201 protein-coding genes and 1 pseudogene (1 of these 202 cut by a window edge) are annotated in these 230,686 nt (G+C 37.0%); 84 read left to right on the top strand and 118 right to left on the bottom strand.

Translation table 11 applies throughout. From position 1 onward, the window contains the following. The first annotated feature begins 380 nt into the window (after nucleotides 1-380). Together ACPUVN_RS17530 and ACPUVN_RS17525 are read left to right on the top strand one after the other, a co-directional pair. Complete coding sequence (locus tag ACPUVN_RS17530; protein WP_426369536.1) at nucleotides 381-1,916, top strand: FG-GAP repeat domain-containing protein; 1,536 nt, start codon at nucleotides 381-383, stop codon at nucleotides 1,914-1,916. A 72-nt stretch (nucleotides 1,917-1,988) separates the two neighbouring features. Further along, the gene (locus tag ACPUVN_RS17525; RefSeq protein ID WP_426359026.1) at nucleotides 1,989-3,050 is read left to right on the top strand and encodes a phospholipase A; all 1,062 of its coding nucleotides are present in this window, start codon (nucleotides 1,989-1,991) and stop codon (nucleotides 3,048-3,050) included. A gap of 22 nt (nucleotides 3,051-3,072) precedes the next feature. Here ACPUVN_RS17525 and ACPUVN_RS17520 read toward each other — a convergent pair whose 3' ends face one another. From ACPUVN_RS17520 to ACPUVN_RS17510, 3 genes are all read right to left on the bottom strand, one after another. Then, on the bottom strand, nucleotides 3,073-3,954 hold the full coding sequence (locus tag ACPUVN_RS17520; protein ID WP_426359027.1) for a peptidoglycan DD-metalloendopeptidase family protein: 882 nt from the start codon (nucleotides 3,952-3,954) through the stop codon (nucleotides 3,073-3,075). A 184-nt stretch (nucleotides 3,955-4,138) separates the two neighbouring features. Next, nucleotides 4,139-5,086, bottom strand: a complete 948-nt coding sequence (locus tag ACPUVN_RS17515) for a response regulator (RefSeq protein WP_426359028.1) — start codon at nucleotides 5,084-5,086, stop codon at nucleotides 4,139-4,141. A 101-nt stretch (nucleotides 5,087-5,187) separates the two neighbouring features. Next, the gene (locus tag ACPUVN_RS17510) at nucleotides 5,188-5,661 is read right to left on the bottom strand and encodes an NYN domain-containing protein (protein ID WP_426359029.1); all 474 of its coding nucleotides are present in this window, start codon (nucleotides 5,659-5,661) and stop codon (nucleotides 5,188-5,190) included. 135 nt (nucleotides 5,662-5,796) lie between these two features. Between ACPUVN_RS17510 and plsB the strand changes: the two genes are divergently transcribed. Further along, nucleotides 5,797-8,214 carry a glycerol-3-phosphate 1-O-acyltransferase PlsB gene (gene plsB, locus ACPUVN_RS17505; RefSeq protein WP_426369535.1) on the top strand — a complete coding sequence of 806 codons (2,418 nt, stop codon included), beginning with the start codon at nucleotides 5,797-5,799 and terminating at the stop codon, nucleotides 8,212-8,214. Nucleotides 8,215-8,359: 145 nt separating this feature from the next. Here the strand turns inward: plsB and ubiA are convergent, their stop codons facing one another. Both ubiA and ACPUVN_RS17495 read right to left on the bottom strand, forming a co-directional pair. Then, entirely contained in the window at nucleotides 8,360-9,220 is an 861-nt protein-coding gene (gene ubiA / locus ACPUVN_RS17500) for a 4-hydroxybenzoate octaprenyltransferase (protein ID WP_426359031.1), read from the bottom strand. A 64-nt stretch (nucleotides 9,221-9,284) separates the two neighbouring features. Further along, nucleotides 9,285-9,857, bottom strand: coding sequence for a chorismate--pyruvate lyase family protein (locus ACPUVN_RS17495; protein WP_426369534.1), 573 nt, complete (start codon nucleotides 9,855-9,857; stop codon nucleotides 9,285-9,287). A 325-nt stretch (nucleotides 9,858-10,182) separates the two neighbouring features. Here ACPUVN_RS17495 and ACPUVN_RS17490 point away from each other — a divergent pair, with 325 nt between their 5' ends. Continuing rightward, nucleotides 10,183-10,563: a flagellar basal body-associated protein FliL gene (locus ACPUVN_RS17490; protein WP_304367477.1), complete on the top strand. Its 381-nt coding sequence runs from the start codon at nucleotides 10,183-10,185 to the stop codon at nucleotides 10,561-10,563. 127 nt (nucleotides 10,564-10,690) lie between these two features. On the opposite strand, the gene glpG is transcribed toward ACPUVN_RS17490, so the two are convergent. From glpG to ACPUVN_RS17470, 4 genes are all read right to left on the bottom strand, one after another. Further along, a complete protein-coding gene (glpG, locus tag ACPUVN_RS17485; RefSeq protein WP_426359033.1) occupies nucleotides 10,691-11,560 on the bottom strand; it encodes a rhomboid family intramembrane serine protease GlpG in 870 nt (289 codons plus the stop codon). Next, nucleotides 11,557-11,892, bottom strand: a complete 336-nt coding sequence (glpE, locus tag ACPUVN_RS17480) for a thiosulfate sulfurtransferase GlpE (protein ID WP_426359034.1) — start codon at nucleotides 11,890-11,892, stop codon at nucleotides 11,557-11,559. The genes glpG and glpE overlap by 4 nt, the downstream gene beginning before the upstream one ends. Nucleotides 11,893-12,060: 168 nt before the next feature. Continuing rightward, nucleotides 12,061-13,086, bottom strand: a complete 1,026-nt coding sequence (gene tdh, locus ACPUVN_RS17475) for an L-threonine 3-dehydrogenase (protein ID WP_426359035.1) — start codon at nucleotides 13,084-13,086, stop codon at nucleotides 12,061-12,063. A gap of 13 nt (nucleotides 13,087-13,099) precedes the next feature. Continuing rightward, nucleotides 13,100-14,299, bottom strand: a complete 1,200-nt coding sequence (locus tag ACPUVN_RS17470; RefSeq protein ID WP_426359036.1) for a glycine C-acetyltransferase — start codon at nucleotides 14,297-14,299, stop codon at nucleotides 13,100-13,102. A 297-nt stretch (nucleotides 14,300-14,596) separates the two neighbouring features. Here ACPUVN_RS17470 and waaA point away from each other — a divergent pair, with 297 nt between their 5' ends. Next, nucleotides 14,597-15,883: a lipid IV(A) 3-deoxy-D-manno-octulosonic acid transferase gene (waaA, locus tag ACPUVN_RS17465; protein WP_426359037.1), complete on the top strand. Its 1,287-nt coding sequence runs from the start codon at nucleotides 14,597-14,599 to the stop codon at nucleotides 15,881-15,883. Between the two features lie 75 nt (nucleotides 15,884-15,958). On the opposite strand, the gene ACPUVN_RS17460 is transcribed toward waaA, so the two are convergent. After that, on the bottom strand, nucleotides 15,959-17,020 hold the full coding sequence (locus tag ACPUVN_RS17460; RefSeq protein ID WP_426369533.1) for a glycosyltransferase family 9 protein: 1,062 nt from the start codon (nucleotides 17,018-17,020) through the stop codon (nucleotides 15,959-15,961). A gap of 51 nt (nucleotides 17,021-17,071) precedes the next feature. On the opposite strand from ACPUVN_RS17460, the gene ACPUVN_RS17455 reads away from it, so the two are divergent. Next, entirely contained in the window at nucleotides 17,072-17,815 is a 744-nt protein-coding gene (locus tag ACPUVN_RS17455) for a 3-deoxy-D-manno-octulosonic acid kinase (protein ID WP_426359039.1), read from the top strand. Nucleotides 17,816-17,987: 172 nt separating this feature from the next. Here the strand turns inward: ACPUVN_RS17455 and ACPUVN_RS17450 are convergent, their stop codons facing one another. Next, entirely contained in the window at nucleotides 17,988-18,647 is a 660-nt protein-coding gene (locus ACPUVN_RS17450; protein ID WP_304367469.1) for a TetR/AcrR family transcriptional regulator, read from the bottom strand. Nucleotides 18,648-18,841: 194 nt separating this feature from the next. On the opposite strand from ACPUVN_RS17450, the gene coaD reads away from it, so the two are divergent. Further along, on the top strand, nucleotides 18,842-19,324 hold the full coding sequence (coaD, locus tag ACPUVN_RS17445) for a pantetheine-phosphate adenylyltransferase (RefSeq protein WP_426359040.1): 483 nt from the start codon (nucleotides 18,842-18,844) through the stop codon (nucleotides 19,322-19,324). Nucleotides 19,325-19,451: 127 nt separating this feature from the next. Here the strand turns inward: coaD and mutM are convergent, their stop codons facing one another. From mutM to ACPUVN_RS17430, 3 genes are all read right to left on the bottom strand, one after another. Continuing rightward, a complete protein-coding gene (gene mutM / locus ACPUVN_RS17440) occupies nucleotides 19,452-20,267 on the bottom strand; it encodes a bifunctional DNA-formamidopyrimidine glycosylase/DNA-(apurinic or apyrimidinic site) lyase (protein WP_426359041.1) in 816 nt (271 codons plus the stop codon). A gap of 163 nt (nucleotides 20,268-20,430) precedes the next feature. Next, on the bottom strand, nucleotides 20,431-21,639 hold the full coding sequence (locus ACPUVN_RS17435) for a zinc-binding metallopeptidase family protein (RefSeq protein WP_426359042.1): 1,209 nt from the start codon (nucleotides 21,637-21,639) through the stop codon (nucleotides 20,431-20,433). A gap of 96 nt (nucleotides 21,640-21,735) precedes the next feature. Continuing rightward, on the bottom strand, nucleotides 21,736-22,497 hold the full coding sequence (locus tag ACPUVN_RS17430) for an SHOCT domain-containing protein (protein WP_426359043.1): 762 nt from the start codon (nucleotides 22,495-22,497) through the stop codon (nucleotides 21,736-21,738). 471 nt (nucleotides 22,498-22,968) lie between these two features. On the opposite strand from ACPUVN_RS17430, the gene ACPUVN_RS17425 reads away from it, so the two are divergent. From ACPUVN_RS17425 to ACPUVN_RS17405, 5 genes are all read left to right on the top strand, one after another. Beyond that, entirely contained in the window at nucleotides 22,969-26,277 is a 3,309-nt protein-coding gene (locus ACPUVN_RS17425; RefSeq protein WP_426359044.1) for a DUF2126 domain-containing protein, read from the top strand. 116 nt (nucleotides 26,278-26,393) lie between these two features. Then, complete coding sequence (locus ACPUVN_RS17420) at nucleotides 26,394-28,904, top strand: circularly permuted type 2 ATP-grasp protein (RefSeq protein WP_426359045.1); 2,511 nt, start codon at nucleotides 26,394-26,396, stop codon at nucleotides 28,902-28,904. Further along, nucleotides 28,901-29,779 (top strand): transglutaminase family protein, encoded by an 879-nt coding sequence (locus tag ACPUVN_RS17415; RefSeq protein ID WP_426359046.1) that lies wholly within the window; start codon nucleotides 28,901-28,903, stop codon nucleotides 29,777-29,779. The genes ACPUVN_RS17420 and ACPUVN_RS17415 overlap by 4 nt, the downstream gene beginning before the upstream one ends. A 53-nt stretch (nucleotides 29,780-29,832) precedes the next feature. Then, the gene (locus ACPUVN_RS17410) at nucleotides 29,833-31,293 is read left to right on the top strand and encodes a circularly permuted type 2 ATP-grasp protein (RefSeq protein ID WP_426359047.1); all 1,461 of its coding nucleotides are present in this window, start codon (nucleotides 29,833-29,835) and stop codon (nucleotides 31,291-31,293) included. Between the two features lies 1 nt (nucleotide 31,294). Beyond that, nucleotides 31,295-32,230, top strand: coding sequence for an alpha-E domain-containing protein (locus ACPUVN_RS17405; protein WP_426359048.1), 936 nt, complete (start codon nucleotides 31,295-31,297; stop codon nucleotides 32,228-32,230). A 96-nt stretch (nucleotides 32,231-32,326) separates the two neighbouring features. Here ACPUVN_RS17405 and ACPUVN_RS17400 read toward each other — a convergent pair whose 3' ends face one another. The 8 genes from ACPUVN_RS17400 to radC form a co-directional block, all read right to left on the bottom strand. Beyond that, nucleotides 32,327-33,226 (bottom strand): ATP-grasp domain-containing protein, encoded by a 900-nt coding sequence (locus tag ACPUVN_RS17400; RefSeq protein WP_426359049.1) that lies wholly within the window; start codon nucleotides 33,224-33,226, stop codon nucleotides 32,327-32,329. Nucleotides 33,227-33,274: 48 nt separating this feature from the next. Next, nucleotides 33,275-33,763 (bottom strand): hypothetical protein, encoded by a 489-nt coding sequence (locus tag ACPUVN_RS17395; protein ID WP_426359050.1) that lies wholly within the window; start codon nucleotides 33,761-33,763, stop codon nucleotides 33,275-33,277. A gap of 205 nt (nucleotides 33,764-33,968) precedes the next feature. Further along, a complete protein-coding gene (rpmG, locus tag ACPUVN_RS17390) occupies nucleotides 33,969-34,124 on the bottom strand; it encodes a 50S ribosomal protein L33 (RefSeq protein WP_126670413.1) in 156 nt (51 codons plus the stop codon). 9 nt (nucleotides 34,125-34,133) lie between these two features. Continuing rightward, nucleotides 34,134-34,370: a 50S ribosomal protein L28 gene (gene rpmB, locus ACPUVN_RS17385; RefSeq protein WP_159822134.1), complete on the bottom strand. Its 237-nt coding sequence runs from the start codon at nucleotides 34,368-34,370 to the stop codon at nucleotides 34,134-34,136. Between the two features lie 251 nt (nucleotides 34,371-34,621). Continuing rightward, nucleotides 34,622-35,026 (bottom strand): hypothetical protein, encoded by a 405-nt coding sequence (locus ACPUVN_RS17380; RefSeq protein ID WP_426359051.1) that lies wholly within the window; start codon nucleotides 35,024-35,026, stop codon nucleotides 34,622-34,624. Beyond that, a complete protein-coding gene (locus ACPUVN_RS17375) occupies nucleotides 35,013-35,681 on the bottom strand; it encodes an AAA family ATPase (protein ID WP_426359052.1) in 669 nt (222 codons plus the stop codon). Before ACPUVN_RS17375 ends, ACPUVN_RS17380 begins: the two co-directional genes overlap by 14 nt. Nucleotides 35,682-35,761: 80 nt before the next feature. Next, a complete protein-coding gene (locus ACPUVN_RS17370) occupies nucleotides 35,762-36,079 on the bottom strand; it encodes a PilZ domain-containing protein (protein WP_426359053.1) in 318 nt (105 codons plus the stop codon). Between the two features lie 142 nt (nucleotides 36,080-36,221). Then, nucleotides 36,222-36,899 (bottom strand): RadC family protein, encoded by a 678-nt coding sequence (gene radC, locus ACPUVN_RS17365; RefSeq protein ID WP_426359054.1) that lies wholly within the window; start codon nucleotides 36,897-36,899, stop codon nucleotides 36,222-36,224. Nucleotides 36,900-37,005: 106 nt separating this feature from the next. On the opposite strand from radC, the gene coaBC reads away from it, so the two are divergent. Both coaBC and slmA read left to right on the top strand, forming a co-directional pair. After that, entirely contained in the window at nucleotides 37,006-38,214 is a 1,209-nt protein-coding gene (gene coaBC / locus ACPUVN_RS17360; RefSeq protein WP_426369532.1) for a bifunctional phosphopantothenoylcysteine decarboxylase/phosphopantothenate--cysteine ligase CoaBC, read from the top strand. A 229-nt stretch (nucleotides 38,215-38,443) separates the two neighbouring features. Then, nucleotides 38,444-39,028, top strand: a complete 585-nt coding sequence (gene slmA, locus ACPUVN_RS17355) for a nucleoid occlusion factor SlmA (RefSeq protein WP_426359056.1) — start codon at nucleotides 38,444-38,446, stop codon at nucleotides 39,026-39,028. Nucleotides 39,029-39,099: 71 nt separating this feature from the next. On the opposite strand, the gene ACPUVN_RS17350 is transcribed toward slmA, so the two are convergent. From ACPUVN_RS17350 to cyaY, 6 genes are all read right to left on the bottom strand, one after another. Next, nucleotides 39,100-39,759 carry a hypothetical protein gene (locus ACPUVN_RS17350; RefSeq protein WP_426369531.1) on the bottom strand — a complete coding sequence of 220 codons (660 nt, stop codon included), beginning with the start codon at nucleotides 39,757-39,759 and terminating at the stop codon, nucleotides 39,100-39,102. Between the two features lie 99 nt (nucleotides 39,760-39,858). After that, on the bottom strand, nucleotides 39,859-41,043 hold the full coding sequence (locus ACPUVN_RS17345; protein ID WP_426359058.1) for a heme biosynthesis HemY N-terminal domain-containing protein: 1,185 nt from the start codon (nucleotides 41,041-41,043) through the stop codon (nucleotides 39,859-39,861). Further along, entirely contained in the window at nucleotides 41,043-42,701 is a 1,659-nt protein-coding gene (locus tag ACPUVN_RS17340; protein WP_426369530.1) for a uroporphyrinogen-III C-methyltransferase, read from the bottom strand. The genes ACPUVN_RS17345 and ACPUVN_RS17340 overlap by 1 nt, the downstream gene beginning before the upstream one ends. Before the next feature lies 1 nt (nucleotide 42,702). Beyond that, nucleotides 42,703-43,473: a uroporphyrinogen-III synthase gene (locus ACPUVN_RS17335; RefSeq protein ID WP_426369529.1), complete on the bottom strand. Its 771-nt coding sequence runs from the start codon at nucleotides 43,471-43,473 to the stop codon at nucleotides 42,703-42,705. Further along, nucleotides 43,460-44,416 carry a hydroxymethylbilane synthase gene (hemC, locus tag ACPUVN_RS17330; RefSeq protein ID WP_426369528.1) on the bottom strand — a complete coding sequence of 319 codons (957 nt, stop codon included), beginning with the start codon at nucleotides 44,414-44,416 and terminating at the stop codon, nucleotides 43,460-43,462. Before hemC ends, ACPUVN_RS17335 begins: the two co-directional genes overlap by 14 nt. A 64-nt stretch (nucleotides 44,417-44,480) precedes the next feature. Next, nucleotides 44,481-44,798, bottom strand: coding sequence for an iron donor protein CyaY (gene cyaY, locus ACPUVN_RS17325; protein ID WP_426359062.1), 318 nt, complete (start codon nucleotides 44,796-44,798; stop codon nucleotides 44,481-44,483). A 102-nt stretch (nucleotides 44,799-44,900) separates the two neighbouring features. Here cyaY and lptM point away from each other — a divergent pair, with 102 nt between their 5' ends. The 9 genes and pseudogenes from lptM (at nucleotide 44,901) to recQ (ending at nucleotide 54,108) form a co-directional block, all read left to right on the top strand. Beyond that, nucleotides 44,901-45,083 carry an LPS translocon maturation chaperone LptM gene (gene lptM, locus ACPUVN_RS17320; RefSeq protein ID WP_426359063.1) on the top strand — a complete coding sequence of 61 codons (183 nt, stop codon included), beginning with the start codon at nucleotides 44,901-44,903 and terminating at the stop codon, nucleotides 45,081-45,083. A gap of 8 nt (nucleotides 45,084-45,091) precedes the next feature. Continuing rightward, a complete protein-coding gene (gene lysA, locus ACPUVN_RS17315; protein ID WP_426359064.1) occupies nucleotides 45,092-46,336 on the top strand; it encodes a diaminopimelate decarboxylase in 1,245 nt (414 codons plus the stop codon). Between the two features lie 41 nt (nucleotides 46,337-46,377). Continuing rightward, on the top strand, nucleotides 46,378-47,208 hold the full coding sequence (dapF, locus tag ACPUVN_RS17310; RefSeq protein ID WP_426359065.1) for a diaminopimelate epimerase: 831 nt from the start codon (nucleotides 46,378-46,380) through the stop codon (nucleotides 47,206-47,208). Beyond that, nucleotides 47,205-47,936: a DUF484 family protein gene (locus ACPUVN_RS17305; protein WP_426359066.1), complete on the top strand. Its 732-nt coding sequence runs from the start codon at nucleotides 47,205-47,207 to the stop codon at nucleotides 47,934-47,936. The genes dapF and ACPUVN_RS17305 overlap by 4 nt, the downstream gene beginning before the upstream one ends. Next, nucleotides 47,936-48,154 (top strand): hypothetical protein, encoded by a 219-nt coding sequence (locus ACPUVN_RS17300; RefSeq protein WP_426369527.1) that lies wholly within the window; start codon nucleotides 47,936-47,938, stop codon nucleotides 48,152-48,154. The genes ACPUVN_RS17305 and ACPUVN_RS17300 overlap by 1 nt, the downstream gene beginning before the upstream one ends. Before the next feature lie 55 nt (nucleotides 48,155-48,209). After that, complete coding sequence (locus tag ACPUVN_RS17295) at nucleotides 48,210-48,683, top strand: HAD-IA family hydrolase (RefSeq protein WP_426370582.1); 474 nt, start codon at nucleotides 48,210-48,212, stop codon at nucleotides 48,681-48,683. A gap of 54 nt (nucleotides 48,684-48,737) precedes the next feature. After that, nucleotides 48,738-50,913 (top strand): annotated as a pseudogene (gene uvrD, locus ACPUVN_RS17290) (DNA helicase II). A gap of 20 nt (nucleotides 50,914-50,933) precedes the next feature. Then, nucleotides 50,934-52,184, top strand: a complete 1,251-nt coding sequence (locus ACPUVN_RS17285) for a diguanylate cyclase (protein WP_426369526.1) — start codon at nucleotides 50,934-50,936, stop codon at nucleotides 52,182-52,184. A 112-nt stretch (nucleotides 52,185-52,296) separates the two neighbouring features. Continuing rightward, the gene (recQ, locus tag ACPUVN_RS17280; protein ID WP_426360520.1) at nucleotides 52,297-54,108 is read left to right on the top strand and encodes a DNA helicase RecQ; all 1,812 of its coding nucleotides are present in this window, start codon (nucleotides 52,297-52,299) and stop codon (nucleotides 54,106-54,108) included. Nucleotides 54,109-54,192: 84 nt separating this feature from the next. Here recQ and ACPUVN_RS17275 read toward each other — a convergent pair whose 3' ends face one another. Beyond that, a complete protein-coding gene (locus tag ACPUVN_RS17275) occupies nucleotides 54,193-54,492 on the bottom strand; it encodes a c-type cytochrome (RefSeq protein ID WP_426359071.1) in 300 nt (99 codons plus the stop codon). Between the two features lie 178 nt (nucleotides 54,493-54,670). Here ACPUVN_RS17275 and ACPUVN_RS17270 point away from each other — a divergent pair, with 178 nt between their 5' ends. Both ACPUVN_RS17270 and ACPUVN_RS17265 read left to right on the top strand, forming a co-directional pair. Then, nucleotides 54,671-54,979, top strand: a complete 309-nt coding sequence (locus ACPUVN_RS17270) for a DUF3630 family protein (RefSeq protein ID WP_426359072.1) — start codon at nucleotides 54,671-54,673, stop codon at nucleotides 54,977-54,979. A 2-nt stretch (nucleotides 54,980-54,981) separates the two neighbouring features. Further along, a complete protein-coding gene (locus ACPUVN_RS17265; RefSeq protein ID WP_426359073.1) occupies nucleotides 54,982-55,455 on the top strand; it encodes a DUF523 domain-containing protein in 474 nt (157 codons plus the stop codon). Here the strand turns inward: ACPUVN_RS17265 and ACPUVN_RS17260 are convergent. Continuing rightward, nucleotides 55,452-56,423, bottom strand: a complete 972-nt coding sequence (locus ACPUVN_RS17260) for a GGDEF domain-containing protein (protein ID WP_426359074.1) — start codon at nucleotides 56,421-56,423, stop codon at nucleotides 55,452-55,454. The genes ACPUVN_RS17265 and ACPUVN_RS17260 overlap by 4 nt on opposite strands. 436 nt (nucleotides 56,424-56,859) lie before the next feature. Continuing rightward, nucleotides 56,860-57,081, bottom strand: coding sequence for a hypothetical protein (locus ACPUVN_RS17255; protein ID WP_426359075.1), 222 nt, complete (start codon nucleotides 57,079-57,081; stop codon nucleotides 56,860-56,862). Between the two features lie 263 nt (nucleotides 57,082-57,344). Between ACPUVN_RS17255 and tesB the strand changes: the two genes are divergently transcribed. Further along, complete coding sequence (gene tesB / locus ACPUVN_RS17250) at nucleotides 57,345-58,202, top strand: acyl-CoA thioesterase II (RefSeq protein ID WP_426359076.1); 858 nt, start codon at nucleotides 57,345-57,347, stop codon at nucleotides 58,200-58,202. 86 nt (nucleotides 58,203-58,288) lie between these two features. Here the strand turns inward: tesB and ACPUVN_RS17245 are convergent, their stop codons facing one another. After that, nucleotides 58,289-59,539 carry a mechanosensitive ion channel family protein gene (locus ACPUVN_RS17245; protein ID WP_426359077.1) on the bottom strand — a complete coding sequence of 417 codons (1,251 nt, stop codon included), beginning with the start codon at nucleotides 59,537-59,539 and terminating at the stop codon, nucleotides 58,289-58,291. A gap of 478 nt (nucleotides 59,540-60,017) precedes the next feature. Between ACPUVN_RS17245 and ACPUVN_RS17240 the strand changes: the two genes are divergently transcribed. Beyond that, on the top strand, nucleotides 60,018-60,656 hold the full coding sequence (locus ACPUVN_RS17240; RefSeq protein WP_426359078.1) for an MlaC/ttg2D family ABC transporter substrate-binding protein: 639 nt from the start codon (nucleotides 60,018-60,020) through the stop codon (nucleotides 60,654-60,656). A 28-nt stretch (nucleotides 60,657-60,684) separates the two neighbouring features. Then, nucleotides 60,685-61,554: a mechanosensitive ion channel family protein gene (locus ACPUVN_RS17235; protein WP_426359079.1), complete on the top strand. Its 870-nt coding sequence runs from the start codon at nucleotides 60,685-60,687 to the stop codon at nucleotides 61,552-61,554. Between the two features lie 185 nt (nucleotides 61,555-61,739). On the opposite strand, the gene ACPUVN_RS17230 is transcribed toward ACPUVN_RS17235, so the two are convergent. The 5 genes from ACPUVN_RS17230 to rimK all read right to left on the bottom strand — a co-directional run bounded on the left by ACPUVN_RS17230 (nucleotide 61,740) and on the right by rimK (nucleotide 65,217). Then, nucleotides 61,740-62,621 carry a mechanosensitive ion channel family protein gene (locus ACPUVN_RS17230; RefSeq protein WP_426359080.1) on the bottom strand — a complete coding sequence of 294 codons (882 nt, stop codon included), beginning with the start codon at nucleotides 62,619-62,621 and terminating at the stop codon, nucleotides 61,740-61,742. Nucleotides 62,622-62,809: 188 nt separating this feature from the next. Next, nucleotides 62,810-63,238, bottom strand: a complete 429-nt coding sequence (locus tag ACPUVN_RS17225; protein WP_426359081.1) for an ATP-dependent zinc protease — start codon at nucleotides 63,236-63,238, stop codon at nucleotides 62,810-62,812. 14 nt (nucleotides 63,239-63,252) lie between these two features. Further along, a complete protein-coding gene (locus tag ACPUVN_RS17220) occupies nucleotides 63,253-63,498 on the bottom strand; it encodes a hypothetical protein (protein WP_426369525.1) in 246 nt (81 codons plus the stop codon). A gap of 49 nt (nucleotides 63,499-63,547) precedes the next feature. Then, nucleotides 63,548-64,285, bottom strand: a complete 738-nt coding sequence (locus tag ACPUVN_RS17215) for a succinylglutamate desuccinylase/aspartoacylase family protein (RefSeq protein ID WP_426369524.1) — start codon at nucleotides 64,283-64,285, stop codon at nucleotides 63,548-63,550. A gap of 26 nt (nucleotides 64,286-64,311) precedes the next feature. After that, nucleotides 64,312-65,217 carry a 30S ribosomal protein S6--L-glutamate ligase gene (gene rimK / locus ACPUVN_RS17210; RefSeq protein WP_426359083.1) on the bottom strand — a complete coding sequence of 302 codons (906 nt, stop codon included), beginning with the start codon at nucleotides 65,215-65,217 and terminating at the stop codon, nucleotides 64,312-64,314. 147 nt (nucleotides 65,218-65,364) lie between these two features. Between rimK and ACPUVN_RS17205 the strand changes: the two genes are divergently transcribed. Beyond that, a complete protein-coding gene (locus tag ACPUVN_RS17205; RefSeq protein WP_426359084.1) occupies nucleotides 65,365-66,213 on the top strand; it encodes a LysR family transcriptional regulator in 849 nt (282 codons plus the stop codon). Nucleotides 66,214-66,290: 77 nt separating this feature from the next. On the opposite strand, the gene ACPUVN_RS17200 is transcribed toward ACPUVN_RS17205, so the two are convergent. The 3 genes from ACPUVN_RS17200 to ACPUVN_RS17190 are packed head-to-tail and all read right to left on the bottom strand — an operon-like array spanning nucleotide 66,291 to nucleotide 69,039. Beyond that, nucleotides 66,291-67,172 carry a mechanosensitive ion channel family protein gene (locus ACPUVN_RS17200; RefSeq protein WP_426359085.1) on the bottom strand — a complete coding sequence of 294 codons (882 nt, stop codon included), beginning with the start codon at nucleotides 67,170-67,172 and terminating at the stop codon, nucleotides 66,291-66,293. A gap of 19 nt (nucleotides 67,173-67,191) precedes the next feature. Then, nucleotides 67,192-67,980: a hypothetical protein gene (locus ACPUVN_RS17195; RefSeq protein ID WP_426359086.1), complete on the bottom strand. Its 789-nt coding sequence runs from the start codon at nucleotides 67,978-67,980 to the stop codon at nucleotides 67,192-67,194. A gap of 24 nt (nucleotides 67,981-68,004) precedes the next feature. After that, nucleotides 68,005-69,039, bottom strand: coding sequence for a DUF21 domain-containing protein (locus tag ACPUVN_RS17190; RefSeq protein WP_426359087.1), 1,035 nt, complete (start codon nucleotides 69,037-69,039; stop codon nucleotides 68,005-68,007). A 197-nt stretch (nucleotides 69,040-69,236) separates the two neighbouring features. On the opposite strand from ACPUVN_RS17190, the gene ACPUVN_RS17185 reads away from it, so the two are divergent. From ACPUVN_RS17185 to ACPUVN_RS17175, 3 genes are all read left to right on the top strand, one after another. Next, nucleotides 69,237-70,205: a magnesium transporter CorA family protein gene (locus tag ACPUVN_RS17185; RefSeq protein ID WP_426359088.1), complete on the top strand. Its 969-nt coding sequence runs from the start codon at nucleotides 69,237-69,239 to the stop codon at nucleotides 70,203-70,205. After that, complete coding sequence (locus tag ACPUVN_RS17180) at nucleotides 70,196-70,648, top strand: hypothetical protein (RefSeq protein ID WP_426359089.1); 453 nt, start codon at nucleotides 70,196-70,198, stop codon at nucleotides 70,646-70,648. The genes ACPUVN_RS17185 and ACPUVN_RS17180 overlap by 10 nt, the downstream gene beginning before the upstream one ends. A gap of 122 nt (nucleotides 70,649-70,770) precedes the next feature. Continuing rightward, nucleotides 70,771-71,625, top strand: a complete 855-nt coding sequence (locus ACPUVN_RS17175; RefSeq protein WP_426359090.1) for a universal stress protein — start codon at nucleotides 70,771-70,773, stop codon at nucleotides 71,623-71,625. 95 nt (nucleotides 71,626-71,720) lie between these two features. On the opposite strand, the gene ACPUVN_RS17170 is transcribed toward ACPUVN_RS17175, so the two are convergent. The 4 genes from ACPUVN_RS17170 to ACPUVN_RS17155 form a co-directional block, all read right to left on the bottom strand. Then, entirely contained in the window at nucleotides 71,721-71,966 is a 246-nt protein-coding gene (locus ACPUVN_RS17170; protein WP_426369523.1) for a hypothetical protein, read from the bottom strand. A gap of 62 nt (nucleotides 71,967-72,028) precedes the next feature. Beyond that, nucleotides 72,029-72,220 carry a hypothetical protein gene (locus tag ACPUVN_RS17165; RefSeq protein WP_426359092.1) on the bottom strand — a complete coding sequence of 64 codons (192 nt, stop codon included), beginning with the start codon at nucleotides 72,218-72,220 and terminating at the stop codon, nucleotides 72,029-72,031. A 591-nt stretch (nucleotides 72,221-72,811) separates the two neighbouring features. Beyond that, on the bottom strand, nucleotides 72,812-74,710 hold the full coding sequence (locus ACPUVN_RS17160) for a diguanylate cyclase (RefSeq protein ID WP_426359093.1): 1,899 nt from the start codon (nucleotides 74,708-74,710) through the stop codon (nucleotides 72,812-72,814). Nucleotides 74,711-75,259: 549 nt separating this feature from the next. Beyond that, nucleotides 75,260-76,606, bottom strand: a complete 1,347-nt coding sequence (locus ACPUVN_RS17155) for a magnesium transporter (protein ID WP_426359094.1) — start codon at nucleotides 76,604-76,606, stop codon at nucleotides 75,260-75,262. Nucleotides 76,607-76,736: 130 nt separating this feature from the next. Between ACPUVN_RS17155 and ACPUVN_RS17150 the strand changes: the two genes are divergently transcribed. Next, nucleotides 76,737-77,219 carry a DUF1353 domain-containing protein gene (locus tag ACPUVN_RS17150; RefSeq protein WP_426359095.1) on the top strand — a complete coding sequence of 161 codons (483 nt, stop codon included), beginning with the start codon at nucleotides 76,737-76,739 and terminating at the stop codon, nucleotides 77,217-77,219. A 75-nt stretch (nucleotides 77,220-77,294) separates the two neighbouring features. Here ACPUVN_RS17150 and ACPUVN_RS17145 read toward each other — a convergent pair whose 3' ends face one another. After that, nucleotides 77,295-78,188, bottom strand: a complete 894-nt coding sequence (locus ACPUVN_RS17145; RefSeq protein WP_426359096.1) for an acyltransferase — start codon at nucleotides 78,186-78,188, stop codon at nucleotides 77,295-77,297. Between the two features lie 469 nt (nucleotides 78,189-78,657). On the opposite strand from ACPUVN_RS17145, the gene proB (ACPUVN_RS17140) reads away from it, so the two are divergent. After that, nucleotides 78,658-79,761 carry a glutamate 5-kinase gene (gene proB / locus ACPUVN_RS17140; RefSeq protein WP_426359097.1) on the top strand — a complete coding sequence of 368 codons (1,104 nt, stop codon included), beginning with the start codon at nucleotides 78,658-78,660 and terminating at the stop codon, nucleotides 79,759-79,761. A 34-nt stretch (nucleotides 79,762-79,795) separates the two neighbouring features. After that, on the top strand, nucleotides 79,796-81,058 hold the full coding sequence (locus ACPUVN_RS17135; protein ID WP_426369522.1) for a glutamate-5-semialdehyde dehydrogenase: 1,263 nt from the start codon (nucleotides 79,796-79,798) through the stop codon (nucleotides 81,056-81,058). A 5-nt stretch (nucleotides 81,059-81,063) separates the two neighbouring features. Here the strand turns inward: ACPUVN_RS17135 and ACPUVN_RS17130 are convergent, their stop codons facing one another. After that, a complete protein-coding gene (locus ACPUVN_RS17130) occupies nucleotides 81,064-81,966 on the bottom strand; it encodes a LysR substrate-binding domain-containing protein (protein ID WP_426369521.1) in 903 nt (300 codons plus the stop codon). Nucleotides 81,967-82,169: 203 nt separating this feature from the next. Between ACPUVN_RS17130 and ACPUVN_RS17125 the strand changes: the two genes are divergently transcribed. From ACPUVN_RS17125 to ACPUVN_RS17105, 5 genes are all read left to right on the top strand, one after another. Next, the gene (locus ACPUVN_RS17125) at nucleotides 82,170-82,613 is read left to right on the top strand and encodes a DoxX family protein (protein WP_426369520.1); all 444 of its coding nucleotides are present in this window, start codon (nucleotides 82,170-82,172) and stop codon (nucleotides 82,611-82,613) included. 43 nt (nucleotides 82,614-82,656) lie between these two features. Continuing rightward, complete coding sequence (locus ACPUVN_RS17120) at nucleotides 82,657-83,370, top strand: pirin family protein (protein ID WP_426369519.1); 714 nt, start codon at nucleotides 82,657-82,659, stop codon at nucleotides 83,368-83,370. Nucleotides 83,371-83,644: 274 nt separating this feature from the next. Further along, entirely contained in the window at nucleotides 83,645-83,989 is a 345-nt protein-coding gene (locus tag ACPUVN_RS17115) for a hypothetical protein (protein ID WP_426369518.1), read from the top strand. A gap of 60 nt (nucleotides 83,990-84,049) precedes the next feature. Continuing rightward, nucleotides 84,050-85,126, top strand: coding sequence for a transporter (locus tag ACPUVN_RS17110; RefSeq protein WP_426369517.1), 1,077 nt, complete (start codon nucleotides 84,050-84,052; stop codon nucleotides 85,124-85,126). A 151-nt stretch (nucleotides 85,127-85,277) separates the two neighbouring features. Next, entirely contained in the window at nucleotides 85,278-85,784 is a 507-nt protein-coding gene (locus ACPUVN_RS17105) for a DUF4234 domain-containing protein (protein ID WP_426369516.1), read from the top strand. A 94-nt stretch (nucleotides 85,785-85,878) separates the two neighbouring features. Here the strand turns inward: ACPUVN_RS17105 and ACPUVN_RS17100 are convergent, their stop codons facing one another. From ACPUVN_RS17100 to ACPUVN_RS17075, 6 genes are read right to left on the bottom strand one after another with little or no spacing between them, the layout of a single operon-like run. Next, complete coding sequence (locus tag ACPUVN_RS17100) at nucleotides 85,879-87,213, bottom strand: DUF58 domain-containing protein (RefSeq protein ID WP_426369515.1); 1,335 nt, start codon at nucleotides 87,211-87,213, stop codon at nucleotides 85,879-85,881. Further along, the gene (locus tag ACPUVN_RS17095; protein WP_426369514.1) at nucleotides 87,210-88,187 is read right to left on the bottom strand and encodes an AAA family ATPase; all 978 of its coding nucleotides are present in this window, start codon (nucleotides 88,185-88,187) and stop codon (nucleotides 87,210-87,212) included. The genes ACPUVN_RS17100 and ACPUVN_RS17095 overlap by 4 nt, the downstream gene beginning before the upstream one ends. Beyond that, complete coding sequence (locus tag ACPUVN_RS17090) at nucleotides 88,184-89,332, bottom strand: hypothetical protein (protein WP_426369513.1); 1,149 nt, start codon at nucleotides 89,330-89,332, stop codon at nucleotides 88,184-88,186. Before ACPUVN_RS17090 ends, ACPUVN_RS17095 begins: the two co-directional genes overlap by 4 nt. After that, on the bottom strand, nucleotides 89,325-90,866 hold the full coding sequence (locus ACPUVN_RS17085) for a hypothetical protein (RefSeq protein WP_426369512.1): 1,542 nt from the start codon (nucleotides 90,864-90,866) through the stop codon (nucleotides 89,325-89,327). Before ACPUVN_RS17085 ends, ACPUVN_RS17090 begins: the two co-directional genes overlap by 8 nt. Next, the gene (locus ACPUVN_RS17080) at nucleotides 90,853-91,803 is read right to left on the bottom strand and encodes a stage II sporulation protein M (protein ID WP_426369511.1); all 951 of its coding nucleotides are present in this window, start codon (nucleotides 91,801-91,803) and stop codon (nucleotides 90,853-90,855) included. The genes ACPUVN_RS17085 and ACPUVN_RS17080 overlap by 14 nt, the downstream gene beginning before the upstream one ends. After that, on the bottom strand, nucleotides 91,800-92,501 hold the full coding sequence (locus ACPUVN_RS17075; protein WP_426369510.1) for an RDD family protein: 702 nt from the start codon (nucleotides 92,499-92,501) through the stop codon (nucleotides 91,800-91,802). The genes ACPUVN_RS17080 and ACPUVN_RS17075 overlap by 4 nt, the downstream gene beginning before the upstream one ends. Before the next feature lie 771 nt (nucleotides 92,502-93,272). Here ACPUVN_RS17075 and proB (ACPUVN_RS17070) point away from each other — a divergent pair. Together proB (ACPUVN_RS17070) and ACPUVN_RS17065 are read left to right on the top strand one after the other, a co-directional pair. Then, nucleotides 93,273-94,058, top strand: coding sequence for a glutamate 5-kinase (gene proB / locus ACPUVN_RS17070; RefSeq protein WP_426359108.1), 786 nt, complete (start codon nucleotides 93,273-93,275; stop codon nucleotides 94,056-94,058). 446 nt (nucleotides 94,059-94,504) lie between these two features. Beyond that, the gene (locus tag ACPUVN_RS17065; protein ID WP_426369509.1) at nucleotides 94,505-97,252 is read left to right on the top strand and encodes a bifunctional diguanylate cyclase/phosphodiesterase; all 2,748 of its coding nucleotides are present in this window, start codon (nucleotides 94,505-94,507) and stop codon (nucleotides 97,250-97,252) included. Between the two features lie 94 nt (nucleotides 97,253-97,346). On the opposite strand, the gene ACPUVN_RS17060 is transcribed toward ACPUVN_RS17065, so the two are convergent. From ACPUVN_RS17060 to ilvC, 3 genes are all read right to left on the bottom strand, one after another. After that, nucleotides 97,347-97,664: a pyrimidine/purine nucleoside phosphorylase gene (locus ACPUVN_RS17060; RefSeq protein ID WP_426359111.1), complete on the bottom strand. Its 318-nt coding sequence runs from the start codon at nucleotides 97,662-97,664 to the stop codon at nucleotides 97,347-97,349. Nucleotides 97,665-97,724: 60 nt separating this feature from the next. Continuing rightward, the gene (locus ACPUVN_RS17055) at nucleotides 97,725-98,483 is read right to left on the bottom strand and encodes a sulfite exporter TauE/SafE family protein (protein WP_426369507.1); all 759 of its coding nucleotides are present in this window, start codon (nucleotides 98,481-98,483) and stop codon (nucleotides 97,725-97,727) included. A gap of 336 nt (nucleotides 98,484-98,819) precedes the next feature. Then, complete coding sequence (gene ilvC, locus ACPUVN_RS17050) at nucleotides 98,820-100,298, bottom strand: ketol-acid reductoisomerase (RefSeq protein ID WP_426359113.1); 1,479 nt, start codon at nucleotides 100,296-100,298, stop codon at nucleotides 98,820-98,822. 264 nt (nucleotides 100,299-100,562) lie between these two features. On the opposite strand from ilvC, the gene ilvY reads away from it, so the two are divergent. Then, nucleotides 100,563-101,441, top strand: a complete 879-nt coding sequence (ilvY, locus tag ACPUVN_RS17045; RefSeq protein ID WP_426359114.1) for an HTH-type transcriptional activator IlvY — start codon at nucleotides 100,563-100,565, stop codon at nucleotides 101,439-101,441. 46 nt (nucleotides 101,442-101,487) lie between these two features. Here ilvY and ACPUVN_RS17040 read toward each other — a convergent pair whose 3' ends face one another. Next, entirely contained in the window at nucleotides 101,488-103,011 is a 1,524-nt protein-coding gene (locus tag ACPUVN_RS17040; RefSeq protein WP_426359115.1) for a YifB family Mg chelatase-like AAA ATPase, read from the bottom strand. A 347-nt stretch (nucleotides 103,012-103,358) separates the two neighbouring features. On the opposite strand from ACPUVN_RS17040, the gene ACPUVN_RS17035 reads away from it, so the two are divergent. The 8 genes from ACPUVN_RS17035 to ACPUVN_RS17000 all read left to right on the top strand — a co-directional run bounded on the left by ACPUVN_RS17035 (nucleotide 103,359) and on the right by ACPUVN_RS17000 (nucleotide 113,711). Then, complete coding sequence (locus ACPUVN_RS17035) at nucleotides 103,359-104,810, top strand: sensor histidine kinase (protein WP_426369506.1); 1,452 nt, start codon at nucleotides 103,359-103,361, stop codon at nucleotides 104,808-104,810. Continuing rightward, entirely contained in the window at nucleotides 104,810-105,226 is a 417-nt protein-coding gene (locus tag ACPUVN_RS17030; protein WP_426359117.1) for a response regulator, read from the top strand. The genes ACPUVN_RS17035 and ACPUVN_RS17030 overlap by 1 nt, the downstream gene beginning before the upstream one ends. A gap of 543 nt (nucleotides 105,227-105,769) precedes the next feature. Next, nucleotides 105,770-107,434, top strand: a complete 1,665-nt coding sequence (gene ilvG / locus ACPUVN_RS17025) for an acetolactate synthase 2 catalytic subunit (RefSeq protein WP_426359118.1) — start codon at nucleotides 105,770-105,772, stop codon at nucleotides 107,432-107,434. Beyond that, nucleotides 107,435-107,692: an acetolactate synthase 2 small subunit gene (gene ilvM / locus ACPUVN_RS17020; RefSeq protein WP_426359119.1), complete on the top strand. Its 258-nt coding sequence runs from the start codon at nucleotides 107,435-107,437 to the stop codon at nucleotides 107,690-107,692. Nucleotides 107,693-107,801: 109 nt separating this feature from the next. Further along, nucleotides 107,802-109,658, top strand: a complete 1,857-nt coding sequence (gene ilvD / locus ACPUVN_RS17015) for a dihydroxy-acid dehydratase (RefSeq protein WP_426359120.1) — start codon at nucleotides 107,802-107,804, stop codon at nucleotides 109,656-109,658. Continuing rightward, nucleotides 109,658-111,214 carry a threonine ammonia-lyase, biosynthetic gene (gene ilvA / locus ACPUVN_RS17010; RefSeq protein ID WP_426359121.1) on the top strand — a complete coding sequence of 519 codons (1,557 nt, stop codon included), beginning with the start codon at nucleotides 109,658-109,660 and terminating at the stop codon, nucleotides 111,212-111,214. Before ilvD ends, ilvA begins: the two co-directional genes overlap by 1 nt. Nucleotides 111,215-111,421: 207 nt before the next feature. Then, entirely contained in the window at nucleotides 111,422-112,675 is a 1,254-nt protein-coding gene (locus ACPUVN_RS17005) for a GGDEF domain-containing response regulator (RefSeq protein ID WP_426359122.1), read from the top strand. A 466-nt stretch (nucleotides 112,676-113,141) separates the two neighbouring features. Next, nucleotides 113,142-113,711, top strand: a complete 570-nt coding sequence (locus ACPUVN_RS17000) for a YceI family protein (protein WP_426359123.1) — start codon at nucleotides 113,142-113,144, stop codon at nucleotides 113,709-113,711. A gap of 96 nt (nucleotides 113,712-113,807) precedes the next feature. Here the strand turns inward: ACPUVN_RS17000 and ubiK are convergent, their stop codons facing one another. Next, complete coding sequence (ubiK, locus tag ACPUVN_RS16995) at nucleotides 113,808-114,056, bottom strand: ubiquinone biosynthesis accessory factor UbiK (RefSeq protein ID WP_426359124.1); 249 nt, start codon at nucleotides 114,054-114,056, stop codon at nucleotides 113,808-113,810. 179 nt (nucleotides 114,057-114,235) lie between these two features. On the opposite strand from ubiK, the gene rep reads away from it, so the two are divergent. Together rep and ACPUVN_RS16985 are read left to right on the top strand one after the other, a co-directional pair. Beyond that, nucleotides 114,236-116,254, top strand: a complete 2,019-nt coding sequence (rep, locus tag ACPUVN_RS16990) for a DNA helicase Rep (protein ID WP_426369505.1) — start codon at nucleotides 114,236-114,238, stop codon at nucleotides 116,252-116,254. A gap of 1 nt (nucleotide 116,255) precedes the next feature. After that, nucleotides 116,256-117,152 carry a TraB/GumN family protein gene (locus ACPUVN_RS16985; RefSeq protein WP_426369504.1) on the top strand — a complete coding sequence of 299 codons (897 nt, stop codon included), beginning with the start codon at nucleotides 116,256-116,258 and terminating at the stop codon, nucleotides 117,150-117,152. A 67-nt stretch (nucleotides 117,153-117,219) separates the two neighbouring features. Here the strand turns inward: ACPUVN_RS16985 and ACPUVN_RS16980 are convergent, their stop codons facing one another. After that, nucleotides 117,220-117,993 carry a sulfite exporter TauE/SafE family protein gene (locus ACPUVN_RS16980; protein WP_426369503.1) on the bottom strand — a complete coding sequence of 258 codons (774 nt, stop codon included), beginning with the start codon at nucleotides 117,991-117,993 and terminating at the stop codon, nucleotides 117,220-117,222. A gap of 233 nt (nucleotides 117,994-118,226) precedes the next feature. Between ACPUVN_RS16980 and ACPUVN_RS16975 the strand changes: the two genes are divergently transcribed. Beyond that, entirely contained in the window at nucleotides 118,227-118,472 is a 246-nt protein-coding gene (locus ACPUVN_RS16975; RefSeq protein WP_426359128.1) for a type II toxin-antitoxin system CcdA family antitoxin, read from the top strand. Further along, nucleotides 118,472-118,789 (top strand): CcdB family protein, encoded by a 318-nt coding sequence (locus ACPUVN_RS16970; RefSeq protein ID WP_426359129.1) that lies wholly within the window; start codon nucleotides 118,472-118,474, stop codon nucleotides 118,787-118,789. The genes ACPUVN_RS16975 and ACPUVN_RS16970 overlap by 1 nt, the downstream gene beginning before the upstream one ends. Before the next feature lie 102 nt (nucleotides 118,790-118,891). On the opposite strand, the gene ubiB is transcribed toward ACPUVN_RS16970, so the two are convergent. From ubiB to ubiE, 3 genes are read right to left on the bottom strand one after another with little or no spacing between them, the layout of a single operon-like run. After that, the gene (ubiB, locus tag ACPUVN_RS16965) at nucleotides 118,892-120,505 is read right to left on the bottom strand and encodes a ubiquinone biosynthesis regulatory protein kinase UbiB (protein ID WP_426359130.1); all 1,614 of its coding nucleotides are present in this window, start codon (nucleotides 120,503-120,505) and stop codon (nucleotides 118,892-118,894) included. A 30-nt stretch (nucleotides 120,506-120,535) separates the two neighbouring features. Beyond that, nucleotides 120,536-121,183, bottom strand: a complete 648-nt coding sequence (locus ACPUVN_RS16960) for a ubiquinone biosynthesis accessory factor UbiJ (protein ID WP_426359131.1) — start codon at nucleotides 121,181-121,183, stop codon at nucleotides 120,536-120,538. After that, nucleotides 121,183-121,950 carry a bifunctional demethylmenaquinone methyltransferase/2-methoxy-6-polyprenyl-1,4-benzoquinol methylase UbiE gene (gene ubiE / locus ACPUVN_RS16955; protein ID WP_426359132.1) on the bottom strand — a complete coding sequence of 256 codons (768 nt, stop codon included), beginning with the start codon at nucleotides 121,948-121,950 and terminating at the stop codon, nucleotides 121,183-121,185. The genes ACPUVN_RS16960 and ubiE overlap by 1 nt, the downstream gene beginning before the upstream one ends. Before the next feature lie 380 nt (nucleotides 121,951-122,330). Here ubiE and ACPUVN_RS16950 point away from each other — a divergent pair, with 380 nt between their 5' ends. After that, nucleotides 122,331-122,537 (top strand): hypothetical protein, encoded by a 207-nt coding sequence (locus ACPUVN_RS16950; protein ID WP_426359133.1) that lies wholly within the window; start codon nucleotides 122,331-122,333, stop codon nucleotides 122,535-122,537. A 5-nt stretch (nucleotides 122,538-122,542) separates the two neighbouring features. Here ACPUVN_RS16950 and ACPUVN_RS16945 read toward each other — a convergent pair whose 3' ends face one another. The 9 genes from ACPUVN_RS16945 to gmk all read right to left on the bottom strand — a co-directional run bounded on the left by ACPUVN_RS16945 (nucleotide 122,543) and on the right by gmk (nucleotide 130,809). Then, nucleotides 122,543-122,794 (bottom strand): hypothetical protein, encoded by a 252-nt coding sequence (locus ACPUVN_RS16945; protein WP_426359134.1) that lies wholly within the window; start codon nucleotides 122,792-122,794, stop codon nucleotides 122,543-122,545. Beyond that, on the bottom strand, nucleotides 122,778-123,350 hold the full coding sequence (locus ACPUVN_RS16940) for a peroxiredoxin family protein (protein WP_426359135.1): 573 nt from the start codon (nucleotides 123,348-123,350) through the stop codon (nucleotides 122,778-122,780). Before ACPUVN_RS16940 ends, ACPUVN_RS16945 begins: the two co-directional genes overlap by 17 nt. Before the next feature lie 59 nt (nucleotides 123,351-123,409). Continuing rightward, the gene (locus ACPUVN_RS16935) at nucleotides 123,410-123,901 is read right to left on the bottom strand and encodes an FKBP-type peptidyl-prolyl cis-trans isomerase (RefSeq protein ID WP_426359136.1); all 492 of its coding nucleotides are present in this window, start codon (nucleotides 123,899-123,901) and stop codon (nucleotides 123,410-123,412) included. A gap of 30 nt (nucleotides 123,902-123,931) precedes the next feature. Then, nucleotides 123,932-126,010 carry an ATP-dependent DNA helicase RecG gene (recG, locus tag ACPUVN_RS16930; protein WP_426370581.1) on the bottom strand — a complete coding sequence of 693 codons (2,079 nt, stop codon included), beginning with the start codon at nucleotides 126,008-126,010 and terminating at the stop codon, nucleotides 123,932-123,934. Nucleotides 126,011-126,062: 52 nt separating this feature from the next. Further along, nucleotides 126,063-126,770 carry a tRNA (guanosine(18)-2'-O)-methyltransferase TrmH gene (gene trmH, locus ACPUVN_RS16925; RefSeq protein WP_426359137.1) on the bottom strand — a complete coding sequence of 236 codons (708 nt, stop codon included), beginning with the start codon at nucleotides 126,768-126,770 and terminating at the stop codon, nucleotides 126,063-126,065. A 60-nt stretch (nucleotides 126,771-126,830) separates the two neighbouring features. Next, a complete protein-coding gene (locus ACPUVN_RS16920) occupies nucleotides 126,831-127,220 on the bottom strand; it encodes a RidA family protein (RefSeq protein WP_426359138.1) in 390 nt (129 codons plus the stop codon). Between the two features lie 137 nt (nucleotides 127,221-127,357). Next, a complete protein-coding gene (gene spoT, locus ACPUVN_RS16915) occupies nucleotides 127,358-129,499 on the bottom strand; it encodes a bifunctional GTP diphosphokinase/guanosine-3',5'-bis pyrophosphate 3'-pyrophosphohydrolase (RefSeq protein WP_426359139.1) in 2,142 nt (713 codons plus the stop codon). Between the two features lie 298 nt (nucleotides 129,500-129,797). Then, entirely contained in the window at nucleotides 129,798-130,076 is a 279-nt protein-coding gene (rpoZ, locus tag ACPUVN_RS16910) for a DNA-directed RNA polymerase subunit omega (protein WP_426359140.1), read from the bottom strand. A gap of 106 nt (nucleotides 130,077-130,182) precedes the next feature. Beyond that, a complete protein-coding gene (gmk, locus tag ACPUVN_RS16905; protein WP_426359141.1) occupies nucleotides 130,183-130,809 on the bottom strand; it encodes a guanylate kinase in 627 nt (208 codons plus the stop codon). A 257-nt stretch (nucleotides 130,810-131,066) separates the two neighbouring features. Between gmk and ACPUVN_RS16900 the strand changes: the two genes are divergently transcribed. Next, nucleotides 131,067-131,414: a DUF952 domain-containing protein gene (locus ACPUVN_RS16900; protein ID WP_426369502.1), complete on the top strand. Its 348-nt coding sequence runs from the start codon at nucleotides 131,067-131,069 to the stop codon at nucleotides 131,412-131,414. A gap of 106 nt (nucleotides 131,415-131,520) precedes the next feature. Here ACPUVN_RS16900 and ACPUVN_RS16895 read toward each other — a convergent pair whose 3' ends face one another. Then, nucleotides 131,521-132,708, bottom strand: coding sequence for an amino acid aminotransferase (locus ACPUVN_RS16895; protein ID WP_426359143.1), 1,188 nt, complete (start codon nucleotides 132,706-132,708; stop codon nucleotides 131,521-131,523). Between the two features lie 668 nt (nucleotides 132,709-133,376). After that, nucleotides 133,377-134,090 (bottom strand): DUF445 domain-containing protein, encoded by a 714-nt coding sequence (locus tag ACPUVN_RS16890; RefSeq protein ID WP_426359144.1) that lies wholly within the window; start codon nucleotides 134,088-134,090, stop codon nucleotides 133,377-133,379. A gap of 394 nt (nucleotides 134,091-134,484) precedes the next feature. On the opposite strand from ACPUVN_RS16890, the gene greB reads away from it, so the two are divergent. From greB to ACPUVN_RS16860, 6 genes are all read left to right on the top strand, one after another. Beyond that, nucleotides 134,485-134,967, top strand: a complete 483-nt coding sequence (gene greB / locus ACPUVN_RS16885; RefSeq protein ID WP_426359145.1) for a transcription elongation factor GreB — start codon at nucleotides 134,485-134,487, stop codon at nucleotides 134,965-134,967. Between the two features lie 337 nt (nucleotides 134,968-135,304). Further along, entirely contained in the window at nucleotides 135,305-136,282 is a 978-nt protein-coding gene (locus ACPUVN_RS16880) for a PEP-CTERM sorting domain-containing protein (RefSeq protein ID WP_426369501.1), read from the top strand. Further along, complete coding sequence (locus ACPUVN_RS16875; protein WP_426359147.1) at nucleotides 136,282-136,881, top strand: hypothetical protein; 600 nt, start codon at nucleotides 136,282-136,284, stop codon at nucleotides 136,879-136,881. The genes ACPUVN_RS16880 and ACPUVN_RS16875 overlap by 1 nt, the downstream gene beginning before the upstream one ends. A 154-nt stretch (nucleotides 136,882-137,035) precedes the next feature. Beyond that, nucleotides 137,036-139,384 carry a Tex family protein gene (locus tag ACPUVN_RS16870; protein WP_426359148.1) on the top strand — a complete coding sequence of 783 codons (2,349 nt, stop codon included), beginning with the start codon at nucleotides 137,036-137,038 and terminating at the stop codon, nucleotides 139,382-139,384. A 120-nt stretch (nucleotides 139,385-139,504) separates the two neighbouring features. Next, entirely contained in the window at nucleotides 139,505-140,635 is a 1,131-nt protein-coding gene (locus tag ACPUVN_RS16865) for a GNAT family N-acetyltransferase (protein WP_426359149.1), read from the top strand. After that, a complete protein-coding gene (locus tag ACPUVN_RS16860) occupies nucleotides 140,625-141,221 on the top strand; it encodes a DUF938 domain-containing protein (protein ID WP_426359150.1) in 597 nt (198 codons plus the stop codon). Before ACPUVN_RS16865 ends, ACPUVN_RS16860 begins: the two co-directional genes overlap by 11 nt. A 16-nt stretch (nucleotides 141,222-141,237) precedes the next feature. On the opposite strand, the gene ACPUVN_RS16855 is transcribed toward ACPUVN_RS16860, so the two are convergent. Further along, nucleotides 141,238-141,603, bottom strand: a complete 366-nt coding sequence (locus ACPUVN_RS16855) for an STAS/SEC14 domain-containing protein (RefSeq protein WP_426359151.1) — start codon at nucleotides 141,601-141,603, stop codon at nucleotides 141,238-141,240. 182 nt (nucleotides 141,604-141,785) lie between these two features. Here ACPUVN_RS16855 and ACPUVN_RS16850 point away from each other — a divergent pair, with 182 nt between their 5' ends. From ACPUVN_RS16850 to ACPUVN_RS16830, 5 genes are all read left to right on the top strand, one after another. Further along, nucleotides 141,786-144,071: a DPP IV N-terminal domain-containing protein gene (locus ACPUVN_RS16850; RefSeq protein ID WP_426369500.1), complete on the top strand. Its 2,286-nt coding sequence runs from the start codon at nucleotides 141,786-141,788 to the stop codon at nucleotides 144,069-144,071. A 196-nt stretch (nucleotides 144,072-144,267) separates the two neighbouring features. Next, nucleotides 144,268-144,981 (top strand): septum site-determining protein MinC, encoded by a 714-nt coding sequence (gene minC, locus ACPUVN_RS16845; RefSeq protein WP_426359153.1) that lies wholly within the window; start codon nucleotides 144,268-144,270, stop codon nucleotides 144,979-144,981. Between the two features lie 21 nt (nucleotides 144,982-145,002). Beyond that, nucleotides 145,003-145,815, top strand: a complete 813-nt coding sequence (gene minD / locus ACPUVN_RS16840) for a septum site-determining protein MinD (protein WP_426359154.1) — start codon at nucleotides 145,003-145,005, stop codon at nucleotides 145,813-145,815. A 2-nt stretch (nucleotides 145,816-145,817) separates the two neighbouring features. After that, nucleotides 145,818-146,078 carry a cell division topological specificity factor MinE gene (minE, locus tag ACPUVN_RS16835; protein WP_426370580.1) on the top strand — a complete coding sequence of 87 codons (261 nt, stop codon included), beginning with the start codon at nucleotides 145,818-145,820 and terminating at the stop codon, nucleotides 146,076-146,078. Nucleotides 146,079-146,511: 433 nt separating this feature from the next. After that, complete coding sequence (locus ACPUVN_RS16830; RefSeq protein ID WP_426369499.1) at nucleotides 146,512-146,763, top strand: YdcH family protein; 252 nt, start codon at nucleotides 146,512-146,514, stop codon at nucleotides 146,761-146,763. A gap of 99 nt (nucleotides 146,764-146,862) precedes the next feature. Here ACPUVN_RS16830 and arfA read toward each other — a convergent pair whose 3' ends face one another. The 4 genes from arfA to rho form a co-directional block, all read right to left on the bottom strand. Further along, nucleotides 146,863-147,060 (bottom strand): alternative ribosome rescue factor ArfA, encoded by a 198-nt coding sequence (gene arfA / locus ACPUVN_RS16825; protein ID WP_304367354.1) that lies wholly within the window; start codon nucleotides 147,058-147,060, stop codon nucleotides 146,863-146,865. A 132-nt stretch (nucleotides 147,061-147,192) separates the two neighbouring features. Next, the gene (gene fre, locus ACPUVN_RS16820) at nucleotides 147,193-147,888 is read right to left on the bottom strand and encodes an NAD(P)H-flavin reductase (RefSeq protein WP_426369498.1); all 696 of its coding nucleotides are present in this window, start codon (nucleotides 147,886-147,888) and stop codon (nucleotides 147,193-147,195) included. A gap of 81 nt (nucleotides 147,889-147,969) precedes the next feature. After that, nucleotides 147,970-149,463 carry a 4-hydroxy-3-polyprenylbenzoate decarboxylase gene (gene ubiD / locus ACPUVN_RS16815; RefSeq protein ID WP_426369497.1) on the bottom strand — a complete coding sequence of 498 codons (1,494 nt, stop codon included), beginning with the start codon at nucleotides 149,461-149,463 and terminating at the stop codon, nucleotides 147,970-147,972. 84 nt (nucleotides 149,464-149,547) lie between these two features. Then, entirely contained in the window at nucleotides 149,548-150,807 is a 1,260-nt protein-coding gene (gene rho, locus ACPUVN_RS16810; protein ID WP_426359160.1) for a transcription termination factor Rho, read from the bottom strand. A 256-nt stretch (nucleotides 150,808-151,063) separates the two neighbouring features. Here rho and rhlB point away from each other — a divergent pair, with 256 nt between their 5' ends. Then, nucleotides 151,064-152,326: an ATP-dependent RNA helicase RhlB gene (rhlB, locus tag ACPUVN_RS16805; RefSeq protein ID WP_426359161.1), complete on the top strand. Its 1,263-nt coding sequence runs from the start codon at nucleotides 151,064-151,066 to the stop codon at nucleotides 152,324-152,326. A gap of 6 nt (nucleotides 152,327-152,332) precedes the next feature. Beyond that, entirely contained in the window at nucleotides 152,333-153,835 is a 1,503-nt protein-coding gene (locus tag ACPUVN_RS16800) for a guanosine-5'-triphosphate,3'-diphosphate pyrophosphatase (RefSeq protein ID WP_426369496.1), read from the top strand. Between the two features lie 22 nt (nucleotides 153,836-153,857). On the opposite strand, the gene hemB is transcribed toward ACPUVN_RS16800, so the two are convergent. The 6 genes from hemB to tatA form a co-directional block, all read right to left on the bottom strand. Beyond that, nucleotides 153,858-154,865: a porphobilinogen synthase gene (gene hemB / locus ACPUVN_RS16795; protein ID WP_426359163.1), complete on the bottom strand. Its 1,008-nt coding sequence runs from the start codon at nucleotides 154,863-154,865 to the stop codon at nucleotides 153,858-153,860. A gap of 14 nt (nucleotides 154,866-154,879) precedes the next feature. Beyond that, complete coding sequence (locus ACPUVN_RS16790; protein WP_426359164.1) at nucleotides 154,880-156,397, bottom strand: diguanylate cyclase; 1,518 nt, start codon at nucleotides 156,395-156,397, stop codon at nucleotides 154,880-154,882. Beyond that, nucleotides 156,394-157,185, bottom strand: coding sequence for a TatD family hydrolase (locus ACPUVN_RS16785; protein WP_426359165.1), 792 nt, complete (start codon nucleotides 157,183-157,185; stop codon nucleotides 156,394-156,396). Before ACPUVN_RS16785 ends, ACPUVN_RS16790 begins: the two co-directional genes overlap by 4 nt. A 91-nt stretch (nucleotides 157,186-157,276) precedes the next feature. Further along, a complete protein-coding gene (tatC, locus tag ACPUVN_RS16780) occupies nucleotides 157,277-158,026 on the bottom strand; it encodes a twin-arginine translocase subunit TatC (RefSeq protein WP_426359166.1) in 750 nt (249 codons plus the stop codon). Further along, the gene (gene tatB / locus ACPUVN_RS16775; protein WP_426359167.1) at nucleotides 158,023-158,379 is read right to left on the bottom strand and encodes a Sec-independent protein translocase protein TatB; all 357 of its coding nucleotides are present in this window, start codon (nucleotides 158,377-158,379) and stop codon (nucleotides 158,023-158,025) included. Before tatB ends, tatC begins: the two co-directional genes overlap by 4 nt. Nucleotides 158,380-158,381: 2 nt before the next feature. Beyond that, a complete protein-coding gene (gene tatA, locus ACPUVN_RS16770; protein WP_426369495.1) occupies nucleotides 158,382-158,630 on the bottom strand; it encodes a Sec-independent protein translocase subunit TatA in 249 nt (82 codons plus the stop codon). A gap of 92 nt (nucleotides 158,631-158,722) precedes the next feature. Here tatA and ACPUVN_RS16765 point away from each other — a divergent pair, with 92 nt between their 5' ends. Next, nucleotides 158,723-159,667 (top strand): hypothetical protein, encoded by a 945-nt coding sequence (locus tag ACPUVN_RS16765; RefSeq protein WP_426369494.1) that lies wholly within the window; start codon nucleotides 158,723-158,725, stop codon nucleotides 159,665-159,667. A 37-nt stretch (nucleotides 159,668-159,704) separates the two neighbouring features. On the opposite strand, the gene ACPUVN_RS16760 is transcribed toward ACPUVN_RS16765, so the two are convergent. From ACPUVN_RS16760 to ftsY, 5 genes are all read right to left on the bottom strand, one after another. Beyond that, a complete protein-coding gene (locus tag ACPUVN_RS16760; protein ID WP_426359170.1) occupies nucleotides 159,705-162,317 on the bottom strand; it encodes a sensor domain-containing phosphodiesterase in 2,613 nt (870 codons plus the stop codon). A gap of 139 nt (nucleotides 162,318-162,456) precedes the next feature. Beyond that, complete coding sequence (rpoH, locus tag ACPUVN_RS16755) at nucleotides 162,457-163,320, bottom strand: RNA polymerase sigma factor RpoH (RefSeq protein WP_426359171.1); 864 nt, start codon at nucleotides 163,318-163,320, stop codon at nucleotides 162,457-162,459. Between the two features lie 229 nt (nucleotides 163,321-163,549). Next, nucleotides 163,550-164,527, bottom strand: a complete 978-nt coding sequence (gene ftsX / locus ACPUVN_RS16750) for a permease-like cell division protein FtsX (RefSeq protein ID WP_426369493.1) — start codon at nucleotides 164,525-164,527, stop codon at nucleotides 163,550-163,552. Next, nucleotides 164,517-165,218, bottom strand: a complete 702-nt coding sequence (gene ftsE / locus ACPUVN_RS16745) for a cell division ATP-binding protein FtsE (RefSeq protein WP_426359173.1) — start codon at nucleotides 165,216-165,218, stop codon at nucleotides 164,517-164,519. The genes ftsX and ftsE overlap by 11 nt, the downstream gene beginning before the upstream one ends. Before the next feature lie 17 nt (nucleotides 165,219-165,235). Beyond that, the gene (gene ftsY / locus ACPUVN_RS16740) at nucleotides 165,236-166,504 is read right to left on the bottom strand and encodes a signal recognition particle-docking protein FtsY (protein ID WP_426369492.1); all 1,269 of its coding nucleotides are present in this window, start codon (nucleotides 166,502-166,504) and stop codon (nucleotides 165,236-165,238) included. A gap of 240 nt (nucleotides 166,505-166,744) precedes the next feature. On the opposite strand from ftsY, the gene rsmD reads away from it, so the two are divergent. Next, nucleotides 166,745-167,323 (top strand): 16S rRNA (guanine(966)-N(2))-methyltransferase RsmD, encoded by a 579-nt coding sequence (gene rsmD, locus ACPUVN_RS16735; RefSeq protein WP_426359175.1) that lies wholly within the window; start codon nucleotides 166,745-166,747, stop codon nucleotides 167,321-167,323. 2 nt (nucleotides 167,324-167,325) lie between these two features. On the opposite strand, the gene ACPUVN_RS16730 is transcribed toward rsmD, so the two are convergent. From ACPUVN_RS16730 to ACPUVN_RS16710, 5 genes are all read right to left on the bottom strand, one after another. Next, nucleotides 167,326-168,960: a serine hydrolase gene (locus ACPUVN_RS16730; protein ID WP_426369491.1), complete on the bottom strand. Its 1,635-nt coding sequence runs from the start codon at nucleotides 168,958-168,960 to the stop codon at nucleotides 167,326-167,328. Between the two features lie 37 nt (nucleotides 168,961-168,997). Next, nucleotides 168,998-169,585, bottom strand: a complete 588-nt coding sequence (locus ACPUVN_RS16725; RefSeq protein ID WP_426359177.1) for a YjaG family protein — start codon at nucleotides 169,583-169,585, stop codon at nucleotides 168,998-169,000. 35 nt (nucleotides 169,586-169,620) lie between these two features. Then, nucleotides 169,621-171,675, bottom strand: a complete 2,055-nt coding sequence (locus ACPUVN_RS16720) for a hypothetical protein (protein WP_426369490.1) — start codon at nucleotides 171,673-171,675, stop codon at nucleotides 169,621-169,623. Nucleotides 171,676-171,869: 194 nt separating this feature from the next. Further along, nucleotides 171,870-172,268: a SapC family protein gene (locus ACPUVN_RS16715; RefSeq protein WP_426369489.1), complete on the bottom strand. Its 399-nt coding sequence runs from the start codon at nucleotides 172,266-172,268 to the stop codon at nucleotides 171,870-171,872. After that, a complete protein-coding gene (locus ACPUVN_RS16710; RefSeq protein WP_426369488.1) occupies nucleotides 172,255-172,635 on the bottom strand; it encodes a SapC family protein in 381 nt (126 codons plus the stop codon). The genes ACPUVN_RS16715 and ACPUVN_RS16710 overlap by 14 nt, the downstream gene beginning before the upstream one ends. Nucleotides 172,636-172,827: 192 nt before the next feature. Between ACPUVN_RS16710 and ACPUVN_RS16705 the strand changes: the two genes are divergently transcribed. Continuing rightward, a complete protein-coding gene (locus ACPUVN_RS16705; protein WP_426359181.1) occupies nucleotides 172,828-173,148 on the top strand; it encodes a hypothetical protein in 321 nt (106 codons plus the stop codon). 308 nt (nucleotides 173,149-173,456) lie between these two features. Here the strand turns inward: ACPUVN_RS16705 and ACPUVN_RS16700 are convergent, their stop codons facing one another. From ACPUVN_RS16700 to ACPUVN_RS16675, 6 genes are all read right to left on the bottom strand, one after another. Continuing rightward, entirely contained in the window at nucleotides 173,457-175,604 is a 2,148-nt protein-coding gene (locus tag ACPUVN_RS16700; RefSeq protein WP_426369487.1) for an HlyD family efflux transporter periplasmic adaptor subunit, read from the bottom strand. Continuing rightward, on the bottom strand, nucleotides 175,601-176,980 hold the full coding sequence (locus ACPUVN_RS16695; protein ID WP_426369486.1) for an efflux RND transporter periplasmic adaptor subunit: 1,380 nt from the start codon (nucleotides 176,978-176,980) through the stop codon (nucleotides 175,601-175,603). The genes ACPUVN_RS16700 and ACPUVN_RS16695 overlap by 4 nt, the downstream gene beginning before the upstream one ends. Before the next feature lies 1 nt (nucleotide 176,981). Further along, complete coding sequence (locus tag ACPUVN_RS16690; RefSeq protein ID WP_426369485.1) at nucleotides 176,982-177,764, bottom strand: efflux RND transporter periplasmic adaptor subunit; 783 nt, start codon at nucleotides 177,762-177,764, stop codon at nucleotides 176,982-176,984. Then, complete coding sequence (locus tag ACPUVN_RS16685; RefSeq protein WP_426369484.1) at nucleotides 177,764-179,272, bottom strand: TolC family protein; 1,509 nt, start codon at nucleotides 179,270-179,272, stop codon at nucleotides 177,764-177,766. Before ACPUVN_RS16685 ends, ACPUVN_RS16690 begins: the two co-directional genes overlap by 1 nt. Nucleotides 179,273-179,306: 34 nt before the next feature. Beyond that, nucleotides 179,307-199,280: an Ig-like domain-containing protein gene (locus ACPUVN_RS16680; protein ID WP_426369483.1), complete on the bottom strand. Its 19,974-nt coding sequence runs from the start codon at nucleotides 199,278-199,280 to the stop codon at nucleotides 179,307-179,309. A 729-nt stretch (nucleotides 199,281-200,009) separates the two neighbouring features. Continuing rightward, the gene (locus ACPUVN_RS16675) at nucleotides 200,010-201,074 is read right to left on the bottom strand and encodes an OmpP1/FadL family transporter (protein ID WP_426359190.1); all 1,065 of its coding nucleotides are present in this window, start codon (nucleotides 201,072-201,074) and stop codon (nucleotides 200,010-200,012) included. A 304-nt stretch (nucleotides 201,075-201,378) separates the two neighbouring features. Between ACPUVN_RS16675 and ACPUVN_RS16670 the strand changes: the two genes are divergently transcribed. Then, entirely contained in the window at nucleotides 201,379-201,906 is a 528-nt protein-coding gene (locus tag ACPUVN_RS16670; protein WP_426359191.1) for a VOC family protein, read from the top strand. 88 nt (nucleotides 201,907-201,994) lie between these two features. On the opposite strand, the gene ACPUVN_RS16665 is transcribed toward ACPUVN_RS16670, so the two are convergent. Continuing rightward, nucleotides 201,995-202,693 (bottom strand): GntR family transcriptional regulator, encoded by a 699-nt coding sequence (locus tag ACPUVN_RS16665; protein ID WP_426359192.1) that lies wholly within the window; start codon nucleotides 202,691-202,693, stop codon nucleotides 201,995-201,997. Nucleotides 202,694-203,121: 428 nt separating this feature from the next. Between ACPUVN_RS16665 and ACPUVN_RS16660 the strand changes: the two genes are divergently transcribed. From ACPUVN_RS16660 to ACPUVN_RS16635, 6 genes are all read left to right on the top strand, one after another. Next, entirely contained in the window at nucleotides 203,122-203,496 is a 375-nt protein-coding gene (locus ACPUVN_RS16660) for a TetR/AcrR family transcriptional regulator (RefSeq protein WP_426369482.1), read from the top strand. A gap of 7 nt (nucleotides 203,497-203,503) precedes the next feature. Continuing rightward, the gene (locus tag ACPUVN_RS16655) at nucleotides 203,504-203,719 is read left to right on the top strand and encodes a hypothetical protein (RefSeq protein ID WP_426369481.1); all 216 of its coding nucleotides are present in this window, start codon (nucleotides 203,504-203,506) and stop codon (nucleotides 203,717-203,719) included. A 380-nt stretch (nucleotides 203,720-204,099) separates the two neighbouring features. Then, a complete protein-coding gene (locus ACPUVN_RS16650; protein ID WP_426369480.1) occupies nucleotides 204,100-205,623 on the top strand; it encodes an aldehyde dehydrogenase family protein in 1,524 nt (507 codons plus the stop codon). Nucleotides 205,624-205,781: 158 nt separating this feature from the next. Beyond that, entirely contained in the window at nucleotides 205,782-206,930 is a 1,149-nt protein-coding gene (locus ACPUVN_RS16645; protein ID WP_426369479.1) for an oxygenase MpaB family protein, read from the top strand. A gap of 113 nt (nucleotides 206,931-207,043) precedes the next feature. After that, complete coding sequence (locus ACPUVN_RS16640) at nucleotides 207,044-208,021, top strand: hypothetical protein (RefSeq protein ID WP_426359196.1); 978 nt, start codon at nucleotides 207,044-207,046, stop codon at nucleotides 208,019-208,021. Between the two features lie 12 nt (nucleotides 208,022-208,033). Further along, nucleotides 208,034-209,122, top strand: a complete 1,089-nt coding sequence (locus ACPUVN_RS16635) for an NAD(P)/FAD-dependent oxidoreductase (RefSeq protein ID WP_426359197.1) — start codon at nucleotides 208,034-208,036, stop codon at nucleotides 209,120-209,122. A 93-nt stretch (nucleotides 209,123-209,215) separates the two neighbouring features. Here ACPUVN_RS16635 and ACPUVN_RS16630 read toward each other — a convergent pair whose 3' ends face one another. Then, a complete protein-coding gene (locus ACPUVN_RS16630; protein ID WP_426359198.1) occupies nucleotides 209,216-210,229 on the bottom strand; it encodes a fumarylacetoacetate hydrolase family protein in 1,014 nt (337 codons plus the stop codon). 463 nt (nucleotides 210,230-210,692) lie between these two features. Between ACPUVN_RS16630 and ACPUVN_RS16625 the strand changes: the two genes are divergently transcribed. The 4 genes from ACPUVN_RS16625 (at nucleotide 210,693) to ACPUVN_RS16610 (ending at nucleotide 213,890) form a co-directional block, all read left to right on the top strand. After that, the gene (locus ACPUVN_RS16625; protein WP_426369478.1) at nucleotides 210,693-211,175 is read left to right on the top strand and encodes a MarR family winged helix-turn-helix transcriptional regulator; all 483 of its coding nucleotides are present in this window, start codon (nucleotides 210,693-210,695) and stop codon (nucleotides 211,173-211,175) included. A 12-nt stretch (nucleotides 211,176-211,187) separates the two neighbouring features. After that, nucleotides 211,188-211,841, top strand: coding sequence for a maleylacetoacetate isomerase (gene maiA / locus ACPUVN_RS16620; RefSeq protein ID WP_426369477.1), 654 nt, complete (start codon nucleotides 211,188-211,190; stop codon nucleotides 211,839-211,841). Between the two features lie 16 nt (nucleotides 211,842-211,857). Beyond that, a complete protein-coding gene (locus ACPUVN_RS16615; protein WP_426369476.1) occupies nucleotides 211,858-212,988 on the top strand; it encodes a CaiB/BaiF CoA transferase family protein in 1,131 nt (376 codons plus the stop codon). A 92-nt stretch (nucleotides 212,989-213,080) separates the two neighbouring features. Beyond that, nucleotides 213,081-213,890 (top strand): HpcH/HpaI aldolase/citrate lyase family protein, encoded by an 810-nt coding sequence (locus ACPUVN_RS16610; RefSeq protein ID WP_426359203.1) that lies wholly within the window; start codon nucleotides 213,081-213,083, stop codon nucleotides 213,888-213,890. Between the two features lie 265 nt (nucleotides 213,891-214,155). Here ACPUVN_RS16610 and glmS read toward each other — a convergent pair whose 3' ends face one another. The 17 genes from glmS to ACPUVN_RS16525 all read right to left on the bottom strand — a co-directional run. After that, nucleotides 214,156-215,988 (bottom strand): glutamine--fructose-6-phosphate transaminase (isomerizing), encoded by a 1,833-nt coding sequence (glmS, locus tag ACPUVN_RS16605; RefSeq protein WP_426359204.1) that lies wholly within the window; start codon nucleotides 215,986-215,988, stop codon nucleotides 214,156-214,158. 25 nt (nucleotides 215,989-216,013) lie between these two features. Next, the gene (locus ACPUVN_RS16600; protein WP_426359205.1) at nucleotides 216,014-216,775 is read right to left on the bottom strand and encodes a DeoR/GlpR family DNA-binding transcription regulator; all 762 of its coding nucleotides are present in this window, start codon (nucleotides 216,773-216,775) and stop codon (nucleotides 216,014-216,016) included. 129 nt (nucleotides 216,776-216,904) lie between these two features. After that, nucleotides 216,905-218,278 (bottom strand): bifunctional UDP-N-acetylglucosamine diphosphorylase/glucosamine-1-phosphate N-acetyltransferase GlmU, encoded by a 1,374-nt coding sequence (gene glmU, locus ACPUVN_RS16595; protein WP_426369475.1) that lies wholly within the window; start codon nucleotides 218,276-218,278, stop codon nucleotides 216,905-216,907. Nucleotides 218,279-218,411: 133 nt separating this feature from the next. Then, nucleotides 218,412-218,828 (bottom strand): F0F1 ATP synthase subunit epsilon, encoded by a 417-nt coding sequence (locus tag ACPUVN_RS16590; RefSeq protein ID WP_426359207.1) that lies wholly within the window; start codon nucleotides 218,826-218,828, stop codon nucleotides 218,412-218,414. A gap of 66 nt (nucleotides 218,829-218,894) precedes the next feature. Further along, nucleotides 218,895-220,280: a F0F1 ATP synthase subunit beta gene (gene atpD / locus ACPUVN_RS16585; RefSeq protein WP_426359208.1), complete on the bottom strand. Its 1,386-nt coding sequence runs from the start codon at nucleotides 220,278-220,280 to the stop codon at nucleotides 218,895-218,897. 58 nt (nucleotides 220,281-220,338) lie between these two features. After that, nucleotides 220,339-221,199, bottom strand: a complete 861-nt coding sequence (gene atpG, locus ACPUVN_RS16580) for a F0F1 ATP synthase subunit gamma (protein ID WP_426369474.1) — start codon at nucleotides 221,197-221,199, stop codon at nucleotides 220,339-220,341. 30 nt (nucleotides 221,200-221,229) lie between these two features. Then, nucleotides 221,230-222,771, bottom strand: a complete 1,542-nt coding sequence (atpA, locus tag ACPUVN_RS16575; RefSeq protein ID WP_426359210.1) for a F0F1 ATP synthase subunit alpha — start codon at nucleotides 222,769-222,771, stop codon at nucleotides 221,230-221,232. Nucleotides 222,772-222,783: 12 nt separating this feature from the next. After that, nucleotides 222,784-223,317, bottom strand: a complete 534-nt coding sequence (atpH, locus tag ACPUVN_RS16570) for a F0F1 ATP synthase subunit delta (RefSeq protein ID WP_426359211.1) — start codon at nucleotides 223,315-223,317, stop codon at nucleotides 222,784-222,786. A 14-nt stretch (nucleotides 223,318-223,331) separates the two neighbouring features. After that, a complete protein-coding gene (atpF, locus tag ACPUVN_RS16565; RefSeq protein WP_426359212.1) occupies nucleotides 223,332-223,802 on the bottom strand; it encodes a F0F1 ATP synthase subunit B in 471 nt (156 codons plus the stop codon). 47 nt (nucleotides 223,803-223,849) lie between these two features. Next, nucleotides 223,850-224,071: a F0F1 ATP synthase subunit C gene (gene atpE / locus ACPUVN_RS16560; RefSeq protein WP_304368688.1), complete on the bottom strand. Its 222-nt coding sequence runs from the start codon at nucleotides 224,069-224,071 to the stop codon at nucleotides 223,850-223,852. Nucleotides 224,072-224,188: 117 nt separating this feature from the next. Continuing rightward, nucleotides 224,189-224,959: a F0F1 ATP synthase subunit A gene (gene atpB / locus ACPUVN_RS16555; protein WP_426359213.1), complete on the bottom strand. Its 771-nt coding sequence runs from the start codon at nucleotides 224,957-224,959 to the stop codon at nucleotides 224,189-224,191. A 43-nt stretch (nucleotides 224,960-225,002) separates the two neighbouring features. Then, nucleotides 225,003-225,395 (bottom strand): ATP synthase subunit I, encoded by a 393-nt coding sequence (locus ACPUVN_RS16550; protein ID WP_426359214.1) that lies wholly within the window; start codon nucleotides 225,393-225,395, stop codon nucleotides 225,003-225,005. A 189-nt stretch (nucleotides 225,396-225,584) separates the two neighbouring features. Continuing rightward, the gene (locus tag ACPUVN_RS16545; protein WP_426359215.1) at nucleotides 225,585-226,460 is read right to left on the bottom strand and encodes a ParB/RepB/Spo0J family partition protein; all 876 of its coding nucleotides are present in this window, start codon (nucleotides 226,458-226,460) and stop codon (nucleotides 225,585-225,587) included. Nucleotides 226,461-226,475: 15 nt separating this feature from the next. Continuing rightward, on the bottom strand, nucleotides 226,476-227,270 hold the full coding sequence (locus ACPUVN_RS16540; protein WP_426359216.1) for a ParA family protein: 795 nt from the start codon (nucleotides 227,268-227,270) through the stop codon (nucleotides 226,476-226,478). A gap of 31 nt (nucleotides 227,271-227,301) precedes the next feature. Beyond that, nucleotides 227,302-227,928, bottom strand: a complete 627-nt coding sequence (rsmG, locus tag ACPUVN_RS16535; RefSeq protein WP_426369473.1) for a 16S rRNA (guanine(527)-N(7))-methyltransferase RsmG — start codon at nucleotides 227,926-227,928, stop codon at nucleotides 227,302-227,304. A 30-nt stretch (nucleotides 227,929-227,958) separates the two neighbouring features. Continuing rightward, on the bottom strand, nucleotides 227,959-229,848 hold the full coding sequence (gene mnmG / locus ACPUVN_RS16530; RefSeq protein ID WP_426359218.1) for a tRNA uridine-5-carboxymethylaminomethyl(34) synthesis enzyme MnmG: 1,890 nt from the start codon (nucleotides 229,846-229,848) through the stop codon (nucleotides 227,959-227,961). Between the two features lie 412 nt (nucleotides 229,849-230,260). After that, on the bottom strand, nucleotides 230,261-230,686 hold the 3' portion of the coding sequence (locus ACPUVN_RS16525; RefSeq protein WP_426369472.1) for a flavodoxin domain-containing protein. Its footprint extends 18 nt past the window's final position; only the last 426 of its 444 coding nucleotides appear in the window; its start codon lies off the right edge, out of view; the stop codon is at nucleotides 230,261-230,263.

Raw genomic sequence — 230,686 nt, 5'->3', positions numbered from 1 at the left:
GAGCTCCCGAAGGGCGAGAATTTAAAGGCTCATATGCCGCGTTATTGATTTTGACAAGGTTCCTACATGGATGTAGGACATTAGGGTAACGCAGGAGCAGTTACCGAGAATAACCATTCTCTTCAATCAATGCCTCGCCTACATGGATGTAGGTGCTTAGGTTCAGTATGGAACTATGAACCTGTGCCTCTAAGCCTTTAAATTCTCGCTAAGTGAGCAATAAATTAGTCCGTTTGGTATAATTATCTTTTCACCCATCAAACTAAATAATCTAAACTCGGGATAGGTAGTTGAGTATGTTATAAAAACAACGTTTAATATAAACAATGTTATTTATCAGAAAACCTCTTATCTACTATTTCAAATTCAGGTTAAATAAAATGCTATTGAACTGTAAAAACCCTTTGTCTTTTACCATGATGTTACGCCTAGGTTTATTCATATCATTAATATTTAGTGCTTCTAGCCACAGTAAAAATAGCTACTTTGATGAATCAGAGATCGTTACACCTTTTGTACTAACTCATTCTTTATACCCTGTAGATTTATTAGAAAATGCAGGCAAAGAACTTGTCACTTTTGCGTTAGATGATGAAAGTAAACATTGGTTATTGGTTTATGCTCTTAATGAAGAAGGTAAATATAGCGAGGCATATAAAACTCTTTTACCCAATGACTTCTATAGTTTTGATATTTCATCTTCATCGGTAAAGCAACTTCAAACACTCTACTTTCTGTCGAGCGACAGTGTTTTCATCTTAAATAGTCAACTTATCGATAGTCAGGCATCTTTTAAAAAAGTACAAACCGTTTCATCTATCGCGATGGGCAACAATAAACAATATCTTATCAAGGGCGACTTTCTTACTCGCTTAAATAACGATAATTATGACGACATTTACCTAGCGGATTTCAATAACGCTCATGTATTAATACAATCAGAGCAAGGCTTTACAACATCAAGTTTACCTATCAAAGTAGAGTCGTTATTTACCCCAGAAGTTATGGAATACTTTCATATAAAGCCCTATTTTGAAGATGTGAACTTCGATGGTTTAGCTGATGTTATCTACATCAACAAAGGCAAGTTTACTTATTTTCTTCAGCAAAAAGACTCAAGTATCAGCCCTACTCCCAACTACCTTGCTGTAAACAAAATGATCACGAGCTTAGACTGGTGGAATACCTTGGATGTAAACGGTGAGAAACCCGATCAAAGTGAATTACATTACCGAAAAATAGAACAACTTAAAGATATTAATAACGACAATATTACTGACATGGTGGTGCGATTTACACAAAGTGAAGGTGTATTAAGTAAAACCAACGATTATGAAATTTACCTTGGTAGAAATACAAATAATCACCTGAGTTTTCTAACCGAAGCTGATAGCGCAATTAAAGCAGAAGGTACGCTAACAGATATCCAGTTTGTTGATATTAATAACGATAACAAAGATGAGATCCTCGTTGCTGGCTTTGATATTGGTTTATCGCAAATTATTGGTGCTTTGCTTTCAGGCAGTATTGATCAAGATGTTCATCTGTTTTATATGGATGAACAATCTCACTTCAATAAAGATAATAAAGTGACTAAAGAAGTGGAGCTGAACTTTAGCCTAAGCTCAGGTACAAGTGGCAGCCCAGTAGTAACTCTGTTAGATGTAAATGCTGATAATTTGCAAGATTTAGTATTGTCTGATGATGACGATACTCTCAAAATCTATCTCGGTACAAACAACAAACGTTTATTCGCTAAAAAATCAATAAAACATAAAACTCAATTACCTAAACAAGGTGACATGCTCATCACTAACGATATAAATAATGATGGTAAAGACGATATTTTAATAAAGTACGGACGTGAAGATAAAAAAGATTTACGTAAAACCTTTAAAATTCTAATGTCGCGATAGCTGCTTTCATAGTCGTTAAGCATCAACTACAATAGAGGCAATCGTTCTACTGAGAAATGTTTCATACACTCTATGCCTCATTCATTAATACAATTTTATCATTCAGCTGTAATATCAATAAAAACAAGTATCGCCCTGTCTTTATTAGCTTTACTGTTTTTTCCTGGTTTTGCACAAGCTGAAGAGGTGGGTGATAAGTGTATTTTAGATACCATTAAAAATTCTCAAATAGCCTTAACTTACGAGCAAATTAAAGAGGCATGTGCTATTGAAGACGTCGCTCTTACTCCACAAGAAATCATCCCGAAAAAAGCAGCACCAAAAGGTCGTTTAGCGAAAAGAAATATCAGTGAAAAACGTAACGCATTTGACCCTTATGTAATAACACCTCACAAGATGAATTATATCTTACCTGTTAATTATACTAACAAGGTAAACCGAGAAGTTTATGCAGAAAGTAATGACTGGAGCGAGAGCCTAACAAATACCGAAGCTAAGTTTCAAATCAGTATCAAAGTACCGCTAAACAAACAAAGTATATTTACACCTTACGACGGTATATTCTTTGGTTTCACATTACAGTCGTGGTGGCAAGTTTATTCAGATGGTATTTCCAAACCTTTTAGGGAAACTAACTATCAACCTGAGTTGTTTTACTACGCGCCACTCGATTTAACTCTTTTCGAAGGTAATACCGGTTTTGCTGTAGGTATAGAGCATCAATCAAATGGAAGAACTCAGGGTTTATCACGTAGCTGGAACAGAGCTTATGTAAACTTCCTCTATGAAAAAGACAACTTTACCTTTTCCTTTCAACCTTGGTGGCGTTTACCAGAAAGCGACAAAGAGTTTTTCTTAGATCCTGAAGGTGATGATAATCCAGACATTAGTGACTTTATGGGATATTTTCATGTAGCCACTGTGTATAAATGGGATGTGTACGAGTTTACTTTTATTGGCCGTGAGAATTTTGTCACCCACAATGGTGGCATGGAACTCGGATTAACTTTCCCACTTTGGGGGAAATTACGCGGTTATTTACAATATACCAATGGCTATGGCGAAAGTTTAATCGATTATAATCATTCGCAGCAAACACTTGGTCTTGGTATTGCCCTGACTAACGTTTTATAAACTAAAAAGCTCACGGTTTTAGCTATAAAGATTGCAGCTTCATGCCACGCTTAGGCGTTACCTTTTTACCATTCGATTCAAAACCAAAAGAGATTGATTCAGTGCTAAATCCTGAATTTCTATAAATAATGAAGTGCAGATGAGGTCCTGTTGAAAAGCCAGAAGAACCTGACCTCGCTAAAGTATCGCCCACAGCCACTTCATCACCTACTTTAACTGTCGCAGTTCCTAGCAGAATATGACCATACAAGGCATAACTGCTGTCAGAATGTAATACCATCACTCGGTTGGCTTTATCTAAAAAATAAGCTGTCTGCCCACCCATATGATAATCATCTTTCACATCAATTACGGTTCCAGCACGCGCTGCTGTAATATACGTACCTATAGGTAAAGCAATATCAACAGCAAAATTATTAGGGGGTTTGTTATGAGAAAATTGACCGTTAAACCCTTGAGTGACTTGTTTAGATAAACCCGACGAAAAAGGTGGTTTATATAAATAATTATCAATCTTAGCTGCGGGATCACCCATGATCCAACGATAAGTAAATTGTGGAACTTCATTAGTATTTGAATAAAGAATTTTTTTGGATTTCCCCCAAATTACATGACGGAATCTTTTTTGGCTTTCTGTAAAAGTTAATTCTATTTCTATGGGCACATATAAAGTATTTTCAGCCAAGATCTCATGCATTCCACCATCATTCAATATGTAGGTTTTAACAGGCGATACCTTTTTCTCGACGTCTGCATATTGTGTTTCTTCTACTTTCACATCAGTAAGTGGAGGTTGATCGCTAAAAACCCAATTGCCGTTACTGTCTTTATATTTGTAAACGTTGCTCGCGAATACCGAGCTCCCTATCAGACACAAACAGATGATAAAATATATGCGTAACATCAGTCTATTTAAACTCCTTTTATTATAACGCCCTACTTCTTAGTCACGGAATTCGTTATCACATGCGTTTATTTAAGCTCAATCTACTCTCAGCTAAACAGCGCATTCAATAAAGTTACAAACATAAAAAAGGCTAACCTTAGCTAGCCTTATGATTAATCTACTTTGATTTATGCTGTTTTTATTAAGCGATTTTCAAATAGTTTTTAATAATTTCTGTGCCGTTATCGGCTTGTATTGGTTTAAAAATGAAACCTGAAATACCATAACCTTCACATTCTTTAATCAAAGTTTGATCTGTAACTGATGACAACATAACAACAGGCACATTATGACCTGCAGCTCTAATAGCTTGTAAGGCATGATTACCATTCATTTCGCCCATAACAACATCCATAAACATAAAGTCTGGATTGTGCTCTTTAACCATTTCAACAGCAGTTGAGCCATCATCAGCTTCAAGAATATTGTTATAACCTAATTTACCTAACATTCTTTTTAATGCTTTGCGTATCATCGAGCTGTCATCAACCAATAATATGCTTGCATCGGTTGGTAAATCTTTAGTGTGAGTATTCGCTACACCCGTACTTTCTTCACGTTTGATGCCTGCAGATTGATAGTTAACACTACGTACTAACAGATTGAAATAGTAACGACCTACACCTTCAATCGTAATAGGTACAGTAACCACTTCTCTAACATCTTTGAGATATTTAGACATATCATCAACATTGTTTACAAAGTAAGGGCTTGAGAATTTGTAATCTAAGCTATAACGACCATGTAAATCAGTAGAACGTCCAACAATAGTGTTGCCCCATTCAGCCAAGGCATTACTTAATTCATCATTAATTTCAGTGTATTCGTATTTTTCATCAAACATGTTTTCACAAACAGAATTACCAATAGCAATAGCTGTTTCTGGGTAGTGATGCATCATAATAACACCATCAAGATGACCCGTTACATCTGAACAAACCGCATAACCTTTAAAGCGAAAGTCATCAACACTGTCCATAAAAATATCACCCGAAGAACCAGACAAATTGGTCATCGCTTTTAAACTTGCAATAGATTCTGTAATGAATGGATATAAAATTACTTTATAGATGGTATCAACTGACGACATTTAGATTCACTCTCTTTATTATTATGAACAATATAAAATACTTGATAGATCAGGTCTTTGCAAGATAATACTCGGTAAATTACTGTGTTAAAAGTGTCATATTACTGTAATAAGTTTTCTTTAATTTCGTGATAGGTAGAGGCTGCATTTATTAAGGAGTTAGCGGTTAATGACGGTACCCCATAAACCTGAGTTTCTACCTGATGTGTTGCGGCTATTTCAGTTAATAACATATCGAAGTCACCATCACCTGATAACAACACCACAATATCTACTTCAGCGGCAGTTTTCATAATATCGATAGTTATACCCACATCCCAATCACCTTTTGCAGAACCATCGCTGCGTTGAATAAAAGGCTTAAGTTTTACATTAAAACCGATGTGTTTAAGGGCTTTTTGAAATTTATGTTGTTGATCATCATTGCGTTGAATAGCGTAAGCATTAGCGATAACAATATCACCTTGGTAACTTAACTGTTCCCAAAACTTACGATAATTGAACTGCCTTTTGTAAGCATCTCTTGTAGTGTAGTAGATATTTTGTATATCAACAAAAACTGCGATTTTTTTCATGAATTCCTTCACTTAACTTTATAATATAAATAGGCGATGCGTTTATCAGCGTTAAGTCGCATAATACGACTTTTTTAAGACAAAAATACAAGATAGTGATAAAATATCACTGCGCTAAAATACTGAGTACACAAGATGTCAGCACTACGTTCGTTATACCACTACTTATTGAAACTCCCATTAAAATTATTCGTAAAATGTAAAGTTATTCCAGATAACTTCAGCGATGGAAGTAATATCAATCAAGAACAACCTATTTTTTATGTAGTGAGATACCAATCATCCAGTGATGTTATTGCATTGCAGCAAGCCTGTAAAAAGTTAAATCTGCCTAATCCATTAAAAAAAGTCACTATTAATGGTAAAAACTTTCCTCGCGTTTTCTTCTTAGAAAAAACCTCTTCTGTATTACCCTGGAGAGAGAAAGGCACAACGAACGCAATTGACAAAGGCTTAGATATTTTAACTGAGCATGAACTAGATTCAGATTTAGATGCACAAATGATCCCAGTTAACATTACTTGGGGACGTACGCCGACCAAAGAAAAGAACACCGCGAACGTGGGCACGGTAATAGCTGACGAAGAAGCCCCAACTTGGCTGCGCAAAATATTTATCGTGTTATTTACGGGGCGAGATACCTTAGCTCGCTTCAGTGAACCTATGTCTTTTAGATACATGGAAGACAAGCACGGCAGTAACGAAGCCACCGCTCATAAACTTATTCGTATCGCTAGATTCCACTTTTATCGTCAAACCATCTCTGTTACAGGTCCACGATTAATGCATCGCAAGCAAATGTTTACCGCGATGTTTGCCAATCCTGCTATCAAAAAAATTATTGCTGACGAAGTAAAAAGCAAAAACCTTCCTGAAGCTGAAGTGAAAAAACAAGCTTTAGCTATGATGGACGAAATTGCAGGCGATTATCGAGAGTCGATGATCAGCGTTGGTTCTCGTGTACTAACGTGGCTATGGAAACGTTTATACAAAAGCATTGAAGTGAGTAACGCCAATACGGTACGAAATTTAGCACAAGAAGGTCATGAGATAATTTATGTACCTTGTCATCGTAGCCATATGGATTACTTATTACTGACTTATATTATTGCCCAAGAAGGCTTAGTAACACCTCGTATTGCTGCAGGTATTAATCTTAACTTTTGGCCTGCAGGACCTATTTTCAGGAAAGCTGGCGCATTTTTCATTCGCCGTAGCTTTAGAGGTAACAGACTGTATTCAACTATTTTCAGAGAATATTTAGGTTTGTTATTTGAACGTGGCTACTCAGTAAAATATTACTCAGAAGGTGGCCGAAGCCGTACAGGTAGATTGCTTCCACCTAAAACGGGCATGTTAGCCATGACCATACAAAGTTTGTTGCGTGGCATAGACAGACCTCTCACCTTAGTGCCTGTGTATATTGGCTACGAGCATGTAATGGAAGTGGGTACTTATCATAAAGAGCTCAGCGGTAGCGAAAAGAAAAGTGAGTCATTCTTAGGTGTATTCAAAGCCATTAAAAATTTACGTAACTACGGTAAAGGTTATGTAAACTTTGGCGAACCTATTAATATTAATAAATTTTTAACGGATGAAGTGCCCGATTGGAAACAATCAATTAATCCAATTGATCCACAAAAACCTAAATGGTTAACGCCTACAGTTAATTTATTAGCTGAGAAAGTGATGACTAACATTAACCAATGTGCCGCTCTAAATGGAGCTTCATTGGTTGCGCTTATTTTACATGCAACCGATAACAAAGCTCTTTCAAAAGTAGAGCTAGAGTCACAGCTAGACTTCTTTCTAATGTTGCAGCGCGCCGCACCTTATAGCTCTCAACTAACAGTTCCAATAGATTCAGGCGCAGAATTATTAGCCGATGTCATCGCGTTAAATAAAGTAACAGTGAATGAAGATAGCTTCGGTACCATTATTTCTTTAGATGAATCTGACGCGCTTGAAATGCGCTATTACCGCAATAACATTCTGCATACATATGTATTGCATGCCTTGTTATGTCGCGTTCTAGAATGTAACTCAAACATATCGACTTCAGCGGTTATTGAGAAAATTCAACCGCTATTATCTTTGATCAAATCAGAACTATTTTTATGGGGTTCTGCACAAGACATGGCGGTGAACATTGAAGCGTCATTAAACGTATTAGCTGAACTCAATATTGCAGAACAAAGCGAGAGCGGTACTTGGGCATTACTAGAAGTAAATAATCAGCGTTCTAAATCAAGACTGCTGGCTGAATGTATTGACGAGACCATACAACGCTTGGCGATTATCTGTTCATTGATTTATCGTTTATCGCCTATCGATAAAGCGACATTTGAAGATAATGTTGTTTCGATTGCTAAACGTTTATGTGTATTAAATAATATTTCTGCACCTGAGTTTATCGACAAAAAAGCCCAGTCTTTACTTATTGCTAGCATGCAAAAGCTTGGATATATAGGTAATAACGACGATGGAAAACTTATTCCTACTGAGGCATTAACGCCGTTAAAGAGATATTATTCTCAACCTAACAGATATTGAAGTGCAGCAGAGTATTTCAAGATAGAAAGTATTTGTTTAAAGTGATTTTATTTTGAATTTGTACAGTAGATTATAAAACTTATACCTAGGGGATTTCGAAATGAATCCCCTTTTTTGTTTCTCTAAATACCGAGACAGGATTAACTTATAAGTACTCTATAAATATACCTAAGAAAACAATCAGTCCCACAAAGTGATTATGTAAAAAAGCTTTAAAGCACTTATCACGTTCTCTGTTTACAATTAAGAATTGTTGGTAGGTAAATAATCCTGCGCATATCACTATGCACAGTTGATAAGGCCAACCAAACGCCAGTATGTCACCTACCGTTAGTAATAAACCTAAGGTAATTAACTGTAAGAATAAGATAATACGCTTATCATAATCGCCAAATAAAATAGCCGTAGATTTAACACCTATTTTTAGGTCGTCGTCTCTATCAACCATGGCGTACATGGTGTCGTAAGCCACCGTCCAACATAAATTCGCAATAAATAATAACCAAGCAATTAATGGCACTTCACCTGTAGATTCCGCAAAAGCCATAATCATTCCCCAGCTAAAGGCAGCACCTAAAATCACTTGAGGCAAGTGAGTAATTCGTTTCATAAAGGGGTAAATAATGGCGAGGAATACCGCCACAAAAGACAACATAATGGTATAAGGTTGCAAGGTTAAAACAAGAATTAAGGCATTAATGATTAGAAAGGAAAATAAGGTGAGTGCTTCAGTAACACTTAATGCGCCCGTCACTAAAGGTCGATTTTCAGTGCGCTTTACTTGGCCATCAACTTTTCTGTCGGCAAAATCATTTATTACACAACCCGCGCTACGCATAATAAATACGCCTAAAGTAAATACTACAAGCAAGTGGTAGCTTGGCATACCTTCTTGAGCTATCCATAACGCCCAATACGTTGGCCATAACAATAAATAGGTACCAATAGGTTTGTCGATACGAGTAATCGAAACAATGGCCTGCCACTTAGCTTTAAATGCATTCATAATTAATTTCTATTTGGTTGTTTGTACAGAGTAATAGGTAAAATTAAGTCTTGAGTGATCAATTCTATTCAAGTGGTTGAGCAGTACGAGTTTCTGAAATCAACTCATAAGCAAAAGACTCAGGTAAAAAGACCTCAGCCACCATAATAGGTTTATTATTTAAAACAAAAACAGAACGTCGTCCCCAAACCGATGTTGTTGGCAAGTCTAACTGCTTAATTAAAGTAAATAGCGCACTTGATTGCTTAAAGCACGCCACTTCAATGCCTTTTCGGATCAAATCAGGATGATTAAACAGCACTTGCCCTAGAGGTTGTTCACCTAATTTTGCTAAGCTTTGTTCTTCACCTGTTAAACTTTTCAAGGGTAATAAACTACGTGCAAATACTTGTGGTTTGTTATCACAATACAACAACACCTCTCGCACCAATACTTGCTCGCCAGCGCTTATATCATCGTTAGCTTCAAGCTCGCTACACGCAATAATTTCTTGCCCTAAAACTTCAACACGAAACTCAGTGCAATGAGTTTTCAAACGCGCAGTTAAAGAGCCTGTAGCAAATAGCCAATCGCGCAAACCTTCATGTACAGAATCATTGTCAGGGTTAACTGAACTCGACCATAGTGTTTGGAGCATAACGGGAAATAAATGTGAATGAAGCTTCATAGTAAAAAATAGTGAATTAAAGACACTGAATCATATCAGGATTTACACCTTCACGCCTAATAGCTCAACCGATTTAGATGAGAAATTAAGGAAAAACCATCGCCTCAAAATTATCCTAAATGTTCAATTAGAATATTTTGCTTTTTGTAGATTAGTCTTTTCTTCAAACAACTCAACCAAATGCTATTCATAGCAATTAAATAATACCTTGATCAACTTGGTATAAACTGGAAAAACAGGTTAATCTATACTGTAATAGATTGTATTTATTACCTGAATTCGAGAGAGATTTAAAATGAAAAAGCTAATAATAGCCCTTTGCTGCTTACTTCCCTTTTCTTCTATTAAAGCGGCTGACTATGCATATTTCGGTTTTGAACCTTCAATAATTACGAACTATAGCGCCGTTAAAAAGAAAATGGGCTACGTAAGAATTAGCGTTGAATTGATGATTGAAAGTTCATCAAATTTCGAAATAGTGGAACATCATGCACCTTTATTACGTGACGCTATAATTACGATTATTGGTCAGCAACCTGAATCAAAGATTAAATCTATCAACGGTCGACATGAAATTCAGCGCTTATGTGAAGACAAGGTAAAAGCTCTTTTACAAAGAGAAACAGGTGGAACCTTAATTAAAAAGCTTTTATTTACTCAATGGTTAAGCGAATAAACTAACTTCTGATAGAGCTGATTTTGGTTAGCTTGGCTCAAATAAAAAAGAAGGGCGATATGTTTACATATCGCCCTTCTTCTATTTTAATCACTTAACTTTACTGAGTGTTTAATCCCTCAGATTTTTATTGTTTCGACACTTTAATTCTAAACCAAGCTAGTCCACAACCTGATACTAAACCTAATAGATGTGCAGTATTTGCCATATTTACAGGTAATACATCAGCAAAGCCCAACAACATAAAGAACAGCAAAAAGCCGACAATAGGTTTTGAAATAGTTAAGCCTTTTTCTGGCGCTAACCAACCGTACCACCATACATAGCCAAATAAGGCATAAACAACGCCAGACAAACCACCAAAATTTGGACCCGATACAATAAATTGACCGAAGTTAGAGATGATTGCTGAAACAAGAAATAAGTTAACTAACGCCCATTTCCCTAAAGTGCGTTCTATCGCTCCACCTATTTGCCACCACCACATAGTATTAAAAACAATGTGCATCCATGAAAAATGGAAAAACGCAGGACCAAGCAGTCGGTACGGATGTTCTAATAAATGATCAAATGTTAATTGTGGGAAAAAGCTAATTTCATTAAATATCGTGTTCCCCCAACCAACTAAACTTAATAGAAATACCAACCAACAAATAGCAAATATAACTAAAGTAACAACGCCAGCATGACGGAAAAATTGATCTTTAAATTGCGTGAGTATTGAAGGTCCATCATTTTGTATTTCAGCGACTTCACCATTATTCCAAGCTGCTTGCTGATACTTAGGATGATGAGGTTGTTTGATAAAATCTTCAAAAATAGCTTTAGCTTTATCTCTTTGGTTAACATCGCAAAAAATAACAAAAGTATTATCTTCAGGCACAACTTTAGCGGGAATTCTTTGGCTGATCAGGAAATTACAAAACAATAAGGCTATATTGTGATGTTTAATATCTACAAAAGCTTCTAGTGCTATCGATGTTTCGGTATTACTCATGAAGTGCTAACGTCACTCGGGTGCTCTAGTTGCCATTGAGTAAAACCACCATCTAATGAATATACATCAGTAAAGTCTTGGCTTATTAAGTATTGAGCAGCTTGTTGGCTTGAATGACCGTGGTAACAACAAACAACAACAGGTGCATCAAGATCAGCTTCGCGCATAAAATCGGAAAGGCTTTCGTTGGTTAATTCAATGGCGCCTGGGATATGTCCGCTTTTGAAAGAGTTAGGATCTCGAATATCAACAACGACGTAAGTTTTTTCGGCTAACGTTGGGTGTAATTCACTTATCTGCATGTGCTTAAAATTCGTTGTACTGTCTGACACGTATCTCACCTTCTCGTAAAAACTAAATATATTGTAGTTAAGCTAAATGCATTAACTCATTCGTCTAGAAGAATAATATCATTTTTTGAGAAGTTGTTTAGAAAATTATTTAGAGAGTTGTTTAAAGATATGTCGCCTAAAGCTTTCACTTTAGGCTTTTTGAAGAGATTAATTCCAGTCTAGAATAACCTTGCCTGATAAACCCGATCTCATCACATCAAAACCTTGTTGAAATTCATCAATAGAATAATGGTGAGTAATAATAGGAGACAGATCTAAACCTGATTGGATCAGACTCGCCATTTTGTACCAAGTTTCAAACATTTCGCGACCATAAATACCTTTAATAGTAAGTCCTTTAAAGATAACTTTGCTCCAATCAATTGCCATATCGGTACCAGGAATACCTAACATAGCGATTTTTCCACCGTTGTTCATGTTATTCAACATATCGGTGAAAGCCGTTGGCACGCCAGACATTTCCATGCCTACATCAAAGCCTTCGCTCATGCCTAATTCTGACATCACATCCGTTAACTTAGTTTTACTTACATCAACTGCGCGAGTAGCACCCATTTTCAAGGCTAAGTCTAATCGGTAAGGATTTACATCTGTTACCACAACATGACGTGCACCAACATGTTTAGCTACTGCTGCAGCCATAATGCCGATAGGACCTGCGCCTGTAATTAATACATCTTCACCCACTAAATCAAAAGATAATGCTGTATGAACAGCGTTACCAAACGGGTCAAAAATTGCAGCTAAATCGTCAGATATTTCGTCAGGTAATTTAAAAGCATTATAAGCAGGTATCACTAAATACTCAGCAAACGAGCCTGAGCGATTAACACCTACACCAACAGTATTTCGGCATAAATGTGTTCTACCACCACGACAATTCCGACAATGACCACACGTTATATGGCCTTCACCTGAAACTCTATCACCCATGCTAAAGCCTTTAACTTCTTGACCTATACCTACCACTTCGCCAGCATATTCATGACCAACAACCATAGGTACAGGTATAGTTTTTTGTGACCATTCATCCCAGTTATAAATATGAATGTCGGTTCCACAAATGGCAGTTTTGTTGATTTTAATGAGTAAATCATTGTGACCCATTTCGGGTTTAGGGCTATCGCCCATCCAAATACCAGGTTCTGCTTTTAACTTAATTAATGATTTCATGGTTAGCTCAGCCTTACTTAATAATATTCATTGATTGACCAATACGAATAAAGGCTTGAATAGCATGGTCTAATTGTTCTTTGGTGTGTGCAGCTGAGATTTGCGTACGAATACGCGCTTGGCCTTTTGGCACAACAGGAAATGAAAAACCAATCACATAAATGCCTTCTTCAAGTAACTTATTAGCCATTTCAGTCGCAACACTAGCATCACCTAACATCACAGGAATAATGGCATGATCAGCACCACCACAAGTAAAACCTGCGGCTTCCATTTCTGTTCTAAAGTATTGAGCATTTTCAATCAGTTGCTTACGTAAAGCATCACCATCTTTTAATAACTCAATCACTTTAATTGACGCATTAACAATAGCTGGCGCTAACGAGTTAGAAAATAAGTACGGACGTGAGCGTTGACGTAACCAATCAACCACTTCTTTTTTACCTGAAGTGTAACCGCCTGAAGCGCCGCCCATAGCCTTACCTAATGTGCCTGTAATAATATCAACCCGACCCATTACGTGACAAAACTCATGACTGCCTCGACCTTGTTCACCGACAAAGCCTACAGCATGTGAATCATCAACCATCACTAATGCATTGTATTTATCAGCTAAATCACACACAGCTTTTAAATTTGCGATAACACCGTCCATTGAAAATACACCGTCTGTAGCGATCAATTTAAATCGCGCGCCAGCAGCATCTGCATCTTTTAAACATTGCTCTAATTCTTGTGCATTATTATTCGCGTATCTAAAGCGCTTGGCTTTACATAAACGTACACCATCAATGATTGATGCATGATTTAATGCATCGCTAATAATAGCGTCTTCAGGACCCAATAAGGTTTCAAATAAACCTGCGTTAGCATCGAAGCAAGACGAATATAAAATCGTATCTTCCATGCCTAAAAATTCACTTAGTTTTTGCTCAAGCGTTTTATGAATATCTTGCGTGCCGCAAATAAAGCGTACCGACGCCATACCAAAACCATGTTCATCTAAGCCTTCTTTTGCTGCGGCAATAAGCTCAGGATGATTAGCTAAACCTAAATAATTATTCGCACAAAAATTAATAACTTTCTCGCCACTAACTACTGAAATAGAAGGCTGCTGAGCCGTTGTTATTATTCGTTCAGCTTTATATAAACCGTCAGTTTTTACCTGTTCGATTTGACTGTTAATGTGTGTATAAAAAGGCGATGTACGCATAATATTTAACGCTCCACTTGCTTTAAAGTTAATAGTGAATGTATAGGGCTAATGTCTTAGCTTAAATTTAGCTAGGTGTTGAATAATTACAAACTAGCCGATTAAAACATTGTACGCTATAGCGCACAAAAAGAAAGTTTAGCCGAGCTCAGCTTAAAGCTGCACTGTAAACTTTTGTCGCCAGTGGCTTATTTAAACGATTAAATTAGTAGTGTAATTAGGTATACTAAACCTGATCTAGGGATAAGCTGTATTATCTCAAGTTTAGATTGCCCACTTCTATCAAAGAGAATATTTGTGAAATACTTTTTATCTTTACTCTTCTATCGCGTTTTATTCTTTATCTTACTTCCCGTATTGCTACTCGTATTAGTGGTTCGATCTAAAAATCATCCAGAATACCGTCAACGTTTATTTGAACGCCTCGGCTTTATTGATAAAAAATTAAGTAAAAATGGCATTGTTATCCATGCAGCCAGTGTTGGTGAAATTATCGCTCTTAAAGCTTTTATAGAAAAACTATTAATTAACCAGCCAGTGACACCCATTACCGTCACGACTTTCACGCCTACAGGTTCTGCACAAGTCGAAAAGTTATTTTCAAACAGAGTTCAGCATTGCTACTTACCTATAGATTCATTTATTTGTACTTGGCTGTTTTTATCACGCCTAAAACCTAAAGCTATGGTGTTTATGGAAACTGAGCTATGGCCTAACTTGATCGCGCAATGTCATAATAGTCACATCAAGTTATTGCTAGTAAACGGTCGTTTATCAACAAATTCTATGAAGAGTTACAAAAAGCTGGCTTGGTTAATTTCACCGAGCTTACAAGCTTTTGATCAAATATTGACACAAAGCCAAATAAACCAAGACAACTTCACAGAATTAGGCGGTGAAGCGCTTGCCTGTGAACTTTCAGGCAACTTGAAGTTTGATATTTCAATCACACCAAGTATTACCAGTAAACAAGTGGAGTTAGCACAGTTTGTAGAAGGTGAGCGAAAATTATGGGTGGTAGCGAGTACACATCCTGGCGATGAAGATATTATTTTAAAAGCCTTTCAACCTCTGCATCAACAGTATCCAGACTTACTACTCGTTATTGTTCCTAGACATCCTGAACGCTTTGCTGATGTAGCTCAAATGGCTATAAATGCAGATTTTATTACGTGTAATCGCAGTGAAAACACACAAGTAAATACAACAACTGATGTTTGGGTATTAGATACTTTAGGTGAGTTAATGCCTATGTGTGCATTAGCTACGGTTGTAACTATGGGCGGAAGCTTTAGTCATATTGGCGGGCACAATCCTTTAGAACCTGCCTTATTTAAAAAGCCCGTTATCGTTGGCGCTAATATGAGTAACTTTACAGAGGTTATGCAGCAGCTAACTGAAGCTAAAGGCATAGTACAACTTCAGGGTATTGATAATGAAAGCGAGCTAGTTCAGGCAGTAACAGAACTTCTAGAAGATAACCATAAACAGCAAATTCTGGGTGAAAATGCGTATAACGTTGTGCTACAAAACCAAGGAGCTAGTGATCGGTCACTTGCTCATTTGAATAGATTACTTAATTAATAGATCGCCTGAATTGAAACCTTAAGACGTAGATTTCAATTTATGTTCGTATTCAGGCTTATCTTTAATGCTAAATTAAATAGAATAGAAGTCTTCAACCACCAAGTTAATTTGACTTTTAACTTGCTCGACAGTCACTCTATCCATCAGGTCACGTCCTTTCGCTCGAACGCCCCAAGGCAGTTGACTGTATGGTTTACCTTTTTGCTCTTCAATCACTTCATCGTAACAACTAGCTACATACTTTTGATATAAGTAAGGTCCGACTTTACGTGGATTACTGTGGGCATATAAACCGACAACAGGCGTGCCTACGGTAACCGACATATGCGCAGGCCCCGTATCTGGAGCAATAGTAATGTGAGCAAGCTTTAACATGGCTAACAATTGTTTAAGTGAGGTTTTGTCGACTAGGTTAAGAATACTGGCTTCGCTCTGCCGACAAATATACTCAGCTAATTGAATGACCATTGCGGTTGAGCCACCACAAAGCACTACACGAAATCCTAATTGATCTAAATAATCAGCCGTTTGCGCATAACCTTCAACATGCCAATTACGCTCAGATTTTTTTGACGCTAAGCTAATAACAGCGATAGGTTTTTGATTTGTTGAAAATAAGGTTTCATGCGCCCATTGTTCATCACTTTCAGGTACGGGTATATTCCAAATAGGTTCGCTAACCGTTAAACCTAATACTTGGGTGAATCCCATAAAATCATCAATCAAGTGAGTGTTAGGCTGTGGTTGAGTTTTATATTTGGTGAATATCCATTGACCTGCTTTCGCACGTTTTATATCAAAGCCTATTTTAGTTTTTGCGGGAATAAAAAAGCTAACTAAGTTTGCACGTACAGTAGCTTGCATATTCAGCAATATCTCAAAGGTTTGACCTTTCATGTGTGCACGAAAATCGCTATAACCACTTAGTCCTGCTGACTGATCAAAAGCAATAATTTCTATTTTCTCTAAGCCTTTAAGTAAACTCGCTTCGACTTTACCGCAGACCCAAGTGATTTGAGTATGAGGCCATTGTTTTTGTATACTTTGAACAGCGGCAACTACATTACATACATCACCGATACCCGATAAATGCAAAACACATAAATTTTTTGGCGCTGCTAATTGACCCAGCATAGATGATTCACCACAATAGAGAGATTAAACGCATATAATTGGTCTATTATCTTGAACCCTTCAACAATTGTAAAACCCTGTAGCAAAAAAGTTTTTGAAAACAACACTATATTCTGTCTTTTTGATGACAATGAAATAGAAAATTTTTCACAAGACTTACTCGATAGTCACTACTGGCAAAGCAATAATCAGGTTGTTGGCACCGCACAAGGCCGAGGTACAACTTGGTTTATTGAAGTTGATAATAAGCAGTGGGTACTAAAACATTATTACCGTGGTGGTCTTATTGGTAAATTTAATAAAGATTCTTATTTATTTTCAAGTAATGACAATACGCGCGCCACAAAAGAGTTTGAACTATTAAACCAATTACGTGCGTTAGATTTACCTGCACCCAAGCCTATTGCTTGCCGTGTTATAAAAAGTGGTTTGTTTTATAAAGCCGACATTCTTACTGAACGTGTTTGCAATGCGCAAGACTTGATTTCGTTATTGATTAAGCAATCAGTGAACGCAGATTTATGGCATAACATAGGTAAAACGATAAAAGCTTTTCATGATCACGATGTTTATCATCACGATTTGAACATTCATAATATTTTGATTGATGACCAAAACAAAGTTTGGCTTATCGATTTTGATCAAGGTGAAATAAAAACAGGTTCATCAAATTGGAAAGAAGAAAATATGAGCCGATTATTACGCTCATTTAATAAAGAAAAAAACAAGCTAGAAGCGCTACATTGGCAAGCAAATGAATGGGATTTATTACTAACGGGTTACACTAGCGAATAAGTGCTGATTTGAATACTCGTTTGATCAGTGGATATAAATTAACTAGAACGTAAACAATCACGTACGGATTGTGAATACATTGCGTAAATTAATTTTTCAATATCGGAAAAATTAAGCTGTTTCAAAACCACGATAACGTTTAAAACAGCTTTTTCAGTTTACAATGTATGTTCTAGGCAGTTTCAGACAAGCTAGCTTCTAAACGTTTACGGTACATAGTACGTGCCGCTAAAAATTCATCTTTAGCTGAGTCGCTAATATATGGATGAATAATCACTAAAATCTTCAATACGCCTTGATAGAATACAGAATCGTTGATTTCAACGTCGTTATTTTGAGTTTGGTAAAAGCTTAACCAGAAAGTGTTTACGATACGTAGAATACTTACGATGTCAGCTAAGTCAGCATCATCAAATTCCATCATGCCTGCGCCTTTTAATGAAATTAAAAGCTGGCTAACTCTATCGCCAATCACAGTTTGCACTTCAACAAATTTAACATGTAATAACGGGTTCTTTGCCAGTAAAACAGGTAAGTTACTGTAGAAGAAGCGGAACTTCATCATCGCTTGAAATACCATATCCATGTACAGAATAATAGAATCTAGTGGTTTAACTTCGGGCGATACTTCGGGCATGCTTTCTAATAAAAGTGTTCGAGCATATTCTTCATATATAGACAGAATAATGTCTTCTTTATTACGGAAATGGTAGTAGAGATTCCCTGGACTTATGCCGAGATCAGCCGCGATATGATTCGTGGTAACATTTCTTTCGCCATGTTCGTTAAATAAAGCGATGCTAGCCTGAATTATTTTATCACGAGTTTTCATTTATCTCACTTTTGGTTTATAAATTCTCTAAAACTGATCTACCTATATTACTACCAAATACGACAAGGATGGAAGTTTTTCGAGTAATTACTTTATATTTAAATTTTTTCTAAAAAATCCATTATCAATTGTCTTTTGAATTTAAGGCTATTCCCCTTACAATAGCTCCCAATATCCTTAAAGTAGATTATTCTATGACTATAAAAGCTATATATCCTGGAACATTTGATCCAGTAACAAACGGTCACACCGATTTAATCACGCGTGCGAGTAATTTATTTTCTGAAGTTGTAGTTGCTGTTGCATCAAACCCAAGTAAAAAGCCTTGTTTTGATTTAGCTGAGCGCGTTGAGTTAATTAAAAACGTTATCCAACATTTACCTAACGTTACTGTTGTTGGATTTTCAGGATTGTTGGTTGATTTAGCTAAACAGCAAAATGCTGCGGTATTAGTGCGTGGTTTACGTGCAGTATCAGATTTTGAATATGAGTTTCAATTAGCTAGCGTAAATCGACAATTATCGCCTAACTTAGAGTCAGTGTTTTTAACGCCATCGGCAGAAAATACCTTTATCTCTTCAACCATAGTTAAAGAAGTATCTTTACATAATGGCGATGTAACGAGTTTTGTTCACCCCATCGTTAAAGAGGCTTTAGACAAAAAGCTAAAATCTTAACACCAACAAATATTCTCGATAGTTATACCAATTTAAATAATAAAATTAACAACTTGGTATAACTTCATCTTTTATAAAAAATTATCTGTTTTAATAAAGTAATTGAATATTATTGTTATACCAAGGCTTAGTTTTTTTGGCACTTTGGACAAAACACTGTTGCTCTGCCTGCTTGCTTTATTTCTTTTAAGGTTTCTTTACAGATAAAACAAGGTTTACCGCCTCTTCCGTACACCAAAAGCTCTTGCGCGAAATATCCAGGTTTACCATCTGCCTGAGTAAAATCTTTCAACGTTGTTCCACCCTGTTCTATTGCATGAGCTAACGTTTGTTTAATATGTTTTGTTAATTCAAGGTAGCGTCTTTTTGATATTTTTCCGGCTAGTTTTTTTGGATCAATGCCCGCTTTAAACAAGCTTTCATTCGCGTAAATATTACCAACCCCCACAACAATATGGTTGTTCATAAGAAATGTTTTTATTGGCGAGGTTTTGCTGCGAGACTTTTCATATAAGCAATCATCAGTGAAGTCTGAAGATAAAGGTTCAGGTCCAAGTTTGTTAATTAACGGATGTTGGTTAATATCTTCCGTTATCCATAATACAGAGCCAAAACGTCGAGGGTCATTGAGTCTCAATGCTAAGCCATTTTCAAAAACCAAATCAAAATGATCGTGTTTAATAACAGGGGTATTTTTATCTATAACCCTAATAGTACCTGACATGCCTAAATGCAGCATTAATGTGCCTTTAGATGTTTCTAGTAGTAAGTATTTAGCGCGGCGTTTAACAGAAATAACCTTTTCACCACAAATTTCCGCAATGGTAGGTGTAATTGGCCAACGCATTTTCGCATTTCGGACAATGACGTCGCTAACATTCTGGTTTAATACATGAGGCTCTACACCTTGCCTGCAGACCTCTACTTCTGGTAGTTCTGGCATAATATATTTATATCTCTAAATTTTAGCGGCCTCAATATTAAATAGCCGACTGTTAGATGGCAACTTTTAAATATATGAAGCCATATGATTATATCTATTGATATTGTACTAACACGATGTGATTTTTATCAAATAACCTCAACGAGTGTTGAGGTTATGTTGTTTATTTTTTACTAATTTTTTCTTTCTTTTTTTCTGTTGGTGCGATCTTTGGTAATAAGTGAAGTTTATTGTGTATGGCATAATGCACGAAAGTAAGCTTAGTGCGCACGGCTTGAGTTAATACAAACGGATAGGCATCTGCTAAACCCATACTTCTATTTAATGCATTAAGCATCACCGAAAAATCCATCCAAGTATCTAAAATATTATTAAAGTCTCTCTGTCTTAAAAAATAAGAAGTATCTTGAGGTAAATTCAGTTCACCAAACTCTTCAATATCTTCTTCTGCATCTTCTGCAATAACAGACGTTGAACCTGTAATTGAGAAATTTTGTGCAGTTTCTAGAGTATCAATGATGTGCATATAATGCGCCCACGTTTCTGCCCAGTCTTCATAAGGATGCATAGTCGCGTATTCACTAATGAAAGTATCTCGCCAGTTTTCAGGTGCACCATTTTTGTAATGCTTATCTAAGGCTTCTTGGTAATCTAGTTGGTCATCGCCAAAATATTGTTTACATAAGGCTTGCTTTTCTGGTGTCGGCATAATGATCAGATCAAAATAATAATGCCCTAATTCATGACGAAAATGCCCAAGTAACGTACGGTAACGTTCGCCCATTGCATGTTTTGTTTGTGAACGAGAAACATCGTCTGCCTCAGCTAAGTTAATAGTGATATGCCCACAGTTATGGCCAGTTAAAACAGCTTCATACCCTGTTAATGGACTAACAAAATGATCGTTAACATCTCGGTCGGTTATAAAATCAAAACTTAAGCCTGTCTCAGTATTTTCAGTATTATTTTGCAGCGGGATAGGTAATGCTTTTAGTGTATATAAAGCACGGCGTTTGGCGGCCTCCATCTTTTTCCATAAAGGAATATGCTCAACAATACTTAAATCAGGTACCGTTTCGTTAAAACGACAACCAAAACATAATACTTCTTCTTCATTCGCAGGATCGGGTATAAAAGTTGTTAAGTTAACCATGCCATTACAAGCATTAAAATGCTCGTTATTATCACATTTTCTGTACTGTATTTCCGGTTGAAGTGCTTTATAAAACAAACCTGTTTTAGCGTCCTGTTCATACGGTTCTACTCGATCAAAACTATCATCAATGCCTACTGTTTTAGCACAATTAAGACATTGATTACTTTCAAAAAACAAAATAGGTTTGTCTGTGCAAGTACATTGAAATGTTTTCATAGTTAATTTAATACCACGTTGATAAGGAACTCTTACTTTAAATATAAATGTATTACCCTTTATTTAGATAATAAAGGGCTATTTTAGAATTTAGCCTTACTTCAATAGTTCTGCTTTTTTGATATTAAATTCACTCTCTGTTAACACACCTACATCACGTAATTCAGCTAATTTTTTGATAATATCTATCATTTGATTCGCCGTATTATATTGTGAGTTAGTTGTTTCATTTGTTTGCTCAAAATTCTGAACAGGCGCTTGCGTAGGTTGCGGTTCTTGAACTGTTTGAGCAAAATTAGTTTGTGGGGCTGGAGATGCTCCAGAAACTAAAGGTAGATTCTGAACACTAATAGTTCCCCATTGACTGTTAAATGTAAGAGAGTCGTTGCCCCCTTGTTGTTGACTAACACCACCAATATTGTGGTCTAGTGTGTCATAAATAGAAACTTGTCCATTTAACTCAACAGCTAGTCTATTAGGGAACACGGCATAACGGGTATTATTTTGTGAACCGCTACTAGAAGGGCTACCTAAATCCATTGGCCACCATTGATTACTACCCGGGGTACCAGCTGCAACAACAGGGAATACTTGGTTATTAGATAATATATTGGCGAGTTCATTACAAAGGTTATCGACCGTTGTTTTTAACCCATTATTAAACATATCACCTACCATGGTCATACCGCCTCGCATCCATTGACCCGAGCCACCTAATTCAGGACAGTTAAATTGTGCCATCGAACAGCCACCGTTATTCACTGAAACTAACATATGTAGAACAGCATCGCGGCTTAAACCATAACGCGACGAAATATCATTAACTAAGTTTTCACCAACATTTGTTAGCTTTTGCATGCGGAAATATCCTATTAGGTAGATTGAGTTAGCTATTAAAAAGCGCTTAAGTGAATGAAAGCAGAGGCGCTTTTATTTGTGTGTAATAATGAATCACTTTCATGAGCAGAAAGTATTCGAAGTATGCTTATATTATAGCATTGTTACTGAGCTTAATCGCTGCTTTATTGTTAACTATTTTTTAAATATCTGTATAGGTTTATTTATTTTTTATAAGTCGATAATTAAATTATAAAATTCAGGAAAAGTGCTATTTTAGTGCATCTTTCTGCACCATTGAGGCTATTATTTATTATTTTATTATTGCCTGTTTATAATAGAGCACTCTTAAACCGATTATTTACAGATGTTTTGTGATTAAAGTGTTTGTTTTATTACGTTTATATAACTGGAATAAATCTTGCAAAAATTCACACTCAATAGCATTTTCATGTTATTCATGTAGGCATACCATCAAAGGGGAATTAGTCGATGACAATTACTGTAGGTATTTCGCACCATACCGAATATAAATATGACCGTTCTGTAAATATGGGGCCGCATATATTTCGTTTACGTCCTGCTCCTCATAGCCGCACCAAAATTAAAAGTTATTCTTTAAAAATCACACCTGAAGATCATTATATTAATTGGCAACAAGACCCATTTGGTAATTACCAGGCCCGAGTTGTATTTAACGAATCAACAACAGAGTTTAGCTTTACTGTTGATTTAGTCGCCGAAATGACGGTCATTAATCCCTTTGATTTCTTTTTAGAAGAATATGCTGAAGAGTTTCCATTTGTTTATGACAAAGTGTCAAAATCTGAACTAACTCCTTATTTAAAAAAACGTAAAGCTAGTCCTAAACTTCTAGAATTAATAGAATCTTTAAAACCTGAAAAGCCAATACGAAGCGTTGATTTTTTAGTTGCTGTTAATAAGGTGATATATGAATTAGTCGGTTACGGTATTCGCTTAGAACCTGGCGTACAAACACCTAATGAAACGTTAAACAAAAAAACAGGCTCGTGTCGTGACTCTGCTTGGTTATTAGTTCAATTGTTCCGTCATTTAGGCTTAGCCTCACGATTTGTTTCTGGTTATTTAGTGCAGTTAACCTCAGATCAAAAATCATTAGATGGACCAAGTGGCCCTGAAGAAGATTTCACCGATCTACATGCTTGGACTGAAGTTTACATACCTGGCGCAGGTTGGATTGGACTTGATCCTACCTCTGGCCTATTTGCGGGTGAAGGACATATTCCATTAGCTTGTACTCCAGAGCCAAGCTCTGCTGCACCGGTTACAGGTGGCATAGATGATTGTGAATCTGAATTTAGTTTTTATAACAAAGTAACACGTGTTCATGAAGATCCTCGCGTAACTAAACCTTATTCAGAAACACAATGGACATCGATAAATCGTTTAGGTCAACAGGTTGATAAAGTGTATACCGAAGAAGGTATTCATTTAACCATGGGCGGAGAGCCAACATTCATCTCTATAGATGATATGGAACACCCGCAGTGGAATACGGATGCCGATGGTGAAGAAAAAAGAATCTTAGCTCATAATTTATTTTTAGAAATGAACAAAGTCTACACTAAAGGCGGATTTACTCATTACGGCCAAGGTAAGTGGTATCCAGGTGAATCTTTACCCCGTTGGCAATATGGTTGTTACTGGCGTAAAGATGGCGTGGCGCTCTGGAAAGACTCTGCCTTGTTAGCTGATCCAAATAAAGACTATAAATTAGATCATACAAATACCAAGGATTTTGCCGAGAAACTAACGGCGGCATTAGGGTTAGGAAAAGAAGCCCTTACGACAGCTTATGAAGATATTCTCTATCATTTATGGCAAGAAGCCTCTTTACCAACCGAAGTTGGCCCAAAACAACCTGAGTTATTAGATGCAATGAGCCGTAAAGGTTTATTAGCAAAAATGGAACAAGGCATAGAAAAACCTATTGGTTATGCTCTCCCTTTACACTGGAATGATGGCAAGCATTGCTGGCAGTCTTGTAAATGGGAATTTAAGCGTGGTTACTGTTTCTTATTACCAGGAGAGTCCCCATTAGGCTATCGCTTACCTTTAGATAGCTTGCAATGGTCTGATAATATTATTGATCGTGACCCCTTTGATATCCCTGATGCTTTTGCCAAAGTAAAGAAAACTAAAAAAGGATTTATTGGCACAGAGATGATTAAAACCGCTCTTGTGCTTGAAGTAAGAGAAGGTCGTTTATATGTATTCATGCCGCCAACCAGTCACTTTGAGCATTATTTAGCGATTTTAACTGCTGTTGAAAGCGTAGCTAAAGAATTATCAATACCTGTTGTTATTGAAGGTTACACTCCACCTAAAGATAGTCGAGTTGAAAAATATGCAGTAACGCCAGATCCAGGTGTTATCGAAGTAAATATTCATCCTTCTATATCTTGGGATCAGCTAGTTGATAGAACGACAACCTTATATGGTTTAGCTAAACAAGCGCGTTTAGGTACTGACAAATTTATGGCTGATGGTCGACATACAGGTACAGGTGGCGGTAACCATGTAACTTTAGGTGGTGAAACTCCTGAACAAAGTCCATTTTTACGTCGACCAGATATTCTAAGAAGTTTCATTACTTATTGGCAACATCACCCAGGATTATCTTATCTATTTTCTGGTTTATTTATTGGCCCAACAAGCCAAGCACCTCGTGTTGATGAAGCCCGTGATGAAATATTATATGAGTTAGAAATTGCTTTTTCACATATGCCTCAAGGTGAAGTACCAGAACCTTGGTTAGTTGACCGATTACTGCGTAATTTATTAGTTGATTTAACGGGTAATACGCATCGTGCTGAATTCTGTATTGATAAGTTATATTCTCCCGATTCAGCCACTGGTCGTTTAGGGATAGTTGAATTTAGGGGTTTTGAAATGCCTCCTCATGAACAAATGAGCTTAGTACAAATGTTATTACTACGTACTTTACTCGCTTGGTTCTGGAAAAAGCCTTATCACAAACCTTTAGTGCGCTGGGGAACAGAATTACATGATAAATTCTTATTACCACAATACGTTGAAAATGATTTAGCTGAAGTCTGTCGTGATTTACAACAATCAGGTTTTGGTTTTCAATTAAATTGGTTAAATCCTTTCTTTGAATTTAGATTCCCAGTATGTGGTACCCGTGAACTTGATAATGTGACCTTAGAACTTAGAACCGCTATTGAACCTTGGCATGTACTAGGTGAAGAAGCTACTGGTACAGGTACAGCCCGTTATGTTGATTCATCATTAGAGCGAGTACAAATTAAAGTACAAGGTACAATGAGTGATCGATATATTGTCACCTGTAATGGCCGTCGCGTTCCACTTAAGCCGGTTAAAGGTAAAGCCAAAGATGAGATGGTTGCAGGTATCCGTTATCGTGCTTGGCAGCCACCAACAGCATTACATCCAACCATTGGTGTTCATGCTCCCCTTACTTTTGATTTAATTGATACATGGGAAGGCAGATCTTTAGGTGGTTTTGTTTATCACGTAAGCCATGCTGGAGGTCGCAATCCTGAAACTTTACCTGTTAATGCTTTTGAAGCAGAGGGAAGAAGAGTTGCTCGCTTCTGGGAACATGGTCATACACCTTCATTATTAAGTTCAGACGAACCAAGCTGGACACCATCGGCAGTTGTACATAGCTTTGAAAATGCTGGCGTTAGTGAGTTTGTTGTTCCTGAAGAAGAAAATATTAACCAAGATTATCCTAATACTCTGGATTTACGTCGACAGCCAGCCTTTAAATAAGTAGTAATTACAAGATCATTTCACTTTATAATTATTTAAAGTGGAATGATCTTATTGTTCCCCTCATCTATACCTTATAATGACAATTATTTACTCAAAAATGGAGTATGTTCAGCTTGTATATTAATGATACTACTTTGCCTGAATGGTTATCCTTATACCTTAACAACCCTCATAAACATGATGAGTTAGTTAACCATAGTGGCTTAAACCCTGACCATTGGGATGCTTTATTTAATCGTTTATCTAACTTAACTGCCGAAGATATTAATAGCCGAGCAATTGAAATTAATCAATTATTACAAAACGGCAATATCAAGTATGAAAGTAATCAACAATGCCAATTTGACCCGTTACCTTTTATGTTATCTAAAGATGATTGGAATTCAATTGAAGCAGGTATTAAACAAAGAACAACTTTATTAAATAAAATTCAGCAGGATATCTACGGCGAACAAAAATTACTTGTTGATGGCTCTATTCCGGCACAACAGTTATTCAAAGATAAAAATTATCTTAGAGAAGGCTTTAGTCTGCCAAGTAACGAATTAAAGTTATTTTTTACTGCCGTTGATATATACCGAACACCTACTGGCGAATTTAAAGTATTAGCGGATCATTGCCAATGCCCTTTAGGTTTAGGCGTATTATTAAAAAGTCGCATTATAGCTCGCCGTGTAATGGCTGAAGAGTTTGCTGAATGTAACGTCCAACAAATTAAGAAGTTTTTACGTGCGTTTCAAGAAACTATTAATGAATATACGCATTATATGGATGATCCGCGTATTGTTATTCTAACGCAAGGCATAGATGATCCTAATTATAACGAACATGCATTCCTCTCAACTTACCTCGGCTACACTTTAGTACAAAGCGCTGATTTAACTGTTAGAGATGGTGAAGTATGTTTAAAATCATTACAGGGGTTAGGAAAAGTTAATGTTATTCTCCGTTGGTTACCTGATAGTGGTATTGATTCATTAGAACAAACTGAATATTCATTACATGGTATTCCTGGCTTATTACAAGCTGTTAGAGAAGACAACGTTAAAGTATTAAACCCTTTTGGCAGCGGAATACTGTCTTCACCTGCTGTGCAATTTAACCTAGATAAATTATCACAAAGTCTACTGCAAGAACCTCTACTATTAGGACAGCGCGCTTACCATGATGTAAAAGATGCTGATTCATTAGACTGGAACACTCTTGAATTAATGAGTCATCAAGACCCTACTTTTAAATTAGATGGGATCACTGACGCTGAAGACATAAAATTAGCGATTCATAAAAGTCCTGAACAGTTTTATTTCCAAGATAAACCTGTTTTCAGTAGCGCACCTTTTTGGGAAGCTAACAAGCTGGTCGCTAAACCCATAGTTTTCAGATGTTATGCCTTAACTACAGAGCACGGAGTAAATGTATTACCATCAGCATTGTGTTTCTCGATTGATAATAATCATTACCCTAGTATTTCTGGTGGGATAAAAGATACTTGGATCAAAATAGATGGAAAAGTTGGCATAGTTGAACCCCATGCTGTAACACCTGTTCGAAAAAGAAGAGATGTTACCTTATTAGAAGGTGTTATTTCTAGCCGTACAGCTGAACATCTTTTTTGGTTAGGTCGTTACTTAGAGCGATGTGAAAACACAGTCCGTGTTTTGCGTGTTTTTATCGATAGATGCACAGAATTATCTATTTATTCAGATGTAATGCGACAAACGATAGTTACCAGACTATATACAGCAATACGCACACAACATATTGTTTATCCTTATGTTGAACAAGATTTGGTATTGCAAGACTGTAGTTTAGAACAAGCAAAAAACATGGCCTTCGAACTATTAGGCGATGAACAATGTGCTGGCAGTATCATTAATACATTGAAATATTTGTCGAACGCCGCTGTTCAAGTTCAAGAATTATTATCTTACGATAGTCGACGTATTCTTGATGACATTGGTGTTCAAATTAACGCTTTAAAAATGAGTACGGCGAATAAGACATCACGCACATTACAAAGTAGCCTAGATAAAATAATAGGCGCTATTATGGCTTTTAATGGATCAATTGCAGACTGTATGCCTAACAGTAACGGATGGTTCCTTCTAGAAATGGGTCACCGGATCGAACGCAGTTTACAAATAACATCATTAAGCGCTGCCTTATTGACTGAAGAGCTAGAAGAATCTGCGGAAATAGGTTTATTAGAATCAGTACTCACTTGCCAGGTAAGTTTAGTCACACATAAGCGCCGCTATCGAATGCATCAAAGCATAGGAACAGGTCTTGAACTGTTATTATTAGATGCTGAATATCCTCGTTCACTGTTATTTCAATTAGAACAAATTAGTCTCTTGTGTCAGCATCTTCCCACTAAACGAAGACCGGGTGTTATTGCTGCTCATGAAAAAGCCATTTTACTTTCTAAAACAACTTGTTATGTAACAGAGAGAGATTATTTACAAAAAAGTACGGAGGCAAAACGTCAACAATTAGTTGAATTTAATCACCATATTCGTAGTAACTTAGATACCTTTTGTGATGTATTATTACTGCAGTACTTTTCCCATACACAAACGGCTAATAAATTGAATTGGACCAATATTGAGCAAGCTCAATCGTGAAATATAAAATAAAACATACAACTACTTATAAGTACGCTGACTTTGTTAGCTTGTGCCAAAACCAAGCACGCCTAACACCCAAAACCAACCATAAACAAATATGCCACAGCAGTTATATTGAAATCGCACCATCAACAAGTTATTTACGTGAATATACTGATTATTTTGATAACAAAGTTACAGTCTTTGAGATAGCCAAACAGCATAAAAAACTTACCGTCACTATGGTGAGTGAGGTAGAACTATTAGTTAAACAGAGTATAGATTTAGATAGTGTTGATTTACCTTGGGAAAATGCTCGAGATTTACTAGTAGAACCTGAAACACGAGCTCTTTTAAAAGTCTCTGAATTTGTATTACCTTCCCAATTAACACCTTTAGAAAAAGGCATACAAGATTATGCTCTTGAGTCTTTTACGCCAGAAATGAACTTGATTGAAGGCTGTACAGATTTAATGGCACGAATTTTTCATGATTTTCACTATGATCCTGGTTTTACTACAATTAGCACCCCTTTAAGCATTGTCTTTGCACAAAAAAGGGGCGTTTGCCAAGACTTTGCACATTTTGCGTTAGCTTGTGTAAGAAGTATTGGTTTAGCAGGAAGGTATGTCAGTGGATATATCGAAACACTACCACCAGAAGGTGAAGTAAAGTTAGAAGGCGCAGATGCAACACATGCTTGGTTTGCTATTTTTGTGCCTAATTACGGTTGGGTTGACTTTGACCCAACAAACAATGTTTTACCGACTGAGCAACATATTACTTTAGCTGTAGGGCGAGACTTCTCAGATGTTACTCCACTTAAAGGTGTAGTCTTTGGCGGCGGTTCTCAAGTATTAGATGTGGCGGTGGACATGCTTCGATTAGAGTAATTTGATTTATACGACGACATATTAAAATGAGTTAATAAAAAGGTGGGAAGTGTATGGAAATTGATTGGAAAGCGTACCAAACAAATGGATTTTTTGATGAATTGATTGACGCTAAAGGAAATGTCAGACCACACGGAAAACAGTTAGCTCAGTTTTTTTCTAATTTATCAGCTGAAGAGTTAAAAAAAGCTCGGGCAGTTGCCGATTTAGCCATTAAAGAGATGGGGATTAGCTTCACCGTTTATAATGAAGGCAACATGATTGATAGGGCTTGGCCTTTTGATATCATCCCTCGTACTATTGGTAAAAAAGAATGGCAAGGTATAGAAGTTGGTTTAAAACAACGAACTGAAGCATTAAACCTGTTTATTGATGATCTATATCACGACCAAAAAATTATTAAAGATGGTGTATTCCCAAAAGGCTTATTAGAAAAGTCTGTTAACTTTCGCCAGCAGTGTGTGGGTATCAATCCCCCTAATAAAATTTGGGCACATATTTGTGGTTCAGATTTAGTGCGAGACGGCAGCGGCACCATGTATGTGTTGGAAGATAATCTACGTGTTCCTTCAGGTGTATCTTATATGCTTGAAAATCGCTCAGTAATGAAGCGTGTATTTCCTGAACTATTTGAACAAGTCTCAATTTTACCTGTTGACGATTACCCTTCACAATTATTTGATATGCTGGCTGCAATGTCACCTCGTCCTCAAGATAAACCTGAAGTCGTGGTATTAACACCTGGTGTCTTTAACTCAGCTTATTTTGAACATTGTTATCTTGCCCAAGAGATGGGTTGTGAATTGGTTGAAGGCCGCGATCTCGTTGTAGAGAAAGATGATTGCGTATACATGAGAACAATCACAGGTTTACAACGTGTTGATGTTATTTATCGCCGAATAGATGACTTATTTTTAGATCCAGAAGCCTTTTTACCTGATTCCCAACTAGGTGTTCCAGGGTTAATGCGTGCTTGGTCTAAAGGCAATGTTGCCTTGGTTAATGCTCCAGGTGCTGGTGTTGCAGATGACAAAGTTGTTTATGCTTATGTTCCTGAGATGATTAAATATTACTTAGGCGAAGAAGCAAAATTAGCAAACGTGCCTACTTTTAAATGTCTTGACCCAAAAGAATGTGATCACGTGATCAAAAATATCGATAAATTAGTCGTTAAACCTGCGAATGAATCGGGTGGTTATGGGTTATTGATTGGCCCTAAATCCACTAAAAAAGAACAACAAGCAACTATTGCACAAATAAAAGCAGACCCTCGTAACTGGGTAGCTCAACCAACATTAGATTTATCAACGGTTCCGACATTAGAAGAAGATGGCGTTACACCGGGTGGTCGTCATGCCGATTTAAGACCTTTTGTTTTATCTTCAGGTAAAGACACTCAAGTAACGACAGGTGGCTTAACTCGTGTTGCTATGGTGAAAGGGTCATTAGTCGTAAATTCATCACAAGGTGGTGGTAGTAAAGACACATGGATTGTAGACGAGGAGGCTAAATAATATGTTATCAAGAGTCGGTGAAACTTTATATTGGATGTCTCGCTACATTGAACGCGCAGAAAATGTTGCTCGCTTAATTAACGTGAATAATATGTTGATGATGGACTTACCTAAAGGGGTAAGTACTGGTTGGGAGCCCTTAGTCGACATTATTGGCGCACGAGAATCTTACCTAGAAACACATACAGATTTTTCAGAAACCAAAGCATTACGCTACTTGTTAGTTGGAAAGGATAATTATTCTTCTATTCTAAATTCTATTATTTCGGCTAGAGAGAGCGCTCGCACTATTCGAGACGTTATTCCAAGAGATATCTGGGAAGAAATAAATACCTTATATTATTATGTAAAAGACAATCAAAACGAGGGCTTAACTAAGCGAGGAAGATTTGCTTATTTAAAAGCTATTATCGATGCAGCACACCAAATATTTGGTGCTTTAGATGCAACCATTAACCATGATTTAGGTTATACCTTTATTCGTCTTGGACTAATGATTGAACGTGCTGATATGACATCGCGCATATTAGATATTCGCTCTGAAACATTAATTGTTAGTGAAGAAGCTAAGCCTTTTGAAAACATACAATGGATCAGTTTATTACGCTCATTAAGTGCATACCAAATGTATCGCCAAGAGATGGGAGTACGTGTGCAACGACCAGATGTTATTCAGTTTGTTATGCACAATAATGTTTTTCCAAGATCGATTATGTATTGTTTAGAGCAAATGAAATCATTAATTTCACCTCTACCTAATTCGGCTGAAATAGTAACCTCTATTAATAAAGCGATTGATGAATTAAAAGCAGAAGATGTGCGAGCTTTACAAAAAGGACTTTTACATAATTACATTGATGAAATTCAGCTGAAGTTAGCAGGAATTCATAATGATGTAGCAGAGCTTTATTTTTTAAAGCCCGCTGAAACAGAGTAACGCTATAAAGAAGTGAGTAGTCATACTATGCTCACTTCTTTATTTCAATAAATGCTTGTCACCCGACTACTGACTTTTCATCTCAAGACTTCCCCATTACAGACTATTATAAACATTCATTTTATCAACAAAGGCTTGAGCAAAACGTTTAGGTGACTCTGCATCCATATTAAAATATAACGATGGCTCTATAAGTTCGGCTTCCATTAACGCAAAAGATGTTTCATCTCTCACATAATCGAGGCGTGCATAAAGCGGCATATTATGGATGTTTGCTATAGCAGAAAGTGTTTTTTCAGCCTGTTTTAATAATTCAGCTTCTGGTTCAACGGTAGTTAACCTGCCACCATGCTCTTCTTGCACTCTAAAATCGTCATTCTTCGGTGTTTTAAGGATTGTATGACTGATGACCCCGTTAAAGTAAAACACCGAGAATTCGCCCTCTTTTATCACGCTTTCCATAAATGGCTGAACCATAAAAGCTTCATTGTTAAATATTGAACGTAATTCAGGCAGATATTCTTCAAAATTACTACGCGTTAACCAAAAAGTATTATCGGCATTTGCTGAAATGCGAGGCTTGATAACTAACTGATCGGTTTTAAAAGAATTAAAATATTCGTTTAGCGCTTCAGTTGATAACGCTTCTTTCCAAAGTGTACTAACAATATTGATCCCGTTTTCTTCAAGCTCTTTCAGATAAATTTTATCAATATTCCATTCAACAATAGATAAGCTATTTTCAAGATGAGTCGATGAGCTTTCGATATCAGACAGCACGTTTAAAAAGTCTTCTGCATGATCTTGATAATCCCAAGGTGAACGAATAATTACAGCATCGTATTCATTCCAATTAACATTTTTAGCTTTCCATGAAATAACTTGGGTTTGCCAACCGAGTTTTTTTAATGGCTCGTCAATTAAGTCATCGTAAGCTTCAAAGCCTTCTAAAGAATCCATACTTAAAATTACACATTGTTTTTGAGATGAGTTCACTTTTCGATCCTTATTTTCTTGTCGTTGCAGGCTAAATTAAATGGTTTGCTAGGCTGAAAAAATTTCATTGGGAACTAGCTGCGAAAAAATAGCCAAAGGAAAAGACTTCCATACTTGAGTGGTACGATTAAAGATGAGTAGTTCAGTATCCGTGGCAAATAAATTTAGAACATAAGGTTCTACTTGGTCGGCAAGTTCAACATTCACCACTAACGCCATCTTTTCATCTAATACTGGCGGGCTTTTAACAACTTCACCTTCACTGTTTTTCCATGAACGCATCATTTGGTCTAGGCCTTGCTCATTTAATACGGCAGGAGTTGCACGCCAATTTTTGCCAATACGTTCGATAGCCACATGATGAGAAAAAGTTAAAGTAAGAATAGTTTCATGGGCAGAAAATAAAGTTGCTTGTTCTGTTCCTGATATAGTTTCGTTGTCAGAGAATATTTTATTATGGGTAACGTTAATTAATAAAATGAACGCCATTACAGAAAAAATGATGACGTTGTTCCAGCCTACACGCGATAATTTCATACAAATCATTCAATAGTTTAACTAAGGCTGAATAGTATCAAACAGATTGATTTATTGCACAGCTTAGAAAAATATTCATTGATATCGATTGATTGAACTTATGAATACTCACGAGAAATGAAATTAATATGTTTGGTATAACATACTTTATTTTAGGCAATAAAAAACCCAGCCTAAGCTGGGTTTTTGAATAAGCAATTATCAATTACTTGATTTTAGCTTCTTTGTAAATCACGTGTTGACGAATTCTAGGGTCAAACTTTTTGATTTCCATTTTTTCTGGCATAGTCTTTTTATTCTTATCAGTAGTATAAAAATGACCTGTTCCAGCGCTAGATACTAAACGAATTTTATCACGCATAATGGTTCCTTAAACTTTCTCGCCACGGGCACGGATATCAGTTAAAACTGCATCAATACCTTTCTTATCGATAATACGCATTCCTTTCGGAGTTAAACGTAATTTAACGAAACGGTTTTCACTCTCAACCCAAAAACGGTGAGATTGAAGGTTTGGTAAAAAACGACGACGAGTCGCGTTTCTTGCGTGAGAACGGTTGTTCCCTACGACTGGTTTCTTGCCTGTAACTTGGCAAACTTTAGACATGTGAGTCACTCCAAATATTAATTTCAGCTCGAGCTATATTTCCCCAAGACCGTCGCCTCGGGATCCTGAAAAAGGTGGCATATTATAGAGAAACTGAAAAACGATTACTAGTCTTAATAAAGATCCTAGTGAAATAGTATTGATATTTATTGTATTTCAATAGGTTAAGAGGCGAATAAGCGGTTAATTGTTAGTAAAAAAACATAGTTTACACTTTATTTACTCACTTATCGTGTAAAAGTTAGTCTCGATTAGTCTATTTTAGATCCTAATAGTTTATGTAATTTCTCTTGCTGATCTTTATTACATAATTCATCAATTAAAATCCGTAAAATATGTGATTTAGCTAATTTAGTTTCGATGGCAAGATCTGATAGCTGATCTATCGCTTCTTCACTCAGAGTAAAAGTGGCATGTCGAAAGGCTTTTTTGATGTTATTTTTTGATTCGTGATCTTTGCTCGCTTTTTTATCAGCAACATATTGCTTTGCCGCGAGAATAGCCTGAGTCAAATTTAACTGGTTGTTAATATTACTACTAACAATTTCAGGCGCGCCTTTAGCATAATTTTCTGCGTCAGAGATAAACTCATCTACAGTAAATTTTTTTCTTTTGTTATTACCGTCTTTAGATTTTTTAAGATCACTTAAACTCATGGGAGTTGTCCGGTTTCATTGCTATTAACTCTTCGGCAATTGAAATCATTTCTGCGGCAGCTTTACCATCAGGTTCAATTTCTATAACAGAAGACCCTTTCTCTTCACTATCGTCATACACATTACGGTTAAACGTAACGGCGTTTAATACGTTAATACCATAAGAGCTACACACTTCCTTAGCTTCTAAAATACGACCCGCCTGATTAGGTAAGGATGGACACTGTGTAATAACGAACGAAGCTAACATTTTAGGATTAACCATTTTACAAGTACTGAGCATATCTTCCATGTGCGGTACTGTTTTCAAATCACGACGTTTAGGTCTTAATGGAATGATGACATGATCAGCAACAGACATAGCAGCACGCAAAGCCAAATTGTCTTGTCCACCACAATCAACAATAACGTAATCATAATGTTGGTTTAAGCTTAGTAAATCATTTCTGATTTTTCCATATAGCTGAATACAGTTTATCGAAGGTAAGGTAGGATCTGTGTTTCTAGCTTGAATCCAATCAGATGTCGTTCGTTGTGGATCACAATCGACCATTAAAACAATAGCCTCTTCTTTTTTAGCAAAATATACAGCTAAATTTTGTGCAAGGCAGCTTTTACCACTACCGCCTTTTTCGCCACCTACTAATATCATCATTACCCATTTCTCCTACGATCACTGAGTCAGTGATACAAAAATAATTATTGTTTTAGTTTTTGATTTATTTATTTCGTTAACTACTTGGTGTTTTCATCCAAACGTAAAGCTATTTCAAACCAACCATTGTCTTGTTTAAGGCAGCGAATAACTCGACCATATAGCTTCTGGCTATTTGGATTAGCTGATTTAAAAACAATTTTTGCTGGCGTTTGTACTTCAATCGCCTGATCACAATCAAGTTTTAAGCCGCCTCTTGAAAAATCAAGACAGACTATCTTTTTATTATGTTCAATACCGTTAGCGTCAGTCCATACAATATCAACTAGCTCTTTTTCCATATCTAAACGGAATGACTGACGGCGATCTTCTTCTTCAATTTGCCTATCTTCAGACATATAAAGTTCCTTAAACTTGTCATATTTTTATATAAAATTAACGGTGATTGGCTTGAGTTGCAACCATTTTAAACTAAACTTAGGGCTGTAATTTTTTTACCAATTGGTTATTTAACAAGCTATCAACATTACGTTAACTCTCTTAACTATTTAGCTCACCATGTTCGGCAAATGAATAACATTGATGCCCTGCAATAATCATATGATCTAACACTCTAACATCAATCAAACCTAAAGCTTGCTCTAGGCGTTCGGTAATTTGCCTGTCTGCTCTACTAGACTCAGCAATACCTGATGGATGATTATGCGATAAAATTACGGCAGCGGCTTGATGCTTTAATGCGTGCTCAACCACAATGCGAGGGTACACCGCAGCTGAATCGATAGTGCCATAAAATAAACGTTCGAATTTGATCACTTGATGCTGATTATTTAAAAAGAGAACCGCGAAGACTTCTCGGGTTTCATTACGTAATTCACTGATGAGGTAATTTTTAGTGGCTTGGGAGGAAGTGAGTTCATAACCTTGTTCAAGTTGTTCAGATAAATGCCTTTTCGACATTTCTAAGCAAGCTTGTAATTGTGCATACTTGGCTGAACCTAAACCTTTACGGGAACAAAATTCAGTTTCTGAAGCTTTATAAATAGCTGAAATGCTACCAAAGCTTGTTAGTAACTTACGTGCTAGATCAACAACATTGCAACCTTGTACGCCAGTTCTCAAGAATATAGCGAGTAACTCAGCATCACTTAAACTAGCGGCTCCTTGGTTGAGAAGCTTTTCTCTAGGTCTTTCTACGCTTGGCCAATCTTTTAACATATCCGCCTTCCTTGCATAAATTTTAATCAATATTGACAATTTAATATATTATCAATTAATGCTATCTTAACAACCCCTTTGTTTTAAATAATATGTGTAGTAAAGAATGCTAAAAGGCAAAAATATTGTGCTCGGTATAAGTGGTGGCATTGCCGCTTATAAAACACCTGAACTTGTACGTCGCTTAAAAGAGCACGGTGCTAACATTCGCGTTGTAATGACAGATGGCGCTAAAGCTTTCATTACGCCATTAACACTTCAAGCCGTTTCAGGTAATGCAGTGTCAGATAGTTTGTTAAATACCGAAGCTGAGCTCGCTATGGGTCATATTGAGTTAGCTAAATGGGCTGACCTTATACTTATCGCTCCAGCAACTGCAGATCTTATTGCACGTATTACACATGGGCTAGCAAACAATTTGCTTACCACTATTTGCTTAGCGAGCAACGCACCTTTAGTGATTGCGCCAGCCATGAATCAGCAAATGTGGCATGCACAAGCTACACAAGCCAATATCAATATTTTAAAATCACGCAACATTACTCTTTGGGGTCCTGGAGCAGGTGAACAAGCCTGTGGCGATGTAGGTTTAGGGCGTATGCTTGATGTGCCTGATTTAGTAAAACTCGCGTGTGATTTTTATAAAAAAGACAGTTCAACTAAAGTATTAGCGGGTCAACATTGGGTGATCACAGCTGGTCCTACACGTGAAGCGATTGATCCTGTTAGATATATTTCTAATCACAGTTCTGGAAAAATGGGTTATTCAATTGCTCAAGCAGCGCAAAAAGCTGGAGCGAAAGTCACTATTATTTCTGGTCCCGTAAACATTTCTGCACCACAAGATTGTGCAGTGATTAACGTAGATAGCGCCAGAGACATGCATCAACACGCAATAACACTGGCTGAACAAGCTGATGTATTTGTTGCTTGTGCTGCTGTTGCTGATTACCGTGTTGCAGAGGTTGCTGATCATAAAATCAAGAAGACCGCAGACAATGATAACCTGACCATTGAGCTTGTTAAAAACCCTGATATTGTGGCTGATGTGGCTTCATTAACAAACAAACCTTTCACGGTTGGTTTTGCTGCAGAGACGCAAGATGTTGAACAATATGCAAAAGCTAAACTAGCACGTAAGAATTTAGATTTAATATGCGCGAATAATGTTTCTATTGCTGGGCAAGGATTTAACAGTGATGATAATTCATTAACGGTATTTAGTGCCCATGATGAAATACACTTACCATTAACAAGCAAAGCTGAATTAGCTAAATCTCTAGTGGCAGAAATCGCTAAAAAGTACGTTAAGTAACGCACTAATAAATATTCAAAATAACAGACTAAATAATACATAAAGCACATCGGTTTATTTTTTATAATAGTAAGTGACCACATACGCCAGGATTATTGATTTAAATATACTGGCGTATTTATTATTTACATAAGTGAAATAAATTCATACCCCATAAAATGCCTTGAAAGCCACCCTATAAAACCGTTAGAATTCACTCATTAATAATTATAATAATGAGAATTTTTTGATGCCCTCTAATCAAAAACCAAATCGTAAACAACAAATCCTAGAATGTTTAGCTCGTATGCTCGAAACCAGCCCAGGACAACGTATTACTACAGCCAAATTAGCTGCTGAAGTAGGTGTTTCTGAAGCGGCTTTATATCGTCACTTTCCGTCAAAAGCGAGAATGTTCGAAGGCTTAATTGATTTTATTGAAGAGTCTACATTCTCAAGAATTAATCTTATTCTTTCAGATCATAAAGAAGCCTTGGTACGTTGCCACCACATTTTACACGTACTCTTAGTATTTGCTGAGCGTAATCCTGGTATGTGTCGTATTCTAAGCGGTGATGCATTAATGGGTGAGAATGAACGTTTACGCGCCCGCGTTAATCAGTTTTTTGAGAAACTAGAATCTCAATTTAAACAGGTATTAAGAGAACGTAAATTAAGAGAAGGTAAAAGCTTTACCATTAATGAAGCAGCTTTAGCGAATATTATTGTGGCTTTTGCTGAAGGTAAAATTTGCCAATATGTAAGATCGGGATTCACTAAAAAGCCAAGTGACGAATTTAATGATCAATGGCAGTTCTTGATGGCGAGTAAATAAGCCTAAGCTTATTGATATAATACCTACTCATCAACCTCCAAGGTCTATGAGTAGGTACACCAGAGCAGCTTTTACGCTGAAACAGCTGCTTGGATAGTTGCAGGGCTAGCAACAAAAATATCGTACGGTAAAGGCTCTGCTAACAAGCTAGCATCTATTTCAACTTCCATGAAGCCGCTCGCAGTAAAGAACGACTTTAATTCTTCATTGGCTATCACTTCATTCTCTAAAGCTAGATTTGTGTAATATTGCGTGTTTTCTTCACCATTACAAAATTCTAAATCAACAAATAAATTCATCGCCATACTCATTAAGTTTAACGACTGTGCTTTCGGGTAATGTTGCGCAATTTCATTCAACAAATATTGAGCGACACCTTGTTTTCTGTATTGAGATTGAACACTGATAGCTTCAATCATGATATGAGTTTTTGCATTAGTATCTGCTTTAACCAAAAGCTTTTCACAATATTCTGCGATTAAGTTCTGCTTCTTAAAATAAACACCTAATGGGATTTCCCAATCACTAGCTTCTTGCTCATCTAACATTTCAAAGCTTTTGTCTGCATCACGATGTTTATTTAAGGTTATAAGCTCAATTTCAGCTTTAGCGATAACTTCGCCAGCTTCATTACTTACATTGATTTCTTGCGTTAACTGCCAGTCGTAAGAGGCTTTTATTTCAGGTTTTTTAAATTCTATTGATAAGTTCATATGTCTTGTTTGCATCATGTTATCTACAAGATGCTACCTTGATGGTTGTCTTTAGGGCATAAATAAAGCCAGCATAATAACTGGCTTTATTTGATAATGTTATTCGTTGCTATTTAACTAATGTAATTTAGCGTAAACCTGCACAGCTTTTTCAAATTGCTCACGTTGCTGTAATGTTTGGGCAAAAGCCAATAAGTCGACATTGTCGTATTGGCTTTCATCTAAATTAACTAAGCTGTTAAAGGCTTTTTCTGCAATATCCCATTGCTTACTCGATACCGCTAAATGTGCTAAACAACTTAACCACACAGCATTCTGCGGGTCTTTCTGTAAGTACTTTTGTACAACAATAATAAGTTCGTCAGGTTGGCTTATCGGTAAGCTTCTCATATTCTTAATGAATGCTTTGTCCGCGCCTTTTTTAATAACAGGCAGTAATATTTTACTTAATGGGGCTGTAATATTAGTTTCAGCCAATACTTTACAGTAAGCCATTACAACCACTTCACGCTTCTTCACTTTACTTGATAAGTTGTTCCAGTAACGTGAAATTTCTTCTGAATCTTTCTCTGTCGCTAATTGCTTGAAAGCGCCATAAAAAACAACATCTTCCCATTGTTGAATAGTTTGCTCTGTTATAGCTTTTTGCTTACGCGCAGCCACTAAAGATTCTGCAGCCGCTAAATAGTGCTTCTCTGCAATTTGTAGATCAATGTTTAAGGTTAACAAGCGCGCATCGTGTCCGATAAGCTTATGGTTTTCGTCAATCAATAAGCGTGCGTTTTCTCTATCGTCTTGCTGCATATATAATTTAACTGTAACCAGCAAAGACTCAATATTGACGTTCTTTGCCTTATTATCCACTTCACTAAGTAAGTTTAAGTAATGCTTAGCATTTGTGCTTAACGATTGCTTAGATGCTGCTGACGAAGCGAGTAAATAACCAATGCGTTCTCTTTGTGCGGGTTCTGAGCTTTTAGCAAATAAGTGTTCCGCTTGAGCATAATCTTCAAGAATATAAGCAGCGACGGCTTTTTCGAAATCTTTAACACCACGACGTTTACTTGCATAAGCTAATTTATTCCAAGTACCTAAGCTGAATCTGAAGCCACCTCGGAAAATAACAAAAAGTAACACCACAACTAAAAATATAAACAGAATCCAAAAGATAGCAGAATATACCGTTAGCTCATAAATCATACCGCCCATGGCAATAGAAATATAACCAGGTTCAGTAAAAAATATTGGCGTAACCGCAACAAAGGTAAATATGACAAGGAGCAGAACAAACAATTTTTTCATTATGCTGCCTCGCTCTTGTCAGCTACCTTGTCAGAAAGCTTCTTTATTTCAGCTTCTTTAATTTCTGGCGCTTGTTCAGATAATTCTTCTTTAATAATTTCAGGCGTAATTTCTGGCATTACCTCAGGGATCACTTCAGAATTAGCTTCTGGTATAACAATGCTTTGACTTTCTTCTGCTGCTTGCGGCTCTTCTTTATTTTCTTCTAAAGGCGCTTTATTCTCTATCGGCTTCGCAGGCGGTCGAGTTGATTTCTTATCTTCAAGGGCTTTTCTTATGGCTTTTAAAGAAACCAATTTAAGTTCGTCTTCAACCACAATCACTTTATTTTTAACGCTTTCAATTGAATTGATGAAGACTTTATTCTTTTCATCATTCAAGTCGAAATATTGAGTTAGCCATAATTGTGCATCGTTTAACGATTTAACAAACAGGGTGTGATTGCCTTTGCTTGCAGCCCATTGTGCAACTTGTAGTTTGAGGCTTAAGTTTTCTTTTAAATGCTGACGTTGGTCTGCTGGCAAGATAGGCTCTAAATCACCTACTCGGCTATGAACAACAACAAATGTTTGTAATAATTTGTCCCATGTTTTAGCCATATTCTCACGCCAGTCGGATACATCTTCAGATAAGGTATAGCGGTCAGCATTCTCAGTTTCTTTAGCAACCGTTAAGGCAACTAAAGGTAATGATTGAACTTGTTCGCCCAACGCCATTAACGACAAGATAACTTGTTCTGTTTCTAATTTCGGCATTAATCGCAACGCTTCAATATCTTGATAAATAAGCTGACGTATTGGTAATATTTCTGGATCATTTAATTCAGCTATTCGCGTATCGGCATCTTGTAATAAACCGATTGCTGCTGTTGTATCTTTTTCTAACCATAAAGTACGAGCTGCAACTCTAACAAGGTATTCAGCTTCATGAACTAACCAATCTGTTGGTTGGTTTTGACTGAACTTTTCTACCATTAAGTTAAGTTGCTCAATATTGTCTTGTGTTTCTTGCTTCATATTATTGGCTGAATTAGAAAATTGCATCGCAAGCTTCTGCTCTTGATCTTGCAGTGTTCTTAGCAGCTTTTCTTGCATTCTTTGTTGCGCTAATTGATTGCCTTTTGTGGCTTCACTTTTAACCTGCTGCAGTTGCGAAATAATGGTATTTTGCTGCTGAACATGCCAAAAATAAAGTAACACAACACCGACTATAGCAAGCAAGGCAATGAGCAATGATAAAACGGCAAGTTTAGATATTTTTGATTTCTTTTCAGGCTCTTTAACTTCTTCTTGTTTCACTGCTTTTTTAATTTCTGGTTTTGAGTCTTTCTTTTGTTCTGGTTTCATAGTTTGTTTAACTTTTTGAGAAGATGATGATTGAGGAGATACTGAAGGCTTAGCGGTTTCAGTTTTTTGTGCAGCTTTATCGTTTGATTTCGCCGCCTTAGATTTTTCATCTAGGTTTTTATTATTGTCAGTTTTACTTTCAGCAGCATTATCTTTTATCGCGTTAGTACTATTCGACATATTAACGGATACGCTAGCTTGAGAACTATTGGTTGATGAGCTTTCGGCAGACTTCTGAGTTGATTTAGTGATGCTATTGCCTTTTTCAGCTGAGTTATCACTATTTTTAGTCGTTGGCTTATCGGTCATCATCTTATTCCATGTTGATTGTTACATCAGATGTTATCGCATTGGTAATAGCATTATCACTTGCGCCGTTCGAATTTATAACGCGCTTTAAACCTAATGCTTTTGCATTTTGAGCTATTCGTTCGCTTGCAACCACCCAATAGCAGTCGGTTTGCCAATACTCATCTGATAGATTAATTAATTGTACTATGCTTTGTAATATAGCGTCACTAGTTATCACCATACAATTAATACGATGACTTCGCCAATGTTGTTGAATATTGTTAGGTAATTGTCGCCAAATTCGTTGATAAGCTTCAATATAGTATACAATTCCATTTTTTGCTTTGAGGGAGTCAGCTAAATACTCTCTACCACCATCTCCTCTTACAATAAGAATGTCTTGCCCTTCAATAGATTGCAGTTCAGGCAATGCTAATAAGCCTTCGCTAGTTTGAATTTCAGGAGAAATAGCGTCGATATTCAAAGCTTTTAAAGCTTTTGCTGTGGCAGTACCTACAGCAAACACTTTACTTGCCTGCCAAGAAGCGATGTCGATTACCGAGTTAGCATTTAGTACCGCAGCAACACTAATAAACACAACAATCGGCTGATTAACTTTATCTAAACGTTGAGCAAGATTTACCGAACCACTTTTAGTCAGGCTATCACTTACTCGATAATCAAACATGGGCTGACACTGAGTGTTCATACCCAGTGTATTTAGCTTGGTCGCTAATCTTCGCCCTTCATTTTCAGGGCGAGTGATCAGAACATTGAGATTACTGTTCGGCATATACCTGTTTCAAAATTACATCTGCACCTAAACTAAGTAACTGCTGCGCGAGTTTATTACCTAATGCTTCAGCTTCACTTACAGGACCACGGATATCACTATGCAAAATAGTGCTGCCATCAATTGCACCGACTAAACCACGTAAATAAATAACAGGCTCAGCATCAACTGATGAATCGTTTTCTTCTAGAACAGCATAACTACCAATAGGAACTTGGCAGCCACCTTCTAGTGCTCTGTTCATTGATCTTTCAGCGAGTACTCTAGTACGTGTTTCTTTACATTCAAGTGGAGCAATCAACGCTTTAATGTTTTCATCGTCTACTCGACATTCAATACCTACAGCACCTTGTCCGTTAGCAGGTAACATAAGTTCTGGTGCTATATATTCTTTAATACGCTCTGGCATTTCTAAACGAATTAAGCCTGCAGCCGCTAATATAATCGCGTCGTATTCGCCAGCATCAAGTTTTTTCAAGCGCGTGTTTACGTTGCCACGTAAATCTCTAATTTGTATATCTGGTCGTAACGCTTTAATTTGGCATTGTCTGCGTAAGCTAGATGTACCGACTACAGCACCTTGTGGTAACGACGCAAAGTTCTCGATAGTGTTTGAAACGAAAGCATCGCGTGGATCTTCACGCGGACAGATAACTTCTAAATCAAGTCCTTCTGGAAATTCTACTGGAACATCTTTCATTGAATGCACAGCAATATCAGCACGATTTTCTAACATGGCAACTTCAAGTTCTTTAACAAAAAGCCCTTTACCGCCTACTTTAGCTAATGGCGTATCTAAAATAATGTCGCCTTTTGTGGTCATAGGTACGAGTTCAACCGTAATGTTTTCGTGATGTTTTTCAAGTTGTGCTTTTACGTATTCTGCTTGCCATAAGGCTAAAGCACTCTTACGAGTCGCGATACGTACGATGTTTTTACTCATAGTTTATTGCCTGATTATTTTGTCTAATTTTTTTTGTCTAATTGTGCTGCCTAATTTTATTACATTACGCTTGTAAGGTAATTTCAGCATCTGCTTGAACACTGACTGCATTTGAAATGAATTGCCAGAATTCATCTCCACCACGTTTATCTATCCATTGGTCATTTTCAAAATGGAAGTGATGACCATTAAATTTAGTAGCAACCCAAATTTCCTTCAAAGGCGCTTGCTTATTAATGATGATTTTAGTGCTATTTTTAAATGTTAAGGTTAATAAACCGCCAACACCTTCGAAATCGATATCGTAACCACAGTCTTCAATGGCCTCTTCAACAGCCAGTAATAAATCTTCTGCTGCTATATTATATTCACTATCGTTCATTAATTGTCCTTTATGCCTAATTTGGCAAATTATTTAAGATCGCCGTTATACCAATCTGATTATAAAACGTCTATCATGGGAAAAAAATCGAATTAATCAAATATGTGTAAACAAATTTTATTTATTTTGGCTTTCGTTGTGTCTTTGGTAACAATAACAGGTTGCGGCATAAAAGGTCCTTTGTATCAAACTCCGTCTGAAAATGTTGATCCTAGCTCTTCTGAAAAATTAGGATTTAGCCCAACAGAACAAACAAATTCAAATATTAGCACTAGTAAAAGGTAGGAAAAGCGGTGGACTTTTTTAATCATAAAAATACATCTTTATATGCTGAAGATAGCAAAGTATCTGACATTGCCAATGCACATGGTACACCTTTATATATTTATTCAAGAGCGACCATTGAAAGACACTGGAAAGCTTTTGATAACGCCGCTGGCGATCGTCCACACATTGTATGTTATGCCGTAAAAGCTAACAGTAACATTGCGGTATTAAACGTAATGGCGCGCTTAGGTTCAGGTTTCGATATTGTATCGAAAGGTGAATTAGCACGTGTTTTAGAAGCAGGTGGAGATCCGAAGAAAGTTGTTTTTTCTGGTGTGGGTAAAACATCAGACGAAATAGCTTACGCACTTGATAAAGGTATTTATTGTTTTAACGTTGAATCTGGTGGTGAGCTTGATCGCATTCAAAACGTTGCGAAATCTTTAAATGTTGTTGCTCCTGTTTCTTTACGTGTAAATCCAGACGTAGACGCAGGTACGCATCCGTATATTTCTACAGGCCTAAAAGATAACAAATTTGGTATTAATATTGATGATGCTGAAGAGTTTTATGTTTATGCATCAACATTACCAAACATTGCAGTAAAAGGTGTTGATTGTCATATCGGCTCACAAATTACTGAAGTTGCTCCTTTTCTTGATGCGTTAGACCGTGTTTTGATGCTAGTAGACAACTTAGCGAAAAAAGATATTAACTTGTCACACATTGATGTGGGCGGTGGATTAGGTGTTTGTTACAACGATGAAAAACCACCACACCCAGAACAATATGCTAAAGCCATTGCTGATAAATTAGAAGGTCGTGAAATTACACTAATATTTGAACCAGGTCGCGCCATTATGGCTAACGCTGGCATATTAGTAACTGAAGTTGAGTTCTTAAAATCAAACGAAGAATTAAACTTTGCGATTGTAGATGCGGCAATGAATGACTTAATTAGACCTGCTCTTTATCAAGCATGGCAAGCGATTATTCCTGTAGAACACAGAGATGTACCAAGCAAAGTTTACGACATAGTTGGTCCAATTTGTGAAACAGGTGATTTCTTAGGTAAGAAACGTGAACTAGCGATTGAAGCAGGTGATTTACTTGCGATACGTTCATCGGGTGCTTATGGCTTTACCATGAGTTCAAACTATAACAGCAGACCACGTGTTGCTGAAATTATGGTTGATGGCGCAGACGTTCATGTGATCCGCAAACGTGAAACAATAGAACAACTTTGGCAAGGCGAATCTTTGCTTCCATAAGTTATAGCGTAAACAGTATTAGTCACGAGAATAAGAAATAGATGCTTGTAAATTTTTCAAAAATGCACGGTTTAGGTAACGACTTTCTAGTATTAGATAACGTTACGCAAAATGTTTATTTGTCGAACGAACAAATAAAGCACCTTGCCGATCGTAATTTTGGCGTAGGCTTCGATCAACTTTTAGTGGTTGAGCCGCCTTATGACCCAGATTTAGACTTTCACTACCGCATTTATAATGCTGATGGCAGTGAAGTAGGTCAGTGTGGTAATGGTGCCCGTTGTTTCGCACGTTTTGTTCGCTTAAAAAGCTTAACAAATAAAAACAAAATTAAAGTCTCTACTCAGTCAGGTAAAATGACGCTGTTTGTTGAGCGTGACGGAAAAATTACCGTGACCATGCCTATTCCACAGTTTGAGCCAAATAAAATACCTTTTACCGCTCAAAAAACTGAAGGCACCTATATTCTGCGTAGTGAAGAAGAAACGGTATTATGTGGCGCTGTTTCTATGGGGAATCCTCATTGTGTTATTACTGTTGATTCCGTTGCAGATGCACCGCTAGAAACATTAGGTAAAGCCCTTGCTACTCACGAACGTTTTCCTGAAGGCGTTAACGTAGGGTTTATGGAAGTGGTTACGCCTGAGTATGTAAAACTACGTGTTTATGAACGTGGTGCAGCGGAAACATTAGCTTGTGGCAGCGGCGCTTGTGCGGCAGTCGTTATAGGTCAAATTCAAAAGAAATTGGCTAAAGAAGTTACCGTTGAATTACCTGGTGGTAAACTGAAAATATTCTGGAAAGGTCCAGGTAACCCAGTAAAAATGACAGGTGATGCTGTTCATGTTTTTGACGGACAAATACATATATGAGTTCAGAATTCAGTTCAAACAATAAATCGAGTGGCGTAACAGAGGCTAACTTAATGCAATCTGCAGAGCTCATATTGTCAGACGATATCGTAGTAAGTTATTTACAAGATAATCCTGAAATATTCGCTCGTCATCCAGAGTTATTAAGTAGTTTACGTCTTAATGATCATCAACGCGGCACGGTTTCTTTAGTTGAGCGACAACAACAACAACTAAGACAAAAAGTTCATGCGTTAGAAGATGAAATTACGCAGTTAATGTCTATTGCGAATAACAATGAACAGCTGTTTTCGTTATACAGCGATTTGTATTTACGCTTACTTGATTGCACATCAGCGAGTGAGCTACTTGATTGTTTATATCAAGCCATCACTGAGCTGTTGTCATTATCAAGCTTAAAGCTATGGTTAATAGACCCTGTAGATATTGAACACCACAGTTTAATTAAAAACGATTGCGGTGGCATAGTTCAAAACAGATTAACAAATGATGATTACTATTTTGGGCGTTTACAACAAAGTGAACAGCAAATGGTATTCTCTAAAGTTACTGAAGGTTCAGTTGTGCTTGTTAAGTTAGAGTATGACAATAACGTATTAGGATTTTTAGCCATAAGTAGCCAAGATGCTGAGCATTTTGATCCACGTATGGACACCTTGTTACTGAGTCAGTTTAGAAAGCTGATTGCCAAGCTTCTTCTCCAACAACTAAAAGCAAAAAGCGCCTAATGAAAGTTTATCGTCGATTAGCTCCTTTTAAAGCCATTAGTTTTGACTTAGACGATACGCTCTATAGCAATCATCCTATTATGGTTACAACAAGTGATGCGATGCTGGCTTATTTCAAAAAAGAGATGCCTGCATTACTTGATAACTCTACTGATATACAAGTTGAATACGACATCGAATTTTGGGCTGAATATAAAGAAAAAAGCTCTGATATTTAACCTTGAATTAAAGCACGATGTTGGCACTTTACGCAGCGAGACTTATTACTTGGGTATGATTGCTTTAGGTATATCTAAAACTCAAGCTCGCCAAGCTGCACAAAAAGCAGTCGCGCATTTTAACTTTCATCGAAGTAATTTTACTGTGCCAGAACACATTCACCGTTTGTTAGCCGCACTTGCCAAAAAATGGCCTTTAATTGCTATCAGTAATGGTAATGTTAATACCGAAACCATCAAACTTAAACAGTACTTTAGTGCGACTTATCATGCAGGCGGGCAGTCTGCAGGTAAATTAAATAAGCACAAACCTTGTCCTGATATGTTTAATAGCGCCTGTAAACATTTAAAAATAAAGCCTGAAGAATTATTACACGTAGGTGACTGTGGCAAAGCAGACATTTTAGGTGGAATTCTTGCTGGCTGCCAAACTGCTTGGGTATCAAGTTATGACGTGGGTCAACCTTTGTCTATTTTACCTAACATTGAATTATCGGATGTTGAAGAGTTATATCAATTCTTAACATAACAACTGCCCAACATACCTTTTTATCTTTTAAACTTATCAAAATTTGGCTTATCTATGGATGTTTCTCAATTACTCGACTCGTTAAACGAAAAACAACGCGATGTCGTTGCTGCTCCCTTACAAAATATGCTGGTACTTGCAGGAGCAGGTAGTGGGAAAACACGCGTACTTGTACAACGTATTGCTTGGTTAATGCAGGTTGAAAACGCCTCTTCTCATAGTGTTTTAGCGGTAACATTTACCAATAAAGCGGCAGCTGAAATGCGTGCTCGTGTAGAGCAAACAGTTGGCGGTAATACTCACGGTATGTGGATTGGTACTTTCCATGGCTTAGCGCATCGTTTATTGCGCATGCATTTTCAAGAAGCTAAATTACCGCAAACCTTTCAAGTATTAGATTCTGACGATCAATTAAGATTAGTTAAACGTATTGTTCGCTCCCTTAATATTGATGAAAAAAGATATCCACCCAAACAACTCCAATGGTATATCAACGGTAAAAAAGATGAAGGCATCCGCCCTCAACACATCGAAGTTTACGACGATCCAACAGAGCAAACTTTTGTAAAAGTTTATAAAGGTTATCAAGACGCGTGTAATTTAGCGGGTTTAGTAGATTTTGCCGAACTGCTGTTAAGAGCGCATGAGCTTTGGTTAGATAACCCCGTATTGTTAGAACATTACCAACAACGCTTTAAACATATTCTGGTGGACGAATTTCAAGATACCAACAGCATTCAATATGCTTGGTTAAATATTTTAGGTAAAGCATCAAGCAAAGTGATGATTGTTGGTGATGATGATCAGTCTATTTATGGCTGGCGTGGCGCTAAAATAGAAAACATTGAACGCTTCTTAAAAGATTTTGATAACGCTCAAACAATCAAGCTTGAGCAAAATTATCGATCTACTGCTAATATTCTAAATGCAGCCAATAAACTTATTTCAAACAACAATAATCGTTTAGGTAAAGATCTTTGGACTCAAGACGAGTCTGGAGAAAAAATATCTATTTACACAGCCTTCAACGAAATAGATGAAGCGCGCTTTATTGCTGGGCGAATTAAAGATTGGCAGAAAAAAAAGTGGTTCATTAAGCGATGTCGCTATTTTATATCGTAGTAACGCACAATCACGTTTACTTGAGGAAGCCTTGCTACAAGGTGGGCTACCTTACAGAATTTACGGTGGTCAGCGTTTCTTCGAACGACAAGAAATTAAAGATGCTTTAGCTTACATGCGTTTGCTTAATAATCGAGATGATGATGCTGCGTTCGAACGCATAATAAATACGCCTACACGAGGTATTGGTAATCAAAGTATTTCGTTGATACGAGATGCCGCGAGAAGCTTGAATGTTACCTTATGGCAAGCTTGTCAGCACATGATCAACAATGAAGAGCTTAAAGGTAGAAGTGCAAAAGTTATTACACATTTTGTAGAACTGATTAATCAGCTTGAAGATGATTCGTGTAATTTGAACTTAGATCAACAAGCTAACTTTGTTATTAAAAATAGTGGCTTAAAAGCTATGTATCAAGCCGAGAAAGGTGAACGTGCAGAAGCAAGAATAGAAAACTTAAATGAATTAGTAACGGCTTGCCAAACGTTTGAAATGGATCCTGAATTAGAAGAAGGTCAAACCAAGTTAACCTCTTTCTTAACTCATGCTGCACTTGAGTCAGGTGAATCGCAAGCAGATGAATACGAGTCAGCAGTTCAGTTGATGACAATGCATTCAGCTAAAGGGCTAGAATTCCCATTAGTCTTTATTGCAGGTTTAGAAGAAGGCATGTTTCCTTCTCAACAATCGGTTGAAGAGATAGGTCGTTTAGAAGAAGAAAGACGTTTATGTTACGTTGGTATGACTCGTGCTATGCAGAAGTTATATTTATGTCACGCAGAAAGCCGACGTTTATATGGTCAAGAGAAGTACCATAAACCCAGTCGTTTTTTAAGAGAATTACCAAACGAATGTACTGAAGAAATACGTTTACAAAATCAAGTATCTCGACCAGCAAGTACAGGTAAATTTTCAAATACATTTACAACAGAAACATTCGCGAACACTGGGTTTTCATTAGGTCAGTCGGTTACTCACGCAAAGTTTGGTGAAGGTGTTGTACTTAATTATGAAGGTTCAGGTGCTCAAAGTCGTATACAAGTTAACTTTGCTGAAGTTGGCAGTAAATGGCTCGTTGTAGCTTATGCGAATTTACAAGCGATTTAATCTGGGGATAGGTTTGATATATGTCTAAAAAGTTATTAGTGATAGAAGACAGTAAACCCATTGCGCGCATTATTGAAACTATAGCTCAATCACTTAATTTTGATGTAACACTGGCGACCAGTTTAGAGTCAGTAAAAAAGATCGTTGAAGAAGATAATAGCTTTTTTGTCGCCACCGTGGATTATGGCTTACCTGATGCAGAAAATGGTGAAGCCATTCCATATGTTATATCGAAAGGTATTCCAAGCATTGTTCTCACTGGAATGATGGATGATGAAACACGTCAAGAGATACTCAGCCAGCCAGTCATTGATTATATTCCAAAAGAAAACAGCCAAGCTTTTCTTTACCTAAAACGCATTCTTGAATATCAATTAACTAACTCTATTTATGGTATTTTGGTTGTTGATGATTCTTTATCGACTCGTAATTACATTGTTGAATTATTAAAGCGCCGTAACTTTACTGTTTATACAGCCACACAAGGTAAAGAAGCTTTAGAAGTATTAGCAGAAAATTCCGATATTAAATTGGTGATCACTGATTTAGAAATGCCTGTTATGGACGGCATTACATTATGTAATGAGATTCGTAAGAAATACAGTCGAGAACAGCTTGCCATTATTGGTATTTCGGGTGCAATTAACGGAACACATTCAGCGCGTTTTATTAAGAATGGTGCTGATGACTTTTTACGTAAACCTTTTTGTCTTGAAGAATTCTATTGTCGTATTACTCAAAATATAGATAACCTCAATAATATTGAAAAAATTCAGCATGCTGCAAATACTGATTATCTAACAGAGTTACCTAATCGCCGTGCTTTTTTTACAAATGCAGAACCTTGTGTACAGCAATATATTAAAGACAAAGCAACTTATTGCGTAGCCATTTTTGATATAGATTTCTTTAAAAAAGTTAATGATGTTCATGGGCATGATGCAGGTGATCATATCCTTAAGGTATTTGCTCTCTACCTCAGAAAACATTTAGGTACAGGCTTATTGTCACGCCTAGGTGGAGAAGAATTTAGTGTTGTATTATCAGGTACTGATAAAAAAGAGTTATATACAAAGCTAGACCAATTTCGTGAAAATGTTGCCAGTTCAGCAGTAAGTTATGCCGACACAGAAATCAATTATAGTGTGAGTATTGGGGTTGTATTTAATAGTACAAAAACCCTAACACAACAAATGATAGAAGCCGATGCCGCACTTTATTTTGCCAAAGAAAACGGTCGAAATAGAATAGCTGTTGCAGACAAAATATAATAAAAAACATCCTTTATCTCAATAAGCTTTAGATTAAAGGAAAATAAACCTCACCCATTGGCTTCAGCTACGTTAAAATACAGGCCTTATTATTACACTGAAGATAAATGTGATTAACAGCGCTGAGCCAAGCATATCAACAACACTATTACTCGATACCTTAAAACATAATTTTGGTTATGAATCTTTTCGTCAAGGACAAGAAGATATTATCAAACAATTGTTTAATGGAAGAGACAGCCTTGTTTTAATGCCTACAGGTGGCGGAAAATCAATGTGCTATCAGCTGCCAGCTATTTTATTGCCCGGCGTAACCATAGTTGTATCACCTCTTATTGCTTTAATGAAAGATCAAGTTGATAGCCTTACACTACAAGGTATTTCAGCGGCTTATATCAATTCAAGCTTAGATCAAGCCACCATAACGCAAACCATGCAGTCTTTGTATCGAGGTGAGATTAAGCTTTTATACATAGCGCCAGAAAGATTGAATAGTTATTATTTTGTTCAAGAATTGATGCAACTTAACATCAGTTTATTTGCTATTGATGAAGCTCACTGTATTTCTCAATGGGGTCACGATTTTAGACCGGCTTACACTAAGCTCAATAGTATTAAACAAAATTTCCCTAACATTCCTGTTATGGCACTTACAGCAACAGCCGATGTAACCACGCGTAAAGACATTCTTGCTCAGTTAGACTTAATCGATCCTTACATTCATCTTGATAGCTTCGATCGCCCTAATATTCGCCTAACTATGGCAGAAAAATACAACGGCGAGCAGCAACTACTTGGTTATATAAAAAAACGACGTGAAGAGTGCGGCATTATTTACTGTAACAGTCGTTGGCAAGTAGAAAAGCTTTCTAAATATCTCGGTAGCTCAGGTATTAACTGCGCTGCCTACCATGCTGGTATGGAAGTAGAAATCAGGAACACAGTACAAGACTCGTTTGCTAAAGATAATATTCAAGTAGTGATTGCAACCATAGCTTTTGGTTTAGGCATCAATAAATCAAACATCCGTTACGTTATACATTTTGAGCCACCAAAAACCTTAGAATCTTATTATCAAGAAATTGGTCGAGCAGGGCGAGATGGTTTAGAAGCTGAAGCTTTATTCTTATATGACCTAAAAGATGTAGAACGCATCAAGAAGCGTATTAGTGAAGGTGAAAACGAACAAAGGGTAAATGTAGAACTGCAGCGTTTTCAAGCCATGATTGGCTTCTTTGACGCTCAAACATGTCGAAGACAGGTCGTACTAAACTATTTTGCTGAATATACCCAAAAGCGCTGTGGTAACTGTGATATTTGTTTAGATCCACCAAGCTTATTCGATGCTTCAATTGAAGCACAAAAAGTATTGTCATGTGTTTATCGTATTCAACAACAAGGCGATATTGAGCATGTTATTGATGTTTTAAGAGGCGAGCACACCATCGCTATAAAGCAAAAAAAGCATGATACAGTTTCAACTTTTGGTATCGGACAAGAAAAAACACCTGGGTATTGGTTCTCTATTGTTAGACAACTTATTCATTTAGGATACTTACAGCAAGATATTTCACAACAGTCTACTTTATGTTTAACACAAGCTTCACGAGCTGTATTAAAAGCAGAAGAGCCTTTAATGCTAGCATCACCAAGGCTGCAAAAAGCCAGTTACTGGAAAAGAGATAAACCTAATCAATCATACGATCGAGTGTTATTTGCCAAACTACGAACCCTTAGAAAAGAAATCGCAGATGCAGAAGATATAGCACCGTTCATTGTATTTAGTGATGCGACATTATCTGAGCTAGCAAAAGTGAAACCTTTTAACTCAAGAGATATGTTAGCCATAAGTGGAATTGGTGATACTAAACTGGCGAGATATGGACAGCCATTTTTAGAACTGATCCAGCAACACTCTCGTTGATATTACGGCAATGAGCACAAGGTTGAGATCAAAAAAAAGCGCTAAATAGCGCTTTTTCATTATTTAATCTTTAGTTACTCAAGCTTATTTTATGCTTGCGTAATATGCCGCAACGTTAGCGATATCAGCATCAGATAAGCCCATAGCCATTGGAGCCATTACAGGATCTTTACGATTGCCCGCTTTAAAATCTTTTAATTGCTTAGCAAGGTAAGCTTCTTTTTGTCCAGCTAGGTTAGGGTACATTGGAATTGCCGAAACACCCATAGCACCGTGACAAGCAGCACAAACTGCAGTTTTAGCTTTACCAGCAGCAATATCACCAGCAAATACAGGAGAAGCAATTAATGCTGTTAATGCAACAGCCATAGTCAATTTTTTCATATATTATCTCTCTAAACGTATAATTATTGATATTGCTGCTAGATTACATGGATTTGCGAAAAAAATATATCGATTAGGTCAAGTTTTTTTCAATCTCTTTATTAAAGTAACCTGTATTAAACGTGCGTTGCCGTATAAAATAATACAAATAATTTAAAACCCAAAGTGACTCACTCCTATGCTTGAACAAAGCAAAATTGCATCATTAACGCTTATTAACGAAAACAGCTTACAAATAATCTTTCATGAAATTTGGTATCAAGAAGATGTTTCTCAGCTTACCGCTGATGTTCTAAGTGCACTAAAAGATCACAATATACTTGAAACGATTTCCGGGGCGGATCGAGAAAATTGTCGCTTTGAATGGCAACAAGAATATTTTATGATGAATTTTGAATGTTATAGCCAGTCATGTTGGATTGAAAACGAAACAACTCCAAATCTCTCTTTATTAACCACAATAAAACAACATTTAGAAGTGTCATAACGATGGACAGAATATTTATTAGTGCCTGCTTTATGGGTGAAAATGTAAGATATGATGGCGGTCATCAAAGCTTGTTAAGCCACGCTCGGTTTGCTGAAACTATCGAGAAGTGGAAACAAGAAAAACGCTTACTGAGTGGGTGCCCTGAATGTTTAGGTGGACTTCCTGTACCGAGAGATCCCGCAGAAATACAGCAAGAAAACCAACAGATAATTACGGTGAATAATGTAGACGTTACCGATAGCTTTCAGCGTGGGGCATTAAAAGCATTAGATTTATGTTTAAAGCATAATATTAAATATGCCTTACTTAAAGAATCGAGTCCTTCTTGCGGAAGCCATACTATTTATGACGGCACATTTTCTAATACCAAAATTGATGGACAAGGCGTCACTGCCAAACTTCTAACGCAGCATAATATTAAAGTGTTTTCTGAAAAAAACATTGCAGATCTTATCGCGCAAATCGCTAGCTAGGTACTAATTGAATGGCGTGTTTTACTGATCAGTGCATTTACGTTTTGCGACACTTTAAAATTATTAACACCTAATGAAATAGTCATTTTTGGTAATCGAATTCCCGACCTACTACTAACGAATCTCAACTTACCAACACCTTCTCTTATTTTCTCTCCAATTTCATTAGCAATAGCTTCATCGACTTCAGGTAATAAAATAAGAAATTCATCGCCACCCGTTCGAATAGGTAAACCACTGCCATCAACATAACTTTCAATTTTTTGGGCAATTTTCGAGAGTAAAACATCACCAATAAGTGAGCCGAAGCGTTGAGTGATTTGAGTATATTGATCAACATTAATCACAATAGCGGCAACATACTTATTAGGGTCTTCTTTGAACCATGCTTCAATATGTTTAGACATAGCTTTGCGATTATATAAACCCGTCAAAGAGTCTAAATAAAGTTCATCTCTAACGTCATCAAGTTCATCTTTAAGTTGTTCGTTATTTTTTTGTACTTCTTGCAATTGTTCAGCAAGTTGCTGTTGTTGTGTTTTGAAATCTCGCGTGGCTTTAACGAGGTTGCGACTAGCGAGAGAGACTTTATCTTTTTCACCTGATTTTAAATCATGTAAATTAGTATCTAATTCGGAAATAAAACCATCGACAGAACGTATTGATTGTTCGCTATTTGATTGAATGGAGGTAAGTAGTTCATCAAGATCATCAACAATATCATCTCGAAATTTACTCTGCCCTAAGATGAACTGTTGGTATACAGCTTCAATATAGAAGTTATCGAGTTTTTTGCCTGTGGAAAGTTGATATTTGATGGCGCTAACTAGCGCTTGATTAGCTTGTGAGACAAATTCATAACTAACAGCGTAGTTAATTGGGCTCGCGGCTAAATGCCATAATCTTAATTGATTCACCGCGAGTGACAGTAATTCATCCGCCTGCTTGATGGAATCTTGATATTTCATACCACACCTTTAAATTACTTATAAAATAATAATATTTAGAATATATTTCTGGTGTATTAAATAGAAAAATCACGACTACCGTTTGCAAGCCTCAATGACTAATTTGCAACAATGTGATCATAACTTTTCTTAAACTCATAGCCTCGGCACATATGCGGTGCTTCTTTTGCTTTTAAAACGAATAAGTGTCGACAGAGTTTATTCAACTTATATTAACGCCATAAATTGAGAGTTCTATCATCCCGTATTGGGATTATGCATGCTGTCTTTCATATTAGCCTTTCCTGCGATAATACAGAATAGATCATATGAGAGTGACGCTATTGAATGATTAAAAATCTAATGCAAATCTATAATACAGTGTAATGAGAAATTTTGAACGAAAAAAAACGAGTTACTTTTTCAAGTAACTCGTTTTAAAAAATTTTATCTAAACTTAACGTAACTGAATAGAAGGAGCTGTGTTTATTTCACCATCTGATGAAATTGTGGCTGCATTATTGTCACATAATAAAACGGCTGTACTGCCACCTTGTTGCTCTCTGATATAAGCGAGATCATATCCAAATTGAGTTAAACTGCTTGCTGCAAATTTTTGCGCAAGAGAAAGTTTATCCCATAAACTGGACTGCTCTTCAGCACTTACTCTCCTTTCCAATAACGCCTCCCTCTCCATAATCGCTTGCATGATCTACCTCTTAATACGATAAAAACAAGAAAAGTTTGTTTATATTTGTAACGGTACGCGACATTAATTACATATGCAACTGTTTAAATTTTAAGCTAACAACTACTTTACCTATATTTAACAATTGATTAACATTCAATCATTAACTCTTTAAACAATAAGCAAAAAATTACATATAAATTCTAATAACACTCGTTATAATTAACCTATTCTTTATCTGCGGATTTGTATTTATGGGCCAAGTATTAACGGAGTTAGTCTCTCTTTTACAGTTAGAAAAAATTGAAGATGGGATTTATAGAGGACAATCACAAGACATTGGATTTAAAGCCTTATTTGGCGGTCAAGTGATGGGGCAAGCCGTATCAGCAGCCATTGAAACAGTTGAACCTGATCGTAATATTCACTCTTTGCATTCGTACTTTTTACGCGCTGGCGACTCTAACAAGCCTGTTGTTTATGAAGTCGAAATTCTCAGAGATGGCAAAAGCTTTAATACACGACGTGTAAAAGCCATTCAAAATGGTAAAGCCATATTTTATATGACCGCTTCTTTTCAAGTAGCTGAGTCGGGATTTGAACATCAAGATATTATGCCTGATGTACCAGCTCCTGATAATCTTCCTTCATATAATGACTTTATTTTTGATCATCAAGAATATATTCCAGAAAGTGTTAGAGGAAAGTTTCTTGCAGAAAGACCCGTAGAGCTTAGACCTGTACAAAAATATAATTGGGTACACCCAGAAAAGTCGCCAGCACTTCACCAAATGTGGATAAAAGCGAATGGCTCTTTACCTGACGATCCGCATATCCATTCATGTATGCTAGCGTATTGTTCTGATTTTCAGTTTTTAACTACGTCTTTAATGCCACATGGTGCAAGCTATTGGACCCCAGACTTTCAAATGGCATCAATCGATCATGCTATGTGGTTTCATCGTCCATTTAGAGTTGACGAATGGTTACTCTATTCTACTGACAGCCCAAGTGCCTGTGGCGGTAGAGGTTTAGTGAAAGGCCAAATATTTAATCAGAAAGGTGAGTTGGTTGCATCAACAATGCAGGAAGGTCTTATACGCCAGCGTTAAGATTGAACATAAAATCGTATCATCATAAAAAAGTTACTTATTTAATCTATGTATTGATGAAATAAGTAACTTATCAAACTCAATTTCTAATTTTCAGCATTCATTTTACGCCAATCATTCCCAGTAGGATGTTGGAAAATACGTAAACCAAACAATGGTGCCATCGCGAATATATGATCAAATATATCGGCTTGAATACTTTCATAATTCACCCAGTTTTGATCATTACTAAAACAGTAAAGCTCTAATGGAATGCCTGACTCGGTAGAGGCTAATTGTCTTACCATGCAAGTCATCTCAGAATGCACCTTAGGATGTTGAGCTAAATAAGCTGCTATGTAAGCTCTAAAGGTACCAATATTCGTTAATTGTCTACTATTACCTAAATCATCAGGCGCTAAGCCTAATGCATTTCGGTCTTGATTAATTTCTGCCGTTTTATTCGCTAAATACTGCGTCAGTAATTTAATCTTTGATAACGTTTCCAGTTCATCTTGTTGATAAAATTTAACACTGCCAATATCGATAATAATAGAACGTTTAATACGTCGACCGCCCGACTGCATCATGCCACGCCAGTTTCTAAATGAACCACTAATTAATGCATAAGTTGGTACGGTGGTAATAGTGTTATCAAAATTCTTAACTTTTACCGTATTTAAACCAATTTCTAAAACGTCGCCATCTGCGCCATAAGTAGGTAATTCAATCCAGTCTCCTGGTGCCACCATTTTATTAGCTGATATTTGAATACTGGCAACTAAACCTTTGATGGTGTCTTGAAATACCAATAAAAGCACAGCAGTTAATGCACCTAAACCACTTAATAAATAAAACGGAGATTTACCTAAAACATACGAAATAGATAAAATAGACGCGACAATATAAACAATCAGTTTGATCACTTGAATTGAAGAGTTTAGCGGTAAATATTTTTCAGTTGCTGTACGCTTATAAGAGCTTTTAATAACGTTTAGTAACGCGCCTATACAACGTGCAACCTGAAAGCTAATCGCTATTTTGGCGAAGGTTAAGAAGAAATGCCCAAGTACACTTTCAGCATCAACAAGATGAGGCGTTAAAAACCAGAGAAAGAGAAAAGGCGTTAATAGGGCAACTCGATTAAATACTCTGTATTCAAGCAGTAAATCATCCCACGTATTTTTTGAGTGAGAAATAATCTTTTTAATTATGACAAGCAACTGATGCTTAGAAAGATAATAACTTATGCCACATAAAATAAAGATAAGTGCTGCACCAACCCAAGATCTCGCATAAGGAAGATAGGCTGCACCTACATTTTGTTCAATTAACCAATTATTTATTACTTCAATCATTTAACGACCTTGTTCTCATGTTTTTTAAGAGGATTAATAATGTGACTTTCTAAAAAGATTGGTAGCCAACTTGAAGAGGTTTTAAAGGATAACGATAACCTTTAGCCAGCAAACAGGCACACAATACCATAGGAAAGATTATATCAGGTGAAGTCCTCACAAGTTTACTATTTTTGTTAACGCCTTAGTTAGCGCCTCTCATCTAAACCATCTAATAAAAACAATTAACTTATTGATTTAAAATAACAAAAAAAAGTCACACACTTAATCATCATTCACATTAGGTTACTATTGTTGTATCTACATTAAAGGTGAAATCACATATCCTAGTTTCACGCATGGCTGTTTTAACTTAAGCTTTTGTAATAAGCAGAGTTAATCACTTTTTTTGATGGCATTAAGAAATTTATTACGCTTGCTTGTTTCTATACTAAGCATACAATCACCTTAGTTTTTCTACCCTATTGAATAAAGTAAAATGAAAAAATCATCTAAAAGAAATGTCGACATCTTTGTTGTTCTGTTTATTGCATTAAGCTTACTCATAGCTAATATGGCTATGGCTTCCGCAGATGATGCAGAAACTAAGGTTAAACAAGTATTTGAACAAATAGAGTCTTCTCTAACAAATTTGAAAACAGCCAACCAATTTACTAAAGGTAATATTAGAGACGAGTTAAATAAATCTCTTCTACCTGAAGTAAATATTAGATTTTTCAGTAGTAAAGTATTGAACAAAAACCTGCAAAAAGTGCCAGAAGAATTGCGTGAAGCGTTTAGTATCGAGCTATCAAAACAGTTAATTAATACTTACAGCAACATGTTAAGTAAATATAACAATGAAAAAATAACTATTGGCCAAGGATCTTTGTCAAAAAGTGGAAAGATTGCCATGGTTAATGTCACAATAGTCGGTGAGTCAGCAACAAATAAAGCTGTTGTAAAACTACTTAAGTCTAACGACGATACTTGGCAGTTTTTTGATATTGTTGTTGAAGGCATTAGCTTACTTGATAGCAAACAAGCAGAGATTAACTCAAGCTTCAATAAGTTAGGTGCTGAAGGCACACTAGAACGCATAAAAGAATTAAATATTCGAAGCATTAATGCTTCATAAAATAGAAAGAAGGAAATAAGAGATTATTATGAACTGGTTATACGACACGTTCAATTCAGCAGAAATATCAGGGTTACTTTCAAATAACAAAACTGTCGTTACCGTCATGTTTATTTTTGTTTTCTTTCTGGTGAAATATTTCATCATAAAGTTAATAAAAACCAAGTCTAAACAGAATAAAAGATTACAAATTAATATGGTAAATAACCTTTTTACCTTATTAATGATTATTGCCATTTTTAATATTTGGTCGGCCGAAATACAAAAATTTGCCTTTTCGATTGCCGCTTTTATCGTTGCTATTGTTTTAGCAACAAGAGAGTTTATTCAGTGTTTTATTGGCTTTGTATACATCTTATCAAGTCGCCCATTTAGAGTGGGTGATTGGATACAGGTAGGTAATTACTACGGTGAAGTTCACTCTACCGATTGGGCTAAATTAACACTGTTAGAAATTGATAAAGATGAATACCAATACACAGGTAAAACGCTGTATCTACCTAATAGTCAGCTAATAACGTCAATCATTAAAAACCTGAACTTCTTAAAACGCTACGCCATGCATCACTTTACTATTGTACGAGATGACAGCGTAAACCCGTATGAGTTCTTAGATGAATTAAATGCTAACGCACACAGTTATTGTAAAGACTTTAGAGATGTAGCGATTCGTTATAATCAACTAATAGAAAATAGATTAGGAATTAACATTGCAGGACCTGATCCGCATATTCAAGTAGCGACGTCAGATATAGGTAATACACAAGTATTATTTACTGTATTTTGCCCAACAGACAAAGCATTAGAGATAGAACAAAAATTAACATCTGACTTTATGACCTTATGGTTTAAACACAAAGCCAGCATGCCAGTATACTGCTCGTTAGAAAAGAAATAGCAATTAGGGTCTGTTGATATTTAGACAAGGCAGAGTATGTGACGTGTAGCTGGCTACTCGAACATATGATAACGCCCTGTCTATCCAAAGTTAGAAATTTCAAACACGTGCTGTCCTTTGGGTTCATTTAAAATTTAACCCTGAAAGATCAATCCGACACTTATAAAGTGTCGGATATTTGATTATTAAGGCTTATTTCTCATCAAAGTAATCGCACCATCAAGATGTATATCTCTTTGTGGGAAAGCAATTACAATGTTATTTTCTTCAAACAACTCATCCAACCTAAAACGTATATTACTTCGCGTAACACGCAAGCCGCCTTCAACGCTTGATTGGATCCAATAAGTTACTTCAAATACTAACGAATTATCGCCAAAGTCTTCAAAAGTTACCAAGGGTTTAGGGTCTTTTAAAATAGCTTCTTCTTCAGCTGCTGCTTGTGCAATAAGTGCGGCGACCTTTTTAGCGGGTGAGCCATAAGCAACACCCACTTTTACTGAAGTTCTCACTAATCTGTCTACCAAGGTCCAGTTAACTACTGTGTTTTCAAGTAACTTACTGTTTGGAATTAATAGATGCACGCCGTCAACTCTACGTATTCGTGTTGAGCGGGTATTAATTTGTTCAACCGTGCCTTTTGAATCTTCAACTTCTAGAAAGTCACCTATTCGAATAGGTTTTTCCCACATTAAGATCCAGCCACTGATAAAGTTATTAATAATATTTTGAGCGCCAAAACCAAAACCTATGGCGATAGCACCTGATAAAAAGGCAAATGCTGTGATAGGAACGTTAATCATATCCAATGCGGTTATCGTTAGAATAGCAATCGCAATAACATATAGAATACGTTGTAACAAATGGATAATGTTTGGATCAGTTTTATTCTTTACTAAGCGCTTGGTAATTAATCTAATGCCCCAGCTTGTTAAGATATAACCCACAATCAAAAATATAGGGATCATCAACAAACCGCCTAACGTAATAGGTTGCTGTGAAACGGTGAATACCTTAAAAGCTAAAAGCGCTTTAACACTCGCAATGTCCCAATTAAAATCTATCATTAAACCTCACTTTGTTACTGATTAAGCGTTTATCGTTAGTATACTCGTTTGCCATGTAAGTCGGTTGTTATTCATCATCAATAACAACCTAACTCTGTAGCTCAATAGTATTATCTACATATAAAACGCTTTTATACGTTGAAAGGTGTTTTACTCTTTAATTATTCACTAGCTTATCGTTAAATGAATTATTTAGAGCCTACAAACACTTTCGAAGGGTCAACTAAAAACTTTTTCCCTATCGCTTCACGCCCAAACAACATTAAGTAACTCATATCAGAGCGATCTGTTAAAGTTATTTCAATTGCCCAAGATTCTTCGCCTAATGTAACAGGCGTTTCAATCACGTAGCGTTGCTCTACAGTACCATTAGATGACTTTACTTTACGTATGTCACTTATTGGCGCTGTACAACTTACAATACGGTCTACATTGTGTGAGTCTGGATGAATATCAAACTTCACACTATGTATACCATCAATTAAAGTTTTCTTAATATTATCAACATGTAATGATGAAGTTTTTGCGCCAGTATCTACTCTAACTTGTAAAGCATCTATACCTAACTCAGGTAAACCTATCGATTCTAGTCGACCAATAACCACTTTATTTTTCATGCACTTTAACCTTTCTAAATATTACTGTAATGATTTTCAGGTATGAGTTGCTCATGTACATTTTCAATATGATCCGCTATTGCTTCATCATTTTCACTAAAGTACGCGATATGGAACATCGCTTCGCCTTCTTGTACTAATGGAATATTCTGTTTTCCAATTAAAATACCTGAACGCGGCGCTACTACTGAATTAATCACTTCACCATAAGGGCTACCAATTTCGGCTAAAATTTCGCCTTTAGTAATTTGATCACCCAAGTTCACTTTATTGTTTACTATGCCACTGGCATTAGCACGCGCCCATTGACTACCGTTGGCAATAAATGGAGCAATTTTTTTTTCTTTTAGTTGCTGTAGCTTTTCGTGTCATGCCTAAATGTTGTAAAACATTTAACACGCCTTTCATGCCCGCACGAATAGAAAACTCATCAAAGCGTAATGCTTCGCCCGCTTCATATAACAAAATTTTAGTTTCGTTTTTAACCGCTGATTCTCTTAATGAACCATCAACTAAATTTGAATTTAATATAACGGGAACACCAAACACTTCAGCTAATTCTTTGGTTTCTTCGTCTGCCATATCCGCTCTAATTTGCGGTAAGTTAGAACGATGAATAGCACCTGTGTGTAAATCAATACCGTAGTCACAATGTTTCACAATTTCGTTGAGAAAAATATGTGCAACTCTGCCCGCTAAAGAACCTTTAGCTGAGCCAGGAAAGCAACGATTAAGATCGCGGCGATCAGGCATATATCGGCTTTGGTTTACAACACCATAAACATTAACCATAGGCACAGCGATTACTGTACCTGTAGTAATTTTAAATTTTTTCTGGTTAATTAAACGTCTAATAATTTCAATACCATTTAATTCATCACCATGAACCGCAGCACTAATAAAAATAGTAGGACCTGGTTTTTTAGCGCGAATTATATGTACAGGTAATGAAACACTCGCATCGGTATATAACTTAGCCACTGGCAAGTCTATTTTACGTTGCTCACCTGGTGCAATTTCAAAATCGCCTATACGTAATTTATCCATAATACTTCCTGAAAATGTTTACTTAATTAGCCTGTACCAACAGTTTTATTACTGTTTGGCTTTGCATTCTTCACTAAGAATTCGATCACGATTGAAGCAACGTCTTTACCTGTAGCTTTTTCAATGCCTTCTAAGCCTGGTGAAGAGTTAACTTCCATCACCATAGGACCATTTTGAGAGCGTAATAAATCAACGCCACATAAGTTCAAGCCCATTATTTTCGCTGCATTAACTGCCGTTTCACGTTCTTCTTTGGTTAACTTAACCACTTCAGCAGAACCACCACGATGTAAGTTAGAACGGAACTCGCCCTCAGCACCTTGACGTTTCATAGCAGCAACAACTTTACCGCCAACCACTAAACAACGAATATCAGCACCGCCAGCTTCTTTAACAAATTCTTGTACTAAGATATTCGCTTTTAAGCCCATGAATGCTTCGATAATTGCTTCTGCAGTTTTTGCTGTATCAGCAAGTACAACACCAATACCTTGAGTACCTTCTAATAATTTAATTACAACAGGAGCGCCGCCCACATTTTTAATTAAATCTTTAATGTTATCTGGCTTACTTGCGAAGCCTGTTCTTGGTAAGCCAATGCCTTTACGAGACAATAACTGTAATGAACGTAATTTGTCGCGAGAACGGCTAATAGCAACAGATTCATTGATGTTAAACGTACCCATCATTTCAAATTGTCTTGCTACCGCTGTACCGTAAAAAGTTACAGAAGCACCAATACGAGGAATAATAGCGTCATATTGAGGTAACTCTTTACCGTGATAACGAACTGTAGAACGACTACTCGTAATATCCATGTAGCAATGTAAAGTATCGATAACATCAACTTCATGTCCTAATGCTTCACCCGCTTCTTTTAAACGTCTAGTTGAGTACAAGTTTGGGTTTCTTGATAAAATAGCTATTTTCATAATAATGCCTTCAGTTATTACTTTTGTTTTTTAAAAGTAATGTAAAAATATCAGTAAAGTGTATAGTTCATCAAGAAAACAATAAAACGCTATATTTTGATGTGTTTGAGCAAAAAAATTGATTACACACTGATTTGGGAATAAAAAATGAAGATTGAGCTATTAAAAACCTTTTTAGAAGTCAGTAGAACCCTACATTTTAGGATTGCTTCTGAAAATTTGTTCATTACTCAATCAGCTGTAAGTGCTCGAATAAAATTATTAGAAGATGATCTAGGTGTTTTATTATTTGACCGTAGCCAAAAACATTTAAAGCTTACACCTGAAGGTAACCGCTTAATTAAGCATGCTAATGAACTGCTTTTTATGTGGCAAAAAACCAAACAAGATGTAGGTATTGCTGATACCGACTCACACCAACTTGTGATTGGCGCTATGATGTCGATTTGGGATATTGTTTTACAAGATTGGCTGAAAAAAATTCATCGTAATATTGATGACATAAGCTTACTTACCAATACTTATGCGCCTTCAGAGCTGAGAAAAAGCTTACTTAGCCGTGTTATAGATATTGCTTTCTTTTTCGAACCACCTTTTGTTGAAGACCTAATTTCAGAAAAAGTTGCCGCTGTACCACTACATTTAGTTACCACCGATCCTGAAGCCACAACAGAAAAGTATTCATTAGATAATTATATTATGGTGGATTATGGTGAGTCGGTGAATGCACAACACAGACGTGAATTTCAAGATGCACCACCTGCTAGACACTTTATGAGTCAGCCACGTATCGCCTTGAACTTCTTATTAGATGCGGGTGGTAGTGCTTATTTACCGAAACAAATGACCTTTGAATATACCGAAAAAAACAAGTTATTCTTAGTGGAGAATGCCCCTGTTTATTCAAGAGAAATTTTTGCTTCGTATTTAGCTAAAAGCCAAAAAGTGGAAATTATTGAGCAAACGCTTAGATTATTCCCGTATGTAAAAATTTAGCGTTTAATCGAATTTTTAAACGCCAAATTTGTGTTCACACTCTGCGTTAGCTTAAGCCTTGTAAACAAATACAAAGCTTAACCTTTTTTCACGCCATCAAGCTCATCTTGTATATCTTTATTATCATCAGTAAAAGCTATTGGGAAAGACGCTGTTTTAGTGCCTGCATGTAATGAAATATGCGGAAACGGAATTTCAATATTCTCTTTATCAAAAGCATTTTTAATCTGCTCATACATACTGTTTTTCAGCTCAAGAAAATTCTCTCGTTTAGCCCAAACAGAAAACTGTAAAGATAAAGACGAATCTTCAAAGCCTTGAAAAATGTAGAGAGGTTTTGGCTCTTCTAAACACAGCGGATTGTTCGACGCGACTTTCTCTAAAACACGTTTAACCAAAGCAATATCTTCTTTGTAGGCAACCCCTATTTTCATATCAGCACGACGAATAGGAAACTTAGATAAAGTCGTAACTTCTGACTTAATCAAAGACTCGTTAGGTAAACGCACAAATAAGTTATCGAATGTTCTTATTTTTACTGAAAGTAAATCGATTGAAAGCACTTCACCTGTCGTACTGCCTACTCTAATAACATCGCCGATAACAAACGAGCGTTCAGCCATTAAAAATATGCCACTAATAAAGTTTGAAGCCGATGTTTGTGAAGCAAATCCCACAGCAACAGTTAATACACTGGCAGCACCAAGTAATACACTTAAATTAAAGCCCATTTCTAAAAGCGCTGAAAAGATAAAAAGCACAAAAATTAAATAGAATGCGCCTTTTTGTACTGTTCTGCTGGTGCTCGGTGTAAAAACCTTTTTCAAAAACTGTAAACTAAAGCGACTGATAAGCTTCGCAACCACATAGCCCACAAGCAATAAAATAGTCGCGCGAAACAGCTTAACTAAAATGTTAGAGTTAATTAATTCAGTAAGGTATAACCACATTTCATTCATATTGTTTTACTCATAAAAATTAACTAAAAATAGCGCTAAAGGCTCGAATTAACTGCCCATGATTAAACGTAACTCTAGGTCCATTAACCAGTTCAGAATTGGCAGGCGGCGCGCCTAGTTTTAATTTAGCAAAGTCACCATCGTTTTCTCTGATCAAAGACACATTTTGTGTGTAAAGTTGACCATTTTCAGTATTAAATAATGAAAGTGACGGAACAGGTAAAGCCACGCGTTCAAAAACCAAATCGTTACTTGCTTGGTTTTCAATAAATAAAGGTGTGATAGCTCGTTGGGTTCTAAAAGGTAACTTTTCAGCTTCTAATCGACCTATAGTTTGGCTGGCATAACATAACTCGCCTTCCATAGTAGATGAGCCAAACCAAGTGTCTGACAAACGCTGAGTTGCCACCTCTTTGAGTAGCGTGAAATTAAGATCGCGCAAACCTATGGTTAGCCAAATTGGCGTACTTAAATACAAGGTAATACTAGAACCAGGTAAAATAGTGATGGGCGATTTAGCTCGACATACAACATTACGATCAGCCAAGCTTGGCTTTATTTCTAAAATATCGCTGTCGCCATTAACAATGTGACGACTTAAATCGCCACTGTTCACTGGCGAGAATTCACCAATAAGTTTGTTAAATTTATTATCAACTAATTCAACATCTAAAGAGTTATCTCTTTTTACGTGAATACACCATTCTTTAGCTTTGTGTTCTATTGCTAAAAAGAAGGTTGCGCTGTTGAGTAAAAAGCTGCTTTTTTCTGGAACGGTTTCCATTCCCCACCATGGTTCTTTTTGCATTGTAGTACCAGTTTGTCTCGTTATTTAAAGAAGGCTTGGCTCTTGTGGTTGCATACCTTTTAATAATAGGCCAAAAATATCTGCACCCGTTATAATTCTTTTGTTCTCGCCCCAAACAAGTAATACATCACGGTCGATAACACCATCAAAAGATTTCTCGGTAGACTCACTCATTTTCAGCTTCAAAATAGCCGTATTTAACATGGTTGATTCGTCGGTAATAATCGTTGGACGATGACAATGTTTATAAGGGTCAAAGTTTGATTGTTCAAAACAAGCATCACGTAAAAAGCCATCAGAATCAACAACAATTAATGGCTCGCCTTCTTCATTTGTTAGCACAACCCAACGGTGGCCTGATTTATTGAGTCGTTTCAAAAACTCATTATCTACGCCTGAACTAATATCAGGAATAATAGGTAAATCCATTTTAGTTGGCAGCGCTATAATTGAATCGGGATCAATCACTTCACCTTCTTCAGCAACAGAAATTTTATCTAACTTGAAAAAGTTTAAAGCACCGGTACCTTCAATATGATTGATATCAGTTTCTTCAGATTCTATGTGCTTACGAATAATGCTACTTAACTCGCTCTCAGCTAAATACGTAATACCTTCTTTACCTAACCAAGCATCAAGAATTAAAGCCGTAGGTTTAGCTACAGGGTAAAATAATATTTGATAAAACTTAATAATTGGCGACAACATACTGCCCATTTTTAAAGCATTACGAGAAAAATAAGCTTGCGGTGTAATTTCACCAATCACAGTAATAGCAATAGTCGAAAATAAGAACGAGCTAATACCTGCCAAAGCAGAGTCTGACAATAGAGTGAGCAATACGTTAATACCCACGTTACCCCATAAAATGGTGGTTAATAAGAAATTAGAATCATTTCTTAAACCTAAAACTTTTTCAGCCGCTTTATTACCTTTTGCAGACTCAACTTCAAGCTGTAAACGGCTTAATGAAAACAAGGCAATATTTAACCCTGAAAAAATAGCTGATTGTGAAATACAAACCACAATAGCCACCCAAATTAGTATATCTAAAGACATGTATTCACCGAATTAATTAATGTTAAATTTGAAAGCTTAGTTTTAAGCGGAGTGTATAGATATAGCATAGCTAAAGATAATCAATTATTTTAAATAACCTGACCAAAATTATTGATCGAAGTGTTTATTTTATATCTCTATATATCTGATATTATCTAGTTTTAATGAATCATAAATACTGTAACAAAGAGACATCAATGATTAAATGTATGCTTTTACAAGCCGATAAAACTTGCCTTTATGGAGCTGAAGAGCTCATTGAAACTTGGAATCAAGATCCTAAGTCTTTTTTATGGATAGATATGGATTCCCATGATCCCGCACAAGAACGCGAGTTAATGCAAACCATGGGTTGTCACCCATTAGCGATAAAAGATGCTCAAAGAGAACGTCATCCGCCAAAAATAGAATTATTTAAAAAGTATATTTTTATGCTTTATCGCGGTATTTATCAGCCTCAAGACGACTTACTGTTTGAACATTTACAAATTAGCATGTTCGTTGGTACCAATATTTTGATTACCAGCCATGCGAAAAAGTCTATGTCGATCGACAACTTATTTAGTGCTGAAGGTGAACAATATTTATCAAAAAGTCCAATCACTTTAGCGTTACGAATATTCCACTTTAGCTGTGGTATTTATTTACAAAAACTCTTCGAATTTGAAGAGAAACTTGAAAGTATTGAAGACAAATTTCAATTGGGCGGCGACGACAAAATGATGCAAGAAATCACCTTGTATCGTTCAAGACTCACCAAACTCAAAAGAACCTTTAGTTATCACAGTAATATAGGTAGCGAGTTAAAAATATTGGTAACCGATGACACCGACATCATTAACCAAGCCGAGCTACATACGGTTATCGACGTACATGAAAGAATTGAACGCTTATTAACGTTATCGCAAATGCACTATGATATTTGTAGCGACTTAATTAATGGTTATCTCTCAATAACCTCTCATCAACTAAATGAAACCATGCGAGTATTAACGGTTATTACTGCTATATTTATACCGTTAGGCTTTTTAGCGGGCTTGTACGGAATGAACTTTGAATATATACCTGAGTTAAAAATAAGCCATGGTTACTTTTATTTACTTGGTTTTATGGGAATTATAGCAACCGCACTTATACTATTATTTAAGAAGAAAAAATGGCTTTAGTCTCTGAAGCACCCTCAGCAGTTAGGGTGCGTCATCATATTAGTATCATACTTTTAACCTGTATCATTCTTGCTGCTGGTTATCATTTTTCAATGATCAACTTTCTCAATACCGAATGGCTATCACGATCGGGTAGCTTAGTTGTGGTACTTGGCATATTGTCTGGATTTTCAGGGATTATTCAAGAAAGAATACTGTTAAGCCGTTTAGAAATGCGCAAGCGTATCGCCTTATTACAAAAGAGAAAAAAACTACGACTCTTAAAAGTAGAGCGAGAATTTGTCGAGAAAGAACTTGAAAGCATTGAAACTGATTTCGCAGAACAAGCGAGCGAGTTAACACAATCAATCAAATTTAGTGTAGGTCTTATTGAAGGGGTTTTACTTATGTTTGGTACTGTAGTGTGGGGCTTTGGAGATATAGCTATGACTTTAATGCGTTAACAAAAAAACTAAATTCTATATAAAATTATTCACCATCGTACTTGTCGCTTCGCGCTTATAAATCATCAAAAAGCCACTAAGTACGATATACTCAATTTAATGCCCATAACGTGTAATTATTTATGATAACTGAACAACTTATTTGGTTTATTGATAGTCGATTTTATTACCAAAATACCTCGCTAGATAAAATCGTTCAACTTGCCAATACTCATCACAAAAACATTAAAATTATTATTGATGCAAGTACACAATTAACAGGTCGTGGTTATTGGCATTTATTGGGAGATAACGACACCCTATCAAACGAATTAATGACTTCTATTGAAGCAAAAAAAGCGCAAATGTTGAAGTACTTAGGCATGAACGCGATAAAAGCCGACATAAGCATTAATCAATCAGCGGATTATCTAGCAAGCCTTAATACTCAAGTTACTCAAAGCAACAACGCTATTGTTGTCATTGAAGATCATGCTGTTGCTAAACGTCATCCAATATTTCAATTACTCACTGATATTAATGCTCCTGTGCTGCTATTAAATAAAAAAGCATGGAAGCATCCCATTAAAATGTTAGCGGCAGTAGATCCCTTGCATGAACACGCAAGACCAAGACAAATAGATGACGACATTGTATTAGTAACAAAAAACTGGGCAAAAAACCTAGAAGCCAATTGGTCTGTAGCTCATTGCTACTATGTTGCCCCAGTACTCACAAGCTACAAAAATAAAGTGCGCTCAATGCATGCTGAAGGTTTTAGTTTATTTGCCAAAAAGCTACGCCTAGTTGATGAACAATGCTTTTTATTAGAAGGTGTACCTGAAGACGCCATGACCAGCTATATCAATAAGCACCACATCGATATTCTTACAATGGGTATAGTGGCTAGAAACAAGTTAGAACAGCTATGGATTGGTAGCACAACAACAGCATTATTGAATGAACTGCCTTGTGATTTGTTACTTATTAAAGAGTAAAAAACGAGGTTGTTAAAATAAAAAACTCAAATTAACTAGTTCGCTCATGAGTGAACTAGATAATTTGAGTTAATTCAAAATAGAGTTAATTAACCTTATTTAGGTAATACAGCAACTGGCAAATAGTAGGCTTCTTCAAGCTCATCATTAACACATGTTAATAAATATGCTTTCATTTCAGCTTTAGACACTTCATCTTCTTGTGCATATTCTTTACATTGAGCAACTAAACTACCCACGTAATCAGAAGGAGCTTCCATTAATTCAGCTTCATTTTCTGCAGCAACAGTTACCGTTGAAGATAAAGTTAGTAAAGCCAACGCTAAAATAGATTTTTTCATTTTCATTCCAATAAAAAGTAATTTACATGTCCCAATAGTTACTAAACGAGTTTAGTTGTCTATCAAGTGATTCTTTTTTCATTAATTGAATCTAGTTTTTGTCTAATGTGGTATTTGCTTTTTGCCGCTTTTCTAATGGCTTTTTTATTACCAGAGCCATATGCAATTTCAAAACCCGCAATACCAGTTTCAAAATCGCTATCGTCATCAATTTCAACATCAGTATTAGTATCTTCGTAAATATCAATACTCATTTTTTTACCTTACTAAAAATCAAAAGTTAATTTTTACAAGATAATGTTCCCAAATTATAAAATTGGAAAGCGAAATATTTTCGTGTTTTCAATCGATTTTTTTTGTTAAACAAAAGCCTCATATAAAATACAGAATCAACATCCATATAAAAATAAAATAAACCATTGATTAATAATGGAATTAAATAATAATCATACGAACACTGCAATGATGGTAATTTGTACAAAAAGTCAGAGAAAAATATTACTTATACGAATAAATAGTCTTGATATTTAAAGAAGATCTGTTGTATTAAAAAGATATTCAAGTGGAATAATGATGAATATGAGTGCGATCTTGAGGCGAGAAATATAGAAGAATAAGGTTTATTAAATGAACCAGTTTGCTTAGCCACCAAAGTAGTCATTTGCATTTGAAATATTAACGATCACTTTGTACGCATTGCAGAAGTTACGGAAGATTAAATCAATACTTCAACGTCTAGCCAAAAGCTGACTTTGCGTTTTGAGAAACCATATCATATTCAGGGTAAGTTTAACTAGAATCTACTGCTATTCTGTGGGGCTGGTCTAAGCTGCCGCTGACTACCATTAGAATCTAACTTCCTCTAATTGGTTGCTAACTAGGATATTTCGACCGTTGCTCTTTGCTTCATACAACCTCATATCTGCTAGCTCAATTAATTGCTGTACTGAGTCAATATTTTCAGAAGACTGGCATATACCTGCACTTAACGAAATGATGCCATATTCGCTACCTTTGTGCTCAATTTGAAGCTTCTTGATCTCTTCATGTATTCTATCAAAAGTTACTTTTGCAGAAGAAAGATCATGATTTGCAAAAATAATGGCAAACTCTTCGCCCCCATATCGATAAACTTTATCATCTTTACGAACATGAGCCGCCATAGTTAAAGCAACTCTTTTTAGAGCTTCGTCACCTGCAACATGGCCGTAATTGTCATTGTATTTTTTAAAATAATCAATGTCTGCTAATAATAGCAAACAGCTTTTTGATTTTTCGACATTTTCCCATTGACTAAACAGATCCAAATCAAAGCTACGACGGTTATGAAGTGTTGTAAGCCCGTCTATCAAACTTAACTCAGTAAGTTTTTCATTTGCTATCTCAAGCTCATTTGTACGTAACTGAACCATCTTCAATAATGTTTTTTTAACTTGTTGTACTCGAACGTATCTATATATAAAAAAAGAAAGAATAAAGATAAAAGAGATCACTAAAATAGTAATAAGTATCTTATCTTGCTCCCTTTTATTCTGAAGAAATTTTTGTGTTTCTAATGCATCTATTTTTTGCTTTAATAATTTAGATTCAAAATTTGTTAGTTGCTCATTTAGACTTGAACTTAAACGTTCATCTTGTTTCTGAATGTAGTCCAAATTCTCTTTAAAGGCTAAAGATGGGTTACCGTTAGAAGCTAGAAAAAGCCCACTAAAAGCCCTGATATAATTTAGTGTCTCTTTATAACCGTATTTTTTTGCTAACTCCCTAGCCTCTTTTAAGAGTATTCCTGCCTTGATATTGTCTCCATTGGCGTATAGACCTAATGAAAGGTTTAAAGTACAAGTAGTATAAGTAGACTGGCGACTATGTTTTTTACTAAATTCCTTCCCTTTTACAGCGTACTCAATTGCTTTTGTAAAGTCATACCGCCTAAGGTTTAAGAGTGATAAGTTACACAACAAGTTAGCAACATAATAAGTTTCATTGGTGTGTAGGAAATAGTCCATTGACTCAAACGTGTATAGCTCTGCTAGCTCTAGATTCCCTGACTGACTATATGCACTAGCTAAGTGGCTTTTAGCAAGCGCAATACTATTTTGAGCGTTTATGTTTAGTGCTTCATACTTTTCTAGAACATCAAGTAATGTTTCTATTGCAGTATTGAAGCGACTCAATTGGATATATAATCCAGCGATATTAAGCCGGATATCTATTTTATCAACGTCACTACCAAATTCTTGATATATTTTGTTAGCAATTTCATAATTTTCAAGAGCTTGATTGAATTCTCCTAGCCCTGCATAGGCTAGAGCTATGTTGTTATATAAATTAGCGGCTTTAATTGACAATGAAAAACCCTTGTAATATTGCAAGGATTTTTCGTATGCATCTATTGCAGCGTTATGGTCACCCTTATAATAGCTAAAAGCACCGACTAATTTATTTGCTTCAGCTTCAATTTTCTTTAAGTTGTGTTTTTGTGCAAAGATAAGTGAGGTTTTAGCCTGTTCTAGAGCTAGTTGAATATCACCTTGTGAAGAACTGTTTTTTGCTACTGCCTGAAGAACTGAAGAATGTTGAAGCGGAGTCAATGATTCACTTTTAAGTAGAGCGGTTAGTTTTTTATCTGCTAGTTTATAGTCTTCTAATGTAGCTATATTTTCAAACACTTCATTAAATGAATTTTCTTGAGCATGTAGTTTAAAAGGAATATTTAATAAATATGTACCAACTAAAATAATCATTAAATTTCTACAACTTATATACATTTACAACATATCACTTTACGTATTACTTAAGTGTTATATTTATAACATCAAATAATCTTAAAATCTTATTTTTATCTATATACTTTATAGCCTTATGCATAGTGTACATCACTAACTATGAGATAATTAAGTCAGAAATATATGCATGGTGCCATTTTTGCACGTCAGGTTATTCGATTAATTGGTAATATAGTCAAACAATGCATATTTATATCTGTGAGGAACGTCAGCTAACGTATCAAAGTGAACATAAAGCAGAGGTGTTTTTACTCGTAAATTTAGACCGCTTTTTGGCATAAGTGACGTACAGAGACAGCATTTCACAAGTAGGTAGAGCTTAAAGCAGATGAAGTATTTGATGGTTTAGTGTGAGTGCAATGTCCGCTTTAGGTCAATTACCCACACAGTGTGGGCAAACAGAATATGAAACTTTATATTCTAGCCCGCACTTTGTGTATTGTTGCGTTGGTTCTCTGAAGAAAGGCGTTATGCTCGTTTATACCTCTGCTGCAAGTTTTAAATCCTCTACAACAACAACAGCGTTCCGACCCCAAGAAAGGCGATAAAACCAAATATATCCGTTACTGTTGTTAGTATTACAGCACCAGATAATGCTGGGTCGATATTAAGTTTGTCTAATATCCAAGGTACCCAAACGCCAGACAATGAAGCTACAAGAATATTACCTAAAATAGCGATACAAATAGTTAACGACAACATAGGGTTATCAAACCATATATAGGTAATCACTCCGATAACAGATGCCCATAAAATACCGTTTATGGTACCCACTTTAAGTTCTTTTTTAACAATGGCCTCTCGGTTTGATTCGGTAATTTGCCCTAAAGCTAAGCCTCTAATAATCAGCGTGAGTGTTTGGCTACCTGAAATCCCTCCCATTGACGCAACTACAGGCATAAGCACGGCTAAAGCAACCACTTGCTGTAAGGTTGCTTCAAACAAGCCAATAAACCATGAAGCTAAAAAGGCTGTAACTAAGTTAATGCCTAACCAAATCGCGCGGTTTTTACTACTTATCCAAACGCTTGAGAATAAATCTTCTTCGTCACTTAAACCTGCCGATTGCATTTCTTGGCTGTCTTTTACTTGTTGCTTAAATCGATAAGCTGAATGCACATCTACACGACCTGTTAGGTGCCCGTTTTCGTCAATTACAGGTAATGCAGCCTTACCTGAAAGGATAACTTCGTCAGCCGCTTCTTCTATGTCTCTGGTTGCTTCTAATGCTTGTACAGGCTGATATTCAACATCAGTCAATAGCGTGTCGTTATCCATCATTAATAATTTGCTGATAGGAATTTCGCCTAATAACTTTGACTCTTTATCAATAATATAAACAACGTCTACAAGTGTTTCTTGCTCTCTTGCGCAAGTTTTCTTAGCTGATGATACTTTTAGATTTTGTGATATTTTTTTCTGATCAAAACTTTGCCAATGTCCTACTTCTTCATCAGAATAATCTTGCGCTTTTTTAAAGTGCTCCTGATGTTTTGCTGTCATTTTATTTACAGCATATTCTATAAAGTGATCACTTAGGTTTTCTGTGATCTCTAGTAAATCGTTAGCATCTAAGCGTTCAAATAATGGGTAACAGGCTTCGTCGTCCATTGAATTTAATAGCATTTGCTTAGAATCGTTTTTCATTTCTAGAAAAACGTCTTGTTGCGTCTCGCAGCTAAACAAAGTCCATAAACTTAATCGAACATCTAACGGGAAAGCTTCTAATAAAATGGCGATGTGTTCAGGTAATAGCTCTTCTTCAATCTCAAGAGCGATATTCTTTAGTTCAACTTCATCTGTTTTTGATGCATCAATTCTTTCAATATATGCTGGTAATAATTCAATAGACATGTGTTTTCCTAAAGATATTGTTCAATAAATTTTTTGATTAACGTGAGTAAAATTTTGAGTTTTATTCGCTTGGCTATTTAACTATAAAATGCGCCTATTCACTATTAATTAAAGTATAAATGTTATGGAAATGCCGAAATTACGGCCTTTAGCAATTAAAACACAAAAAAGAACGCTTTTTTCTAAGTTATGGCGCTTAATTTTTAATAGACGCCAATGGCAAGTTATTGAAGATTGGCATTATATTTTACCCAATAACCGAGAGATCATCATTCCTAAAGGCTTTGTATTTGATGGTAGTTCATACCCCGCGATTATTTGGTTTTTATTTTCTTCGACTGGATTATTGCTAATACCTGTAATTCTGCACGATTTTTGTTTTCGCTATAATTATTTTTGGGCGACTCATAACAACAAAATTTACAAGTTTAAGGTAGGTAATGGATTTTTTCGGTGGTCAGCTTTAATACGTAATGTAGGGATTGCGAGAAATGAGCTTTTTATTATTGATTATGCGATTTGGTTAATATGTATAAGTTTTGGCTGGATTAACTGGTTATCTTTTCAAAAGAAAGACAAAAAAGAGTTAAAACCTGAAGGCATTGATAATTGAATTTTTTGGCTTGATGGAAACTAAATAACTTTATACTTCCCTACACTTTACGTAGGGAAGTTTCAGTATGAGGCGTTAGTCTTTATCACGTAAGATTGAGAAGGTTTTATCTTTGTCTTCCCACATTTGATTAACGTGTTTTTGAAAGCTAATTTTAAAGGCTCGGTCGTTAAAGTAGTCGCCTTTTAACTCTTCAGATACATCGCTAGTTTGTATTTTTACTTTAACTTTTTTCACATTACCGCAAGCAAAGTCGTAAAAGCTTGGGATTTTCTCAGGGTAAACAATGGTGATATTTACAATTTTAGTTAAGTGCTCACCCATGGCGTCTAATACAAAGCCGATACCGCCAGCTTTTGGCTTTAATAGATTTTGGTAAGGTGAGTTTTGCTTCTTATGTTTTTCAGGCGTAAAGCGTGTGCCTTCAATAAAGCTCATTACACTTACAGGTTTGTATTTAAACTTTTCACACGACTTACGTGTGGTTTTAATATCTTCACCTTTTAAATGTGGGTTTTTCTTCAAAAAAGCTTGGCTGTGTCTTTTCATGAATGGGAAATCAAGTGCCCACCAAGCTATACCTAAAAACGGTACATAGATAAGTTCTTTCTTTAAAAAGAATTTTAAGAATGGAATTTTACCGTGCAAAACTCTTTGTAAAATTAAAATGTCTACCCAGCTTTGATGATTACATAAAACTAAATACCACTCGCGCATACTTAAGTTGTTTAAACCTTCAACTTCAATTTCTACACGATAAAAGAGCTTTTGATTTAATGTATTTACTGCAACCCAATTACTCGCCATTTGATCTAATAAATAGCTGAATAGGGTACGAGAAAACTTAACAGGAATAAGTGCTTTTAGTAATGAAAAGATAACAATAGGGATCAACCAAAACAATGTGTTGATGATATATAAACAAAAAGATAAAAAACAAATAACCACAGATGGTAAAAAATTCAGCATAACCCTACTCGACACCAGACTTTAAAATAAACATTAAACGAAAGCACTTGAACGTAAAAAACCATAATAACGAGTATTTTTAATAACTTAACATTAAAAATAGCGATTCATGATATTTCATAGCTTCAGCGGGTTATTAGTTTATATAAATTTCATCTTTATAACCAACAATTCAGCTTTTACGCCTTAATTTTTACGTGTTGCAAAAACATTCAAATAAAAAATAAGTCGGCTGATTTATTAATAAAAGTGAATTCGCATCGTTATAAAACGGCTTTCTTAATCGCTATATGGGCTAAACGTATTAAAAATAACGATTTTGTCTAAAAATCATTAAAATGTTGATTGCATATTTATGCAGATTTCGTCATTCTAGACTAGGAATTACAGACCCTGTGGTTAGGTTTTGTTCAACAATAAAAGCTTACCGCCAGCGTTCATAATTTCAAATATCAATTCGGGAGAAGTAATGAAATTTAATCGCGCTGTAATTAAAGTTGGTAGTGCACTCGTCGCACCTGATAACAACGGATGTAGTGGCAAGCATATTGGTGCTATCGCTCGTTTTATCACTGAGTGCAACAAAAGAGGTAAAGAAGTTATATTAGTTTCATCTGGTAGCGTTGCTGCTGGTCGTAAACTTATTCAGCATGGTTCTCCCGTTCCCTCTATTCCAACTAAACAAGCAATGGCTTCTGTGGGCCAAATGCAGATGATGGCAAACTGGCAACGTTTTTTTGATGTGCCTTGCAGCCAACTTCTCATTACTCATGGCGATCTAAAAGATCGAGAACGCTATATTAATATCAAAAATACTTTACGTATTTTGCTTGAGAACAACATCATTCCTATCGTTAATGAAAACGATACCGTAGCAACCGAAGAGCTAAAAGTTGGCGACAACGATAACTTAGCCGCTTTAGTTGCCTTGGTAAGTGAAGCTGACTGTTTGTTTATTTTAAGTGATATTAATGGCGTTTATGACAAAAACCCTAAAACCAATCCAGATGCGATAATGCTGCCAGAGATTGAGGAAATTACACCTGAAATTTATGCAATGGCAGGTGCAACCAATAATCCTATTGCTACGGGCGGTATGAAAACCAAGATTCAAGCGGCTGAAAAGGCTGTAGAAAATGGTATAGAAACCTACATAATTAACGGTAGCGACAGCACAGTATTCGACAAATTACTGAATGGTGAAAACCCTGGTACACACTTTGTAGCAAAAGAAGGGGTTACTAAAGCCAAAAAGCACTGGTTAAAACATACTTTAAAAAGTAACGGACATGTTACCCTAGATAAAGGCGCGATTGACGCTGTTGTTAATAACGGCGCTTCACTGTTACCTTCGGGCATTAAAAGTATCTCTGGCGATTTTTCAGCAGGCGACTCCATCAATATTATTGATTTTGATTCTAAACAAATCGTCGCAAAGGGGATCTGCCAATACGGCCATCGCGATTTAGCGCGTATTCAAGGTAAAAATAGCGACCAAATACAAGGCATTCTTGGCTTTCGTACAAGTAAGGTTGTTATTCATCGCGACGATATGGTCGTTTTATCTAAGTAACATTTACATTCAGAATTCATACAAGGTATAAATGATGAGCACTTCAACAAATTTTAATATGGCTGAAATGGCTACTTTAGCGAAAGTAGCAAGCAGAGATGTAGCACAATTAACCACTACACAAAAAAATCAGTTATTAACGGAAATGGCTAGTGAAATAGAAGCTCAAAGCCAGTTTATTATTGACGAAAACACAAAAGACATTGATGCAGGACGAGCTAAAGGCTTAACCGATGCAATGCTTGACCGCCTTTTACTTACACCGCAACGCATTGTTGATATTGCCGATGCGATTCGTGAAATTGTAACTTTACAAGATCCAGTAGGCGATATTAGTAACTTATCTCTACGTCCTAATGGTATGCAAGTAGGCAAAATGCGTATTCCTTTAGGCGTTATTTCAATGATTTATGAAGCACGTCCTAACGTGACAGCTGAATCAGCAGCTTTATGTATTAAATCAGGCAATGCGGTTATTTTACGTGGTGGCTCTGAAGCTATTCATAGTAATTTAGCACTAGCAAACTGCCTACATAAAACGATGGAAGCTAATGGCATTAACAAAAATATTGTATCGGTTATTCCTGATACAAGCCGTGGTGTTATCGAAGAGTTATTGAAACAGCGTGACACGATTGATTTAGTGATCCCACGTGGTGGTGAAGGTCTTATTCGTTACGTTACAGAACATAGTCAAATTCCTGTGATTCAACATTTTAAAGGTGTTTGTCATTTGTTTATTGATAAGTTTGCTGACTTAAATAAAGCAGTAAACATTTTAGTAAACGGTAAAACTCAACGTCCTAGCGCTTGTAACTCGCTTGAAACCGTTTTAGTTCATAAAGATATTGCTGAGCAGTTTTTACCTTTAGCTGCACAAGCACTTAAACCAGCAGGCGTTAAAGTGCATGCTTGTGAACAAAGCATGAAATATTTTGATGATGCAGAACTTGCTACTGAAGACGATTTTCATGCGGAATATTTAGCGCAAGAAATAGCCGTTAAAATAATAGACGGTTTTGACAGCGCTATTGACCATATCAATGAATACACTTCAGATCATACTGAAGTTATCATTACGCAAGATACCAGCCGTAGCCAACAATTTATCAGACAAATTAACTCGTCTGTTGTTATGGTCAATGCATCGTCTCGCTTTTCAGATGGCGGCCAGTTAGGTTTAGGTTCTGAGATTGGTATTTCTACAAGTAAACTTCACGCTTATGGTCCTATGGGCTTATCATCTTTAACCACAGAAAAATTTGTGGTTTATGGTGACGGACAAGTAAGAGACTAATACTTTTATACGCGTAAATTTGCAGCAGTTAATAATGAGATTAATTGCTGTAAGCCTTTACCTCTATTAACTGTTTTCCAAGCAATAAACAGCTCAATAGTCGGTAAAGGTACTAATAATTTAACTTCTACGAACTCACCACTCTCTAATAAATGCTTAACGCGATTTAAAGGTAAGAAGCCTCCACCTAATCCCGCAGCTATCGCCTTAATTTTTTGTTCTACACTCGCAACATAGAAATGCTCACTTTGTTCAATAACACCTATGGTCATTTTAGGTACAATACTTTTAGCGCTGTCGTGCACAATTACGGTTCTGTGATTAACCAATACTTCTTGCGAAATCGCTTCCGTACTTTTTGCCAATATGTGGTTCTTACTTACGCAAAAAATCACCTCCAATACACCTAAAGATATTGATCTTAAACCTTTTTGATTGGGTACAGGAGCAGGAACACCAATAAGTAACTCAACATCGTCTTCTATTAATGCTTCCCAAGAGCCATTTAGCACCTCTTCTTTGATATCAATTTGTACGTGTTTATATTGGTCTAAAAAACGCTTCAAGGTAGGAAAAACAGCATCTACATCTATAATTGAATCTATCGCGATACGTATCTTTGGCTCCCAACCATTTGCAATGGTTTGAGTTTGTTCAGATATTTTGTTTATAGCCAGTAAAATAGTACGTCCTTCATCCAATAAATGTTTACCTGCAGGTGTTAAAACCGATCGTCTACCTTGTCGTTGAAATATAGTGACTTTAAGTTGGTCTTCTAATTTTTGAATAATGTACGAAAGAGCTGAAGGGACCTTATTTAAGTGTTCAGCCGCTGAGGCGTAACTTCCTCGCTCTGCAATGGCATCAAGCACTAATAAAGCTTCAATGGAAATAGTGGGATGATTCATTGTGTTATAGCCTGAAAGAAAGATGAATACATATATTGTTCAAAAAAACTGAAAAAATCAAACAAATAATAATGGTTATTTAAGTGATTGGTTTTATCTACAATGTTTTCATTGGCTAAGCATTATGTATGTACATTAACGATAAGCCTTATGAATCACCTCCCTCACGAGAGGGAAATCCAAAACAATGTAAAGAGAATATTATGACAACTTCAATATTAAAAAGATCACTTACATCAACACAAACAACGGCTACATTACCTCTACGCTTAATAGCAGGCATTATTTTTAGTGCTCATGGAGCACAGAAATTATTTGCTTGGTTTGGCGGTTATGGATTAGAAGGAACAGGACAATGGATGGAATCAATTGGATTATCGCCTGGTTATTTAATGGCTCTTGGTGCCGGTAGTGCTGAATTCTTTGGTGGATTGTTACTCCTGTTAGGTTTATTCACTCGACTATCAAGTGTTCTATTAGCATTTACCATGATTATTGCGATATTTAGTGTGCATATCAGCAATGGTTTATTTATGAGTAATAATGGCTATGAGTTTGGTTTAGCTTTACTGGGTATAAGTTTAGCGTTAGCTATTCAAGGTAGCGGAAAGTTCGCATTAGATAACGTTATCGTGAACAAACTGTAACGAGTATTTATCTCTTCATATATTAAAATTAAGGAGAAAAACCATGATTAAACATAATCCCTTTAATCAACTAGGCAAAGCTGATCATGGTTGGTTAAAAGCAAATTTCCATTTTAGTTTTGCTCATTATTACAACCCAAAACGTATGGGCTTTGGTGTATTGCGTGTTATTAATGATGACTTGATTACTGCCAATAGCGGTTTCCCTGCTCATCCTCATAACAACATGGAAATTATTACCTTTGTTCGTTCGGGGGCTATTCATCATCAAGATAATACGGGTAGTAAAGGCATAACTCATGCTGGTGAAGTACAAGTAATGAGTGCGGGTAAAGGTATAGTTCACTCTGAATATAACAAAACAAACGAGCCATTAACTTTATATCAAATTTGGATAGAGCCAAATTGTCGAAACGTCATGCCGCGCTGGGACAGTAAATTATTCCCAACCGACTACAGCACTAACGCATTACCTTTATTAGTATCGGGGTACGAGGAAGATAAAGACGCTTTATTTATTCATCAACACGCGAGAATCTACGGCGGAAAAATGAAAAAAGGTACTCGTATCCATCACAAAATAACTCATCAAGCTTATGTATTAGCATCTAAAGGGTGCTTTGAATTGGCTAATAGCGATCATTTAATCACAATGCATAAAGGTGATGGTGCTGAAGTAACTCAAACAAAAGAGATAGCGATAACAGCTATTAGTGATTGTGAAATTGTTATTATTGATGTTCCTCATCACCACTAACTTATACCCCTTAACTCAGACTGAGTAGTGAACACTATCGAAAAAAAAGAGTTTAACGATTAATAATGGTTAAGCCCTTTTTTATATTTATAGGTAAAATATTCTCTTTGTAACATGTTATTTATTGCTATAACTTTCTTAATCTGTTCAAATTTACGTATAATTAACATCTAAAAAATTTAACGTGTTAAAAACTAAATTGCCTAAACTATTCATACTTAGCTTTATTTTGTTTTGTCATATTTTCAGTATGCTCATTCCTGCCAGTGCAGCGATGAGTATTTATACTGCAAATATGAAGAACAAAGACATTGCGCCTATTTGTAGTGGTAATGGTCAAATGAGATGGATAAAATTATCTGAGTATTATGAAACAGGTAAGCTAAATTTTATTGAAAAGCCTGCCCTAGGTGAACCTTCTGACCAAACTGACGATACTAATAACACCTGTTCAATCTGCTCTATATACAAACAGTTAGATAATCATTCAACTGGCTTAATAGCGCATGCTTTAGTTATAGAAAACATAACTTCAGAAGCCCCTCTCAGTTTTTTACAACATTTTACCAAGCGCAGTTCTTTAAGCCCTAGTTCTAGAGATCCACCTTTCCTAACGTAAATAATTGATTTTTAGTTACACCTTAAGCACTTATTTTATTTACAAATTTTAGGAAGTCCTATGTCTTTATTTTCAAAAACAGCCTTCGCTGTAGCCATTTCATGTTTATCAATTTCTGCACAAGCCAATGAAAATGGCGATCATCAACATGATCACACAAAAATTCTTCCTCAGTCACATGCTCCAATTGGGGTAATGGGCGATCATATGCATAACAAAGGCGAGTTTATGTTTTCGTATCGCTATATGGATATGGATATGGAAGACAATATTCAAGGTCGACATAATATATCGTCAGATGAAATAGCTACAACGGTACCTAACGTATTTGGCGACATGCCACCAACAGTGCGTGTTGTTCCACAAACCATGACCACTAAAATGCACATGTTAGGTTTTATGTATGCGCCAACAGACGATTTAACCCTAATGCTGATGTTAAATTATCTTGAAAGAGAGATGACGTTAACCACATACGCAGGTATGACAGGCACTACACAACTCGGCGATTTCGATACTGAAAGCAGTGGACTAGGCGATACAAAAATAGGCTTACTTTACCGTTTACACGACAACGAGACACACCATTTTCACTTAAACGTTAACTGGCAAATACCAACAGGTGATCTTGAAGAAGAAGCTGAAGTATTAACCCCAATGGACATGCGTACAACACTACGTATGCCTTACGCGATGCAGTTGGGTTCAGGTTCAAATATATTTGAATTAGGTACCACTTATAACGGTTACTCGAATAAAAGTAACTGGGGTGGTCAAATCATGTATAGCAAAGCGTTAGATACCAATGACGAAGGCTACCAAGTAGGCGATAAATTACAATTAACCGCTTGGTACGGACATCAATTAAACGACTTTTTAAGTAGTTCATTACGCCTTACCTATATTACCAGCGATCCGATCGATGGAATGGATACAGAAATAATAGCGCCAGTGACTACAGCCAATCCTGAAAATTACGGTGGTAACTATTTAAACGCTTCATTCGGTTTAAATACTGTTATTGCTAACAAGCATCGCGTCGCTTTTGAATACACTGTTCCATTAGAACAAAATGCAAATGGCGTACAGATGAAAATGGATAAAATGTTTACTGTGGGTTATCAAATCGCTTTTTAATAGCGCTACTATAAACGTATTGATTTAAATACGTTATTCCTTAAGAGAACCGTGTCTAATTAGCACGGTTTTTTTATATTTATGTCCAATATTCAAAAACATTCTGCTAGAATGACCCCAGGATACAATAATTATAAACAAGGAATTAAAAATGTCAGATATAGAATCAACACCAGAAACACAAAATGCTTTTGAAGCACCTAAAGCAGACTTATCAACACCCGTTACAGAGAACCCTATTCTAGAAATGAAACGTTTTACTGCATGGGGCGTTTTTGGTTTAACCATTATAACATTTGGTTTATATTACCTTTATTGGCTTTACACTCGTATGAACAAAATTAATAGTTTATCTGTAGTAGCCAAAGCCAATCTTACTGCTTTATATGCTTATATAGTTATTAGCGTTCTAAATAATATTGGATCATTCGCTATCGACGAAACACAAACTGCTTTATTCATGATTATAGGTTTATTAGGAATAATAGGTTTTGTTGCTTTATTAATAGCTATCTTCTCTACGAGAAAAGCATTAAGCGAAATAATTAATAAAGGCAGTCAGGAAGAAGTAAAATTAGGCGGCATTTTAACGTTTTTCTTTTCAGTTATTTACTTCCAATACAAAATTAACGAAGCAATTGATAACCAAAGTGAATAATTAACATTAGGTTATTCAATTGAATAAAAAAGAGCCATCAGGCTCTTTTTTTGTTTCTTAGAGGTAACTCTATAGTTAAGAGGTAAACTCTCAGCTACAACAGCCCTGCATGCTTAACACTCAAATACGTATTAATCACTTGTGGTAATAGATGCTCTGGCTGGCTATTCACACAGATGATATTTTCTTTTCTTAAACGACTTAAGTTTTTAAGATAAGTATTTTGTAAATCTACCGCCGCACAATAGCGATGAGCTTCGCTTAATGTATCTATATCCGCGTCTAAAGTTTCAGTTAGCGCAACATTCTCTATATTAATTAAAGCGACAAGATGATGGCGCTGTAAGTTTTTTAATGCAGGTAATAACTCGTCAATACTTTGATCATTTAAGGTAGTTACCATTAATACCAAAGCACGTTTACTACGCTTTTTAAGTAAATGGCTCACCGCTTGTTGGTAATCACTGGTGGTTTCGTCTGGGTGTAAATCATAAAAATGATTCATCACTCGAGATACATTTTGTGCGCCTTTAACAGCAGGTAACCAACGCTCTTTTTGATTAAAGCTCTGCATACTAAACCAATCACCTTGCTTTAAAACTGTGTGACTAAGCATAAGTAGTGCATTTAGTGCTGCATCAAAATGAGAGCCGATGGCTGTTTCTATATTCATTTTATTACCCGCATCAAGCATCACGACTACATGTTGATTTTGCTCTTCTTGGTATTCTTTAGCGATCAGTTTTTGTCGTTTACTTGTGGCTTGCCAATCTATTTGTCGAATGCTGTCGCCTTGACGAAACTCTCGTAGTTGATGGAATTCAGTACCACCGCCACGTTTTTTCATCTGCTTTAAGCCGTTGATAGGTTGGTTTTGTACACCATTCAAGCTTTGCTGTTTTAAACGTTCAAAATCAGGATAGGTTTTAACGGTAATGGTGTCATCAATCAGCCAATAGCTTTGCCATAACCGTAGAGGTGATGCCAAACAAAACTCAATAGGCCCAACAGTAGCTGCACCTCTTTTTATTGATTTTAATTTAAAACGAACTGAGGCTTTTTCATGAGCAGGAATTTCAATAATATTAGGTAAACCTGCCAGTTGAAATTGTTGACCTACATGCTCTCTTATCGATAATGACTGCTGCCTATCACTATTGTTTTCAATAATATATTCAACATTATGCCAACGATTAAAACTCAATTTATTACTGGCAGAACGCGTAATGGTTAATTGAGGCAGTTTTCTACTTTTACTAAAATCGACAATCGCAACAAGTAAGATAAAAAAGGCACATGCGTCAATAAAGTTAATGTAGTTAGCGCTTTCATCACCGCCAACTAACACCTTAACCGTGATAAATAGCGCAATTAAAACCCCAATCACCTTGATGATTGTATAAGAGGGTTTGAATGCTATTCGCTTCATACGCGTGGAGCTTCAATCGATTTTAATAAATCATCAATGGTTTGATCTTGAGTAATACCTTCAAGCTCAACATCTGCTGACAATATTAAACGATGTCTTAATACGTTTTTGGCTACAACTTTAATGTCGTCGGGTACAACAAAATCACGCCCATTCATCAGTGCTGTTACTTTTGCTGCTTTGATCAAGTTAATACTTGCTCGTACACCCGCCCCATGAATGATCCCATGCCAGTTTCGGGTTTTAGTCACTATATCTACTGCATAATGATAGATCTGCTCATCAACAGTTGTTTTAGTGGCTAATACCTTAATTTTTTCAATAATGTCTGCATTCATTAATTGCGGGAGATTATTGGTATTGAGTTCATGGCTTCTTTCTTCGGTATTTAACTTTAATAAGGTAATTTCATCATCTTTTAATGGGTAATCTAAATTTATTTTCATCATAAAGCGATCAAGCTCAGCCTCAGGAAGTGGATACGTTCCTTCTTGATCTAACGGGTTTTGTGTTGCTAGCACCATAAAAGGTGAGCTTAACAATTGGCTTTCGCCATCTATCGTTATTTGCTGCTCTTGCATAACTTCTAATAACGCAGATTGTGTTTTTGCCGGCGCACGGTTAATTTCATCAGCTAATAATAAATTAGTATGAGCGGGACCTTTTTTGATAATAAATTCGCCTGTTTTTAAATCATATAAACTATGACCAAGAACGTCTGACGGCATCAAATCGGGTGTAAATTGAACACGAGAAAAGTCTACTGATAAGCTTTGCGCTAAGGCTCTAACTAATAAGGTTTTACCTAGCCCTGGAACACCTTCTAGTAAGATATGCCCACCGGAAAATAATACGGTAAGTACATTTTCAATAATGGTGTCTTGTCCAATTAGTACGCTAGCGATGCTACTTTTTAATTGAGTTACCTGATTAAAAGCTTCTTCGATAGTTAGTTCTGGCGTTGCGTCAATCACAATAAATTCCTTAGTTCTCTAAATAACTTAATAAACTTTATCCTTTTGTTTTCATCTTCAGGCAGTGGCTCGGATAAAAGTAAATAAATGTCGCTGGTTTTTTTACCTGTTAATGAACTGATCAAACTCGCTTGTTCATTTAGGTTTAGTTGTTTGTATTTTGGATGTCTTTTTTCAACTGCATTAGCAAGATCAATCAATAATGCATTTTTAAGTACGTCGTGATGTTGATATTTAAATAAGAAGTTACCAACCGCTTCAATATGTTTTGCAAACAAGTTTTTCGAATGCTTCGACGGTTCAATTGCTAACCCTAAGCGCATACTTAGTTGCCACATCAGTAGTAAACTTAATATTAAAGTGAGTAATACAACCTGCCAGCTCCACTGCCATAACAAAACAGCCCAACTTGTAGATTGTGTACTAGGTAAGTAAACGAGTTTGTTATTTTTTCCTATTAACCACAATAAATACTCACCATGATCTAAATGCCTTAAACCATCATTTGAAATAGCATTAATACTCGGCACAAAGGTAATGTAGCCGTCATTAACACCCATTTCACAAATGAGTATTGCCTCACTATCTTTTTTGGTTATATCAAGCCCTGCACAGTTTTCAAAGGTAAAACGATGCGCTAAATGTATCGAAAAAGTGTGGTCATCAGTGGTGATAATTCCATTAGATATCGGTGTATCGAGCACGGATTCACGATATGCAACTTCTTCAGCATCTATAACCGTTATCTCTGATAAGGCAATAACGTCATTGTATTCTAAATCGAGCTGCTCTCGTCTTGGTGACAAGGTATAAACTAAATGTCCACCTTGCTTAACCCAAGTGACTAACGCAGGGATTAGCCCATCATATTCAACTAAAGCCGCTTCATCTATAAGTAAACTGGAGTCTTTAGATAAGGTAATGGTCCCATCTTTAAAGAAAGATTCTGGTGTGGTTATGGTTGTAAGATCTTTCTGATAGCTTTCTAGAAATAAGCTTGCAGCAAGTAACGGCTCCTGCTCAGCTTCTCTTGTTAAACCGATTTCTTCATCAACCATATTCCATTCAATACTGCTGATAAGATAACCTATCGCTATAACAAGCAGAGCTAACCCAACAATTAAAAAGCCTTTAGATTTACTCATGATTTGCTTGCTCTGGCTTCATAGCATAAAAAGCAGTGATCACTTCTTCCACTTGTTGTTGAGTTACGTCTTTATGCGCCCAAGCTTGCTGTATCCATAACTGAAAAAGCTGCTTATAGTTTTTATGCAATAATGTGGGCAGTGCTTTTAGAAGAGCGGTTTCACATTCTTTTTCTGACATTGATTTTGTAATTAATACACTAGAAAAGTTTTGCGCATAAATAAATCCGTATTTAAGTAGATACATCAAGGCAGTACGATAAGCATGCTCGCTATTAGCTATTTCTGCGGCTTTAAGTAAGTCTTTCGGACCTTCAGTGCGATCAATACTGCTTAAAAAGGTGGGGATTTCTACCGCACTCTCTATTGCCTTGGATTTATGGTTACTAAATTTAAGCCATTTAAAGCCACCAGCTTGATATAACTTGTAAATAATCCAAACAATTAATGCTGCTAATAATAACCAAATGAGATAACCCGCAATATTACTTATTGCACCTAAACCCATAAAAAAACTCTTTAACCAATCTAAATCATAATTCGTATCTTTATCTTCGCTATCAGGCACCCAAATACTGGCGCTTTCAATCAGTTCATGTTGTTCATAAATGTCATCAACTTCTTTTCTTATCGCGATATTTCGTTCATTTAATACTTCTTCTATATCAGCTTCTGGATCATCAGTTTGTGTTTCATTAATTTGTTCAACGGCAACTGCCTCTACTGGAATTTCCTGAGCAGCTAATGGCGGCGCTGGTAAGCTGAAACTAAAAAACCCTATAACTAAAGCCGCTGCAATATGACGAAAGCGGGCTGCAATACTTTTGAAAGTGAGCTCTAAATCCCAACCTTCCATGTCAATACGCGAATTTAAGTATCCCAAAAACCCACCCGTCACATAAAACGGAGTGACCAACATGAGTGAGGCCATAAAACAGCAAGAGTACAACAGTTCTAATTGGTAAAGTGCAGTACCGCTGGTAAAGAATTGGTCATCAATTGAGATCCCTTGAGGAATAAAATTATAAACAATCAGCATAAAGAGCATAGTGATCATAAATTCAATATGTAAGCAGAAGATCAACCAAAAGGTTTGTTTGTGGTCGTTCCTGTTTAATAAGATATTTTTACGTTTACTTCGTTCTTTACCTTCTAACAATTCAAGTTGCTCAATTGGCGCTAAATAAGCACGATAAGGGCTAAAACGACGGATAGTCAGCATCGAAATAATATCAATCACTTTAAGCTTTTTGATCGATAAAATAGACGACCAAGTGCTAGTGGGTTGATAAAAGCTACGTTTAGATAAAAAATCTAAAAGGGGCCTTTCCAGTAAAGGTTTTAACCACCAGACAATTGCTGAAGCCGTTGAGGCACTAAAGATCAGCGAAAGTATAATGATAATTGGCAAATACAAACAAAGCACAATTAACATGAGTTGAAAAAAATGATGTTTAACAACTAACTGAGTTAAATCGAACACTTGCCAAGCATTTCGTTGCCTAGCATTAAAGAAGAGTTTAGTTATGTCCATATCGTGTACCTCGATAAAACATAAACAAAACATAGAACCAACAAACTGCGCCTGCAGAATATTTAAAAGCATTAGGAATATTTAAGGGCGACCAAAAGGCTTCAATAACGGCAGCGATAACCAGCATAATAAAAGCACCAACAATTAAAGGTAATACAGTACCACCAGCAATTTTTATTGCATGAGCTCTGGAATATTGTCCGGGCATCAATAAGCTAAAACCTATTTTTGCACCTGCAGCGCCAGCAATAGTTATAGCCGTAAGTTCAAACGATCCGTGCGTAACCACAAACGAAAAGAAGGTACTTTCGTATCCCACATTCACAATATGTGCTGATATAGCACCAAAATAAAAGCTATTGAAAAGCAAAGGTAAAATAGCACCAATACCAAATAAAGCACCGCCACCAAACATTTGGAAGGCTATACCTATGTTGTTATAAATATACACGCCAAACATTAAAATAGTGGAACCAGATTCTCTTTCATCTACTTGTGTTGAGCTGGCAGGATTGTACATTTCTTCTATATCTTTAATGCTGTTTACATCAAGAAAATAATAAACGGCATCAGGGTCTATTTTTACCCAAGCAAAAGCAACTAAAGCCAAGCCATAAAAGGCACCAAAAGAAACCCAGAGATAATAACGGTTTTCGAATAAAGCGCGGAAAAAGTTATATTTAAAAAGTCGTATTAACGAACTTATTTTTATACCTTCTCCTTGATATAAGATGCTTTGCCCGATTGAAACAAATTCATTAAGTTTAGCAATTAAAGATGGCGAATAATGACGTGTTCTTGCTGTTGCTAAATCGTTGCAAACTTGGCGATACAGCACAGAAAACTCAGCAGGCATATCATCTTGAGGGTTGACAGATAATTGCTCGAACTGCTGCCAGCGTGCTTCATTTTGCTGCACAAATTGGTTTTGTTTCATATTTTTTGGCCTAAATAGAAGTTGGCCATACTTTTTAATTTATGAGTAGCGAGTTCACCTTCGGCATTTAAGGCATCACTAAGAATGTTAGCAAGCTCTTCTTGACGAGCTGGTGATAATTTTTGACTACGCTCTAAAAACTCGACAACAGCTTGTTGCTCATCGATTGCTAGCTCAATATTTGGCGCATCTTCATGACTTATGTTGTCGCCATTTATCGCAGATTCTATTTTCTTCTCTTGGTAAATAACAAGTGTGCCTGCGCTCCAATCACCAATGCGTTTATAACTTTTACTAAAACTCATGGTGGCTATGCCTAAGCAATAACCAAAAGGAAAAGCATCTGCTGGGCGCAATAGATTTCGAATAATCACATTACTTAATGTGGCAGGAAGACCATTGTCTTGTACAACTTTTAAATTAAATTTTTTCTTACCAGGAGTAGTACCAGACTTGGCTTCAAAGGCAATATAATAACCCCAAGTAATAACAAAATAGGCAATCAGAATAAGCCCTTGCCCAGCATCACCCAAAAAAGATAAGACAGCAGCAATTAAGGCAAAAACAAGCGCACGAATGAAAAAGTCGTAAAGGTAGGCACACGAACGAACAACAATACCTGCAGGCACAAGATTAATACTCACACCTTCAGGCAGTTTGATGGAAAACTTATTATCTAATCCTTGATACTGCATCATTATTTTTTATTTTATACCCATCTATATAATGTTTTATTCGCTGAACACTTAAGAAACATTATCAGAAAAACGAGAGGGAAAATCACCTTGCTACCTTGCATGCAAAATAAAGTAACACTTTGTTGTTAAATAATAAATATGCAATTTATATTTTATCTCACAAAATACTTTCAGCGGATACGAATAGTCAGTTAAAAAAGCGTCGGTTATTTTAATCATCTGATTGTGTTACCATTAACATGAACAATCAGTAAAGTAGTGTTTGTTATTTTAAGCCAAGAGTAACTCTTATGATTAATTACTGGCTTTTACTTGCCGCTATAGCTAGCAGCAACAATGGGTACCAGTGATTCTCGGTTACTCATTTCATCTTCGGTATTAACACGTGATACATACCAAGCATTGTTTCGACGACAAATGGATTAATTAACGTTTGTTTAAATAAGTCGAAAAATTATTATCCTACTTATGGGTATTACATTGCAGTTATCACTAGATCAAAATAAAAATGCACTAAACTTTAACACTGCATTTAGATCGCTTTATACAATCAGCATATAACAAACCTGATACGCTCGTGTGAATTTTGAAAAGTAGCACCGCGTGATTGTTCAGAAAACTTTTGGTGGAGTATTTGATATTTACGATTACCTGGCTTTATTTTGCTTGGTTAATTACGTTAATAGCGGGTAAAACAGTAAAGTATCAAACTAAAGAATTAATTATATCTCCTTATTTATCTAACTAACTTAAGAAAGTAATAAAATAAATATGAAAAGACTTGTGATTAAAGTAGGTAGTGCGGTTTTAACTGAAAAAAACCGAATAGCAAAAGAAAGAATGTTAAATTTAGTAACCTTAATTGCCCATCTGCGCACTAAATATAAGGTTATATTGGTAACTTCAGGTGCTGTTGCAGCAGGCTATTCAGCCTTAAAACTTGATAAAAGAAAGCTTATTGGAAAACGTGCATTAGCCGCTGCAGGCCAGCCAATTCTAATGACGTCGTATAAGAAAAAATTCGATATTTATGAAATAGATACTGCACAAATATTATTAACAGAAGATGATTTCGATTCACGTAAAAGAACAAAAATGTTCCAAGAAATTATCGATGCCCATCTAGATAATGACATTTTACCTATCGTGAACGAAAATGATATTTCATCAACACCTGAGCAACTCTTTGGCGATAATGATCAATTATCAGCTAATGTAACGGTGGCAACTCATGCTGAATTACTGATGATATTAAGTGATATCGACGGTTATTATGATAAAAACCCGCATGAACATACTGATGCTAAAATATTCAAAGTAATAAATGAAATTCCTCCTGAAGCATTACTAGACGTTTCATCACCTAATGACCCTTTTGCTACGGGTGGCATAGTAACTAAGTTAAAAGCCGCGGACTTCCTAATGAAAAAAGGGAAAAAAATGTTGTTATGTAATGGCTATGATTTGAGTTCTGCAGAATCATTCTTGTTACATGATAATCACACACTGGGTACTTTATTCCAGTCTGCTGACAAGAAAAAGAAAGAAACTAAATAGTTGTATCTTACTTATCTCTGATTCAATACAGAGATAATAACTTCTCTAATAATTGCCAATGTGTTCTTACATTTAATTATTAGAGAAGGTTTCACTTCATCAACCCCCAGTAATATCCCATTTTTATTCCCCTCTAATGTAAGCGCACTCTATATTTATAAACGTATTACAAAATTATTTAACTTATTTCCCTAATTTATTACTATTTTTTCTATATATCCTATACTTATAAAAACCTCAGTATTATTTATACTCATAAACACGTGTGTTAAACCAAAAAATAATGAGGTATTTAAATAAGACGGACTAGGATCTGTTGATTTTTCACGGTTAAATTTTGTCGAGATAAAAGTGTTTTGATCTCGCTAAACCGTGTACTGCAAAGTATTTGAAATTGAATACGGCTCAATCATCCTAAAAAAACAATAATAAATGACCGAGTATTTATGCCAAATCACCAAGCTACAATGAAGAATAAACCACGTACAAAAAATACAATTAAGTTTCGTTTTTTGTTAATGATTTTCTTCATCACCATTCCTAGTATTGGTCTCATGTATTATCAGGCTTATAAAGATAAAAAAAGTGGCATTGATAAAAGCATAGCCCTGACTAAAGACATAAGTTATCAAGTTGAACAAGAACAGCTTAAGGTATTAAAAAGTAGCCAATTATTTTTAAAGCAATTATCTAAAGAGAACTTTTTACAAACACCTAACACTCCTTTATGTAGCCAAAATCTCGCCTCTATTGTTGCACTTAACCCTTCCTATATTAATATCGGTGTTCCTCTGGTTAATGGTGATTTAGTTTGTAATGCCTTACCTTTAAATAAGAAAGTAAACGTTGCCGATAGGGAATACATAAAAAAGGCAATAAAGAACAAAGCTTTCTCGATTAGTAAATTTCAGATAGATAGAGCAACCGACAAAGTGAGTGTTAACTTTGCCTATCCTATATTCAAGAAAGGCACTAACGAGGTTACAGCACTTTTGGTTACCGTTATTTCTTTAGATTGGTGGAGTGAAGAGCTTGCCTTTTATAATTTACCCAAAGATAGCGTAGCGTTTATTTCAGATGTAAACGGTATTATTATAGCGAGTTATCCTAAGAATGAAGGCAATATCGGCGAAAATATAAGTCTATATGGTATTAATAAAAACATTCACGACTTTTCTTCAAACAGGACTGAATCAACCAAAAATAGGGTGTATTCACAAACAGACTTATATCAACAAGATATCCTTAACCCTATAAAATTCACTATAGGTATTCCAGTAGATAGCATTATAAAAAAGGCTGACCATGCTTTTTATCAGAATTTAGCGATAGACATTGTCGTTGTTATTATATTATCTCTGTTCGCCATTCTCTATTTAAGTCGAGATATACTCCAACCTATAAATCAGCTATTACAAGCGATTGATGATCTTGAAGATGGAAAGGTAGCAAATTTCAAAACCTATTCAGGTGCCAAAGAGATCATACTTCTAAGTAAAAAGTTTAAACGAATGGCTACAAAGAGGCTTCAATCCGAGCAAGCTTCTATTTCCAGAAATCAAGAATTAACGTCTATTTTTACAGCATTACCCGACACGTATATTAGGATCAGTGAAACAGCGAAAATATTAGATTACAAAAGTGCTGGTACAGAAAATTTAAGAGCAATAATAGGAAAACCTATAGAGGGTTTGTTTGAACTAGATGTTGCCAATGTTTTTCAAACAAACATTAAAAAGATAATAGATGGGCAAGAAGTACTCCCTTGGAAATACTATCGTCATAATGAAGATTCAACAAATACTTTTGAAGTGAGAATAGTCAAAATAGATCACTCTGATGAATTAATTATTATTATTCGAGATATATCAAATAGAGAAAGAGCAGAAAAGCTTATTTGGAAACAAGCCAACTTTGACAGTTTAACAAGCTTACCAAATCGTAAAATGTTTCTTGAAACTCTAGACAAAGAAATAATCAAAAAAACAGATAATCAGCAAAAGCTTGCCTTATTATTTATCGACCTTGACCATTTTAAAGAGGTTAACGACACCTTAGGCCATCACGTAGGGGATATGTTGCTCAAGGAAGTTGCTCAACGATTATCACACTGTATTAGGCAATCAGATATTGTTGCACGCTTAGGTGGTGACGAATTTACAATTATCATGAATGACATCTCTAGCCCACATGTAATTGATGATACAACTCAAAGAATTATAGACAAAATAAGTGAGCCGATCTTAATTGGCGAGAATACCTGTTATATATCACCTAGCATTGGTATCGCGCTTTATCCTGAAGATTTCATTGATGCTAAAGACCTCATTAAAGCAGCTGATCAAGCGATGTTTTCCGCTAAAAAAGCGGGACGAAATCGCTATCATTATTATCAAAGTATTATGCAAGAATCAGCGATAAAACGCATGACTCTATTAACAGACTTACGCCGTGCTGTTGAAATAGGTGAATTCAAACTGTTTTACCAACCAATTATAGATATGAAAACAGGTGAAATTAAAAAAGCTGAAGCCTTGATCCGCTGGTTTCATCCAACACAAGGCCTTATTCCACCCGATCAATTTATTGGTTTAGCTGAAGAAACCGGACTCATTTTTCCTATGGGTTCATGGGTCGTTAAAGAAGCCAGTGAAAAGATAAAATTATTTTCATCACATTTTGGTGAAGACTTTCAGATGAGTATTAATATCTCACCGTTGCAGTTTATGACTTCGCATAACAATAACAACGAATGGATTAAAACCATTGAAAAGTTTGCACAAGCCGATGCTATTATTCTTGAAATAACTGAAAACTTATTAATGAATGCTACACGTGAGATCAGAAATAAATTTCAATTATTTGCCGACAAAGGTGTTGCTATTGCCATTGATGATTTTGGTACTGGATATTCGTCATTAGCTTATATAAAAGAGTACGATGTCGACTTTTTAAAAATTGATCAATCTTTCGTAAATTCACTGCTACCGCAATCTGATGATTATATTCTATGTGAAGCTATTGTTGTGATGGCGCATAAACTGGGTATTCAAGTGGTCGCTGAAGGTGTTGAAGCCGAAGAGCAATGTGAGTTGTTAAAATTGATGGGATGCGATTTTGCCCAAGGTTATTATTTTTCTCGTCCTTGTGATGATGAAGCATTTATTAACTTACAAAAACAGTTTTCCATATAAAAATTTATTAAAAAAGGGGAACTATATATAGTCCCCCTTTTTATGTAATCTTTACTGTTTATAATAGTCTAATCAATGATTTGAACAGACTGTATTATTCAGCAATATATGTACAGCAGTAATCAATTAACGTTTTAGCTTTAACATCAAAAGAAGCATTAGCAGGAACATAAAAAGACTCACCGCCTTTAATCGTTTGCCACTCAGTTTCACCAGGTAATAATATATCTAAATCACCCGCTGTAATTTCCATTAGCTCTTTTTCAGCAGTACCAAAAGTGTATTCGCCAGGTGACATAATACCTAAAGTTTTAAAGCTACCGTCAGCAAATGTTACTTTACGTGATGTAACAGCACCGTCGAAATATACATTAGCTTCACGAGTAATAGTTACGTTGTTAAATTCGCTCATTTTGTTCACCTTTTAATTTAAATATATCATGGTTATTTTAATCGTAAACAACCGATTTTACTAAAACAATAATGCGGCAACGCTAGCGACTACCGTCATAATTAGCACCAAAACTTTTAATGTTCTAGGCTTTATATCAATAGACAATTTTACTGAAACAATTGCCCCTAAAATGCTTCCTATCCCTAAATATATACCTGCCATCCATGCGACTTGATCTCTATATATAAATACCACTAACGATACTGAAGTAAATAGTAATGCGGCTACAATTTTTAAAGCGTTAGCTTTTAATAAATCATATTTTAAAACACCAACAAATACGGCAATTAATAAAAACCCAACACCTGCTTGAACAAAGCCACCGTAAAAACCAGCAATAAAGGTCGTTACAAAACCTAATTTACTGTTTGAGCAATTAACAATTTCATCGCCTACATTATTCACATCGCTTTTAAAAACAACCCATAACGAAACAGCTACCATGGTTGCCAATAGCACTGGCTTTAAAATCTCAACATCTAAGTAAGAAGCAACTACAGAACCAATTAAGCCACCTAATAAAATAGGTACCACAATATTCTTAATCGACGCTTTGTCTAACTTGTCATGCTTATAATAACCATGTGTTGCCGTAACCGACTGCATAAATATAGCTACACGGTTGGTCGCGTTTGCTACATCGGCAGGCAAGCCAACTAACATCAATGCAGGTAAAGATAAGTTTGAACCACCACCAGCAAAAGTATTAATACCGCCTGCAAGAAAGCCTATTACGATCAACATAATGGCTTGCATTAAATCAACAGATTCGGTCATCAAAATTACTCAGATTTGTTCGAGCTGGACTTATACCAAGTTGATTAATTTATTATTTAACATGAACTCGGTTTAAGATGTTTTTAATTCATTGAAATTATTACTAATAAATTTAAATTATACTCTAGCTTGATAGTTTTTCTTTCTTCGAGGCAAATTTCGCGTCAATAGCTAGCCTATTGCAAGTAAATTTAACGATGAAGCAAGTAAAAGTAGCTGTTAGAGAAGAATATATTAAGCCCATCTCAGGTTATTTAAATTGGCATTATTTACAGTAATAAAAAAAGCGGCAGTGGCTTAACCACATACCGCTTATAACAAATTGTTAAGGGTTAATTAACCTTCAACGATTTGCTTCATGTCTGTCATGTAGCCACGTAATTCTTTACCAATAGACTCTACGCCATGGCTGCGAATTGCTTCGTTAACTTCAATTAAACGCTTGTTATCAACACCGTTAGATGTGCTCTTTAAGCCTTCACCTAATTCTTCTAATGTTAATTTACTTGCGTATTCTTCTAATAAAGGAACAGCAGCGTGTGAGAATAAGTAGTTACCGTATTCTGCAGTATCAGAAATAACAACGTTCATTTCGTATAACATGTTACGTGCAATCGTGTTCGCGATTAACGGAGTTTCATGTAATGACTCGTAGTATGCAGAAGCATTGATGATGCCTGAATCAACCATAGCGTCAAATGCTAGTTCAACACCTGCTTTAACCATAGCAACTAAGAATATACCTTTATCGTAGTACTCTTGCTCAGAGATTTCAGTGTCACATACTGGAGCTTTCTCGAAAGAAGTTTCAGCAGTTTCTTCACGCCATTTTAATAGGTTAGCGTCATCATTTGCCCAATCAGCCATCATACCAGCAGAGAAACGACCTTCGATGATGTCATCCATATGCTTTTGGAATAAAGGACGTAAAATTTCTTTTAATTCTAAAGACATATCAAACGCTTTAATTTTAGCTGGGTTTGATAAACGGTCCATCATGTTAGTGATGCCGCCGTATTTTAAGCCTTCAGTAACGCCTTCAATACCGTATTGTAATAATTTACGTGCGTAACCTGCATCTACACCTTGAGCCAATAATTGCTTATGACCTAAGATAGCTGCAGTTTGTAACATACCACAAAGAATAGTTTGCTCACCCATAAGGTCAGACTTAACTTCAGCGATGAAAGATGACTGTAAAACACCAGCGCGATCGCCACCCGTTGCTGAAGCGTATGCTTTAGCGATTGCCCAACCGTTACCTTGAGGATCATTCTCAGGGTGAACAGCGATAAGTGTTGGAACACCAAAACCACGTTTGTATTCTTCACGTACTTCAGTACCAGGACACTTTGGAGCAACCATCACAACAGTGATGTCTTTACGAATTTGCATGCCTTCTTCAACGATATTAAAACCATGAGAATAAGCTAAAGAAGAACCTTCTTTCATAAGAGGCATAACAGCTGAAACAGCTGAAGTATGTTGCTTATCAGGAGTAAGGTTTAATACTAAATCAGCAGTAGGAATTAACTCGTCGTATGTACCAACAGTAAATCCGTTTTCTGAAGCCCACTGCCATGATTGACGTTTCTCGCTAATTGCCGCTTCACGTAAAGCATAAGAGATGTTTAAACCAGAATCGCGCATGTTTAAACCTTGGTTTAAACCTTGAGCACCACAACCAACAATTACAATGTTCCAACCTTTAAGAAAGTTACAACCGTCTACGAATTCTTCGCGATTCATGAAACGACATTGACCTAGTTGTTCTAATTTTTCACGTAAGCTTAATGTATTGAAATAGTTAGCCATTTTAATCTCCGATAATCGAACACTTGTTATGTCAGTGTCGAATGTAATTAATAATTAAGTGAGACTTTGTTTCGTAATAAGTGTCACTCAATGAAAATAAGTTTAAGTAAGGTTTTAATCTGCTTACTTGTTACGTTAATCATCATAGCGCAAGACTCTCATTGCTTAAAATGATATATTCGCACCACTGCGTTGCAATAAACGCAACACTGATAATTTTTAGCTAAATACGCCAGTTAAAAAAACTATTTGATAGGAAAGCCCGTGGATTTAAAATCATTAGAAATGTTTCAGCACTTAAGCAACAGCTTACATTTTGGTAAAACCGCAAAGGCTTATCATGTAAGTCCTTCAACATTAAGCCGTACGATTCAGCGTATGGAAGATAGTTTAGGATCCGAATTATTACACCGCGACAATCGTAAAGTGGTGCTAACGGATGCAGGGCAGAAGTTTCAAACTTATGCCATGCAACAACTTGAACAATGGCAATTATTAAAGTTTTCATTAGAAGAAAAACAAACAGAATTAAAAGGTAAGCTACATATTTATTGTTCTGTAACGGCTGCTTATAGTCACCTTCCGCCATTGCTTGATAAATTTCGTAAACAAAACCCCTTAGTAGAGATCATGCTAACCACAGGTGATGCTTCTGATGCTTTTGAACAACTAGAGCGCCAATCAGTTGATATTGCCATTGCTGCACAGCCTGAAAATTTAGCACGTATTTTTCATTTCGAACATGTTGCACAAATTCCGCTATCTATTATCGCGCCTAATATGATCTGCAAAGTACAACAATTGCTGCAAGAGAGTGTTTTGTCTTGGTCAAGCATCCCAATTATTCTGGCTGAGCATGGTCCTGCTCGAAAACGTTTTGAATATTGGTATCGCAAGAAACAACAAGGAAAACCTAATATTTACGCGACAGTCTCAGGTCACGAAGCATTAGTTAGCATGGTGGCATTAGGTTGTGGCGTCGGTATTGTTCCGCAAGTAGTGGTAGAAAATAGTCCTGTAAAAGACAGAGTTCAGTACTTACCTAACGCAGGTGAAATTGAACCTTTCTCACTGGGGATTTGTTGTTTAAACCAAAATAAACAACAACCTTTAGTAAAGGCTTTTTTAGATGCCTTACTATAATAAATCAAACCAGTGAGTAAAGCCATGGGATTTAACACACCTTCTATCAACTCACTTGCTGCGTTAGGTGTTTGAGTATTCTGTCCATAGCTCGATATGAAAGTGCCTCAGTGATATTGGTATAGTTAATATCTGCCAAGCCTTCCATATCAGCTAAGGTTCGCGCAATTTTTAATATTTTATGATGCGCTCTGGTAGATAACCCTAGTTTCTCAACGGCTAATTCTAAAAATTCATTGTCCTCAGTACTTAATTTGCAGTATTGACGAACCTCGGCACTGCCTAAGTGTGCGTTAGCAATGCCTTGACGTGCTATTTGTATAGCTCGACACCGTGCAACTCGCTCGCGAATAACTTCACTCGACTCACCTTTTTGATCATTTTGAGACCACATACCTCTAGGCAACCGAGCAACCTCTATTTGAATATCAATACGATCTAAAAAAGGTCCCGATAAACGATTCAAATAACGTAATACTTGTTCAGGTGTACTTCGGTTATCGTTATAAAACCCTGTAGGGCTAGGATTCATCGCAGCAATTAATTGAAACTTAGCTGGAAAGGTTAACTTTTGTAATGCGCGAGAAATACATACTTCGCCAGACTCCATAGGCTCTCTAAGGACATCTAAAACTTTTCTATCAAATTCAGGCAGCTCATCAAGAAATAAAACGCCGTTATGAGCTAATGATATTTCTCCTGGTTGAGGTTGGCTACCACCGCCCACTAAAGCTGCCGATGAAGCCGTATGGTGAGGTGAACGAAAAGGTCGTTTTAACCAAGAAGTATCGTCAATATTTTGATGACAAATAGACTGGATTGAAGCGGCTTCTAACGCCTCTTGCTCTGTCATTGGCGGTAAAATACCTGGCAGTCGGCTCGCTAACATTGTTTTCCCAGTTCCTGGTGGACCTACAAAAAGTAAATTATGCGCGCCACATGCGGCTATCTCTAACGCCCTTTTAGCTAAAGGCTGACCAACCACATCAGACATATCGAGTGTAGAAGTACTTATGTCTATTTCAGTTAACATTTTTTCTTCTACAAAAGGTAAAGTCGATTGGCGAGCAAAGTGTGGATAAAGTTGCGTAAGGTGTTCTATACCATGAATTTTGGCTTGCTTAACCCAGCTTGCTTGTTCTGCATTTTCTTTAGGAATGACTAACGTTCGCTTACTTTCACTACTTGCCATTGCCATAGGTATTTCACCAACAATAGAGCGTAATTCTCCCGATAAAGACAGCTCACCAGCAAATTCATAATGAGATAAGTCTACTGCTGGTAATTGTTCTGAAGCCGCAAGAATGCCGATCGCGATAGGTAAATCGAAGCGTCCGCCTTCTTTGGGTAAATCTGCGGGGGCCAAATTTATGGTAATTCTTTTGGCAGGAAATTCGTAACCACAATTAATAATGGCACTACGCACTCGGTCTTTAGATTCTCGAACTGATGTTTCTGGCAAACCAACAATATTAAAAGCGGGCAAACCGTTGGCAAGGTGCACTTCAACTGTAACTAACGGCGATTCAAGCCCAAAACGAGCACGGCTATAAACACAAGCAAGCGACATATCAAATCCTTTTGGGTTGTTTTTTATACAACCAGTGTACCTACTTAGCAAAAAACCAACAACAATTGTTTGTTATTCGTACACGTAGTCGTTTTAGTTTGTATATTCAAAAGGTAAGCCTTAGATGAAAGTATAATCTGATTATAAAAAACAGCTTTAAAATCTCCTATAAACTATTGATTTCAAAGTTATAAGACTAGTATTCTGTAAACTTAACTTTATTCTTGTGATAATCTCGCTTTACTGAGTTTATTGTTTTAAAAACACAGCTTTAATTGAAAGAGCTAAACGATTCACAATAAATAGACTATATTTACTTATAATATTAGATCTTAGATAACTACTTTATGAAAATATCCAGCAAATTAATGCTGATCGTTATTTTAACCATATTTGAAATCAGCTTAACTCTCTGGTCGGTATTTGAAATATCTAATGGCGTTAAGTTTCATGAACTTAATTTGAACCACTTCAAATATAGCTCACAACTTACTCATCAAGTTTCAGCATTAAGTGCTGACCACAACATAGAAATAAGCGAGCTAAGAGCTGTCGTGTTAAACATTCGCCAGCAGCCTATAGATTGTTTAGATACGATAAATGTCGTCAATAAGTTCATCATGGAATTTATCGGCACAGACAATGCGATTGCACTTTGTGTGCAAGACATTAAAGACGCCGATCACGCCTTATCTCTTATAAATAAATTTGAAAATGAAACAATCGATAAAGACGTTTTTCTATCAAAGCTAAAAACACTAGCGGCTACTTTTAATCAAACATCAATACTGTTTGAAGAACCTGTTTCCAAAACATTAGCTTTTATTATGAAAGTTATGATCCCGCTGGTTGTAGTTATTTCATTGTTTAACATTCTTTTTATCAGCTTCATGTCTAATACCATTACCCGTTCAATTCGCCATGCGATTAAGTTACTCAATCATAAAAAGAAAAAAATAAGTTTATCTGACGACATTGGTCAGAACCTTTCAGGTGAATTAAAAGTATTACTGCAAGCAGCACAAAAACGTATTACCAGTGAAATGCTCATGGCAGAAGTAAATAAGAAACTAGAAACCTTAGTTGAACAGCGAACGGAAAGTCTGACTCGAGCGAATCAAGAATTATCTCAATTTGCTTATCGTACATCTCATGATCTAAAAGCGCCTTTATCTGCCACTAAGATTTTGACTCGTTTTATTATTGAAGATATAAATGCGGGTCAACTTGAGAATGCAGTACAAGATACTCAACATGTTCATGATCAGATGGAAAAACTTGAAGAATTAGTCGTTGGCATTTTGTCGCTAACCGAGGCTGACTCAACCGAGAATAAGAACTCAGCACTCGACTTGAATATGATACTTGACGATATTCAGCAACGTTTATCCGGTATAACGAATTTATCTGATTATACTATGGAAAGGTATATAAATTTGGATCATGTCCTAGTCAATAATCAAACACGGATCACGCAAATATTAGAAAATCTCGTTTCAAACGCATTGAAGTACAGAGACACTAAAAAGTCAGCATTACCTTTTGTTAAGATTACCGTGTCAGAATTAGACGAAAGCCATCAATTAATGATTGAAGATAACGGAATAGGCATACCAACCGACCGACATGATGAAGTATTTGGAATGTTTAAACGCTTTCATCCTAAAGTCAGCTTTGGCTCAGGTCTTGGTTTGGCTATTGTGAAAAAACATATAGACTATTTAAAAGGAACCATAAATATGGAAACTTCAGATCAAGGCACAAAGTTCTCAATTAATATTCCAAAGGTAATAGTTTAATGAAAAGAGTTAACGTACTCATCGTTGATGATAACGAATTAGATAGATATATTTTAAGACGGCAATTAACTAAAATTGGCGTTGAAAGCATAATTGAAAAAGATGATGGTTCAACGGCATTAGAGTTTCTAAATGACTATGATAAAAATGCTATGTTATATCCTGATGAGTTTCCGCCTGTTGTTATATTTTTAGATATTAATATGCCTAAAGTAAATGGCTTTGACTTTCTAAAAGAGTTTTCAACAATGAGAACACGAAATGAATTAGCATCCATAGTCGTCTGCATGTACTCATCATCAGAAAGATTAGAAGATAAAGAAAAAGCAGCAAAATTTGATTTTGTAGCAGACTTTATTGTGAAAGGTGAAGTTACTGAAGCATTTCTAGCAAATAAAATAACGTCACTCAGATAATTGCTATTTCAAATAATAGCCTTAATTTTAATTCAATATTAAAGGGGCTTATTATCTGAAATTCAAAACTTATTAGTAAAACTAGTTATTCACTGTTCAACCACTTTATAACTAATCAACTTAAGCTAGTTCAAAATGCTTTGATTAAAAGGTTGCTCCCAGCGGTCTATATATGTTACAAATTAGTCCTGTTTTGCTTTATCTCTCCTTTTTCAGAGAAAAATAAGCGCATTAATTATTATTAAAGAAATTTAAATAAACATGCAAAAAATTAACTCAGTGATTATAAACCTTCTCGTCGTGGTGATTATTAAATCGTCGCAGGGGTTTTCGTTGAGCTAGAATAAAGCAACAAACAAATACACAGACCCTCGCTTCGAAAGAACCGGGGGTCTTTATCGTTTAAGAGTTGTCATTTAAAACGCTTATTAAACGTAAAAAACAAACATTATTATTCACTAAAACTAACTCTGGAGAATGCTATTTAAAGATTTTTTACTTAACTTCATAAGTGAATAATTTTTGCATAGCTTTAAAAAAAACATGGCTAGCGATCAAAAGCACACAGGTGGTTCATTATTATTTGCCGTTTTACAAGAACACGGTGTAAAACACGTATTTGGTTACCCTGGTGGTGCCATTATGCCGATTTACGATGCTTTGTATGATAGCGAAGTTGAGCATTATTTATGTAGGCATGAACAAGGTGCTGCATTTGCCGCTGTAGGTTATGCACGCGCATCAGACAAAGTAGGCGTTTGTATGGCTACTTCAGGTCCAGGTGCTACTAACCTAATTACGGGTCTTGCCGATGCGTTAGCTGATTCAATTCCAATTGTTGCTATAACAGGTCAAGTACCCACTTCTGCCATGGGTTCTGATGCTTTCCAAGAAATTGATGTTTTTGGTTTGTCACTTGCTTGTACTAAACATTCTTTCCAAGTTACTGATATTAATGATTTAGCAGGTGTACTTCATCAAGCATTTGCTATCGCACTTGAAGGTCGTCAAGGTCCTGTTTTAGTCGATATTCCTAAAGATATTCAAATGGCTGAAATTAACTGTAGCCTAGATGATTTATCTCAACTACCTAATAAAGTAAAGCTACCTCCAGTAGATGTTACACAAGCCATTACTTTATTAAGCCAAGCTAAACAGCCTATTTTATATGTTGGTGGCGGTGTTGGAATGGCAAATGCCATTGATGAGTTACGTGAATTTTGTGATAAAACAGGTATGCCGTGTGTATCAACCCTTAAAGGTTTAGGTGCTATTGACCCTGAAAACGAAAACTACTTAGGCATGCTAGGTATGCACGGAACTAAAGCTTCAAACCTTGCGGTACAAAAATCAGATTTACTGGTTGTTGTCGGTGCTCGTTTTGATGACCGTGTAACAGGTAAGCTTGATGAATTTGCGCCTAACGCAAAAGTTATCCACTTTGATATTGATACTGCTGAAATTAACAAACGTCGTAAAGCTGATTCAGCCATCTTAGGTGATTTGAAAATTAACTTACCAGCATTAGCGATCCCATTATCAATTGATGATTGGAAAAAGCAATGTCTGAAAATTAAAGCTGATTCAGGTTGGAGATACGATCACCCAGGTGAGAACATTTATGCGCCGGCGGTATTAAAAGAAATTAGCGACACTATGCCTAAAAACACCTGTGTTACTACTGATGTTGGTCAACATCAAATGTGGGCTGCACAGCACATGTTATTTAACGACCCAAGCGACTTTTTAACCAGTGGCGGCATGGGCACAATGGGCTTTGGTCTTCCTGCAGCGATTGGTGCACAAGTTAGTCGTCCTAACGATTGTGTTATCGCAGTATCTGGTGACGGTTCATTTATGATGAACGTGCAAGAGCTTGCAACGATTAAACGTTTCCAATTACCTGTAAAAATATTACTTATCGATAACGCTAAGCTAGGCATGGTAAGACAATGGCAAGACCTATTCTTTAACGGTCGCCTAAGTGAAACTGATTTATCAGATAACCCTGATTTCATTATGTTAGCTAACGCTTTTGATATTAAAGCCAAAGAAATCACTAAGAAAAGTGAAGTAAGTGCTGCGGTAGCAGAAATGCTAAATCACGATGGTGCTTACTTATTAAAAATTAAGATTGATGCAGAAGACAATGTTTGGCCACTTGTTCCGCCAAATACTGCCAACGATAAAATGATGGAGAGTATATAAATGAATAATTACCAATTAACCATCACCGTTGATGACAAACAAGTTGTTTTAGAACGTATTTTACAAGTAACTCGCTACCGTGGATTTTTAATTAACGGTATTAATGCGGTAGTAAATACAGGCACTAACATAGGTACTATCGAATTAATGGTATACAGCGATCGTCCTATTGAATTACTTGTTGATCAAATTAATAAACTGATTGATATCAAAGAAGTATACGTAACTAAAAACGTTCCATATATACCAAACGCTTAAGTATTTACTTACTCGTTAACACGCTAAAACATTAAATTTTTAATGCTTATTTTTTAACGAGAATAAGCATTATATACCACTTTATGAAGATTCAACTGGATACAAAATTATGCCTAAATTAAGATCTGCAACTTCAACTCAAGGCCGTAATATGGCTGGTGCTCGTGCGCTTTGGCGTGCAACTGGAATGACTGATGGTGATTTCGGGAAGCCGATTATTGCTGTTGTTAACTCATTTACGCAATTTGTACCGGGTCATGTTCATTTAAAAGATATGGGACAGCTAGTTGCTGGCGCCATTGAAGAAGCAGGTGGTGTTGCTAAAGAATTTAACACTATCGCGGTTGATGATGGTATTGCTATGGGTCATAGCGGTATGCTTTACAGCTTACCTTCTCGCGACTTAATTGCTGACTCAGTTGAATACATGGTTAATGCACATTGTGCTGATGCTATGGTATGTATTTCAAACTGTGACAAAATTACTCCTGGTATGTTAATGGCTGCAATGCGCATAAATATCCCTGTAATTTTTGTTTCAGGTGGTCCGATGGAAGCTGGAAAAACTAAGCTTTCTGACCAAATTATCAAGCTAGATTTAGTTGATGCGATGATAAAAGGCGCTGATCCAACAGTATCTGATGAAGATTCTGATAAAGTTGAACGCTCTGCTTGTCCTACATGTGGTTCATGTTCTGGTATGTTTACAGCTAATTCAATGAACTGTTTAGCAGAAGCACTAGGTTTAGCTTTACCAGGTAACGGCTCAATGTTGGCAACTCATGCTGACCGCGAACAATTATTCTTAAAAGCGGGTAAACAAATTGTTGAGTTAACTAAACGTTATTATCAAGATAATGATGAATCTGCACTTCCTCGTAATATTGCAAGCAAAGAAGCTTTACACAATGCTATGTGTTTAGATATTGCTATGGGTGGTTCAACTAACACTATCTTACATTTACTTGCTACTGCGCAAGAAGCTGAAATAGATTACACCATGGAAGACATGGATAAACTATCTCGCATTGTACCTCAGTTATGTAAAGTAGCACCTTCAACGCCTGAATATCATATGGAAGATGTGCATCGCGCTGGTGGTGTAATTGGTATTTTAGGTGAGTTGGCTCGTGCTGGTTTATTAAATACTGATGTACCAAATATTTTCGGTACAACACTTGCTGATGTTATTGCTAAATACGACATTAAAGTGACAGACGACGAAGACGTTAAAAAATTCTACCGTGCAGGCCCTGCAGGTATTCGTACGACTAAAGCGTTTAGCCAAGATTGTCGTTGGGATACATTAGACGACGACAGAGAAAATGGCTGTATTCGCAGTATTGAAAACGCATTTTCTTTAGAAGGCGGCTTAGCTGTTCTTTCAGGAAACATTGCTGTAGACGGTTGTGTAGTTAAAACAGCAGGCGTAAGTGACGACAACCTAGTATTCACAGGTCCAGCACATATTTTTGAAAGCCAAGATGCTGCAGTAGCTGCAATTCTTGATAAGAAAGTAGTTGCGGGTGAAGTTGTAGTAATTCGTTATGAAGGTCCTAAAGGCGGTCCAGGTATGCAAGAAATGCTATACCCAACCACTTACTTAAAATCTATGGGATTAGGTAAAGCCTGTGCATTGTTAACTGATGGTCGTTTCTCTGGTGGTACTTCAGGATTATCTATCGGTCATGTATCACCTGAAGCTGCTGATGGCGGTACTATCGCATTAGTTGAACAAGGCGATATCATTCACATTGATATTCCTACGCGTGAAATCACATTACAAGTATCTGACGAAGTGCTTGCCGCTCGTCGTGCAGCAATGGAAGCGAAAGGCAAAGGCGCTTGGAAACCAGAAAATCGCGTTCGTCCTATCAGCTATGCACTTAAAAACTACGCAATGTTAGCAACAAGTGCTGACAAGGGTGCTGTAAGAAACAGAGCACTTCTTGACGGAGAGGAATAATGACAGAAGCTGAAACTCAGCTGCTAAATCAAGGCGAAGCGTTAGACTACCTTCGCCGCATCTTGCTCGCGCCTGTATATGATGTTGCTGTAGAAACTGAATTAACACCTTTTACTAAGTTATCTGCACGTTTAAATAACACTATTTATTTAAAGCGTGAAGATCAACAACCAGTACATTCGTTTAAGTTACGAGGAGCTTACAACAAGCTGTCTCAATTAACTGAAGAAGAAAGTATTCATGGCGTGGTTGCGGCATCTGCTGGTAATCATGCACAAGGTTTAGCCTTAGCGGCACAAAAGCTTGGTATTAAAGCTACTATTGTTATGCCGATTACAACACCAGACATTAAAGTCGACAATGTACGTCGCTTTGGTGCTGATGTGCGCTTAGTGGGTAAAAGCTTTAACGAAGCACAAACTGCGTCACAGCAATATGCTATAGAAGAAAACAAAACCATAATTCATCCGTTTGACGATGTTGACGTTATTGCAGGACAAGGCACCGTTGCTAAAGAAATTTTGCAGCAGCTTTCACACATCGATGTGATTTTTGTTCCTGTTGGCGGCGGCGGATTATTAGCGGGTATGGCTGTTTATTTAAAACAATTAAAACCTAACATTAAAGTTATTGGCGTTGAAGCTGAAGATTCAGCCTGTTTAAAAGCTGCAATGGAAGCGGGTGAGCCAACGGATTTAGATCAAGTGGGTTTATTTGCTGATGGTGTTGCTGTTAAACGTATTGGTGAAAATACCTTTAAGTTGATTAAACAGTATTGTGATGAAGTTATCACGGTGACTACAGACGAAATATGCGCATCAATCAAAGATATTTTTGAGCAAACTCGTGTTATTGCTGAACCTGCAGGTGCATTATCACTAGCCGGTATAACCAAGTATTGTAAAACTAGCCAAGGTAATGAAACCTTAGTTGCTATCTTATCTGGCGCAAACATGAACTTTCATAGTTTACGTTACGTGTCAGAAAGATGTGAATTAGGCGAACAAAAAGAAGCTGTTTTTGCTGTTTCAATTCCTGAAGAAAAAGGTAGTTTTAAAAACTTTTGCCATGCTATTGGCGGCAGAGTGATCACTGAGTTTAACTACCGATACGTTTCATCAGATAAGAACAAAGAGCACGCAAATGTATTTGTTGGACTTCGCTTAAGTGGTGAAAACAATGAACGTCAGCAGCTGGCTTCTACGCTTACAGAGCAAAGTTACAAAGTAACGGATCTTACAGAAAACGAATTAGCTAAATTACATGTGCGTTATATGATTGGCGGAAAATCAGTATCGCCATTACAAGAACGTATTTTTAGATTTCAGTTTCCTGAATATCCTGGCGCTTTAGATAAGTTTTTAGAAACACTCGGTGAACTTTGGAATATAACCTTATTCCATTACCGTAACCATGGTGCCGCTTTTGGGCAAGTACTCGCTGGTTTTACTGTGAGTGATGACGACCAACAAGCGTTTTTCGAACACATTGAAGCACTTGGTTATGAATGCCAAGAAGAAACCGATAACGAAGCGTACAAAACATTTTTAAAGTAATTTATTCTTAACCTTAAGATCAAATAACCTTTAAAAAAGTCGCAAAAAAAAGCAATTTAGCTCATGTTAAATTGCTTTTTTTATTCCTACAGTTTGTAAAAAATAAATCCTCTTCCATTAAAATTCTTGGCTATACTCAAATATATCTCTAAATATATAGCTTATTATTATGTGTGATTTAAGTTAATCACCATCAAAAGGATTATTGTGGTTCATAAATTACTTGTTGTTGAAGATAACCAATCCATTGGTAAAGTTATTGAAAAAATAGCGACTTCATTAGGTTTCCAAGTCACTATTGCTCAATCGTTTGCACAAGTTAAAACTATACTTGCACACAATCCTAATTTTTTTGCTGCAACCATTGATGTTAACTTACCAGACGCGCCGAATGGGGAGGTTATTCCTTACGTATTACAAAGTAACATCCCTAGCATTGTGATGACCGGGAGAATGGATGCACTAACACGTAAGAAAATCCTAAGCTTGCCTGTAATTGACTACATCACCAAAGAAAATGCACAGGCATATCATTACCTCTTGCGTGTGCTTAACAACCAACTCACCAATAAAGATATTAGCGTTCTAGTGGTTGATAGCTCATTAACTTCTTGTAATGAAACCGTAGAATTATTAAAACGTAGAAACTTTACGACCCTTGCCGTACCTGATGGCACAAAAGCTTTAAAAGTATTGGAAGATAATCCCGATATAAAAATAGTGATCACCGCTCACAATATGCCAGGCATGACAGGTATAGAACTATTACAAAAAATAAGAAAACAGCACACCAATAATGAGCTTATTGTTATTGGTACGTCACGCTCAAGTAAAGATACAGCTTCAGCCAAGTTTATTAAAAATGGTGCCGATGACTTCCTCAAAAAACCTTTCTGCCCAGAAGAATTCTATTGTCGTATCATGCAGCATATTGAAAAATTCCATAATTTAGAAAAAATTCATTTAGCAGATAACCATGACTACCTCACCAACTTACTGAATTACCGTCATTTCATAACAACAGTGACAGAAGCTCAAGAAATGTCGTTAGATGATCCAAGTACCAGTGTTTTAGCCATAATCGACATTGACAACTTTAAGAGTATTAACGAAACTCATTGCAATAGCATGGGTGACAAGGTGCTGATCAGTTTAGCTCAAAACCTTGAAAAACAATTTAGTGATCAAATTTTGGCGCGCTTAGGAGGTAATCAATTTGCCGCACTTATCAAAGCCGAAAATATTGAGGCGGCTAAAGCCCAATTACAAACATTGCAGCAAACGATTAGCCAGCTTGAAATAAAAGACAACGGTAACCAAACCAACTTTTCAGTCTGTATTGGCGCAACAACAATGAAAGGCGAAAACTCAATTGATGCGTTTTTAAAAATAGCGAATGACGCAATCATAAAAGCTAAAAGTGAAGGTAAAAATAAACTAATTTTAACTGAGGCATCGTAAACACATTTCTCACTTAGTAATATCAAATTACAAAATGTTGATAGAGCTATTCGCTAACTAAGCGTATGTTATGTCTATAGTAATATTATAACACCGATGCCTTTGCAGCGTTATTATAAGTCACTTTAACCTGGATCAGGGATAATAGGCTTTGTAAGTTATTGATTTACAATACCTTACTCCTAAATTAATGGGATTTAACTTATAGAAATGATTTTACTTCCCTCATGTTGTATTTAGTCCGTATATCAAGGCGTTTTTATGTACTAATAGCTGACTATTAGTAATAAAAACAACAACGGGAAGCGATTAAATAACAATGTTAGGCATAATTGTATATCCCGAATTCAGGTACTTTAGATTCTGACTAATCAAATTCAGTACTAAAACACCAAAAATACATGATTAAATAATTATGATATCGAATATAATTGTTTTTAATCGCCAGTAAAATCAAGGAATAAAAATGCGTATTATTGCACTAATAATGGGGTTGTTATTTACCCTGCCGAGTTTAGCTAATTGGCAACTTTCAAACGAGAAATCACAGTTTAACTTTGTTACTACAAAAAAAGCTGATGCAACTGAAATTCATAAATTTACTCAATTAAAAGGCGATATTTCAGCTAAAGGCGAAGTAAAACTAAAAATTGATTTAACGAGTGTTGAAACTAACATTCCAATTCGTAATGAACGTATGCAAAAGTTTCTGTTTGAAACTGATTTGTTTCCACAAGCAACGTTTACAACAAGCATAGATCATCAAACGATTGAGAAGCTAAGCGCGGGTGAAACAACGCAAGTTGATTTAACCGGCGAAATCAATCTACATGGTATTACACAAGCTATCTCTACGCGTGTACAAGCAACAAAGTTAGCAGGTAATGAGTTATTAGTAACAAGCTTAAAGCCTGTGATCATTCAAGCTAAAGCATTTAAATTAGTAGCGGGTGTTGAAAAACTTAAAACATTAGCGATATTACCGAGTATTAATCACTCTGTACCTGTTACTTTTTCGTTAGTGTTTACTCAGTAAGTTTTATTTACTGTTTGTTCAAAACTAAAAAAGCTTATTTAAGGTTTACTTAAATAAGCTTTTTTTATACGTTCAGCTTTCTAATTAATGGCTAAACTATTCTGCTAATTTAGCTTCAATTTCTGCCAGCTTAGCTTCTAACTCAGTTAATTTAGCACGCGTTTTAATTAACACTTGAGTTTGCACGTCAAACTCTTCGCGAGTAACCACATCAAGTTCAGCCAACTTACGTTGTAAAACTGTTTTTGTTTTCTCTTCAATATCGCTAGCTACATTTTTTAAGCCTGCAGGAATAGCGTCTGATACTTGCTGTGCAATCTCTTCAATTTTTTTAGCATTAATCATTTTTAAACTCTTCTCAATTATTGAATGACTCGACTCTTCCCTTTAAAAAAGAAGCTTGAGCTAATTTATTAACTCATTGTAAACATTTTTAACGATTGAGACTAAAATTATTCAGCTTAATTAGATAAATTGTTATAAAATCGTGCCTCTTTTAATAGCCCCAGAAATCGTTAAAGATAATGAAACTAAACCCCGGACAAAATGAAGCGGTAAAATATGTGAGTGGACCTTGCTTAGTATTGGCAGGCGCTGGCAGCGGTAAAACTGGGGTGATATGTAAAAAAATAGCCTACCTTATTGAAAAGTGTGGTTATAAAGCACGTAACATTGCGGCTGTAACCTTTACTAATAAAGCTGCAAAAGAAATGAAAGAACGTGTAGCTAAACTATTAGGTAAAGACTTAATTCGTGGACTTACCGTTTCAACCTTTCATTCTCTCGGTTTAGATATTGTTCGCAAAGAAATAAAAACCTTAGGTTATAAACCTGGTTTCACATTATTTGATGATCAAGATACCTTAGCGCTATTAAAAGAACTTACCAAAGAAGAATTTGATGGCGATAAAGACTTACTCAGTAAGTTACAGTCAATGATCTCAAATTGGAAAAACGAATTACAACTAGCTGATGCTGCGATTAAAAATGCAGGTGATGCTGATACTCTGATGTACGCTGAATTTTATGCGCTTTATCAAAAACACATGAAAGCCTACAACGCATTAGACTTTGATGATCTGATTTTAATTCCTACCCTTTTATTAAAGAATTATCCTGAAGTACGCGAACGCTGGCGTAAAAAAATTCAATACATGCTGGTAGATGAATACCAAGACACTAACGCCAGCCAATACGAATTAGTTAAGCTAATTGCTGGTGATAAAGGTTTATTAACCGTAGTTGGCGATGACGACCAATCAATATACTCATGGCGTGGCGCTAAACCGCAAAATTTAGTGTTATTAGGCGAAGACTTCCCTGAGCTCAAGTTAATCAAATTAGAGCAAAACTACCGTTCTAGTGGGCGTATTCTAAAATGTGCCAACATACTGATTGCTAACAACCCTCATGTTTACGACAAAGCCTTATTTAGTGAACTAAACTATGGTGTTGAGCTAAGAGTCGTTCAAACCAAAAATGAAGAACACGAAGTAGAGCGTATTGTTGGAGAGCTGATCGGTCATCGTTTCTTAAATAAATCTAAATACAAACATTACGCCATTTTATATCGTGGTAATCATCAATCGCGTTTGCTTGAAAAAGCTTTAATGACTAACCGTATTCCCTATAAAATAAGCGGTGGTACGTCGTTCTTCTCACGATCTGAAATCAAAGACATGATGGCTTATTTACGTGTATTGGTGAATCCGGATGACGATAACGCCTTTTTGCGTATTGTAAACGTACCTCGCAGAGAAATAGGTCCAACAACCCTAGAAAAGCTAGGTAGTTACGCCAATATGCGCCAAATAAGTATGTTCGCCGCCAGCTTTGAATTAGGTTTAGAACAAACACTTACAGGTCGTGGGTTAGCTAGCGTACAACGTTTTTCTCGTTGGGTAGTAGAAACATCCGATCATGCTGAACGTGGCGATACTGCTGCAGTTTTAAGAGCCGCTGTACGTGAAATTAATTACGAAGATTGGCTATACGACTCATCACCAAGTGCTAAAGCCGCTGAAATGCGGATGAAAAACGTAACACAGTTATTTAGTTGGGTTACTCAAATGCTTGAAGGTGATGAAAACGAAGACCCAATGACCTTGCCACAAGTTGTTACACGCCTAACATTGCGCGACATGATGGAACGTAGTGAAGACGAAGACGACTCTGATCAAGTGCAATTAATGACGCTTCATGCATCAAAAGGTCTAGAGTTCCCATATGTATTTCTTATTGGTATGGAAGAAGGTTTATTACCTCACCAAACCAGTATGGACGAAGGTAACGTTGAAGAAGAAAGACGACTTGCCTATGTAGGTATTACACGCGCACAAAAAGAACTTATTTTTACCTATGCACGTGAGCGCAGGCAGTTTGGTGAAGTTTCTCGCACAGAAGCCAGCCGTTTCCTCCACGAATTACCGCAAGACGATTTAAGTTGGGAACTCACTCAAACTAAAAAAAGTAACGAACAAAAACAAGCTACAGCAAAAATGGGCGTAGCTAGTTTACGAGATATGCTTAATAAGAATAAATAATATGATGATAAATATAGCAAAACACTTAACAAACAAGTTCGTCACTTTGGCTACTTTAGTTGTTCTATGTAGTTTACCTACAACGGCTTTGGCTAAAAGCTCAGTATGGAAAGTGTCTAAAAATAACGACCACGTATATATCGGCGGTACTATTCATGTTTTACCTGAAGAATATCCGATGCCAGTTGAGTTTATGAATGCTTACAAGGATACAGACAAGTTAATACTCGAAGCGCAACTACCCGATCCAAATGATGTAGCTGCTCAGCAAGCTATGATCGCACAAATGAGCTACGCCAAGGGTGAAAATCTCCAAAGTAAACTAACACCAAAAACCTATACTTTATTAGGTAACTACTTTGCCACAATAGGCAGTGATGTGAATCAATTTAACTCTTTCAAGCCTGGTTTTGTTATCACTATAATGGCACTAATTGAATTACAAAAAGCAGAAATATCAGGTGAAGGCGTAGATGCTTTTTTTGAAGCACAAGCTACAATAGAAAATAAGCCGATCGACTATTTAGAAACAGCAGACATGCAGTTCACTATGCTGAGTAAATTAGGTGAAGGCTATGAAGATGAATTTATTTTGGCTAACTTAGAACTGAATTCTAGCTTTACTGAATTTTTCGGATTTATCCTTGAGGCATGGCAAGAAGGTGATTCAGCCCGCCTCGAAAGTCTGATAAATAATGCCGCTTTAGATTCAGATGCAAAGTCTTACGATGCATTATTTTCAGCGCGTAATAAGAGTTGGGTACCTAAAATAGAAGCTATGTTTAACAACAAACATAAAGAACTCGTATTAGTAGGAGCAGGGCATTTATTTGGTAAAGATGGATTATTAACTCTACTAGAAAGCCAAGGCTACATAATAGAACAAAGCTCTCTTTAAGCTCAAAACCTATAGCAAGTAGCAACCACTACACATTGTTGCTACTGTGATTAAACTAGATCAAAGGCTAAATACTTCCTGTAATTAAGCCTAAACCAATAAATACCAGCAATACCGAAACAAACTTCTGTACTAATTCGATAGTTACTTTCGTTAAAAGCTTTTTCCCAAAATAAGCTCCAAGAAAAGCGGATAAACAAGCGCTTAATACTAACCACCAATTTACTGCATTTTCTGTTGAGCCAAAGTGCCAGCCATAAATAGCTAAACGATTGATATCAACCAATACAGCTAAAATAACGCCTGTAGCAACAAACTGTTCTTTAGATAAACCTGCTTTCAACAAAAACATACTTCTAAAGGCACCCTGATGACCAGAAAAACCACCTAAAAAACCGCTCAATGCACCACCAAAAGGTAGATACTTCTTGTTGATGGCTAAAGATTTGAAAAAAGGCATAAGCTCGACAACAACCAACAACAAAATAAGCCCACCAACAATCATCTTCATCATGCTAGTACTAAACTCATAAGATAAAAGCTGATAATTCACTACGCTATTTGTATCAGACAATTTGGTAAGCACTAACGCACCCAATAAAGCGAAGAATACGGCAGTAATACCAAACCTTAAGATAACCGATAAGTCTGCATTTTTACCCACTAAAAATATCTTAAAAGCGTTATTAGCAAAATGCACAATAGCAGTAATAGTAACGGCGATCTCAATAGGAAAGAACAGCGCTACAATCGGCATAAGTAAAGTCCCTAAGCCAAAGCCTGAGAACAAGGTTAACAGCGCAGCTGCCATCGCAACGGCTGAAATGATAATAAAATCCATAAAATATGACGTTCAGTAAAATATTTATAATAAAATTATAGTATCAGGCAAGTGTGATTGTTTTATTAAATCGATAAGCTTAATTCAATTTAATTAAGCTACTCTAGCTAAAGTATTAGAGCTTTAGAAAGGTGAGAGTTACTTATCTGCAAATAATTATTCTGAGTAGAGATCCTTTACAATGCGCATTACTATACGCATAATTAATACTAAGAATTCATTGGAGATATGTCATGAACTCATTATACGATTTTGAAGCCCCAAAAAAAGCAACAAACCTTAGCTTAAATAGCGACTTACTAAAAAAAACAAGAGCACTTAACATTAATTTATCTGCTACTTTAGAGCAAGCGTTGAAAGATAAACTAAAAAATATTGAAGCTAAGAAGTGGGTAAAGGAAAATAAAAATGCCATAAAAGCCTACAATGATTTTGTAGATGATAATGGTTGTTTTGGTGATGAATTTAGAGAGTTTTAATGTCACAATTTGATGTGTATACAAACCCAAGCAAGAAAAGCCGTGAAGCATATCCATATATTATTGATATTCAAAGTACATTAATTAGCGATATTAAAACAAGAATTGTGATCCCTTTAGGGAAGTTCAACCATTTCAGAAATGAGAAAATGGACGGTTTGACCCCATTAATTGAATATGAAGATGAGCAATATATTTTACTCACGCCTCAAATTGCTTCAATACCATCTAAATTACTCAAAAATCCTATTGGATCTGTTGAATCATTAAGAGACGACATTATTGCAGCGATAGACTTTGCCATCACAGGCATATGACATCTATTATAAGTCTAACATAGCAAGGAAAAAGTAATTTCCTACTGTTTTATCCCTTTGTAATGACTTGTATAGACTTGGGTTTTTATAATTACCTGATTCTTAATTAAAGCAAATAGCCGCTAATAAAATAGATGCGCTGATCAAAATAGCACTTAGCCCTATGATGGTGACCAGACGATTATTATGACGAGATTGCTCTGCCTTTAACGATTCAATTAATTGGGTTTGTTTGTTATGACTATCCTTTCCTGCACGTAAATAGTCGTAAACTAGATCTGGAATTTCAGGTAGTTTCTCATTCCAAAAAGGAATGTTTTCTTTAATTTTCGCGAATACCGCTTTAACACCCATTTGCTCTTTAACCCAATTTTCTAAAAAGGGTTTAGCTGTTTGCCATAAGTCTAATTGCGGATATAACTGACGACCTAAACCTTCGATATATAATAAGGTTTTTTGCAGTAGAACCAGCTGTGGCTGGACTTCCATATTAAAGCGACGCGCAGTATTAAATAGGTTAACTAAAACTTGTCCAAAGGATATTTCGGCTAATGGCTTATTAAAAATAGGCTCGCATACAGCTCTAATCGCAAACTCAAATTCATCAACACTGGTATTACTTGGCACCCAACCTGAGTCAACATGTAGCTGAGCTACTTTACGATAATCACGGTTAAAAAAGGCAACAAAGTTTTCAGCTAAATAGCGCTTATCTTCACGGTTTAGAGTACCGACTATGCCACAATCTATCGCGATCCACGTTGGGTCTGCAGGGCTAGTCGCATTCACAAATACATTACCAGGATGCATATCTGCATGGAAAAAACTGTCTCGAAATACTTGCGTAAAAAACACTTCAACACCACGTTCGGCAAGTAGTTTCATGTCTACACCCAACGCATTTAGCTTTTCGACTTCACCTACACCAATACCGTAAATACGTTCCATAACGAGTACATTTTTACTGCTATATTCGCTATGAATTTCAGGTACATATAAAACGTGATCGTATTCACGACCTTGTTCGAAATTGTGTTTTAACTGAATAGCATTTGCTGCTTCACGATTAAGATCAAGCTCATCTAAAATGGTTCGCTTATATTCAAGTACCACTTCTTTTGGTCTAAGTCTTTTACCATCAGGCATCCAACGCGCAACAATACCAGCAAACATCGCCATCACTTTTAAATCAGCAATAATTACGGTTTCGATATCTGGGCGTAATACCTTAATAACAATATTACTGGTGGTGCTTATGGTACTTTCGTCATCTGCGTCAGTTTGTTGGGAAGTATGCAGCTTAGCGGTATGGACTTGCGCGATAGAAGCAGACGCTAATGGCTCAATATTAAATTCGCTAAAGTATTGGTTAAATATCTCTTCGCCCATTGCATCAATGATTAGCTGTTTAGCTTTTTCACCATCAAACGGTTCAACTCGATCTTGCAATAACGCCAATTCATCTGCAAAGTCTGGCGGTAATAAGTCGCGTCTTGTAGAAAGCATTTGACCAAATTTAATAAAAACAGGGCCTAACGATTCAATCGCAAGTCTAAATCTTAGGGCTACAGGTTTGTCTTTATGTTTGTTGCGTAGCCAAAATAAACAGACACGCGCTACTTTTACGTACCAAGGTAAAGATTTTTGAGGTACAAGCTCGTCTAATCCGTATTGGAGAAAGGTTTGAAGAATTTTATAAAGACGTACGCTACTCACAAGAATCCTTGTTGATCGTTATTGAGATATTTAGGTAGACTGTTTATCAGCTTTAAATAATAGCGCTTTTTCAACCGCTAGAAATCTATCCACTAATGTTTCGGTACGAATATCTAATTCACTAACTTGTAAATTAAATACCGCTATTTGACTGCTCGTTACCACTAAACGCTTTTCGTGCACTAACCATTCGCTTGAATCAGCCTGAATTTGCTTAGCGGCGAAACCTAACTTATCTGCCATTTTTTTACTGAATTGTGTCAATTTATAAGTAGGTATATCGCCAATATGTTTAGCTAGCCCGCTTTGCCAATCAATATCTAAGGTTTCAGCGACACTCGCAAAATGTTGTGCGACTTTAATATCGCCAACAATGTCGAGTTTGTCTTGTTTGATCAGATCTGTCAGCTGATGCTCATTTTTTAAAGCAACTAAGGTTTTAATGCTGGTGTGAATGGCGCAATCAGAGTTTTCACTTAACGAGGTAACCAATACTTTACTGTTACTCACAATAAAACTTAATGGAAACCCCAACTCAGTTAAATGAACCACTAAGTTTTTTTGCTCTAGTGCATACAAGCCTTGAGTGCCGTTCAAACTTAAGCCTAAAGCTTTATTAATAATAGCTTCAAGCACCGAACACAAAAGCTGTTGATGCATTGTTGTATTGTTTGCCACTAAAATTTATAACCTTTATGCAGTGCTACAACGCCGCCCGTTAGGTTTTTATAGGTAGTTTGCTCGAAGCCTGCGTTATCCATCATGTCTTTTAATGTATCTTGATCAGGATGCATACGAATAGACTCAGCTAAGTATTGATAACTATCGCCATCTTTAGCTACTAACTCGCCCATTTTTGGCAAAATGTTAAACGAGTAAAAGTCGTAAGCTTTACTAATAATTTCTTGCTCTGGCTTTGAAAATTCTAGTACTAACAAACGACCGCCAGGTTTAAGCACACGATACATAGAGCGAAGCGCTTCATCTTTATCTGTTACGTTACGTAAACCGAATGCAATAGTAATAATATCGAAAGTATTATCTTCAAAAGGCAGGTGCTGTGCGTTAGCTTGTACATAATCAATGTTTTGTACTAAACCACGATCACGTAATTTATCGCGACCGACATTCAACATTGAACTGTTAATATCAGCTAAAACTACTTGTCCGTCTTTACCTACAAGCTGCGAAAACTTTGCTGTTAAATCGCCTGTACCACCAGCTAAATCAAGTACTTTGTTACCTGGGCGTACACCACTAGCATCTATGGTAAATCGCTTCCATAAACGATGAATACCAAACGACATTAAATCATTCATTACATCGTATTGGGCTGCTACGGAATGAAATACTCCCGCAACTTTAGATTCTTTTTCACTTTTGTCTACCGTTTGGTAACCAAAGTGAGTACTGTTATCTTGATTGTCTTGATCTTGAAGTGACATCTTAAATTCGCTTGTAGCAATAATTAACCTTAGTTTAACTCACTTTTACTTAATTATTAATAGTTAACCTGAGCTCGGCTTAACATATTATTCTCTAACCGCTACTTTTACTTGCTTCATCGTTAAATTTACTTGCAATAGGCTAGCTATTGACGCGAAATTTGCCTTGAAGAAAGAAAAACTATCAAGCTAGAGTATGATTTAAGTTTTATTAGTAATAATTTCAATGAATTAAAAACATCTTAAACCGAGTTCAGGTTAATTAACCTGTTATAGATAAAATTATATTTAATTGCACCTTGAAGGACTTATGCCATCGAATGAAATATTAGTTAGTTTGTAATAGCATTGGCAGAAATAACTTAACAGAAGGATTAAAAATGATGTCTAAATTTATATCGGTGAGCTTACTTGTGATGTTATCCGCGTGTACTTCTCAACAACTTTATAACCATACAAAGTTACAAATAAAAACACATTGCGATACAAAGGTCGGCGTTGAAAAGGAACAATGTGTAGAGCAAGCTAATACTAAGTCTTACAAAGAGTATGAGAAAGAGCGAAGTCAAATTATTGGAGATAAGTAATTACTTTACTTAACACTCACTTTTCCGCCAATAATTTTAAAAGCGGGTACACCTCGTATCAGTGTTTCTCTAGCGAAAGTAGAATTACATGAAGGGCAAACGCAACTCTCAGTAGTAAAATCTTGAGTGATGCGCTCTTTAAAACACTTAACTAAACTACCTGTGCCGCCTTTGCGATATTTAAACAGCTGGCTGCGGCATTTAGCACAAAAAATATTGACCGTTTTTGTTGGGCCTTTCTTATTTGGCTTTGCCACTTCTTTCTACATTAAGTTTTTTTAAGTTGGCTGCCATATCTTCTGCGGCAGTTTCAGGGTTGATGTCATGATCAATTTTTAAGATAGTGCCTTCTTTACCTATATAAAAAGTGACTCGGCTAGCAACACCCATAAAATTTACGACGTCATAAGCTTTTGCTACCGCTTTTGTAGGATCACTTAACATAGGAAAGTCAGCATTAGTTTTCTTGGCAAAGTCACGGTTTTTATCTAGAGGATCAACACTCGCCATAAAGTATTTAGCATTATACTTTCTAACTAAATGTCCTTTTTCAACTAACGATTTACATTCAATAGTACAGCCACGTGTATTTGCCATAGGATACCAAGCCAGTACAACGGTGCTTTTACCCAAATAGTCTTTTAGATTGTAGAAGTCACCCGTTGTCGCTTGTAAGTTAAAATTTGGTGCTTTATCACCAACTTGTAAATCGCTAGCTGTTGCTGAAAAAGTAACACTACTGATTATTACCGTAGCGGTAAGACAAAGTAACAAGTAGGCTTTTTGACTAAATTTTTGAAATAACGCGTGCATGTAAATATTTCCTTATTTGAGTAACTGACTCGAGTTTGAGCTAAGTTATTTGTACAATTTTACTTTTGGCAATGCTTTGCACCTAATAACCAAATTTTTGATGTGAGTGCTGTATTGGGTCTGATTGATGCCCCTGAACTTCTTTCTCCGTAAGCCAACTCTGGCGGAATATAAAACTCCCACACTTCTCCAACGCGCATAAGTGCAACGCCTTCTTGCCAACCTTTAATCACTTTTGATAATGGAAGCTTTGCGGGTGAATGACGCTGATAATTTTGATCTACCATTTCGTTTGATGTTGCCACGCGCATGTCGTAGTTAACAGTAACTGTTGTAGATCGACTCGGCTTACAACCTGAAGCTGTTTTTATGATTTTATATTGTAACCCTGAAGCCGTTTGTTGTATGCCTTCACGATGTTTATTTATAGTTAACCAATTAAGAGAGCGATTCAAATTAATTTCATCATTTTTTGTTGGCGCAGTAGAACCACAACCCGCAAGTAATCCAACCATTAAAAGGTTGGCTATATAAAACATATTCTTTTTCAAATGAATTCCTTAATTATATCTCTACATCCGTTAAGCATTCGAATACTTCTCTTTATTTGCTAACCATCGGTTGATCAGTAAAGCCGCTTGCTCTGGGTATTTATTCCAAAGTAAGTAAGCGTGCTGCTGTATGGTTGGAATTAAGTGAGCATCTCTAACTAGGTCTGCTATTTTTAGCTCAGCTAAACCCGTTTGTCTGGTACCTAAAAGCTCACCAGGACCCCGTATTTGTAAATCTTTTTCGGCAATAACAAAGCCGTCATTACTTTCTCGTAGCACAGCTAAGCGCTTGGTTGCTGTTTTAGTTAAAGGGGTTTTATACATAAGCACACAATGAGAAGCAACCGAGCCACGCCCTACTCGACCTCTTAATTGGTGAAGTTGCGCTAAGCCTAAACGCTCAGGGTTTTCGATCACCATCAAACTAGAATTTGGCACATCTACACCTACTTCTATCACGGTAGTGGCCACCAATAAGTGAAGATTTCCTTCTTTAAACTCATCCATTACAGCTTGTTTTTCAGCGCCTTTCATTCGCCCATGTACTAAACCAACTTTCAATTCTGGGAGCTGTTCTTGCAAATACAATGCAGTGTCTTCTGCCGCTTGGCACTGTAATACTTCTGATTCTTCAATAAGGGTACATACCCAATAAGCTTGTCGATTATCTTCAACACAGCCTTGGCGGATGCGTTCGATAACGGCATCTCGTCGTAAATCAGGTAGCGCAATGGTGGTAATAGGTGTTCTACCTGGTGGCAGTTCATCAATCACCGAAGTGTCGAGATCTGCATATGCTGTCATCGCCAATGTTCTTGGAATTGGCGTGGCTGTCATGATTAATTGATGCGGGTATTTATTGTCGAATGCCCCCTTTTCTCGTAACGATAAACGTTGATGTACACCAAACTTATGTTGTTCATCAATAATAATGAGTACGAGATTTTTAAATTCTACGCTTTCTTGAAAAAGTGCATGAGTGCCTATAACCAATTGCATATTGCCGTTAGCTATATTCTCAAGAGCTATTCTACGTGCTTTAGCTTTGGTTTTACCTACCAGCCAACCTACGGAAATATCGAGTGGCGTAAACCATTTTTCAAAGTTAATGGCGTGCTGCTCGGCTAATATTTCGGTTGGTGCCATCAATGCCACTTGAAAGCCTTCACCTAGCGCCGTAAGTGCGGCTAATGCTGCGACTAATGTTTTACCTGAACCTACATCACCTTGCACTAAACGCATCATAGGTGTGTCGCCAGCTAAGTCTTTACGAATTTCTTTAACCACTCGTGCTTGTGCATTTGTAGGGCTAAACGGTAAGTTTTCTAAAAACTTTGTATTTAAGCTTTCGTTAATAGTTAAAGAGAAGGCGTCTTCTTTATCAACCGACTGTCTTAATTTGAGCATGCTTAGGTTATGGGCAATAAGCTCTTCTTTAATTAAGCGTATTTGTGCTGGATGCTTACCTTCTTTAATCTGTGCTGTTGAAGCATCTGGTGGTGGTCGATGTAATGTTTTTAACGCTTCGGTAAGCGTATACGACGAGTCGATAAACTCAGCAGGTAATAATTCTTCAACTTGACCACGCTCTAATCGAACTAATGCTTGTTCGGTTAAGTTTCTTAGGGAAATTTGTCTTACGCCATCCGTTGTTGGATAAACAGGCGTTAGGGTTTCTTCAACGGGTGTAAGGGCTACATCATTATCCAGTGATTTATACTCTGGATGAACAATTTCAAAGCTACGCGCGCCTCGGCTGATTTCACCATAGCATCGAATACTTGTGCCTACTGCTAGGCTACTTTTTTGGCTGGCGGAGAAGTGGAAAAAGCGTAGGTTGATTATACCTGTGCCGTCGCTCAAAGTTACCATGAGCATGCGACGTTTACCTTGAACGATTTGGTTAGCGGTTATTTCACCAATAATATTGGTATGTGTACCCACCATAAGATCACGAATTGAAGTGATTCGAGTCCGGTCTTCATAACGCAGAGGCAAATGGAAGAGCAAATCTTGAAGAGATTCGAGTCCTAGCTTTTCTAACTTAGACGCTAAACCTGGTCCTACACCTTTTAAAACGGTAATAGGGGTATGCGCTAGATTATTTATTCCAAGGCGAACCTGACTCATAAGCTAGCGTCCTGAGGTGTACTGTTCAACATTAATCGTCGATGTTTTGCCATGCGTCTTTTGTCATTTGCATTCTTTGCCACCAATCTTCAGAAGCGACTATTTGTCCTTCTTCATCAATTTGTGGATAAGGTAATCCTTTACGTTTACACGCTTCAGCAAAAATAGGGTGTCCACCTTCAAATAATACTCGTTGGCGACGCTCTTCTGATAATCGAGGTTTATCGTAAAGTCCAGCTAACTGGCGTTGGCGTTGTGCTTCATATAAAACCACGGCGTTCGCTACTGAAACGTTTAATGATTGCACCATGCCGACCATAGGTATAACAATATCTTGATCTGCTAATTCTAGTGCTTCTGGTGATGCACCAAATTTTTCTTGCCCTAAAATAATCGCTGTTGGCTTAGTGTAATCAATTTCGCGGTAATCTACTGCGGTGTCAGATAAGTTAGTCACTAACACCTGCATGTTCTGTTTCTTTAATTCGGCTATCGCGTCTTTGGTACTTTTATGACCATGAACATCTACCCAATTTTGACTACCAACGGCACTGCCACCTGACACACGCATTCTATCACTTTTCCAAACAGCATGTACGTCGCTTATCCCAATAGCATCAGCCGTTCTAACGACGGCAGCTAAGTTATGGGTTTTATGTACGCCTTCCATACATACAGTTAGGTCGGGCTGCCTTTTGTCTAACAAGGCTAAAATACGTTGGTGTCTTTCTGGTGTCATGCTACTGGCTCATAAATATAAATAATTAAGTATGGGTATTTAACTAAACGCGATTAGAGATTAGTTTGTGCTTGGTAATTCCATAATGCCGTCTATTTCAATATCTACATCTTTCGGTAGTCTTGCTACTTGTACTGCAGCACGAGCTGGGTAAGGTGCAGTAAAATACTCGCTCATTACTTCGTTAACTATCGCAAAGTTCTCTAAATCTTGTAAAAAGATATTCACTTTAACCATATCATTTAATTCACCACCAGCAGCTTCACAAACAGCTACTAGGTTTTTAAATACTTGATGTGCTTGTTCAGCAAAGCCGCCTTCAACAACTGTCATAGTTTCAGGAACTAATGGGATTTGACCTGAAAGATAAACGGTATTGTTAACTTTAACTGCTTGGCTGTATGTACCAATTGCGCTTGGTGCTGCATCTGTATTTATAATCGTTTTCATAATATATTTCTCTATCTAAGGTATTAATACTTGTTTTAGTACTTTTGTTAGCACTAGGTGTTAATACGTTTATTTAATGAATAATAATTAAGGTCATGGCTATTGTAACCATGACCTGTGTAATTGTTTTAAAAAATTTATTTGTTACGAATAACCTTTTGTACATCAACCATAACTTTAATTTTACGGATAATGTCGGCTAGATGTATGCGATCTCGACAGGTAATTTCCATATCAATAGCGTAAATTCCAGATTCTTTTTCGCCAGAATTAAGGGAATGTACGTTAGAACCTCGTCGTGCAATAACATTGGTTAATGCCGCGAGAGCGCCTTGATGGTTAATGATTTCAATACGCAGCTTAGCGATAAAGTCTCGATCAATTTCTGAATCCCATTTCACAGGGAATACACTGCCTTGTTCATGACCTTTAATATTTCTACAGCCTTGCTGATGAATAATAAGGCCTTTACCTGGGCTTAAGTAAGCTAAAATAGCATCACCTGGAATAGGTCGGCAACATTTACCGTAAGCTACCACCATACCTTCAGTACCTTTAATTGGCATTTTGGTTTTAGGCGTAGTTGTTACTGCATTGGCATTCTCGCTCAGGTTATCATTAACAATAAGCTCGCTTTCTTCAGTAAACTCATTCGTTAAACGGCGCGCCACAACAATACTTAGGGTATTACCTAAACCAATACTGATCAGTAATTCTTGGAAAGTTTTATGGCCGCTGTCTTTGATAACTTGCTGAACAATTTCTTGTGGAATATCAAGTAAGTCTTTTTTACCTAAAGCATGGCTTAATAAGCGTAAACCTAAGGCTTCTGAGTCGTTTTGTTCTTTAGATCGTAAATAGGTTCTAATTTGTAAACGTGCTTTAGAGGTAACTACAAAGTTTAACCAAGTCGCATTTGGGCGTGCCGCTTTTGAAGTAATAACTTCAATTTTTTGTCCTGAGTCTAACGGACGACTTAATGGATGCGGCTTACGATCAACCTTAACGCCAACACAAGAATTACCAACATCGGTATGAACGGCATAAGCAAAGTCGACAGCTGTTGCGCCCATAGGTAATTCGATAATACGACCGTCTGGCGTAAATACGTAAATTTCTTCAGGGAATAGATCAGACTTTACGTTTTCGATAAATTCAAATGAGCTACCCGCACTTTGCTGAAGTTCAATTAAACTCTGCATCCAACGACGCGCTTTCATTTGCGCGGTAGTGCCTTTGTCATCACCCGATTTTTTATAAATCCAATGGGCAGCAACACCTTTATCTGCCATTTCGTCCATATCGCCTGTACGAATTTGAATTTCTACAGGAATACCATGTGGACCAATAAGCGCAGTATGCAATGATTGATAACCGTTCGTTTTAGGGATGGCGATATAATCTTTAAAACGTGTTTCTACCGGTTTAAATAAGTTATGTACTGCGCCTAAAGTTCGGTAGCAGTCATCAATTTTATTTACAATAACGCGGAATGCATAAACGTCCATCACTTCATTGAATGACAGCTCTTTGTTTAACATTTTTTGATAAATAGAATAGAGGTGTTTTTCACGCCCTTGAACTTCAGCTTTTATGCCACTTTCTGCAAGGCGTGCTGCGATTTCTTCAAGGATGTTATTAATAATTTCTTTACGATTACCACGGGCTTGTTTAACAGCACTTTTCAGCGCTCTTGAACGCATTGGGTATAAAGCTTCAAAGCCTAATGACTCAAGCTCGTTTTTAATATCGTGAATACCTAATCGATTAGCTAAAGGTACGTAAATCTCCAGCGTTTCACGTGCAATGCGTCGACGTTTGTCAGGTCTAAGTGACTCTAACGTACGCATGTTGTGAGTACGATCGGCAAGTTTAATCAGAATAACGCGAATGTCTTGTACCATTGCCAAGATCATTTTACGGAAGTTTTCCGCCTGCATTTGTTCTTTGTTATCAAATTTTAGCTTATCGAGTTTACTAACGCCTTCAACGAGTTCAGCAACAGTATCACCAAATAGATCGGCAAGATCTTGCTTAGTTGCGCTGGTATCTTCAATAACATCATGTAATAAGGCTGCCATGAGGGTTTCATGGTCTAAGTTCATTTTTGCTAGATTAATCGCTACAGCAACAGGATGAGTAATGTAAGGCTCACCACTTGAACGCATTTGTCCTTCATGTGCATCTCTAGCAACAATGTAGGCTTGTTTCAGCAGCTCGATGTGCTCTTCTGATAGATAAGTTGCTGCTAGATCTTTTAATGGTTCAAAAAGGTACACTCAAAACGTCCTAAACAAATAAATTAAAATTTAATATAAATACGAATGAGATAAAAGACGAAACATTTGAAATACTGAAAGCATTTAATTTTAGCTTTATATAATTAAATGTACTTAAGAAAAGATGTTTTATTCGCCTTTACACTCTATAAAATAAGAATACGTTGAATTATCGCTAAAGCCAACGTTTTAGTTGCTGAAAGCTGAAATTTAAGCATAAAAAAACGCGTAATCATTGTGAACAATGTATTACACGTTTTTAGTTGTGTGTTTTTACTTTATTTTCACTGAGTGAAAACTAGGTATTAGCACTACCAACAATTGCAGCTACAGCCGCTAATTCAGCAGATTCTTGCTGTACTTGTTCGTGATGATCAGAGTGGTCCATTACTGCAGTAGTAATTAATCCCGCTTCAATTTCACGTAAAGCTAATACTGTTGGTTTGTCATTCTCGATATCAACCAAAGGTTCTTTACCGCCCGTTGCAATTTGACGAGCACGACGTGATGCAATAAGCACCAAATCAAAACGATTACCGACTTTATCTACGGCATCTTCAACAGTTACGCGAGCCATTTGGTCACTCCAACAATTAAAATTCAAAAAATAGTGCGCTAGTTTACCCGATCATCACCTGATTAAGCAAGGATATTAGCGCGATTTAATCGTTCAAAATCACAAATCATTCAGATAATAAGTTATCAAAAAGCGTTTGATGTGTGATCACTTGTTGGCTACGTTTTAAACGCTGATTATCAACAATCGTTGTTAAGTCGACAAGTGCCTGATCAAAATCATCGTTAACTATGATGTAATCAAACTCTTGGTAGTGTGAACATTCAGACTGCGCTTGAGCCATTCGACCATCAATAACCTCTTGACTGTCTTGACCTCTACCTTGCAAACGTTTTTCTAATTCAGCTTTAGATGGCGGGCAAATGAAAATAGTTGTCACGCTTGGCTTTTTCATACGAACTTGTTGTGCGCCTTGCCAATCAATATCAAGTAATACATCAATACCTTGCGCCAGCTGCTCATCAATCGCTACAGAAGATGTGCCATAGTAATTACCAAAAACTTCAGCATGTTCATAAAAAGAATTTTTCTCAATCAGTGCTTCAAACTCTTCTTTAGAAACAAAGTGATAATGCTGACCATTTTCTTCACCTGGACGTGAATCACGTGTGGTATGCGACACTGAAACTTGCATAGGTCTTGGTGATTCTTGTTTTAATAACACACTGATCAAACTTGATTTTCCTGCTCCACTTGGCGCAGAAAGAATGAATAAATTACCTGGAGTAGTCACACGACACCTTACTAATACTGGTTAGTTTCATATTAATTATTTACGGATAATAGATCACCGTTTCTAGGTGCGAACTATACCGAAACACGACACATTTTCCCATATTAATTATTCGTTATAAAAGTGAAAATTCATAAAAATAAATGACAGCTTTGTGGTTTACCTATGTGCAAAGAGATATGATCTATGCCTGACTCGCACTCATCTATGATTGATGTTTAGCTCAAGTTCACCTTATTTATCCACTAGGAATTTCCATGGTTACAAAAACAGAATTAACTGACCCTAATATTTATTTACTCTCGTCTGAACAAGAGTATAACCAAGCTTTAAACCAAGGCTTCTTAACCAGAGATTCAATTGAATTAGAAGGTTTTATCCATGCTTCGCCTAGAGATCAGTTAACTCGAGTGGCTAACAAATACTACAAAGCCACAATAAAGCCACTTATTTTAGTGGTAGATACAAGTAAGGTTAGTGTTGAAGTGAAATGGGAACCCGCAGCAGGAAGTTTATACCCACATATTTACGGACCATTAAATGCAAATGCCATTATTGAAGCACAAGAAATAGCGTTGAATGAAAATGGTGAGTTTGTTTTATAAGACTTAACGAGATCAATACATTATTCAAATAGCTATAAATACAAAAAAGCGAAACAAGATTAACTGTTTCGCTTTTTAAATATCTGCCAGCTTTATATCAAATTGATTATAAAACTTTAGCGATAGACTCTGCTAAGTAATCAACGTTGCTTGGCGCAATACCTGCGATACTCATGCGGCTAGAGCCTACCATGTATATGCTGTATTCGTCTTGTAGCTGTTGAACTTGCTCTGGAGTAATACCTAGGAAAGAGAACATACCTTTTTGGTTAGCAATAAAGCTAAAGTCTCTTGTTACGCCTTTTTCTACTAGTTTATCAACAATAACTTTACGGTTACCGTTAATGCGATTACGCATTTCAGCTAATTCAACAAACCATTCTTGTGTTAATTCTTCAGAACCTAAAATGGTTTCAACAATTGCTGCACCATGTGCTGGTGGCATAGAGTAAATAGTACGTGCTACACCTAAAACTACTGATAAAGCAATTTCAGTTGTTGCTGGCGTTTCACCAATAACAGTACAAGCACCAATACGTTCACGGTATAAACCGAAGTTTTTAGAACATGAGCTACATAAGATCATATTATCAACTGTTTCAGCCATTAAGCGAACGCCGTAAGCATCTTCTTCTAAGCCGTCACCAAAACCTTGGTAAGCCATATCGATTAATGGAGTAAAGCCAACATCTTTAGCAACTTGTGCTACTTGTTGCCATTGCTCTTGCGATAAGTCCATACCTGATGGGTTATGACAACAAGCATGTAACAATACGAAATCGTCTGCTGATACATTTTTTAACGCGTTTAACATAGCGTCAAAATCTAATGTTTTGTTTTCGTAATCGTAATATGGGTATTCTTGAATATCTAAACCAGACTCAGTAAACACACCTTTGTGGTTTGCCCAAGTTGGATTTGATAACCAAATTTTAGCGCCAGTTTTACAACGCGCAATAAATTCACCCGCTACACGTAAAGCACCTGTTCCACCTGGAGTAGATACAGTTTTAACACGGTTTTCGTTGATAACCTTGTGGTCACCAAAAATAAGCGCTGTCATTCTTTCGTTAAATAACGCAGAACCCGTGCCGCCAATATAAGTTTTTGTTAGCTCGTTTTCCAAACGGAATTGTTCAGCTTTTTTAACGCAATTTAAAATGGTGGTGTTACCAGCTTCGTTCTTATAAACACCTACACCCAAATCAATTTTTAGCGGATTTTCATCAGCACGATACTTAATAGATAAACCTAAAATAGGATCTGCTGGCAAAGCTTCTAAACGACCAAACATGGCTTGTATTACCTTCTTTACAAGTAGTGGGAAATAACTAAATTATACAATTATAAATTAGTTAGGAATTATCCCAAAAAATTAGAAGGCAAGCATACCTATAAAGGCATAGAAATTAAAGAGGAAGAGATAAAAAATGACCAACTTTTGCTAATTTACGTTGTAATACCAAACGGATTAATTTATTGAGCAACTTAGAGCTACATTAGCAAGCTTAGAACAAGCAAAATTGATTAAACATAGTTATTCTATATTTTTTTAATTTTGTGATGTTATCAGTTTGCTAATGAGCTCCCGAAGGGCGAGAATTTAAAGGCTCATATGCCGCGTTATTGATTTTGACAAGGTTCCTACATGGATGTAGGACATTAGGGTAACGCAGGAGCAGTTACCGAGAATAACCATTCTCTTCAATCAATGCCTCGCCTACATGGATGTAGGTGCTTAGGTTCAGTCTGGAACTATGAACCTGTGCCTCTAAGCCTTTAAATTCTCGCTAAGTGAGCAATAAATTAATCCGTTTGGTATAATAATAACGATACAAATAAATTAACCAAAATTCAGTGAATACTGACTATTTCATTGAAAAATGAAGGAGTAAATAAAAAGGCAAAATACCTAAAAGGTATTTCACCTAAATTAAGGATGTTTTTTAGCTAAAAATTTTATTAATACATGTTAGATAATGCGGCAACTAAACCGATAATACCGCCAAAAACGCCGCCCCACACCACTAACCAACCTAAATGCTGTTTGATCATATCTTGCACCATGGTTTTAACTAACTGCGGAGTTAATTCATTTAAACGCTTTTCAATAATGTCGCTCACTTTGTCACGCATATCGTCTGACAAGCCAGACTGTGCAAGCTCTTCATTTAAAATAGCACTAAAGTCTTCACTTTGAGCAATATCACTCATCGTTGTCTTCATTTCGGCGATAAAAGGTTCACGTAAAGGCTGTAACACTTCGCTTCCACCTACCATAGCTAACATAGATCCAAACGATGAATTCTCGATAACTTTGATCAAGTTATCAAAAGCAGGAGATAAATCTACTTTGTTAATAATAGGAGACAAGTCGATCGCCGCAGGTGACTTTTCATTACCAGAGCTTAAAAAGCGGTTGATATTTTCTTCAGTAAAAAACTGCTCCATCATTAAGTGTTTAATGGCGAGTTTAAAGTCTTCAAATCTTGCTGGAATAACACCTGAACCATAAAGCCCTGGTACTTTTTCAAATAACATATGTATTGCCAGCCAGTTAGTTACCGCACCCGACAATGCAAAAATCCCCACAGTAAATACAATATGACTACCAATAAAATACCCAACTAACGTACATAGCAATGCCGTTACATTAACAATCAAACTTTTATTCACAACAACTCCTGAACGCACAGACCCAATGATTCACATATCAATCTATGGCTATATTAATAATTAAAGATAAATAACCTAAGGTTAAGTGGATATATGATATCAATCATCCGAAAAAACACACAATGAATTATAGCTACAGCCTCTAAAAAGATTAAAAGGATAATGATATAAAGAGTGAGTTAAGGGAAAATAAATAGTGTACTTAACACTATTTATTTAAAACTAAGTAATACTTACTTCAATCACTATAAAGACTAAAACTCGTAATAAAGAGCTTATCTATATATTGCCTTTTGCATGTAAGTGCACCATCATTCAGCTTAAAATTTATAGCCTGCCTGCTTCATTGTGATCACGCATACCTTTTCTTCAGACATCTGCTAAGCCATATATTATGAAAACAAAATTAATCACCAAAGAAGGTTATCAAAACCTACAGAACGAATTAGATACTTTATGGCGTAAAGAAAGACCTGAAACCACGAGAAAAGTCTCGTGGGCAGCCAGTCTAGGCGATAGATCTGAGAACGCAGACTATCAATATAATAAAAAAAGATTAAGAGAAATTGATCGGCGCGTACGCTTTTTAACTAAAACTTTAGAAGACATTAAAGTTGTTGAGTATCATCCTCAACAAGACGGAAAAGTATTTTTTGGTGCTTGGGTAACCCTTGAAAATGACGATGGCGAAACCCTTAAATTTAGAATTGTAGGTCCTGAAGAAATTTATGGTCGACATGATTATATTTCTATTGATGCACCCATGGCACGTGCTTGCCTGAAAAAAGAAATTGATGATGATGTTACCGTTAAAACACCTAACGGAATTAAAGATTGGTTTGTCACCAATATAGATTATCTTCCAAGTAAAAACTAACTTCATTCAACATCCTTTTTGACATTTAAAAAGGATGCTTTTAGTTTTAAAATTCTATTTTATCCTCTAAAAACTTCATAAAAACACAATTACCCTTATAAAAAAGGCGGGACTTAAGTGTCTGTTAATTTTACACTTTCTATATAAAAAAGTATTTTTAAAGATTTTTACACCTATAATTCAGCACCTTGAAGTTATGGATTGGAATATGCATAACGCGAGTATTAGATTTTATCTAATATCAATTAATTAATTGTATTCTGTATACAATTAACATTTATAAAAATAATTATAAATTTCATACCATTTTGTTTTATAAGTTAAGGATAGCTATAACATGACTAAAAAATCCATTATTGCAGCTTCAATGCTTGCTGCTTTTACAGCAATGCCAAGTAACGCGGCTATTATTTTTGAGTTCGATTACTCAACAAATGATGCTGGCGTAGGCTTTTTAGACAGTACCGAAGGCGATTCACGCAAAGCAGCTCTAGATACTGCAGGTAACATGTTCTCTGAACTATTTGGTGGTTACTTCAGTAACTCTGGCACTATCAATTTAGAAGTAACATCTTCTGACGACACCAACGGTAGTACGTTGGCATCAGCAGGTTCATACGTCAACAGCGAGTGTTTTGATACAGGTAAGTGTCTTACTAACGAACTTATCAAAACAGAACTTCAAACTGGCGTAGATGCAAATGGCGATGAATTAGACGGAAGTGTTGATGTTAACTGGGGCTGGGATTGGGAATTAGATCCCGACACACCTGCAGACTTTGGCGCATCAGAATTTGATTTTTATGCAACGATTTTTCACGAATTAACACATGCTCTTGGCTTTGGCTCAGGCATTAATCTAGATGGTTCAGGCTACTTCAACGATGAATGGACAACATTTGATACTTTTTTACAAGACTCAAATGGTAACAGCATTCTTGATAACGCATTTACCTTAGATCAAGCTGCATGGGATGATGCTAAAGAAGGTGGTTCTGGTGACGGGATATTCTTTGGCGGTGCTAATGCTTTAGCTGCTAATGGTGGTAATGCCGTTGGTATTTACAGCCCAACATCTTGGGAAGAAGGTAGTAGTGGTAGTCATGTAGATGGCGTACCTTTTCCAACCGACATGATGAAATATGACCGAGATTTTGGTCCTGAAACTCGTACTTACAGTGATATTGATGTAGCTATATTAACAGATCTTGGTTACACAAGAGTTGCAGCAGCTAGCGTACCAGAACCAGGCACAATTGGCTTAGGTCTTATCGCTTTAGTGTCAGGGCTTATTGTTCGTCGTCGTAAAGCTTAATGCAAAAACCAATATTAGGAGCCCTACAAGGGGCTCTTTTTTTATCAAAGAAACGCCTTCAACTGACTATTACTATGATCTTTATAGCATTGTTGTTAATTGGCGTTTTCTTTGTTTTTGGAGCAAAAAGTATCGCTGCTAAAAGCCACTCAGAATCTAACGTGCTTCCTTCCACATATAAGCTTGATGAAGTTAGTCTAACTTTCATTCGTCATTCTGGTGCTAAAAAAAATAATGGAGTTAGAAAAGTTAGCATCTCGTTAACTACTAGTACAATACAAACAACCAAAGGTGATAAAACTTTTTTTAATTATTCATCTGATGAGTTACTTAAACTTATAAATACACTGTATCGCATTAAGTTCTTCGATCTTCCCACTCACCATAACCTGAAATATTCCATATATTTAAAAGAAGATGGTTCAGTTGCTACAACGCTTTTACATATGGCTGATACTTCAAGTACTACAGTTTGCTTTGAGCTATCGACTTACAAAAAATGTGTCACTTATGGCTTGGATGCTCCCGAAAAATTAAAAGCATTTTCAAATAATATTTTCTCTGAAGCCGAGCAGTTAAAAGCGACTATAAAAACTTAAAAATAGCTTACCTGAAGCTTTAACGTCTTCACTCTCTAACTTGTTTGTTGCAACCTTCTAGACCTCTGCATAAAATAGATCTTTCATCTCGCTAACGACACGCGTTATTATTCGTGTTCACGTATACCCATATTCTTCTTAGGATTTAAGTTAAATGATATCTATTGCTGAGCAAATAGCTAAAGAGCTCAATGTTTCTCCTGTACAAATTAATGCTGCAATTACTTTATTAGACGACGGCGCAACAGTACCTTTCATTGCACGTTACAGAAAAGAAGCGACGCAGGGGTTAGATGACAATCATTTACGCCACTTAAATCAACGTTTAACTTATATTCGCGATTTGAATGATCGCAGAAACGTGATCCTTAAAAGCATTGAAGAACAAGGCAAGTTAACGCCAGCTTTATCAGACGCTTTAAACCAAGCAGATAACAAAACTCGCCTTGAAGATTTATATCTACCTTATAAACCTAAACGTCGTACCAAAGGACAAATTGCTATTGAAGCGGGTATTGAGCCTTTAGCCAATAAACTTTATAACGATTGGCGCTTAGTACCAGAAACCGAAGCTACCGCTTTTATTAATGTTGATGCAGGTTTTAAAGAAGAAAAAGACGTACTCGATGGCGCTATGGCTATTATAATTGAGCGCTTTGCAGAAGATGCGAGTTTACTACAAAAATTACGTAGTCATTTATTAAAGCAAGCTCATTTAACCAGTACTTTAGTTAAAGGCAAAGCCCAAGAAGGCGCTAAATATAAAGATTACTTTGAACATTCTGAGCGTTTAAAATCAGTACCCTCTCATAGAATGTTAGCTATGCTTCGTGGTCGTTCTGAAAGTGTATTAAAACTGGTTATAGATGTTGATCCACAACAAGACTCAGCTGGCTACTCGAGTGCTGAGCAATTAATAACTGAACATTACAATTTACGTTTAACAGGTCAAGCAGGTGCTGAATTTTTAACAAAAGTTGTACGTAATGCTTGGCGCACTAAGTTAGGTCTAAGTTTAGAAACTGAGCTTATTGGTAATTTACGCGAGCAAGCTGAAGTTGAAGCGATTAAAGTTTTTGCTACCAACTTAAGTGACTTATTAATGGCAGCGCCAGCAGGTCCTAAAGTCACTTTAGGATTAGATCCTGGTTTACGTACAGGCTGTAAGCTTGCTGTAGTTGATGCCACAGGTAAACTACTGCATACCTCAACTATTTTCCCACATGCTCCACAAAATCATTGGGACAAGTCAGTAAGAGCCTTAGTGAATTTATGTCAGCAACATAAAGTAGAATTAATCGCGATTGGTAATGGTACGGCTTCACGCGAAAGCGATAAGTTGGCAGGTGAAGTCATTTTAGGTTTAGAAAAAATCAAACCTAATAAAGTGATTGTTAGTGAAGCAGGAGCATCTGTTTATTCTGCTTCTGAATTAGCAGCAAAAGAGTTTCCAGATTTAGATGTTTCATTACGTGGTGCGGTTTCAATTGCTCGACGCTTACAAGATCCTCTCGCTGAATTAGTTAAAATTGACCCTAAAGCTATTGGTGTAGGGCAATATCAGCACGATGTTAGTCAGAGCCAGTTAATCAAAACCCTTGATGATGTTATTGAAGATTGTGTAAACGCTGTTGGTGTAGATTTAAATAGTGCTTCGGTTGCTTTACTAACTCGTGTTTCAGGCTTAACTAAAACCATGGCACAAAATGTTGTTAATTACCGTGATGAAAATGGTCGTTTTAACAACCGTAAAGAATTGAAAAAAGTTGCGCGTTTAGGGCCTAAAGCCTTTGAACAAGCCGCAGGTTTTTTACGTATAGCACAAGGCGATAATCCTCTTGATCAATCAGGTGTTCATCCTGAGACTTACCCTGTTGTTGAGAAAATAATAGCGCAATTAAACGCCAGCGTAAGTGACCTTTTAACCAATAGTGAGCAACTAAGTAAAGTTAATATTGCTGATGTAGTTACCGCTGAGTTTGGTGAAGTCACCGTTAACGATATTATTAAAGAGCTTGAAAAACCAGGACGAGATCCACGACCAGAATTTAAAACAGCTAACTTCAAAGAAGGTGTTAATACCATTAATGACCTTGAAGTAGGTATGATCTTAGAAGGTGTTATTTCAAACGTTGCTAACTTTGGTGCCTTTGTAGATTTAGGCGTTCATCAAGATGGTTTGGTTCATATTTCATCATTAACCAATAAGTTTGTAAGCGATCCACGTGAAGTAGTAAAAGCGGGTGATATTGTAAAAGTTAAAGTAACGGAAGTTGATCCTGCACGTAAGCGTATTAGCTTAACTATGCGTTTAGACGACACAATTGAGCAATCAACTAAGCCTGCACATAAACCTTCGCATAAGCCAAATAACAATAATGCACCTAAAAACCAGGTTCATAACAAACCGCAAAAAGAGCAAAGAGCTCATAAACCTAAAGAAGCAAACAACGCCGTAATGGGTAATGCTTTTGCTGATGCTTTCGCCAAATTAAAGAAATAAATACTCGGTTACAAAAGAGCATGCATTTCGGCTATATGCTTGTAGTTATCACACTATAATTATTGATAACTACAGGTTTAATTCATCAAATAACAATGTGTTCACAGAGTTTTTCTCCCTATGATTGCTGAATTTAAAAAAGCATTTTCTAACATACCTCAACAAGCATGGGATGCGTTGAATACCTCAGATCATCCTTTCTTATCTTATCCTTTTATGGAAGCATTAGAACTTAGTGGTTCCGCAAGCTTAGACAAAGGTTGGCAACCTCATCATTTAACTATTAAGCAAGACGAAACCATTGAGGCCGTATTACCCTTGTATTTAAAAAGTCATTCTTGGGGTGAATATGTATTTGATTGGGATTGGGCAAGAGCTTATGAAGAACATGATTTAGAATATTACCCAAAACTGGTGAGCACTATTCCATTCACACCAGTGAATTCTAATAAATTAATGTCAAATAGCTTAACTCATCAAGATGTGCTTCGACCGTTAATTGATTATTGTACTGAATACGATATAGCCAGCTGGCATCTTCTGTTTTGCCCAAAAATAGACGAATTACCTAACAATGTATACGAGCGTAATACCGTTCAGTTTCATTGGTTTAATAAAGGTTATGCATCGTTTGATGACTATTTGTCTACCTTTACAGCGCGTAAAAGAAAAAATACTCGTAAAGAGCGTGAATCGATAAAAAAACAAAACATTGATGTTCGCCAGGTGGCTGGTAACGAGATAACAAAAGCAGAGCTCGATTTCTTTTATTTAACCTATCAACTCACTTATTTAAAAAGACAGCACACACCACATTTAAGCTTTGAATTTTTTCAACAAATAGTGCAAAACATGCCGAGTAATATTCTGCTCGTTATCGCCAGCCATGAAGATAACGACATAGCATGCGCCTTATTTTTTCATGACGAAAGTCATTTATATGGACGTTACTGGGGGTGTTCAGAGCAGTTTTCTAACTTACATTTTGAGTTATGTTATTACCAAGGTATCGATTTTTGTATCAAAAACAATATTCAAAGCTTTAATCCTGGTACGCAAGGCGAACATAAAATTCAAAGAGGTTTTGAACCTGTACTTACCTATTCATATCATTGGCTCAGAGAGCCTGGATTTAGACCCGCAATTAAAGACTTCTGTAAGCGAGAACAAATGCACATGTTAACGTATCAGCAACAATGTGCTTTATCTTTACCTTTTAAAAATACTCAGGACAGCACTCATGACAACTAAGCCTTATTCACAAGCAAGTGAGAATAATAAAACTCATATACTACCTATTTTACAACAAGCTTTTACTGGTGTTGAAGAGGTGTTAGAAGTTGGCTCTGGCAGTGGACAACATGCAGTATTTTTTGCAGAAGCATTACCACACCTTAATTGGAATACGAGTGATTTACCCATAAACCATGAGGGTATCAATCAGTGGTTAAATGAATATCCGTCAAGTAACTTACTTGCACCTTTAGCGTTAGATTTATCACAAGACTGGCCTGTTAAACAGGTTTCAGGCATATATACAGCCAACACTTTGCACATCGTAAGTTGGGAGCTAGTTAAAGCATTTTTTAAAGGTGTTGAAAAACATTTACAATCGAATGGAAAACTTTGTATTTACGGACCTTTCAATTACGATGGTAAGTTTACCAGTGAGAGTAATGCAAGTTTTGAACTCTGGTTAAAAGAAAACAACGAGCTAAGCGGTATACGAGATTTTGAAGAGATTATATTACTTGCAACAAAAGCAGGTTTAACTTTGATTAAAGATCATGAAATGCCCGCCAATAATCGCTTACTCGAATTTCAGAAAACCTCTTAACCTAAATTCAAGTTAATTAACCTATTGCCAGCCAAGCTTTGGCTTTTTCAGTATCTTTATGAGCAAAGCGCTCTATTAACTGATTTGGATTAAGCTTATTAAAATTTAATCGCCATTTTAATAAGCTACTATCACTAATAACCGCTAAGCGATTAATGCCATTATGATATGCCATGTATTGTTTAAATTGACCTAATAAAGACAGTATCATCCAGCCCGTTAAATCATCATCAAAATCTAGAAAAACATTCACTTCTGCAAAGCTTTCTAAAATGCTTTGAACTTGAGGTATAAATATATTATTGAAGTCGTCTTGAGTAAACGTTCCATGTATTTCTGTAATAATAATATTGCTGTGGCTTTTATGTTGTCTAACTAACATCTTACTTCCTTGTAATTACGCGACGCAGTCTAGCTTAAATAAAGAACAATTGTTAATATTTTTCTTACATTAATAAGCATAAAAATTTCATGTGAAATAAACCTCCATTTATCATCATTTTATTTTAGAATAGACTCAGGCTATTTGCCTCAAAATACGTATTAAAAATATAAGGCTCTTTTATGTTAAAAAACATAACCGCAATTTTCCTGGTAAGTTTATTTCCAAACGCGCTTATCGCAGCACCACTTGAATTAACGACAGAAGACTATCAACAAGCTGAAAAACAACTGTATCAACACACTAAAAAATTAGTTACTGGTACAGTAGAACAACCTTTTTGGCATAACGACCAATTATTTTATAAATCTCGCACAAAGCAGGGTGATCAATTTTTTGAAGTTAATCCTGAAACAAAACAGAAGAAACTCGCCTTTAATCATGAAAAACTCGCACAAGCGGTTTCAAAAATCACTGACACTGAAGTAGATGCATACACACTTCCTTTTAGTCGCTTTGACCTAGTTGATACAAACAACATAAACTTCAAAATTGAAGGGAAAAGTTATCTTTGTAATTTAGAAGATTACTTATGCACAATTAACTCAGCAGAAAAACATGCAGATGAAATGCTATCTCCTAATGGGCAATTAGCTGTATTTATACGTGATCACAACTTGTGGTTACGTAATATCAATAGCGATAAAGAAACCCAATTAACTCAAGATGGTATTAAAGACTTTGGTTACGGCACTAACAACGCGGGCTGGATACGTAAAGATACGCCTGTTGTAAAATGGTCGCCAGACTCAACTAAGCTAACCACTTTTAAGCACGACAGTAGAAATGTAGGCGATATGGCGCTTGTTTCCACTACTGTTGGCCACCCAACAATAGATCAATGGAAATACCCATTACCTGGTGATGAGCATATATTTGCAATACACCGTGTGGTTATTGACGTAGAAAAACGTAAAGTTATTCCCCTTGATATGCCAGCTGATGCACATCGTTCATCAATCACAGATCATGTTGCAGGAAATAACGGTGAATTACTTGATATAGACTGGGCACACGATAGTAAGAGCTTCGCTTTTGTATCTTCAAGTAGAGATCATAAAACAGCAACCCTAAAAGTTGCTGATGCAAATAACGGTAACGTTAAAACTATTTATTCAGAAGTTGAAGAAAGCTTTTTTGAATCAGGCGTTAGTGCAATTAGTTGGAAATACCTTGATAAAACCAATGAATTTATTTGGTTTTCGCAGCGTACTGATTGGGGTCACTTTTACTTAATAGATGGCGCTACAGGTAAAGTTAAACATGCAATAACCCAAGGTGATTGGACGGTTCTTGAGCTACTTAGTGTAGACGAAAAAACAGATACACTTTATTTTACAGGTGCTGGTCGTGAAGGTGGTGATCCTTACTTTAATTACCTTTACAGTGTAAATAAAAGTGGTAAAAAACTTAAATTACTTACGCCTGAAAGAAAACATCATCTGATCACAATGAGCGATGACAGCCGTTACTTTTTAGATCGATTTTCAACACCTGATGAAGCTGAAGTGAGTGTAGTACGTAATACAAAAACTCATACTAGCTTTAACGTAGAAAAAATGGACATCAGCCAACTAACGGCTACAGGCTGGAAACCACCTACACCATTTATTGTTAAAGATCGTGATAACAACCACGATATATACGGCTTACTTTATAAGCCAAGTAACTTCGACAAAAATAAAACCTATCCTGTTGTTAACTACATTTACCCTGGCCCACAAGTGGGTAGTATTCGTGGTAGACATTTCAGATCAGCGCGCGGCGACAACCAAGCCTTAGCTGAACTTGGCTTTATTGTTGTTGAAATTGACGCATTAGGTACACCTGGTCGTTCAAAAAGCTTCCATGAGTTTTATTATGGAAACATGGGCGATAGCGGTTTACCCGATCAAGTTGCAGCAATTAAACAGCTCGCGAAAAAGCATAAATGGATCGATATTGACCATGTAGGTATTTGGGGACATTCAGGCGGTGGATTTGCATCAACTAAAGCGATGTTTAGCTATCCTGACTTTTACAAAGTTGCGGTTTCGGAAGCCGGTAATCACGACAACCGTAACTATGCTGATGAATGGGGTGAAAAATACCATGGTTTATTAGTAAATAGTGATAACGGCGAAACCAATTACGACAGCCAAGCAAACCAATTATTTGCTGATAAACTTAAAGGTAAATTAATGTTAGTACATGGCACGTTAGATACTAACGTAACGCCATTTAATACCTTAATGGTTGTTGATGCATTGATAGATGCCAATAAAGATTTTGATCTGCTAATGTTGCCTAACAGAGGTCATGGTTTTGCTCGTGAACCTTATATGGTTCGTAAACGTTGGGATTATTTTGTTACACATTTATTGGGTAAAAAACCACCAAAAGAGTTTAAATTTAGTCCAAAAGGTTAATAATACCCCTCATAAAGTTAAAGGGAGTTAACAACTCCCTTTCATTCATTATTTTCAAGCTGTTTATTTCATATAAAGATCAGGTGTACACTACATTCTGCTTGTGATCAGCACCTGATACTAATATGCTATCTAACACTTTTTTTCATACGTTTTTCGTCGTTAGAAAATACATAACAAAAGGAAACCACTGTTCATGCCTGAACAGGAAATAGAACTTAAGGGAACCAACTTTACCCTTTCAGTGATCCAAATTGAAAATAACGATTTAACGTTATTAGACGCTCAATTAAAAAGTAAAATTGCGCAAGCTCCTCAATTTTTCAATTGTGCTCCCGTTGTTGTTGATATAAAAGCACTTGAAAGCTTTACTGATTTTGTAAATCTTAAACAAATTATTGAGAACAATAACTTCGTACTCGTCGGTATTTGTGGACATTCTTCGCTAGAACAAAAGAAAGCGGTACAAGAAGCGGGTTTAGCCATAGTTAACAAAGGTTCTGTACAAAAAGTAGCAAAATCTCCTGCAGAAGCAGTTAAAACTGAAGTTCAAGCTCCAGTTGAAACGACAGTTATTGAGAATGTTCCGACCAAGGTTGTTAAAGGTCAAATTCGTTCTGGTCAGCAGATTTATGCTAAAAATACAGATCTTATTATTATGGGCTCTGTAGGCAATGGCGCTGAAGTTATCGCCGATGGAAATATTCATGTATATGGCACAATTAGAGGTCGAGCAATAGCTGGAGCAAGTGGACAAAGTGAAAGCAAAATATTTTGTCAAAACTTACAAGCTGAACTTGTGTCTATCGCTGGTGTTTACATGCTAAATGAACAATTGAATGAGCATGCAAACTTACCGCAATGCATCCAAGTTGAAGACCAAAAAATCATATTTAATCAATTAAACTAGAAAACATAAGAAGGGAAAATAATGGCTAAGGTTATCGTTGTGACCTCAGGTAAAGGCGGGGTTGGTAAAACAACTTCTAGTGCTGCTATTGGTACAGGTCTCGCATTAAAGGGATTTAAAACCGTAATTATCGATTTTGATATTGGATTACGTAATTTAGATTTAATTATGGGTTGTGAGCGTAGAGTTGTTTACGACTTTGTTAATGTTATTAAAGGTGAAGCTACACTTAACCAAGCGTTAATTAAAGATAAACGCACACCTAACTTATCAATATTGCCAGCATCACAAACTCGCGATAAAGACGCTTTGAATAAAGAAGGCGTTCAAAAAGTATTAGATGACCTTGCTGAAGCTGGTTTTGAATACATAGTATGTGATTCGCCAGCAGGTATTGAAACAGGCGCAATTATGGCGCTGTATTTCGCAGATGAAGCCATAGTAACAACAAACCCAGAAGTATCATCAGTTCGAGATTCTGATCGTATTTTAGGTATGTTAGCCAGCAAGTCACAACGTGCTGAACAAGGTAAAGAACCTGTTAAAGAACATTTATTATTAACTCGTTACAATCCAGAACGTGTTACACGCGGTGACATGTTAAGTGTAGAAGATGTATTAGATATTTTAGCTATTCCGCTATTAGGTGTAATTCCTGAATCGCCAGCGGTGTTAAAAGCGTCTAACTCGGGTTCTCCTGTAATATTAGATACAGAAAGTGATGCTGGCCTTGCATATGACGATGCAGTTTCTCGTTTGATTGGTGAAAAAGTTGACTTTCGCTTTATAGAGGAAGAAAAGAAAAGCTTATTACGCCGATTATTTGGAGGTTAATGATGTCACTTTTAGATTACTTTAGAAGTAAAAAACCAGCACAAACCGCCCAAACAGCTAAAGAAAGGCTACAAATTATTGTTGCTCACGAACGTGGACAACGTAATAGCCCTGATTATTTACCTGCGATGAAGCAAGATATTATTGATGTTATTCGTCGATATGTTCCTATTGATTCCGACCAGGTAACCGTTAATTTAGACAATAAAAATGATAATTTGAGTGTATTAGAACTTAATATTACCTTGCCTGATGAGAAATAAACGTTAGGCGTAAGAATCTAATATTAGCTAAAGTTAAAGAGGAGTTATGCCAATGGTCTAACTCCTTTTTTATGCTCAAAAGAAATTATTTCAGTGAAACTAATGCTAAATAACCTGAATTATGGATAAGCTATATACGTCAATACCATGATTTTTGTGAGCATCTGCGTTAAATTTGTGACTAATAACCCGTTATTAGATACACAAATCTGCCTTGATCTTCTCAAAACTTATGATATTGAAAAAAATCATCTACATTATATTTTTATTTGATTAAGTGATTGATAAGTAATACTTATCGTTATTTTTCGACCATCAGTTATCCAGAACTCAGGTTAAATATAACATTAGAAATGTTGACCCAGATCAATATCCAACTAACACAAAGGAATACACTGAATACAAGAGAATATTAGCTGAACAAGGAAATATTATGATGTTACAAAAACACGACCTACACCACGAATTCCCTGAATATAGTGAAGAAATTCATCATCTAAAAATGACAGACAATCATTTTGCTAAACTTTTCAAAGAATATCATGAAATAAATAATGTGGTTTTGAAGATTGAACAATGTGTTGAAAACACAAGTGATGATTTCTTAGAACAACAAAAAATAAAACGTTTAAGCTTAAAAGATGCACTGTTTGGTATCATTAAAAAAGAGCAGGCATCAGCTTAAATCAATCATATAAAGAGCTGAGAGACTAGTGCCTTAGCAAGAGCCTTTCAATATGAAGTTAAAAAGAGTCTTATTTAATAACAACTTAGCTTAAAGTAATTAAGCAGCTATTAAATAAGACTCTTGGCCTTTATTAGAGAACTTGTTTTTACGTTGGTAAGAACCTTTACCTTTTTTCGCTTGAACAATTTGTTGTTTGTATAATTTAGAGGTAACCATAGCCGCTAAAAAGTTATCTTTAATAGTGCCTCGTCCTAACTCTACTTGAGCTTTATTGGTTTGTTTTTTATTTTTCATTTCTCTTCTCTTCTCTTCTCTTTAGTTTTAATTTCACACAAAAAATGCGCACGTAATAACCCGTGTTATTACGCGCGCATTCTAGGCGTATATTTTTAAAAAAGCTATTAACTTTATTATATATATTTAAAATTAAATGTAAGCGAAAGCATCCGCAAACATGCTGTCTTGATTAACGCCAAGCGCAACAAAATCATCTCTTACAACGCCTACCATTTCAAAACGACCTGCCAAGTAAATATCATAATCAGCTAGGTTTTTAATGTCTTGCATTACAATCTTGTGAACCATGCCTACTTTACCATCCCAATCATCATGTGGAGTTTCAACTACAGGGTGAAATTCACCTTCAGCTAATTTGGCAATAATGTCAGCCGATTCTTGTAATTCATAACAAGCACTTGGTTCACGTAGTCCCCAATACACAATCACTTTTCTATTTGATTGTTCTTGAGATAAATATTCAAACATAGATTTAATGTAAGAAAAGCCTGTACCACCAGCAATAAGCAATAATGGTTTAGTACTTTCTTCACGCAGTTGAGCATTACCTAATGGTATTTCAATTGTTACTTCTGCATTGTTTTTAATATGTTCAATAACTTGCATAGGGTAACTATCAGCAGAGAAAGCTCCAATTTGTAATTCAATCAAGCCGTTATTCGGCGAGCTTGCTATTGAAAACGGGCGTTTATCTTCATTATTCAAAACAAAATTTAAATATTGTCCTGGCATAAAATTTACAGCTTGTTCAGGCTTTAACAAAACCTTATATACATAAGGAGTAAGCGCTTCTAATGACGCGACCTGACACTTAATTACATTCATTTTTTAACCTTAACCACTTAAAATGCTTATCTCATTTTTAATAAAATAAGCATAGAATCTATAAAGAGTGACGTTTGTCACTTATGCGTTTTTATCTTCATTTTTATCGTCGAATATATTTAACTCATCCCATAAGCTATCTACTTCGTCTTTAATTTCTTCGGTCATCACAATAGGTTCACCCCATTCGCGATTTGTTTCACCAGGCCATTTATTCGTAGCATCTAAGCCCATTTTAGAGCCTAAGCCTGACACAGGAGAAGCAAAATCTAAATAATCGATTGGTGTGTTCTCTATTAATACAGTGTCACGACTTGGATCCATACGTGTAGTCATTGCCCAAATCACATCTTTCCAATCACGCGCATTAATATCATCATCACATACAATCACAAACTTTGTGTACATGAACTGACGTAAGAAAGACCAAACGCCCATCATTACGCGTTTTGCATGTCCTGCATATTGTTTCTTAATTGTTACTACCGCTAAACGATAAGAACAACCTTCTGGTGGTAAGTAGAAATCTTGTATTTCAGGAAATTGCTTTTGCAAAATAGGGACAAAAACCTCATTCAGCGCAACACCTAAAATTGCTGGCTCATCAGGCGGTCTTCCCGTGTAAGTACTATGGTAAATTGGATCTTTACGATGAGTAATATGAGTTACCGTAAATACAGGGAAATTATCCACTTCATTATAGTAACCTGTATGATCGCCATAAGGTCCTTCAGGTGCCATTTCATCAGGGTCTAAATAACCTTCAAGTACAATTTCAGCCGTTGCAGGTACTTCTAAATTATTACTAATACATTGTGTGACTTCAGTTTTACTACCACGTAATAATCCAGCAAAAGCATATTCAGATAAAGTATCTGGTACTGGAGTTACAGCACCTAAAATAGTGGCTGGATCAGCTCCTAAAGCAACAGACACTGGAAATTTTTCACCTGGATGCTCTTGTTTCCATTCTTGAAAATCTAACGCTCCACCACGATGAGATAACCAACGCATGATCAATTTATTTTTAGACAATAGTTGTTGGCGGTAAATACCTAAGTTTTGACGCTCTTTATGAGGACCGCGTGTAACCGTTAATCCCCAAGTAATAAGAGGCGCAACATCGCCAGGCCAACAAGTTTGAATAGGTAAACTTGTTAAATCTACATCATCACCTTCAATTACAATTTGCTGACAAAGGGCTTTTTTAACCACTTTAACCGGCATATTTAATACTTGTTTATATACAGGTATTTTAGATAATGCGTCGCGAAAACCTTTTGGTGGCTCTGGCTCTTTCAACATTGCCAATAATTTACCAACATCGCGTAAAGCATCAACATTAGGCTGACCCATAGCTAAAGCAACACGCTCTGGAGTACCAAACAAGTTAGTTAATACAGGAACGGTATGACCAATAGGGTTTTCAAATAATAAGGCTGGACCACCTAAACGTAGTGTTCTATCACTTATCTCAGTCATCGCTAGTTCGGTCGATATCGGTTGAGATATACGTTTAAGTTGGCCTATTTTTTCTAATTGCGCCATAAAATCACGCAAGTCACTGTATTTCATAGAATAAACTTATATTAAAATTATTGTGATTTAAAAACGAAAACGCCAGCAATGAATGCTGGCGTAATGAACAAATATGAAAGGTTATTTTCTCTTCATTGAATCGAAAAATTCATTATTTGTTTTAGTCATCGCTAGATTATCAATCATGAATTCCATCGCATCTATTTCGCCCATTTCATGAACGATTTTACGTAAGATCCACATTTTTTGTAATTCCTCTGGCTTAGTTAATAATTCTTCACGACGAGTACCACTGCGGTTAAAGTGAATAGCAGGGAATACACGTTTCTCAGCAATTTTACGAGAAAGATGTAATTCCATATTACCTGTACCTTTAAACTCTTCGTAAATAACTTCGTCCATTTTTGAACCCGTATCTACAAGAGCAGTAGCAATAATAGTTAAACTACCACCTTCTTCAATTTTACGTGCTGCACCAAAGAAACGTTTCGGACGATGTAATGCATTAGCATCAACACCACCTGTTAAGATTTTACCTGAAGATGGAATTACCGTGTTATAAGCACGAGCTAAACGTGTAATTGAATCAAGTAAAATAACAACATCTTTCTTGTGTTCAACTAAACGCTTGGCTTTTTCAATTACCATTTCAGCTACTTGAACGTGACGACTTGCTGGTTCATCAAAAGTTGAAGCAATAACTTCACCTTTAACTAAGCGTCTCATTTCTGTTACTTCTTCTGGGCGCTCATCAATAAGCAAAACCATTAATTCACAGTCTGGATTATTGTGTGCAATACTTTGGGCAATATTTTGTAATAAAAGCGTTTTACCTGCTTTTGGTGGAGCAACGATTAGTCCACGTTGTCCTTTACCTATTGGAGACGCTAAATCTAAAACACGCGCAGTGATATCTTCCGTAGAACCATTTCCTCGTTCCATAACTAAACGGTCGATTGGGTGTATAGGCGTTAGGTTTTCAAAAAGAATTTTATTGCGAGAGTTTTCTGGGCGGTCTGAGTTAACTTCGTTAACTTTTAAAAGGGCAAAATAACGTTCGCCATCTTTAGGAGGTCTTATCTTTCCGTGAATACTATCCCCCGTGCGCATACTAAAACGTCTAATTTGACTAGGTGATACATATATATCATCTGGTCCTGCCAAATAAGATGAATCTGATGAACGTAAAAACCCGAAACCATCCTGTAGTATTTCTAAAACACCACCGCCGAAAATATCTTCACCGCCTTTAGCGTGTGCTTTTAATATAGCGAAAATAATGTCTTGTTTACGAGTACGAGCTAAATGCTCTAATTTCATTTCTTCAGCTAACTTAACTAGTTCGCTGATTGATTTTTCTTTAAGTTCGGTAAGGTTCATATTGGAGGTTCTTAAATATGTTTACGTTGTGATACAAAAATTATTTTTTGATAAACGATTTGGGTTGGAGGTTAGATTTTTCAGGTATTCTGAGAACTAAATTTAGCACTAAAATATAAATAGGTAAAGAAAGATCCTATGGATCAAGCTAATATTTAAGATATTGACATATAAAAACGAATATTTTCGCTTTTTTATCACTTTAAACGCTTTAATATCATTTTTTATTAATGAGGTAACCTGTTAAGCTAGCGCCATGAAAAAAACACACTTATCAGAAATAAAGTTCTCAGAACTTGATCTTGCGCCGCAAGTTATAGAAGGCCTCAATCAAATGGGGTTTGAATACTGCACATCCATACAAGCTAAATCGCTACCTATATTGGTTAAAGGTACTGACATTGCTGGGCAAGCACAAACAGGCGAAGGTAAAACAATTGCCTTTTTAGCCGCAACATTTCACACCTTGCTTACTAATCCAAAACCAGAACATAATCAGCCGCGTGCATTGATCATGGCACCTACTCGTGAACTTGCTATTCAAATTCACAGAGATGCTATTGAAATGGCAAAAGCGAGTGGTTTACGTGTTTCTGTAGTTTATGGCGGTGAAGGCTATGAGTCACAACGTCAAGAACTAGAAAACGGTGTAGACATATTAATTGGTACTTGTGGTCGTTTACTCGATTACTTGAAACAAGGCATTTATAACTTAGGTAACATTGAAGTTATTGTTTTAGATGAAGCGGATCGTATGTTCGATCTAGGTTTCATTAAAGACATTCGCTACATGTTTAATAAAATGCCTCCTGCTACTCAACGTTTAAGCATGCTATTCTCAGCAACGTTATCTTTTAGAGTAAAAGAGCTAGCGTTTGAGCATATGGATGATCCTGAAAGTGTTGAAATAGAACCCGATCAAAAAACAAACATTCGTATTTCTGAAGAATTATTTTACCCTTCAAATGAAGATAAAATGAGCCTACTTCAAACACTAATTGAAGAAGAGTGGCCAGATAAAGCAATTATTTTTGCTAATACAAAACATGTTTGTGAAAAAGTACACGCACATTTAGAAGCTGACGGTATTCGTGTTGGTTTATTAACGGGTGATGTTCCTCAAAACAAACGTTTGAAGATTTTAGAAAGATTTACTAACGGCCAACTAGATGTACTCGTTGCAACAGATGTTGCTGCTCGTGGTTTACATATAGCTTCAGTAACTCATGTTTTCAATTACGATTTACCTGATGATTGTGAAGATTATGTTCACAGAATTGGTAGAACAGGTAGAGCAGGTGCTTCAGGTCAAGCAATTAGCTTCGCATGTGAAGATTCTGTGTTTAACTTACCTGCTATAGAAACGTATATAGAACATGCGTTACCAGTAAGTAAATATGATCCAGATTCATTAATCACTGACTTACCAAAGCCTAAGCCTGTTGTGCGTCGTCACAAGCCTCAAGGTAACGGTCAAAACAGAAATAGAAAGCCATATAATAAAGGTCCTAGGACTTAATATTTTATGACAATGTCTCCTTTGTACGCCGTTATTGACTTGGGTTCTAACAGTTTTCACATGTTAATTACTCGTTTAGTTGCTAATAGTGTGCAAACGGTAGATAGAGTTAAAAGAAAAGTTCGTTTAGCTTCAGGCTTGAATAATGAAAACGAATTAAGTAATGAAGCTATGCTTCGTGGCTTAGAATGTTTAAATTTCTTTGCTGAACGCTTACAAGATATCCCACCTGACAATATCAGAATTGTTGCTACCGCAACTTTACGTCTTGCTACAAACTCTCAAGAATTTATCGATAAAGCTGAAATCGTTTTAGGCCATAAGATTATCGTCTTATCTGGTTTACAAGAAGCTGAAACTATCTATCTTGGCGTTGCTCATACCAGCGCAAGTGAAGATAAAAGACTTGTTTTAGATATTGGCGGTGCAAGTACAGAACTGATTGTGGGTAATGCATTTGATGCAATAAAAGTATGCAGCGTAGATATGGGCTGTGTAACTTACAACCAGCAATTCTTTGTTGGCGGCGAACTCTCTGAATTAAATATGAATAATGCTAAAACAGCTGCTAAAGCGATGTTAGAGCCGATTGTTCATGAATATAAAGATGTTGGCTGGCAGTCGGTATTAAGTGGTTCAGGAACTATTCAAGCGCTTGCTGAGATCCTCCGTGCGAGTCATCAACCAGCTATCGTGTCTTTACCTTTTTTATACAGTTTAGAAACTGCCCTAATCAACAGCAAAAATATCGATAACATTGCTATCACTGGTTTAACTGTTGAAAGACAGCCTGTATTTGCGAGTGGTTTAGCGATCCTTATCGCGATATTTGAGAGCTTAGATCTTAATGAATTACAACTTTCTAGTGGAGCACTGCGAGAAGGTTTGTTATATGAAATGCTACCTGATATGCGTCAAATTAATATAAGACAGCGCACGGTTAATTCTATCGCAGAAAGATTTCATGTAGATAAAGAACACGCCTTTCGTGTATCAAATCAAGCACAGATAATATTTGATATTTTTGCTCAGCAATTGCCTTTAGAAAAAGATAACAGCTTTAAACTGTTATTGGCGAGTTGTGCCTTACACGAAATTGGTTTGTTATTAGAGTTTAAAAACCAGCAAGACCATGGCGCTTATATTATCGCAAACTCTGATTTACCAGGGTTTGATCAAGTTGATAAACATCTATTAGCGACTTTTATTCAATTACAAAAATCAAATATTGATCTGATCAAATTAAAAGAGCAAACCGCTACCAGTTACGATAATGCCTGTTATTTACTTATCATATTTAGACTGGCGATCATCTTTTGTCAAAGACGTAACGATAATGAATTGTCGTCAATTAACATCAATATTTCAAATAGAAACATCTCTATTCAATTACCGCAAAAATGGGTAAAAGCTCATCCTTTGGTTATTGATGAACTTTCACAAGAGAGTTTGTATTTAGGTGTGCTAGGAATGTCGTTAACGATATTAGATGATCTAAATTTAGAATAACGCATTATTCAAGACTTATTGGTTACTTCTCATTTAACCAATAAGCTACTTTCTTAGCAAAATAAGTCAGAATCCCATCAGCTCCAGCACGTTTAAATGCAAGAAGCCCTTCCATTACACAAGGTTTTTCTTCTAACCAACCATTTTGTATAGCAGCAACATGCATCGCGTATTCTCCACTGACTTGATATGCGTAAGTCGGCACCTGAAAGTTATCTTTAACTCTTCTCACAATATCTAAATAAGGCATTCCTGGTTTAACCATAACCATATCAGCACCTTCATGAATATCTTGTGCAACTTCGTGTAAAGCTTCGTTACTGTTCGCAGGATCCATTTGATAAGTAAACTTATTACCACCTTTTATATTGCCTGCAGAGCCGACGGCATCTCTAAACGGACCATAATAGTTTGAAGCATATTTAGCCGAGTAAGCCAGTATTTTAGTATTCACAAAACCATATTCTTCTAAAGCTTCACGAATAGCTCCTATACGACCATCCATCATATCTGATGGCGCAACAATATCTGCACCTGCTTGAGCGTGTGAAATCGCTTGCTTAACTAACACTTCTTTTGTGATTTCGTTAACTACATAGCCATTGTCATCAATAATTCCGTCTTGCCCATGAGTGGTAAAGGGATCTAATGCAACATCCGTGATCACACCTAAACTTGGAAATTTTTCTTTCAATGCTCTAACCGCTCGTTGTGCTAAACCATTTGGATTATAGGCTTCTTCTGCTAGTAAAGACTTCGCTTCACTCAGAGTAACAGGAAAAATCGCAACAGCTGGAATACCTAAATCGACAAGCTCTTGAGCTTCTTCAAGTAATAGATCAATGCTTTTTCTCTCAACGCCCGGCATAGAATCAATCGTTTCACGTTGATTTTCACCTTCTAAAACGAAAACAGGATAAATTAAATCATTCACTGTTAATTGATTTTCAGACATTAAGCGTCGAGAAAAATCGTCTGAACGCATTCTACGTAGACGTCTAGCGGGATATTGACCAAATGTGTTGTTCATTTTGTTAACCTTAATTAAGACTTTATAGTTTCAGTCAGAACTTTTTTCTGGACCTGATTACGACCGTTGTGTTTTGCTTTATACAAAGCTTGATCAGCAGCATCAAATATTTCTGTTGGTGTAATATCAGACTGCTGCCAATAGGTACTAATACCGCAACTTATAGTGATAGGGATTTCTTGCTCACCATCAATAAATATTTCTGAACAAATGGATGTTCTTAACGTTTCTGCTAATGAGATAGCGCCTTTAGTATCTGTTTCTGGCAATATTAAGCAAAATTCTTCACCACCATAACGACAACCTAAATCGGTTACACGACCTAAAACATCTTTAATTTTTTTCGCGACCCACACTAAGCACTTATCACCAACGATATGGCCATGAGTATCGTTAACATTTTTAAAATGATCAATATCAATAACAACTAGACTGAGTGGAGTTAAATTACGACGACTTCGTCGATATTCAGCTACTATTTTTTGATCATAATAACGTCGATTATAAAGACCTGTTAATTCGTCTAATGTATTTTTCTCTTCTAACTCTTTATTAGCTTCTTCAAGCTCTTGTAGGGCAATATTAAGCTCTAATGTTCGCTCTTGCACTCTACTCTCTAGCTTCTCTTGATTTTCTTCTTGTAGGATGAATAGATCTGTTTGCGCTTTCTTGGATTTTTGTAAACTCATTAGAGCTCTTTGTTCTGCAATTTCTTTATCTTGAATTTGATAATAGTAACCACGACTCAACATAAACACAGTAAAACATCCACTTAACCAAAATGACGATGTATATAAATAAGGTGAATAACTATAAACGTCAGTATTAAGACCAAATAATGCAATCGCTTTAAGTAAGTCAACAATCAATTGCGTAAACACGAAAGCAGCAAATAACACCGATAAACGCTGGTTTTTTTGTATCAAATGTATCGCTGCAGCCAATAGTAATAAACCAACAGCAAGCTCAATATAAACACTTAACTTAAAACTTAACTCAATAGGTAATATGAAGCATATGGGTAAATATAAAACTAATGCCCATGAGGTCGATTTGATTAACCAATAAGACTTTTTAGACTCTTTTTTAATATGAAAAATCAATAAAGCGAACCACATCAACATCAATTTAGAAAGGATCACGAGTAATGGTATATCAAAATTGAAGAGTGTATAAAAGCGACTAGCACCAACTTCAACAACATAACCTAATAATAATGTCAGTATAATGGCGCGAATAAGGAAATAGCCGGAGAGCAGAAGCACAGCTCTTTGACCATTAGCCAAATAAATTAATAACATCGAAAAAGTAAGAGCAAAAGCAGAACCAATAGCTAAACCATTAGTTAATAAGCCACCTTTGTTAAAGGTAGAGGTAGTATTAGAAGGTTCGATTAAATAGGAGTATGCATTTAGATGTTCTTTAACATCAGCATAATGAAAACCAATAACATCTTCTGTCATGAAAATGAAAAACATAACTAACATGAAACTACAAAGAATTGCCGCAACAAAAGCTAACTTCTGATTCATAGGCGATTTCCTAAACCAAAAACATTCTGCGCATTTTCACTGGTTTGTTTAATAATATCTTGCTCAGAATAATCAGTTAATTTGGCAATTTCTTTAACTATATACGGTAAGTAACTAGGTTCATTTCTACTACTTTTAGGCTTAGGCCTTATGGTTCTAGGTGTTAAATAAGGCGCATCAGTTTCTATCATTAATCTGTTTAATGGTATTTCTCCAACAATATCTCTTAGCTCTTGTCCTCTTCTCTCATCACAAAGCCAGCCTGTAATGCCAATGTACATATCTGCTTCTAAACACAAACGTAATTCTTCGGCACTGCCTGTAAAACAATGAGTCACTAAAAAAGGGATATGGTCGATATGCGGAGTGAGAATATCAAACCAGTCTGTGAAGGCATCTCTTTGATGTAAAAACAGTGGCAATTGTAATTTTTGCGCTAACTCAATTTGTTCTTTGAATACTTTCTTTTGATTTGAAGGTGTAGAAAAGTTTCGGTTAAAATCTAAACCACATTCACCAATAGCTTTAACCGCTGAGTGTTTAGATAAGGCTTCTAATTCTTCTAGATAGTTTTCAGATACATTGTCTGCATCGTGAGGATGAACACCTGCGGTACAAGATAAGTATTCAGGGTATTGCTGGCAAAGGGCTAAGGCTTTTTGACTTCCAGCAATATTGGTCCCGGTCACCAATAAGTGTTGGATGTTATTTTCTTGCGCCCTTGATATAACTTCACTTAAGTCTTTATCAAAACGAGAATTAGATAAATTCACACCAATATCAATCAAAAAAACACCTGCTGGTAAACGATTTTTATTATCGTATTCAATTAATGAGTAATATGTATTTAACAGTACATATTATTGATTTCACATTTATCTATTCTTCTGGGTCTGTCTCGTTACTTTCTTCTTGGTAATAAAAAGAAGCAATAAAAACACCCACTTCAAATAATATCAGCATAGGAATAGCTAACATCGTTTGAGAAATAATATCTGGAGGTGTGAGCAACATACCTACAATAAATGCACCTACAACAATATAAGGTCTTTTGGTTCGTAAGCTTGCTGGGGAAGTAAAGTTGGTCCAACACATTAAAATGATCGCAATGGGTATTTCAAAAGCAATACCAAAAGCAAAAAACAGCTTCAACACAAAATCTAAATAACTACTTATATCGGTTGCTATAGTTACTCCTTCTGGAGCAACTGAGCTAAAAAAAGCAAAAACTACAGGGAATACAACAAAATACGCAAATGCTATACCACCATAAAACAAGAGTGTACTGCCAAACATTAATGGAGCAATAAGGCGCTTTTCATTCTTATATAAAGCAGGCGCAACAAATGACCATATTTGAAAGAGAATGTAAGGCATAGCAATGAAAAGAGAGAGTACTATGGTTAATTTAAAAGGCGCAAATAATGGTGAGGCAACATCTGTTGCTATCATTTGCGAACCTAACGGCATAGTCGCTAATAAAGGTTCAGCTACATAATGGTAGATATCTTGTGCAAAATAAATTAAACAACACAAAACGACTAGCACACCAACAACAGCTTTTAATAGTCGAGTACGTAACTCTAGGAGGTGATCAAATAGAGTGAAGTTATTTGAGGCAGAAGTCATGATTCATTCTTTTTAGTATCTAAAGTCTCTGACTTAAGCTTCTTTGCTTCTTCACTAACCTTTTGAAAAGGTTTATTCACCATTTCAGCCGCTTCTTTTAATGATTTAACAGATTCAGCAATTTCAGGAGATAAGTTTTCCATATTTGAATTTTCTGCTTTTTGCAAATTAGTATGCAGTTCATGAATACGCAATTCTTCGGTAAGCTCAGTTTTAACATTATCGCTCACTCTTCGAATGTTCGCTATCCAACCTCTGACAGTTCTTATAGCCACAGGTAAGCGCTCTGGGCCTAAAACGATCAAGCCCATAATTCCAATAAGTAAAAGTTCCCAGAAGCCAATATCAAACATAATTAAGCTTGGTCTTTATCTTTTTTTTCTACGGTTTCTTTTGTTTCTTCTTCAGCTACTGTTTTATTAGTAATTGATTCAGAATTTTCTGTTTCGGCAGTTTTATTTGCTTCATCATCTGTGATTGCTTTTTTAAAACCTTTAACCGCAGAACCTAAGTCTCCGCCTAAATTACGTAATTTTTTTGTCCCAAATAATAATACAACAATCACTACAATAATTAATAATTGCCAAATACCTATATTACCCATGAAAATTCACCTATGATTTAAATAGAGTTATTATAAAGTTTTAGTTATAAAAAGCACTCTTTCTTGCATTAATTTTCTCAAGGACCTTAAATTTGATAAAAAAGATTTATATTATTTTTTTTAGTTTTGCTTCTATATGTCACGCAGCTGAAGAAATAAAAAAGCAAACAGATGGAGAATATGTAGAAGAAACGCCCTGGATCCACGACTTTCATTCAACTGTTTCAGACTCAGTTTATATGTCTGCGGCTTGGTTTGACGAATTCTTTACAGAAGAAGGAAGTGCTCAACAAAACCCAAAAGTAAACGCGAGAATTAGATTAGAGTGGCGCCCAAGAAGTAGAGATTGGAATGAAATCAAAGCAAGATTTAGAGTAAAAGTTAAATTACCTCATTTTAAAAATAAGGTAGATTTGATTTTATCTGATGAGGATGAAGCTGATCAGTACCAATTACCTTTAGAAACAACGCATACCCAACCTGAAGAAGAGAAATTTTCGGCTTCACTGCGCTATATGCATACCAATGGTAAAAATAAATATACAGATACTCGTTTAGGTATTTCTGGTGGTGATATATTTATAAGAGGCCGTCATAAGCGTTATTTTAACTGGACTGAAAACAGTGCTTTTAAAGTAGAACCTTCAATCTTTTACTTCTTAGGTGATGGTCTTGGAAGCAGATTATTACTTGAATATAACTTTCAAGAAGATCCAAAAACACAATATAGAATAAATTACAGTATTGAAGGCTCTCAATCTTTTAGTGGTATCCGTTGGAAGCATGGTTTTTATCGTTTAAAACATTTAGATGCTTACACCGCTTCAGTTACCTCTTTTCAAGTTGAAGGTGAGCGAAATGGTGAGCGCGATTTTGTTGTGGATAATTATACGGTAAGTTATAGATATAGATTTAATGCTTATAAAAAATGGCTTTTCTTTGAGGTAGAACCTTTTTTAGAGTGGTCTGAAATAGAAAGCTATAAAACAACGCCTGGTATTGCATTTAGAGTTGAAGGTTATTTTTATAAAGGATAAATGATTAACCGTATTTATTTAAAAAATAACGTAAGTATTAACCATTACTTACATTAACCACTTCTTCTTCAAACTGCTTTATTAGACCTGGTCGACTAATATGATAACCTTGACCAAACTCACAACCAACACTTCTTAATTTCTCTAATGTTTCAGCGCTTTCAATGCCTTCTGCAACTAACCTATATCCAAAATTACTGCCTAATTCATGCAGAGCTTTAATTAATGATAAGTTTTGGTTTTCTAAATTTAAAGAATGAATAAAGCTTCTATCAAGTTTGATAAACTCAAAAGGATACCCATGCAAGAAATTGAGAGATGATAAGCCAGCGCCATAATCATCAAGAGCTAATTTAACACCAAACTCTTTTAATTTCTTTAAACCTTTAAGAGCAAGTTCTGCGTGTTGTGAAAATGCAGATTCATTAAATTCTAAAATAAGACGATGTGGCTCTACTGTATTTTTATCTATTAATTTTATCAGTTTGAATAGTTGGTTAGATTGAGTTAAATGTCGACCTGATAAGTTTATCCCAATAAAAGTATTCTTGTATTCTAATGAAGATTGCCAGCATTTTAGTTGTGCGCACACATCTTCTACAACCCAAGTTTCAATATCTAAAATCATGCCTGTTTCTTCAGCCATGAATAGAAATTCGCTAGGAGTTAACAAACCTTTTGTAGGATGATTCCAACGTAATAAGGCTTCAAAACCAATAATCTTAGTATTTTCTAAATCTGATATTTGTTGATAATGAAGCTCGAACTGGCATTCTTTTATTGCGACTCTGAGCTCTTGTTCTAAAGTCATACTTGCAATAAGTTGTTCTCGCATACTGTCATCAAAAAATACATAACGGCCACGACCTAAGCTTTTAGCTTGATACATAGCAGCATCGGCATCACGAAGTATTTCATTTGAGTCTTTGTAATGACTGCCACACATTGCAATGCCAATACTTGCATTAGAATGGACTGTATGGCCTTCTAATTCGAAACCCGCAGCAACTTTATTAATAATTCGACTAGCGACTTCTTCAACATCATCTTCAGACTGTAATGAATCGAGCAAGATAACAAATTCATCACCACCTAATCGAGCCAAAATATCATTGTCTCGTACACAATCTCGCAATCGATCGGCAATTTCAATTAAAAACAAATCACCAGCATGATGGCCTAACGTATCATTGATCATTTTAAAACGATCTAAATCTATAAATAACAATGCAGATTGATGAAGAGGATGGCGTTTCAAGTGACGTAAAGAATAGCCTAATCGGTCAATTAACATTGCTCTATTAGGTAACTTAGTTAATGCATCATGATGTGCGTCGTAATATAGCTGAGCTTCAGCTTTTCTTCTTTCTTCAATTTGCATACGCAGATTCAAGTTAGTGCTTTGTAATTCTTTTGTTCGTTCATCAATTGCCTGTTCAAGGGCTTCATTATTTTTCTGAATTTCAGCTTGAGTTCTTATTCTAAGAATAGTGGTGGCTATATGCTGACTAATAAACTTAACAAGATCCAAATCACTTAATTCATAAGCATTTACATCTTCGTAGTGATAAACCGCAAAAACGCCAAAAGCGACACCTTGATCCACTAAAGGGGCACCTAACCAAGCTTTAGGTAACTTATCTTTTAAAGGTTTAGGTTTATAAAGTTTATTATTTTTAGGATCACTTCCTGCAAGTGTTATTACCTCATTACCTTTCATCAAATAAGGTTCTGTCGACTTAATTACTAACTCTGTAAGACCATTTGAAAAAGGTCTAGATTCAGCGATATCATGATGCTCATCTTTGTAATAAGGAAAATCTATCCATTCATTATTTTGAGAGGTTAACGCGATATAAAAATTATTAGAAGGAATGAGTGTAGTGATTTCTTGATGTAATACTTTATAGAATGACTCTAAGTCGTAGGTTGTTGCTGTTATTTCAGAAATTGATAATAAGGCTTTATGAATTTTTACTGCCTTTTGACGTTCGGCAATTTCTTTTTGTAGTTTTTCATTAGTTTCGGTAAGTTTTTGGGTACGCTCTATAATATTTTTTTCTAATAATTCTCGGCTACGTACTCTATCAATAGCGGTAACTAGATGTTCTGCAATAAACTCTAAGAGTTGTGAGTCTTTATTACTAAACAAAATATCGTGATCATAGCTTTGAAGCGTAATAACTCCTATAACGTTATTACCTCTTTTTAGTGGTACACCTAACCAATCTATGAACGCTGAATTAGATAAATTTAAGTTATGTTTTTTACTTAACGCATCTCTTTCTTTTGCATCACAACTAATGGCTTTACCTTGAGAATAAACTAAACCCGTTAAACTGTGTTTCCAATTTTCACGTTCTTGTTGCTCAATGAGTTTTCTTTCAATAGAGTTATTCGAATAAACGAGAGATAAATTTTGATGACTATTACATAAGGAAATGTGGAAACTATCTGTGATCAGTATAGTTTTGATAATTGATTGCAGTTCAGAATAAAACGAACTCATATCAGTCACTGAACTAGCCAACTCTGAAAGTTGCAATAATCCTGACTGTATTGTTCTAGCTTGGCGATACTTCTTAAGTAAAGATTTTAGCTTTGGTATCTGACGTGCTGCTAGTATGCTTTCGTTCGCATTCACTGGCATCAAAATTTACCCATATTATTAATATTATTTTTAGGTTTTATTTTATGTATAAAGTCTTTCATTATTTAGACTTTATAATGTATATGTTTATTAACAAGAAAACCGACAACTGTCGGTTTTCTTAATCATGCAAAATATATTACGCCGCCATCGACGTTTTTAATTTATTTAATGCATTCTTTTCTAGCTGTCTTACGCGTTCAGCTGATATTTGATATTTATCTGCTAAATCTTGAAGTGTCGTTTTATCTTCACTTAACCAACGAGTACGAATAATATGCTGACTTCTATCGTCTAAACATACCAATGCATTACTTAAACGTTTATTTGCGTGATTACTCCAGTCTTTTTCTTCAACTGAATCAGCTAGATCAGACGCTTTGTCTTCTAAATACTGAGCAGGTGAAAAGCTTGAAGCACTTGCGTTATCATCATCATCAGTAGAAAGCTCAAACGCTTGATCTTGGTTACTCATACGAGATTCCATTTCAAGCACGTCTTTCTTTGTTACGCCTAAAGTTTCAGCAACATTAGAAACTTCAGCATTACTAAACCAACCTAGACGCTTTTTGTTTTTTCTTAAGTTAAAAAACAATTTACGTTGTGCTTTAGTTGTCGCAACTTTTACGATTCTCCAGTTACGTAATACAAATTCATGTATTTCCGCTTTTATCCAATGAACAGCAAATGAAACAAGTCTAACGCCAACTTCTGGATTAAAACGTTTTACCGCTTTCATCAAGCCAACGTTACCTTCTTGAACTAGATCAGCTTGTGCTAAGCCGTAGCCAGCATAACCTTTAGCAATATGTATAACAAAACGTAGATGCGACATGATAAGGTCTTGTGCCGCTTGTAAGTCGTTATTGTTATATAAACGAGTAGCTAATTCTTTTTCACGTTCTGCTGTAAGCATAGGAATGCTATACGCCGATTGCATATACGATTCAATACTTCCACTTTGTGGAACAGTTAGTGCTGTAGTTTGTATAGAATTACTCATCTATTTTCTCCGTAATACTTTATTCTTCGCGATTTTAACAGAAATTTATATTTATCACGATAATTTAAATAATACATTAACGTAACTAAGTGGGTGATACAACAGGCTATCACAACTTTTACAAGTAAAAATGTATATAATTGTTACTTTAGATCAAGTAACAATTATTAAAGACCTTGAACAGTCCAATTAAATTACAAAAACTTAAAAAGTATATTAAGTAGAGTGATTAATCAGCCGTTGGTTCAATTGATTTTATATGTTTACGAACAGAAACATAACTACCTGAAAAACCGAGGATTACTGCAGAAAGGATGAGGTAAAGTGATTCTGAAAATGTCAGCCCCTCCAATATAAAGTTACTATGATACAGAGCTGTTAAGTCCTGCATAGCATTAGACAAGTATGATCCAAGTACATAAACACAAAAACAAGCCACTAAACCACCTAATATGCCATACCATATACCCGCATATAAAAAAGGTCGCTGAATAAAGGCGTCGGTTGCACCCACTAACTTCATAATGGCGATAGCATCTTTCTGATTCAAAATGGCTAAACGTATTGTGTTACCTATGATCAAGACTACCGATAAACATAAAAGTAGCGCTAACCCTATAACTATATCTTCAATCAGTTCAGCCATGGCTTGAAGTCTTGTTAGCCACTCTAAATCAAGCTTTCCTTGTTCTACTTCTCTTTCTTTCTCTAATTTTAGTAATAAGTCTCCTGCAGCTTCGGCCTGGCTGGCACGCTTAGTAGGAGTGACCAAAACCGTTGCAGGTAAAGGGTTATCATCTAGGTATTCAAGTGCATCACCAAAACCTGAAAGAACTTTAAATTCTTTTAGAGCTTTATCTGCTGAAATATATTTAACACTGGCAACATCAGTATAAAGCGAAATTCGTTGCACCAATTGCTGAGCCGACTTTTCAGATACTGATAACTTTAAGAATAAAGTAATTTCTGATGCTGAATCCCATTGCTCAGTCACTGCTTTTGCGTTTTTTACGAAAAGATGTAATGTCGCAGGTAAAGTTAAACTGATACCTAATACCAGAACTGTCATTACTGAAGTAAAAGGAGTGCGCCATAAATCGCCTAAACTACCTATACCTTGTTGAACATGGCGAATAACCCAACCAGCAAAGCGTGCAGAAAAACCTAATTTATTAGAAGGTCGAGCAAAGTGATCATTATTTTGCATCTTGGCTCCCTTGCTTTTGTAAGCCTTCAATCAAGCCGTCATTGATCATGGTGCCTTGCTTTAAGGTGAGCGTGCGATACTTCATTCGAGCAATTAAACCTAAATCATGAGTCGCTATAAGTACAGTTACCCCAAAATCATTAAACTCTTCAAAGAGCTTTATAATATCAAGTGATAATTTAGGGTCTAAGTTACCCGTAGGTTCATCCGCAAGTAAGATTGGAGGTTTGTTAACAAGTGCTCTAGCGATGCCAACTCTTTGTTGTTCGCCGCCTGATAGCATATTAGGATAATATTTAAGTTTGTTTTGCAGATGTACTTTTTCTAAAGCCGCTTCTACGCGTTTACGTGTTTCTTTTAAGCTACAACCTTCAATAATTAAAGGCAGCGCTACGTTATCAAAAACAGTGCGATCCATTAACAGGTTATGATTTTGAAAGATCATACCTATATTGCGACGGGCGTAAGGAATATTTTGGTATTTGATCCGAGATAAATCAGTATTGTTCATCTCAACCGTACCGCTTGTAGGCTTTTCCATTAAGCACATTAATTTTAATAATGTGCTTTTACCTGCGCCAGAATGACCTGTTAGAAAAGCCATTTCGCCAGTATTAACTTCAAAACTCACATCTTTAAGTGCGATGAATCCACCAGGATAGGTTTTACTTACATTGTCAAAACGGATCATAAATTGTGTTTGCTCAGTTAGCCATCGTGAGAAAATAAAGCATCGATAAAGTCATCACCTTTGAAAGGTCTTAAATCATCAATACCTTCTCCAACGCCTAAATAGCGAATTGGAATATTATGTTTATCTGCAATAGCAAAAACAACACCACCTTTAGCAGTACCATCGAGTTTGGTTAAAGTTAAACCTGTTAACCCAACAGCTTTATCAAATAGGTTAGTTTGACTAAGTGCATTTTGTCCAGTGCCAGCATCAAGTGTTAGCATAACTTCATGAGGTGCATTTACATCAAGTTTTTTCATTACTCGAACCACTTTTTTCAGCTCTTCCATCAAGTGATCTTTATTCTGTAGTCGACCTGCAGTGTCAGCAATAAGTACATCAACACCTTTTGTTTTAGCTGAGTTAATGGCATCAAATATTACCGAAGCACTATCTGCGCCTGTATGTTGAGCAACAACTGGAATGTTATTACGTTCGCCCCATACTTGTAACTGTTCAACAGCTGCAGCTCTGAAGGTATCACCAGCAGCTAACATAACAGACTTGCCTTCCGCTTGAAATTGTTTAGCCAGCTTGCCAATAGTGGTAGTTTTACCTACACCATTTACGCCCACCATTAAAATAACAAAAGGTCCGTTACCTTTAGGTATGACTAGCGGTTGAGTGACTGGCTCAATAATTTTTTTAAGCTCTGCCTTTAATAAATCATATAAGGCTTCAGCATCTTTCAACTGGTTTCTCGATGCGCTTGTCGTTAAAGAATTGATAATTTTAGTGGTGGTATCCACCCCAACATCAGCTAATAACAGATGCGTTTCTAATTCTTCGAATAGCTCGTCGTCAATTTTTTTGCCGCGAAATAAACCAAATATTCCACCACCTAAATTTTGACTGGTTTTTTTCAAGCCTTGCTTTAAACGCGAGAAAAATCCGCGCTCTGGCTCTGGCTCTGGCTCTGGCTCTGGCTCTGGCTCTGGCTCTGGCTCTGGCTCTGGCTCTGGCTCTGGCTCTGGCTCTGGCTCTGGCTCTGGCTCTGGCTCTGGCTCTGGCTCTGGCTCTGGCTCTGGCTCTGGCTCTGGCAGGACAGTTTCGCTTTCTAAATCTACTTGTACAGCACTATCGTCATTATTTTCAGGTAATTTATCGATAACCTGATCTTCAAGTTCGGTTTCAACAGAATCTTCTTGTTGAGGCGCTTGCTCTTCTACAATAGGTGCTTCTTGTTTTTCTTTATCTTGATTACCAAAACCTAACCAAGAAAACATACCTTTCTTTTTAGACATAAAACTAATTTCTTCTGTGTGCCACACATATTGGTGGCATTAATGCAATAAACAGGGATAATATTAATAACATAGTATCATTTAATACCACTTACATTAAATATTGTTTGGGCATTCCTTGATAAAACAAAGGTTTTAATTAATTGATGTATTTTTAGAAGTGATTTTACCCTTTTTATCTATATTCAAAACGCTTTATAAACCCTTATTAAAACGACAACTTCAACGATAACTGATTTCATGAATAAACCTAAAACAAACAAAAGTCCTGCTAAGGGAAGTATTCGAATTATCTCAGGTAAACATAGAGGTAGAAAATTGCCTGTATTAATGGCTGAAGGCCTAAGACCTACAACTGACAGAGTGAAAGAAACTGTGTTTAATTGGCTGATGCCTTTCATGCAGGAAAGTACTTGTTTAGACTGCTTTGCTGGATCGGGTGGTTTAGGTTTTGAAGCATTTTCACGAGGTGCGAAATCAGTAACACTAATTGAACTAAACAAAGCTGCAGCACAACAACTTGAACAAAATAAAAATTTATTAAAAGCCCATGAAATAACTATTGAGCATACAAATACATTAACTTATTTGGAAAAATGCTCACAAAAGTTTTCAATTGTTTTTATAGATCCTCCATTTCGTAAAGGTTTAATAGAAGAAACCGTTAAGTTGCTCAACAATGATCTTTTAGAGCCAGACGCTTTAATTTACATTGAAATGGAAAGTGAAGAAGCTATTTCAGCAATGCCTAATAACTGGTTATTACTTAAAGAAAAGAAAGCAGGGCAAGTTGCCTATCGTTTATATCAAAATACTTAAAATTAGTGAGTTTTTGGTATGAGTTTGAGATCTTGAAAATCAAAACTAAAATCAGTTAAATAAGACACTGGTTTTAGCGTAACTTCACTGATATCCCCATCAGGAGTGACTGAAAATTTCACATAAGCATCGGCGTTCAGTGACCGATCATCCCAACGTACAATAAAGGTATTATCTTGATAATAAAAAAGCTCACCTTTTAGTGAGGGAGTTTGGCTAAATGTTATTCTTAGCTTTTTGTTTTCCAAAAAAATCATTATTTCGCCATACCATTTATCGATATAAGTTTGCGCATAACGATCAAGAGTAAGTGGCGAACTTCCACTTTGAATTAAATGTTTTTCTATCTCACTTAAGCGGTTTGTTTCACGCTTTAATTGCCTTTGTTCTTTTTGTTGATAAAAAGCGACCCAGTCATTCTTAGGTAAATCTAAATAGACTTCAAAAATTTCTCGATATATAGCATTTATCGCAGCATTGGATTGTTGATTGGTTAATATAACGATGCCAAGATCTCTTTCTGGAATGAGCAGTACTTTAGAAAGCATACCTTGTATTCCACCACTATGATGAACCAGCTTCATGCCATGGAAATCTTTCAAAAACCAACCTAAACCGTAAGCAGAGAAGTGTGTATTATCCTGCTCAATTTCGGTTTCAGTCACTTTGCGTGATATATGTGATTGCCACATTAAACTTGCTTGGGTTTGGCTATAAAGCTGATAAATATTTGAGTTTATTCCCAAGTTCAGCTTTATCAGTGACTGATCTCCTAAACCCACCTTCTCTTTATTCAACTCACCTTGATTTAATAAAACCTTAAGCCACAGTGCCATATCGTGCACGTTTGATATTACTGAACCAGCAGATGAGAAGTTTGTAAGGTAATCGCTTTCTACAACAGTTAATTCTTCATTAATAATAAGATGAGGTTTAGCTATGTTGATTTTTTTGTTTGATAAATTTGAAGTGAGTAGTGAAAAACTTGCCGTTGAATTATTCATGCCCAAAGGAGTAAACAAGCGCTCTTGAAGATTCTGAGACCAAGGTTTGTGGGTTATCTTCTCTATAATCTTACCCGCAATAATGTACATTAAATTATTGTAGGCGAACTCGGTACGAAAGCCTGAAGCTTGCGGTAAATGCTTTAGTCCATTGAAGATGTATTTTTCAGTATAAGATCTTGCGGGCCATATCATTAAGTCACCCGCGCCATAACCTAAACCACTACGATGTGACAGCAAATCTATCAGGGTAAATTCATTCGTGACAAAAGCGTTATACAATTGAAATTCAGGCAAAATATCAACAACTTTAGTTTGCCAAGATATTTTATATTGATCGACAAGTTGTGCGAGTAATACAACCGTCATTGCTTTTGTATTTGAAGCAATACCAAACAGAGTATCTGAGGTCACCTTTTCTAATTTACCATACTCTTTTAAGCCAAAGCCTTGACTAAATACCAGGTGATCGTCTTCTACAATAGCAACGGCAACACCAGGAATATTAAACTCCTGCATAGCCTCTGTAATAGCTTGTTCTACTTTTACGGTTTTATCAGATGAATGTGCTGAAAAGCTAGGTGAGATAAAAAGGAGGATAAGTAGAGAACTAAAGTGAAATATAGCTTTCATTGAGTTGCTCTACTTATTGTTTGATCTAATACAGAAATTAAATTTCAATGCCTAAGTTAGATAAACCTTCTTCAAGCACTAAAGATTTAGCATGTAAACATGACTTTTTATTTTCTTGGGCGAAACTAATGTAGTTAAATAACTCTTGTTGAGTTTCTAACTCCCATTGCATAAGGGGATGTGAATCAATGTCTTCGTCAGAAATAGCATCTTCATCCATCTCTTGGCTCAACATTAGCTCTACATATTTTACTACGCTATTTTCAGAAAGCTTACTGACATTGAAACAGCCATCAGAGGTTTTGTCTTGCATAATTTGAAACAAAGACACCATAGCCATACAAGTATCTAAAGCAGGGTAAACACCAAAAAAATCGAATGATTCAGGTTCTGGTATTTGTGGCTCTAGTTTAGTTAATTGAGCTTCGTAGTTTATTTTACAGCGGTTATTTTTATCTAACCATTGCCATACGGTATCTAGCTGGTTACGTAAAACTGAAAATTCACCGAACTCTGTTGCTTCAGAAAAAAGCTTGTAGTTAGGTAACATACGTTCTAACAGAGCAGCACTGAATGCTATTTGCTGCCATTGACTTAGTGCGTCGAAAGAGAGTGATTTAGACAAAAGATTTTTCCATTAACACTTATAACCCTAATGGGTTATTTACTATTTAATTGCTTTTGAGCGTACTCAAAGCGTAAACGATATTCACGTAGCTTATCTTCTAACTCCGTGACTTGTTGATCTAGCTTAGTATGTAAATCTAAGTTTTCATCGCGGAGATATTTAATTGTATCACGCGCTTTATCATATTCACTTTCTTGTTTTTCTTTATTAGCTTCAACACGTTTTTGTATTTCGATGACATTACTATTAGCGTTGTCATAACTTTCTTTTAAATGGATGATTTCTTTCTGGTAATCATCAATCATGGTGTTCGCTTCTTCGTAATGTTTAGTTAAGTCTTTATTCTTAGTTGTTAGGCCCGCAATGTCTTTTTCTAGTGTAGTTATTTTGTTACCTAGCTCAGTAATTTTTTTACTTGAGTTTTCATCTGTTTTTTTAGATTGTTCAATGAGGGTTTTATGTGTTTTAACTTGTTCTTCTAATGTTATTTTTTGAGTGTTTAGTTGATCTTCGTACGCTTTTATTTTGGCTTTTTCTTGAGTAAGGGTTTTGTTCAATTCAGATAGTGTTGTTTGATGTGATTTATCTTTTTCTTTATCTGTTTGTAACTGCGACGCTTTATCTTTTTCTAAATCAGCAATCGTTTTATTAAGTTTTTCTCCTGTCGTTTGATTTTTCTCATTTGAAGAAACTAAAGCTTCTAATTCAGACCTATGCTTGTCTATGCTTTGTTTTAATGAGTCTATTTCTATTAGATGTTTACTACTTTGTTGACCTTGATTTTGTTTCTCAACATTAAGTAAACGTTCTGCTTCTTTTTGAGCTTGTTCACTAATCGTAAGCTTCTCATTTAATTGGACTAAGTTACTTTTAAATGATTCTGACTCAAGGTTAGCTTTCTCTGCACTAGCTTTTTCATTAGCTATCATGGCATTTAGATCAATCGATGTTTTGGTTAAATCAACAACCTTACTCTGTAAAAGCTTCCCTGAATTGGTTTCTGTTGCAACTAAGGTTTCTAACTCAGTAATCTTGTTACTAAACGTTATAATTTCTTTCTTATAAGTGTCGATACTTTGTTGTTCTTGAATGAGCTGTTTACTGACAACAGCACTTTCTTCAGACATTTTGGTAATGTTATCTTGCAGTAGTTTGACGGTTTGTTTTTCATTTTCTAATGACGTTTCTACTGATGTATATTTTTGTTTTAATGTAGAAATTTCTTTATTAAGTTTCTCTTCATTAACTTTTTCATGACCTAAAGCTGTATCCGTAGCATTAATGGTTTCATTTAATTCTGTGACGCTATTTTCGAGTACTTTTTTATTCGCAAGTTCAGTAGATAGTGATGTTTCAATAACAGTGATTTTTTGTTGAAGGTCTTTAATGTCTTTTTGATACTGTTTAACTGAACTCTGTTCTTGTGATAGTTGTTTATTAGACGATTCTGATTGCTGACTATGTTCTGCTTTAAGGTAGTCTAGTTCGCTGGTGATATTATTAAGCTGTAGTGTGAGGTCGGATATTTGATGATTTTGAACTTCTAATGTTGCCGCTTTAGCTTTATCATTTTTACTTAATATATTCTGTGAAGATTCAAGTGTTTTAATTTTTTGAGTAGAGTCTTCAAGTTCTTTTGTCGTGTTATTTAAAGCGGTTAATTGTATTTCGTTTTTTGTTGTTAATTGATTATTCGCATCACTTAACATAGATAATTCAGCGAGTTTCTCTTTTAATACTTGCTCAGTGTCAGTTAATTTAGCGCTATTTAATTGTTCATTATTTTTAATGGCTTCATCACGACTGGACAGCTGTGCTTTAAGGTCTGATATCGTTTTTTGATACGTTTCAGCTTCTATAGCATTTGACGACATTGCTTTATCTGAATCTTCTTTGAACTGAGTCAACTTAGATTTTAGTGATTGATAAATTAGATGGTTTTCAATTATTTCGTTCGTGATCACTTCCGGTTTAGCATAAGTAGACACCAATGCAGAAACCTTGTCTTCAATTTGAACATAAATATCACCAGCAAGACTTTGGATTTGTTCCTCAATATCCAAAGGTACTTTTGATTGCTGTGCCATAAATCCCTCAACAGTTTTTCCCAAACATTGATGTAAACTAACACAGGTCAACCAATCTGTTAATGAAAAGATTCACACTTTCATTTACTTACTTAAAGGTGACTTTCATCAGCTAAATGATAGGAAATCATCGAAAGCTATATTTTAGGCAATAAAAAAGGAGCCTAAGCTCCTTTGGGTTTAACTATTTACTCTTATTTCTTTTCTTCAGCAGTAACAGGTGTAAAACGAATACCTGATACTTTTTGCTTAGAATTACTTTGATTACGTAATTGAGCTAATCGATTAATTTGAGCAGCAGAACCTAACATTGCATGAATAGGAATGAATAAACCACGCTTGTGGAAATCAATTACTTTCTCATCAGATAATTCTGTAAGCTTGCTCTCGTTAATACCAAATAAACCAACAAGTTTCTTATTTTGGTTGTTGTTGTAAGTAATACTTAGTTCTAACTCTAATAATAAGTCATTAGCCTCAAGTTCTTTAATGAATTTATCTGTCATTACTTCGCTTTCATACAAACGACCTAATGATTCTTGTGCGCTTTTATAGAAATCTGTATCTTTACCATCTTCATCAAAAAAGAGCATTTTCTTTATCTTCACCAACAAATTGGCTATCTAAATCAATACACGTTGTTAATGTTTTTTCTTTTTCAGGATCAAGACCTAAGCTAAATGGTACTAAAGATACTGATTGAGGCACATAAATAGCATCCCATTTTGCTTTGCTATAATATAAATTCTCGCCAGCTTCTAAGCCTAACATTACAACACTTCGAAAGTTTGCAGATTCAGGTTCTTTTACTAAAATAATAGGGTAACTTGTTGCTGCTTGAGCAAACTCTAACGCGTTAATTGGTGCAATATGTTGACCTGAAACATGCTCTAAACTACGTTGAGATGAAACTTTTAAGTTTTTATGCTGATCACTTTTTACTGGAACATTATTAGCCATTTTTATTTTCTCTTTTTATCGCTACTGATTATTCTTTACAAAATAGCAGCATATATTAATTTCGTATAAAGGTTATGGTGACAGCATTTGGTGGTTTCAATGGTAAAATATAAAAAATACTGCTTTTTTTTATTTGTTGATTAATTTTATCTATAATTGTGTCTATAAATTAAAACTAATTCATTGAGAAATATGAAAAATACTGCATTCAAAAAACAATTTTTTTATTTCACGTTTTTAAGCTTAATGGCTTTTTCAGTTATTGCTTTACCTAGAGTAAATATTGAGCACATGACCAGTGTTCAAGGCGTGCCTAGTGTAAAAGTATCGAACCAAACATCATTAACGCTAGCCTGTTACGTCGCTATAGACGGATACAAAAGGAAGTTTGTTTTACAAGCCTTTGGATCTTCAAAATGGTTTTCTGCATCAAGTAATCAGTACAAACACTCTAATTTTAGTACGTGGTGCGATGCTTTAGAGTTTTATCCTGATTATAAAAAATATATTTAACCTGAACTCTGGTTAATGGGTTTTGTAATATATTGATTTTCAATACTTTATAAGTCAATTATTGCAACACCACTTGTTTAAATGATTTATTACTCTCCTAATGTTGGAATTTAATTCTATAACAAGGCATTTTTCTTGACTAATAGCTGGCTATTAGCAATAAAAACACAGTTTTTTTATTCCCGATAAAAACTAAGTACCTGCATCCATGCAGGCAACGACGTTAGAGGGTTAAATAACAATATTAGGCATAACTGCTTATCCAGAGTTCAGGTTATTTAGCTCCTTTAAAAGTATTCATTAACCTCCTATAAGCCCAGTTCACTAGTAAGGACTCGCGCAACTTGTTTAAATATACGAGACGCAAAGTTTGTTGCCTTTACTTCTATTTCTACCGAACCAATAACTGTACGCGAATTAAGGTTGTCTGTAGATTGAGATCCTGTAGGCTCCAAACGAAGTAAATACACAGGTTCTCGCGGTCTTAATATTCCGTGTTCATCTATATCAACTGCAATGCCTCCTTCATTTACGGATGCCAAAACCCGTAAATCTATTCGATCTGAAGCTAATGGAGCAATCTCTTTTAATGATAAGAGGATTGCTGAAGAAGATGGATCATCAGCGATAAATACGGCTTCATTACCCACATTTAATCGAGTACGATCAATGGCAAATACATAACCTCGTACATCAGCATAGCTAGATGAAATAATTCGCATAAGTTCTGCGCCAGTACCTAACCATTGTTTAGCATGTAAATTCGGCTGTAAATCTCGTATTTGACCTGAAAAGGGTGCTTTAATTTGTAAACGTGATTGTCGCTCTGTTAGTTGAAAGTATCTTTCTCTTTCACTAGTAAGTTCCTGTTCCAATACCGACCGTTGTGATCTATCTTTTATATCGCTTACTGAACGACCAATTTGTGCAACTAGTAAATCTATACGAAGTTGGCTACGACTTAACGCCACCTCAAGTTCTGGGGATATTAATTTAAAAAGAGTATCTCCTGCTGTAACCATAGCGCCATCACGAGCAATAACTTCGTCGATAATGCCTGCTTCAGGCGCAACAACAAGTTGATCACCACCATAACTATAAACGGCAGGAACCGTTACATGAGAATCTATAGGTAAGAAGAGTAATAACAATAAAGCTATAATACCTATAAGTGTTCTACCACTTTGTCTGTTAAAAGAAATTTCGCTTCGCATAGCCCACCATTGTTTGATTTCGTTCCATATAGGAAGCCCAATAAAAAATATTATTTCTACCGCAAATAAAATGATCCCAAGCGCCTTAAAAAAGAAATAATAAACAGCAAGGGCAATCCCAGTAAATAAAAATATACGGTAAATCCATGTACCAAAAGCAAATGCTGTTCGCCAGTTTGCTCCAAAGCGCGTAACGTCTTCAGGCATTGCTTTACCTAAACCAAAAAGCCATTCTCTTAACTGCCATTTCCCGAAAGCAAACGAGCGTTCTTGAAGATTTGGAACACCCACCGCGTCTGACATAAAATAGTAACCATCAAATCGCATGAAGGGATTCAAGTTTATAAACATACTTAGTAGCCACCCAGTTGTAGCGAATATAAAAGCAATACTACGCAAAGTTCCATCGGGTAATAACGTCCAAGCAAAACCCGCTAATCCCGCAACCATTAGCTCCATTCGTACGCCTGCGGCATCTACTGCTAATCGCTGACGCCGAGAACGTAATCGCCAAACACCTGTTGTGTCGGTATATAACATGGGAAATAACAACATAATGGCTACACCCATTGTTGAAACGCGAGCGCCATAACGCACCGCCGTGTATGCATGTCCGCATTCATGCAATATTTTCACTAAAATAAGTGCTACACCATATAAGAAAAAACCTTGAATATTAAAAAAGTCAGGGAATGTTGCTAAAAACTGATCCCAACTTCGTGCAATAAGAAAAATACCGATTGTGGTTAATATTGCCCAAATAATAATTGCCTGAGTAGACCAAATAAATGAGATTTTAGGTAATGTTCTGCGTAAAAACTGATCGGGGTGTACGAGTGGAATACGGGTAAATAAGTAATTCTTCATCAGCCATTGCCACGGGGTTTGATGCCGAGCATCAGCTTGTTCCATAAAATTTTGTACTGAACTACCAGGAAGACTTTCTACTAAGGAGTTTTTGATTAAAAAAGCCGTAAACTCTTCTAGTTCACCTGGCTGCAATGCTTGTCGTCTTTGCTTCAGTGTTGTCGCTAATGTAACTAGATCTTTTAAAGACCAAAGGGATAAAATTTCAAATTCTCGTTGACCTATCTCAAAAAAAGCATGATTAATGGGATCAAAGATTGTCCAACTTGGCGCACCACCCACTAACGGAGCACCTCGGCTTACTTGTAACTCTTGACGTAGTTGAGGCAGTTGTATGTTAATAAGTTCGCTGTCTATACTTGCCTCTGTTGTCATAAGCCGATGCCTTGGCGTGTAGCAGCAATTGGACGACGTAATATACGATAAATAAGAGGCACCCAGCCACCATACACACGAGCTGAACCATGAGCACCTATTTGTATGTCATCTGTTGTTTCTATCGGCTTAGCCGCGAGTAAAAAGGCTTCTCGACCATCAGGCAAACGGCTTGAATGATATGAGCTACGTGCTACCTCTGCCGATACCGCGCTAAGAGGAGCATTATCAAGATATACTGTAACCTTGGCTTCAGGATTAATTTCTATCAAGTCTCGAAGAGGCAGCTCTATTATAAATTCAACTTTGTTAGGATCGGCTATTTCAACAATATGTTCACCAACAGAAACAGGGCGGCCTTCCCAATCTCGACGATCGCTATAAACAGCTATACCGTCTTGGGGTGCTCGTAATTGTGCTCGTTCTAAAACACCTTGTGCATAATTCGCTTCAGCTTCAGCAAGGTGATATTCAGATTTAGTGACAGCGATATCACGCGCAGCCTCATTATCTGAAAAGGCTGCATTCTTTGCTCTTTCGTACCGTACAGCCGCAACCTTAAGTTTTTCAGAAGCCATTGCCGCGTCATTGCGCAGTAACATATCTTCAAGACTTACAATGAGTTGGCCTTTCTTCACTTCTGCGTTTGGAGGCACATGGATACGTTCTACCACGCCATTTGTAGGGGAAGATAAAATAAAGGGCCGTTCAGCTACCACTCTGACGGGAGCTAAAACACTAAGTCTTACAGGTATTAAGGCAATAACGATTACCGCAATAATGGCAATACGTTTTTGAATACGTGTTAACCATGGTTTTCTCCGATCAGTCCAATGCGGTGTAAAAGCCATCCAAGCATGAGAGTATGTTCCAGCTAATCGTTCAGCGATTAATTTTTCAGCTGCCGGCCAAGCAAGTAATCGAGCTAATAATATACCCGCAAAACAGGTACCATCACGTTGCTTTAAAGGTACCCAAATCATATTAATAAAAGGATATTCGGTGGTTTCAGGATCTTGTGGTTCAGCATACGCCGAAGCTTTGAATTCTTGCATTTTTTCAAGATCGACATCTTTACTTAATGATAAAATTAAACGTTCAATCCATCGTATTGCTGGTGAATTTCGATCAACAACAGCCATACTTGAAACCGTATTCACTTTCATTTCATCTGTGCTACCGTGCTTTTTAAATACAAAAGCCTGACCGTAATTTAACAAACAACGTGTTTCATTAGCCATGTGATATAGGAGTTCCATATCACTTTTTTGGTCACGAATATCCGCTTCAAACTGCAATAACTTTTGAAAGGTTTCAGTTTTAGGTTTGTTTTTACTGATATTTTTTGGCGTGTTTGAAGCTTGTTTAATTTCCATATTAACGAGACTCAGCAGAGATAAATCGAGCGTCACCACTCATCCCTGGTATGGTATTTATAGGTGTTCCTTTAAATCGTCCAATGACCTTAATCGTTTTACTAACCGGATCAACTACTGCACCTAATCGCACAATATAGGCTTCATGCACTTTACCATTTTCGTCTATTTTTATAGAAAATGAGGTGCCAATTTCTAACCATGAAAGCCAATGGGACGGCGCAATAAGTTTAATTTCTAAATTTTTCTCACGTTGTATTTTTATTACCGGTGTACCTGCAGTTGGGCTTTCAGCTATGCTAGCTAAACGTTCAACGACACGACCTGCGTATGGTGCTTTAATAATACAATCATTTAGTCCTGCCTCAAGTGCTAAGGCTTCAGCTTGTGCGCTTTCGAGTCTGGCTTGAGAAATAAGTACGTCATTTTTGCCAATAGCTCCATATAGGTCTAATTCTTGGTTACTTTTTAGCGTTGTTTCAAGTGCAAAGGCTGTTGCTCTCGCTGCTTTTGCTTCAGCCTTACTGCGTGTACAGTCAAAACTAACAAGCTCTACACCTTTTTCAAAAGCCTCTCCATCACTAAAAGGAATACTTTTAATAACAAAACCATTAATTCTAGAACTAATGACCGCTGTATCTCGAGCTGAAATAACACCGCGTACATAAACTTCTTTATTATTGGTGTTATCTATTGCTTGCTCTGACGATGTTTGTCCAACAGCTTTTCCAATAAGTAGACTTTGCAAAACTAAAATAATATAAATTTTTAAGGGTAACCCCATTATTTAACATTACCATTTAATAACGTTAAGCCTGATGGTGTAACACGTTCTGCCCATAATGTTTCTAACGACGAGCTTAGTTTATCTAAAGGTTCAGAACCGGTAATATCGGGTCCAAAATCGTCTATTCCTATTGCAGCAAACAGATTAGCGTATGCATTTTGCATATCAGCAAACGCAATATCATATTTTACTTCTGTTATTAGGGTTTTCATTTCTTCACGGATCAGGCTTTGTTTACTTACCGTATCGGCTTTAAAGCCTTTTCGGATTTGATCCATAATACGTTTTTGAATTGCGTTTTCTTGTTGCACTGTATTGAAGGTTTTTGTCAAATGATTATAACGGGCATACGATACATGTACCTGTGTCATTACTGCCATAGTTAATGCCAAACCACGTGCTTCTAATAAATTATCTTGAGCCGCTATGGTTTTTTTATGCTCTGGAAGACGGAATAAGTTCATTACATTCCAACTTGCTTGTGCGCCCCAATTTACCCAATCGTTATTATATAAAAAATCGTTAGAGCTATTGTTGGCACCTACAAATAATCGGAAACTTGGAAACGCTGAAAGGATGGTTGCATCTAATTCATGAGAATTAATACGCAAACGATAATCTACCTCTCTTAATTCACTTCTGTTTTCTAGCGCAACGGTCACCATTTCGTCTACTTCAAATGGTTGCTTTAATGGCTTCCTATTGCGGTCTGGTAACGCTAATGTAAAAGGTTCGCTTGGCGCTAGGTTCATTAATGCGGCAAGCTGACGTTTAGCGATCATAAGCTCGCGTTGTAACCTTTGTATTTCTCTTTTTATTCCAATAAGTTCGCGCTGATAAGTTAGTGCAGTTAATGGCGCAGTAGCACGTCGGCTTTCAAGTGCTCTTGAACTGGCAAGGTTGTCTTCAACATTTTGTGCAAGTCCGTCTAATTTCCCTAACATACGTTCTGCGCTAACAGCTCGCCAAAATGAAGTTCGTACATCCTCAATAATGCGGTTAGCTACTTTACGACGATGTTCTAAAGCGATAAGAGCTTCATCTGCTTTTTGTTTGCTACGAACATATGAAAGACCAAAATCGAGTACATCCCAGCTTAAAGAAAGATCCGATTGAAGGCTGTTTTTCTCACTGGATGTTGATGGCTCTAACGATTCAGTATTGGTAAGTAATGAACGACTTGAAGCACCCGCATAATTATCTCTGCCTGTATATCCGCCGGTTGCTACAAGCTGAGGTAACATATCGAAACGAGAAAGATCTGACTCACTTATTCTCAACGCTTCTTCCATTAGCTCTACTTTGTAATCAAGGTTGTATTTTAATGCGCGCGCCATTGCGTCGTATAAATTGATAGGCGCGGAAACAGGGTCCTGATTCAATGTAACTATTGATAAACGTTCTTTAGCTTGTTTTGATAACTGATCTTTATCAAAAGGTTCTGGTATTACTGTACAGCCACCTAAAGATAAAATAAGTACCGCAGGTATAAAGGGAATTTTCATTTATTATTACTCCTGTCTACATAAATGTTTTAATTTATGATTGAAATTTTGTTATATCAAGGGCTTGCGCAAGAGCAGCAGTTTCGGTATTGCTGCTAAATGCTTCTCGTATAATTCTATTATCAAATGTGTCTGTATTGTTTTGCTCTACACTTTCTAGTTCACTAACACTGCCAGAAGTTAAATCAATCTCTATAGGGCGTGTTGTTGTTGAACCCTCAAGTGTATTTGTCACAATATTAAGCTGTATAACTTCAGTTTTTTCAGGAACCTCCATCAAAACAAGTCCTTTATTTTCTACTAATATCCAGTCTGAAAGTGCACGACCATCAACTCTAGTAATATTATAGTTAACATTTGATAAATCGCTTGTTTGTGTTTGAGCGTTTAAGCTCATTAAGAGGTTGTTATCTCGCATTATTGTTTCAATCAACAACTCATCATTATTAATATCAGTTGTGTTGTTTACTGAGCTTGTAAGTAAGAGGCTATTTATTTCGTCTTCATCAAAAGGTTCGTAATTAGTATCAAAAATTTCAGATAAACTTTGATTAAAAATGCTGAATTGCTCTAAATTGTCTATTGTTTCCAAAATTGGAAATTCTGCATTGATATGTGAACTGATATTATTAAGAGTTTGTAGTCCTTCTATCGCTGTAATAATTGGCGCACCTACCGTTAAGTCCATTGTTGAATGAAGATCTCTTACATCAAATACTGTTTCAAGAATAATGCCTGGTGCAGTAATAAATCGCTCTTCGCTCTCGATAATATCGACTTGTGTATCAGTAGTTGATTCAAAAGTAGACGTTGTTACTTGTTGTCCTATTTCGATATTACTTTCAACATCTATTCCGACCGGTAAAGCCTGTACCGTTAAATTAATAGTACCTGCAGTAAGAGCACCATTATTATCTGACACAACATAGTCAAAATTAATAACACCATCAAAGCCTTCTGGTGGCGTAACCGTTAATGAACTATCTTGATTAAGAACGACTACGGTTCCATTAGCCAAAGTCACTGTTGAGTCGATAATAATATCTTGTCCGTCAACAGTTATGACAATAAGTGGATCGCCTTCTACGTCCACGTCATTACTTAATACATCAATGGTTATTGGGCTACCTTCTTCAGTCGTTATTGATTCACCAATAACGATTGGCGCATCATTTACACTAATAACATCATTAAAGTTTAACTCTGCTATATCAGTAGCACCATTTCCGTCGCTTACCGTATAGGTTGCACTCGGTACTGGACCGTTATAGTTAGCAAACGGAGTAAAGGTAAAGCTACCATTGGCATTAATTTGTAAGCTACCAATATTAGTAATAGTAACTGTATCACCAGCGTTGTAACTTGCTGGATCTCCATCAATGGTAAATTGAGTAATGGTAAGTGTATCGCCATCTACATCATTGTCGTTAGCCAGCACATTACCTGTAGCTGGTGTATCTTCGGTAACAACAACAGGTTCTTCATTTGTTGCTTCTGGCGCATCATTTACAGGTACTACGCCTCTAAAGCTTAAAATACCAGTGTGGAGACCACCATTAGGATCAGAATAAGTATAGGTGGTATTAGGAATAACACCTGCATAATTAGCATCTGGCGTGAAAGTGTATGTTCCATCCATGTTGATCAATATATTACCAATACCATTAATAACTGCAGAATCTCCTGCGCTATAAATAGTATCGTCTCCGTCTATAACGAATTGAGTTATAGCATCATTATCATTAACGAGTACGTTACCTGAAGCTGATGAATCTTCATTAAGTGAGATAGCTGGTGTAATATCACTAAAATCTAAAACAGTAGTACCGGTAATATTAGTGCCATCACTTACGGTGTAAGTGGTACTTGGTATGCTGCCAATATAGTCAGTTTCCGGGGTGAAAACATAAGCCCCATTACTGTCAATAAATAAGCTGCCCACACCTACAATTGTCGCTGTATCGCCTGGGGTATAAACGGTTGAATCACCATTAACAATAAACTGGGTAACAACTTCACCCTCTTCAATCAATACTGTACCTGTGGCAGGTATATTCTCGGTTACATGAATTGGATAATCATTTACAGGTGTTATATCACTAAAGTTTAAAATAGCAGTATCTGTGTTTCCTACCCCATCACTTAGAGTATAGGTAGCACTCGGTACACTTCCGTTATAATCGACTGCTGGAGTAAAGATATATACTCCGTCACTATTAATAAGAAGCTCTCCAACCCCTGTAATTGTGGCTGTTGTTCCTGCATTATAAATCGTTGAACTTCCATCAATAATAAACTGAACAACACTTAACGTGTCGCCTTCAACGTCATTATCATTTGTGAGTACATTACCTGTAGCTGGTGTATCTTCAACAATAGAGATAGGTCCATCATTAACCGCTACTGGAGCATCATTAATAGGTGTAATGTTAATGGTAACGGTTGTGCTATCACTTCCACCATTCTCGTCCTCAACAGCGATAATAAATGTATCTGTACCGTTAAAATCAGTATCAGGTGTGTATAGATATGTTCCATCAGAATTAACAACAACATCGCCGTGCTCTGGTGCTGTTGCTAAGCTAAAGGTGAGGTTATCTCCATCTATATCTGTCGCGTTAGCTTGCCCACTTACAGAAGTATCTTCATTGGTTGTTTGCGTATCAGAGTTAGCTACAGGTGCATCATTAATACCGTTAACCGTAATGGTTAATGTGGCTGTAGAAAAACCACCTTCGCCATCTGATGCTTGGTAAACAACGCTTGTTGTTCGGCTAGCACCTACCGCTAAGTCGTCAAAGTCAGTTCCTGTTTCAAAACGATATGAACCATCAGCATTAATAGTAAAACTACCACCCGCAGAGCCATTTATAGCTTGCCCGACATTAGTTGTTTCATTTTGCACTTCTTCAACAATTAAGCTGTCACCGTCTGAGTCAAGATCATTAATTAAAATTCCTCCAGCAGAGCTAATAATAAGGCTCTCATTCTCATTTACTGTATTGGTATCAGGTGTTGCTTGAATAGGTGGATTAGCAACGGTCCAACTAAAGCTGTCACTTACATTGCCAGCATGTCCATCATCAACAGTAATAATGATGGTGTAAGGGCTATTTGTTGATGCATCACTATCAAAGGTTCCACTAACAACACCGGTATTACTATCGATTGAAATTCCATTAGGTAAACCCGCAGCAGTAAAAGTTAAAGTGTCTCCATCAATATCGCTAAAATAAGGACTAAAATTAATAGATACCGTTTGCCCGTCAATCGCAGCTTCATGAGGTAAAGAGGTATTTATGATTGGCGCATCGTTAATAGAAGTTACTGAAACAGTTACGGTAGCTGTACTAAAGCTTCCTGATCCGTCTGATATACGATAGTTAATAATATCAGTGCCAGTAAAGTTTTCATTTGGCGTATAAGTTATGGTGTTATCGGCAGTAATAACCGCGATTCCATTTGGAGCAGAGGTTTCAATAATCGTTAATGGATCATTGTCTGGGTCTGTATCGTTAGCTAAAACACTAATGACTACTGTTCCATCTTCTACTACTGATGCTATATCGTCATTTGCAATAGGCGGAACATTTTCAAATGCCCAAGCAAAACTTGTTGATGTTGTACCGTTGTTACCATCATTTGCAACAATAGTGACATTAAATGGACCTGAATTAGATATATCGCTAGCAACGGTTCCTGTAATAACACCTGTATCTGCATCTATACTTAAGCCTGTAGGCAGTCCTGTTCCTGAGAAGCTTAAATTATCTCCGTCTACATCAGAAAAGTTAGCTGAAACATCTAAAGTTATTGTACTGCTATCAGCATCTGCTTGATCACTTAACCCAGCTGTTGTTGGTGCATCATTAACTGCAGTTACCGTTACATTAACACTTGCCGTACTTTCTCCACCTTCACCATCAATAATTTGATAAATAATAGTATCTGCGCCATTAAAATTGGCATTTGGTGTGTAAGTAATAGTGTTGTCTGCATTAATAATTACTGTTCCATTACCTGCTGTTGCTTGAGTAACCGTTAAAGTATCGTTATCTGCATCACTATCATTAATTAGAACATTAATGATTGTTGCTGTATCTTCTGTTGTTGTAACTGCGTCATTCACCGCAGTAGGTAAACCGTTAACAATAGTATAGTTAAATGTTTGATCAACGGTTCCACCACGACCATCATCAGCCGTTACTGTAATGCTATAAATACCATTATTAGCTGCACCACCTTGCGAAGCACTACTATCAAGCGTCCCAGAAATAACACCTGTTATTGCATCAATGTTTAACCCTATTGGTAAGCCCGTTACAGTGAATGTTAATATATCGCCGTCTGCATCACTAAAGTAGTCACTAAGTGGGATAGAAATTAATTGACTATCAACTGCATTTTGATCGGCAATAACGTCTGTTTCTGGTACATCATTTTGTTCTGTTATAACCACACTAACTGTTGTTGTTTCAGTTACATCACCAGAAGTAACGGTATAAATAAAACTATCTGTTCCAAAGAAGTTATTCTCTGGTGTATAAGTGGCTATACCATCAGCCGTGATACTTACACTGCCATTAGTACCCTGAGTAAAACTAGTGACTTGTGCTGAACTATCAAAGCTATCATTAGCTAATACATCCAATATCACTGGTGTATCTTCAATTGTTGATAGGCTATCAGGCATGATATCTACAACTGGAGCAATACTATTAAACATTAATATTGCTGTGCTTGTTTCGTTTACGCCACCTGTTCCATCGCTGACCGTATAAGTCGCACTCGGTACAGGTCCGTTATAATCAGGGGTTGGCGTAAAGGTATAACTACCATTCGCGTTGATAATGAGTGTTCCCACACCCGTTAATGTCGCGGTATCTCCTGCGTTGTAAATGGTCGCATCACCATCAATCACAAATTGCGTTAACGTCAGTGCTGCGCCTTCGGCGTCACTGTCGTTGGTTAAGACATTACCCGTGGCTGGTGTATCTTCGGTCACTGACACAGGACCGTCATTCACCGCATCAGGTGCATCATTTATCGCAATAACATCATTGAAGCTCAATTCACCCATATCAATGCCGCCTTCGCCGTCACTGACAACGTAGGTGGTATTAGGAACTGCGCCGTTATAATTAAGGGCTGGCGTAAAGGTAAATGAACCGTTGGTGTTGATCACTAACTCACCCACACCGGCTATCGTGGCGGTTGTTCCTGCAAGATAAGTCGTGGCATCACCGTCTACAAAAAACTCGACAACACTTAAGGTATCATTCTCTGCATCGGTATCGTTGCTTAATACGTTACCTGTTGATGGCGTATCTTCGGTCACATCAAATGGACCATCGTTAACCGCAATAGGTGCATCATCAACAGCGATAACATCAGTGAAACTTAAGATAGCAGTACTTGTTTCATTCACGCCACCTGTTCCATCGCTGACCGTATAAGTCGCACTCGGTACAGGTCCGTTATAATCTGGCGTTGGCGTAAAGGTATAACTACCATTCGCGTTGATAATGAGTGTTCCCACACCCGTTAATGTCGCGGTATCTCCTGCGTTGTAAATGGTCGCATCACCATCAATCACAAATTGCGTTAACGTCAGTGCTGCGCCTTCGGCGTCACTGTCGTTGGTTAAGACATTACCCGTGGCTGGTGTATCTTCGGTCACTGACACAGGACCATCATTCACCGCATCAGGTGCATCATTTATCGCAATAACATCATTGAAGCTCAATTCACCCATATCAATGCCGCCTTCGCCGTCACTGACAACGTAGGTGGTATTAGGAACTGCGCCGTTATAATTAAGGGCTGGCGTAAAGGTAAATGAACCGTTGGTGTTGATCACTAACTCACCCACACCGGCGATTGTCGCTGATGTTCCTGCAAGATAAGTCGTGGCATCACCGTCTACAAAAAACTCAACAACACTTAAGGTATCATTCTCTGCATCGGTATCGTTGCTTAATACGTTACCTATTGAAGGTGTATCTTCGGTGACATCAAATGGACCATCGTTAATCGCAATTGGCGCATCATCAACCACGATAACATCGGTGAAACTTAAGATGGCAGTGCTTGTTTCATTCACGCCACCTGTTCCATCACTGACCGTATAAGTCGCACTCGGTACAGGTCCGTTATAATCTGGCGTTGGCCTAAAGGTATAACTACCATTCGCGTTGATAATGAGTGTTCCCACACCCGTTAATGTCGCGGTATCTCCTGCGTTGTAAATGGTCGCATCACCATCAATCACAAATTGCGTTAACGTCAGTGCTGCGCCTTCGGCGTCACTGTCGTTGGTTAAGACATTACCCGTGGCTGGTGTATCTTCGGTCACTGACACAGGACCATCATTCACCGCATCAGGTGCATCATTTATCGCAATAACATCATTGAAGCTCAATTCACCCATATCAATGCCGCCTTCGCCGTCACTGACAACGTAGGTGGTATTAGGAACTGCGCCGTTATAATTAAGGGCTGGCGTAAAGGTAAATGAACCGTTGGTGTTGATCACTAACTCACCCACACCGGCGATTGTCGCTGATGTTCCTGCAAGATAAGTCGTGGCATCACCGTCTACAAAAAACTCAACAACACTTAAGGTATCATTCTCTGCATCGGTATCGTTGCTTAATACGTTACCTATTGAAGGTGTATCTTCGGTGACATCAAATGGACCATCGTTAATCGCAATTGGCGCATCATCAACCACGATAACATCGGTGAAACTTAATACTGCTGTATCACTGCCGCCATTTCCATCGCTCACCGTATAGGTCGCACTTGGTACAGCGCCGTTGTAATTAAGCGCTGGGGTAAAGGTGAATGAACCGTCACTGTTAATAACTAAATCACCCACGCCTGCTATCGTCGCGGTTGTACCCGCAAGGTAAGTCGTTGCATCGCCGTCGATCACAAATTGCGTTAACGTAAGTGTTTCGCCATCAGCATCACTGTCGTTCGTTAAGACATTACCCGTGGCTGGTGTATCTTCGGTCACTGACACAGGACCATCATTCACAGCATCAGGTGCATCATTCACGGCAACAACATCATTGAAACTTAATACCGCGGTATCAAAACCGCCTTTACCATCGCCCAAGGTGTACGTGGTGTTAGGTACTGCGCCGTTATAATCAGGTGCAGGAGTGAAAGTAAATGTGCCATCGGTGTTGATAAGTAAAGTACCGACTCCTGCTATCGTCGCCGTATCGTCTGCGCTATGCACAGTCGCATCGCCATCAATAATAAATTGAACAACGGTGAGCGGATCGCCTTCAATATCGGTGTCGTTACCTAATACGCTGCCTGATGAAGGCGTGTCTTCGGTCACATCAAATGGACCATCGTCTACCGCTTCTGGCGCATCATCTACCGCGATAACATCACTGAAACTTAAGACTGCTGTACTGCTTTCATTGGCTTCGCCTGTACCATCGCTCACCGTATAGGTCGCACTTGGCACAGCGCCGTTGTAATTTAGAACAGGCGTAAAGGTGAATGAACCGTCACTGTTAATAACTAAATCACCCACGCCTGCTATCGTCGCGGTTGTACCCGCAAGGTAAGTCGTTGCATCGCCGTCGATCACAAATTGCGTTAACGTCAGCGCTGCGCCTTCAGCGTCACTGTCGTTGGTTAAAACATTACCTGTTGCCGCTGTGTCTTCGGTCACTTCAACCGGACCGTCATTCACCGCATCAGGCGCATCGTTCATCGCAACAACATCATTGAAGCTCAATTCACCCATGTCAATGCCGCCTTCGCCGTCACTGACAACGTAGGTGGTATTAGGAATAGCGCCGTTATAATTAAGGGTTGGCGTAAAGGTAAATGAACCGTTGGTGTTGATCACTAACTCACCCACACCGGCGATTGTCGCGGTTGTTCCTGCAAGATAAGTCGTGGCATCACCGTCAACAAAAAACTCGACAACACTTAAGGTATCATTCTCTGCATCGGTATCGTTGCTTAATACGTTACCTATTGAAGGCGTATCTTCGGTCACATTAAATGGACCATCGTTAACCGCAATTGGCGCATCATCAACCGCGATAACATCGGTGAAACTTAAGATGGCTGTACTTGTTTCGTTTACGCCACCGGTTCCATCGCTGACGGTATAAGTCGCACTCGGTACAGGTCCGTTATAATCAGGTGTTGGCGTAAAGGTGTAACTGCCATTCGCGTTGATGATGAGTGTTCCCACACCCGTTAATGTCGCGGTATCTCCTGCGTTGTAAATGGTCGCATCACCAGCAATCACAAATTGCGTTAACGTCAGCGCTGCGCCTTCGGCGTCACTGTCGTTCGTTAATACATTACCTGTAGCCGCTGTATCTTCGGTCACTGACACAGGACCGTCATTCACCGCATCAGGTGCATCATTCACGGCAACAACATCATTGAAACTTAATACCGCGGTATCAATACCGCCTTTACCATCGCCCAAGGTGTACGTGGTGTTAGGTACTGCGCCGTTATAATCAGGTGCAGGAGTGAAAGTAAATGTGCCATCGGTGTTGATAAGTAAAGTACCGACTCCTGCTATCGTCGCCGTATCGCCTGCGCTATGCACAGTCGCATCGCCATCAATAATAAATTGCACAACCGTCAGCGGGTCACTTTCAATATCTGTGTCGTTACCTAATACGCTGCCTGATGAAGGCGTGTCTTCGGTCACATCAAATGGACCATCGTCTACCGCTTCTGGCGCATCATCTACCGCGATAACATCACTGAAACTTAAGACTGCTGTACTGCTTTCATTGGCTTCGCCTGTACCATCGCTCACCGTATAGGTCGCACTTGGCACAGCGCCGTTGTAATTTAGAACAGGCGTAAAGGTGAATGAACCGTCACTGTTAATAACTAAATCACCCACGCCTGCTATCGTCGCGGTTGTACCCGCAAGGTAAGTCGTTGCATCGCCGTCGATCACAAATTGCGTTAACGTCAGCGCTGCGCCTTCGGCGTCACTATCATTCGTTAATACATTACCTGTAGCCGCTGTATCTTCGGTCACTTCAACCGGACCGTCATTCACCGCATCAGGGGCGTCGTTCACCGATACAATATTATTGAAGCTTAATACTGAAGCATCGATGCCTCCATTAGCATCAGTTATTGCATAAGTGGTATTAGGTATTGCACCTGTGTAATTCTCAGCAGGAGAAAACGTAAATGTACCATCGCTATTGATAACTAATGTACCAATACCATCAATAGCAGCGGTTGTACCTGCACTGTAAATCGTTGCATCACCATCAACAGCAAATTGAACAACACTCAAGGTATCACCCTCTGCATCGGTATCGTTGTTCAGCACATTGTCACTAAATGGGGTATCTTCGGTTACCGTAAAGGCTCCATCATCATTGGCAATTGGCGCATCATTAATCGGGGTAACGTTAATCGTAACCGTTTCATCTACATTACTACCGTTACTATCCTCAACGGTCACAATAAATGTATCTACACCATTAAAGTTGTTGTTTGGTGTATAGGTATATGTACCATTATTATTAACTATAACCGTACCATTACTTGGAGATGTCTTCAGAGTGATAGTGAGTACATCACCTTCAGCATCAGTAGCATTGACTTGTCCACTAATTGGAGTGTCTTCGTTAGTCGTTTGTGTTTCAGGGCTAACTACTGGTGCATCATTTTCACCTGTTACTGTAATCGTTAACGTTGAGCTAGAGAGTCCTCCTTCATTGTCAGAAGCTTGATAGATAACACTAGTCGTGCGACTTTCTCCAACAGCTAAGTCATCAAAGTCAGTACCCGCATCAAAACTATATGAGCCATCTGCATTAATGATAAAGCTACCACCAAATGATCCGCTAACTAAGTTGCCAACATTAGCATTGCTATTATCAACTTCAGCAACACTAATATTGTCACCATCAGGATCAGCGTCATTACTTAACACGCCACTGCTAGCAGGAATATTTAGCGTTCCATTTTCAGTAACAGTATTTGTATCAGGGTTAGCTTGAAGTGGAGGGTTATCTATAGTCCAACTAAAGCTATCACTTACAGATGTTCCATTTCCATCTTCTGCAATAATAGTGATGGTATATGGGCTAGACTGTGATGCATCACTGGCAAAGGTTCCACTTACAACACCTGTAATGCCATTAATTGAAATTCCAGCAGGTAGTCCTGTTGCTGTAAAGGTTAGAGTATCGCCATCTACATCACTAAAGTAAGGGTTGAAGTCAATAGATACATCTTGGCCATCAATTGCAGCTTCATCCGGTAACGGGGTATTAACAATAGGGGCATCATTAACCGCATTTACCGTCACGGTTACCGTTGCTGTACTCTCTCCACTTTGTCCGTCAGAGATGCGGTAATTAATGATATCAACACCATTAAAATCAGCATCAGGAGTATAAGTGATAGTCAGTCCATCACCTGCAATAGTAACGGTTCCGTGTGAAGCACTAGCAACAATAACGGTTAAAGTATCGTCATCTGGATCTGTATCGTTATTTAATACACTAATAACAACGTTCTCATCTTCCGCAGTTGTAGCAATATCATCATTTGCGGTAGGAGGAACATTATTAAATGCCCAAGTAAAACTTGTATTTATACTTTCTCCGTTACCATCATTAGCAGTAATGGTTACGCTGTAAGGCCCTGTTGTTGATATATTACTTGCTACAGTACCGGTAATTACCCCTGTATTTGCATCTAAACTAAGACCTGGAGGTAATCCAGTCGCGGTAAAGTTTAAAACATCTCCATCTATATCAGTGAAATTAGCTGAAATGTCTAAGTTGATTACACTACTATCAGCATCTGCTTGGTCATCAATGCCTTCACTAGTAGGAGCGTCATTAACGGCTGAAATGGTAACATTAACACTCGCTGTACTCTCTCCACCTTCACCGTCAATAATGGTATAAATGATGGTGTCATTTCCGTTAAAGTCAGTATTTGGCGTATAGGTAAGTGTATTATCACCATTAATAACAACCGTTCCATTACCTGCACTTGCTTCAATGACAACAAGTGTGTCGTTATCTGGATCGCTGTCATTAACAAGAACATCAATATTAATAGCTGTATCTTCAGTCGTTGATGTATCGTCATTTACCGCTGTTGGTAATGCATTAACAACCGTATAATCAAAGCTTTGATCTACTGTTCCACCTCGTCCATCGTTAGCAGTAACTGTAATAGTGTAGATCCCATCATTGTTAGGACCATTCTGAGAGCTACTGTTATCAAGTGTACCCGAAATAATACCTGTGTTGGTATCTATGCTGAGCCCTACTGGCATGCCAACTGTAGAAAACGTTAATGTGTCATTATTTGCATCACTAAAGAAACTACTAATATCTATAGAAACAGGTTGACCATCAACCGCATTTTGATCTGCTATTTCTTCAACATCAGGAGAGTCATTTTGTTCTGTTACGGTAATATTAACTGTAGTCGTTTCAGTAACTCCTCCAGAAGTCACCGTATAGGTAAAACTATCACTACCAAAAAAATGATCATTAGGGGTATAAGTTCCTGTGCCATCAGAGTTTAAAGTGACCGTACCATTACTACCTTGAGTAAATGCAGTAACTTGCGCTGAACTATCAAATGTATCGTTATCAAGAACCGACAATGTTGCGATTGTATTCTCATTAATTGTATAATTGTCCGTTGTAATATCAATAACGGCACTAACATCAGAAAAACTTAAAACGCCCTTATCAAACCCACCATTGCTATCTTCTACAGTATATGTGGCGATAGGTACTGAACCGTTATAATCAGCTTCAGGTGTAAAGGTAAAAGCACCGTCACTATTAATAACTAATGTACCTACACCATCAATAATTGCTGTTTCTCCTGCGTTATAAAGTGTTGCATCGCCATTAACAAAGAATTGAACAACCGTTAGCGGATCGTCTTCAATATCGGTGTCGTTACCTAATACATTGCCTGTTGAAGGCGTGTCTTCGGTGACATCAAATGGGCCATCATCCACCGCTTCGGGTGCATCATCTACAGGGATAACATCACTGAAACTTAAGACCGCTGTACTGCTTTCATTGGCTTCGCCTGTACCATCGCTCACCGTATAGGTCGCACTCGGTACAGCGCCGTTGTAATTTAGAACAGGCGTAAAGGTGAATGTACCATCAGCATTCACTAATAAAGTACCTACTCCTGCTATCGTAGCAGTTGTACCTGCAAGGTAAGTCGTCGCATCACCGTCGATCACAAATTGTGTCAACGTAAGTGGGTTTCCGTCTGCATCACTGTCGTTCGTTAAGACATTACCCGTTGCTGGTGTATCTTCAGTCACTGACACAGGACCATCATTCACCGCATCAGGTGCATCATTTACCGCAACAACATCTTTGAAACTTAATACCGCGGTATCAAAACCGCCTTTACCATCGCCTAAGGTGTATGTGGTATCGGGTACTGCGCCGTTATAATTAAGTGCAGGAGTGAAAGTGAATGTGCCATCGGTGTTGATAAGTAACGTACCGACTCCGGCGATTGTTGCGGTATCGCCTGCGCTATGCACAGTCGCATCGCCATCAATAATGAATTGCACAACCGTTAGCGGATCATTTTCAATATCTGTGTCGTTACCTAATACATTACCTGTCGCAGGCGTATCTTCGGTGACATCAAATGGACCATCATCCACCGCTTCGGGCGCATCATCTACCGCGATAACATCACTGAAACTTAAGACTGCTGTACTGCTTTCATTGGCTTCGCCTGTACCGTCGCTCACCGTATAGGTCGCACTTGGTACAGGTCCGTTATAATCAGGTGTTGGCGTAAAGGTGTAACTGCCATTCGCGTTGATAATGAGTGTTCCCACACCCGTTAATGTCGCGGTATCGCCTGCGCTGTAAATCGTCGCATCGCCGTCAATCACAAATTGTGTCAACGTAAGCGTTTCGCCATCGGCATCACTGTCGTTCGTTAACACATTACCCGTTGCTGGTGTATCTTCGGTCACTGACACAGGACCATCATTCACAGCATCAGGTGCATCATTCACGGCAACAACATCATTGAAACTTAATACCGCGGTATCAAAACCGCCTTTACCATCGCCCAAGGTGTACGTGGTATTAGGTACTGCGCCGTTATAATCAGGTGCGGGGGTAAATGTAAATGAACCATCGGTGTTGATAAGTAACGTACCGACTCCGGCGATTGTTGCGGTATCGCCTGCGCTATGCACAGTCGCATCGCCATCAATAATGAATTGCACAACCGTTAGCGGATCATTTTCAATATCTGTGTCGTTACCTAATACATTACCTGTCGCAGGCGTATCTTCGGTGACATCAAATGGACCATCATCCACCGCTTCGGGCGCATCATCTACCGCGATAACATCGGTGAAACTTAAGACTGCGGTACTGCTTTCATTGGCTTCGCCTGTACCGTCGCTCACCGTATAGGTCGCACTTGGTACAGGTCCGTTATAATCAGGTGTTGGCGTAAAGGTGTAACTGCCATTCGCGTTGATAATGAGTGTTCCCACACCCGTTAATGTCGCGGTATCGCCTGCGCTGTAAATCGTCGCATCGCCGTCAATCACAAATTGTGTCAACGTAAGCGTTTCGCCATCGGCATCACTGTCGTTCGTTAACACATTACCCGTTGCTGGTGTATCTTCAGTCACTGACACAGGACCATCATTCACTGCATCAGGTGCATCGTTCACGGCAACCACATCATTGAAACTTAATACCGCGGTATCGAAACCGCCTTTACCATCACCCAAGGTGTATGTGGTGTTAGGTACTGCGCCGTTATAATCAGGTGCAGGGGTAAATGTAAATGAACCATCGGTGTTGATAAGTAAAGTACCGACTCCTGCTATCGTCGCCGTATCGCCTGCGCTATACACAGTCGCATTACCATCAATAATAAATTGCACAACCGCTAGCGGATCGCCTTCAATATCGGTGTCGTTACCTAATACGTTGCCTGATGAAGGTGTGTCTTCGGTGACGTCAAATGGACCATCGTCTACCGCTTCTGGCGCATCATCTACCGCGATAACATCGGTGAAACTTAAGACTGCGGTACTGCTTTCATTGGCTTCGCCTGTACCATCGATCACCGTATAGGTCGCGCTTGGCACAGCGCCGTTGTAATTAAGCGCTGGGGTAAAGGTGAATGTACCGTCAGCATTTACCAATAAAGTACCGACTCCCGCTATTGTCGCGGTATCGCCTGCGCTGTAAATCGTCGCATCGCCGTCGACCACAAATTGTGTCAACGTAAGTGGGTTACCGTCTGCATCACTGTCGTTCGTTAACACGTTACCCGTTGCTGGTGTATCTTCGGTCACTGACACAGGACCATCATTCACTGCATCAGGTGCATCGTTCACGGCAACCACATCATTGAAACTCAATACCGCGGTATCAAAACCGCCTTTACCATCACCCAAGGAGTATGTGGTATCGGGTACTGCGCCGTTATAATCAAGTGCTGGGGTAAATGTAAATGAACCATCCGTGTTGATAAGTAAAGTACCGACTCCTGCGATTGTTGCGGTATCGCCTGCGCTATGCACAGTCGCATTACCATCAATAATAAATTGCACAACGGTTAATGGGTCGTTCTCAATATCTGTGTCGTTACCTAATACATTACCTGTTGAAGGCGTGTCTTCGGTCACATCAAATGGGCCATCATCCACCGCTTCGGGTGCATCATCTACAGGGATAACATCACTGAAACTTAAGACCGCTGTACTGCTTTCATTGGCTTCGCCTGTACCATCGCTCACCGTATAGGTCGCACTTGGCACAGCGCCGTTGTAATTTAGAACAGGCGTAAAGGTGAATGAACCGTCACTGTTAATAACTAAATCACCCACGCCTGCTATCGTCGCGGTTGTACCCGCAAGGTAAGTCGTTGCATCGCCGTCGATCACAAATTGCGTTAACGTAAGTGTTTCGCCATCAGCATCACTGTCGTTCGTTAAGACATTACCCGTTGCTGGTGTATCTTCAGTCACTGACACAGGACCATCATTCACCGCATCAGGTGCATCATTTACCGCAACAACATCTTTGAAACTTAATACCGCGGTATCAAAACCGCCTTTACCATCGCCTAAGGTGTATGTGGTATCGGGTACTGCGCCGTTATAATTAAGTGCAGGAGTGAAAGTGAATGTGCCATCGGTGTTGATAAGTAACGTACCGACTCCGGCGATTGTTGCGGTATCGCCTGCGCTATGCACAGTCGCATCGCCATCAATAATGAATTGCACAACCGTTAGCGGATCATTTTCAATATCTGTGTCGTTACCTAATACATTACCTGTCGCAGGCGTATCTTCGGTGACATCAAATGGACCATCATCCACCGCTTCGGGCGCATCATCTACCGCGATAACATCGGTGAAACTTAAGACTGCGGTACTGCTTTCATTGGCTTCGCCTGTACCGTCGCTCACCGTATAGGTCGCACTTGGTACAGGTCCGTTATAATCAGGTGTTGGCGTAAAGGTGTAACTGCCATTCGCGTTGATAATGAGTGTTCCCACACCCGTTAATGTCGCGGTATCGCCTGCGCTGTAAATCGTCGCATCGCCGTCAATCACAAATTGTGTCAACGTAAGCGTTTCGCCATCGGCATCACTGTCGTTCGTTAACACATTACCCGTTGCTGGTGTATCTTCGGTCACTGACACAGGACCATCATCTACTGCATCAGGTGCATCGTTCACCGCAACCACATCTTTGAAGCTTAATACCGCGGTATCAAAACCGCCTTTACCATCGCCCAAGGTGTATGTGGTGTTAGGTACTGCGCCGTTATAATCAGGTGCAGGAGTGAAAGTGAATGTGCCATCGGTGTTGATAAGTAACGTACCGACTCCCGCGATTGTCGCGGTATCGCCTGCGCTATGCACAGTCGCATCGCCATCAATAATAAATTGAACAACGGTGAGCGGATCGTCTTCAATATCGGTGTCGTTACCTAATACGCTGCCTGATGAAGGCGTGTCTTCGGTCACATCAAATGGACCATCATCCACCGCTTCTGGCGCATCATCTACCGCAATAACATCGGTGAAACTTAAGATGGCTGTACTGCTTTCATTGGCTTCGCCTGTACCGTCGCTCACCGTATAGGTCGCACTTGGTACAGCGCCGTTGTAATTAAGAACGGGCGTAAAGGTGAATGAACCGTCGCTGTTGATAACTAAATCACCTACACCTGCCGTTGTAGCAACATCGCCAGCACTATAAGTTGTTCCATTTACAATAAATTGAGTAACCGCTAACGTATCACTATCAGGATCACTATCGTTCGTTAAGACATTACCCGTTGCTGGTGTATCTTCGGTCACGGACACTGGACCGTCATTAACAGCTTCAGGAGCATGATTAATTGCAGCAATGTCGTTGAAACTTAATACGGCGGTATCGAACCCACCTTTATTATCTGTAACAGTATAAGTAGCACTAGGCACTGCGCCGCTGTAATTATTTGCAGGCGTAAAGTTAAAACTACCATTAGCATTAATAACTAATGTACCCACACCTGAAATTGTTGCAGTGTTACCCGCAGTGTAAGTTGTTCCGTTAACAATAAATTGAGTCACGGCTAACGTATCATTTTCCGCATCGGTATCATTTGTTAATACATTTCCAGCAAATGGGGTATCTGCCGTTACGGTGTAAGGACCGTCATCAAATGCGATAGGTGCATCTTCAACAGGGCTAACATTACTAAAACTTAGAATAGCTGTATCGCTACCACCATTTCCATCGCTTATGGTATATGTGGTAAATGGTACTGCGCCGTTATAGTTTGAATTTGGCGTAAAGGTATAAGTACCATTAGCATTTACTAATAGACTACCAATACCAGAAATTACCACAGTATCTCCAGCAGTATGAACAGTACTATCACCATCAACAATAAACTGAATTATTTTTAGGTTGTTACCGTCAACATCGCTGTCGTTATCTAATAAATCACCACTAACAGGTGTATCTTCAATCACGGCAACAGGACCATCATCATTAGCGATAGGTGCATCATTTACTGCAATAACATTACTAAAACTTAATACCGCTGTATCACTGCCGCCATTTCCATCAATTACAGTATAAGTAGCACTAGGAACTGAACCGTTATAGTTAGCCGCTGGGGTAAAGGTATATGAACCGTCACTATTAATAACAAGTGAGCCTACACCTGCCGTTGTAGCAACATCGCCAGCACTATAAGTTGTTCCATTTACAATAAATTGAGTAACCGTTAACGTATCATTTTCTGGATCACTATCGTTTGTGAGTACATTACCTGTAGAAGGAGTATCTTCAGTTACGGTAACCGGTCCGTCATTAACCGCTACTGGGGCATCATTTACGGGAATAACGTCAATCGTTGCAATAGCCGTATTAGAATTCGATTCACTGTCATTAACTGTTACTTCGATATTGCGAGATGTGATATCTGGATTATCACCTGTATTTTCAAACTCTATTGTTTGAATAGCCGTTTCATAATCTTCTGTTGTTGCTACACCAGAAAAGGTAATAGCTGTATCTGTACGTGTATAACTTATACCACTTGCCAATGTTCCACTTGCAGCAGCAGAGCCATTAACAAGTAAACGGTCATCTGTTTGAGGGTTAGCTAATACAATTGAAGCTGAAGACATATCCGTATTATCGTCGTCTCCAATAGCAATATCAGGAGAAGCTATAGCAACGGGGTCACCATTTTCAGTGAAAGTATTATTATAGTTATAGGCTGGACTTGTAGTGAATAGTTGTAGATCATCATAAATAACAGTACCACCATTGTTATCGTAAATATAAACACGAATTTCATAATGGGTATTTGCCGTGATCTCAAAGTCATCTATATTCTGGAAAACACCTTCGTAAACATCACCACCTGTTTCAGCAAGTTGGTGATCTTCTATAAGCGTATTGGATGTGGCGAAATTGTCGGTTGATATATCAATTGTAACTTTATAGCCAACACTTCCATTTGCATTCCAGTCAGCATTATATATAGCATTGAGGCTTACAGGGTTATCAAACGAAGCCGCTGTAGTAAAACCATATTGTATATAATCCTCATTTATACGAGCTGAAGCTAAGTCATTAGAGTTTACGCCATTAACTTGAACTCTCGTATTATCATAAAATAAAGAAACACCTGTGCCAGCTAATTCATTATCACCACTTACTACAGTTCCACTGTTAAAGTCAGTCGCTGTTGGCGTATTTGCAGGCGAATTATGCTGCCAACCGACAGCTGTTTCTGTACCACCATCATTGTCTAAATAAATAACGGGTACAGCGTTCGCTTCAAGCGATATTTTAATAGCACCGTCAGATTCATTTCCTGCTCCGTCACTACCTTCAATACTATTACTTGAGATAGCAGAAGCTTCTATAAATGAACCACCTCCACCGCCACCGCCATTACCACCAGCAGATCCACCACCTGAATAACCACCACCACCACCAGAGAATGATGGAGAAGCACCACCACCACCAGTAAATCCTTGGCCACCAGCAGAACCACTAACATTACCGTCACCGCCATCAGCTAAAGTAACACCATCGCTAGGTATGAGATCTGCAGATGAGCCGCCTGTCCCTAAAGCTGTTTCTCCGTCGGTATTGATACCACCACCACCAGCACCACCACCGCCAGATGCACTCGCACTTCCACCTGAACCACCTGTACCACCTGTACCACCTGTTAAACCACCACCGGTGTCACCTGTAATAACAGTATTACCGCCACCGCCACCAGCGCCAACAGCATCATCACCGCCACCACCAGCACCAGCAACAAGCACAAGTATATTGTCGATAAACACACCAGTACTACCACCACCACCCGCACTAGTACCTGAATTTTCAGTTATAGTTTCTCCAGCTTCACCAACAACAAAACGAACAGTTTGACCTGCAGTAACATTAAATGTTCCTGTTATTGTTGCACCTTGCCCACCAGCTGAACCACTACCATTACCACCATCAGCACCTTTAATAGTAATAGTAAGTTCACCATCTGCGGTAACAACATATTCACCTGTTTGAGGACCTATTGTATTAACAGGTGTTGTTGTAGCTAACGTATCAGAAAAGTCTTCAGCAACAAATGCAGCTTGTTCTACCTTTCCACTATGTACTTCAAGATCCCAATCTCCACCTTTATTTGCGGCGCCGGTTAAATCATTTGAGGCAGCTATATCTGCCTTAGTAATGTCAGCTAAAGCATCAACGGCTGCAGCTCCATCTTCACCTGCAGCGAAATTACAACCATAAATAAGCATATCGCCAGCTTCAGTTAAGCTTTCACCAATACGTGTAAATAAGCTTGCCTGTTCACCTTTAATAGAATCTGCTGTTACTTCTGTTCCTGCAATTGACAAACTACCTTGATCACCATGACTTAATATATGAATAGCATCAATATCAGTGCGTCCATCTAAAGCATCGGCTATTTGCTCAATGCCACCTTTGGCAGGGTCAATAAATATAATTTCGATATTAGCATCTAATGATGCAGCTAATTGATCAGCGTTTTCTATACTCAAATCAATAAAAGCAATAATGCTTGGCTCTGTATTTAAGGAAGAGTCGAGTGGAGAAGCATCAATATTATCTTGTGTTGAGATAGCCGCAATAAGATCTTCATTTACTCGGTTAGATGATGGAGGTAATGAATTATCCAGTGTATTAGTTGAGTCAATCGTGCTTTTATCGATTTGTACTGAATCTTTCGAGACAAAGTTATCTTTGATAAAGGCACTGGCTTGATCATTAACCACTTGTTCAGTAGCTACATCAATAGCCGTTACGGCACCCGCAGCATCAAACATAAAGCGAGGTTCAAGCGCCATAAGATGCTTTGATGATGCTTTATTTTCAATTTTGTTCTCTGATGATACGCCTTTATTATTCTTCGGAAATAATCTAGAAAAAATATTCATAATCTCAATCTGTCTTAATATTTCTAATAAATTAAGTGTAGTTGCGAATATGAGTTACGTGAGGAGAATATTAAAAAATATTAAATTAAATTAAATTAACGACTTTAAAAAATAATTAGCTATCAACATTAAAATAACAACGACTTCGGGAAGAACAAACTGTTCATCCAACAAAATTTTGGATATTTGTCAAAAAAATGTCCATACAGTTATACGAGTTTATTGATCTTAGTTTGAATTTTGTAAATAAGTAGCGACTCCATATAATCCAATTTGTCAAAAAGAATATAACGAATCGTTATGACCAGATTCATACTCACTGATGAGCTATGATCGAAACTATTAGAAAAAAACATGAAATTATCTCCCTAGCATTCCGCGAAAGCTTAAACCTAAAGTAGTTAATGTAAATATTGATTTGTGTTTATACAAATATAGGTCTTTGGAGGAAAATAACGTTACCTAACTAAAGTTTTTAGAAAAATAACAAAAAAAATCACCATTTGAAAATACCTAGGTACTTGCTTATGCAATAATTTGGCTACCATTATGCAAGGCTAACCCCTCTAATGTTCCCTATATTTTCGCAGTAATCACGAAGTGATGAAAAATGGTATAAACTATTTTTTGATCTATAAAACAATTACTTCCAACTATTCACTACTTGGTACTCGTTGGAAATAATGCTGTAATCAACTTTTTAGCTATAAGCGTAATCTACTTTTAACTTTAAAAATTATACTGAATAGAGAGTGTTAACATGGTTGCAGAACCATCGTCAAATGAGCCTACAATACCTGTTTTTGCTTCAGTAACAATACGATTTACAAACCCAGTCACCTTTATCTTATCCTGTGTATAAGATGCACCAATTCCAAGTTGTTTTATATTGCCATAAAAGCCATTAAGAGTTTGTTCATCATTTGGCCCTGATTCATAACCGCCACGTACGAATCCTACCCACTGATCCGTGAATAGATGCACAGCCCCTAAGCTATATTTATATGAGTCATCTGAAGTATTTGCAATGGGAAATCCGCTCGGTGGCTTTACCTCATAGCCATTCCAATGCGCCCACCTTACCGTACCGAAAACCAAGTTTTTTGTACTTACAGGAAATCGAAAGTCGAGATTAACTGATTCTGGAGTCGTAACATCAAATTTCCCTGTTTCTACTCCATTTTCTGTTGCATCTAACTCTTGGTCAACTTCAGAAAAGTATGTGAGTCCAACAAGTACATGATACTGCGGAATTTCATATGTTGCCCCAGCTACGTAACCAAAACTGACGTTACCTTTAGCTTCAAGCGTATATCCTCCTTCAACTAAAGTAGTAGGAACAAGCGTCGTTGCATTCTTTTTATGACCACTTACCCCACCATGTACCGCCCAATTTTCGTTAAGTTTATATCTCAATAGACCTGTAATACTATCAACTTTTACTTTATTTTTTACCCCCGCAAAAATGCCTTCATCATAAGTTGTCTCATTATAAAATGGTGTATCTTTTATTAATGCAAACGATAGTTTTTCGTTTATATCTTGCTTATAAGTAAATGAATAAACTTTAATGTCATCCGTTAGATCGCCAGTATCAAACCCAGCGACATCTTTTCCTGAAAAATCTACTAAAATTTGACTGTATGTAGCTTCAATAAAAGTGCCTTCCTCAAATAGTTTAATCATCGGCATTCCACTAAAATCAATAGCTCCTGCTAGTGTATTTCCACTAATGATGGACATTGCTACGGTGCTTGCTAATACTTTTTTATTTAAGTTTTTATTATTAAACATATTGTTCTTCTCCCCATGACCTATTAGAAATAATTATTATTTTCAAAATGCTTTTGGTATACATTTTAGTTTAATATACACGTATTGTTAGATTTTTCTAGTAAAATGTATACCACTAAGGTAAGTTCATCATCAGAACAAGTGTATTTATATTAAATAGGAGTAAGAACTATTTGATTGTATCTACGCTAAGGGAAACCTACATAAAAATAAGACTATTTGAAATCGCTACGATTTATGACCCTGCTTTGGTTCCAAAAGTAGTTATAGAATTTATTAGATTAATATATAACAGGAGAATAATATGACCGTAAATGGCTTACACCATGTTGCTTATCGCTGTCGCGACGCTAAAACAACAACTGAATTCTATAAAAAATACATGGACCTCGATCTAACCATTTCGGTTGCCGAAAATAAGGTACCATCAACAGGCGAATGGTCACCTCACATCCATATTTTTTTAAAGATGGGTGATGGTTCATTTTTAGCATTTTTCGAATTACCTGAATCACCAGACATGCAGATGGATAAGAACACACCTGATTGGGTACAGCATCTAGCACTTCGAGTTGCTGATATGGAAACTCTTTTAACCTATAAAAAACGCTTGCTTGATGGCGGCATAAAAGTTGTTGGGCCTACCGATCACAAAATTTGCCAATCTATATATTTCTTTGATCCTAATGGGCACAGAATGGAGCTGGTAGCAGACACAACAACACCAGAAATGGTATCAGAGTTAAATCAAAGAGCAGGACCAATGTTAGAAGAGTGGGCTAAAACAAAACGTGCACCTGATGTTGACGATTTCATGCACGGTAGTACATAACATCATAATATATAAACCCTGTATTCCTTATTTTTTAAGGAGTACAGGAATAATATTGTTTTTATCTATGTTTATAAAACCGCCAATGTTAAATGCTTGATGATATTTTATTAACAGCTAACAGTTGCTTTCGAGCATCTTTCGAAATCAAATCAGCAGCAACCAGAATATGCTCTTGCATACGATTCGATGCTCGAGTTGATTGACCAGCTTGCAGGCTATTTAAAATCTGTTCATGATCGCGCTGCGAGCCTTCCAATAAAGTCATATTTGGACTAGTCAGCGTAGTGGCAATCACTTTAAATGAAAGCATCGGCATCATAACCACCTTTGCCAAAGAGCTACTAAGCGTGTCGTTATTAGCAGCATTAACAATAGTTTGATGAAATAGCTCATTCATATTTCGCCATTCGTTATGCTGAAATCCCTCTCCTGCACCTTCAAGTAACATTCTCCCTTCTTCAATACAACTTTTCAGTACAGTAGCCGTTTCATTTGACAGGCCGGTTTCGCACACTATTTGGCAGGCGAGTCCCTCTAAAGCACTTCTCACTTTAAATGCATCAAAAATAGTCTCAAGATTAATAGTACGAACCCGATAACCTCGCTGCGATTCGTACTCCAACAAACCTTCGTTTGCTAATGCTTGCATTGCAGCACGCACAGGTGTGCGAGACATGCTCAGAAGATCGCTAATTTGCCTCTCTGTAATAGACGTTCCATCTGCAAGAACACCAATTAAAATGACCTCCCGTAGTTTTTCAATAGCTTGTTCAGTTAACGTCAAAATATTTCCTTTTGGTATACATTATTTATAGCAAACCGAGCTAAGACAATAATCGCTCTCAATAAAGAACAATTTATCGTCATTCATGGTGTAAGCTAATGTTCGGATTTTGTGTCATTTATCTAAAATAGTCAAAAAAGAGATGATAAATAACAAGCCAACATTCTATATAGAAACTATGCTGATGAAATATGTATACATATTACTCACCTTAATGATTTTAGATAAAACGAATGAGTAAACTCGAGAAAAATTCTCACATATTGCAACGGCTTTTAGAGCCGGGTCAAAATTTAACAAAAATAATGTGATATATTAAAGGCGTAATAACAATCTAATTTCCAATTTACTCAAAGTAGAATACGTAGGTAATCATGTTTTACTTTGGTCCTTAACCTGATATTAAAGCTAAACAGAGATCATTTCTATTGGACGCAAGACAAATAAAAAGTAGAAAGAAGATCGAGCAAGCGCTCGCAAAGTTATTAGAAACGAAGTCTTTAGATGAACTTTCTATTGAAGAAATAGCGCTAAAAGCAGGTGTTTCACGCCCAACCTTTTATCGTAATTATGCAGGACGACAGGCAATCTTGGATGAGGCGATAGAGAAATGGCAAGATGAATTAGATATTAAAATTGAGCAGGTGAGTCAATATAAGATGGAGCCTAGTGTAAACCTTCTTGCAGGATACTTTCGTATCGTTTTTGATAGTATAGATCCAGAAAAATCATCTGTTACACCTAGCTATACGAGGTCATGCAGGGTCAAAAACAAAGTTATTATTGCAAGAGCGCGGCCGTAAAAGGGCGATGAGTTTACTTAAAGAGTCTTATGGTCATTCACTTGGTGATAACGATATGCAATTTATTGCAACTTTTACAACAGCAGCACTGGATGGTGTTTTGCAAAATGTTTTACAAAAAGATAATCCTTGGGATATAGAAACGACGTCGTTCAATGTCGCACAGCTTATTCATTTGGGTGTTGATAATTTCAAGCCTTTTCAAACGAATGACAATGATTAATTTTTTACCTCATTAATAATTTAAAATTCTCAAGCAATGTTAATAAACTATGTTTGTGTAATATGAAATATACATCCATGATCCATGAGTATACGTTCTACTCATATTCAAAGTTAAACCTACCTTTATCTATAAGTCTTGCAATATATTACCTGAATCAAATCATCCGAAAATCACTACACTTAAACGTTTATATATAGTGTGGTACTTCAGGATAAAATTTACTATCCCTTTTCATTAAATCTAATTTACGTTACACACTGTAATATAGTTTGCATTTACATTACGATTTGTAATATATTATTTGCGTTATCATTTTAAACTAACAATAAAAACACGATCATTAAAAATGCCAGTTAACGGCATTATGGGGAGTAATAATGAATACAAAAGTAATGCAATCAGCTTTAGGTTTAATCAGCGACACATCTCGTCATTTCATTGAGAGTAACCCTGGGCTATTTATCAATGGACAATGGACAGCCAGTAACAGTGATCAAACGACTGATGTCATTGATCCATCGACTGCAACGGTCATCGGTCAAACAGTTCGCGCAACAGCGCAAGACGTAGATAGGGCTTGTGCGGCGGCCAAAAGCGCTTTTGCTATTGGCTCTCCATGGCGTAAATGTAGCCCTCAAGATCGTGAGAAGCTGCTGAACAAACTAGCAGACGCGATTGAAGAAGACAGTGAAACACTTGCTGATCTTATCGCTGCAGATTTAGGTCTACCTCGCCACCTTGCCCTTGGTTTTGAAGTGTTGAAAACCGTTCAAACCTTTCGTTATTTTGCGGGTTTCCCAACAAAGATTAAGGGTGAAACAATCGATATTGATCCTGATATGCACGAAGGTGATTACTTTAGTTACACAACAAAAGAGCCAGTAGGTGTTGTTGGTGCCATTATTCCTTGGAATGCTCCATTAATGATAGCGAGCTGGAAGTTAGCGCCAGCACTTGCTGCAGGTTGTACTGTAGTTATGAAACCTGCTGAAGACGCCTCATTAGTTGTACTCCGTCTTGCAGAACTTGTGCGACAGGTTGGTTTTCCTGCAGGTGTATTTAATGTGGTAACGGGTGAAGGTCCAGTAGTTGGAGAAGCTATATTAGATAACCCAAACATAGACAAATTTGCCTTTACTGGCTCAACTTCTATCGGTAAACACATTCACGAAAAAGCATCAAATAGAATGGTGCGCCTAAGTTTAGAACTAGGCGGAAAAAATCCAGTAATTGTTATGGGTGATGCGGATCTTGAACCTATAGTTCCGATGATTTGCATGGCGACATTTGCCAACTCAGGTCAGATTTGCGTATCTGGCTCTAAGGTTATTGCTCATACCTCTATTGCTGAAAAATTGGCTAAAGCTTGTATTGCGTTTACAGAAAACTTACCACAAGGTAATGCATTGCAAGATGGTAATATGATTGGCCCTATGTGCTCTGCAGGCCAATTTGAACGTGTAATGAACTACATTAAACTTGGCGAAAAAGAAGGTCGAGTTCTAGTCGGAGGAAAGGCAATTGAAAGTGATGGTTATTTTATTAAACCCACTATTATCACGGATCTCCCTAAAAATAGTGCGTTACTTACAGAAGAAATTTTTGGTCCTGTAATGACTATCGAAACTTTTGATGATATCAACGAAGTCATCGAGGCAGCTAATGCATCTGACTATGGTTTGTGTGCAACCATTTTCGGTTCAAACCACGCGACTCTTCAACGAACGGCACGTGACTTGCGCGTTGGTACGGTGTTTATAAATAGTGCAGCTTTCCCCCCTGCAGGCGTACCAACTGGAGGCTTCCGTCAATCTGGTGTTGGACGTGATTTAGGCACTGAAGGACTTGGTGGTTATTTAGAATCAAAATCGGTTATCGCTCGCATCGGAGAACAACACTAATGAAATTACTTGATGAAAAAGATCTTGCTGCAGAGCTTGCAATAGACCAAGCAATGTTAACAATAGCAGAGGGGCGAACAGCGCCTCCTAGTGACATGGTTGTATATCCATTTGAAGAGAATCCTGGTCGGAAAAATGTAGACAAACTCATGAAGCTTTTGTTTAAGGAAATCCCTGAATATGATCCTGAACTCGCGAAAAAAATGAGCATGTCGAACTGGTCTGGTGACCCGTTATCAGATGCTGCTATTCTTAAAATTCGTCGTGACGGCGAGAACCCGCACGAAGTAATCAACCAAATTTTGACGGGTGGCATTGATGCCGTTGAAAGCCCATCTCCTGAATTGAAAGCTATTTGGGAAGAGGTCTCTGAAGATCCAGAATGGCTAGATTGGGACAAAATAGAGCTCGGTGCAAAAACTTATCGTGGTTATGGTTCTTATGGTTTTCAATTTCAAGGTATTGCTACATTAGACGGTTACCGCGTTCGTAACATTTCACGTACATTAATGTCCACAGGACAATATTCAGATGATACTGCATATAAACGTTTCTTGTTAACCTGTAACTTCTGGACTGAAATTTCTGAAGTGGGCGGCATGAAAAAATTTGGGGAAGGCTGGAAAACAGCGCTTCGAGTCCGTTTGCTGCATACTCTTATTCGACGTGCCGTTTTTAGTAGCGAAAAATGGGACCCTGAAGAGTTAGGTATGCCAATCAACCAAGTGGGTTTGCTGGGTGCACCGATTATTTCTGCTTTAGTGTTAGGTAAAGCCAGCCGTATGCTGGGCCGAAAAGCCACCGATGAAGAAATTGAAGCTATGTTACATTTGTGGCGCTATGTGTCACATGTGATGGGATACAGCTTCGATGGTGTCACCTTCCCTACTACGATAAAGGAGGGGCAGAGACTCATGTACCACATGATGCTTTTGTCTGAACCTACAGATGATCCAGATGGTATTCGACTGTGTAAATCTTTCATGGATTGCTTTAAACCTTCTAAAGATCTTAAAGGTCTTGAGAGATTTAAGCGTTGGTGGGAATACAAGTCAAACATAGCGATGACTGCATTTTTTGTTTCACCCGAAACACATGAGGTTGCAGAGCTTCCTAAAGCGAAATTTTGGGGGCTAGTTTATTTGCTCGTCACTGCGCCAAAGAATTATATTCGAGGTACACGTCGGTTGAACAATCCAGCTTATGCTGAAAAGCTTGATAAGAAAATTACTAAAGAAAGGCGAGATTGGGTTAATCGACAACTCAATGAGGCTGATCTAGTGTACCGACCAAAGTCTAAGTTTTAGATAAAAATGACAAGGCCGCATATATTGCGGTCTGTTTAATAAGCATGTAAAAATAATATGTTGCTAAACGGCTATGGAATACACTCAACATTACATACTTGAAAGGTTTTTAAATGGTGAATGAAATACTTAATTACGTTAAAGCAGATGCAACTCATATTGACTTTCCTGTCACCAATAGAGAAGAACATTTTGAGTGGTGGTACTTCGATGCTCATTTTGATAATGGTGACTTCCTCGTTGTAATGTTCTCCTTAAATGACACTCGGCTAAAACCAAGACAACCTTCTGTTAGATTAAACATTTATCCAAGAGGTCAGTCTGAAATATCTAGAATAAAGAAGTACACGGAAACAGACGTATCAACTAGCGATGTAAAGTGTGATGTAACATTTGGTGAAGAAGAATATTGTAAAGACTGTGGCGATCATTACGAGATTTTTACAATGATTGACGGTTATGGTGCAAAGTTAACCTTAAATAAAGGTAATCACCCGTATACATCAGAAGGAACCGACACACCAATGCCTTGGACAGTAGCTGTTCCTTCTGGTCATATCGAAGGCGAACTTTATAAAAATGGCAAAACGATAAAAGTAAAAGGAAAGGGTTATCACGATCATAATTGGGGTGAAAAAAGTCTAGCGGGTATGGTAAAAAATTGGTATTGGGGGAAAATACATTCACCTGATATTTCCATCGACTACTCTGTCATTATGGATTTTGAAGATAATATACTTCAGGCAGGTGCATTGGTCACTGACAGTGAAACTCTCATAATATCTCCTTCTGAATCGATGACAGATCCAGAGAATGTAAAAGCCACAGCTGTCATTAACGACATAATGACAGAAAATATTATGGGTTATACATTCTCGAAAAGCTTAACGCTTAAAGGTTCAAAAGGTGATTTAAGTTATATCGCCAATATAGACCTTATAACTTTAGTAATGATTGAACCAGGTGAGTTCCTTCCTGGAGAAGATGCTTATCGTTATATAGCAAAAGAAGAGCTTATCGTTACTCGAAGTGGCGTCAGCCAAACTTATCTGTCAGAAGGCTTACATGAAATTGTTTATCCAAAAAAGTAATAGGTCTTAAAAATGAGAAATAAACTTGTAATAGTCGGTGGCGGCTATTTAGGTGTTGAGTTAGCTAAAGCGTTAGAGAATGATCTTGACGTTACACTCATAGAGCAACGTAAATTCTTCGTTCATGCGCCAGCAATGATACGTGCCATTGTAGACCCTTCGTTATTAGAGCGCGCATTAATGCCTTATGACTTACTCCTATCAACAGGGAAAGTAATAGAAGGAAAAGTGACTAGCGTAGATGAAAAAGGTGTCACGTTAATGGATGACACACACATTGCTGCCGACTTTATAGTTATTGCAACGGGATCTTCTAATGGAGTTGCTTTCAAACCTATAGGCGATAACATCGATGACTTTTGTTCTGTTGTAACGCGGTTACATGATAAATTAAAAGCAGCATCGTCTGTTGTTATTGTCGGCGCAGGTACTGTTGGAACAGAGCTGGCTGGTGAAATTAGTTATGCAATGCCAGAGAAAAACGTTACCTTGATCTCTAGTGAGTCCAGTCTATTTTCACAAATGCCCGCTAAGTTTGGAACCTCCCTTACCTCAAAACTTAATGACGCTGGTGTTGATATAAAGTTAGGCGTGAAAGTGAACAACCTTGAAAGCTTAACAACTCCTTATTCTGGTACCCTTAGTTTGTCTGATGGTAATACACTAATAGCTGATCTGGTCATTCCTGCGATAGGTTCACGTGCTGTTTCAGCTGTACTTAACGGGTTACCTAGCATTACAAAAGATAAAATGGATCGTGTTAAAGTTGATAGATACTTACGCCCATCCACATTTAGTAATGTATTTGCTGCAGGTGATGTTGCAAGTAACGGAGATACTATGACGATTGTTGCTGTTAGTCGACAAGTACCATGGCTTACCAAAATGCTAAAAGAACAAGTGAAAGGAAAGACACTAGATCAAATTAAACCTTACTCCCCTTGGGCAACAGGAAAAGCACCTTTATTTTTACCACTAGGACCAAATAAAGGTAATTCATTTCTTGTTATTGCAACCTTTGGAGATTGGGTAACGAGTGTTATCAAAGGTAAGGATTTGTTTATAAGTAAATATCGCAAACTTTTTGGCCTGAAAGGCTAACGTTTCAGAGTTATTGTACTTTACTCACTATTTTTTCTTATTAGACAACTCTAAACACTATCCAGCCCGTAATGAGCGGGATTGAGTTTTTAATTATTTATCAAACTTAACAACTGTCTGCTCGATGGTACCGAAGATTGAACAATCTTTTGCATCGTTCATTTCTATACGCACATGATCGCCAAATCGTAAGAAAGGCGTGCTTGGTTTACCATGCTGAATGGTTTCAATCATACGTATTTCGCCTAAACAAGAATAACCTAACCCACCCTCTGGAACAGGCTTACCAGGGCCACCATTTTGTTTGTTCGATACTGTGCCTGATCCAACAATAGTTCCAGCCCCTAAAGGACGGGTTTTAGCCGCATGAGATATAATGGTCGAAAAATCAAAGGTCATATCTACGCCAGCGTTAGCCTTACCAAATAGCTCACCATTAATAGTAACAAGCAATGGCAAATGCAGTTTTCCTCCATGCCATGCATCACCCAACTCATCAGGCGTTACTGCAATAGGTGAAAATGTACCGAAAGGTTTAGCTTGATAGAAACCAAACCCTTTAGCTAATTCTGCAGGTACTTCGTTACGAAGCGTTACATCATTAACCAGCATTATTAATTTGATTTTATCTGCCGCGTCTTCAGGCTTAGTTCCCATTTTTACATCATCAGTTATAACAGCAACTTCACCCTCAAGATCCATACCCCAAGACTCATCCTCTAGTGGAATATCATCGTGCGGTGCAAGGAATACGTCTGAACCACCTTGGTAAATTAAAGGTTCTGTCCAAAAGCTTTCTGGTAATACAGCATTTCGTGCTTTACGGACTAGCTCAACGTGGTTAACGTAAGCTGATCCATCGGCCCAATGGTAGGCGCGAGGTAGTGGTGCAGTACAATCAGACTGATTAAAAGGCAGAGACTCTAAACTACCATTATTTAGATCAAGGTAGACAGCATTAAGTAACGGTTCTGTTGTACTCCAATCATCAAGAGCTTGCTGCAGCGAACTCGCTATATTAGGTACTGTAATACACTGACTTAAATCACGCGATACAACAACTAGTTGGCCATCTCGTGTATCGTTTTTTAACGTTGCTAGTTTCATGTGTAGATTCCTTTATAAACTTAATTATTTATCACGCATCCCACAGCTATGCTAAGGATCTCGCTTGTTTTTATACCACGACTCGATTATCTCCCACTTAACGACATCAAGTTTTTTTAGCTGACTATGAGCATAATGCCATGCTATAAACACTCACGGATTATTAGTTACAAATGGAACTATGTCAATATATTAATATTTATCCTTGTGATTTTTCAATATATTAATTAAAAATTAATTATGATGGAATTATTACTCTAATAACTCATTTTATTGTGCTTTATTTGAATATTAATAATTTCTTGCAATTTATTCACCCTCCATTAAACTAGTTCCATATGAAACCAAATTTAGTTTTATTTAACGACCCCATACTTGGATATAACTTATTAAGACAGTTTTTTTGAATAACATTTGCTTATATCAACAAGGTCTTTAATGAAAAATGAGAGCCAATATTGCAATGAACAAACAAATAAAAGAATTCATTTTTAGTGATTTTTTTCCTTATCAGGTAAGAGTTTACTACACATCAATAAGTAGCAAGGTTCGAGAAGCTTATGCTATGTCTCATGGGCTTTCTGTTCACGAATGGCGAGTTTTAGTTGTGCTTAACGAACATAAACACGTAACGGCAAAAGATGTGGTTAAACATTCCAGTATGGCTAAAGTTAATGTTTCTAGAGGTGTTGCAGATCTTGAAAAACGTAAATATTTAGAACGACACGAAGACCCAACAGATCGCAGAGCGGTACTCTTAAATTTAACGCCTAAAGGAAAAAAGGCGATGACCGAGCTGATCCCAATTGTACGTGATGTAGAAAAACAAGCACTCGATGGATTATCAGAGGATGAGCGTGAAACATTAATTAGGTTAATGGAAAAAGTTCGCCTTAATGCTGAAGGTATAAAATTGAATCCATCTGACCAAACCACAATAAAATAAGAGAGATTATCTATGAAACTATATACATATTGGCGTTCGTCTGCTGCTTATCGAGTACGTATTGGTCTTAGCTTGAAAGGTCAACCTTATGAAAGTGTTCCAGTTCACTTACTTAGAGATGGTGGTGAGCAGCTTAAAGAAAATTATGCAAAGGTAAACCCTCAACGTCAGGTACCTTCAATGGAGTTGGATGATGGAACAATTCTAACTCAGTCTTTAGCTATCCTTGAATACCTAGATGAAACTTACCCGGAGCCACCACTACTCCCTTCAGAGCCAGTAGATAGGGCTCGAGTGCGAGCATTATCTCAAGTTATAGCTTGCGACATTCACCCTATTAATAACCTTAATGTTCTAAATTATCTAATTAATGATATGAAAGTTGATCCAGACAATAAAGTTATTTGGTATCGCAACACTATTGAGAAAGGTTTTCCTGCACTAGAAGAGCTATTAACTCGTTCTACGAAAACTGGAATATTTTGCCATGGCGATACACCGACTCTAGCAGACGTTTTATTAGTACCTCAGGTATATAATGCGCGCCGATTCGATGTGGATTTGTCTTCTTTTCCAACGATTTGTCGGATAGAGGCTGCGTGCTTAGCACTTGATAGTTTTCGTGCCGCTATGCCAGAAGCTCAAGCCGACGCCCACAAAACTTAATTAGGGAATAATGAACATGAAATTCAACGCGCAGGAAAACCCTAAAGAATCGAACCTTCCACTGGCAGGTCTAAAAGTATTAGCTATAGAGCAAGCTGTTGCAGCTCCTTTTGCTACTTCTCGCCTTGCCGACGCTGGCGCCCAGGTAATAAAAATTGAACGACCAGCTGGAGATTTTGCTCGTGGATATGACACGGTTGCAGCGGGTCAGAGCAGCTATTTTGTATGGCTTAATCGCGGCAAAGACACTTTCACTGTTGATCTAACTACCCCTGAAGGAAAAGACGATCTAACGAATCTTTTATCTGAAGCTGATGTTCTTGTTCAAAATCTTAAACCGGGTTCATTAGCCAGGTTAGGCTTCGATTTCGAGATGCTTAAACGTGATTATCCTAAACTGATTGTTTGTTCTATTAGTGGCTATGGTGAAGAAGGGCCAATGGCACATCGAAAAGCTTATGATCTTTTAATTCAAGCAGAGTCAGGTCTTTGTTCTATTACTGGCGGACCCGATCAAGCCGCTCGTGTTGGCACTTCTGTTGTTGATATTGCTACTGGTGCAGCTGCACATGCAGCTATTTTGGAAGCTTTAATTGGTCGTGGAATAACCGGTAAAGGAGCTCAGATATCAGTTTCTATGTTTGATGTTATGGCCGACTGGCTCACTGTACCTCTGCTTCATTTTGAAGGCGGAAAACCGCCAAAGCGTGTTGGTATGGCTCACCCATCAATTTCTCCTTACGGTGTTTTTGATACTAAAGATGGTCAACAAATTTTGATCTCTATTCAGAGCGATAGAGAATGGGTCAAGCTTTGTGCTGAATTTATTGGTGATGCTTCACTTGGTAAAGATTCACGCTTTGCAACTAATGTTGATCGTGTAGGCATTAGAGAGCAAACAGACGGAATTGTTGCTGCTCGATTTGCAACTTTATCTAAAGATGAAGCAGAAGTTTTACTCGATAATGCTGATGTCGCTTTTGCTTCAGTAAATGATATGGGCGGACTATCAAATCATCCTCATTTACGTCGGATCACAGTCGATTCTCCAAATGGTCCTGTATCTTATCCTGCACCTGCAGCTATATTTGTGGGAGAACAGCGTAATTACGGTTCTGTTCCTGCGTTAAAAAAGCCAGAGAGATAAACCTATTAAGTAAACTTCTGTTTTTATAATGCACGATAACCTACGCCTTGCTGTAATTGGGCACATAATTCTTTTTACGAGGAAGCCACTTAATGTTAAATATTGAAAATATTGTTACTCCTCTTTTTGTACCAGCAAACCGACCTGAACGTTTTGGTAAGGCTGCTGTTTCTGGTGCAGATTCGATCATCCTTGACCTTGAAGATGCCGTAGCTGCTGATGCAAAAGAATACGCTCGTAAGACACTTACTTGTGACTTTACTGATCTTCCAGTTATTGTTCGGGTAAATTCTGAGGGCTCATCGTGGCACATCGAAGATTTACAAGCAGTTAGCCAACTTCCTATTGCAGCGGTTATGCTTCCCAAAGCTGAAGATCCTCAGCAGGTAAAAAGTGTATTTGAAGCTATGGGGGGAAATATTCCAATTATCGCACTCATTGAAACAGCACTTGGGGTTTCAAATGCTGGAAACATTGCGGCAACAAAAGGGGTTAAACGAATTGCTTTTGGTTCAGTGGACTTTTGTGCTGACCTCGGTTGCGCTCATTTGCGTGAGATTCTTCTACCGATACGGTCTGAATTGATAATGGCATCTCGACTCGCTGGAATCGCGGCTCCTATTGATGGTGTAACAACAGCACTTGATGATCTAAACATTAGTTTCGATGATAGTGTTCATGCAAAAAATCTAGGTTTCACTGGGAAATTGTGTATACACCCTAAACAAATTGGAGAGGTTAAGCGTGCATTTCTGCCTTCAAAAGCTGAAATTATTTGGGCGAAAAAAATAGTATCTTCAGGCGATGGTGCAATTTCAGTTGACGGTGAAATGGTGGATGAGCCTGTACGAATTCACGCAAGAGCCATTTTGGCTAGATCGGAAGTTGCAGAAACATTTTAGTTTATACTGAGCTATTACTACTTTACCGTTGTTATTAATTTTAGCCATTAAGTAATGAGCAGTTAATTAATCAACTTGGTATAATTGAAGATTACTCGTACTCGATTAAAGAGCAATCCTCATTTCATCTAAGCTACTTTATATTGTTGTAATATCAAATCGAAGCCTCAACACTTTTCTCAGTCGCCAATGCAATATAGTTATGCTTTAGCTTATGTTGAGACTTATCACTCTCCGACAACTTATATTCTGAAGTAGTAACTAATTATTCAACCGTAACACTTTTTGCCAAGTTACGAGGTTGATCAACATCAGTACCTTTAATAATAGCTACATAGTATGAAAGTAACTGTAAAGGTAGTGTGTAAACGATTGGTGCTATGATGTCATCACAATGAGGTACGTTGATGACTTTCATTGTGTCGTCGCTTTCAAATTTAGCATCTACGTCAGCAAACACATACATTAAACCACCACGCGCTCTTACTTCTTCTACGTTTGATTTTAATTTTTCAATTAAATCATTTTTAGGTGCTACAACAATTACTGGCATTTCAGCATCAATCAAGGCTAATGGACCATGTTTTAACTCGCCAGCTGCATACGCTTCAGCATGAATATAAGAAATTTCTTTAAGCTTTAAAGCGCCTTCCATTGCAATCGGGTATTGATCACCTCGACCTAAAAATAATGAATGGTGTTTATCAGCAAAATCTTCCGCTAAATCTTCAATAGACCCAGCTAACGCGAGTACTTCTTCTAATTTATTTGGTAATTTTTGTAGTGAATTGGTAATTTCAGCTTGAGTTTCTAAGCTCATGCCGTGATGCGAACCAATGGCTATAGTCATCATTAATAAGCCAACTAACTGAGTTGTGAAAGCTTTGGTTGATGCTACGCCTATTTCGACACCTGCTTTAGTCATAAAGGCTAAGTCTGATTCACGTACTAAAGATGAGCCTGGTACGTTACAAATACTTAAACTTGATTTATAACCAATCTCTTTAGCTAAACGAAGTGCCGCTAGCGTATCTGCCGTTTCACCCGATTGAGAGATAGTAACTAATAATGCATTTTTAGGTACATGCGATTTACGGTATCTAAATTCGCTCGCAATTTCGATATTACATGAAACGCCTGCTAATGACTCTAACCAGTAACGTGCAACCATACCTGAGTGATAACTTGTACCACAGGCGATGATTTGAACGTGTTCTATATTTTTAAATATTTCGTCTGCATTTTTACCAAAAGCGTCTGTCTGGATCGTGTTTTCAGTAAAACGACCTTCAAGCGTATTTCTTATTGCTGTTGGTTGTTCATAAGTTTCTTTGAGCATGTAATGACGATATTCGCCTTTATCGCCAGCATCATGACTTACTTCAGATTCTTTTGCTTCGCGCTCAACAGACTGACCATTTGTATCAAAGATATTAACTTCAAAACGTGTGATTTCAGCAACGTCGCCTTCTTCTAAAAATGAGAATTTACGTGTAACAGGCAATAACGCCATCATGTCTGATGCGATAAAATTCTCGCCAACACCGTAACCAATAACTAATGGGCTACCTGAACGAGCAACAACAACACGATCTTTATCGTTAGTATCTAATACTACTGTGCCGTAAGCACCTTCAAGCTGCTTTACTGTTGTTTGAACAGCTTCACGCAAACTAGAAGCTGTTTTTAATTCGTGGTGAACAAGATGTGCAATAACTTCGGTATCAGTTTCAGAAACAAATACGTAGCCTAAGCCTGTAAGTCTGGCTCTAAGTTCTTCATGATTTTCGATAATGCCGTTATGTACTACAGCAATGTTATCGCTAGATACATGTGGATGAGCATTAATTTCACTTGGCGCACCATGAGTAGCCCAACGAGTGTGAGCAATACCAGTACCGCCTGTTAATGGATTAAGTTGAACAGCATCTGCCAACTCTTGTACTTTACCTAAACGACGTACACGATTTATTTTATTATCGTCTCCAATAATAGCAACACCTGCAGAGTCATATCCTCGGTATTCTAATCGACGCAAACCTTCTACTAATATATCTACTACATCACGTTGTGCAACTGCACCTACTATTCCACACATAACTTTTCCTTAATAATGTATATTTTTAATCGGCTATAATTAAATTTATGCCTTGATCAATAATTTTTTTTCTGTTTTCTTCAGATAATTCATTATCTGTTACTACAGTATGTATTTGGTTCATCGGTATTTCGACATTGGGTATTTTTCTATTAAACTTGTCAGATTCAACCATTACTATAACTTCTCTTGAAACCTCAGCCATCACACGAGATAACCCAATTAACTCGTTGAAGGTTGTTGTTCCTCTTTCTAAATCAATACCATCAGCACCAATAAATAATTGGTCAAAATCATAAGATCTTAATGAGTTTTCCGCTACCTGCCCTTGAAACGATTCAGAATGAGTATCCCATGTTCCACCGGTCATCAATAATGTTGGTTCATTTTCTAATGTTTGTAGCTTGTTTGCTATAGCTAAAGAGTTGGTCATTACCACCAAGCCTTTCTTGTTATTTAGCTCTGTAACAAGTGCTGACGTTGTATGACCACTATCAATAATAATACGATTATGATCGTTGATCATCATTGCTGCTTTTTGCGCTATTAATATCTTACGTTGAGAAAGATTTTCATTCTTAGTTTCGGTAATTTCTTTAGGTAAGGGAACTGCTCCACCATATCTACGGAGTAATAAGCCACTATTTTCTAAAATTGCTAAATCTTTTCTGATAGTCACTTCTGACGTATCAAACCGTTTAGCTAATTCATCAACCCCTACCTCACCTTGTGAGTTCAGTAATGTAATGATTGTATGTCGTCGTTGTTGTGTATTACGTTTTGACAAAATACTTCCCCCCAAGTTTCGATTCGAAAGAATTATACCCTAAACCGAAAGGATATCAATAAAGCAAAAAAAAGAGCAACTTAAGTGTTGCTCTTTTTTGAAATAATATGTGTTTACTTAAGCTTATAGTTATTTTTTAGTTGGTCTGCTCCAACCTTCTATATTACGTTGTTTACCACGAGCTACAGCTAGCTCATTATCTTCTACATTTTTTACAATAGTCGATCCTGCAGCCGTTGTCGCCATATTTCCGATCGTAACAGGGGCAACTATAGATGCATTTGATCCGATAAAGGCGTTGTCGCCAATAATCGTTTTAAATTTATTTACACCATCATAATTACACGTAATGGTACCAGCACCTATATTAGAATTTTCGCCTATTTCAGTATCACCTAAGTAAGTTAAGTGTCCTGCTTTAGAGCCTTTACCTAATATGGTTTTTTTCATTTCAACAAAGTTACCTACATGCGAATCTGCTTTAAGCACTGAACCTGGACGAATTCTGGCAAATGGTCCTGCTGAAGCATTTTCACCTATAACCGCGCCTTCAATAATCGAGTTAGGTTTAATTATCGCATTTTCACCTATTTCACTGTCAATAATTATACAGTTAGCCCCAATTGTTGCACCATCAGCAATAGACACTTTACCTTCGAAAATACAGTTAACATCAATAGTAATTTCTTGACCTACTGTAACTTCACCACGAATATCGATACGATTTGGATCAAGTATACTTGCACCAGCAATCATTAGCGCTTCAGCTTGTCTGTACTGATAAGCTCTTTCTAATGATGCAAGTTGAACTCGGTTGTTCGCACCTTCGACTTCAATTTCACTATCAGGATGCGCTGTAGCTATTTCTTTACCTTCTTTATGTGCAGCTGCGATAATATCAGTGAGGTAATATTCACCTTGAGCATTATCGTTTGACAAGTTTGATAGCCACCTTTTTAAATCGCCACCATTAGCAAGCAAAATACCGGTATTACACTCGTTGAGGAGTAACTGTTCTACACTTGCATCTTTTTGTTCAACAATACCTACTACAGTTCCGTTATTGTCAGTAGATACTTCACGCATAATACGACCGTACCCATTAGGATTAGCAAGGTGAACGGTTAATAATGACATTCCGTTAGCTGGTTTAGCTGCAAGTAGTCTATTTAAGGTTGATACTTTAGTTAGAGGAACATCACCGTAAAGTACTAATACATCTTCATCGTCTTTCAAGTAAGGTGATGCCATATCTACAGCATGTCCTGTACCTAATTGTTCTTTTTGCTCAACAAAAGTCAGATCGTCGCCAAGTACTTTTTCTTTTAATACTTCGCCACCAAAACCATAAACTAAATAGGTATTTTCAGCATTAACTTGTCTTGCTGCATCAATAACATGATTTACCATAGGTTTGTTTGCAATAGGGTGCAAAACTTTTGGTAAAGAAGAACGCATACGAGTACCTTTACCCGCGGCTAATATTACGACTGAAAGTGACATTTTGATTTCCATTATCTGATTGAAGATATATTACTTATGTATTGTAACTATTTTTCCATAAAAAAAACGACCACTTACTTATCGTAAAGGTCGCTTTTTGTATCACTAAAACTTACTGTGTAAGCTTAAACTGTTATTTGCTTGAAGCCTGAATTACACGTAATTGCGCCACAGCGCGAGCTAATTCAGATGCAGCTTCAGCATAATCGACGTCGCCGCCATGATCATTTAAGTGCTTTTCTGCTCTTTCTTTAGCTTGTAATGCGGCTTCTTCATCCAAGTCACCGCCACGTACAGCTGAATCAGCTAGTACAGTAACGTTATTTGGCTGAACCTCAAGCATACCGCCAGATAAGTAGATGATTTCTTCTTCACCACCTTTCTTAACGATTCTTGCCATACCAGGTTTTAGTGAGGTCAGCAAAGGTGCGTGACCAGGCATAATACCTAATTCACCTTCGCTACCTGTGATCTGTAATGATTCAATGCTACCAGAAAATAAGCTTTCTTCAGCACTTACAACATTAAGATTTACAGAAAGTATTGCCATGTTGACCTCCAAATGGGCGACTAGATTGTTAAGTATTATACTTAAACAGTTAGTCGCCAGCCTTCATTACATGTTTTTAGCTTTTTCAGTTGCTTCTTCAATAGAACCAACCATGTAGAAAGCTTGCTCAGGTAAATCATCAAATTCACCAGCAAGTAATCCTTTAAAGCCACTAATAGTGTCTTTAAGTGATACATACTTACCAGGAGAACCTGTGAATACTTCAGCAACAAAGAATGGTTGTGATAAGAAACGTTGAATTTTACGAGCGCGGTTTACCGCAAGCTTGTCTTCTTCAGATAACTCATCCATACCTAAGATAGCAATGATATCTTTAAGTTCTTTGTAACGTTGTAATGTAGATTGAACGCCACGAGCTGTTTCGTAATGCTCAGCACCTACTACTAACGGGTCTAATTGACGCGAAGTAGAATCTAGTGGATCGATAGCAGGGTAGATACCTTGCGATGCGATGTCACGAGAAAGTACAACAGTTGCATCTAAATGAGCAAACGTTGTAGCTGGCGATGGATCGGTTAAATCATCCGCAGGTACGTATACCGCTTGGATTGAAGTGATTGAACCTTTCTTCGTTGACGTAATACGCTCTTGAAGAACACCCATTTCTTCAGCAAGTGTTGGTTGGTAACCAACGGCTGATGGCATACGACCTAACAATGCAGATACTTCAGTACCAGCAAGAGTATAACGGTAGATGTTATCTACGAAAAATAATACGTCACGACCTTCGTCACGGAATTTTTCAGCCATAGTCAAACCAGTAAACGCTACGCGTAAACGGTTTCCTGGAGGCTCGTTCATTTGGCCGTAAACTAACGATACTTTATCAAGTACGTTTGAATCGTTCATTTCATGGTAGAAATCGTTACCTTCACGAGTACGCTCACCTACACCAGCAAATACTGAGTAGCCGCTATGCTCGATCGCGATGTTACGAATAAGTTCCATCATGTTAACGGTTTTACCAACACCAGCACCACCGAATAAACCTACTTTACCACCCTTAGCGAATGGACAAACTAAATCGATTACTTTGATACCAGTTTCTAATAGTTCATTAGACATCGCTTGGTCAGCATACGCTGGCGCTTGACGGTGAATTGACCATTTTTCTTCTTCGCCGATTGGGCCAGCTTCATCGATAGGCTCACCCAATACGTTCATAATGCGACCCAAAGTTGCAGTACCAACTGGAACTTGGATGTTATTACCTGTGTTTACTACGTTCAGACCACGACGCAAACCATCTGAAGAACCCATAGCGATAGTACGAACTACACCACCACCAAGTTGCTGTTGTACTTCTAGTACTAAGCCACTTAAGTTGCCTTCGGTTATATTTAACGCGTCATATACCTGAGGTACAGCATCTTGTGGGAATTCTACATCCACAACTGCGCCAATGATTTGGACGACTTTACCTGTACTCATGTTTAATCCTCTAATCTAGTGCTCTTATTTACTAATAAAATAAACAAAGAACCTTTGCTTATACCGCTGCTGCACCTGCACAAATCTCACCCAATTCTTGAGTAATACTTGCTTGACGAGCTTTGTTATATACCAATTGTAAATCATCAATTAAGTCACCCGCATTATCTGTTGCAGCTTTCATTGCAACCATACGAGCGGCTTGTTCACATGCGAGGTTTTCAACCACACCTTGATATACTTGAGATTCTGTATAACGAACTAATAGTTGTTCAAGCAATGCTTGAGCATCTGGTTCGTATATATAATCCCAGCGATGCTTAATTGCGTCATCATCTGACTTAGGCAAAGGTAAAAGTTGATCGATCGTCGGTTTCTGCGTCATTGTGTTAACAAACTTGTTATACACAACAAACAACTTATCTATATCACCATTATCGTAGGCATTTAACATAACTTTCACACTACCGATTAAATCGGTAAGTGAAGGGTTATCACCTAAACCTGAAATTTGTGAAGTGACTTTAGAGCCCATATTGTTGAAAAACGCTGTAGCTTTAGAGCCAACAACTGCAAATTCAACTTCTGCGCCCGCTGATTGCTGTTTACCAGCATCAACAAGTACTTTTTTAAATAAATTAATATTTAAACCACCACACAAACCACGGTCTGTTGATACAACGATATAACCTACGCGCTTAACTTCGCGTTCAACCATATAAGGATGGTTGAACTCTAAATTACCAAGCGCGATGTGACCGATCACATTTCGCATATTTTCAGCGTATGGACGAGATGCAGCCATGCTATCTTGCGCTCTGCGCATTTTACTAGCTGCAACCATTTCCATTGCGCTGGTGATCTTCTGTGTATTTTTTACACTTCCGATCTTTGATTTAATCTCTTTACCACCAGCCATGACTTATTCTCCGCGAAAAGGTTAACTAAATTACCAAGTTTGGGTAGCTTTAAAAGCTTCAATAGCTTTAGCCAAACCAGCTTCGATATCTTTGTTATAGTCACCCTTCACGTTGATAGTAGCCATAAGTTCAGCGTGATCACTGTTCACGTATGAACGAAGTGCATCTTCAAAATCAACTACTTTTTCAATAGCAACATCGTTTAAATAACCTTTTTCTGCGGCAAATAAAGATACTGCTGTTTCAGCAATTGATAATGGGCTGTATTGCTTTTGCTTCATCAATTCAGTAACACGTTGTCCATGCTCTAATTGAGCACGAGTCGCGTCATCTAAATCAGATGCGAATTGAGCAAATGCGGCTAATTCAGCATATTGTGCAAGTGCTAAACGGATACCACCACCAAGTTTCTTGATGATTTTCGTTTGCGCAGCACCACCAACACGAGATACAGAGATACCAGCGTTAACAGCAGGACGAATACCTGAGTTAAATAGGTTAGATTCTAAGAAGATCTGACCATCGGTAATTGAAATAACGTTAGTTGGTACGAATGCCGAAACATCACCCGCTTGAGTTTCAATAATTGGTAAAGCTGTTAAAGAGCCTGTTTTGCCTTTAACTGCACCATTAGTGAATTTCTCAACGTAAGCTTCGTTTACACGAGCAGCACGTTCTAATAAGCGTGAGTGAAGATAGAATACGTCACCTGGGTAAGCTTCACGACCTGGCGGACGACGTAATAGTAATGAAATTTGACGGTAAGCAACTGCTTGCTTTGACAAATCATCATATACGATTAACGCATCTTCACCGCGGTCACGGAAGTATTCACCCATAGTACAACCAGAGTAAGCTGATAAGTACTGTAAAGCAGCAGCTTCAGATGCACCAGCAACAACAACGATAGTATTATCTAACGCGCCGTGCTCTTCTAATGAACGAACTAAGTTCGCTACAGTAGATGCTTTCTGACCGATTGCTACGTATACACACTTGATACCAGTGTTTTTCTGATTGATGATTGCATCTAGTGCAATCGCAGATTTACCGATTTGGCGGTCACCAATGATAAGTTCACGTTGACCACGACCGATAGGAATCATTGCATCAATTGACTTAATACCTGTTTGTACAGGTTCGTCAACAGACTTACGTTCGATAACACCTGGTGCCATTACTTCAACAGGAGAGAAACCATCGTTTTCGATAGGTCCTTTTCCGTCAATAGGTTCACCTAATGTGTTAACAACACGGCCTAATAAGCCACGTCCTACTGGTACTTCCAAAATACGGCCAGTACTTTTAACTTTTACGCCTTCAGCTAGGTCCGCATATGGGCCCATAACTACCGCACCTACCGAATCTCGGTCTAGGTTTAACGCTATTGCGAAGCGGCTGCCAGGAAGTTCTATCATCTCACCTTGCATAACATCTGCAAGGCCATGGATGCGAATGATACCGTCAGTTACAGAAACGATAGTACCTTCGTTACGAGCTTCACTAACTACGTCAAACTTTTCAATACGATTTTTAATCAGTTCGGCGATTTCAGTGGAATTCAGTTGCATGCTCTGTCCCCGTTAAGATTGCATTATTGTTGCTAAGCGGCTCAGTTTACCTCGTACTGAACCATCTATTACCATGTCACCAGCTTTAATTATTAAGCCAGAAACCACGTTCGCGTCTACAATACAATTGAGCTTTACTTTTCGAGCCAAACGCTTTTCAAGCGCGGCACTTAATGTAGTTACTTGATCCGCTACTAATTCAACAGCAGATGTTACATCCACAGTAATTTCTTTTTCATATTCAGCTTTTAAAGCGCTAAATTGAACAAGAACTTGTGGTAGTACCAACAAACGTTCATTTTCAGCCATTACTTTAATTAAGTTTTGGCCTTTACTGTCTAGTTGATCTTCACAAACTTTTAAAAATAAGTCTGTGGCCTGATCAGCAGAAACACCACCTGAAAGGTAGGTTTTAATCGTTTCATTTTCAGAAACTTCTGCAGCAAATACTAACATGGATAACCATGTATCAATTGTATTTGCTTCAACAGCAAAATCGAACGCTGCTTTAGCGTAGGGACGAGCAACGGTAGTCAATTCAGACATAAGCTCTATCCCTCTTAAAGTTCAGCTACAAGTTTATCTAAAATGTCGCTATGTGCAGCGGCATCGATTGAACGCTCAAGAATTTTCTCTGCGCCAGCTACAGCTAAAACTGCAACCTGTTGACGAAGTTCTTCTTTTGCTTGATTACGTTCTGTTTCTATTTCTGCATGTCCTGCTGCTAAGATTTTTTCTTTCTCAGCTTGGGCTTTAACTGCAGCTTCTTCTACTATAAGAACTTCACGCTTCTTCGCAGCTTCAACAATCTCAGCAGCTTGAGCTTTCGCTTCTTTTAGTTGTGCTGTTGCTTTCCCTTGAGCAAGCTCAAGTTCTTTCGCAGCACGATCTGAAGCAGCAAGTCCGTCAGCAATAATTGCTTGACGCGCTTCTATAGCACCAATAAGTGGTGGCCATACAAACTTCATACAAAAAATTACAAATACGATAAATGCGATTAATTCACCAACTAAGGTCATATTAAGATTCATTTATGTATCTCCTATTTTAATTCGCGTAAAAAAAACTTAAAGAAAAATTAAGCACCAACTGCGAATAATAGGTATAAGCCGATAGCAACACCGATCATTGCGATAGCATCAATAAGACCTGCTACGATGAACATTTTCACTTGAAGTTGTGGTGCTAATTCAGGTTGACGAGCTGCAGATTCTAAGAATTTGCCACCAAGTATACCAAAACCGATAGCAGTACCTAAAGCACCTAGACCGATTAGTAAAGCAACAGCGATATATAACATATTTATCTCCGATTATTTAAGTTAAAGTTTAAAGTTGAAATTTGTAATTTGTTTTACGGGCTTCCTGCCCTAAACCCTTCGGCCCGACTAGTGTCGTTCTAACTCAGTCCCGAAGAGTTAGTGATCTTCATGCGCTAAACTTAAGTAAAGAATAGTTAGCATCATAAAAATAAACGCTTGTAATGGGATAACCAATAAATGGAAAGCAGCCCATAAAAAGTGTACTGGCAATTGGAATAAACCAATTGTCGCAATTAGCAAGAATATCAACTCACCCGCATATAAGTTACCGAATAAACGTAACGCTAATGATAATGGACGAGCTAATAAGGTAACCATTTCAAGTACAAAGTTTACTGGGTATAAAGACCAGTGACCAAAAGGCTGAGTAGTTAATTCTTTAATGAATCCGCCAACACCTTTAACTTTGATTGAATAGTAAATAATAAGGAAAAACACACCTAATGCTAAAGCAAAAGTCATATTTGGATCTGTTGTAGGTACAGCTTTCATGTAATGAACGCCAAACAACTCAAAAATACGAGGAATAAGGTCAACTGGAACCCAATCCATTGCGTTCATTAGTAATACCCAAACAAATATAGTTAATGCTAAAGGCGCAATAACTGGGTTTTTACCATGAAACGTACTTTTTACACTGTCATCTACAAATTCTACTACCATTTCTACTGCACATTGCAGTTTTCCTGGTACGCCCGTATTTGCTTTTTTAGCAACCGAACGAAAAATGTAGAGAAAAACGATACCGAGAAATATTGACCATCCTAGCGTATCTATGTGAACAGCCCAAAAGCCTTCGCCCACTGTTAGATTTTGCAAATGATGTTTAATATATTCTTGGCTGGTTATTTCAGCACCTGAAGCCATATTAAATTACCCTAATGATTAAAGTTTAAAAAAACTATCCCAATTATTCTTTATTGATAATTGGTTGTAGCAACGGCATAACCATTACTAAACAAAACATGCCAAATAAAGGCAGTGGCTGTATCACTATAAACTTAAAAGTTAGTGAAAATAAAATAGCCGTTAATACCATCTTTATTTTTACACCACTAAAGAAAGATTCAACTACTTTCTTAGCAGAGCGTGCACCTGCATATCTGAATGCTTTTAGTGCAAAAATTATATTAGGTATAATTCCAATCAAACCACCTATTAAGGCTGATTTGGCAGAATTCATGTCCCATATAATATAAATACCGACCGTGAAGCTCATTACCAAAATACAAGTAATGAATATTTGCTTGAATGCTATTCGTAGCCCTATTTTAGCTAGCTCATTTTGTACAAAAAAGCTCACTACAACTCCTACTAAAACATTCGTAGTTCACGTAAACATTTAAAGTAATTACTTTAAATTTAAAAAGTCTGCGCAAGTATACTTAATTACTCTTTTATTGCAACAAAATAGGGCTTATCTAGCTCTATTATTGTGCAAAACATTTCTTTTTTTTTATTGCTTACTTGTAATGCACTATAAAAGTTTTCATTAAGTACCAAATTTTGAGATTATGCCATCAAGCTCTTCTAAATTTGTATATGAAATAACAAGTTTACCTTTACCCTTTTTATTATGGGAAATAGAAACTTGTGAACCTATTTTTTCTGATAAGTTTTGCTCTAAAGATTGTGTATCTGGATCTATCTCTTTAGCTTTTTCTTCTTTAGCAGGTTCTTGTAACTTTTTAATCAAGGCTTCGGTTTCTCTCACCGTTAATTCTTTAGCAACTACAATTCGCGCTGTATTATTTTGTTCTTCATCAGCAAGCGCTAATAAAGCACGTGCATGGCCCATTTCTATATCGCCATGTTCTAAAAATGTTTTTACTTCGTTATTTAAATTATTCAAACGTAATAAGTTACTGACTGTTGTTCTTGATTTACCTACAACATCAGCTACTTCTTGGTGAGTCAGTTCAAATTCAATTAATAAACGTTCTAATGCAATAGCTTCTTCCATTGCATTTAAATCTTCACGTTGAATATTCTCAATCAGTGCGATTGCTACAGCAGATTCATCAGGCACATTTTTGATTAAACAAGGAACTCGATCTAAGCCTGCGATTTGAGCTGCTCGCCAACGTCTTTCACCAGCAATAATTTCATATTCTTCATTGTCTGTTTGACGAACAACAATAGGCTGAATAATCCCTTGAGATTTAATTGAATTAGCTAACTCAATTAACGCGTCATTCGACATATCTTTTCGAGGCTGATATTTACCAGGCTTTAATTGCTCGATAGGAAGTTTTTGAAGTTCGCTTTGTTCTGAATCCGCTGAAGAATTATCAGATGAGTCTTTAGGTACTGATGTTAAAAGGGCATCTAGACCTCGGCCTAGTCCTCTGCGTTTAGTTGGACTCATAGTTTTCCTTGAATGTTAACTTGTTACGGTTTCTTTGTTAGCTTTTTTTTCATTTTTACGAAGTATTTCACCAGCTAATGCTAAATATGCTTTAGCGCCTGTTGACGATTTATCGTAATACATTGCTGGTGAGCCAAAACTTGGGGCTTCAGCTAAACGCACGTTTCTTGGGATCACCGTTCTATAAACTTTGTCTCCAAAGTGACGCTTAAGCTGTTCAGATACATCATTTGCTAAGCGATTTCTTGGATCATACATGGTACGTAGAATACCTTCTATATGAAGGCTTCCATTAACCACAGATGTGAGTTGTGAAATAGTATCCATTAATGCTGTTAGTCCTTCTAATGCATAGTATTCACATTGCATAGGCACTAAAACTGAATCGGCAGCTGTCATTGCATTAACCGTTAGCATGTTTAATGAAGGAGGGCAGTCAATAATAATGTATTCATAGTCATTTCTGACTTTAGCTAATGCTCTTTTTAAACGTTGCTCTCTTGAATAAACTTCCATGAGTTTAATTTCAACAGCTGTTACGTCAGCATTAGCCGCAATAAGGTGATAAAGACCTGTTGTTTCTTTAATAACAACTTCTTCAAAAGGTTTTTCTTCAACGAGTAATTCGTAACATGTCGCTGGAGCATCATATTTATCGATACCACTTGCCATAGAGGCATTACCTTGTGGATCAAGATCAATAAGTAATACTTTTCTTTTCGTCGCAGCCAAGGACGCAGCTAAGTTAACTGAAGTTGTTGTTTTACCAACTCCACCTTTCTGATTAGCTACAGCAATTATTTTTCCCACAATTCCCTCGAATATTCTCGTTTACAATATTTTATTGTATTTTAACTAATTCAATTAAGTGTCTTTCAGCATTTAATTGAGGAACAATTATAGTATGACTTTTTATCATTGTTACGTTGTTAGGTAAATTGTCAATTTCGTCTGTTGGATACTGTCCTTTTAATGCTAAGAACTTTCCATGATCTTTAGTGACTAAATGGTCACACCAAGTAACCATATCATTAAGTGAAGAAAATGCTTTACTTAATACACCATCAAATGGTTTTTCAGGTTGGTACTTTTCTACGCGCGCTTGAACAGGTGTTACATTTTTAAGGGATAGTTGATAGGTAACTTGTTTAAGAAAGGTAATACGCTTACCTAAGCTATCTAATAAAACAAATTCTTTATCTGGGTATGCTATTGCTAATGGAATACCTGGTAAGCCAGGTCCTGTTCCTACATCGATAAAATGTTGGCCCTCTAACAGAGGACCTATCATTAGGCTGTCCATGATATGTTTTATAATCATATCTTGTGGATCGCGAATAGAGGTTAAGTTATAAGCTTTATTCCATTTATTTAATAATTCTACATAATCAATAAGTAATTTTACTTGTTGATCAGAGAGCTGTAATTCGGTTTCTTTTATTAGTGTTTTTAATTTATCAGTCAACATGAGTAAATTACTGGCTCTTATGATTAAAGATTAAGCTGATTTACGTAATAAACCATGCTTTTTGAGATAAACTAATAATAACGAAATTGCAGCAGGAGTAATACCTGAAATTCGCGATGCTTTACCAATAGTTTCTGGTCTAGTGTCTGTTAGTTTTGCAATAACTTCATTTGATAAGCCAGATATTTGTGAAAAATTAAAATCATGAGGTATCAAAGTAAGCTCATGTTTTTTCTTTTTCGCAATTTCTTCTAACTGACGATCTATGTAACCTGCATATTTTATTTGTATTTCTATTTGCTCTGAAGCTTGTACATCTTTTATTTTTGGACCTAAGCTTTCAATACTCATCAGGTCATCATAACTAACTTCTGGACGACGTAATAAATCTTCTAAACTATTTTCTTTGCTAATAGGTGTTTTTAATAATGGATTAATATCATCTACTGCAGCATGATCTTTATGGATCCATGTTGTTTTTAAACGTTGACGCTCTAGTTCTACGTTTTCAATTTTTTCATTAAAACGTTTCCAACGAGCTTCATCAACTAAACCAAGCTTGTAACCTTTTTCAGTTAATCGAATATCTGCGTTATCTTCACGTAATAATAATCTGTATTCAGCACGAGAGGTGAACATTCTGTAAGGTTCTTTAGTCCCTAGTGTAGCTAAGTCATCAATCAATACGCCCATATAAGCTTCATCACGACCTAAAATAAGCTCTTCTTTACCTTGAACGCGTGCAGCGGCATTGGTTGCTGCTACTAAGCCTTGAGCTCCAGCTTCTTCGTAACCTGTCGTTCCGTTTATTTGGCCTGCAAAATACAAGTTACTAATAAATTTGCTTTCAAGTGTTTGTTTTAAATCTCTTGGATCAAAGTAGTCATACTCAATGGCATAACCTGGTCTTGTAATGTGAGCATTTTCAAAACCTACAATAGATCTTACTAAATCCATTTGTACGTCAAAAGGCAAACTCGTTGAAATACCATTTGGATAAATTTCATGTGTCGTTAAGCCTTCAGGTTCAACAAATATTTGATGTGAATCTTTATCAGCAAAACGATGGATCTTATCTTCAATTGAAGGACAGTATCTTGGACCAATTCCTTCAATAACACCTGTGTACATTGGCGAACGATCTAGTCCACCACGAATGATGTCATGAGTTTTGATATTAGTATGTGTGATAAAACAAGAGATCTGTTCAGGATGTTGCGATCTATTTCCCATATAAGAAAATACAGGTCTAGGATCGTCACCTGGTTGTTCTTGCATTACAGAAAAATCTAGGCTTCTAGCATCTAGTCTAGGAGGTGTTCCAGTTTTTAAACGATCGATTCTAAATGGCATGTCTCTTAAGCTTTTAGCTAAGTTCACACTAGCAGGATCCCCTGCGCGACCACCTTGATAATTATTTAAACCAATATGTATCTGACCTGCTAGGAATGTTCCTACGGTTAAGACTACAGACTTAGCTTTAAACTTTAATCCCATTTGAGTTGAAACACCGACAACAACATCGTTTTCTAGAATAAGATCGTCACAAGGCTGTTGAAAAATAGTTAGGTTTTCATGGTTCTCTAAAGTATTTCTAACAAAAGATTTATACAATAATCTATCAGCTTGAGCTCTAGTTGCTCTTACTGCTGGCCCTTTGCTTGCGTTTAGGGTTCTAAATTGGATAGCAGCATGATCTGTTGCTGTAGCCATTAAACCACCTAAAGCATCAATTTCTTTAACTAGGTGTCCTTTGCCAATGCCACCTATCGCTGGGTTACATGACATTTGACCTAAGGTATCGATATTATGCGTTAAGAGTAATGTCTTACAACCCATACGTGCAGCTGCTAAACAAGCTTCTGTTCCAGCGTGTCCACCGCCAACAACAATTACGTCGTAAGTTTCTTGATACCACATAAATTTTTTAACCTTTAGATTAATGATCTTTTCAAATTAGGGAGCGTATTTTAGCTTGTTTTTGGGAGGAGGGGAATGATCAAATACCGAAAAAGATCTTAGTATGATCTTCTTAAATATATATAAGATCTTTTTAATGATCTTGTAGTTATTACTTATTAAGGATCCTTTTTTCTGTTGATAAGTCATTTTATGATTTTAATTACAATAAGTTAGGTCACTATAAAGCTTGTTCACAACCTTGGATCATTTAACTTTAAACCTATGATCAAAAGGGCTTGTTATCCACAGGGAGAATAAGTTTTATTTCTATACACTGAATAATAATAAGAAAATAATAGGTTGATCACAGAGTTATACACAATAGCTGTTTTATTTTTGTTATTCTGTGAATAACTTCTTAGTAAGTTCATTATAATAGATCTTTATTTTCAGTGATCCAGCATTGAGCAAGATCTTCTGGATCTATATCTTGTGACATATCCATAAGTTTTATGGGTGTTATATTGTTGCAACCCTTTGAATCCAATAGTTTATCTATATTTTTAGCGGCCAAGCAATAAGTATCATAGTTACGATCACCGATCCCTATGATCATATAATTAATGCTTGTTAGATCCTGTGTGCTGTTTTCAAGATCTAAAACGAAATTTTCGATATTATCAGGGTAATCTCCTGCACCGTGGGTTGAGATGCAAATGAGCCAATTTATGTTTTTATTTTCTATTTCGTTAAAATTAGGCGCTAAATGCAGCTGAGTTTGATGCCCTAAAGTGTTTAATTGTTCTTCACAAGCTTCAGCTACGTACTCAGTTCCACCTAACATACTGCCAACAAT

Source organism: Pseudocolwellia antarctica, assembly GCF_049933045.1.
Taxonomy (GTDB): domain Bacteria; phylum Pseudomonadota; class Gammaproteobacteria; order Enterobacterales; family Alteromonadaceae; genus Pseudocolwellia.
Note: the sequence above shows the minus strand (reverse complement) of the source record. Positions and strands in the feature narration are given on the sequence as shown.

Excerpts from the sequence above, each read along its gene's own strand:
- ACPUVN_RS17495 (WP_426369534.1), bottom strand. The coding sequence starts at position 9,857 with ATGCTCCAAACACTATGGTCGAGTTCAGTTAACCCTGACAATGATTCT.
- rpoH (WP_426359171.1), bottom strand. The coding sequence starts at position 163,320 with ATGAGTAATTCTATACAAACTACAGCACTAACTGTTCCACAAAGTGGA.
- ACPUVN_RS16705 (WP_426359181.1), top strand. The coding sequence starts at position 172,828 with ATGAAAAATACTGCATTCAAAAAACAATTTTTTTATTTCACGTTTTTA.
- ACPUVN_RS16670 (WP_426359191.1), top strand. The coding sequence starts at position 201,379 with ATGACCGTAAATGGCTTACACCATGTTGCTTATCGCTGTCGCGACGCT.
- ACPUVN_RS17135 (WP_426369522.1), top strand. The coding sequence starts at position 79,796 with ATGAGCACTTCAACAAATTTTAATATGGCTGAAATGGCTACTTTAGCG.
- glmS (WP_426359204.1), bottom strand. The coding sequence starts at position 215,988 with ATGTGTGGAATAGTAGGTGCAGTTGCACAACGTGATGTAGTAGATATA.
- ACPUVN_RS17450 (WP_304367469.1), bottom strand. The coding sequence starts at position 18,647 with ATGAAAACTCGTGATAAAATAATTCAGGCTAGCATCGCTTTATTTAAC.
- ACPUVN_RS17285 (WP_426369526.1), top strand. The coding sequence starts at position 50,934 with ATGTCTAAAAAGTTATTAGTGATAGAAGACAGTAAACCCATTGCGCGC.
- rho (WP_426359160.1), bottom strand. The coding sequence starts at position 150,807 with ATGAACCTTACCGAACTTAAAGAAAAATCAATCAGCGAACTAGTTAAG.
- tesB (WP_426359076.1), top strand. The coding sequence starts at position 57,345 with ATGGGCCAAGTATTAACGGAGTTAGTCTCTCTTTTACAGTTAGAAAAA.
- ACPUVN_RS17115 (WP_426369518.1), top strand. The coding sequence starts at position 83,645 with ATGAGTATTTATACTGCAAATATGAAGAACAAAGACATTGCGCCTATT.
- minE (WP_426370580.1), top strand. The coding sequence starts at position 145,818 with ATGTCACTTTTAGATTACTTTAGAAGTAAAAAACCAGCACAAACCGCC.
- ACPUVN_RS17235 (WP_426359079.1), top strand. The coding sequence starts at position 60,685 with ATGAACTGGTTATACGACACGTTCAATTCAGCAGAAATATCAGGGTTA.
- ACPUVN_RS17295 (WP_426370582.1), top strand. The coding sequence starts at position 48,210 with ATGATTGCTTTAGGTATATCTAAAACTCAAGCTCGCCAAGCTGCACAA.
- rsmD (WP_426359175.1), top strand. The coding sequence starts at position 166,745 with ATGAATAAACCTAAAACAAACAAAAGTCCTGCTAAGGGAAGTATTCGA.
- ACPUVN_RS17405 (WP_426359048.1), top strand. The coding sequence starts at position 31,295 with ATGTTATCAAGAGTCGGTGAAACTTTATATTGGATGTCTCGCTACATT.
- ACPUVN_RS17145 (WP_426359096.1), bottom strand. The coding sequence starts at position 78,188 with ATGCTGAATTTTTTACCATCTGTGGTTATTTGTTTTTTATCTTTTTGT.
- ilvG (WP_426359118.1), top strand. The coding sequence starts at position 105,770 with ATGGCTAGCGATCAAAAGCACACAGGTGGTTCATTATTATTTGCCGTT.
- ACPUVN_RS16875 (WP_426359147.1), top strand. The coding sequence starts at position 136,282 with ATGCAAAAACCAATATTAGGAGCCCTACAAGGGGCTCTTTTTTTATCA.
- ACPUVN_RS16635 (WP_426359197.1), top strand. The coding sequence starts at position 208,034 with ATGAGAAATAAACTTGTAATAGTCGGTGGCGGCTATTTAGGTGTTGAG.
- ACPUVN_RS16685 (WP_426369484.1), bottom strand. The coding sequence starts at position 179,272 with ATGAAAATTCCCTTTATACCTGCGGTACTTATTTTATCTTTAGGTGGC.
- ACPUVN_RS16615 (WP_426369476.1), top strand. The coding sequence starts at position 211,858 with ATGAAATTCAACGCGCAGGAAAACCCTAAAGAATCGAACCTTCCACTG.
- atpD (WP_426359208.1), bottom strand. The coding sequence starts at position 220,280 with ATGAGTACAGGTAAAGTCGTCCAAATCATTGGCGCAGTTGTGGATGTA.
- ACPUVN_RS17195 (WP_426359086.1), bottom strand. The coding sequence starts at position 67,980 with ATGCAAAAAGAACCATGGTGGGGAATGGAAACCGTTCCAGAAAAAAGC.
- ACPUVN_RS17530 (WP_426369536.1), top strand. The coding sequence starts at position 381 with ATGCTATTGAACTGTAAAAACCCTTTGTCTTTTACCATGATGTTACGC.
- ACPUVN_RS17410 (WP_426359047.1), top strand. The coding sequence starts at position 29,833 with ATGGAAATTGATTGGAAAGCGTACCAAACAAATGGATTTTTTGATGAA.
- dapF (WP_426359065.1), top strand. The coding sequence starts at position 46,378 with ATGCTTGTAAATTTTTCAAAAATGCACGGTTTAGGTAACGACTTTCTA.
- mnmG (WP_426359218.1), bottom strand. The coding sequence starts at position 229,848 with ATGTGGTATCAAGAAACTTACGACGTAATTGTTGTTGGCGGTGGACAC.
- ilvC (WP_426359113.1), bottom strand. The coding sequence starts at position 100,298 with ATGGCTAACTATTTCAATACATTAAGCTTACGTGAAAAATTAGAACAA.
- ACPUVN_RS17170 (WP_426369523.1), bottom strand. The coding sequence starts at position 71,966 with ATGAAAAAATCTATTTTAGCGTTGGCTTTACTAACTTTATCTTCAACG.
- hemC (WP_426369528.1), bottom strand. The coding sequence starts at position 44,416 with ATGAGTAAAAACATCGTACGTATCGCGACTCGTAAGAGTGCTTTAGCC.
- ACPUVN_RS16985 (WP_426369504.1), top strand. The coding sequence starts at position 116,256 with ATGATGATAAATATAGCAAAACACTTAACAAACAAGTTCGTCACTTTG.
- ilvA (WP_426359121.1), top strand. The coding sequence starts at position 109,658 with ATGACAGAAGCTGAAACTCAGCTGCTAAATCAAGGCGAAGCGTTAGAC.
- ACPUVN_RS17040 (WP_426359115.1), bottom strand. The coding sequence starts at position 103,011 with ATGTCGCTTGCTTGTGTTTATAGCCGTGCTCGTTTTGGGCTTGAATCG.
- ilvD (WP_426359120.1), top strand. The coding sequence starts at position 107,802 with ATGCCTAAATTAAGATCTGCAACTTCAACTCAAGGCCGTAATATGGCT.
- ACPUVN_RS17335 (WP_426369529.1), bottom strand. The coding sequence starts at position 43,473 with ATGCCGAACAGTAATCTCAATGTTCTGATCACTCGCCCTGAAAATGAA.
- ACPUVN_RS17260 (WP_426359074.1), bottom strand. The coding sequence starts at position 56,423 with ATGAAATATCAAGATTCCATCAAGCAGGCGGATGAATTACTGTCACTC.
- ACPUVN_RS17205 (WP_426359084.1), top strand. The coding sequence starts at position 65,365 with ATGAAGATTGAGCTATTAAAAACCTTTTTAGAAGTCAGTAGAACCCTA.
- ACPUVN_RS17035 (WP_426369506.1), top strand. The coding sequence starts at position 103,359 with ATGAAAATATCCAGCAAATTAATGCTGATCGTTATTTTAACCATATTT.
- tatC (WP_426359166.1), bottom strand. The coding sequence starts at position 158,026 with ATGACTTCTGCCTCAAATAACTTCACTCTATTTGATCACCTCCTAGAG.
- fre (WP_426369498.1), bottom strand. The coding sequence starts at position 147,888 with ATGAATGTAATTAAGTGTCAGGTCGCGTCATTAGAAGCGCTTACTCCT.
- ACPUVN_RS17165 (WP_426359092.1), bottom strand. The coding sequence starts at position 72,220 with ATGAGTATTGATATTTACGAAGATACTAATACTGATGTTGAAATTGAT.
- rpmB (WP_159822134.1), bottom strand. The coding sequence starts at position 34,370 with ATGTCTAAAGTTTGCCAAGTTACAGGCAAGAAACCAGTCGTAGGGAAC.
- ACPUVN_RS17120 (WP_426369519.1), top strand. The coding sequence starts at position 82,657 with ATGATTAAACATAATCCCTTTAATCAACTAGGCAAAGCTGATCATGGT.
- ACPUVN_RS17240 (WP_426359078.1), top strand. The coding sequence starts at position 60,018 with ATGAAAAAATCATCTAAAAGAAATGTCGACATCTTTGTTGTTCTGTTT.
- ftsY (WP_426369492.1), bottom strand. The coding sequence starts at position 166,504 with ATGTCTAAAAAGAAAGGTATGTTTTCTTGGTTAGGTTTTGGTAATCAA.
- ACPUVN_RS16865 (WP_426359149.1), top strand. The coding sequence starts at position 139,505 with ATGATTGCTGAATTTAAAAAAGCATTTTCTAACATACCTCAACAAGCA.
- ACPUVN_RS16680 (WP_426369483.1), bottom strand. The coding sequence starts at position 199,280 with ATGAATATTTTTTCTAGATTATTTCCGAAGAATAATAAAGGCGTATCA.
- coaBC (WP_426369532.1), top strand. The coding sequence starts at position 37,006 with ATGCTAAAAGGCAAAAATATTGTGCTCGGTATAAGTGGTGGCATTGCC.
- atpF (WP_426359212.1), bottom strand. The coding sequence starts at position 223,802 with ATGAATCTTAATATGACCTTAGTTGGTGAATTAATCGCATTTATCGTA.
- ACPUVN_RS16545 (WP_426359215.1), bottom strand. The coding sequence starts at position 226,460 with ATGAGTCCAACTAAACGCAGAGGACTAGGCCGAGGTCTAGATGCCCTT.
- ACPUVN_RS16650 (WP_426369480.1), top strand. The coding sequence starts at position 204,100 with ATGAATACAAAAGTAATGCAATCAGCTTTAGGTTTAATCAGCGACACA.
- rsmG (WP_426369473.1), bottom strand. The coding sequence starts at position 227,928 with ATGTTGACTGATAAATTAAAAACACTAATAAAAGAAACCGAATTACAG.
- ACPUVN_RS17515 (WP_426359028.1), bottom strand. The coding sequence starts at position 5,086 with ATGTCGTCAGTTGATACCATCTATAAAGTAATTTTATATCCATTCATT.
- glmU (WP_426369475.1), bottom strand. The coding sequence starts at position 218,278 with ATGTCACTTTCAGTCGTAATATTAGCCGCGGGTAAAGGTACTCGTATG.
- mutM (WP_426359041.1), bottom strand. The coding sequence starts at position 20,267 with ATGCCAGAACTACCAGAAGTAGAGGTCTGCAGGCAAGGTGTAGAGCCT.
- ACPUVN_RS17065 (WP_426369509.1), top strand. The coding sequence starts at position 94,505 with ATGCCAAATCACCAAGCTACAATGAAGAATAAACCACGTACAAAAAAT.
- ACPUVN_RS17270 (WP_426359072.1), top strand. The coding sequence starts at position 54,671 with ATGCTTGAACAAAGCAAAATTGCATCATTAACGCTTATTAACGAAAAC.
- ACPUVN_RS17160 (WP_426359093.1), bottom strand. The coding sequence starts at position 74,710 with ATGATTATTTTAGTTGGTACATATTTATTAAATATTCCTTTTAAACTA.
- ACPUVN_RS16830 (WP_426369499.1), top strand. The coding sequence starts at position 146,512 with ATGATGTTACAAAAACACGACCTACACCACGAATTCCCTGAATATAGT.
- ACPUVN_RS17525 (WP_426359026.1), top strand. The coding sequence starts at position 1,989 with ATGCCTCATTCATTAATACAATTTTATCATTCAGCTGTAATATCAATA.
- ftsX (WP_426369493.1), bottom strand. The coding sequence starts at position 164,527 with ATGCAAAATAATGATCACTTTGCTCGACCTTCTAATAAATTAGGTTTT.
- ACPUVN_RS17190 (WP_426359087.1), bottom strand. The coding sequence starts at position 69,039 with ATGTCTTTAGATATACTAATTTGGGTGGCTATTGTGGTTTGTATTTCA.
- ACPUVN_RS17370 (WP_426359053.1), bottom strand. The coding sequence starts at position 36,079 with ATGTCTGAAGATAGGCAAATTGAAGAAGAAGATCGCCGTCAGTCATTC.
- ACPUVN_RS17430 (WP_426359043.1), bottom strand. The coding sequence starts at position 22,497 with ATGCAAAAGCTAACAAATGTTGGTGAAAACTTAGTTAATGATATTTCG.
- ACPUVN_RS16610 (WP_426359203.1), top strand. The coding sequence starts at position 213,081 with ATGTTAAATATTGAAAATATTGTTACTCCTCTTTTTGTACCAGCAAAC.
- greB (WP_426359145.1), top strand. The coding sequence starts at position 134,485 with ATGAAAACAAAATTAATCACCAAAGAAGGTTATCAAAACCTACAGAAC.
- ACPUVN_RS17200 (WP_426359085.1), bottom strand. The coding sequence starts at position 67,172 with ATGAATGAAATGTGGTTATACCTTACTGAATTAATTAACTCTAACATT.
- ACPUVN_RS17060 (WP_426359111.1), bottom strand. The coding sequence starts at position 97,664 with ATGAGCGAATTTAACAACGTAACTATTACTCGTGAAGCTAATGTATAT.
- ACPUVN_RS16975 (WP_426359128.1), top strand. The coding sequence starts at position 118,227 with ATGAACTCATTATACGATTTTGAAGCCCCAAAAAAAGCAACAAACCTT.
- ACPUVN_RS16700 (WP_426369487.1), bottom strand. The coding sequence starts at position 175,604 with ATGACAACAGAGGCAAGTATAGACAGCGAACTTATTAACATACAACTG.
- ACPUVN_RS16870 (WP_426359148.1), top strand. The coding sequence starts at position 137,036 with ATGATATCTATTGCTGAGCAAATAGCTAAAGAGCTCAATGTTTCTCCT.
- ACPUVN_RS16715 (WP_426369489.1), bottom strand. The coding sequence starts at position 172,268 with ATGCTCTTTTTTGATGAAGATGGTAAAGATACAGATTTCTATAAAAGC.
- arfA (WP_304367354.1), bottom strand. The coding sequence starts at position 147,060 with ATGAAAAATAAAAAACAAACCAATAAAGCTCAAGTAGAGTTAGGACGA.
- ACPUVN_RS16790 (WP_426359164.1), bottom strand. The coding sequence starts at position 156,397 with ATGAATCAGAAGTTAGCTTTTGTTGCGGCAATTCTTTGTAGTTTCATG.
- ACPUVN_RS16655 (WP_426369481.1), top strand. The coding sequence starts at position 203,504 with ATGAGTTTACTTAAAGAGTCTTATGGTCATTCACTTGGTGATAACGAT.
- coaD (WP_426359040.1), top strand. The coding sequence starts at position 18,842 with ATGACTATAAAAGCTATATATCCTGGAACATTTGATCCAGTAACAAAC.
- minC (WP_426359153.1), top strand. The coding sequence starts at position 144,268 with ATGCCTGAACAGGAAATAGAACTTAAGGGAACCAACTTTACCCTTTCA.
- ACPUVN_RS17265 (WP_426359073.1), top strand. The coding sequence starts at position 54,982 with ATGGACAGAATATTTATTAGTGCCTGCTTTATGGGTGAAAATGTAAGA.
- ACPUVN_RS17185 (WP_426359088.1), top strand. The coding sequence starts at position 69,237 with ATGATTAAATGTATGCTTTTACAAGCCGATAAAACTTGCCTTTATGGA.
- ACPUVN_RS16940 (WP_426359135.1), bottom strand. The coding sequence starts at position 123,350 with ATGCACGCGTTATTTCAAAAATTTAGTCAAAAAGCCTACTTGTTACTT.
- lptM (WP_426359063.1), top strand. The coding sequence starts at position 44,901 with ATGTGTAAACAAATTTTATTTATTTTGGCTTTCGTTGTGTCTTTGGTA.
- ACPUVN_RS17345 (WP_426359058.1), bottom strand. The coding sequence starts at position 41,043 with ATGAAAAAATTGTTTGTTCTGCTCCTTGTCATATTTACCTTTGTTGCG.
- ACPUVN_RS17380 (WP_426359051.1), bottom strand. The coding sequence starts at position 35,026 with ATGAGTTTAAGTGATCTTAAAAAATCTAAAGACGGTAATAACAAAAGA.
- ACPUVN_RS17275 (WP_426359071.1), bottom strand. The coding sequence starts at position 54,492 with ATGAAAAAATTGACTATGGCTGTTGCATTAACAGCATTAATTGCTTCT.
- cyaY (WP_426359062.1), bottom strand. The coding sequence starts at position 44,798 with ATGAACGATAGTGAATATAATATAGCAGCAGAAGATTTATTACTGGCT.
- rhlB (WP_426359161.1), top strand. The coding sequence starts at position 151,064 with ATGAAAAAAACACACTTATCAGAAATAAAGTTCTCAGAACTTGATCTT.
- tdh (WP_426359035.1), bottom strand. The coding sequence starts at position 13,086 with ATGAAATCATTAATTAAGTTAAAAGCAGAACCTGGTATTTGGATGGGC.
- ACPUVN_RS16900 (WP_426369502.1), top strand. The coding sequence starts at position 131,067 with ATGGTTACAAAAACAGAATTAACTGACCCTAATATTTATTTACTCTCG.
- ACPUVN_RS17460 (WP_426369533.1), bottom strand. The coding sequence starts at position 17,020 with ATGCTGGGTCAATTAGCAGCGCCAAAAAATTTATGTGTTTTGCATTTA.
- ACPUVN_RS17395 (WP_426359050.1), bottom strand. The coding sequence starts at position 33,763 with ATGAAATTATCGCGTGTAGGCTGGAACAACGTCATCATTTTTTCTGTA.
- tatA (WP_426369495.1), bottom strand. The coding sequence starts at position 158,630 with ATGGGTAATATAGGTATTTGGCAATTATTAATTATTGTAGTGATTGTT.
- ACPUVN_RS16630 (WP_426359198.1), bottom strand. The coding sequence starts at position 210,229 with ATGAAACTAGCAACGTTAAAAAACGATACACGAGATGGCCAACTAGTT.
- ACPUVN_RS17510 (WP_426359029.1), bottom strand. The coding sequence starts at position 5,661 with ATGAAAAAAATCGCAGTTTTTGTTGATATACAAAATATCTACTACACT.
- ACPUVN_RS16855 (WP_426359151.1), bottom strand. The coding sequence starts at position 141,603 with ATGTTAGTTAGACAACATAAAAGCCACAGCAATATTATTATTACAGAA.
- ACPUVN_RS17105 (WP_426369516.1), top strand. The coding sequence starts at position 85,278 with ATGTCAGATATAGAATCAACACCAGAAACACAAAATGCTTTTGAAGCA.
- ACPUVN_RS17350 (WP_426369531.1), bottom strand. The coding sequence starts at position 39,759 with ATGATGCAAACAAGACATATGAACTTATCAATAGAATTTAAAAAACCT.
- ACPUVN_RS17340 (WP_426369530.1), bottom strand. The coding sequence starts at position 42,701 with ATGATGACCGATAAGCCAACGACTAAAAATAGTGATAACTCAGCTGAA.
- ACPUVN_RS16675 (WP_426359190.1), bottom strand. The coding sequence starts at position 201,074 with ATGTTTAATAATAAAAACTTAAATAAAAAAGTATTAGCAAGCACCGTA.
- ACPUVN_RS16640 (WP_426359196.1), top strand. The coding sequence starts at position 207,044 with ATGGTGAATGAAATACTTAATTACGTTAAAGCAGATGCAACTCATATT.
- ubiD (WP_426369497.1), bottom strand. The coding sequence starts at position 149,463 with ATGAAATACAGTGACTTGCGTGATTTTATGGCGCAATTAGAAAAAATA.
- ACPUVN_RS16760 (WP_426359170.1), bottom strand. The coding sequence starts at position 162,317 with ATGCCAGTGAATGCGAACGAAAGCATACTAGCAGCACGTCAGATACCA.
- ubiA (WP_426359031.1), bottom strand. The coding sequence starts at position 9,220 with ATGAATGCATTTAAAGCTAAGTGGCAGGCCATTGTTTCGATTACTCGT.
- ACPUVN_RS17155 (WP_426359094.1), bottom strand. The coding sequence starts at position 76,606 with ATGTCTATTGAATTATTACCAGCATATATTGAAAGAATTGATGCATCA.
- ubiK (WP_426359124.1), bottom strand. The coding sequence starts at position 114,056 with ATGATTAATGCTAAAAAAATTGAAGAGATTGCACAGCAAGTATCAGAC.
- ACPUVN_RS16950 (WP_426359133.1), top strand. The coding sequence starts at position 122,331 with ATGATGTCTAAATTTATATCGGTGAGCTTACTTGTGATGTTATCCGCG.
- minD (WP_426359154.1), top strand. The coding sequence starts at position 145,003 with ATGGCTAAGGTTATCGTTGTGACCTCAGGTAAAGGCGGGGTTGGTAAA.
- ACPUVN_RS17225 (WP_426359081.1), bottom strand. The coding sequence starts at position 63,238 with ATGAAAAATAAAGTGGTTATTGGTCGACTAGAATCGATAGGTTTACCT.
- ACPUVN_RS16850 (WP_426369500.1), top strand. The coding sequence starts at position 141,786 with ATGTTAAAAAACATAACCGCAATTTTCCTGGTAAGTTTATTTCCAAAC.
- ACPUVN_RS16710 (WP_426369488.1), bottom strand. The coding sequence starts at position 172,635 with ATGGCTAATAATGTTCCAGTAAAAAGTGATCAGCATAAAAACTTAAAA.
- ACPUVN_RS17000 (WP_426359123.1), top strand. The coding sequence starts at position 113,142 with ATGCGTATTATTGCACTAATAATGGGGTTGTTATTTACCCTGCCGAGT.
- ACPUVN_RS17305 (WP_426359066.1), top strand. The coding sequence starts at position 47,205 with ATGAGTTCAGAATTCAGTTCAAACAATAAATCGAGTGGCGTAACAGAG.
- plsB (WP_426369535.1), top strand. The coding sequence starts at position 5,797 with ATGTCAGCACTACGTTCGTTATACCACTACTTATTGAAACTCCCATTA.
- ACPUVN_RS17215 (WP_426369524.1), bottom strand. The coding sequence starts at position 64,285 with ATGGATAAATTACGTATAGGCGATTTTGAAATTGCACCAGGTGAGCAA.
- rimK (WP_426359083.1), bottom strand. The coding sequence starts at position 65,217 with ATGAAAATAGCTATTTTATCAAGAAACCCAAACTTGTACTCAACTAGA.
- ACPUVN_RS17425 (WP_426359044.1), top strand. The coding sequence starts at position 22,969 with ATGACAATTACTGTAGGTATTTCGCACCATACCGAATATAAATATGAC.
- ACPUVN_RS17130 (WP_426369521.1), bottom strand. The coding sequence starts at position 81,966 with ATGAATCATCCCACTATTTCCATTGAAGCTTTATTAGTGCTTGATGCC.
- ACPUVN_RS16625 (WP_426369478.1), top strand. The coding sequence starts at position 210,693 with ATGAACAAACAAATAAAAGAATTCATTTTTAGTGATTTTTTTCCTTAT.
- ACPUVN_RS16695 (WP_426369486.1), bottom strand. The coding sequence starts at position 176,980 with ATGGAAATTAAACAAGCTTCAAACACGCCAAAAAATATCAGTAAAAAC.
- tatB (WP_426359167.1), bottom strand. The coding sequence starts at position 158,379 with ATGTTTGATATTGGCTTCTGGGAACTTTTACTTATTGGAATTATGGGC.
- ACPUVN_RS17125 (WP_426369520.1), top strand. The coding sequence starts at position 82,170 with ATGACAACTTCAATATTAAAAAGATCACTTACATCAACACAAACAACG.
- ACPUVN_RS16690 (WP_426369485.1), bottom strand. The coding sequence starts at position 177,764 with ATGGGGTTACCCTTAAAAATTTATATTATTTTAGTTTTGCAAAGTCTA.
- rpoZ (WP_426359140.1), bottom strand. The coding sequence starts at position 130,076 with ATGGCTCGCGTAACTGTTGAAGATGCCGTAGATAAAGTCGGTAATCGT.
- ACPUVN_RS16895 (WP_426359143.1), bottom strand. The coding sequence starts at position 132,708 with ATGTTTGGTCGTTTAGAAGCTTTGCCAGCAGATCCTATTTTAGGTTTA.
- ACPUVN_RS17230 (WP_426359080.1), bottom strand. The coding sequence starts at position 62,621 with ATGATAGATTTTAATTGGGACATTGCGAGTGTTAAAGCGCTTTTAGCT.
- ACPUVN_RS17180 (WP_426359089.1), top strand. The coding sequence starts at position 70,196 with ATGGCTTTAGTCTCTGAAGCACCCTCAGCAGTTAGGGTGCGTCATCAT.
- ilvM (WP_426359119.1), top strand. The coding sequence starts at position 107,435 with ATGAATAATTACCAATTAACCATCACCGTTGATGACAAACAAGTTGTT.
- ACPUVN_RS16590 (WP_426359207.1), bottom strand. The coding sequence starts at position 218,828 with ATGGCAATACTTTCTGTAAATCTTAATGTTGTAAGTGCTGAAGAAAGC.
- ACPUVN_RS17245 (WP_426359077.1), bottom strand. The coding sequence starts at position 59,539 with ATGATTGAAGTAATAAATAATTGGTTAATTGAACAAAATGTAGGTGCA.
- maiA (WP_426369477.1), top strand. The coding sequence starts at position 211,188 with ATGAAACTATATACATATTGGCGTTCGTCTGCTGCTTATCGAGTACGT.
- glpG (WP_426359033.1), bottom strand. The coding sequence starts at position 11,560 with ATGAGTAATACCGAAACATCGATAGCACTAGAAGCTTTTGTAGATATT.
- ACPUVN_RS17090 (WP_426369513.1), bottom strand. The coding sequence starts at position 89,332 with ATGAGTAAATCTAAAGGCTTTTTAATTGTTGGGTTAGCTCTGCTTGTT.
- rpmG (WP_126670413.1), bottom strand. The coding sequence starts at position 34,124 with ATGCGTGATAAAATTCGTTTAGTATCTAGCGCTGGAACAGGTCATTTT.
- ACPUVN_RS16730 (WP_426369491.1), bottom strand. The coding sequence starts at position 168,960 with ATGAAAGCTATATTTCACTTTAGTTCTCTACTTATCCTCCTTTTTATC.
- ACPUVN_RS16980 (WP_426369503.1), bottom strand. The coding sequence starts at position 117,993 with ATGGATTTTATTATCATTTCAGCCGTTGCGATGGCAGCTGCGCTGTTA.
- ACPUVN_RS17075 (WP_426369510.1), bottom strand. The coding sequence starts at position 92,501 with ATGATGCAGTATCAAGGATTAGATAATAAGTTTTCCATCAAACTGCCT.
- proB (WP_426359108.1), top strand. The coding sequence starts at position 93,273 with ATGAAAAGACTTGTGATTAAAGTAGGTAGTGCGGTTTTAACTGAAAAA.
- ftsE (WP_426359173.1), bottom strand. The coding sequence starts at position 165,218 with ATGATCCGTTTTGACAATGTAAGTAAAACCTATCCTGGTGGATTCATC.
- atpE (WP_304368688.1), bottom strand. The coding sequence starts at position 224,071 with ATGTTATATATCGCTGTTGCTTTACTAATCGGTCTAGGTGCTTTAGGT.
- ACPUVN_RS16800 (WP_426369496.1), top strand. The coding sequence starts at position 152,333 with ATGACAATGTCTCCTTTGTACGCCGTTATTGACTTGGGTTCTAACAGT.
- rep (WP_426369505.1), top strand. The coding sequence starts at position 114,236 with ATGAAACTAAACCCCGGACAAAATGAAGCGGTAAAATATGTGAGTGGA.
- ACPUVN_RS17150 (WP_426359095.1), top strand. The coding sequence starts at position 76,737 with ATGCCGAAATTACGGCCTTTAGCAATTAAAACACAAAAAAGAACGCTT.
- slmA (WP_426359056.1), top strand. The coding sequence starts at position 38,444 with ATGCCCTCTAATCAAAAACCAAATCGTAAACAACAAATCCTAGAATGT.
- ACPUVN_RS17435 (WP_426359042.1), bottom strand. The coding sequence starts at position 21,639 with ATGAAAACATTTCAATGTACTTGCACAGACAAACCTATTTTGTTTTTT.
- ACPUVN_RS16880 (WP_426369501.1), top strand. The coding sequence starts at position 135,305 with ATGACTAAAAAATCCATTATTGCAGCTTCAATGCTTGCTGCTTTTACA.
- ACPUVN_RS16860 (WP_426359150.1), top strand. The coding sequence starts at position 140,625 with ATGACAACTAAGCCTTATTCACAAGCAAGTGAGAATAATAAAACTCAT.
- ACPUVN_RS17100 (WP_426369515.1), bottom strand. The coding sequence starts at position 87,213 with ATGAAGCGAATAGCATTCAAACCCTCTTATACAATCATCAAGGTGATT.
- ACPUVN_RS17175 (WP_426359090.1), top strand. The coding sequence starts at position 70,771 with ATGATAACTGAACAACTTATTTGGTTTATTGATAGTCGATTTTATTAC.
- ACPUVN_RS17470 (WP_426359036.1), bottom strand. The coding sequence starts at position 14,299 with ATGCGTACATCGCCTTTTTATACACACATTAACAGTCAAATCGAACAG.
- trmH (WP_426359137.1), bottom strand. The coding sequence starts at position 126,770 with ATGACACCAGAAAGACACCAACGTATTTTAGCCTTGTTAGACAAAAGG.
- ACPUVN_RS17300 (WP_426369527.1), top strand. The coding sequence starts at position 47,936 with ATGAAAGTTTATCGTCGATTAGCTCCTTTTAAAGCCATTAGTTTTGAC.
- atpA (WP_426359210.1), bottom strand. The coding sequence starts at position 222,771 with ATGCAACTGAATTCCACTGAAATCGCCGAACTGATTAAAAATCGTATT.
- atpB (WP_426359213.1), bottom strand. The coding sequence starts at position 224,959 with ATGGCTTCAGGTGCTGAAATAACCAGCCAAGAATATATTAAACATCAT.
- atpH (WP_426359211.1), bottom strand. The coding sequence starts at position 223,317 with ATGTCTGAATTGACTACCGTTGCTCGTCCCTACGCTAAAGCAGCGTTC.
- ACPUVN_RS16720 (WP_426369490.1), bottom strand. The coding sequence starts at position 171,675 with ATGGCACAGCAATCAAAAGTACCTTTGGATATTGAGGAACAAATCCAA.
- ACPUVN_RS17375 (WP_426359052.1), bottom strand. The coding sequence starts at position 35,681 with ATGATGATATTAGTAGGTGGCGAAAAAGGCGGTAGTGGTAAAAGCTGC.
- hemB (WP_426359163.1), bottom strand. The coding sequence starts at position 154,865 with ATGAACAACACATTTGGTCAATATCCCGCTAGACGTCTACGTAGAATG.
- ACPUVN_RS17520 (WP_426359027.1), bottom strand. The coding sequence starts at position 3,954 with ATGTTACGCATATATTTTATCATCTGTTTGTGTCTGATAGGGAGCTCG.
- ACPUVN_RS17080 (WP_426369511.1), bottom strand. The coding sequence starts at position 91,803 with ATGAAACAAAACCAATTTGTGCAGCAAAATGAAGCACGCTGGCAGCAG.
- ubiE (WP_426359132.1), bottom strand. The coding sequence starts at position 121,950 with ATGTCACTTCAAGATCAAGACAATCAAGATAACAGTACTCACTTTGGT.
- ACPUVN_RS17055 (WP_426369507.1), bottom strand. The coding sequence starts at position 98,483 with ATGACCGAATCTGTTGATTTAATGCAAGCCATTATGTTGATCGTAATA.
- radC (WP_426359054.1), bottom strand. The coding sequence starts at position 36,899 with ATGTTAAAAGATTGGCCAAGCGTAGAAAGACCTAGAGAAAAGCTTCTC.
- ACPUVN_RS17030 (WP_426359117.1), top strand. The coding sequence starts at position 104,810 with ATGAAAAGAGTTAACGTACTCATCGTTGATGATAACGAATTAGATAGA.
- ACPUVN_RS17085 (WP_426369512.1), bottom strand. The coding sequence starts at position 90,866 with ATGGACATAACTAAACTCTTCTTTAATGCTAGGCAACGAAATGCTTGG.
- ACPUVN_RS16920 (WP_426359138.1), bottom strand. The coding sequence starts at position 127,220 with ATGAAAACGATTATAAATACAGATGCAGCACCAAGCGCAATTGGTACA.
- proB (WP_426359097.1), top strand. The coding sequence starts at position 78,658 with ATGAAATTTAATCGCGCTGTAATTAAAGTTGGTAGTGCACTCGTCGCA.
- ACPUVN_RS17490 (WP_304367477.1), top strand. The coding sequence starts at position 10,183 with ATGAAAAAGCTAATAATAGCCCTTTGCTGCTTACTTCCCTTTTCTTCT.
- ACPUVN_RS17110 (WP_426369517.1), top strand. The coding sequence starts at position 84,050 with ATGTCTTTATTTTCAAAAACAGCCTTCGCTGTAGCCATTTCATGTTTA.
- ACPUVN_RS16970 (WP_426359129.1), top strand. The coding sequence starts at position 118,472 with ATGTCACAATTTGATGTGTATACAAACCCAAGCAAGAAAAGCCGTGAA.
- atpG (WP_426369474.1), bottom strand. The coding sequence starts at position 221,199 with ATGGCTGGTGGTAAAGAGATTAAATCAAAGATCGGAAGTGTAAAAAAT.